Origin of the sequence: Demequina aestuarii (genome assembly GCF_000975095.1) — a bacterium.
GTDB lineage: Bacteria > Actinomycetota > Actinomycetes > Actinomycetales > Demequinaceae > Demequina > Demequina aestuarii.
Genome location: NZ_BBRD01000001.1, coordinates 978,988 through 1,207,738, shown reverse-complemented (window position 1 = coordinate 1,207,738; position 228,751 = coordinate 978,988). Strand labels below are relative to the sequence as shown.

Here is a 228,751-nt window from a genome sequence, read left to right as displayed (position 1 = left end):
CGTGTCGAGGTCGTCGCCCTCGATCTCGACCGGTCCCATCGCGAGCTTCGCGAGGCCGAACTCGGCGCACGCCGCGTAGCCGACGTCGGGGTCGCCCATCGACCGGCCGCCGAGGTTCTCGGGGTCGAGGCAGTTGAGCGACTCGAACTCCTCGAGCAGCGTCTCGTCGAGCCATGCGAACGAAGACGGGTCCTCGGGCTCGACGGTCTCGTCGCCGGGGGCCGCCGTCGGTGCGGCTGTCGGCTCCGCTGTCGCCTCAGGGGCGGGAGTGGCCGATGCGCCGGTCTCGGTCACCGTCTCGGTGCCCGTCACGAGGTTGGCGACCTCGGACGCGGAGGGCGACGGCTCGGGGGTAGCCCCGGCCGATGCGCCAGGCGTGGGCTCGTCGCTGGGACTTGCGCTCGGGTCGGGGATCGGGGTCGACACGCCCGGGTCGCCCACGACCAGCACGGGGCGGAACTGCAGCTGCGCGGCCTGCGACACGAGATCGATGGTCGACTGCGGCGGATTGCCGGGAAGCGCGACCACGATGTTGCTTCCCTGAGTGGTGATCTCCGCCTCGGCGACGCCGGAGGCATCCACGCGGTTGCGGATCACCTCGACGGCCTGCTCGAGGTCGGTCTGCTCGATCTGCTGATCCGAGCCCTCCGTGAGGACGGGAGTCAGGATGATCTGGCGACCGCCGGCGAGGTCGAGCGCGAGGCCCGGGGTCCACGACGCGTTGCCTGACAGGACGCCGGCAGAGAGCAGCCCGAAGATCGCGACAACGATCGCTCCGAGCCAGATCAGCGACTTGCGCGCGCTCTTGGTGACTTTCGACACAGAATTCCTCACGATGTAGAAGTGCTCATGAGAGCCCTGGCGATTCTAGGGGTGAAACGGGGGCGCGTCGAACCGCGTTCAGTCGAAGAGTCGCCCACCAGGGGTGCCGGGAAGCGCGCCTGCAGGAGGCTCGAGTCCCAGGTGCGCCCACGCATCGGCCGTCGCGATACGTCCGCGTGGGGACCTGCTCATGAGCCCCTCGCGCACCAGGAACGGCTCGGCGACCGTCTCGACCGTCTCCGACTCCTCGCCCACGGATACGGCGAGCGTCGACAGCCCCACCGGTCCGCCGCCGAACCGCGTGCACAGCGCGCGCAGCACGGCGCGGTCGAGGCGGTCGAGGCCGCGCTCGTCGACCTCGTACACGATGAGCGCCTGCTGAGCGGCCGCGAGGTCCCCCGTGCCGCTGCCGTGCACTTGTGCCCAGTCACGCACGCGGCGCAGCAGACGGTTCGCGATGCGCGGCGTGCCGCGCGAGCGCGACGCGATCTCGGCCGCTGCGTCGCTGGCGATCTCGAAGCCGAGCTTGCCCGCCGAGCGTCCCACGATGCTGTGCAGTTCGTCGTCGGAGTAGAAGTCCAGGTGAGCGGTGAATCCGAACCGGTCGCGCAGCGGCGCCGGCAGCAGCCCGGCTCGCGTGGTGGCACCGACGATCGTGAAGGGCGGCAGGCTCAGCGGGATCGAGGTCGCGCCCGCTCCCTTGCCCACGACGACGTCCACGCGAAAGTCCTCCATCGCGAGATACAGCATCTCCTCGGCAGGACGCGCCAGGCGGTGGATCTCGTCGAGGAACAGCACGTCACCCTCATCGAGCGAACTGAGGATCGCGGCAAGGTCGCCCGCGTGCTGAATCGCAGGGCCGGAGCTCACACGCAGGGTCGCGCCCATCTCCCCTGCCACGATCATCGCGAGCGTCGTCTTGCCCAGCCCGGGCGGACCGGACAGCAGCACGTGGTCGGCGGTCGCGCCGCGGCTCACGGCCGCACGCAGCACCAGAGACAGCTGATCGCGCACGGTGCGCTGACCGACGAACTCATCGAGGCTGGTGGGCCGGAGCGCTGCCTCGTTCGACCGCTCGATCGCGTCGGCATCGGCGTCGACCACGCTCGCCTCGAACGGCGCCATCTCGTCGTGCTCGCGGTCGTCAGGCACGCGCCCCGCCCATCGCCTTGAGCGCCGCCTTCAGCGTGGTCGGCACGTCCGCGTCCGCGATCGGCGTCGGGGCCACGTTCTCGACGGCCTTGGCGGCCGCCTTCTGGTTCCACCCGAGGGCAACGAGCGCCTCCTCGACCTGGTCCCGCGCATCGGGCGTCGTCGGAGTCGCCGAGGGCTCCGGAAGCGACAGCTTGCCGCCCAGCTCGAGCAGCAGCCGCGCGGCGACCTTCGCACCGATGCCGGGCACCTGCTCGAGAGCCTGACGATCGCCGTTCGCCACGGCTTGCGAGAGCGACTCCGGAGAGTGGACCGCCAGCATCGCGAGGGCGAGCCGCGGCCCGACGCCCTGCACCGACTGCAGCGCCTCGAACGTGTCGCGCTCGGACTCCGCCGTGAAGCCGAACAAGGTGAGCGACTCTTCGCGCACCACGAGCTGCGTGAAGAACCGCGCCTCCTGGTGAGCACGGAGCTCAGCCAGAGTGGCTGGAGTGGAGTGCACGAGGAGACCGACGCCCCCGACCTCGACCACTGCGGTCGAGGCGCGCACCGACAGCACCGTGCCTGCCAGCTGTGAGATCACAGCGCATCACCTCTCACGCGGGACTCCTATCGAACATGTGTACGAACACGCTACGGGACGCGGCACCGCCACCGAACACGACTCGCCGCACCTCACCCACGACGTCGCGACGCGCGCTCGGCGTCAGCCCAGCGTCGCTGTGCGGCCGTGGTCGCGGCGGATCCCACCGGCGCGGCCCCACCCTTCCACGCATGCGTGATGGCGATCGCCAGCGCATCGGCGGCATCCGCCGGTCGGGGTGGCTCGGCGAGGCCGAGCACTCGGGCGACCATGTAGCCCACCTGGGGCTTCGCCGCGCGGCCGTCTCCGGTCACGGCCGCCTTCACTTCCGACGGCGTGTAGAGAGCCACCGGCAGTCCCCTGCGCTGGGCCGCGAGCATGACCACTCCGGAGACCTGGGCGGTGCCCATCACGGTGCGCACGTTGGCCTGAGCGAAGACCCGCTCGAGCGCGATCGCATCCGGCCGGTGCTGGTCCAGGACGGCCTCGAGGGCGTCGGCCAGGCGCGCGAGCCGCGCGGGGACGTGATCCCCTGCGGGAGAGGTGGCGGCCTCCACGTGCACCAGGCTCACCTGCCGCGCGCCAGCGGCGTCGATCACGCCCAGCCCGCAACGGGTGAGGCCGGGGTCGACGCCGAGGATCCTCACGAGAACGGAGGGCGGGCTGCCGCTACTCGGCGGCCGCCGCCTCCAGCACCTCATCGGAGGCGTCCATGTTGGCGAACACGTTCTGGACGTCATCGCAGTCCTCGAGAGCGTCGATCAGGCGCAGCATCTTCTTGGCGCCGTCCACGTCGAGCTCGATCTTGACCGACGGGACCCACGTGGCCTCGGCGGAGTCGTAGTCGATGTCCGCCTCTTGCAGCGCGGTGCGCACGGCCACCACGTCCGTGGCCTCCGACGTGATCTCGAAGACCTCGCCGTGGTCCTCGATCTCCTCGGCACCGGCGTCGAGCGCGGCGACCATGAGGTCATCCTCCGTGACGCCCGAGTCCTTCGAGACGATGATCTGTCCCTTGCGCGTGAACAGGTACGCCACGGAGTTGGGGTCCGCGAGGGTGCCGTTGTTGCGGGTCAGCGCGGTGCGCACCTCCATCGCGGCGCGGTTGCGGTTGTCCGTGAGGCACTCGATCAGCATCGCGACGCCGTTGGGGCCGTATCCCTCGTACATGATGGTCTCGTACTCGCTGCCGCCGGCCTCGAGGCCCGCTCCACGCTTGAGCGCACGATCGATGTTGTCGTTCGGCACCGAGGACTTCTTGGCCTTCTGGACCGCGTCGAAGAGCGTGGGGTTGCCGGCCATGTCCGCGCCACCCGAGCGGGCCGCGACCTCAATGTTCTTGATGAGCTTGGCGAACAGCTTGCCGCGCTTGGCGTCGACAACCGCCTTCTTGTGCTTGGTGGTTGCCCATTTGGAGTGGCCGGACACGTGATGCTCCTCAACGGATTCAGGTAGTGGACTGCCCGCCAGTCTAGAGCGTCACTCCCCCGCGCTCACGCAGACACCAGGAGTCGAGCACGTACGGTGCTCCGCCAGCAGCGCGCGTCACCCGAGCGCGGCGACCGCGGCCGCCCCGGCGGCCCCGCACGCCGCCGCCCACACGAAGCTCGAGAGCGTGCCGATGATGAATCGTTCCGCGGTCTCGCCGCGCAGCCCCGCCTGCGCGTCGCGCAGTTCCGGGTAGCGCCCGAGGCCCTTGACAGCGATCACGACCGCGACCGCCTCGGGGTGCCCCGCCATCACCGCCCCTGCGATGGCGAGCCGTTCGAGCACGCCGATCCACATGCCGCCACGCAAGAGGCCCGGGGTCTCGGTCTCGGGTTCGACGCGCCGCAGCAGCCATGCGACCAGCGGCGAGCCGAGCGCCGCTGCCGCCACCAGCGCGGCCACCACCACACTCACCTCGGCAAGGACCGACATGTGGAGGCTCCTCTCGCTTCTGCGCGCACCAGCAGGTCCGCGGCGACGGGTCGCGCGCGGCGTTCCTCGTCGAGCATGGCAGATGTCACGCGCTGACTCACCGCCTGCTCGGAGATGCCGAGCCGTGTCGCGACCTCGCGCTGAGTGGAGTCGGGGCCCAGCAGGTCCGCGACCTCCCAGCCCGCCTGTGAGCGGCGGCGCACCACCGCGGCCAGCAGTTGCAGCACCGCCGTGGCGCTCTCGGCAGCGTCGGCATCCTCGCCCGCGGCCACCACCGGCATGGGCTCCGACCGTCCGCGGGCGCGCTCCACCGCCTGCCGGGCGTGCACGAAGGCCGCGCCGGAACTGGCGCGGGCGCTCTCCCCCCACGGCTCATTGACGGGGCCCGCGCCCACCCCGACGGACCAGTCGCCCACGCGCATCAGGTGCAGCGCGAGGTCCACGGCGGCTACCGGGCCGGTCAGCACGATCTGCACCTCGTCACCGACCGTGCGCTCCAGCGGCAGCGCCACGTCCGCGCTCCAGCGCTCTATCCACGGGCGCAGCTCGCTCAGGAGCGACTCGACGCGGTCGCCCTTGCGAGTGCTGCCGCGCTGGTCGGCGGTGACGACGAACATGGCTCAAGGATAGAGCCTTGATATGCGAACATCAAGTCCTCAGGCTGGAACTACGTGCCCATCGCGTGCGCTGCCCTCACGCCTGCGCTCACACCTGAGACAGCAGCAGTGCGTGCACGCGCGCATCTGCGGAGATCTCCGGGTGGAAGGACGTCGCAATTGCAGCGCCGTGCCTCACCGCGACCGGGTGGCGCTCGCCGTCCGGCCCCGTGGCCGTGGCGAGCACCTCGACGCCGTCGTCGTACGACTCCACCCAGGGCGCGCGGATGAAGGTGGCGTGCATAGGGCTGCCGTCCGGCTCCCACACCAGGTCCACCTCGGCGGAGTCGACCTGGCGCCCGAAAGCGTTGCGTCGCACCGTCATGGGAATCGCCCCCAGGGTCTGCTGGCCCTCGATGCCGTCACGCAGGTCCCGCGCGAGCAGGACCATTCCGGCGCACGAGCCGAGCACCGGCAGTCCGGCGGCGATGCGCGCCACGAGGGCATCTCGCAAGTCGAAGGCTCGTAGCAACTTGTCCATGGTGGTCGACTCTCCCCCAGGGATCACCAGTCCATCGACGGCGTTCAGCTCTGCGAGCCGACGCACGCGGACCACGTCGACGCCGAGGCCCTCGAGCATCGCCTGATGCTCTCGAACGTCGCCCTGCAGCGCGAGCACTCCCACGGTGGTCATTCGGCAACCTCTCCCAAGTCGATGGTGTCGCCCTCCCAGGCGAGGAAGGCGTCCCAGCCGCCTCTCAGCTCCGCCGGGAACACCTCGATGGGGGTGTTCCGCAGGTCGGCGGCCGTCATCCACTGGACCGCGTCGATGGTCTCCCGCTCCACCTCGGTCCACTCCTCTGCGGTGCGCTGCCGCTGTTCCGCATCTGCCAGCCGTCCCACGAAGATCTCCTCGTACTGCACGTAGGGTCGCGAGGCGAAGTCGAATATGGCCGTGCGCCGCCAGACGGGCCCGGCGAGCTCGTGCTCCTCCAGCACCCAGCCGGTCTCCTCAGCGAGCTCGCGCACCGCCGCCGCACGCATCGTCTCGTGAGCCTCGAGTCCGCCCCCGGGCGTGAACCAGAACGACCGGCCCTCCTCGTGAGGGTCGTGCCCCCGGACCATGAGCACAAGCGGCGCATCGGGGCTCGAGTCGTCCACGAGCAGCACCCGCGCGCCGCGGCGCGCGATCCGGTCCCCGGCCGATGCGCCCGCAGCCGGACTCTCCAGCACGGGGCTGCGATCGTCGGGCGGCTGCGGGGCGTCGGTCACGGAGGGTCCGGGCGCGGGACTACCAGCCGCGCTCGGCGAGCCGGTGCGGCTCGGGCTCGTCCTCGACGTTGATGCCCACCATCGCGTCGCCCAGCCCGCGCGAGACATCCGCGATCACGGCAGGGTCGTCGAAGAAGGTGGTCGCCTTCACGATCGCCTTCGCGCGCTCCGAGGGGTTGCCGGACTTGAAGATTCCGGAACCGACGAACACACCTTCGGCACCCAGCTGCATCATCATCGCGGCGTCCGCGGGCGTCGCGATGCCGCCAGCGGTGAAGAGCACCACGGGCAGCTTGCCGGTGGCCGCGATCTCCTGGACCAGCGGCAGCGGGGCCTGCAGTTCCTTGGCGGCCACGTAGAGCTCGTCCTTCGGCAGGGACGCGAGGGCCTTGATCTCGGCGCGGATCTGACGCATGTGGGTCGTGGCGTTGGACACGTCTCCTGTGCCCGCCTCGCCCTTCGAGCGAATCATGGCCGCGCCCTCAGAGATGCGACGCAGCGCCTCGCCCAGGTTGGTGGCGCCGCAGACGAACGGCACGGTGAAGTTCCACTTGTCGATGTGGTGGGTGTAGTCGGCGGGCGTCAGCACCTCGGACTCGTCGACGTAGTCGACGCCAAGGGACTGCAGCACCTGCGCCTCGACGAAGTGGCCGATGCGCGCCTTCGCCATCACGGGGATCGAGACCGCGTCGATGATGCCCTGGACGAGGTCGGGGTCGCTCATGCGTGCCACGCCGCCCTGCGCCCGAATGTCCGCCGGCACGCGCTCGAGTGCCATGACGGCCACCGCTCCGGCATCCTCGGCGATCTTCGCCTGCTCGGGTGTGACGACGTCCATGATCACGCCGCCCTTGAGCATCTCGGCCATGCCCCTCTTGACCAGGTCGGTGCCTACCTGGGGGGTGGTGACGTCGGCGGTATCGCTCATGCGGTGCTGTCCTTCGCTGGCTGGGGATGGAATTCCGCGTCCATTCTAATCGCGTCGCGGTAGGTCTCTTCGATGCGGGGGGCGACCTGGCGCCAGTCAAAGGTGCCAGCGCGGGCTCTGCCCCTGCTCGCGAGCTCCTTGCGCGCCTCTGGATCGCCCAGCAGCGCGTTCACGCGCGCCGCCAGTTCGACGGAGTCGCCCACGGTGTGCATGGCCACGCAGACCTCGCCCTCGGAGTCCGTCGCGACGTCGCGGAAGGCTACCAGGTCGCTCGCGACCACCGCCGCGCCGGCCGCCATCGCCTCCACGAGCACGATCCCGAAGCTCTCGCCCCCGAGGTTCGGCGCGCAGTACACGTCCACGGAGGACATGAAGCGCGCCTTCATCCCTTCGTCGAGTTCTCCCACCACCTCGGCACCGCCGCGCGCGGCACGCGCGGCGATCCGGTCCGAGAACCGACCCGCGACGAGGAACCGGGCGCGCGGGTACCGGCGGCGCACGTGCGGGATCGCAGCCAGGAACTCGTCGAGGCCCTTGCGGGACTCGTCCATGCGGCCCAGGATCCCGATGGTGGGCGCGTTCTTGGTGCCCCGCCACTCCTTGACCTGGGGCGCATCCGTGTAGGCGGCCGTGTCCACCCCATTGGGGATGATGTGCGTGGCCGCTACCCCCAGGTGTTCCTTCACCGTGCGGTCAGCGGACGGCGACACGGCGATGCGGGCGTCGAGCTCCTCGTAGCCGGGCTTGATGAACGGCTTCGCGATGCGCATGATGCGCGAGTGGTCGTTCGACGTGTGGAACGTGGCGACAGTGGGGCCGAGCCGCGCCCACATCGCGATCACGGAGAGCGACATGGTGCCCGGCTCGTGCAGGTGCACCACGTCGAACTGCCCCTCACGCAGCCATTTGCGCACCCGCATCGCGGCGGCCATGCCGAAAGTGATGCGCGCGGTCGAGCCGTTGTAGCGCACCGGCAGCGACCGTCCGGCGGTCGTCACGTACCCCGGCACCGTCGTGCCCGGGGCGGCGGGGGCCAAGACCGAGACCTGGTGCCCGCGCGCGAACAGCGCCTCGGCGAGGTCCATCACATGCAACTGGACGCCGCCGGGGCGATCGAACGAGTACGGGCACACGATGCCGATTCTCATGACTGCCACCCGAACCTCTGGAGCATGTGCCAGTCCTCGGGGTGCTCGGCGATGCTCTCCGCCATCCAGCTCGCCCACGCCTGGCTCACGTCCCCGACGCGCGTCTCCTTGGGGAACTGGGCAGGGTCGATGACCGGTCCGAACGTCATCACGACTCCCCACCGCGAATGCGCGGCACGACGACGGGCGCCCGTGAGGCGCTCGTAGTGCAGCATCACTGGCAAGACCCGGATGCGGGCCGCCGCCGCGACGGCTGCGGGGCCCGGCGCGACCTTGACCGGGCGACCCCACATCTCCACCTCGACCCCACGGCCCGAGATGTCACGGTCAGAGAGCAGGCAGATCAGCCCCCGGTCCCCGCGCCCCAGCTCGATCAGGCGACGGAACGTCGACCCTCCCTCGTGGCCGAGCACACGGATGCCCACCCGCTCGCGCATGGCGACGAACTCGTCGAAGACCTCGCGCGGCTTCAGCACCTCCGCGACCGCCGTGATCGGAGTGAGATTGCGCGAGGCCCAGGCCCCCACCATGTCCCAGTTGCCGCAGTGCGACAGCACGGCCACGACGGGCTCATCGCCCTCCAGCAGCTCGCGCACGTCCTCGAAGTTCTCAGTGCGAGCGCGGGCGTCGATCTGGCTCTCGGTCATGCGACCCAGCTCGAGCACCTCCGAGTAGTACCGCGCGGCGGACGCCATGCCCCGCCGCGACAGGCGGCGCAGCTCGCGTCCCTGGAGCCCTGTGACGCGGTGCAGGTTGTCTTCGAGCCGCACGGTGGGCTTGGCATGGGTCGCCCATGCCCACCACGACACGGCCGATGCGGCGGCCCGGCTCGCGCCCACGGGCAGCCTTCCTGACACATGCCAGGCGGTGAGGAACGCGTTCATCGATCGGCGTCGCGGTCCGCGCCGTCCGTCGCCGGCTCGCCGGGGTGGTGCTCGGGGTGATCACCGTAGTCGAGCGAATCGCGGTGATGGTCCTGGTGGTCACGCAAGTCCTCGCGGTTCGCGCGCACCACCGCCATGGTGCGTTGTCCGACGGTGAATGCGGCGGCGGCCGCCAGCAGGAACAGGGTCCAGGTGAGCACGGCGACGGGCACCCCCAGGCCCACGAGGGCCGTGGCGGTCAGCGTGATGACCAGTCGGTCCGAGCGTTCTGCGATCCCTCCCGACGCCTCGACGCCGAGCGACTCCGCCTTGGCCCGCGCGTACGGCACGAAGGATCCCATGGTCAGGCACAGCAGCGCGGCCAGCGCCGTGGGGGCCGAGTCCTCCCGGAAGCCCCACACGAGCGCGCCGAAGATCGCCGCATCGGCCACGCGGTCGAGCGTCGAATCCAGGTACGCGCCGAGCCGCGACGTCTTGCCGGACAGACGCGCCATGGTGCCGTCGAGCATGTCGGTCACGACGAAGAACGTGATGACGAGGACTCCCCAGAACATCGCCATGCCGCCGCGAGGCAGCAGCACGATCGCTCCCATGACCACACCGATCGTGCCCACGATCGTCACCGCGTTGGGGTGAATCCCCATTCGCAGCAGCGCCTTCGCGGGCGCCTGCCAGATTGCGGCCATCAGCGGCCGCAGTTTGCCGAACATGTGTAACCTCCCGGTCGTCAGACCTCGCCCCAGGCGCTGGTCAGGCGCTCCCAGGTGTCGTCGAGCAGTTCCGGGACCGCTTTGGTGCGGCCGATGATGGGCAGGAAGTTCGAGTCGCCGGTCCACCGTGGCACCACGTGCTGGTGCAGGTGCTCCGAGATCCCGGCGCCGCCCACCTGGCCCTGATTCATGCCGATGTTGAAGCCCTTGGTGCCGCTCACGTGGGTCAGCACCCGCATCGCGGCCTGCGTCAGCGCTCCCATCTCGTCGCGTTCCGCATCGGTCGCCTCGGTGTACCAGCCGACGTGACGATACGGGCACACCATGAGGTGGCCGGGGTTGTACGGGTACAGGTTGAGAACCACATAGCAGTGCTCGCCCCGGTGGACCACGAGGCCTTCCCGATCATCGCCCGTGACCTTGGTGCACAGCGGGCACTCGTGAGCGCCGGTGTACTCGGGCCGGTCGGACGAATGACGGACGTAGGCCATGCGATGCGGGGTCCACAGGCGCTCGAAGCCGTCGGCCTCGCCGCCCATCATCTCGCCGTCGACGATCTCTGCCACTGGAACTACACCTGCGCCTTGGTCGTCACGGCCTCGACGATGCGTGCCACCGCATCGGCCACGGGCACGCCGTTGTCCTGGCTGCCGTCGCGCAGTCGGAACGACACCGCGCCCGCCTCGGCGTCCTCGCCGCCGGCGATGAGCACGAACGGAATCTTCTCCTTGGACGCCGAGCGGATCTTCTTGGGGAACCGCTCGTCCGAGGCGTCGAGCTCGGCCCGGATGCCGTGCGCGCGCAACTGGGCGACCACGTCGCCGAGGTACTCGTCGAACGCATCGGCCACCGGGATCGCGCGCACCTGCACCGGTGCGAGCCAGACGGGGAAGGCGCCCGCGTAGTGCTCCGTGAGGATCGCGAAGAAGCGCTCGATCGACCCGAACAGCGCGCGGTGGATCATGACCGGCCGCTGACGGCTGTTATCCGAGGCGGTGTACTCGAGTTCGAAGCGCTCCGGCAGGTTGAAGTCGAGCTGAATGGTCGACATCTGCCACGAACGCCCGATAGCGTCACGCGTCTGCACCGAGATCTTGGGCCCGTAGAACGCCGCGCCGCCAGGGTCCGGCACCAGTTCCAGGCCCGAACCCTCCGCGACCTCACGCAGGGTCTCGGTCGCCTCTTCCCAGATCTCCTCAGAGCCGACCGACTTCTCGGGGTTGCGGGTCGACAGCTCCAGGTAGAAGTCGTCGAGCCCGTAGTCCTTGAGCAGGTCGAGCACGAAGGTGAGCAGGCTGTTCAGCTCGTCCTTCATCTGCTCGCGCGTGCAGTAGATGTGAGCGTCGTCCTGCGTGAAGCCGCGCGCGCGGGTGAGCCCGTGCACCACTCCCGACTTCTCGTAGCGATACACGGTGCCGAACTCGAACAGGCGCATCGGCAGCTCGCGATACGAACGCCCGCGCGCATCGAAGATCAGGTTGTGCATGGGGCAGTTCATGGGCTTCAGGTAGTAGTCCTGGCCCTGCTTGGTGACGTTGCCCTTGTCGTCACGCTCCTCGTCCATCTGCATCGGCGGGTACATGCCGTCCGCGTACCAGTCGAGGTGACCGGAGGTCTCGAAGAGCTGCGCCTTGGTGGCGTGCGGGGTGTAGACGAACTCGTAGCCGGATTCGATGTGGCGCTGGCGCGAGTACTCCTCCATCTCGTGGCGGATGATTCCGCCCTTGGGATGGAAGACAGCGAGGCCGGAGCCGATCTGGTCGGGGAACGAGAACAGGTCGAGCTCGGCCCCCAAGCGGCGGTGGTCGCGGCGCTCCGCCTCGGCGAGCCGCTCCTTGTAGGCGGTGAGCTCCTCCTTGGTGGGCCACGCCGTGCCGTACACGCGCTGCAGCTGGGGGTTCTTCTCGGAACCCTTCCAGTAGGCAGCGGCCGAGCGCATCAGCGACCAGCCGTTGGCGAGCAGCTTGGTGCTCGGCACGTGGGGGCCGCGACACAGGTCCTTCCAGGCCACCTCTCCGCCACGTCGCACGTTGTCGTAGATGGTGATGTCGCCGTCGCCGATCTCGACCGAGGCGCCCTCGGCACCGTCCGCCTCGTGGCTCAGCAGTTCGCACTTGTAGGGCTCCTGAGACAGCTCGGCGAGCGCCTCCTCGCGCGTCACATCGCGACGCACGAACGCCTGGCCCTCCTTGACGATGCGCTGCATCGCCTTCTCGAGCTTCTTGAGGTCCTCGGGGGTGAACGGCTCCTCGACGTCGAAGTCGTAGTAGAAGCCGTTCTCGATGGGCGGGCCGACGCCCAGCTTCGCGTCGGGGTGCGCCTGCTGGACCGCCTGCGCGAGCACGTGCGCGGTCGAGTGACGCAGCACCATCAGGCCGTCGGGCTCGTCGATCGTGACGGCCTCGACGCTCGCGCCGTCGGGGAGCTCGCGAGCCAAGTCCCACAGCTCGCCGTTGACGCGCATCACGAGCACCTCGCGGCGCTCGGCGAACAGGTCAGTGCCCGTCGTCGTCGCGTCGGCCTGTCGCTGGTCGCCGTCGACGGTCAGGTTGATGGTGGGCACCAGTGATCTCCTCGGGTTCGTGCGATTGTCTGCGTCGCGCGCTCACGCGCACGGACGTCACCCGACGATGCTACCGACATGCAGGCACTCACCCTCGCTCGCGCGCCGCGCTCACACGGACGCGGGCGTCAGCGCGAGGCGGCCGACGCGCCCCTCATCACCGATTCGGCGGTGTCAAGCCACGCCGTGGCGATGGACTCATCCTCCGCCCCGGCCACGAGCGACAGCACGTTGGCGGCGACTCGCGCCCGCAACTCGTCCATCCCGAAGCATGCGCCGAAGGCCTCCATCACCTGCGTGGCGACCGCGGGTACGCCTCGGTAGCCCTCCGGGTCGAGCTGCGGGAGCACCATCATGTGCGCGACCATGCACGCGCAGTCGTCGATGCGCCGGCCCGGCCCGAGCGTGTCGAGGTCGATCACTGACTCGACGCGGGTGGGCGCCGCAGCATCGTCGAGGTAGATGTTCGCGGCGTGCAGGTCGCCGTGGGTGGCGACCGTCGGGTGCTCGGGCGCGGCGGCCAGCACCGCCGTGATGCGCCGCTCGAGCGCCTCCACCCGATCGTGAGGCAGTCCTTCGTCGATCGCCATCCGCGCGTACTGAGAGATGCGGTCGGGCACCGGGGGGCGGTGATCCAGGGCGGTGGCATCCGCAGGCAGCCGATCCATCGCCGCGAGCAGCATCGCGGGGTCGATGGGTGCCGGGTCGGAACCGTCGGGCCGGTGCAGGGCACGGGTCATGGGGGTGCCGTGAGCCTCCTGCACCACCACGATGCCGTCGCCCGCGTCGAGAGCGATCGGGGCGAGGTCGCACATCCGGTGACGAGCAAGCATCGCTTCGGCGCGGTCGGGCCGCACCACCTTCACGTACCAGGTGCGCCGCCCGTCCTCAGCGACGGTGCGGACCCTCAGGACCGCCCTGCGCATGGGCCGCATCACGATCATGTCGAGCGACTCGATGGTGATCGTCCGCCCGGTCGCGGTGCTGAGCCGGGGAGCGAGAGTCTCGGGGACGCACGCATCGGCGAGGCCGGGAAGGTACGGATCCGCCGGGTGGCGCCACACATGCACCTCGCCGTCGTCCGACGACAGGCGGACGGCCTTGGCGGCCGCCCGCTGCTCGTCCGTGAGAGACACCGTCGACGCGACAAGGTAGAGGCGCTCTCCCCCGGCGAGGACGTCGTACCCCACCGAGGTCTCGGCTGCCGGCCGGGCGTTGACCGAATCGACGGTCCAGGACTCGAGCGGGATCTCCATGGTGGCGAGCGCGGTCGACAGGATGTCGCCGGCCTGGGGCCCGGTCAGCAGCGGCGCTGCCGCATGATCGCTCGCCATGTCTCATCACACCACGGCGAGGCGCGGATCGTCACTCCTGGGACACGCCGGTGCGACAGCGTGTCGCGCTGTCAGCCGCCCGACACCGCGCCGGACTTGACCAGCGACACATTTCCGCGTCGATGCCTCACGGCGAACTCAGGGTGCGCGGCGAGGAACTCATCCGTGGCCGCCCGGCACCCGTCGTAATCCAGGTAGTCGTCGAGCACGATGATGCCGCGGGGCGAGACCAGCGGCGCGATCGCATCGAGGCAGTAACGAACCGGGTCGTACCAGTCGCAGTCCACGTGGGCGAGCGCGATGGCCTGCACGGACGGCGCCGCGAGCGGCCAGCCCTCGTCGAAGAGGCCCGGATGCAGGGCGATGCGGCCGCCGTCGACGGGAAGTCCGTGGCGGGCGAAACTCGCCTTGACGGTGCCCAGCAGATCGGGCAGGTAGCCGTAGTACTCGTCTCCGCGGATTCCCGTCGACAACCCGGAGGCGATGACCTCGTAGCGCTGCTGGGCACGATCACCGTCCTTGTCGCTCGACGGAGGCGGGATCAGCCCGAACAGGTCGAACCCGTGGAAGGCGCGGGTGTCGGCCGTGTGCGACAGCGCGATCGCCGAGCCGCCGAGCGCGATGCCGAACTCGACGACGTCTCCCGGCACGGTGGCCGCGTCCACGTCGCGCACCGCGCGCTGGAGCTCGAGCATCTTGATGGGCGACAGGTACGTGAGCCTCTCCCGAATGACGGTGCGGGCGATGGGCGGCAGCTGGGCGAAGGCCCACGCCTCGCCGGGAGCCCGGCCGATGCGTCGAGCGCGTGCGAGCATGCCGGCTGCGTTGATTGCCACGCCTCACACGTTAGGCGACTTCTGGCGCATCGGCCGGATGTCGCGCGAGGGGTGAGGTGAGCATCGGCCCTGCTCAGTCCTGCGCCGGACGGAGACCGAGGGGCGGACGCACTCTCGACCCCGCGTTCTGCCTTGCCGAGGGCGGGCCTTCTGCGGGTGGGCGGCCCAGGTCTCGAAGCACCGAACCATGAGGTGCGAACGCCTGGGTGCCTCAGCGACCACCCTGGAACCAGCCTTCGACGCTCGGCCACAGCGACGCGCCTATGTCGCCGGACCGCGGCGTGCCAACGCGGCTGCCAAGTACGGCGCGGTGCGGCTCTCTGACGACGTCGCCACCGCTTCGGGCGTTCCCTGCGCCACCACCGAGCCACCCGCGTCGCCCGCACCTGGCCCGAGATCCATCACCCAGTCCGCCTGAGCCACGATGCGCATGTCGTGTTCGACCATGATGACGGTGTTGCCCGCGTCGACAAGATGCTGAAGATGCCGCAGCAGTCGGTCGGCGTCGGCCGGGTGAAGTCCCGACGTCGGCTCGTCGAGCAGATAGAGAGTGTCACCGGTCGACGCCCGCCGCAGCTCCGACGCGAGCTTGACGCGCTGCGCCTCACCGCCCGACAGCTCTGTGGCCGGCTGGCCGAGCGACACGTACCCAAGCCCCACGTCGATGAGCGCGTCGAGGTGACGGACCAGGTCGGGGTCATCGAAGGCAGCGCGTGCCGCAGTGACGCTCATGGCGAGAACGTCGGCGACCGTGCGACCGTCGAGTTCGATCTCCAGAGTCTCGGCGTTGAATCGCGTGCCGCCGCACGTCGCGCACGGCGCCTGAACGGTCGGCAGGAACAGCAGCTCGATCTCCATCGTGCCTTCGCCCTTGCAGGTGGGGCAGCGACCGCTCGGTCGGTTGAACGAGAACCGGCCGGCGCCGTAGCGCCGGCGACGAGCCTCCGGCGTCGCGGCGAAGAGGGTCCGCACCCGGTCGAAGAGCCCGGTGTATGTCGCGACGTTCGAACGAGGAGTGCGGCCGATGGGGCGCTGACTGACCTGGACGACCCGACTCACCCTGTCGTCCGCAACGATGGCACGCCCCGTCGTGCGCTCGGGGGACGGCGAGAGCAGCAGGTCGCTGGTGCCCTCGGCCCGGGCATCGGCTTCGCCTCGGCCGCTGTCGGCCGAGTCGGCATGTGCCTCGACCTCTGCCTCGGAACCCAAGAGGTCGGGAACCGCCCGCGTGACGAGCGTTGACTTGCCGGAGCCGGAGACGCCGGTGACCGCAGTGAGCACGCCGAGGGGAAAGCTCACCGACAGTCCCCTCACGTTGTTGCGGGTGACGTCGACGAGCTCGAGTGACGCGTGGGAGGTGCGCCGGACCAGCCGGGCATCGGCCGAAGGATCACCGTCGTCGAACAGGTACCGGCGCGTCGCCGATTCCTCGGCCCCGTGCAGCCCTTCTGGCTCCCCTGAATACACGACGGTGCCGCCGGAGGCCCCAGCGCCCGGCCCGATGTCGACGATCCAGTCCGCTGCTCGGATGACATCGAGCGAGTGCTCGACGAGAAAGACCGTGTTGCCCGCGGTCTTGAGCGACGCGAGGACACCCACGAGCGCCTCGGTGTCGGCAGGGTGAAGACCGGCCGAGGGCTCGTCGAGCACGAACACCACCCCGAACAGCTGCGACAGCACCTGGGTGGCGAGGCGCATGCGCTGGAGCTCCCCCGACGAGAGCGTTGGCGTGCTCCGATCGAGCGAGAGGTATCCGAGCCCCAGGTCGGCAAGCGGCGCGATGCGCGCCAGTGCCTCCTTGGCGAGCCGCTGCGCGGCGAGTCTGCGCTCCGGCGCCACGGGCGCGTTCTCGTTGAGCGGCTTCCAGCGGGGATCGAGCGCGCGCTCGATCAGCGCAGCGATGTCGTCGAGCGGGAGCGCCGACAGTTCGGTGACGTCGTACCCCTCGAAGGTGACGTCGAGGGCTTCGTGCTTCAAGCGCTTTCCATGGCACTGGGGGCATGCGACGCTCACCATGAACGACGCCGCACGCTCCCGCATCCGTGCGCTCTTGGAGTTCGCGAACGTGTCGAGCACGTAGCGCTGCACGCCCACGAACGACGACATGTACGACGGCTCATCCTCGCGTTCCACGGCTGCCCACACCTGCTGCGGGGTGAGTTCCCGATAGACGGGAACCTGCGGGGTCTCGCGCGTGTACAGGGCCCAGTCCCGCCGCGATGGGGAGATCTCGCGCCACGGAACGTCAACGTCGTAGCCGAGCGACACCAGGCTGTCGCGCAACTGCTGACCGTGCCACGCGCTCGGCCATGCGGCGAGCGCGCCGTCTCGGATCGAAAGCGAGTCGTCCGGCACCATGCGTGACTCTGGGACGTCATACACCTGTCCGAGCCCATGGCACTCCGGGCATGCGCCCTGCACCGTGTTCGTCGAGAAGTCTTCCGCGAGCAGCATCGGCGCGCCATCGGGGTAGGTCCCCACCCGCGACATCACCATCCGGACGACGTTGGCGATGGTCGTCGCGCTGCCGACCGTGGAGCGCGCGTTGCCGCCAGAGCGCTGTTGTTGCAGCGCGACGGCGGGAGGCAGCCCGTCGATCGCGTCGACATCGGGAGTGCTGACCTGGCTCATCAGCCGCCGCGCGTAGGGCGCGACCGACTCGAAGTAGCGACGCTGAGACTCGGCGTAGATGGTGGCGAAAGCCAGAGAGCTCTTGCCGGAGCCGGACACGCCGGTGAACGCGACAATCGCGTCGCGGGGGATGTCGACGTCGACGTTGTCGAGATTGTGAGTTCTCGCGCCGCGGATCCGGACCCCGTCCGTACCTGGTGCTGGGCGTGCGGGATCTGCCTGTGGCACGGATGTCCTCCTCGCGTCGTGTGTCGTCACCCGGCATCGAGCAGCCCGGGCATGTCTCCCACCCCCAACGCAGAGACCACTCCCGTCAGTCCCGCTTGGCGGAATCCCCGGAGATTCGGGCCGACGGAGGGGGCGACCCTGCCGTCCGGTGGCCCTGCTTCTCCACAGAGGAAGAACACGGCACACGCCACCGTGAGACGAGCACGGAAGCCAGTGTTCAGTCCACATTCACTGCACACGACCTGTGCACCGAGCGCGGGCGGCACGTGCCGCGCGGGTGCCTCGCGTCCGACTCCCACGCCTCGTCGAGCGCGAGGTCCATGCGCACGAGGAGCTCGTCACCCGCCTCGCACTTCATGTCGTTACGCGGATCCTCGTGAGCGATATCCGTGCCAGCCGTCGTCGCGTCTCTGCAGCGTCGAACGTCTTTGGGCGGAGGTGCTGCGCGTCGCGGAGCCACTGGATCTTCGGAAGGATGCCATCCTTGGTGCACTCAAGATGCTGAGCGACGCCCTTGATCGCTGAGCGTGCGAGCATGCCGGCTGCGTTGGCTGCCACGCCTCACACGTGGGGCGACTTCCGGCGCATCGGCCGGATGCGGTCTTCGGCGAGTTGCTGTGCCTCGATGGAGCGCCCCCTCGTCATCGCACCGGGCATCGGTAGGCAGCAGCATCCTGCTGCTGCCTACCGATGCAGGGTCATTCGGTCGGCGAGTCGCGACGGGTGCGACGTCCTGCGATCACCAGGCCGAGGCCCAGCGCCAGAAGAGCGACGGCCGTGGCCGCTGCACCGAGCGAGACGTCGGCGGCTCCGGACTCGGCGAGCTCATCTCCGTCGCCGCTGCCTTGCGCCTCCGCGTCGACCGGCGCGGTGGGCTCGGGAGTGGTCGACGGCTCGGGAGTCACGGTGGGTTCCGGCTCGGGCGCGGCATTCACGATGACGTTCCCCGACGCCGCGTTCTCGCCAAGGTTGTCCTCGTCGGACACCAAGGCGGGCTCGGTGGTCGCGAGCGACTGCACAGCGAACCCAGAGGACATCGTGCCGAAGGTGTTCCCCGTCGAGGTGATCGACCCCTCCTCCGCCAGCAGCACGCCGTCGCCGACCGCGATACCGATGTTTGCCGACGTGATCGAGTTGCCGGAGATCACGATCTCGGTGAGATCGGGTCCGGAGGGCGCGATCCACGCACTCTCGTTGCCGGTGTAGCCCGCCGTGAACTGCACAGCGTGGCGGCCGATCGTGCCGAAGGAGTTGCCGTCGATCGTGAGACCTGTGACGTTGTTGCCTCCCACATAAACGGCACTGGAACTGCTGGAGGTCACGGTGTTGTCGGAGAAGGTCACGTTGGACGAGGGGCCGTCGGTGAGCGCCTGTCCGATCGCGATGAGCACCAGCGCGTTCTGCACCGAGTTGAACGTGTTGCCGGTGATCGAGACGTCGTCGCTGCCCTCGCCCACGTTGACACCACCTCCGGTGCCATTGGAGGTGATCGTGTTGCCCGTCACCTCGATCGCCGCAGACTTGTACACCCACACGGCGGAGAATCCGTCCACGTCGAAGCCGTCGAACACGTTGTTCGACACCACTGTGGCGTCACCCCCGACGACGCTGTCGATGAAGACTCCCTGACCGGACGTTCCACCGCCGTCGAACGAGTTCTCCGTGATCTGCGAACCCTCAGCGCCTGCGCCTGCCTGGATGACACGGTCACCGCCGCTGAGTGCGAAACCGGAGATCGACGTGGGGGCACTGAGCAGCCAATCACCGACCACCGACGTCGTCCCCGCGCCGTCGCCGACGATGGAGAGCTGCTTGTCCACTGTCACGTCTTCTGTGTACGAGCCCGCTGCGACCGTGACGACGTCGCCCGGAGTGGCGGCTGCGACCGCGGCGGAGATGCTGGCGAAGTCAGCGGGTCCGTCATCGTCCACCGTCAGCGTCGCGGCGCTGGCCGTCGTCGCGCTGACGAGCGTGAGTCCCGCGGCGGCGACAGCGATGAGCGCTGCCACGGAAAAGGGCCGGGTGGCCATGGAGTCGTGTGAGAGTACGGCTGTATGCATCGAATTCTTGTCCCTCGATCGGCGAAGAAGCCCACTGGTCACTGTCGGCTCCACGCCAACAATAGGGCAACTAGCAGGTATTTCGCTACGTTCTCGAGATGAATAATGTCGTTCGGGGACGAGAGCCGCACGTGGACGGGAAATTCGTGCGCACCGCCGCCACAGCAGGAGGGCCGTCAGGTCAGGATGACGCGTCCCGCGGCTCCTCGGGTGCCACATGCAGAAAGCCCTGGCACCCATCGGCGAGAAGGGATACCAGGGCTTTCTACGAGTGGGCGATACTGGGTTCGAACCAGTGACCTCTTCCGTGTGAAGGAAGCGCGCTACCACTGCGCCAATCGCCCCGAGCGAGAACAATAGTAGCGCGTCCCCGCGGCCACCAGCGCACACCCCCGGAGCGTTGCCCCCACGAGCGTGCGAGAGCTCTCACGCGTATGCCCTGATGAACGCCCGTCCGAGCGCGAGACCCATCGCTTGACGGACTGACGGCGGGACCAGCCGAGCGGGGCCGCGCTGCGCCGCCGGAGGCGCGAGGAACAGCGTGCCCGCGGACCGTTCACCGCGACGCGGGGGTCCAGGCGAGAGTGGTCTGGTCAGGCGGTCAGGTGGTCACGAGGAGCGACGCGGCGCCGGATCGGAGTCGCGCTCGGCGTTGAGCTCGAACAGCGCGCCCAGCCGGCGCAGCAGTCGACCTGCGGCGAGGTCGTGGCCATCCAGGCTCGCCACGTGCTGAACGCCGCGCGTCGAGGACGTCACCGCGAGGTGGGCGCGGCCCTCGATCGCGGCGTCCAGCACTCCCATGGTGAGCTCTCCGGGCGCCGCAACGCGGATCGGCATCCCCGCCTGCGCGGCCCACTCGAGGGCGAGCCCACGCGTGATACCCGGAAGACAGCCAGACGCAAGCGGCGGCGTGACGATCTCCTCATCGACCTCGACGAAGACATTGGTCGCCGTGCCTTCACACAGGTTGCCGTGGGTGTTCGCGACGATGGCCTCGTCCGCACCCTTGTCACGCGCGTAGGCCGCCATCACGGCATTCTCGCCGTACGACGTGGACTTCACCCCTGCGAGCGGCGAGCGCTCGTTGCGGTGCCAGGGTGCGCGTACGGCGTGACACACATGGGGGCGAGGCGCTTGCCCCCCGGTCACCACCACGGTCTGCGGCCCGTCGCCGCGTACCGAGCTCATCGGGCCCTGACCCGAGGTGACCGTCACGCGCAGGCGGGTCAGTGCTCCCGCGCCAGCCTCCATCACCGCAGCGATGCCCGCGCGGACCGCGTCCGCATCGGGCTGCGCCAGGCCGATGCGCTCGGACGAGTACCGCAGACGCGCGAGGTGCCGGGTGACGGCGAAGGGCCGGCCGTCGCGGACGGCCAGAGTCTCGAAGATGCCGTCCCCCACGGTGAGTCCATGATCCGTCGCGGTCACGATCGGCTCTCCCGGCGCGCGCAGGGAGCCGCCGGCCCACACGATCACGCTCATGAGTGGAGTATCCCGGCTGATGCCAGGCCGATCAACCTGCTGGCCTTCAACTCCGTCTCTTCCCACTCGCCTGCGGGGTCGGAGCCCCACGTGATGCCGGCGCCGGTCCCGAACCGCAGCCGACCGTCGCGCCACCAGAAGGTGCGGATGCCGACCGCGAGTTCGGCGCGCCGCGCGTCCGCGTCGATCCAGCCGATGGCCCCACAGTAGGGGCCTCGTGGCGCCCTCTCCTCGCGCGCGATGATGCGCAGGGCCGACGATTTGGGCGCGCCCGAGACCGACCCTGGCGGGAACGTGCCGTCGAGCAGCGCGGGCCACATGGGCGCAGTCCACGAGTAGCGGGGCGCGAGCGATGCCTCGACCGTCGACTCGAGATGCGTCAGGCCAGGGTGCTGATGCTCCGCGAGCAGCTCAGGGACGGTCACGGACCCGGGCTGAGCGACGTGGGAGAGATCGTTGCGCACCAGGTCGGTGATCATCACGTTCTCGGCGGTGTCCTTGTCGAGCATCGCGACTCCGGGCGCCGCCGTGCCCTTGATCGGCGACGAGCGCAGCCTGTCGCCCTCGACGCCCAGATACAGCTCCGGCGACGCGGACACGATCCAGGCCCCGGGGTGCGCGTCGCCTGCGGGAATCACGATGCGACTGGCGTAGCGCGCGGGATTGCCGATCGCGAGCCGTTCGCTGAGCGCCACCGCATCCGGCCCTTCCGGCCCCGCAGAGAGCGGCGCGCTCAGGACGCGACAGAGATTCACCTGGTAGACAGTGCCGTTGCGAATGTCCTCACGAATGCGCGAGACGCCCCCCATGTACGCGTCGCGGGACAGGGAGGTCGTCCACGCATCGGCCGCAGGGCCCTGCCACTCACGGCCCGACGGTGGTGCGGGGCTCGCCTCGACGCCGCCGGCATCGACACGGTCGACCTCGCCCATGCGCCACGCATCGATGCGCCCGTCGAAGTCGCCCACCACGACCCAGAATCCGCCGGCGGAGAGCCGATGCCCGTCAACGCGGGCATCGATGTGCTCGACCACCTCTCGTGCACGGACGCCACGGAACTCGGCGCTGCCCAGTGCTCGTTCGTCGTGTGCCCGTGTCACGAGCACCACGCTATCGGCAGCCGCCTGGAGTCTCGTCTCGCCCGCCACGCCGTGAGTCCCGGCGTTTTGTGTTGGGCCGAGAAGTCGGCTAGAGTTCCAATCTCGTCAGGGCAATAGCCCGGACGAAATGCGGACGTGGCTCAGTGGTAGAGCATCACCTTGCCAAGGTGAGGGTCGCGGGTTCGAATCCCGTCGTCCGCTCGGAGCGCCGGAGCCTGTGATGGCTGCGGCACTACGGTGGAGTGGCCGAGAGGCGAGGCAGCGGCCTGCAAAGCCGTATACGTGGGTTCGAATCCCATCTCCACCTCGGGCGATTGGCGCAGCGGTAGCGCGCTTCCCTGACACGGAAGAGGTCACTGGTTCGATCCCAGTATCGCCCACCATGCACACGACAGGCCGACCTTCGGGTCGGCCTTTGTCGTCTCCTCCCCCGTTCCCGTGGACACGTCACGGAGGCGGGGCCAAGATATTTCCATGGAGTGGTGGCGTTCGCGCGCGGACCTGATGCTCTTCGTCGTCTCGACGGGGCTGCTCCTCGTGGGTGCGTACTTCTGGGTGAGCGGGCCCCGACCATGGGGCGAGACCATCCTGGTAGCGGTCGCCGCGCTCGGGCTCGTGGTCTCGGCGTGGTGGATCGCCCGCGCGATTCGCAATCGTGAGTTCACCGTGGACGTGATCGCCTTCCTCGCTCTCGCGGGTGCGCTGTGGGTGGGCGAACCGCTCGCCGGCGCGGTCATCACGGTGATGCTCGCCACCGGTCAGCTGCTGGAGGACCGGGCGGCGGCGCGCGCACGTCGCGAGCTCAGTCTCCTCGTCGAGAGGGCGCCCCGCACCGCACGGCGGCTCACCGCCGACGGGCTCGACGACGTTCCTGTCGATGACGTCCGCGTCGGCGACCGGATCCTGGTGCGTACGGGCGAGGTGGTGCCCGTCGACGGGCGGCTGTCCGCCGCCGGGGTCCTCGACGAGTCGGCACTCACCGGAGAACCCATGCCAGTGGAGAGGCCCGCTGGGGACCAGGTGCGCAGCGGCGTGGTGAATGCCGGCCCGCCCGTGGAGCTCAGGGCGACGGCTACTGCGACCGAGTCCACGTACGCCGGAGTGGTGCGACTCGTCCAGCAGGCGCAGGCCTCGTCGGCCCCATTCGTGCGCGCCGCCGACAGGGTCGCCATCATCTTCGTCCCGCTCACACTCGTGCTCGCCGTGGGGGCGTGGGCGCTGTCAGGAGATTCGGTGCGGGCCGTCGCCGTGCTCGTGGTCGCCACGCCGTGCCCCCTCCTGCTCGCCGCCCCCATCGCCATCATGTCGGGGCTGTCGCGCGCTGCTCGGATCGGCGTCGTCATCAAAGGCGGCGGTGCGCTCGAGCGACTGGCCGCCGGTCGCATCATGCTCTTCGACAAGACCGGAACCCTCACCCAGGGACAGCCTGCGCTGTCCGATGTAGTCATGGCGAGCACCGATGTGGACGCGACCGAGGTCCTTCGCCTCGCCGCGTCGCTCGACCAGGTCTCCACGCATGTGCTGGCGAGCGCAATCGTCACTGCGGCGGTGCAGCGTGACCTGGAGCTGGAGCTCCCCACGGAGGTGCGAGAGGAGCACGGCTACGGACTGAGCGGCCGCGTGGGATCCCACGATGTCCGTCTCGGCAAGGCCGCCTGGATCATGGGCGACACCCCGCCAGCATGGGCGCGTCAGGTGCGCCGCAGGGTGGACCTCGATGGGTCGCTGTCCGTGTTCGTCGCCGTGGACGGCGTGCCTGCGGGTGCGTTTCTTCTCGAGGACCCGATACGTCCCGACGCCCCCCGCATGGTGAGGGCCCTGCGCGAGGCGGGAATCACACGCGTCGTCCTGGTGACCGGGGACAGGGCGGACGCCGCAGGAGCGGTGGGACGGATCGTGGGGGTCGACACCGTGCTCGCCGACAGGGACCCCGCCGACAAGCTCGCCGCCATCACCCTCGAGTCGGACGGAGCCGCCACCATCATGGTCGGCGACGGCGTCAACGACGCCCCGGCGCTCGCAGCGGCCGGAGTCGGGGTCGCGCTGGCATCGCACGGGGCCACCGCATCCTCCGAGGCGGCCGACGTCGTGCTGACCGTGGACAGGATCGACGCCCTCGCCGACGCGATCCTCATCGCCCAGCGCTCGAGGCGCGTGGCGTTCCAGGCTGTGACCGTGGGCATGGGGCTCTCGTTGGTAGCGATGGTGGTCGCCGCCCTGGGATACCTGCCCCCCACCGCCGGCGCGCTCCTTCAGGAAGTGATCGACGTTCTCGCGATCGCGATCGCACTGCGCGCTGTGCTGCCAGGACGGACGCACACGGTCACGATGCCTGCCCTCGACATCGAGACTGCGCGCCAGCTCAGGGCCGAGCACGACGCCACGCTCGCCGTCGTCGAGCAGATACGCGCGGTGGCCGATGCGCTCACCTCGGAACGCAGCAGCCTTGCGCCGGTCAGCGCCCTTCACCAACGTCTCGAGACCGACCTGCTCCCCCACGAACGCGCTGATCAGGCGCTTCTCCTGCCACTGATGAGCAGAGCGTTGGGGGGTGCGGACGCCACCGCGACCCTGAGTCGCACTCACGCCGAGATCGAACACCAGGTCGGTCGTCTGGGGCGGCTGCTCGCCGGGCTCGAGCGGGACGCTCGCGAGGGACAGACGGGCGAGACCGGCGCGGCAGCGCCGGAGGACGTCGTGGAGCTGCGCCGCCTCCTCTACGGCCTCTACGGAATCCTGCGCCTGCACAACGCGCAGGAAGAGGAGGGTGCGTTCAGCCTCGTCCCCACGGCACACTCCCCGAGGTCTTGACCGGTACCGCTCTCCCGGGATCGGTTAGCGCACCAGCTCCCCCACGTCGACGCGCGCCTCGAGCCGGTTCCCCGGGCCTGGCAGGGGGCACACCCAGTCACTCGAGTACGCGCACGAGGGCTGGAACGCGAAGTTGAGGTCCACCACGAGCGCGTCCGAGTCGCCGCCCAGGTCCGCACCCTTGACCGTGTCGAGGACGTAGCGCCCTCCCCCATAGGTGGTGTCCCCCGCTCCTCCGTCGCGCAACGGCAGGAAGACTCCCCCGCCGTAAGAGTCGAGCCACCACACGTCGAGGTCCCCCAGCCCGGGAAGCGACACGCGGCCGATGCGCTCGAACGGCACCAGACCGTCGCTGGGTGTCGGCACCTCGCGGCGTTCGCGCTCCGCCTCGTCGACCGGCACCACGAACCGGTAGTCCGGGTCATAGGCGCCGATGCGGGCGCGAAAGCCCTCGCGGTCGCCCTCCGGCACGGGGGTGGCGGGGTGCGTCGCCAGGAGTCGATCGCGGCCATCGATCCAGAGCCGATGCGCGGCCGCGGGGTCCTCGTGCGTCCGTACCGCGGCATAGAGATCAAAGACTTGTCGGCGCCAGTCGCGCACGTGCCAGGAGTAGTTCATCCCTCGACGCTACCCGCGAGTGCTACGCGGCGGCGACGAGGGCGTCGACTCCCGCTGACAGCTCGGCGGCGACCCTGTCCGGGTCGCCTGACACGTAGCCCTCCACCAGCGCTCCGTCGCGAAGCATCATGACTTGGCGGGCGACCCGCTCCGGCTCCGCGACGCCCCGTGACACGAGTGCCGCCGTGATGGCCCCGATCATCCACGCGCGGAAGCGCGCCACGACCTCGCGCACGGCGTGATCGGGATCCGCGTACTCCGCTGCGGCATTGATGAAGGGGCAGCCCCTGAAGCCTGGTCGGCAGATCTCCTCGGCAAGCGCAGCGGACCACTGCCCGGGCGTGGCTCCCTCGCCAGCGTCGGCCACCGCTCGCTGCACCCGGTCGAGCTCGGCCTCGAGATACGCGACCACGAGATCGTCCTTGGTGGGAAAGTGACGGTAGAACGTCACCTTGGACACTCCGGCGTCGGCCATGACGCGGTCCGCGCTGACGGCCCGGATGCCGTGCGACGTGAACTCGGACACCGCTGCACGGAGAATCGCCGCGCGCGCCTGCCCGCGCATCGTGCCTGTGGCCATGACCGCCTCCATCCGATGTGACAAGCCGGGAATGCCCTCCAGGCTACTCGCGTTCCTATGTAGACTGACTAGTACCCCAACAAGCGCAGCATCCAAGAAACAGAGTCGTGATCGCCATGACCACCAAGCCGAAGGTCTTCTACACCGCCACTGCCACCGCCACGGGGGACGGCCGCAACGGCCACGTCGCCACGGACGATCAGCTCCTGGACCTCGACCTCGCGACGCCCAAGCCCTTCACCAAGGCAGAGCGCACCAATCCCGAGCAGCTGTTCGCCGCCGGGTACGCCGCGTGCTTCAACTCCGCGATCGGCCAGGCGGCGAAGCAGCTCAAGGTCACGGTCGACGACTCGACGGTGACCGGCAAGGTGGGCATCGGCGCGCTGGGGCTCACCGGAGGGTTCGGACTCGCCGTCACGCTCGAGGTTCACCTGGTGGGCGTCGACGACGAGACCGCTCGCCGGGTCGCCGACAGGGCCCACGAGGTGTGCCCGTACTCGAACGCCACCCGGGGAAATATCCCCGTCGACGTCACGGTTACCACCAGCTGAAAGCAACGCGCGTCCCTGCGGATCTGGGATGATGGCCATGACCGCAACGAACAGGGACGCGACTTGATGACTGACGTCACTCACGAACGCACGCGACGGGCCGGGCACCGCCTCGATGCGCCGGTGCCGAACTCGACCTACCGACTCCAGCTCAGCGCGGACTTCACCTTCGCCGATGCGGCGGAGCACTTGGAGTACTTCGTCTCGCTCGGAGTGAGCCACCTCTATCTGTCGCCCGTGCTCGAGGCGGCCCCCGGCTCGACGCACTTCTACGACGTGGTGGACCACTCCCGGATCGCTGAGTCGCTGGGCGGCATCGACGCGCTCCGCGAGCTCTCGTGGAAGGCGGGCGAGCACGGCCTCGGCCTCATCGCCGACGTGGTTCCCAACCACATGGCGGTCCCCACGCCCGCCTTCCACAACAAGGCGCTGTGGTCGGTGCTCGCGCACGGCGAGGAGTCCGATCACGCGCATTGGTTCGACGTGGACTGGTCGAGCGGCGACCCCGTGCTCATGCCCGTGCTCGGCCAGCGCATCGGCACGGTGCTCGCGGCGGACGAGCTGCACCTCGACACCATGGTCGTGCCGGGCTTCGAGGATGCGGGCGAGGTCCACGTGCTGCGGTACTTCGAGCACGTGTTCCCCGTGCGCGAGGGCACCGAGAACCTGCCGATGGCGGATCTGGTCGACCAGCAGCACTACCGACTCGCCTACTGGCGGGTGGCCAACGAGGAACTGAACTATCGGCGCTTCTTCGACGTCGGGTCCCTCGTGGCCGTACGCGTCGAGGACGAGGACGTGTTCGAGGCCACCCACCGCGTGATCGTCGATCTCGTCAAGGACGGCACGCTGCAAGGCCTGCGCATCGACCACCCCGACGGTCTCGCTGACCCCGCGGGCTACCTCGCACGTCTTCACGATGCGACCGATGGCGCGTGGGTGGTCGTCGAGAAGATCCTTGAGGGCGACGAGCAGCTCCCGCGGTCGTGGCGCACCGCGGGCACCACGGGTTACGACGCCGCATGGCGCGTGGGCGCGCTGCTGCGGGACCCAGCCGGCTCGTCTCCGCTCGCCGGGACCCTTCACCGCCTCACGGGCGACGCGATGGGCACCCTGCCGGACATGATCTCCGAGGCCAAGCTCGAGATCGTCAAGGAGTCCCTGTCGAGCGAGGTGCACCGCCTCGCGACCATCGCCCACACCGTGTGCCACACCGACGTGCGGCTGCGCGACCACACGTGGCGGTCCCTGTACGACTGCCTGCGCACTCTGCTCGTCGAGTTCGACCGTTACCGTGCCTACGTCGTGGCCGGCGTCCCGCCCAAGCCGCCGTCGCTCGAGGCCATCGACCACGCCGCCGAGCGTGCACAGGCGCACCTTGACCCCGAGCGTCACGAGACCCTCGATGTGGTGGTCGACCTCCTCAAGGGCGCCGAGGTCGGCTCTGCCGGCCGCACGGACGACAAGAACCGGCGCGAGCTCATCACGCGTTTCCAGCAGGCCTGCGGTGCCGTGATGGCCAAGGGCGTCGAGGACACCGCGTACTACCGCTGGACCCACCTGCTTCCGCTGTGCGAGGTCGGCTCCCCCGCCGGCCGATTCGCGCTGCCCCCCTCGGGCTTCCACGCCTGGGCCGACGAGCAGCAGATCGCCTATCCCCACGCGATGACATGCCTCACCACGCATGACACGAAGCGGTCCGAGGACGTTCGCGCCCGTCTGGGAGTGCTGTCAGAGGCCGCCGACGAGTGGGACGTCACCGTCACGCACCTCCAAGAGGCCGCATCTCGAATCCGTCCCTCCCTGATGGATGGCCGCATGGAGAACCTGTGGTGGCAGACGCTGGTGGGCACGTCCGACGAACACGGATTCATGGACTGGGACCGGCTCGAGGGATACCTCGTCAAGGCCATGCGCGAGTCGAAGACTCACACCACGTGGACCGCCGTCGACGCCGACTACGAATCGGCAGTGCTGTGGTTCGCGCAGTCCACTCACACGGACCCGGCCATCCGCGACATCGTCCTCGCGTGGCACAGGTCGGTGGCGATCGGCACCCGCGCCGCGATCCTGTCGATGAAGCTGATCCAACTCACGATGCCCGGGGTTCCGGACGTCTACCAGGGCACTGAGATGGTCGCTCCGTCACTGGTGGACCCCGACAACCGGCGCCCGGTGGACTTCGCGGCCCGCGCATCAGCGCTCCGCAAGGTGACCGGCCGCGCAAAGCCGAAGACCCTCGACGAGGAGAAGCTGCTGGTCACCGCGCGCGCCGTGCAGGCACGCCGAGACCATCCCGAGGCGTTCATCGGCGACCACGCGGGGTACCACCCGCTCGCCGCATCGTCCGGCCATGCAGTCGTGTACGCACGCACGGTCGGGGACGAGCCGCAGGTCATCACGGTGGCGACCCGCTTGGGTCTCGACCTCGAGAGGCTGGGCGGCTGGCGCGAGCACACAGTGACCCTGCCCGATGGCCGCTGGCGTGACGTGCTGTCCGGCCGCGAGTTCGAGGGCGGCAACGTCGACCTGCACGACCTGCTGCCCGCCATGCCGGTGGCGCTGCTGGTGGCCGCCTGATGCGCGCACGCGTGTGGGCGCCCACGGCCGATGCGGTCGTGGCGGTGATCGGGGCACCCGACTCCGAGCGCGTCCGCGAGCCGATGACCCGCGGCGAGGACGGCTGGTGGAACGGACCCGAGCTGGCGCACGGCACCGACTATGCGTACGAGGTCGACGGCGAAGGACCGTGGCCGGACCCGCGCTCGGCGCAGCAGCCGTATGGCGTCCACGGACCGTCACGCGTGTTCGAGACCGGCCTGCACCGCTGGCAGGACGACGGCTGGCAGGGTGTCGACGCTCTGGGAGCGGTCTTCTACGAGATGCACGTCGGCACATTCACCCCCACGGGAACCCTTGACGCCGCGATCGTGCAGCTGCCAGATCTGAAGGCCACCGGCGTGGACATCGTGGAACTCATGCCCGTCGCAGGCTTTCCTGGCCGGCATGGCTGGGGATACGACGGCGTGGCGCTCTACGCGGTCCACGAGGCGTACGGCGGTCCGGCGGCGCTGCAGCGGTTCGTCGACGCCGCTCACCGCGCCGGCCTGGGAGTCTGCCTCGACGTGGTCTACAACCACCTGGGCCCCGACGGGAACTACCTGAGCAAGTTCGGCCCCTACTTCACGGATGCGCATCACACGCCGTGGGGATGGGCCGTCAACCTCGACCAGCCCCACGCTCGCGGCATGCGGGACTTCATCCGCGACAACGTGTCGCGATGGCTGACGGACTTCCGCATCGACTGCCTGCGGCTGGACGCCGTGCACGAGCTGCAGGACGACTCCGAGGTGCACATTCTGGCGCAGCTCTCCGACGACACGTCCGCGCTCTCCGACCGGCTGGGGCGGCCGCTGTCCCTGGTCGCCGAGTCCGACCTCAACGACGTCCGCATGGTGGTCCCCACGGCCGAGGGCGGCTACGGCATGACCGCCCAGTGGGCCGACGACGTCCACCACGCGATTCACGCCTACCTCACCGGCGAGCGCCACGGCTACTACGTCGACTTCGGCAGCATCGAGGCACTCGACAAGGTGTACCGCGACGCGTTCTGGCACGACGGCACCTACTCGCCGTTCCGCGGCATGGAGTGGGGAGCACCCGTGCCTGCGGAGATGGACCGCCGGCGGTTCGTCGTGTGCGCCTCGAACCACGATCAGGTGGGCAACCGCGCGATCGGCGACCGGCCGGCATCGACGCTCTCCCCCGGCGCCCAGGCGACATCGCTCGCCCTGGTGCTGCTCGGCCCCTTCACGCCGATGCTGTTCATGGGCGAGGAGTACGGAGAGACGCGCCCGTTCATGTTCTTCACGGACCACGACGAGCCGCTGGGCAGCGCCGTGTCGGAAGGGCGCATGAGCGAGTTCGCCGGCCACGGCTGGGAAGATCTCTATGGCGGCGAGGTGCACGTTCCCGACCCCCAGGACCGCACGACCTTCTTGCGCTCCAAGCTCGGCTCCGGCATCGGATCGTCGAGCGCGGGAAACGACGCGATCAGGGACTGGGTCGCCGAGTTGATGGCGCTGCGTTCACGTGTCGACGCGCGCGAGGCATGGGCCACCCACCCTGCGGGCGCGAGCGAGTCGGCGCCGCGCGTGCTGACCATGCACGGCCCGCTCACGGTTCATGCGAACCTCACCGACGGCCCGGTGGCCGTACCCGGCGTCGCGCCCGTCGCCACCTTCGGCGAGGTGACGGAAGCCGGCGACGGTCAGCTGCTCCTCGCGGCCGACGCCGTCGTCGTGGTTCCCGCGAGCTGAGTCATGGCGACCAGCAAGCATTGGGATGAGCACCCCACCTCGGCACTCCGTGTCAGTGAGGGCTTTCGTCTCGAGGACTTCGACCCCACCGGCAAGCCCGGGTTCTCCGGAGGGAAGAAGCAGGGCAGACGCCTGCGGAAGGAGCGGGGCACGCTGCTCGCCGAACTCCAGGAACGCCTGTTCGCCCAGGGGCGCGTGGGCGACGACCGGTCGCTGCTGCTCGTGCTCCAGGGCATGGACACCGCCGGCAAGGGCGGCATCGTCCGGCACGTGCTGGGCATGGTGGACCCGCAAGGAGTCCAGGCGCGCGGCTTCGGAGCTCCCACCGAGGAGGAACTCGAACACCATTTCCTCTGGCGCATCGAGAAGGCGCTCCCCAAGGCAGGGCACATCGGGGTCTTCGACCGTTCGCACTACGAGGACGTTCTCATCGCACGTGTCCACGAACTCGTGCCGCAGGACACCTGGGAGCGTCGGTACGACGAGATCAACGAGTGGGAGCAGCGCCTGACGGACAACGGCATCACCATCGTGAAGTGCGCTCTCATGGTCTCGCAGGACGAGCAGCTCGACCGGCTGGCCAAACGCCTCACCCGCCCGGACAAGCACTGGAAGTACAGCACGTCAGACCTGGACGAGCGCGCCTACTGGCCTGCCTACATGGAGGCGTTCCAGGCCGTGTTCGACCGCACCTCCACGGATGCCGCGCCCTGGCACGTGATCCCTTCCACACGCAAGTGGTATGCCCGGCTCGCGGTCACCGAACTGCTCACCTCTGCGCTCGAGAGCATGGACCTCACGTGGCCCACTCCTGACTACGACCTCGACGCGGAACGGGCGCGCATTGCGGATCTGCGACGGCAGGGCGAGTAGCGACGCACCGTCGAGCGTCCGTCATCCTCCCAGTGCACGGAACCCCTCGTAGACCATGAACGCGGGCCAGAAGATGCCCTGGAAGATCGCCCCCACGTGCTCCCAGAATCCCTCCGCGACCTGCCAGTAGTAGACGATCCCACCGAAGATCCCGAGGCCGTAGATGGCCCCGCCCCCGGCCGCTGCTGAGCCGTTGCTGCTCATGCCGGCTCCTTCCCTGAGTGCCCCTGTGGCATCTCCTGTCTACCAGGCACGGGCCTGGTGCGCGCGGCGTCACGCAGCCTCATGGTGGTGCTTCGCTCGTCAGTGCTAGCGTCGGGGACGTGGACCGGCGTCCGCGGGACGATCGGCCCCGTCAGCGGCGTCTCATCGACAGGGGGATCACCGTGAGCCTGAGGCGACGGCCAGCGCGACTGCGCGGCTCCGGCGGTCGATCATGGCGGTGATGTTCCGCCCCGTCGCCGCCGACACGAAGAGCCCCGGTGCTCTCCTGCTCGCCTGGGCCGGCGTCGCCGCCTGGGGGCTGGCCGCCGTCTACTTCATCAACGGTCTCACCCGGCCAAGCGGCACCGCCCGCGTTGCGTGGAGCGGGCAGGAACCAGCGCTGCCTGCGGGCACGGGTTGGGTCGACGGTGCGGCCAGTGAAGGCGTCTTCCACTTCTGGTTGATCGAGTCCACCACGGACCGGATGATGACTCGGCTCACGCTCGTCGCGTCCCTGGTGACCCTGGGGATGGTGCTCATGGGCGCGGCGCGCATGCTTCAGGCTCTCCGCTCCACAACCCCCGCGCCCGCTCGCGCCCGGGGAGCCCGGCGCGCCTGGCTGACATGGAGTGCGGCCGCAGCCTCTGCAGGCGCCCTCGTGCCGCTGGCCACGTGGCTGCAGTCACAGACCGTGCTCGCCGCAGCAGGCGGCCCACCAGGACTCGAGCCGAGTGCGGGCCCGGGGTGGGGATGGCTCGCGGCGGCGGTCGCATGCCTCGTGGCATCCCGGCTGGGCCCGCCGGACGCTAGTGCCGGCCCTCGCCCGCAACCATCGCCAGCAGCCGGCTGAGCGCCCGCAGATACTTCTTGCGGTACCCGCCGCGCAGCATGTCCTGCGAGAAGATCTCCGCGAGCGAGTGTCCCGAGGCGACGATCCGCACGTCGCGGTCGTACAACCGATCCACGAGCGCGACCACGCGCAGCGCCTGCGCCTGGTCAGGGAGCGGCCGCACCCCGCGCAGGCCCAGGACCGAGATGCCGTCCACGTACGCGCCGAACCGGCTCGGGTGCACGTGCCGGAGGTCCTCCATCAGCGCCGACCACTCCTCGCATGCGCCACCGTCCCCCGCGCAGGCACCGAGCACCTGATCCACCGTCGCCGGGCGCGGGAACACCAGTTCGCCACGGCCGCGATAGTCGGGGCCGTCGATGGTCGCGACCTCGAACACCGTCGAGACGGCCTGGATCTCGCGCCGAAAGTCGTCCGCAGCGAAGCGGCCCTTGCCGAGCGATCCCGGAGCAGTGTTGGACGTGGCCGCCAGCGCGACCCCGGCATCGGCCAACTCGCGCATCAGTCGCGCCATCAGCACGGTGTCGCCCGGATCGTCGAGCTCGAACTCGTCGATGCACACGAGAGCGAACTGCTGCAGCGCCTGCCGAGTCGCTTGGAAGCCCATCGCACCGACGAGGCTCGTGTACTCGACGAAAGTGCCGAACGCGGCCCGATCCCCCACGTCGCGCGCCATCGACACCAGCAGGTGGGTCTTGCCGACTCCGAACCCACCGTCCAGGTACAGACCCGTGCCGCCGCTCGAACGGCGCAGCGGCCCGAGGCGCCGGCGTCCCACGCCGCGTGCGAACGCGCGAGCCTCCCGCAGCGCGGCTTCCTGGCTCGGGAAGTCAGAATCGGGGACGTACGATGAGAAGGAAGCGTCCGCGAAATGCGGCGGGGGGACGAGGGCCGCGATCAGAGCCTCGGGCTCGACGTGGGGCCGCCGTCCGACGAGGCGAGCGGTCATGAGACCACACACTACTGACGCGACGGGTGACCATAGGACAACAGCGCCGGTGGCTCCTCACGAACCATCAGCGGAGCCGGTCGCTAGTGGCCAGTAGGCGTGGGCTGGGGATAGTGCTTGCGGTACTTGCGCCGGTAGTTCAACGTCAGCGCCGCGATCACTGCGCGCCTGCGCAGGGATCCGTCGGCCGGGTTGTGCAAGGGGCGAGCGACGCCTCGCTTGGCAGCCCGCACTACACGTGCACGCAGGTCGACGTCGAGCAGATATCGCGTGAGCAGACGCAACGGCACCACCGAGTACAGCACCTCGTGAGTCGCCCGCAGCTGCTCTCGGGGTTCGCCATCGACATCCGCCATGAGGTGCCCCGCAGGGTCGGCGCCCGCCGCAGTCGCGTACCAGTTGTTGCGGCCGATGCGCGGGTTGACCTCGAAGAACACGTGCTCGCCCGTGCGCGGATCGCGCTTGTAGTCGGCATTGGCGAAGCCCCGGTAGTCCACCCGCTCCAGGTAGCGCTCCATGGCATCCATCGCGTCCGTGTACGGCTCGGTGAGAATCGCCGCAGGAATGCCCAGGGTTCCCGGGGTGTGCTCCTCGAGGAGCACCCGGCCCGTGCACAGCATGGTCACGACGCCCTGTGCGTCGCGATACGCGGTCAGCGAGCGCATCTGCGTCTCGTCGCCCGGAATGAACTCCTGCAAGAGATACGTGCCGGCGAAGCCGGAGCCCGCGATGCGCGAGAGCAGGTCGTCGACCTCTCCGCGCGTCTCGAGGTGCTGGACCTTCTTCTTGCCCGCGTACTCGGCGTAGTGGTGTTCGGCCGAGGAGCTGGCCTTGCCGATCACCGGGTAGGTCAACGCGTCCAGCTCGCCGTCGGGCACCGGAGCGCCGTCGACGAACCGCACGGGAACCGTCTGCGGCACCGGGATGCCGAGCGCGTCGCAGTCCGCCTGGAACGCCTCCTTGGAGGACACCCTCTCGAAGGCCTCGAGAGAGCACATGGGGATCTCATAGTGCGGTGACAACCGGTCGCGCGCGCGGATGATGGTCTCCACATACCAGTCGGCGTTCGACAGCAGTACGAGCCGCTCCCCCGCCCGCTCCTGGGCGAGCGAGACGAGCGACTCGACGAGCGCATCGGCATCCTCGACGTCCGCGATGCGCACATCCGCGATGCGGGTATGCGCGAAGGGTCGGGTCTGGATCCGCGAGACGACGACGCCGCGGGTGGCGAACTGGTCGTGGAACGCCCTCAGCAGCGCGTACGCCCCGATGTCACCGCCGACGACGACGGGGACGACCGGGCGCTGCGGCACAGTGCTCAGGCCTCGACCTCGGAGCGATCCCCCGACCACAGCGTGTGGAAGGAGCCCTCGCCGTCGACGCGCTTGTAGGTGTGAGCGCCAAAGAAGTCGCGCTGTCCCTGAATCAGCGCGGCCGGCAGGCGCTCGGCACGCAGCGAGTCGTAGTAGGACAGAGACGACGCGAACGCCGGAGCCGGCACGCCCGTGAGAGCGGACTGGGCCACGACGCGACGCCACGAGGCAACGCCGCCAGCGACTGCGTCGACGAAGTACGGGTCCACCAACAGGCTGGGCAGCCCGGCGTCACGCTCGAACGCCTCGGTGATGCGGTCGAGGAACCGCGCACGGATGATGCATCCTTCGCGCCAGATCTTCGCCATGTCGCCCAACGTGATGTCCCAGCCGAACTCGTCGGAGGCGGCTCGGATCTGGTCGAAGCCCTGCGCGTACGCGACCACCTTGGACGCGTACAGCGCGAGGCGCACGTCCTCGATGAACGCCGCACGGTCCTCGAACGTGAACGGCTGGGTGTTCGCCGCGAGCACGCCACGCGCGGCCTGGCGCTGCGCGACCTGCGACGAGATGGCGCGGGCGAAGGTGGCCTCCGCGATGCCGGTCACGGGAACGCCGAGGTCGAGCGCGGACTTGACGGTCCAGCGGCCGGTGCCCTTCTGCCCGGCCTCGTCCTTGATGACGTCGACGAGAGCCTTGCCGGTGCGCGCATCGGTCTGGCGCAGCACCTCGGCGGTGATCTCGATGAGGAAGGACTCCAGGTCGCCCTGGTTCCACTCGGCGAAGATGTCGGCGATCTCTGCGGGCTCGAGCTCGAGGCCCGTGCGCAGCAGGTCGTACGCCTCGCCGATCAGCTGCATGTCCGCATACTCGATGCCGTTGTGGACCATCTTCACGAAGTGACCGGCGCCGTCGGGACCGATGTGCACGCAGCAGGGCGTGCCGTCCTCGGCCTTCGCGGCGATCTTCTCGAGGATCGGGCCGAGCGTGACGTACGACTCTGCGGGACCGCCGGGCATGATGGACGGGCCGAGCAGCGCACCCTCTTCGCCGCCCGAGACGCCGGAGCCCACGAAGTGGAGACCCTTGGAGGCGAGGTCCTTCTCGCGGCGCATGGTGTCGGTGTACAGAGCGTTGCCCGCGTCCACGATGATGTCGCCCTGATCCATGAGGGGCACCAGCGCGTCGATCACCGCGTCAGTGGGGCCACCGGCCTGCACCATCACGACCACCTTGCGCGGCTTCTCCAGCGACGCGACGAAGTCCTCGAGCGACTCCGACCCGATGAACGTGCCCTCGTCACCGTGGTCCTCGATCAGCGAGTGCATCTTCTGCGCCGAGCGGTTGTGCACCGCCACTGTGAAGCCATTGCGGGCGAAGTTGCGGGCCAGGTTGCGGCCCATCACCGCAAGTCCAGTCACACCGATCTGAGCAAGTGCCATGGGAGGGTCCTTCTGGTGGGTGTCGGGTTACGGATGCCAGCCTAGTAGAGGGTCGCCGCGTGGCGAACCTGGGGCGTTGCGCTCGCGCACCTAGGCTCGTGGGCATGGCCCGCGATCTCGCATCGGCGCCGCCGGCATTCCAAGAGGCCCTGCGGTCGCTCGCGCACGCGCGCACGCGCCGCGACGTCGTCCTCACCGAGACGCCTGCGCCGTCGCGCATCGCGCCTTTCGCGGCCGCGATCGATGGCAGTCTCAGGGCGCCGAACGCGGAGGCGAGCGGGCGTTTCGTCGTGCTGCACGATCCTGAGGGGCAGGATGCGTGGGAAGGGGTGTTCCGAGTGGTGGCGCTGGTGAAGGCCCAGGTCGACGCCGAGGTGGGCACCGACGATCTGTGGGCCCAGGCCGCGTGGTCCTGGCTCGACGACGCGTTGCAGGCCGTGCCCCACCGCGCGAGCGGCGGCACCGTGACGAAGACCGTCAACGAGTCCTTCGGAGAGCTCTCCACCCGCCCATCCGAGGTCCAGGTCGAGTTGCGCGTGTCCTGGACCCCTACCGACACTGACCTCGGCCCCCACATCGCCGCGTGGACTGAACTGATGGCTTCATGCGCGGGCGTGCCCCCCGTACCGGAGGGCGTGACCGCGCTGCCAGGAGGAGATCGATGACTGACGACGAGAACGACGACGCCACCGACGAGACCGCTGACGAGGAGTGGGCGCCGACGCCGCTGCGCACCCCCGCGGGTGGGGTCCCGGATGTGATCGAGACGCCGGCTGCACTGGCGGACATGGCCGAACGCTTCGCGGCAGGCACGGGACCTATCGCTGCCGACGCCGAGCGCGCGTCAGGCTTCCGCTATGGCCAGGCGACGTACCTCGCGCAGTTCAAGCGCGAGGGAGCGGGAATCGCGCTGATCGACACGGACGCGGTGTCGGACCTGTCGATCCTGAACGACGCCTTCGGCGACGCGGAGTGGGTGTTCCACGCGGCGAGCCAGGACCTTCCCGGCATGCGCGACCTGGGGCTCACCCCGGCATCGGTCTTCGACACCGAACTCGCGGCACGGCTGCTCGGGTGGCCCAAGGTGGGTCTCGCCGCAGTGGTCGAGCGCGAACTCGGCTTCTCGCTTGCGAAGGAGCACTCCGCACAGGACTGGTCCACCCGCCCCCTTCCGCCTGCGTGGCTCACCTACGCAGCGCTCGACGTCGAGGTGCTGCTCGAGCTGCGCGACGGCCTGTACGCGCACCTCGAGGCCGCGGGCAAGCTGGCGTGGGCACGCGAGGAGTTCGAGGCCGTCCGCAACGCTCCCCCGGCCGAGCCCCGTGTCGACCCGTGGCGTCGCACCTCTGGCTCCGCGCAGGTGCGCGACCAGCGGGGCCTCGCGATCGTCAAGTCGTTGTGGGAGGCCCGCGAGCAGGATGCCCAGCACCGGGACATCTCGCCGGGGCGTGTGCTCAGGGATGTCGCGATCGTCGCGGCCGCACAGGCGAAGCCTCGGAGCCTCGACGAGCTCGTGAAGATCCGCGAGTGGCAGTCCAAGGGCACCAAGCGGCGCGCTGCGCACTGGTACACCGCAATCGAGGCGGCGATGGCGCTCCCCGAGGCCCAACTGCCCGCCAAGCGCGGACCGCGCGGCGACGGCCCACCTCAGCCGCGCATGTGGAAGGACAAGCGGCCCGATGCTGCGGCGCGACTCACGTTCGCACGCGACGTGGTCGCCGCGGACTCCGAGAGACTGCAGATCCCCGCGGAGAACCTGCTGCAGCCCGACGCGTTGCGGCGTTGCTGCTGGGAGTACCGCTCCGGCGGCGAGGAGTGGATTCGCGATTTCCTGCGCGGACGCGGTGCTCGCGCGTGGCAGATCGAACTCATGGCACCGCTGCTCGCCGAGGCGTTCGAGGACGCGGAGGACCACCTGGCCGCAGAGAGCGCAGCCGACGCATCGGCCCCGTCGACCGGCCCCTCCGCGTAGCCTCTGCCGCCGTCAGCTGCGCACCACTTCTACGGGCGACACGCCGCGCTCCCGAAGGCAGAAGAGCCGGTCGACGGCGTGCCTCAGGAGAAATGGTTCGCAGTCAACGGGCGAGAGGGCCGATGCGGGGGCCTGGCAGTCCGCGCAGTGCGCTGTCCGGCCTGGCTCGGAAGGCAGGCCAGCCGTCAGTCGAGCGCGGCCACCACATCGTCGGCGATCGCTGACGCGTCCAGGCCCACCTGCTCGACGATCTGGTCGCGCGCGGCATGCTGCAGGAACTCGCGCGGAACTCCGCGGTGCATCCAACGGGCCTCGTGTCCGGCATGCCGGGCGGCAGCGGCCCACTCCTCGCCGATGCCTGCATCGGCCAATCCGTCCTCGATAGTGACGATGAGTTCGGCATCGCCGAGGGCCTCGACGAGTCCCGCAGGGACGGGGTGGACCCACGTCGCCGTCATCGCCGTGACACGGACTCCGCCCGCCGCGACCTTCTCAGCCGCGTCGATCGCAGTGGTCGCCATCGACCCGAGCCCCAGCACGATGACGCGGGGATCGGCCCCGTGCTCCGCCAGCACATCCATGTCCTCCACAGAACGGACGGCAGGCAGGTCGTCGCCCACGGGCCCCTTGGGATAGCGCACCACAGTGGGGGCATCGTCGACGTCGAGTGACTCGCGGAACGCCCGACGCATGGTCGGAGCATCGCGTGGAGCCGCCAGTCGCAGGCCCGGAACGTGACGCAGCAGGGCCATGTCCCACATGCCGTTGTGGCTGGGGCCGTCGTCGCCGGTGATGCCGGCACGGTCAAGCATGAACGTGACGCCGGCGCCGTGGAGCGCGACGTCCATCAGCACCTGGTCGAACGCGCGGTTGAGGAACGTCGCGTAGACCGCGACGACGGGGTGGCGCCCGGCGAAGGCGAGACCTGCGGCGCTGGTCACGGCATGCTGCTCCGCGATGCCGACGTCGATCACGCGCTCCGGGAACTCGTCCGCGAACGGCTGCAGACCCACGGGCGCGAGCATGGCGGCCGTCAGGGCCACCACATCGTCACGTTCGCGTCCGACAGCGACGATCTCCTCGGCGAAGACCTTGGTCCAGCCGAACCGACTGGGCTTGACGGGCAGGCCGGTCTCGGGGTGGATGCGGCCCACGGCGTGGAATCGATCCGCGACGTCCTCTTCCGCGGGCGTGTAGCCACGGCCCTTCTCGGTGAGCACGTGCACGATCACCGGTGCACCGAAGTCACGGGCCGCCGTGAGGGCGGCCTCGACCTGGCGCAGGTCGTGTCCGTCGACCGGACCCACGTACTTGAGCCCCAGGTCGTCGAACATCCCGGGCTCCGTGATCAGCCCCTTGACGGCGCGCTTGCCGTGCATCACGGTCCGGTAGGCGAAGTTGCGCCACGGGCCGCGGTTCTCGAACGTGCGCTTGCCCCAGCCGAGGAACTGCTCGTAACGGGGGTTGATGCGGATGCCGTCGAGCTTGCGAGCGAGACCACCGATGGTCGGTGCGTAGGAACGACCGTTGTCGTTCACGACGATCACCACGCGATCATGCGCGTCGGCCAGGGAGTTCAGTGCCTCCCATGCCATGCCGCCCGTGAGCGCACCGTCGCCGATGACGCCGACGGTCGTGCGGTCGTGCTCACCCGCGAGCGTGCGGCCGCGCGCGATTCCCGCAGCCCACGAGAGCGCGGTCGACGCGTGCGAGTTCTCCACGACGTCATGCTCCGACTCGGCGCGCGAAGGGTACCCGGCCAGTCCCCCACGCTTGCGCAGGTCAGAGAAGTCTCGCCTGCCGGTCAGCAGCTTGTGGACGTACGACTGATGACCGGTGTCGAACACCAGGGTGTCGTGCGGCGACTGGAACACCCGGTGCAGTCCGAGCGTGAGCTCGACGACTCCGAGGTTCGGACCGAGGTGCCCCCCGGTCAACGACACGGACGACACCAAGTAATCGCGGATCTCTTGCGCGAGCGCGCCGAGCTCACCATAGGTGAGCCCGCGCAGGTCCGCCGGCGACGCGATGCGCTCCAGCACAGGCCCTCCTTCGGGTACTTTCGTCACATCACTCTACGTGCCGTCACGGCGCCTTGCGGCGCCCTCCCGGTCACGCGACGAGCGACCTCAGCACGTACTGGAGGATTCCGCCGTTGCGGAAGTAGTCGGCCTCACCAGGAGTGTCGATGCGGACCAGCGCGTCGAACTCGACGACGGAGCCGTCCGCCTTGGTGGCCTTGACGGGGAGGGTCTGCGGGTGCTCGCCGGCGCTGAATGCCGAGACGCCCACGATGTCGAAGGTCTCGGTGCCATCGAGGCCCAGCGATTCGGCGGAGTGACCCTCGGGGAACTGCAGCGGCAGCACGCCCATGCCGATCAGGTTCGAACGGTGGATCCGCTCGAAGCTCTCCGTGATCACGGCGCGCACGCCGAGCAGGCTGGTGCCCTTGGCCGCCCAGTCGCGCGACGAGCCGGAGCCATACTCCTTGCCCGCCAGCACCACGAGCGGAATGCCCTCCGCGGCGTACGCCTGCGCGGCGTCATAGATCGAGTCCTGCTCGCCCGTGAGGAGGTTGCGCGTGAAGCCACCCTCGACGCCCGCGCCGCCGTTCTCGTCGGCCAGCAGCAGGTTCCTGAGGCGGATGTTCGCGAACGTGCCGCGGATCATCACCTCGTGGTTGCCGCGCCGCGAGCCGTAGGAGTTGAAGTCGCGACGTTCCACGCCGTTGTCCGCGAGGTAGCGGCCGGCGGGGCTGTCGGGCTTGATCGCTCCCGCAGGCGAGATGTGGTCGGTGGTGACCGAGTCGCCCAGCAGCGCCAGTACGCGCGCACCCGCGATGTCGGCGACGGGCTCGGGATCCTTGTTCATGCCCTCGAAGTACGGGGGCTTGCGCACATAGGTCGAGTCCTCGGCCCAGTCGAAGGTCTTGCCGTCCGGGGTGGGCAGGCCGGTCCAGCGCTCGTCGCCCGCGAACACGTCTTCATAGCCCGTCGTGAACATGCCCTGGTTGATCGAGGACTGCACGATGCTCTCGACCTCGGCCGCCTCGGGCCAGATGTCCTTCAGGAAGACGTCGTTGCCCTCGGAGTCGGTGCCCAGGGGCTCGGCGTCGAAGTCGTGGTCCATGGTGCCGGCGAGCGCGTACGCGATGACCAGCGGCGGCGACGCCAGGTAGTTCATCTTGACGTCGGGGTTGATGCGGCCCTCGAAGTTGCGGTTGCCGGAGAGCACGGAGACCACAGAGAGGTCGTGGTCGTTGACCGCCTGCGAGACCTCATCGGGAAGCGGGCCGGAATTGCCGATGCACGTGGTGCATCCGTAGCCCACCAGGTGGAAGCCGAGCGCCTCGAGGTCGGGCCACAGCCCGGCCTTCTCGTAATAGTCCGTGACGACCTTGGAGCCCGGCGCCATCGACGTCTTGACCCACGGCTTGACCGTGAGCCCGCGGGCGTTCGCGTTGCGTGCCAGCAGCGCGGCCGCGAGCATCACCGACGGGTTCGACGTGTTGGTGCACGACGTGATCGAGGCGATCACGACGGCCCCGTGATCGAGCTCGGTGTCGGTGCCATCCGCCATCGTGACGGGCACGCGCTTGTGCGGGCGCGCACGGTGATCCACGGACGTCCCCTCGCGCGGCTCGGGAGCATCGCCTGCATGAGCCTCGGCGGCAATCGGGTCCGATGCCGGGAAGGTCTCCTCCACAGACTCGTCGAGACCGTGCGTCTCCTGCTCGTCGTGGTTCACGTAGTCGAGGATCGAACGACCGAACGACGTCTTGGCGTCGGTCAGTGCGATGCGGTCCTGAGGGCGCTTGGGCCCGGCGATCGACGGCACGACGGAGGACAGGTCGAGCTCGAGGTACTCGGAGAACACCGGTTCGACGTACCCCTCGGCCGAGGGGTCGTGCCACATGCCCTGCTCCTTGCAGTAGGCCTCGACCAGCGCGACCTGCTCATCGGAGCGGCCCGTGAGCCGCAGGTAGTCGATCGTCACATCGTCGATGGGGAAGATCGCTGCCGTCGAGCCGAACTCGGGCGACATGTTGCCGATGGTGGCGCGATTCGCCAGCGGCACCGCACCCACACCGTCGCCGTAGAACTCCACGAACTTGCCGACCACGCCGTGCTTGCGGAGCATCTCGGTGATAGTGAGCACCACATCGGTCGCGGTCGCGCCGGCGGGGATCTCACCAGTGAGCTTGAAGCCCACGACCTTGGGGATCAGCATCGACACGGGCTGGCCCAGCATCGCGGCCTCTGCCTCGATGCCTCCCACGCCCCAGCCAAGCACGCCCAGGCCGTTGATCATGGTGGTGTGCGAATCGGTGCCCACGCACGAGTCGGGGTACGCCTGAGTCGCTCCGTCGGTCTCTCGGGTCATCACGCCGCGCGCGAGGTACTCGAGGTTGACCTGGTGGACGATGCCGGTGCCGGGCGGCACCACCTTGAAGTTGTCGAACGCGGTCTGGCCCCAGCGGAGGAACTGGTAGCGCTCGCGGTTGCGCTCGTACTCGAGGTCGGTGTTGCGCTGCAGCGCGTCGTGGCTGCCGAACACGTCGATCACGACGGAGTGGTCGATGACCATCTCAGCGGGCGCGAGCGGGTTGATGACGGACGGATCGCCGCCGAGCTCCACCACTGCTTCACGCATCGTCGCGAGGTCGACCACGCAGGGAACGCCGGTGAAGTCCTGCATGACCACGCGGGCGGGCGTGAACTGGATCTCCGTGCTGGGAGACGCCTTGGAGTCCCACTGGGCGAGGGCACGCACGTGGTCCGCAGTGATGTTCTTGCCATCCTCGGTGCGCAGGAGCGCTTCGGCGAGCACCTTGAGCGAGTAGGGCAGCTTCTCCAGTCCGGGCACCGCGTCGAGGCGGTAGATCTCGTAGCCCGTGCCGTCCACGTCCAGCGTGGCCTTCGCTCCCAGGGTGTTCTCGCTCATGCATTCTCCTCCGTAGCAGTCCGACGTCCAGTCTATCGGCCCTCACGGAGGGCCGATGCGGTGGTCAGCGACGCTCGAAGGTCGCCATCGTCTCGACGTGGTGAGTCATGGGGAACAGGTCCACCGCTGAGGCGTCGACGAGGTCGTAGCCGTGGCCGTTCAACAACGCGACGTCGCGCGCGAGCGCCACCGGATCGCACGCGACATAGACCACACGAGGAGCTCCCGTGGTGGCCAGAGCGGCGATCGTTGCGGCACCGGCGCCGCTGCGCGGCGGGTCGAGCACCACGGCGTCCAGTGCACCAAGCCCGTCCGCCAGCGCACGCCGCACGTCACCGTGCACCACACGCAGCGACGGCGCCGCGTGGGCGTTGCGTCGCGCCGCGCGTGCGCCGTCGTCGTCGGACTCGACGGCAACCACCTCGCGCCCGCCCTCCGCAAGCGGCACGGACAGCAGCCCGGCACCCGAGTACAGGTCGGCGACACGCTCGGCGTCTCCCACACGATGCAGCACCTCGGCCACGAGCACCGCGGGCGCCTCGCGGTGCACCTGCCAGAAGCCGGAAGCATCGACCCGGAAGTCCCACGAGCGCTCCCCCACGGTCACGCGCTCGTGCACCGCCCGCGGCGCGTTCGGCCGCTTGTCGAGCTTGCCCGCGCGCCACGGCACTCCGTCGGCCAGCACCCGGAGCTCGCCTGTCGACGATTCGGCCATCGCGATCCGCGCGCGGGCCGGAAAGCGTCCTTCGATGAGCGTCGCCTCGAGTGCGGCCGATGCGAGGGGCATCGAGGCCAGCGCGCGCACCTCACGCGATCGGTGCACATGCATCGACGCCTGGCCCTCCGCGTTCGCCACAGCGCTGAGGCGCGTGCGGTATCCCACTCCCGTGTAAGGGTCGCCCTCAGTGCCCTGAGCGGACGGCACGGACCTCACGTCGCCGGGGTACTCGAGGCCGGCGAAGCGCTCGAAGGCCTCGCGCAGCACCGCGAGCTTCCAGGCGCGCTGTCCGGTCAGGGAGACGTGGGCGAGCTCTCCCCCGCCGACCCCGCCGGGACCCGCCTCTGGCCAGACCGAGTCGACGCGGTCATCAGAGGCATCGACGACCTCGACCGCGTCCGCACGCCAGAAGCGGGCATCGGCGCCGGAATCGTTGAGCCGTGCACGCACCGTCTCTCCAGGCAGGGCGTGACGCACGAACACCACACGACCCTCGTAGCGGGCCACGCAGTGACCGCCGTGGGCGGGAGCGCCCACCTCGAGGTCGATGAGATCGGTCACGGCAGCTCCTCGTGGGGGGTGGGTGGCGCCTCCTCCTCGGCACGGCGGTCCCGCGCAGACTCGAGGTGCCACGGCACCGCGGAGACGACCACGCCCTCGAGCTCGAGCAGCTGGGCGCGCAGTCGACGAGTGGCGCGGTTGTGCAGGAAGGTCTCCCACCAGCGTCCCACGATGTACTCAGGTACGTAGACCACGACCACGTCGCGCGGGCTGCGCCGGTGGATGGAACGCACGTGCGCCATCACCGGCCCCACGAGGTCCCGATACGGAGAGTCGAGGATCACCAACGGGATGCCGGCATCGATCTCGCCCCAGCGGGCCTGCAGTTCCTTGGCCGCGGCCGGTTCGATCTGCACGCCCACGGCCTCCAGCGTCGAATGCCGCGCGGCCTTCGCGTATGCGAGGGCACGCACGGCGGGCCGGTGGAGCTGTGCCACGAGCACCACCCCGTGGGTCGCACTCGGGAGCGCGACCGCCTTGTCCTTCGCGGTGAGACGCACGTCCTGGCGCACGGCGGCGTAGTGGCGGTTGACCTTGTGCATGAGCACCACGAGGCCGATGATCAGGACGATGGCGAACCACGCGCCGTTGAAGAAGTTGAAGACCGCGACGACGATCCACACCAGTGCGGCGACCACCGCGGCGGTCGCGTGCAGCGCGCGAGAGGCCGAGTGGCGCATGCGCGAGCGCGCGTCGGTCGCAAGCGCCAGCCGGTTCGTGAAGTGACGCACCATGGCGACCTGGCTCAGCACGATCGACGCGAACACCCCTACCACGTACATGTGGATGAGCGTCTCGACGTTCGCCCCCGACAGCACCAGGACCAGCGCCGATGCACTGGCCACGATGAAGATGCCGCCACGCAGCACGAGCCTGTCGTTCTTCATCGACAGTTGGCGCGGCAGGTAGGCATCCTTCGCAAGGCTCTCCGCGAGGCTCGAGAAGCGCCGGAAGACGGCCGATGCTGCGGCGTACAGCAGCGCGGCTGCGGAGAGGGCCACCGCCCAGATCACCCATGGCTGCCGGAAGACCTGGTCGACGGTCTGCAGCAGGATGGGGCCGTCCGCCCAGCCCGTGATGCGGTACATCCACGACAGCAGGGCGACGGCGAAGAACGCGGCGGCGGAGGCAGCGACCGCGATCACCAGGGTGCGGCCGGCGCGGCGGCCACGCGGCTCGGCGTGATTGGGGCCCGCCGAGGCGAGGTGCTCGATACCCGTCACCATGACCGCGCCGGACGAGATCGCACCCGCGTAGGCGACGAGGATGGCCCAGGTGGTGGGCGGATTCGCGGGGATGGGCGATGCGGTGTCCGCGCCCAGGCGCGCCACGCCGAAGATCAGCATGAGCGCGACGACGATGAGGAAGCCGAACCACACCGCGAGCAGCACCCGGACACGGTCGCGGATGACCCGCAGCGCGACGAGCGTCATGACGGCGAGCAGGGCGAGGCCGATGAGCGACACCCATTCCCGCGCTGATGGGATCAGGTATGCGATCAGCTGCGTGACGGCGGCGACGGAGACGCCGACAGTGAACAGGTAGTCGACCAGGAGGGCGGCTCCCGTGACCACGCCTGCCCGGCGTCCCAGCAGGTCGCGCACCGTGCCGTAGTCGCCGAGCGCATCGGGCCTCGTGCGCACGTTCGACCAGTACGCAAGGCCCAGGAGCAGCATGATGAGGACCACGCCGCCCGCCATGAAGGGAATCGCGCCTTGCTGACTCCCCTGGCGCAGAGCGTCGACCACTGCATCGGGCGCATAGGCGACCGCTGAAAGGATGCCCGCACCGAACACCGGCAGCGCGAGCCTGGTCCGCAGCTGCATGGGTGCCAGAGCGTCGGTGGCGATCGGCTGGCCAAAGGCCAGCCGGCGCAGTCCTTCGAGAATACGTCGCACGTCGCACCATCCTAGGCCGGACGGGTATAGCGTGGGGTCTCGTGCATATCGTGATCATGGGCTGCGGCCGCACTGGTGCCGCGCTCGCATCCGAGTTCGAGTCGCGTGGCCACTCCGTCGCGGTGATCGACCGACTCGGCGACTCGTTCCGCCGCCTGCCTGCGGATTTCCAGGGGCAGAAGATCACCGGGATCGGTTTCGACCGGGAGACTCTCGTCTCTGCCGGCGTCGAGGATGCCTACGCATTCGCCGCCGTGTCCTCGGGCGACAACTCCAACATCCTCGCCGCGCGCGTGGTGCGCGAGACCTACGGCGTCGCGAACGTGGTGGCGCGGATCTCGGACTCCGGCCGCGCCGAGGTCTACCGCAGGCTCGGCATCCCCACCGTCGCGCCCGTCCCGTGGACCAGTGCCCAGATCGTGTCGCGGCTGCTGCCAGGGGGGTCGGACGACGTCTACGTGGACTCCTCCGCCGCCGTCGCAGTGCGCCGCCTGGCGTATCACGGCGGCTGGGTCGGCCAGCCGGTCAAGGAGCTCGAGGCCGCCACCGGCACTCGTGTCGCCTATCTCGTGCGCTTCTCCGAAGGGGTGCTGCCGACTCCCTCGTCACCGGTGCAGTCCGGTGACGAGATCTACTTCGTCGTGCCCGATGCGGTCAGCGCCCGTGCGCAGCGCGTCCTGTCACGCGCCCCTGGAGGAGAATCGTGAAGGTCCTGATCGCCGGAGCCGGCTCCGTGGGGCGCTCCATCGCGCGTGACCTCCTGGACCACGGCCACGAGGTGCTGCTCATGGATCACAACCCGTCGGCCATGCGCGTCGCGCAGGTGGCGGAGGCGGAGTGGATGCTCGCGGACGCGTGCGAGATGGCCGCGTTGCGCGAGGCCGCGACCGAGGGCATGGACGTGGTCGTCGCCGCCACGGGCGACGACAAGGCCAACCTCGTCGTGTCCTTCCTGTCGAAGACCGAGTTCGGGGTGCCGCGCACGGTCGCGCGCGTCAACAACCCGCGCAACGAGTGGATGTACGACGCTCAGTGGGGCGTCGACGTCGCCGTGTCCACGCCGCGCATCATGACAGCGATGGTCGAAGAGGCCGTGGCGATCGGCGACCTGGTCAAGGTCTTCACGTTCCATCAGTCCGGCGCGTCGATCATCGAGGTGACGCTGCCCACGGACGCGCCCGTCGTCGGGTCGACCGTCAGGGAGATCGACTGGCCCAGCGAGACCGTGCTGTCCTGCATCGTGCGGGGCGATCGCACCATCGCACCGTCGCCCGCCGACACCCTTGAGGCGCGCGACGAGCTGCTGTTCATCGTGTCGGCGGAGGCGGATCCTGAGTCGCTGGATCGGGTGCTGCGGACCGCACCAGGAGCCACACAGCCCACAGACTGAGCGCGAACAGCGGCACTCCCATGGCGAGCTTGGCGGTGCCGAGCGCGGCAATCGCGTCCGCGAAGTACAGCGGCACCTGCACCGCGAGGCGCAGGAGGAACACCGCCGCGATGATCGCCGTCGCCCACTGCATCGCGCGCATCGACCGCGGATCGCGCCGCCACGACGTCCCCCATCCCTTGAGCAGGCCCATCACGATGCCGACGAGGGGCCACCGCACCGCCATCGAGATCAGTGTGCCGGCGGCATAGGCGACGTTGATCCAGAGGCCCGGGACGAAGTAGCCTCCCGCGTCACCGGAGCGCCAGGCCCAGATCGCGCCCAGTGCCACGCCGAACACTCCCGACAGCGCCTGCTGGATGCTCGAACGCTGCACCAGCCGCACCACCACCATCGCCAGCACCGTGGCCACGGAGGCGATCACGGGGATGCGGAAGCCTCCCCAGCCGAGGTAGGCGACGACGAACACCATGCCGGGCGCCGCCGACTCGACGAAGCCGCGCCAACCGCCCATGGCCTCGGAGAGCGAGAAATCCTCGCCCCCGATCAGCTGCCCCACTCTCGAGGCCTGAGCCACACCGGGCGTTTCGGCGCTCTCACGCACTGATGAGTCATCAGCCGCACCATCGAGCTGGTGGAGGCGCACGTCTTCGTCGCTCGGCTCAGACATCAGCCCAGCTCGAACCGCGGGTTGTACAGGCGGGGAAGGGCGTCGGACGCGCAGATGCGGCCTTCGAGGCGAATCCTGGCACCGGGCTCGACCCCCGCGATCGCTCGCCTGCCCATGAAGACGGCCTCGACACGGCCGGTGCCGTCGTCGACGCGCGCCGTGAGCTTGGGAGCAGCGTCGCGCGGTTCCACTTGGATGGACACGATTCGCCCGGAGATCGCCGCCATCGCGCGCGGCTGCAGGTCAGAGATCGGGGTGGCATGGTCGATCACGTCGACGCGGCTCCCGTCCCGGTCGAACCGAAGCCACCCTCGCCCCGATGGGAACCGGGAAGGGCGTCGACGGCGACGAAGGAGGCGTGCTCCACCCGCTGAATGACGAGTTGGGCGATGCGGTCTCCGCGGCGCAGCGAGACAGACTCGTGCGGATCTGTGTTGAGGAGAGTCACCGCGATCTCACCCCGGTAGCCGGCATCCACGGTGCCCGGCGCGTTCACGATCGTCACACCGTGACGAGACGCGAGGCCGGAGCGTGGGTGCACGAAGGCAGCGAAGCCCGCCGGCAGGGCCAGGCGAAGACCGGTCGGTACGGTCGCGCGCTCGCCTGGCGCGAGGTCGATGTCGACTCGCGTGGTGATGTCCGCGCCGGCGTCTCCCGGATGGGAGTACACCGGCAGCGGAACATCGGGGTCCGTCGTGCTGACAAGCACGTCGAGAGGTGTCATCGTGAGCCGACCGTCAGGCCGCGCACTCCGAGCAGATCGGCTGGTCGTTCTTGAACGTCGCGAGCTGGCTGCGGTGGTGGACGAGGAAGCACGACATGCACGTGAACTCGTCCTGCTGAGCAGGCAGTACGCGAACGGAGAGCTCTTCGCCGGACAGATCCGCGCCAGGCAGCTCGAATCCCTCGGCCGCTTCAGCCTCGTCCTCGTCGACGACCCCCGACGTCTTGTCATTGCGGCGGGCCTTCAGCTCCTCGATGGAGTCTGCCGAGACCTCGTCGTCGGTCTTGCGGGGTGCGTCGTAATCGGTTGCCATCAGGCAGTAGTCCCTTCACCGGTGGTGTGTGAGTACTCAATGCACATGCCGGTGGTTTTGTTCCCTCCGAGCGCAGGCATTGTGCATCAAAAACTCGCCGAAAGCGACTCCTGGCTCACGGCGCGGCCCACGTCCGGTCCGCGCCGGCCTCGATCAGCGCCTCAGCGAGCTCATTCCAGACGTCCGGCATCGCGGCGATCGTGAGCCTGCCGTCGGGTGGTCCGCCGTCGATTCCGGCCACGCGCACCCCCGCCTCCTGAGCGATCAGGGCCGCCGCCGCGAAGTCCCACGGGTGCAGCCCGTGCTCGTAATAGGCGTCGAGCTGACCGGCGGCGACGAGGCACAGGTCCACGGCCGCGGCGCCCAGCCTGCGGATGTCCCGCACCCGGCCCAGCATGCCCGTGACGATCTCGCCCTGACGCACCCGCCGTTCGGCGACGTACTGGAAGCCGGTCCCGAGCAGGGTGCTGTCGAGAGTCGGCGCCGAGGTGCGGCGAAGCGACTGCGAGTCGCGCCACGCTCCCCCGCCACGACTGGCGGACCACACGACGCCGCTGCCATCGCACACCGCTCCCGCCAACGGCGTCCACGTCTGGGGCGTGGGCTCACCGCTCACTGCCGCGACGGACACTGCGAAGTGCGGGAGTCCGTACAGGTAGTTCACCGTGCCATCGATCGGGTCGAGCACCCAGGTGATTCCGGAGGCGCCCTGGACGTCATCGCCCTCCTCTCCCAGGATCGCGTCGTCCGGCCGCAGCTCGGAGAGCCGCTGGCGCAGCAGCCGCTCGGCGTTGAGGTCCATTTGGGTCACGATGTCGATGGGGCTCGACTTGGTGGCCGCTACTGCGGCGTCGGCGCGGCCCGCGATGACGAGGGTCGCTGCCTCCTGAGCGAGGGCACGCGCCACGGACATCAGGGTCTCGGGAGTGGTCATGGCCCCCATGGTGCCGCACACCCACGCTCCGGAGGCTCGCCGGGCGCGGCGTCCTGCGAAGCGTCCACGTGCGTGGCAGGCTGAGGCCATGATTCGACTGTCCCTGGTGCGCGCTGGCGAAGACGGCGGCCACCTCGTCGTCGCGACGGAGACCGGCGACGAGTTCGAGCTTCCGCTGACCGACGATCTGCGACGCACTGTGGCGCTCACGCGGCCACGTGCACGCGTCGAACCGTCCACCGCCAAGACCGGCGATCACGAGCGTGCCACCAGCACGCTGAGCCCCAAGGAGATCCAACAGCGCATCCGCAGCGGGCTCGACGCCCACGAGCTGGCAGAGCTGACCGGCGAGCCGTACGAGGCGCTCGAACGCTACGAGCCGCCCGTGCTCGCGGAGCGCGCGTACATCGCGGAGCTCGCCCGGGGCACGCGCATCGGCCGCGACAGCGGCGCGCCTGTGCTCGCAGACCTGGTCACCGACAGGCTTGCCAGCCGCGGCGTCGACCCCGAGGCCGTGGTGTGGGACGCCTGGCGCGAGATCGACGAGCCGTGGCTCGTCGCCGTCGACTTCACCGTCGATGGGCGAAAGGTGCGCGCGCTGTGGGAGTTCGACCACACGGCACGGGCCGTCACCGCTCAGGACGACGAGTCGCGGTGGCTGACGGAGACGGAGCTGCTTGACGTGCCGATCCCCCGGCGCCATCTGAGCGCAGTTCGGGCAGAAGAGGATGACGCACCGCTGGATCGGTCGCGCCCGCTCATGCCCGTCGCCGCCGAGCACGATGACGGTGCCGACCACACCGCATCGTCGTCCACGGAACTGCTGCTCGCGGATCTCGAGGAACGCCGTGGCACCCGCGACTCGGTCGAGACGGACGAGGACGCGGACTTCGACGACGACGGCGGCTTCGAGGGGTTCGGTCCGGCGCAACGCAAGCGCGAGGCCGAGGTCGGCTTCACGCAGCCGCCCAAGTCCGGACGCACGATGCCGCACCCGGCGGGCTCGGCTCGCCGGGACCAGTCGTCCGCGGACGATGGTGGCGAGTCGCCCACGGACGGTGCGACTTCCGGTTCTGCACCGTCCGCACCGTCGGCTCCGGCGGGCGAGCCGAAGCCGTCGCGCAAGGGCCGTTCCTCCGTCCCCAGTTGGGACGAGATCGTGTTCGGCGCGAAGAACGACTGACGCCCACGTCGGGCGGCACAGCAGCGACGGACCCTGCCGCATGAGCGACGACGCATCGATCCACCACCGTGGCCTCTCGGACACGCTGCTGGCCGTCAGGGACGCGACATTCGTGCGCGGCGACACCGTCATCCTGGATCACGTGAGCCTTGCCGTACGACGTGCCGAACGCTGGGCGCTGATCGGCCCGAACGGCGCAGGCAAGTCCACATTGATCTCGCTCCTGGCCGCCACCGAGCATCCCACCCGCGGCACGGTCGAGGTGCTCGGCTACCGCCTGGGCCGCGTGGACATGCGGGAGCTGCGGGCCCACGTGGGACTGGTGACGTCGCGCTATCCCCTGACGAGCGCGCTGGACGCGATGTCGGTCGTGCTGACGGGGGCGACGGGCACACTGGAGTGGGTGCCGCGCTGGACTCCCACGTCCGAGCAGGTGCGCCGCGCGCGCACACTGCTCACCCAGTTCGGGCTCGATCCCGACCGCGGCCTGCGGTGGCCCACGATGTCTCAAGGGGAACGGGGGCGGACTCTCATCGCGCGCGCACTGATGCCGGACCCCGCCATCCTGCTCCTCGACGAGGCAACAACGGGACTGGACGTCGCGGCACGAGAGCAACTGCTCACCACGATGGATGGATTGTCGCGTTCACATCCGGACCTCGGCACCGTCACCGTGACCCACCACTTCGAAGAGCTGCCGGCCTCCACCACGCACGCGATGCTGCTGCGCGAGGGCCGCGTGGTCGCGGCGGGCGACGCAGATGCGGTGCTCACCTCCGCCGCGGTGAGCGACGCCTTCGCCCATCCCATCGAGATCGCCCGCACGGGTGGCCGCTGGACCGCGCGCGCCACATCCGCCGGCTAGGGAGTCGTCTGCTCGGGAGGCCGGTGCGGCGGGAGCACAAGGCCCTCGCCGCGCCCGGCGAGACGCAGAAGCGAGCGCTCAGACCCGTCGCTTGCGCACGACGGTGAAGAGCGTCTGCGCTGCGAACCTGATGAGCCACCCGACCGTCGCTCCCACCGCCGTGTTCACCGCCCCCAGAGCGAAGGCCGCGGGCACCAGCTGCCACCACGAGAGCGTCCCGGTGTCGGCAAGATCGGGGAAGAAGAACGTGGCGAGCCACACGACTCCGCCAGCGAGCGTGACAGAGACGAACCAGCGCCAGCGGGGCGGCACGAGGAGCATCGCCACGAAGCCGATGAGGATCAGGCCTGGCACCATCTCTGCGTCCGTTCCGGAGTAGTCAGCGGGGGCTGGGTGTGCGCTCTCCGACCATATCGCGCGGACATTCGTGTCCGCCCTGGGCCGCGTGCGTCACGTGCCGTCGACGACCAGCCACGGCACCTGGAGCTCCTCCGGCGTCAGCGAGCCGTGCATGCCCACCAATGCCATCGACTTGGCGGACTGGGTGCGCGAGTCGACCACCGTGGCCCTGCCTGCCATCGCGACCACCACGTCGCCGACCCTCTCTGCCACGTCATCGAGGAGCTCGCCGAACAGCGCGTCCTCGCGTGCCTCGGCGCGCGTCCACACCATCGCGTGGCCGGCGAGCGTCTCACGCCACCGTGCCGCGACATCCTCCGGGTCGATACCGGGCGCAGTGTGGACGTGCAGGGCGCGGGGCTCACCCGCGATGAGCTCGACGCCGGCACTCAGCGCGGGCTCGTCGGCGACGTCCCACCGGGCCGCACCTGGCACATCGACCATGCCGTGGTCCGCCGTGACGACCATGGTCGCATCGGCCGGCAGTCCGTCCGCCAGCCGCCGCAGCTCGCGGTCGGCGTCCTCGAGCGCCGCCACCCACTCTCCGGATCCCCACCCGTGCTGATGGCCGGCGGCGTCGATCTCACCCCAGTAGCAGTAGGACACGCCGGGAGCGCGGGCGGCCTCCAGCGCCACATCGATGCGCTCGGAGAGCCGCTCGGCGCCGACGAACCGGCCGCCGCGCAGCACGGCCTGCGTGAGTCCGGAGCCGGCGAATCGGCGCCGACCCAGGGTGGTCACCGAGAACCCGTCCCCTGCCGCGCTCTCGAGGAGCGAGGGCTGCCGCTGCCACTCGACGGCGTCGTAGGCGCCTTCCCACGACACCAGGTTCGCGAGACCGCCCGTGCGCGGGTTGCGGGCGGTGTAGCCCGTGAGTCCCGTACGACCGGACGGCTGCCCGGTGCCGAACAGCGCGAGCGAGGCCGCAGTGGTGGTCGGATAGCCCGCCGTGATCACACCTTGCTCAGCCGATCGCAGGAACGGGGCGTGCCCCCGCCGAGCCTCGAGGCCCAGGTGTCCGAGCCCGTCGAGCAGCACCACCACGACGTGCCGGGCCGGCGCTAGCCCCAGGCGCGTGCGATCCGCATCAGCGTCGCGGTGAGTCACCACGTGGCCCGCGCCGATCGCCGACAGGGCGGCCGGCAGCACGGCTCCCAACTCGCGCCCGCCATAGTCGGGAAGGCTCAGACCGAGCGCGGCGAGCTCGGCCGCGCGGCTCACCCGCGGGGCCCGATGGCCCGCTGCAACGTCGCAGCGAAGTCCTCGAGCGCGCGGACCGTCTCCACGCCGTCGGCGATCGCGCTCACCCTCACGAGGGTGTCGTCGCCGGTGATGCCACCCGTGTACCCGTGGTCAGCATCGCAGTTCTCGTCGCCACACGTCGCCGGTTCGAGCTCGACGCGGGAATGCACTCCCCAGCCGACGGCGAGCACGAGCTCGCTCGGCGAATCGCCATCCCGGAAGTTCTCGGGGTGGTGCACCACGTGCGTCATCGCCATGTTCGAGATTCCGGTCAGCAGCGCGGTCTCGACCGTGGCAGAGGCTTCGTGAGCGCCCTCGGCGCTGTGTCCGGAGCCGTCATCCATGTGGACGCGGATGAGCCGAGTCTCCGTCACCACCAGGACCGTCATGTGCCGGCGCACCTCGCGGTCGTCGAAGGTGGTCTCCGCATGCACGAAGTGCGCGGTGACCGACTCGTCCCGGATCGCGGTGCGGAGCACGGAGCTGGCGAGGGCCGGGTAGTACCCGGCGACGGCGACCGCTTGGTCGAGCGTATGAGACATGGCGGCTATTCTTCCACTTCACCGGCAGGGTCACCACTCGCGCCGCGTGGCACCGCCGTGGGGAGCGGGACCGGCGCGACAATGCCTGCAGCCCCCGACCGCATTTCGTAAGGAGAGCCATGGCCGCCGCGCCCGATGCGCACATCACGGATATCGACGTCAGCGCCGAGATGGAGACGTCTTTCCTGGAGTACGCGTACTCGGTCATCTATTCGCGGGCGCTGCCCGATGCGCGGGACGGGCTCAAGCCCGTGCAGCGTCGCATCATCTACTCGATGGGCGAGATGGGCATTCGTCCTGACCGCGCGCATGTGAAGTCCTCGCGGGTGGTGGGCGAGGTCATGGGAAAGCTCCACCCGCACGGAGACGGCGCGATCTACGACGCCTTGGTGCGGATGGCGCAGCCCTTCTCGCTGCGGTTGCCGCTCGTCGACGGTCACGGCAACTTCGGATCGCTCGACGACGGGCCCGCAGCGTCGCGATACACCGAAGCCCGCATGGGACCGGCCGCGCGCGCGATGCTCGCGGACCTGGATGAGGACGTCGTCGACCTCGTTCCCAACTACGACAACAAGCTCACCCAGCCCTCGGTGCTGCCGGCGGCGATTCCGAACCTGCTGGTCAACGGGGCCTCGGGCATCGCGGTGGGCATGGCGACCAACATGGCGCCGCACAACCTGGTCGAGGTCGTGTCCGCCGCCCGTCACCTGCTCGCCAATCCCAAGGCGGACCTCGACGAGCTGATGCGTTTCGTCCCCGGGCCCGACCTGCCCGGTGGCGGCAAGATCGTGGGCCTGGATGGCGTGCGCCAGGCCTACGAGACCGGCAAGGGCGCGTTCAAGACGCGCGCGACGAGCCGCATCGAGAAGGTGACACCTCGGCGACAGGGAATCGTCGTCACGGAGCTGCCCTATCTGGTGGGCCCCGAGAAGGTGATCGAGAAGATCAAGGACGCGGTGTCCGCGAAGAAGCTCGAGGGCGTCACCGCGGTCACGGATCTCACCGACCGCAAGCACGGGCTGCGTCTCGTGATCGAGATCAAGAACGGCTTCAATCCCGAGGCCGTGCTGGAGCGGCTCTACAAGGTCACGCCCCTCGAAGAGTCGTTCTCCATGAACAACGTCGCCCTCGTGGCAGGCGAACCCCGCACGCTCGGCCTCAAGGAGATGCTGCAGGTCTGGGTCGACCACCGCATCACCGTCGTCAAGCGCCGCTCCCAGCACCGTCTCCAGGCCCGCAAGGACCGCCTGCACCTGGTCGACGGACTCCTGGTCGCCATCCTCGACATCGATGACGTCATCCAGATCATCCGGTCCTCGGAGGACGCGGGCGAGGCGCGCGAACGCCTCCGGACCGCGTTCGACCTCTCCGAGATCCAGGCCGACTACATTCTCGAGCTCCGCCTGCGCCGGCTCACCAAGTTCTCGCGCCTCGAACTCGAGAACGAGAAGGCCCAGCTGCTCGCCGAGATCGCCGAACTGGAGGAGATCCTCGAGTCCCCCACCCGCCTGCGCGAGGTCGTGGGGCTCGAGATGGACGCCGTCGCCGCCGAGTACGGCACCCCGCGCCGCACCATCCTGCTCGCCGAAGCGGGAGTCGTCTCGTCTGCCGCCTCCGCACCGGGCGCATCGGCCGCCGCGCCGCTCGAGGTCGAGGACACGCCCTGCTACGCGCTGCTGTCTGCGACCGGACTGGTCGCGCGCACCGCGGACGACACGCTGCCCGCGCGCGACGGACGGCGCAGTTCCCACGACGTGCTGCGCGCGGCGATTCCCGCATCGGCCCGTGCCGACGTGGGCGTGGTGACCACGCAGGGGCGCGTCCTGCGCCTCTCCCTCCTCGAGGTGCCTGCGCTCGCACCGACCAGCGAGCCGCCGTCGCTTGGAGGCGGCAGCCCCATCGCGGAGCTGGTGTCTCTGGACAAGGGCGAGGAGGCGGTGACTCTGGTCCCGCTGAGCGCCGAGACTCCCCTGGCGCTCGGCACTGCCGCGGGCATCGTCAAGCGGGTGAAGCCTGAACCTGCTCCCAACAAGGACGCGTGGGAGGCGATCGCACTTCAGGACGGTGACGTGGTGGTCGGCGCTGCGCTCGCCCCCGACGACGCGACGCTCGTGTTCGTCGCCGACGACGGTCCGCTGCTGCACTTCTCCGCAGAGAAGGTGCGCGCCCAGGGACGTGCTGGGGGCGGCATCAGCGGGATCAAGCTGACCCCTGGCCGGCGCGCCGCCTACTTTGGCGTCGTGGACAGCCCGGCCGATGCAGTGGTCGTCACCATTGCAGGGTCGTCGACGGCGCTGCCTGGCACCACGCCCGGGTCGGCCAAGGTCACCCCCTTCAGTGAGTACCCGGGCAAGGGCCGGGCGACTGGCGGGGTGCGGGCGCATCGGTTCCTGAAGGGAGAGGACGCGCTGATGCTGGCGTGGGTGGGCACGGCTCCCCCACGCGCGACGTCGGGTGCGGGCCAGCCGGTGGAGCTGCCGGCAGAGCCGGGACGACGCGACGGCTCTGGAGTGCCGCTGAAGGCCCCCGTCCACGGCATCGGTTGACGACGCGCGGGCGAGGTGCTCGCTAGTGGTCGAAGGCCCACTCGCGGTCGGTGACGAGCTTGGCGCTCACCAGGCCCACCATGATGGACAGCACCACCAGGATGACCTGCAGGATGCCTGCGGTCGCCGCGGCGAAGTCACCGCCGTTGAGGGCGACGAGTGCCTGGTGAGCGGAGACGCCGGGAATCATCACCAGGACGGCGGGCACCGACAGCGTGATCACCGGGAACCGGCCTCGCCACGATGCCGCGGCGGCGAGCACGCCGACCACGAGGCAGGCGACGGCGGTGGCCGCCTGGACGGGAACGTCGGCGTCGATGGCCGCCATGCGCATGGTGTTCGCCACCATGCCGATGGCCGCGGCGGTGACTCCGATGCGCCACGGACTGTTGAACATGAAAGCGAAGCCGGCCACCCCCACTGCGGACGCCACCGCCCAGATCACCAGCTGCCACGCCAGTGAGATCTCGGCGTCCACGCGCGGGCCCGTCGACAGGCTAGACAGCAGCGACACCGCCCAGACGCTGACGCCCGCGGCCATGGTGATCATGGTGCCGAAGGCGATGCGTTGGATCCCGGACTGGAGGTCCATCTTCGCCATGTCGAGCGCGCCAGTGATGAGTGCGAACCCTGGCAGCAGGAACAGCACAGAGGAGATGTAGCCCGCGGCGTGGGTGTCGAGCGCGGCCCCCGTCGAGTTCAGGATCGCGATACCCGACACGTAGACGAGGGCGGCGATCGCCGCGCCGGCCAAGGTCGTCCCGAAGGGGTTGAACCCCCGGTGGTGGAGGATGCGCCGGGTGAACTGGCCGAGCGCGGCAGCGATGAAGACCGCCGCGACCTCCCAGGGCATGGCGTGGTTCAGGACGGCGAAGGCGGCGCAGGCGACACCGGCGAAGGACGCGTTCGCGAAGTCCGGGTACAGGCTTCCCCGCTCCTCGATCTCATCGAGCGCCCGGTGAATCTCGGTCGCGGTGGTCCGCTCCGGGAGGGTGCGTCGGAGCCTGTCGAGGTGGGCGAGCCGATCGCTGTTGACGGAGAACGAACGGTTCTCCGCCACCTCGGTACGGAAGATGCGGCCCCGGTGCGACGTCGCTGCGATGTCGGTCAGCGCGACTTGATTGACATGCGTGTCGACGCCGAGCGATGCCGCCACCGCGCGCATCGCCTGCTTGACACGGTAGCTGGCAGTCCCTGCAGCAAGCATCAACCGGCCGGTGCGGATGATCGCGCCCGACTGCTCGATCAGCGAGACCGGCTCGAGGGACTCTTCAGGGTCGACGACCGCCCGCACCTGGGTCTCGTCGATCTCGTGCTCGGGAGTGTCCGCGGAGTCTGTCACGACGTCATTGTGTCGCACGTGCTCGGTGAAGGGCCAGGACCAAGAGTCCGTGTCCGGACACCACCGGCGTCAGTGGCGCACAGGTCCTGCGGTCAACCGCGCATCGGCGATGGCCTCCCACTGCCGCGCACGCCTGCGCGCCTCGAGCACGACGCCGCCGCTCGTGATCGCTGCGGTCGCCGCCACAGCGGTCGCGCCACGCTTGCCCGAGAGGCCAAGGGCGAGGGTCGCGACCGAACTGACGAGCGCCATTCCGGCGACTCCGACGTAGGAGCGCGCGTACGCCTTCATCTCTGCGACTGCGGCTGCATCATCACACGCCAGGATCGCGTCGGTGTCTCGTGACGTCATTGGCACGGGTCCCAGAGGCGACCGGCCCATGTCCGGAAGACCTGCGTCGCGTTCGAGGTACAGGGGCACGCCCCACGTGGCGGCCGCGTCGAGGGTTCCCATGTGTCGTCTCCTTGGATGGTGGCGAGAGTCGCTGGCGTCGCACCGGTGCGCGCTTCTGGGCCAACGCACGCGAGCAGGGGGTTCTTCCCTCGCGCACGGTCCCAGGTCGCTGGTCAGCCCTCGACGAGCTCCGCGAACACCACCACGTTGTCGTCGAAGTGGCCGGTGCTGGAGTCGAACTCGCCGCCGCACGTGATGAGGCGGAGCTCGGGAGCGTCGGTGTTCGCATACACCGCCACCGTAGGGAACTCGTCCTTGGGGTGCTGCTCGAGCCTGGTGACCTCGAAGTCGAGCTCGTTCCCGTCCGCCTGGCGCACGCTGAACACATCGCCGGTCTCGAGCTCAGTGAGCCGGAAGAACACCGACGGATCGCCGTTCCAGCTCACGTGTCCCGCGATCACGGCTGGGCCCACGCCACCGGGTCGCGGCCCGCCCGCGAACCACCCCGCGAGGTCGGTGTCGACGGGCGTCGCGAGGCTGCCGTCATCGAGCGTCCCCAGCTGCTCAAGATCGGTCTCGACCTCGATCTGCGGGATCGTCAAGGCGACGGGCAGCGCCTGCGCCGGTCGTTGCTCGACCTCCACCTCCGGTGCGGCCGATGCGGGCGCGGGCACAGCAGGCGCCGTCACCGCCGCCGGGTCTGGCGAGGGAGCGGCAGCGCTCGGCGCGGTGGGCGACGCGGCGAGCGGCGGGGGTGCGTCGACCTGCAGCGCCTCCACGGCGACGGCGGTGGCTCCCATGGTCAGCAGCCCACACGCCACCGCAAGGCTGAGCGCAGTGCGTGGTGTCATCGTCCGTTTCCTCCTGAGTCCCCGATGGCCGGCCCGAACCCGCCATACGGCGAGCCCGGGCCAGCGGTCTGTGGGTAGCGGGCGGCTACTGCTGCACGCGGCGGCGGCTGTACGCGGCGAAACCGAGACCAGCCACGGCGGTGGCGGCGGCGGCAGAGCCGAACACCACGGCCGTCGAGGTGTCCGCGGCCGCGTCGCCGGTGTCGACCCCACCGATCGGGGCCGCCGACTGCGCGTCGCCGAACTCACCGCAGGCGGCAGGGATGGTGGCCTCGAGCGGGAGCGAGTCGTCGAGCGAGGAGCGTGCCTCGCCGTCGTACTCGCCCGAGCCATCGATGTCGAAGCCGTGCTGAACGAGGTGCATGTTCGTCAGCGAGCCGGCGATGTCCTCTGACACCTCGAAGGTCCGGCTGTAGTCGAGGTTGCCGTCGGCGTCCGCGACCGGGAAGCGGTCCACTGCGAGTGCGGAGTCGCCGGAGGTATCGCCCTCGGTCGTGAGCGAGACCATGACGCCGCCGTAGAGGGAGGCGGCTTCGACAGTGCTGAGGAGGCCATCGCCGTCCTCGTCAAGCTCATCGACATCCCCCGGGGTGGGGCACATGAACTCGGTGCCGTCCGTCGCACCGTGCAGATGCTGGGCGTGAGGAGCGTCGGGCGTGAAGCCTGTGCCCTCGATCTCGACGCGGACCGTGGTGCCGTCGACGGTGACCATCGCGGTCGACTCGGCGCCGGAGCCGTTGAGTTCGTCGAGCGTCGCGTTGTATCCCTCGGCAGCCACGGCGCCCGAGGCACCCGCCGCAATGATCGCGGCAGTTCCCGCCGCTACGAGAGTGGATCGCAGAATCCTCATGTTGCTTCCTTCCGTCGAGGACCGGCAATCTGCCGGACCTTCCCGGAAAGCCCGCCGCCGCGCCCCATTGACGCCGCTGCAAGGACTCTCCACCCAGGGTTCGCCCGGGCCGGAGAGGTGGATTGGTCGGACTGCTACATGTCGATGCGCGCGGCGTCGAGCGAGTCGGCGCCCGCGACGATGAAGTCGCGCCGGGGCGCCACCTCGTTGCCCATGAGGAGCTCGAAGACGCGTTCGGCGCCCTCCGCGTGTTCCGCAGTGATGCGACGCAGCATCCGGTGCGCGGGGTCCATGGTGGTCTCCGCGAGCTGGTCCGCGTCCATCTCACCCAGACCCTTGTAGCGCTGGATATCGTCCTTGTAGCGGCGCCCAGAACGCTTGAGGTCGCGCAGGGTCTCGTTGAGCTCCTTCTCGGAGTACGTGTAGATGTACTCCTTCTCCCGCCTGGGCGACCCCATCACTTCGACACGATGCAGAGGCGGCACGGCCGCGTAGACGCGGCCGGCGTCGACGAGGGGACGCATGTAGCGGAAGAACAGCGTGAGCAGCAGGGTGCGGATGTGCGCGCCATCGACGTCCGCGTCCGTCATCAGGATGATCTTTCCGTACCGCGCCTGCTCGAGGTCGAAGCTGCGCCCCGAGCCCGCACCGAGCACCTGGATGATGGACGCGCACTCGGCGTTGTGCAGCATGTCCGTCACGGACGCCTTCTGCACGTTGAGGATCTTTCCTCTGATCGGCAGCAGCGCTTGGAAGTCCGACTGACGCGCGAGCTTCGCGGTGCCAAGTGCCGAGTCTCCCTCGACGATGAACAGCTCCGAGTGCTCGATGTCGTTGGACCGGCAGTCCGCGAGCTTGGCCGGCAGTGAGGAGGTCTCGAGCGCATTCTTGCGTCGCGAGATCTCCTTCTGCTTGCGCGCCGCGATCCGCGCGCGCATCTCGGCCACGATCTTCTCGAGGACGGTGTTCGCCTGCGCCTTGGTGTCGCGCTTGGACGAGGAGAGGATGGCCATCAGCTCCTGCTCCACCACCTTGGAGACGATGCCGCGCACCGGCCCCGTGCCGAGCACCTCTTTGGTCTGCCCCTCGAACTGGGGCTCGGGGATACGCACGGTCACGATGGCGGTCAGACCCGCCATGATGTCGTCCTTCTCCACTCGCTCGGCGCCATCCTTGCCCGTGAGCTTGAGGCGCCGAGCGTTGGTCTCGATCACCTTGCGCATCACCTTGGTCAGGCCCGCCTCGAAGCCCGCGTGGTGCGTGCCGCCCTTCGGTGTGGCGATGATGTTGACGAAGGACCGCACCTCGGTGTCATAGCCGTTGCCCCAGCGCAGGGCGACGTCGACGAGGCAGTCGCGTTCGATGTCCTCCGACACCAGCGTGCCGTCGTTCTTGAGCACAGGCACGGTCTCACGGAACGTCCCGGAGCCCTTGAGCTCCCACGTGTCGGTGACCGCGACGTCGTGCCCGATGAAGTCCACGAAGTCCTTGGGCCCGCCGTCGAACTTGAAGCTCTCCTCAGTGGGCTCGAGCGGGTTGCGCTCGTCGCGCACCTTGAGCGTGAGCCCGGGCACGAGGAAGGCGGTCTGACGCGCGCGGGCGATGAGGTCCTCGAACGTGAACTGCGCGCTCTTGTTGAAGATCTGGCGATCCGCCCAGTAGCGGATGCGTGTTCCAGTGCGTCCCTTGGGGACCTTGCCGATGGTGTCGAGCTTCGATCCGGTGACGAACGGCGCGAAATCGGAGTCCGGGCCGGGACCAGCGGCCGGATCACTCCACTGCCCAGGCTCCCCGCGCCTGAAGGCCATGTGGTGCGTGGCACCGCCGCGGTCGACCCACACGTCGAGACGCTCGCTGAGCGCGTTCACCACGGAGGCGCCGACGCCGTGGAGGCCGCCGGAGGCGGCGTACGAGCCGCCGCCGAACTTGCCGCCCGCGTGCAGCTTGGTCATGACGACCTCGACGCCCGTCAGACCGGTCTTCGGCTCGATGTCGATGGGGATGCCGCGCCCGAAGTCGCGGACCTCGACCGAGTTGTCGGGGTGGAGGATGATCTCGATCGAGTCACCGTGCCCTCCAAGGGCCTCGTCGACAGAGTTGTCGATCACCTCCCACAGGCAGTGCATGAGCCCCCGGGAATCGGTCGTGCCGATGTACATTCCCGGTCGCTTGCGCACCGCCTCAAGGCCCTCGAGGACGGACAGGTGTCGTGCGGAATAGTCGGATGCAGCCACGGACTCAAGGATAGGTGGAGCCGGTGACGTCGCCGTCGCGGGCGCGCCGCACGGTCAGGGTGGCGGGCTGCCGCGCACGGTCCGGAGCAGGCTCTGGCGGAATCCCTCGCCCCTGCGCCCGGTTGTCCTCGGTGAAGGAGGCCTCCATGACACCTGAGCATCACGTCCAGGCCACACGGTCCGACCGTCTTCGCCAGGTCACCGTCGCGATCGGCGCCGCGCTCGCGATCGTGGGCGCCGCCTGGGGGGCAGGCGCGTTCGGCGGGACGCCCATCGCCGAGGCATCGGGAGGCGCTCTCGCAGCAGACGCCACCCTCCTCGCGCCCGCGCAGCCCGCCTTCGGCATCTGGAGCGTGATCTATGCCGGACTCGCCGTCTTCGCCGTCTATCAGGCGCTGCCTGGCCGCGCCACGGACCCGCGCCTCCGCGCCGTCACGTGGCCCGTGCTCGCCTCCATGGTGCTCAACGCCGCCTGGATTGGCACCGTCCAGGCGGGCTGGCTGTGGGTCTCTGTGATCGTCATCATCGTGCTGGTGGCGGTGCTGGCGAGCATCGCCGTCACCCTACTGCGCATCCCACCGTCGTCGTGGAAGGACCGCCTCACCACGGACGTGACGGTGGGGCTCTACCTGGGTTGGGTCTCGGTGGCGACGGCCGCGAACATCGCCGCCACCGGCCGCAACTCGCTCGGCGCCGCGCCGGACGACGGAACCGCGCTCGCCATCCTGGTGTTGGTCGCGGTCGCCGCTGTTGCAGTGGCCTTCGCCGTGCTCATGCGCGGCAGGCCCGCGCTCGTCGTCGCCACCGGCATCGCAATGGCCTGGGGACTCGCCTGGATCGCCGCCGCCCGCGGCGAGGGCGACCCGCAGAGTCTGACGGTCATGTGGGCTGCGGGGCTTGCCGCCGTTGCGGCCTTCTGCGCACCCTTCGCGGTGTTCGACTTTGCCCGGGACCGGGCGCCCCGGCCACCCGCTCCCGGGCGCCCAGTGCGCTAGTCCGTGGGCCGATTACGGACCGTGGTCATCGCCACGTTGTCGTCCTTGACGAAGAAGCCCAGGTCATCGTAGATCCCGCGGCCCATCGGGCTGGCATGAAGCTCCACCACCTCGATGCCCCGCTTGTCCGTCTCGTGCAGGAGCGCCTCCATCACCAGCCGTGCATAGCCCTTGCGCTGGTGCTGAGGCGCGGTCGAGACCCACTGGACATAGCCCATGTGATGCGCGAGCGCCCCCGGCCGCGGCAGGCGCGGTGCGATGTTGACAAGTCCGCAGCAGGCGAGGCCGCCTTCCGGCGCATCGATCACCATGCCGATGAGGTCGCGACCCAATCGGTCGCGGACCACGCGCGTGGCATCGACGGCCCACATGGGCGTCGGCTTGGCGCCCACGGCCTTATACATGAGCGCGCCGAGATGCACGATCTCGGCCGCGTCAGCCGATGTCGCGAGCCGGACTGCGGACATATCAGCGCCAGATCACGGCGATGGCGATGTTCACCACCGTGAGCACACCGATCAGCATCCAGAAGCGCTCCACCCCCCGGTCGCGCTTCGCGCCCACTTCCGCGAGTCCGGCGATCGCGAGTGCCACGAGCAGCTTCACCGCGATCTTGACGTGGTCAGGCTCGTTGTCGCCAGCGAACGCTACGCCGGTGAGCGCGAGCCCGGTGACGATCTGTGCCCGCGCGCCCCACACCATGACGGCCGTCACGCGCTTGGCCTGCGCGCGGAGCTGGTCGAGCACCGGCCCGAGGATCGCCGCCAATCCAATGAAGTGCAGGATGAGCAGGATGTAGCGCAGGGCGTTCATGGTCTCCGACCTCTCGTGATGACGCCCCCGATGCTATCGCGCCGAGTGAGCAGGTCGGCGAGAAACGCCCGCGTAGCATGAGCCCCGTGACTCCGCCTCCTGCGCATCGTCGCTCCCCCGCGATCGGCGCCGGTGCCGTCCTCATGGGAGCCTTCCTGTTCGGCTTCAACGGGTCGATGGCGAAGGTCGTCATGCAGGCGGGCATCACTCCCGAGCAGCTCACCTTCTTCCGTGTGCTCGGGACCGCTGTGATCGCGGGTGGCGTGCTCCTGGCCACCGACCGATCACAGTTCCGCCTCCCACGTCGCGAGCTCGCGTGGTTCGCGGCGCTCGGCATCGGCGGCCTCGCGATCGTGCAATGGCTGTACTCGGTCGCGATCTCGCTGCTCCCGGTCGGCGTCGCGCTGCTGTTCGAGTACACGGCAGTCGTGCTGATAGCCCTGTTCGCGTGGGCAGTCTTCAAGGAGCGCGTGCATCCACGCTTGTGGGGCGCCATCGTCGCTGTGCTCGTCGGCCTCGCGATCGTGGCGCAGGTCTGGAACTCTCCGCTGTCTGGCCTGGGTGTGGCGGCCGCGCTCGGCGCAGCCGTCGCGTATGCCTTCTACTTCCTTGGCGGAGAACGCTCCGTGGCTGGCAGGCCAGCGATGGCGGTGGCGTTCTGGACGGGCGCGTTCGCCACGGCGTTCTGGATCCTGCTGTCGCGCTGGTGGGCCATCCCGGCCGGATCGCTCGGTGATCCGGTGTCTTTCGGCGGCAGCCTCGACCACATCGTGGCGCCGATGTGGCTGCCATTGGTGCTCATTGTCGTCCTCGGCGGCTTCGCGCCCTTCACGCTCATCTTCATCTCGCTGCGACACATCAGCGCCACCGCGTCAGGCATTCTCGCCTCGTCGGAAGTGCTGTTCGCCTTCGCCGTGGCGTGGCTGTGGCTGGGCGAGACCCTCAGCGTGGGCCAACTGGTCGGCGCAGCGGTGGTGCTGGCGGGAATCGTCGTGGCCCAGACTGCGCGCGATCGCTCGGAGGAGGCGCCGGCTCCCGAGGGCTTCGGGGCCGGCGTCCCACCGGAGGCGCCGTAGACGCGCCGCCAATCAATCCAGGTAGTCGCGGAGAACCTGCGAGCGTGACGGGTGACGCAGCTTCGACATCGTCTTGGACTCGATCTGACGGATGCGCTCGCGCGTGACGCCGAACACACGCCCGATCTCGTCGAGGGTCTTGGGCTGGCCGTCTGTGAGACCGAACCGCATGCCCACCACACCGGCCTCACGCTCGCTGAGCGTGTCCATGACCTTGGTGAGCTCCTCCTGGAGCAGGGTGAAGCCCACCGCATCGGCGGGCACCACGGCCTCAGAGTCTTCGATCAGGTCGCCGAACTCGCTGTCGCCGTCCTCACCGAGGGGGGTGTGCAGCGAGATCGGCTCACGCCCGTACTTCTGCACCTCGACGACCTTCTCGGGCGTCATATCGAGTTCGCGGGCGAGCTCCTCAGGGGTGGGCTCGCGTCCCAGGTCCTGGAGCATCTGACGCTGCACGCGCGCGAGTTTGTTGATGACCTCGACCATGTGCACCGGAATGCGGATGGTGCGCGCTTGGTCGGCCATGGCGCGGGTGATCGCCTGGCGAATCCACCACGTCGCGTACGTCGAGAACTTGTAGCCCTTGGTGTAGTCGAACTTCTCGACCGCACGGATGAGGCCCAGGTTGCCCTCCTGGATGAGATCGAGGAACAGCATGCCGCGGCCGGTATAGCGCTTGGCGAGCGACACGACCAGCCGCAGGTTCGCCTCGAGGAGGTGGTTCTTGGCGTGGCGACCGTCGTTGGAGATCCACTGCAGCTCGCGGCGCATGGCGGCGGGGATCTTCTCCCCCGTGGCGAGCTTCTCCTCGGCGAACAGGCCGGCCTCGATCCGCTTGGCGAGGTCCACCTCCTGCTCGGCGTTCAGCAGCGCGACCTTGCCGATCTGCTTCAGGTAGTCCTTGACCGGGTCCGCCGTCGCTCCGGCCGTCATGACCTGCTGGACCGGCGCGTCGTCCTCGGCGTGGCCGAGCACGAAGCCAGCCTTCTCGTCGTCCTCCTCAGCGTCCTCGGCGTCCGCGCCCTTGGCGTCCTTGTCAGTAGCCTCGTCTGGGTCCGCGTCCTTGGCCGCCTCGTCCTTGGCTGCGGCCGGTGCGCGACGGCTCTTCGCGGGTGCAGCGGCCTTGGTCGCACGCGGCTTCGTCGTGGCGGCCTTTGCGGGTGCCTTCTTCGCTGCGGGGGTGCCCGCGCTCTCAGTGGTCTCGTCCGCCTCGGTGGCGGACTCGGCTGCCGTCGGGGACGACGCCTTCTTCGCTGCGGGGGTCTTGCGGGCGCTGGAAGCGGCTGCGGTAGTCGTGGCCTTCTCCTTCATGTCGGCCGCCGTGAGGCGGACGCGGGCGAGGTGGTGATGCCCTGTCGGGTGCGGACGCGCGATGCGCCAGCCGTACGTTGTGGGTTCTGCGCGGACTTCCCCGAGCCGCCGAAGCGTTCGGGTGAGGTGGTGGGCACTGCAAACCTCTCGCTTGAGAATCGGGAGCTAGGAGGCTCCTTCCGCCTCGCGCAAATCCATTAAATTATAACGTCGATGTCAAGGCATCCGTTCCCACCGTTCGCCTTCACGTGAGTGAACCGGTACCCGGACGGCGCGTCCACGCGGGGGCGATTCCTGCCTCTGCCACCTCATGCACGAGGCGCGAGAGAGAGTAGCGAGGGTCGCGCCGCAGGGCCGCCTCGGCCGACTGGCGGGCGCCCGGAATGTCCCCCGACCACCACAGCACCACCGCCGCGAGCGCGAGCACGGGAGCCTGCTCGCGACGACGGCCGTGCGCCACCAGCCGTCGGCACCACCGGAGCGACGCCGCCACGGCAGCCTCGCCGGGCGGCTCTCGCCCCGGGTCGCGCATCGCGCCATCCAGTACGTCCGCGACCGCCGGCGATTGGCGGCCGAACAAGGTGTCCGCAACAGCGTCATCCGAGCCGCCGAGCCATTCCACGATGAGTGCGTCGCGCACCCGGACGTCCTGCAGGCCGGCGATGGCGCGGCCGATCTCGGGCGCCCCTGCGTCGAGCGGAAACGACTCGGCACACCTCTGCCAGGCATCGCAGCGCCATGCGTCGAGCCCGCCCGCCCTCTTGCTCCACCAACGGTCGGCCGCTCGCGCGGCACTGCGTCGCCGCGATGGGGCTGCGGGCCCATCTCCGTCATCCGTCAAGGCGTGGGCGAGCGCGCTCGCCGACATCGGGCCGTCCGTCCGGAGCGATCGCCACGGCACCGCGCGACCGCCCACCGGGCAGCACACCGGATCCGCGCACCCGGGGCTGAGGTAGCGGTCACCGTCGCACGCCCACACGTCGAGCCGCTCGACTGAGGCTTCGACCTCGGGGCGAAGTGCCTCGACGGCGGGACACGCGAGCGACACATCGTCGACCGTGAAGGTCACCAGGAAGGCTCGCCTCGCCGATGCGGCCCGCAGACGAGCGGCCATCGTTCGCCCGAGCGAGGCCGCTACCTCGGCGACACCAGCATCGCTGCGGTCGACCCGCAGCGCGGCGACCACCTCGCCAGCGCCGTCCAATCCCACGGCGACCACCGACTCGCGCGGCGTGAAGCCTAGGAGCGCGGGAATGGCCGCGATGAGTTCGCCCGGACCGGTCAGGTGTCGTGTCTGCATGCGTGCATGGTGGACGCGGTAGGCGCCGCCGCGCGCCGCCGTCGGCGGCGAACTGTGGAGTCACGCCGTACGCGCCGGGATGGGGACGCGAGCGCCTAGGCTGATCGCGTGAATGACGAGATCGCACGCTGGAAGTCGGAGACCGACCGCGCCATCGCCGCCGCTCTCGACGAGCAGACGCGCGCAGGTGCCGTGCTCGGTCCGCTCGCGGAGGAGCTGCTCACGCCCCTGCGCGACGTGTCGACGGGGGGCAAGCGCGTGCGCGCGCTGCTGCTGCTGGCGGCCCACGAGTCGTGCGGTGGAACGCAGTCGCACGCGGCCACGGGCGTGGCTGCCGCTCTGGAGCTGTTCCAGACCGCCGCGCTCGTGCACGACGACGTGCTGGACGGCTCCGATACGAGGCGAGGCAGGCCCGCGACGCACCGGCGGGTGGAGGCGCTCCACGACGAACGTGGCTGGCACGGCGACGCGGCCGCGTTCGGCGAGGCGGGTGCGGTGCTTGCGGGGGATCTCGCGCTCATGTGCTGCCAACGGGCGCTGCGAGACGCCCTGACCACGCTCTCTGCTGCGGTCGCACGCTCGGTGTCGGCGCTCTTCTCCGACATGGCGGACATCGTCACCCTGGGCCAGTACGCCGACATGCGTGCGGCCGCGGCCCCACTCACGGCGCTTGGGGACCAGGAGCAGGAGATACGAGACGTGATGAGAGCGAAGACAGCCTCCTACACCGCGGAGTTCCCCCTCGCGCTCGGCGCCGCCATCGCGGGCGCCGATGCGGCGGCGATCGCTGCCATGCGCGAAGCCGGGCTGTCACTCGGCCACGCCTTCCAGCTCCGGGACGACCTGCTCGGCCTCACTGGCTCTCCCGCGCAGACGGGCAAGCCCGCTGGGGACGATGTCAGGGAAGGCAAGCGGACCTTGGTGATGTGGCGAGCGTGGCGTGGCACTGACGACGAGGGACGGGCGGTGATCGCCTCGACCCTGGGAGACCGCACGGCCGCGGATCATGACGTCGAGCGCGTGCTCGACGTCGTCCGTCGCACCGATGCGGTGGCGTGGTCAGAGGCGGAGATCGCCGCCTCAGCGGCCAGCGCACGCGCCACTCTCGTCGCTCAGCGTCCGACGCCCCAGGGCGGCGCCGCGTTGGAGGCGCTGATCACGATGGCGGTCGACCGCACGGCCTGACGTCTACAACTGTGCCTGCGCCGCCCTGCGGACGGGAGCACGACGTCCCTCGCGCATCGCCGCGAGGGGGGTGGTCCCCAACTCCTCCGAAGGCTCGAGCAGCCACCTGAGGATCTCCTCGTCGGAGAAGCCTCCATCGGCGAGCACCGTGATCGTGCCGCGGAGCGTGGGCAGGATTCGCGGGCCCTCGTCGGCCGCTTCGTCGATGAAGCCTTCCGGCAAGTGCCACGCCTGCGAATCGCCGCGCCGCTCGGCCACGAGAGCACGCTCCCGCAGCAGTTCACGCACGCGCGCCGCAGTGATGTCGAGCCGGTCGGCGAAGTCGGGGATAGGAAGCCAGCGATCAGAGTCAGTCACGCACCAAGGCTACAAAGGTTCCGCACCCTTGCGTATCCCCAGGGCCGGAGTTACAGTCACATGAGTCACATATGTCACATCAGCCTCATGCGCCTCAGCTAGGAGAACACCGTGGCCCCGACGTCCCCCTCCGTCCGCACTGCGCGGACCGCAGCCTTCGCCACCGCGGCCGCAATCGCCGCCACGACGTTCGCGGCGATGCCCGCAGCCGCCGACGAACGCCACCGCGTCTCCGACGGTGACACGGTGGGCGCGCTCGCCGTTCGCTACGACTCCACGGTGCGCTCGATCATCGACGCGAACGGCCTGAACTCTCGCGCTGTCATCATCGTGGGCCAGACGCTCACGATCCCCACCGACTCGGACGCCGCCGCAATCACGGCGTCCGGCTCCCACACGGTGGCGCCCGGCGACACCGTGTGGGACCTCGCACGGCGCTACGGCACCACCGTCTCCGCGATCATCACTGCCAACGGCCTTGATTCGCGCGCGATCATCCGCGACGGCCAGAAGCTCGCCATTCCCGGTGGCGGAACCGCGACCCCCGTCTCCTCGACCGTGACGATCGCATCGTCGACGACCGACGCGCTGCGCCACACCGTCGCGGGAGGAGACACCGTCTGGGACCTCGCACGGCGCTACGGCACGTCGGTCTCGTCGATCGTGCGCGCCAATGGCCTCGACTCGCGGGCGATCATCCGCGAAGGCCAGTCGCTGACGATCCCCGGCGCGACCGCCGTAGGAGACGCCCCCGCATCGGCCCCTGCCTCGAGCGTGGCGACCGACAAGAACCTTGCCGAATTCGGAGGCACGACTCAGCAGTACACGGTCGCGTCCGGTGACACCCTCGCGCGTATCGCGACTCGGTTCGGCGTCTCGGTGAGTTCGCTCGTGTCGGCCAACGCCATCAAGAACCCCTCGGTCATCCGCGTCGGGCAGAGCCTCACCATCCCCGGCGGCGTCCCGACGGGACTCGTCGGCGACACCTTCCTGGGCCGCACATACTCCGCGGGAGTCGTCGGCGCCGCCAACCAGAACAAGGCGACTCTCAACGCCATGGACGTCCCGTCGCGAGCCCAGATGCAGCAGATGATCATCACGACCGCGCAGCAGATGGGCGTGGACCCCGCGCTCGCGCAGGCCGTGGCCTACCAGGAGTCCGGCTTCAACATGCGGGCCGTGTCCCCCGCGAACGCCGTGGGCGCCATGCAGGTCATCCCCACGACGGGCGAATGGGCGTCAGACCTCGTGGGCCGTGACCTCAACCTGCTCGACCCCCAGGACAACGTCACCGCAGGTGTCGCCGTGCTTCGCCACCTGCAGCGCGACGGTCGTGCACTCGAGACCGCCATCGCCGGCTACTACCAGGGCGAGTCCGGTGTGCGGAAGTACGGGATGTACGCCGACACCAAGCGCTACGTCGCGAGCGTGCTCGCGCTGAGGGGCCGCTTCTCCTGACCCGCGGCGCACCGTCGACAGACCACCGTCAGCGCCGTTCGACCCGCATACAATGAACCCGTGTCCGAGACCTTGACCGACCCCCTGCTCGGCCGTCTGATCGACGGCCGCTACGAGGTGCGCGAAAGGGTCGCGGCGGGCGGCATGGCCACCGTCTATGTCGCCTTCGACAAGCGGCTCGAGCGCGACGTCGCTCTCAAGATCATGCACCAGCACCTCGCCGCCGACGCGAGCGAGGCGGACTTCGTGTCGCGGTTCCGACGCGAGGCCAAGTCCGCGGCTCGGCTCACCCACCCGGGCATGGTGCGGGTGTACGACCAGGGCGTCGACGGCGATCTCTCCTACCTCACGATGGAGTACGTGGACGGCGAGAACCTGCGTGAGCGCGTCACGCAGGAGGGCACGCTGGCGGTCGGAGAGGCCCTCGCCATCACCGATGCCGTCCTCGACGCTCTCTCAGCCGCGCATCGGCAAGGACTCGTGCACAGAGACGTCAAGCCTGAGAACGTGCTGCTCGATGAGTCCGGAAGACCCAAGCTCGCCGACTTCGGCCTCGCGCGAGCCGTCACCGAGGTCACGAGCACGTCCACCGGCATGCTGCTCGGCACGGTCGCCTACCTGGCGCCCGAGCTCGTCGCCGACGGCGATGCCGACGCCCGCGCGGACGTGTACTCGTGCGGCATCCTCCTCTACGAGATGGTGACGGGGCGTCAGCCCTTCACTGCCGAGACCGCGCTTGGCGTCGCGTCGCGCCACGTCCACGAGGACATGCCTGCGCCATCGGCCACCGTGCCGTGGCTTCCCGTGGAGTTCGATGAGCTCGTCGCCGTCATGACCGCGCGCGACCCTCAGGGCCGCCCGGCCGATGCCGCCGCCGCTCTCGTGCTCGTGCGTCACGCTCGCTCGCTCATCGATGACCCCACTCTCGATCGCCGGGCGGACCCGCCGTCGGGTGCCGTCCCCCTTGCGCACGATGACGGCGCGACGACGGTGCTGTCCGACGCTCCCTCTGGATCGACCATCGCCCTCCCCATCGGATTGGGCGGCGCCGCGGCGCTGGTCGCGGGCGGAGATGCCGAGATCCTGGACGACGACCCGGATGCGATCGAGCCAGAGCGGCCCAACCGCCGCACGGGTTGGTGGATCGGAGCCGTCCTCGCGACTCTCGTCGTGCTCGGCGGCCTGGGCCTCTGGTGGTACACCTCGATCGGCCCCGGTGCCTACACCACGGTTCCCTCGGTGCAGAGCCAGACAGAGGCGGACGCCACCGCGTCGCTCGAAGCCCTCGGGTTCGTGGTGACCACGCAGGAGGAGTTCGACGACGTCATCGCCGAAGGCATCGCGATCGGCACTGATCCCAAGGAGCAGGCACGGCTGCTCAACGGCTCCGACATCACGCTGATCGTGTCCCAGGGCGCTCGCCAGGAGACCATTCCCGAAGTCGTGGGCCTGCAGGAGAGCGAAGCCATCGCAGTGCTGGGCGACGCGGGCTTCCCTGTGGGCGACCCTACGTTCACGCACTCGGACACGGTTCCCGAGGGTGAAGTGACGGCGTCCACCCCCGCGCAGGGCAAGACGGTGCGGCACGACACGAAGGTGTCGCTCCAGCTCTCCGACGGTCCCGCACCGATCACGGTCCCCGACGTCGTCGGGTCGACCGAGGCCGCGGCCATCGACGTCCTGGAGGAGGACGCGCTGGTGGTGACCGTGGAGCGCGGTCGCACCCTCGATGCGCCTCAGGGTGAGGTCTTCCGCCAGAGCCCAGAGGCAGGTGTAGACGGTGTCCGCACCCAGGAGATCACCATCTGGGTCTCGGACGGTCCCCCGCTGGTCGAGCTGGCCGACTACACGTTCAACACCGTCGAGCGTGCTCGTGACGAGCTGGAGGGGCTTGGCTTGACCGTCAACCTCGAGGCTGACAACCCCTGGCCGTGGACCACCCCGGAGTTCGTGGTGGGCCAGCGACCGGCGCCCGGCACGCAGCTCGAGGTGGGCTCCACGGTCACGCTGGTCTACGACAGCTGAGACACGACACCTGACGGGGCGACACTCCCCCGCCGCGCTCCCCACATTCAGCCACGCGGACGGCGGGACCCGAGGCCTCGGGTCCCGCCGTCCGGCTACCGCGCGCTGAGAAGTTCGGACACCTGGAACGCGAGTTCGAGCGACTGCTGGTGGTTGAGGCGCGGATCGACCTTGGTCTCGTAGCGCCGCGCCAGACCCTCATCGTCGATGTCCTCGGTACCGCCCATCACCTCGGTGACGTCGTCTCCCGTGAGTTCGACGTGCATGCCACCGGGGATGGTCCCCGCAGCGCGATGCACCTCGAAGAAGCCGGTGACCTCGTCCAGGATCGTGTCGAAGCGGCGGGTCTTGTACCCCGACTCCGAGGTGAAGGTGTTCCCATGCATCGGATCCGTGAGCCACGTGACAGCGAGGCCAGCGTCACGCACCGCCTCCACGAGTGGGGGAAGCGAGTCGCGCATCTTGTCCGCGCCCATCCGCGCCACGAACGTGAGCCTTCCGGGGACGTTGTCCGGGTTCAGTCGCTCGGCGAGCGCCACGGCATCGGCGCCGGTGGCCGTGGGGCCCAGCTTCACACCGATGGGGTTCGCGATCTTGGACATGAACTCGACGTGCGCGCCGTCCAGTTCACGGGTTCGCTCGCCGATCCACAGAAAGTGGCCCGAGCAATCGTAGGGAAGCCCGGTCCGCGAATCGATGCGCGTGAGCGCGCGCTCGTAGTCCAGCAGCAGCGCCTCGTGGCTCGAGAATAGATCGACGGTCTTCAGCGCATCGAAGTCGCCGCCGGCGGCACCCATGAAGCGCACCGCGCGATCGATCTGCGCCGCCACCTTCTCGTACCTCGCGTATGCGGGATTGGCAGCGAAGCCTTTGTTCCACGCATGCACACGACGCAGGTCGGCAAAGCCGCCGTGCGTGAAGGCCCTGATCAGATTCAAGGTCGAGGCGGACACGTGGTAGGCGTCCATGAGACGCTCGGGGTTGGGGATCCGGGCCTCCTCGGTGAACGCCGACGAGTTGACGATGTCTCCGCGGTACGTCGGCAGCGTCACGCCGTCACGGGTCTCCGTGTCGGCCGAACGCGGCTTGGCGTACTGGCCGGCCATGCGCCCAATCTTGATGACGGGCGTCGAGGCGCCGTACGTCAGGATCACCGCCATCTGGAGGATGGTCTTGATCTTGTTCCGGATGCGGTCCGCAGTCGCCTCAGCGAAGATCTCTGCGCAGTCGCCGCCCTGGAGCACGAACGCGTCCCCGCGGCCTGCGGCCGCAAGGTGGTCGCGAAGCACGTCGGCCTCGCCTGCGAACACCAGCGGGGGAACCTGCCGCAGTCGCTCCGTGGTGCGCGCGAGCGCTTCTTGGTCAGGCCATGCCGGTTGCTGCTTCGCCTCGAACTGCAGGTACGAATCAGCGCCGGCGGCCGCGAGGGCTGCCTCAGTCATCGTCTCAGGCCTGGCCGATCTCGCTCAGGGTGCGCGTGTACCACGGGGTGGTCACATCGAAGGCCTTGTGCCCCGCGATGCGGGGGAACGCGATCGCCTTGAGACGGTCGCCGTCCTCCTCATCGTGGCCGATCACGCCGGACTCGCCGCGCAGCGCGCACTCGACCCCGTAGTCGGTCATGGACTTGATCAGGCGAAGGTCCTGAGTGTTCGCCTTCGCGGACCGCGAGAAGTACCCGGACTTCTGAACCATCACCTTCTCGGCGCCGATGCGCTCGGCGAACTGCTTCGCGAACCACTGGCCCGGGTTGATCTCGTCGAGGCGCACGTGTCCGAACGGGTCACGGGCGACCTCGCCGCCCTCCGCCTCGATCTGCTTGATGATCTCGGGCACGCCAGCGCCCTCCGACAGGAAGATGTTGACGTTGCCGACCTCATCCATGACCGCCTTGAGACGCTCGGCTTCAGCGTCGAGGTCGATCGACTGCTCGGGGAGGTAGAGCCCGTGAATCTCCCAGCGCTCACGCGACAGGCCGATCTCGGGTACGAACTCGAGTCCATCGAGCCACTGGCGGTACTTCAGAGCCGATGCGGCGGTGAGCCATCCGCAGGCGCGCCCCATGACCTCGTGGACGATGAGCATGCGAGGTCCGGAGCGGTGCTCGCCGATGACGTTCTGCGCGAAGACGCTGGCCTGCTCCGCGGCGCTCCACGCTCCGAGCGACTGGCGGATCGGCACCACGTCGTTGTCGATGGTCTTGGGAAGCCCCACGACGGTGAGCTCGTACCCGTTGTCGTGGAGGTACGCGGCGAGGTCCGCGGCGGTGGTGTTGGTGTCGTCCCCGCCGATGGTGTGGAGCACGTCGACGCCATCGGTCTTGAGCTGCTCCGCGGCGACTTCGAGCGGGTTCTGGCCCTCCTGCACGAGTCCGCGCTTGACGCAGTCCTCAGCGTTGGTGAGCTTGACGCGCGAGTTGCCGATCGGCGAACCGCCGAACTCGTGGAGGATCCCGGCCTTCTCCCGCACCGTGTCCGTGACCGTCGTGTACTTGCCCTGCAGCAGTCCCCAGTAGCCGTGCTCGTAGGCGATGATCTCGACCTCGGGAGCGATCTCGGTGTAGCGGCCGATGAGGCCGCCCACTGCGGAGGACAGGCACGGGGCGAAGCCGCCTGCGGTGAGCAGGGCGACACGACGGACCGACATGGTGAACCTTTCGTGGTGGGTTGGCGTCCCGCTCATTCTAGGGGGACTCGTTCGGGTCGACGGGCGGGGTCTTGCCGCGTTCGAGCTCGAGCTTGTAGCGTGCCGCATCGCGGTCCACGTACTCCTGGCCGGACAGCTCCTGGATCGCCTTCATCACGCCGTCGGTCACTTCTCGCAGCGCGTCGCGGTCCTCTTGACGACCGGCGTAGGCGTCGAGCCGCAACGGCGGCCCGAACCGCACGCCGATGTCGGTGCGGCTGGGAACCTTCTGGCCGATGGGCTGTGCGACGTCGGTGCCGATCATCGCGAGCGGAACGATCGGCACGCCCGCCTCGATCGCCATCCGGGCGAGGCCGGTCTTGCCGCGGTAGAGGCGGCCGTCAGGGCTGCGCGTGCCTTCGGGATAGATGCCCAGCAACTGGCCCGACTGCAGCACTTGCAGTCCGGTGCGAAGCGCGGCCTCGGAGGCCCGGCCACCGCCGCGATGCACAGGGATCGTCCCCACGCCCTCCATGAAGGCACGGGTGGCGTAGCCCTTGAGGCCCTTGCCGGAGAAGTACTCCTGCTTGCCCAGGAACACGACCTTCCGTGTGATCACCAGCGGAAGGAAGAACGAGTCCGAGACCGCGAGGTGGTTCGACGCGAGGATCGCGCCGCCGGTCTCGGGGACGTGCTCGACGCCTTCGACCCACGGGCGGTAGTAGCCCTTCAGGGGTGGGCCGATCAGCACATGCTTGAAAAGCGTGTAGTAGGCGCTCATCGGGGGGCGGTCTCGACTTCCTGTTCCTGGGCGGTCGTGAATGGTCCTTACGTCAATTCTGCGTGTGCGGCACCTCGCGCGCGAGCGCGGCGGCGCCCACGATACCGGCGTCGTTGCCCATCGCGGCCGCGACGATCGGAGCGACAGGACGATGTCCGAGCGCGGGAAGGTTCTCCTCGTACGCAGTCCGCGCGGGCGCGAGCATGAGGTCGCCTGCCGCGATCACGCCGCCACCGACGACGAATGACTCGGGGTCGAGCACCGCTGCGAGCGATGCGCAGCCCGCGCCGATCCAGTCCCCCAGTTCTGCGAGGAGTTCGATGCCCAGTTCGTCGCCGTCGGCGGCTGCACGCGTGACATCGGGTCCTGCGATGGACGCAGGATCGCCACCGGCGAGAGCCAGCAGTCCCGCGGCACGCACGGGCCGCTCGCGCGCCGCTCGGCGCGCTTCGCGCACCAGTGCCGATCCGGACGCGTACTGCTCCCAGCAGCCCCGGTGACCGCAGCCACACGGGTGCCCGCCCGGCTGCACCCGCAGGTGCCCGAGCTCCGCGGCGAAGCCATACGCGCCGCGCACGAGCTGTCCTTCGGAGATGATCGCCGCACCGAGACCCGTGCCGATGGTCAGCATGACCATGTCACGCACGTCACGCCCGGCGCCGTAGCGGTACTCCCCCCAGCCCGCGGCGTTCGCATCGTTCTCCACGACGACATCAAGGTCCTCGCGGCCGATGAGCGCTTCCACGCGTTCGGCCAACGGGTACTCGCGCCACGCGATGTTGGGGGCGAACAGCACCCGGCGGCGGTCGGAGGAGACGAACCCCGCCGCGGCCAGCCCCACGTGATGGAACTCGTGGCGCTCTGCCAATTCTGCGACCGCATCGGCGATCGCTGCATCAATGCTGGCAGCGTCCTCCGGCTGTGTCGCGCGGCGGGTCTTCTCAACGATTCGACCTTCGTCGTCGACCACGCCGACGGCGATCTTCGTGCCGCCGATGTCTACGCCGATCGCGTGCATGAACGGTGCTCCCTGGATGCTCGGTTGACTCTGGGAAGAGGGTATCGTGAGCGCCACCACCCCGAATGCCAATGGAGACACCATGGGAAGCCCGGCAGTCGACTACCCGACCAGCATCATCGCGCTCGTGAGCGACGCCTGGAGCACCCACGCTGACAAGGTCGTGCTGCGCTACCCCGATGCCGACGACGCATGGATCGACGTCACCGGCGCCCAGGCGCAGGCCCACGTCAATGCCGTCGCGAAGGGACTCATCGCGACCGGGGTGGCGGCCGGAGATCGGGTGGCGATCTACTCTCGCACCCGGTACGAGTGGACGGTCCTCGACTTCGCCATCATGTCCGCGGGCGCGATCCCCGTGCCCATCTACGACACGTCGTCCACGCCCCAGGTCGACTGGATCACTTCGGACGCGGAGGTCAGCGTCGTGATCGCCGAGACGCGGGAGCATGCAGATCGCGCGAACTCCGTCGCGACCGACGACGAGAGCCCCATCACGCGCGTGCTCGTCATCGACGACGGCGCCCTCGACGACCTTGCGCTCGCGGGCGCCTCCGTCACCGACGAGCAGCTGGCGGCCCGCATCGCGACACTGGGCCACGACTCGCTCGCCACCATCATGTACACCTCGGGCACCACTGGCCGGCCCAAGGGCGTGCGCCTCACCCACTTCTCCTATGTGCGTCACATCGCGGGGATTCACGACGAGATGCGCCCGGTGCTGTTCGGCGAGGGCGCCTCGACCGTGCTGTTCCTGACGCTGGCGCACTCGTTGGCCCGCCTGGTCCAGATTGCGCTGGTCGCATCGGGAATGTGCATCGGCTACTGCTCGGACCCGTCCAAGCTCGTGCCGGCGATGCAGAGCTTCCACCCCTCGCTGGTGCTGGCCGTGCCGCGGGTCTTCGAGAAGGTCTACAACTCAGCAGAGCAGAAGGCCGCCGCGGGCGGCAAGGTGCGTATCTTCCGCTGGGCCGCGAAGCAGGCCATCGACTACTCCAAGGCTCTCGACACCGATGCGGGACCCGGGTTGGGGTTGCGCATACGCCACAAGGCGGCCGATGCGCTCGTGTTGAGCAAGATCCGCGACGTCCTGGGAGGGCGTGCGCAGTGGGCGATCTCCGGATCGGCGCCACTCGGCGACCGGCTGGGGCACTTCTACCGTGGGCTCGGCCTGACCGTGCTCGAGGGGTACGGCCTCACCGAGACCAATGCCGCCTCTCATGTCAACCGGCCCACGCTGGCGAAGATCGGCACCGTCGGGCCGCCGCTGCCGGGGATCGAGGTGCGCATCGCGGACGACGGCGAGATCCTGCTGCGCGGCGAGCAGCTGTTCGAGGGTTATCACCACAACGCCGATGCGACCGCCGACGTCGTCGTCGACGGGTGGTTCCACACCGGGGACATCGGCGCCCAGGACCACGACGGGTACCTCACCATCACGGGTCGCAAGAAGGAGCTGATCGTCACCGCGGGCGGCAAGAATGTCGCCCCCGCCGAGCTCGAGGATCGGATCCGGGCCTACGCACTCGTGAGTCAGTGCGTGGTCGTGGGCGACGCGCGTCCCTTCATCGCGGCGCTCATCACCATTGATGCGGACGCGCTCCCAGGGTGGCTCCAGAGCAAGGGCATCGACCCCATGGCGCTGGCAGAGGCGGCGAAGGATGACCGGGTGCTCGCGCGGATCCAGAAGGCCGTCGATCGTGCGAACAGTGCTGTCTCCCGAGCCGAGTCGATCCGCGCCTTCCGGGTGCTGGACGGCGACCTCACCATCGACAACGGCATGCTGACGCCGTCTCTCAAGGTCAAGCGGGCTCGGGTGCTGGACACCTACGCCGACGTCATCGAAGACCTCTACGCCGCCAAGCGCGCCGACTGACAGCGCACATCGACCAGACGACGCCGATCGCAGACGGGGTCGACCAGATGCGAGCGGGACGGTGGTCAGCTGGCGACGCTGGACCTCACCAGCCGCAAGGGCGGCACGAGACCGCCTTCGACGAGCGCGTCCACCGCTGCCGCCTGGTCGTCGTCCATCTCGACCGGCCGCGGCTGTCGCACCGGGATCGTGAGGAACGACACCACGCAGTCGCCGCAGGCCTTGCCCCGGACTTCGCATGTATCGCAATCGATGATCATGACTCCGACGCTAGGCGCGACCTCTGACATCGACGCGTGAGAGCGCATCACCGTGCGGTGTCACAGGCACCACGTAGCGTCATCACCATGACAGTGGTCGTGCAGGGCAGCCTCGAAGAGATCGGCGAGCCGTTGTCGGCGACCACCTTCGTCGTGGTCGACCTCGAGACCACCGGAGGATCGCCGCGTGAGTGCGAGATCACGGAGATCGGCGCCGTCAAGACTCGCGGAGGCGAAGTCGTCGGCGAGTTCCAGACCCTCGTCGACCCTGGGGGTCCCATCCCGCCGTACATCGTCGCGCTCACGGGCATCACAGACGCGATGGTCGTGTCCGCCCCGCCCATCGCCCAGGTGCTGCCGAGCTTTCTCGAGTTCCTGGGCGACGCCGTGCTGGTCGCCCACAACGCCCGCTTCGACGTGGGCTTCCTCAAGGAGGCGTGCCGTCGCCACGGGTACGCCTGGCCCACCCCCGAGATCGTCGACACCGTGCTGCTCGCACGCCGCGCCACCACCAAGGAGGAGGCACCCAACAAGAAGCTCGGGACCCTCGCGCGCGTGTTCGGCACTCGGGTCACGCCCAATCACCGTGCTCTCGAGGACGCGCGCGCCACCTCCGAAGTCCTGCACGGAATGCTCGAGCGCCTCGCAGCCTTCGGCATCACCCATCGCGAGGACCTCGACTCGCTGCGCAACCCCATGCCCAGCGCTCTGCGCCGCAAGGCCACGATGGCGGACCGCGTCCCCGCGAAGCCGGGCGTGTACACGTTCCGCGGGCCGCTCGGCGAACGCCTCTACGTGGGGACGTCTCGCAACCTGCGCGCGCGCGTCAAGTCGTACTTCACGAGCGGCGAGAGCCGTCGGGGCATCCGCGACATGCTCGCCTTGGCTGTCGACGTCGACACCGTGGTGTGTCCCACCCAACTCGAGGCCAACATCCTTGAGGTGCGCATGATCGACCAGTGGCGGCCTCGGTACAACCGTCGGTCCGCTCGTCCGGAGCGGACCGCGTGGCTGCGACTCACCGACGAGCGCTACCCGCGGCTGGCCGCGGTGAAGTCTGCCTACGGCCAACCTTCGTGGTTGGGGCCGATGCGCTCGATGGCGGACGCGCGCCTCGCCGCATCGGCGCTGGAGCAGGTGATCGGTGTGCGCACGTGCACCACGCGGCTCACGATCGTGCCGCGCAGCGACGCGCGTGCGTGCATCCTGAAGGACCTGGGTGCGTGCGCCGCCCCGTGCGTGACAGGGGAAGAGTCCGGATACGACGCCACCGTGGCTGCGGCCCGCGACGCTCTCGACCGCGACGTCTCACCCGTGGTGGAGGCGATGCGCCGGGAGGTCGCTTCCCGAGCCGAGCGGCTCGAGTACGAGCGCGCAGGCGAACTGAGGGACGCGCTCAGTGCCCTCGTCGACGGCGCGATGCGTCGCGACCGGCTCGCCGCACTGCGCGCGTGTCGACTGGTCGCGGTGCGGCGCGTGGACGAGGCCTGGGAGCTGGCGTCGTTCTCCCACGGCGCGCTCGCGGGCTCCGCCCGAGTTGACAGCGGCGTCTGGGACGCGGCAGATGAGCTGCGCGCTCGGTGGGACGCGCTCGAGATCGACGCCGCCCTCGTCGAGGAGCAGGAACTGGCGCTGCGGTGGCTCGAACGACCGGGAATCCGGCTGCTGTACGTCGACGGACAGTGGGCCTCCCCCGTCACCGGAGCCGGGCGGCACCGGCAATGGGTGGACGCTCGCCGCTCCGACCACGACTCGAGACTCGGCTCGGAGCGGCGCTGACGCCAGGCACCGCGTCGCAGCATCGACCACGACGCGCCGATGCGCGAGCACCACCGAGAGCACCGCCATCCCCGCACCCATCTCCGAGGAGGCGACGTCAGAGGTGACGGGGATCGTCGCCACGACGGTGACTGCTGCTGATGGCGCCGCCCAGGGTGGAACGAGAAGAGGCGAACGGTAGGGCGCTGGGCGGGCTCGCTCAGGCGCGGGTTGCGGCAACCCAGCGGTCGAGGACGTCTGCGCTGGCGCCCGAGTCGACGGACCGTTCGGCGAGCACGATGGCAGAGGCGAAGCGCTCCGCGATGGTGCCCGATGCGGTCCCCGGCAGCGTCGCGTCCGCCACGAGGCCCGCCGCGGCGTTCAGGATCACCGTGTCCCGGACCGCTCCCCGCTCCCCCTCGAGAACGCGACGCGCCACCCCAGCGTTGTGCTCGGCGTCACCGCCTCGCAGCTCGTCAATCGTGATGGGGGCGACTCCGAGGTCTCCCACCGGGTCGAGCCGCAGCTCGGTGATTCCGCCGCCGCGCACCTCCCACACCGTGGCGGCCCCCGTGGGCGCGAGCTCGTCGAGACCATCGTCGCCGTGGAAGACCAATGCTTCGCGGCCCTGTTGGGCGATCACGCCTGCGAGCACCGGCGACACCCTGAGACTCGATGAGCCGATCGCGGTGGCGGCCGGCTGAGCGGGATTGGTGAGGGGGCCCAGGATGTTGAAGGTCGTCGGCACCCCGAGTTCCTTGCGAATGGGCATCGCGAACTTCATCGAGGGGTGGAAGACCTGCGCAAAGCAGAAGGTGATGCCCACCTCCGTCGCGAGCTCTGCCACGCGTGCCGGGGGGAGGTCGAGCCGCACTCCGAGCGCGCCGAGGACGTCCGCGCTGCCCGACTTCGACGTGGCGGCGCGATTGCCGTGCTTCACCACCGTGAGCCCTGCGCCGGCGATCACGATCGACGCCATCGTCGAGATGTTCACGGTATGCGCGCCATCTCCGCCCGTTCCCACGATGTCCACCGAACGCCCCGGCACCTCGAAGCGGATGGCGTGGTCGAGCATCGCCTTCGCGAGACCCGCGACCTCGGTCGGCGTCTCGCGCTTGACACGCAGCGCCGCCAGGAACGCGCCCATCGCCACGGGCGACGCCGTGTCGGTCAACACCGAGTTCATCACGTCCGCGGTCTCCTCGGCGGTGAGGTCCTCGTGCTCGACGAGGCGGGACAGCAGATCCTGCAGGGTGGCCACGAGGCCTCCTCGTGTTCGGGCTGGCGTTAGGAGGTCTGTTCGACGGGAGCGAAGAACGCGTCGACGGTGTCACGCACCGCGAAGGGATCGAGAGGGTGAGCGACGGCGGCATCGGCCTCCGACCACGTCGCGAGCCAGGCGTCTCCCGCACGGCCCACGAGGATCATGATGGGCGGGCAGTCGTAGATCTCGTGCTTGATCTGCCTGCACAGCCCCATGCCACCGGACTTCGCCGCCTCACCATCGAGGATCAGCAGGTCGAAGCTCGCCGAGTCCACCTGGGCGATGACCGCATCATGCGTGGCGGTCTCCGTCCATTCGATCGTGCGTCCGTGCGTCGTGGAGCCGCACGCGAAGCGCACCTTCTCCCGCACGTTGCGATCGTCGCTGTAGAGCAGGATGCGGGCCTTGGCAGACCCCACCGCGTCGTCATTGCGCTTGGCCACGTCACTCATGCAGACCATTCTGGCATGAAGCGCGACGCGCATCGGCTGACTCCAGTGCAGCAATTCGGGAGTCTCGCGCGTTCTGGCATCTAGGACCTACGTCATAGGCAATAATGGTGCGCATGTCCCACGCGACGACGAGTGTGCCGTCACCTATTCATGCGACGCGCCCCAACCAGGTAGCTGTAGGAACCATCGTCTGGCTCAGTTCAGAGCTGATGTTCTTCGCGGGTCTGTTCGCGATGTACTTCACTCTGCGCGCCCAGGTGCCCGAGATCTGGGCGGAGCAGGCGCCGTTGCTCAGCGTGCCCTTCGCCCTGGGGAACACCACGATCCTGGTGCTGTCCTCGTTCACCGCGCAGGCGGGCGTGTTCGCGGCCGAGCGCTATCAGCGTCGCCGCACCGGCCCCTTGTGGAACGTCAAGAGCTGGGGCATGCACGAGTGGTTCGTGCTCACGTTCATCATGGGATCGGTGTTCATCGCCGGCCAGGTCTACGAGTACGCGGTGCTGGTCTCCGAGGGCGTCACGATCTCCTCGAGCCCCTACGGCTCCGTGTTCTACCTGACGACCGGGTTCCACGGCCTCCACGTCCTCGGCGGACTGATCGCCATGCTGTTCGTGCTCGGGCGCTCATTCGCTGCCAAGAAGTTCGGCACGCACGAAGCCACCACCACCATCGTCGTGTCGTACTACTGGCACTTCGTCGACGTCGTCTGGATCGCCCTGTTCGCCGTGATCTACCTGGTCCAGTAGGGGGAGACCCATGCACATTCTTGCCCGTCGGCGCCACCACCGGTCAGCCCCGTTGCTGCTCGTCCTGGCGCTGCTCGCTCTCATCTCCGGCATCGCTGCCCTCTCCACCTCCGGCCCTGCCACTGCCTCGACGGAAATGACGCAGGCGGACGCGGACGAGGGCGAGCAACTGTTCGCCGCCAACTGCGCGTCCTGCCACGGCCTCGATGCCCAGGGGCAGGACGGCGTCGCTCCGTCGCTGGTCGGCGTGGGCGCGGCAGCAGTCGACTTCCAGGTCGGCACCGGACGCATGCCCATGCAGGCGTCGGGCCCCCAGGCCCCCGCCAAGGCGCCGCAGTTCACGCAGGACGAGATCAACCAGCTCGCGGCCTGGGTCGCCTCCCTCGGAGCCGGTCCCGCCATCCCCACCGCTGAGCAGGTGGACCCGGCCCTCGGAGATGCTGCGGACGGCATGCTCGCCTTCCGCACCAACTGCGCCATGTGCCACGGCTCGATCGGCGGCGGCGGCGCGCTGACGCAGGGCAAGTTCGCGCCGTCGCTGCTCAACACGACTCCCACTCACCTGTATGAGGCCATGCTGACCGGCCCTCAATCGATGCCAGTCTTCAACGACGCCAACATCACCCCTGAGACCAAGCGGAACATCATCGCCTACCTCGACTTCCAGAGCAACGGCTCGCCCGGCGGTCTGACACTCGGCTCCATCGGCCCCGTGTCCGAGGGAATGTGGGCGTGGCTCGTCCTGCTCGGTCTGATCATCGCCAGCACCATCTGGGTAGGAGCCCGTTCCTCATGAGCGCCGCCGACAAGAACTCATCGCCGTACTCCGACCTCACGTCGGCGAACGGGCACGACAACCCCGGACTGCCGCATCACCGTCCCCGGCGCGCAGACGTGGACAAGAAGGCCGGCAAGCGCGCGGAGCGACAGACCGCACTGCTGTTCGCCATCTCGATCATCGGCACGGTCATTGCCATCTGGGCGTACTTCGGTCTCGACATCGGCGACGGCGGCGACGTCGCGGCGATCCAGCAGATCAACATGTGGATCGGCATCGGCGTCTTCCTCGCGATGATCGGCATCGGCCTGGGAGCGATCCACTGGGCCAAGACCCTGATGCGCGACCACGAGATGGTCGAGGAGCGCCACGAGCTGCGCAGCTCCGACGAGGCACGCGCTGGCGCCATCCAGAACCTGAAGGACGGCGCGGAGGACTCGGGCCTCGCTGGAGTCGAGCGCCGGGGCCTGCTCAAGGGCACGCTCATCACGGCGCTCGCCATCGCTCCCCTGTCCGTGCTCGTTCCGCAGATCGGCAACATGGGCGGCGACTGGAACGTCTCGAAGTTCCGCCACACCATCTGGGGCCCGGGAGTGCGTCTGGCGCGCGACCCCGACGGCGCCCTGATCAAGGCCTCCGACGTCACCATCGGCTCGGTCTTCCACGTGATCCCCGACGGCCTCCACGAGCTTGACCACGCAGCGATGATGAACGAGAAGGCGAAGTCCGTCGTGCTGCTGGTGCGCCTCGACCCCAAGGACCTCACCATCCAGCAGGGGCGTGAGGACTGGTCGTTCGACGGCATCGTGGCCTACTCCAAGATCTGCACGCACGTCGGCTGCCCCGTGGCACTGTACGAACAGCAGACCCACCACCTGCTGTGCCCGTGTCACCAGTCCACGTTCGACGTCGCGAACGGCGCCAAGGTGGTCTTCGGCCCCGCCAAGCGACCGCTCCCCCAGTTGCCGATCGCAGTGGACGACGATGGCTACATCGTCGCGCAGGCGGACTTCGACGAACCCATCGGTCCGTCGTACTGGGACCGGCTCAAGGGCGGGGATGACACCGCAGTCGAGGAGGAGACCCGCTGATGGGTGCCACGTTGAATTCCGCCGCCTCCGGCACCGCGAACTACGTCGACGAGCGCACGTCCATCGGCGGATTCGTCAAGTTCTTCGCACGCAAGCTGTTCCCGGACCACTGGTCCTTCATGCTCGGTGAGATCGCGCTGTACTCGTTCATCGTGCTGCTGATCTCCGGGGTGTTCCTGACCGCCTTCTTCGTGCCGTCGATGGAGACCGTGCACTACGAGGGTCCCTTCGCCACCATGCACGACGTCGAGATGACCAAGGCATTCGAGTCGACGCTCGTCACCTCGTTCGAGGTGCCGGGCGGGCTGCTCATGCGCCAGACCCACCACTGGTCCGCCCTGCTGTTCCTCGCCTCGATCATGGTCCACATGTGCCGGGTGTTCTTCACCGGTGCGTTCCGCAAGCCCCGTGAGCTGAACTGGCTCGTGGGCTTCACGCTCATGATCCTCGGACTCGCGGCCGGGTTCACCGGATACTCGCTTCCCGACGACGTGCTCTCCGGCAACGGACTGCGCATCATCGACGGCGTCATCAAGGGCGTTCCGCTCCTGGGCAGTCACATCTCGTTCTGGCTGTTCGGCGGCGAGTTCCCCGGCACGGCGCTCATCCCCCGGATCTTCACCGCGCACATCCTGCTGGTGCCCGGCCTGATCCTCGCGCTGATCGCGCTCCACCTGTTCCTCGTCTTCCTGCACAAGCACACCCAGTACCCGGGTGGTGGCCGCACGCACCGCAACGTCGTGGGCCTGCCCCTCTTTCCCGTGTACACGGCGAAGGCCGGCGGCTTCTTCTTCGTCGTCTTCGGCATCATCGCCCTGGTCGCCTCGGTGTTCACCATCAACCCGGTGTGGAACTACGGACCCTACGACCCCTCCCCCGTCTCCGCGGGAACGCAGCCCGACTGGTACATCCTGTTCATCGATGGGCTGCTCCGCATGTGGCCGGGGTGGCTCTTCGGTCTCCCCACGGAATGGGAGCTCTGGGGCTACACGCTGTCGCTGAACATCCTGATCCCCTCAGTGATCGTCCCCGCACTGTTCTTCGGCTTCATCGCGCTGTACCCGTGGATCGAGTCATGGGCCACCGGCGACAAGGGCGAGAAGCACGTGCTCGACCGGCCCCGCAACGTGCCTGTCCGCACGGGCATCGGCGTAGGGATGATCGTGTTCTACGTGATCCTGGTCCTCGAGGGCTCGAACGATATTGTGGCGAGCCTCTTCCACCTGTCGCTGAACGACCTCACCATCTTCTTCCAATGGGGCATCTTCATCCTCCCCGTCCTTGCCTTCTGGATCACGAAGCGGCTCTGCCTGGGTCTTCAGCGCAAGGACCGCGAGCTGGTGCTGCACGGCCACGAGACGGGCACCATCGTCCGCCACGAGCACGGCGAGTACGTCGAGGTCCACAGCCCTCTGGATGACGAGGAGCGGTGGGTGCGGGTGTCCTTCGACAACCACAAGCCCCTGGAGATCGCCCCCGAGCGCAACGACCGTGGCGTCGCGCGCAAGGGATACCGATGGGACCGCTTCAAGCAGCGACTGTCCCGCTTCTACTACGAGGAGCGCATCGAGCCCGTCACCCCCGAGGAGCTCGAGGCCGCCCACCACGCGCACTCCGACGCACCTTCGGCGCACGGTCTGGCGGACGCCGCTGACGCGAAGGGCGCCAACGAGCGCCTCGATGACGAGTGGGAAGAGCTCGACGAGGGTGCGACCAAGAAGTAGCAGTCCGAGCAGCGTTCGAAGGCCGGTCCCCACGTCGGGACCGGCCTTCGTGCGTCTGTCCCGCACCACGCCCCCACAGGGAATCCCCAGGCACTTCCTGGTGTTGACACGCACACAGCTCGTCGCTGCGGGAACAGCCCACGGCGATAGGCTGAAGGGGACACCCCGGAAAACCGCGCGGCGCACGACGCCGCGCCCAACGCAGGAGGAAGTATGGCTGACTACACGCTGCCGGACCTCTCATACGACTATGGCGCTCTCGACCCGCACATCGCTGGCGAGATCATGGAATTGCACCACTCGAAGCACCACGCCACGTACGTGGCCGGTGCCAATACGGCGCTCGAGAAGATGGCCGCCGCGCGCGACAGCGACGACTTCGGTGCGATCGCCGGTCTCGAGAAGGCATTGGCCTTCAACCTTGGCGGGCACACCAACCACTCGGTGTTCTGGACCAACATGTCCCCGGACGGCGGCGACAAGCCCACCGGCGAGCTCGCTGCGGCGATCGACGAGAACTTCGGATCGTTCGACAAGTTCCGCGCGCACTTCACGCACAACGCGCTCACCGTCATGGGCTCCGGCTGGTCGATCCTCGCGTGGGACACCATCGGCAAGAAGCTCGTCATCGTCCAGCTCTACGACCAGCAGGGCAATGTGCCCGTGGGCCTCGTCCCCCTGCTGATGCTCGACATGTGGGAGCACGCCTTCTACCTGCAGTACCGCAACGTCAAGGCGGACTACGTCAAGGCGTGGTGGAACGTGGTGGACTGGGCGAACGTCCAGCAGCGCTTCGCCACCGCGTCGGCGACGCAGGGCCTGATCGTCGCGTAACGCACTGACACGGGTCTACGAAGGGCGGGCATCCTCCGGGGTGCCCGCCCTTCGTGCGTCTCGATGGGTGCGCGGCTCGCGGCCAGCGTGGTGTTCCCAAGGACCGGGACGGCGATCTGAGGCCGTCAGCGGCGGTTCAGAGGCCGATCAGAGCCCAGCAGCGCCCAGAGCCACCCGCCGCTCCGAGCGCCGTTCCGCAGAACAGGCTCCTGGTCGCGGTGCTGGTCGACGCGCTCATCGAGGGAGCGTCCCCTGGGTCCTTCGCCGACCCCACGGTGACCATGGTTCCTCTGCCATGGCACAGTCCTCTGTGCGGGAGCATCGTCACCCTGACGGCGCTGGGATGCGGCAACGTCCCGCAGGTGTCGCCGTGGCCGTCTCGCGCCTCGTGTCGGCTGCCGGCAGGGCAACTCGACTCGGAGGAGCGAGGGGGGCGTCCGTCAGTGCGCGTGACGTCCCGTCGAGAACTCGAGCACCCAGCCCACCAGGCCCACGGAGCCGATGATCACGGCCGGAACCATGATCCACCAGCCCACGGCCATGGCGACGAACGCCAACGCCGCGCCGAGCGCGATCACCAGGGGCCACCAGCTCCACGGCGCGTACACGCCCTGAGAACCCGCGAGCTCGGAGATGTGGGCGTCCTCATCGTCCTCGGGACGGCGCCCGTGGCGCTTCTCGAGCATCTTGAAATAGATGCCGATCATGATGAACATGCCGCCCGTGAGCAGGATCGCCACGATCCCGACCCACTCTGCCCAGCCAGTGAAGATGCCGTAGAGAGTTCCGGCAAGGAAGAAGAAGATCGACGGGATCCAGAAGACGTTGGATTCGAGTCGCATCGGTCAGCTCTCCTTGTCGGACGCGGTGTGAGCGTGGCTGTCGCCGGCCGCCACGGGGGCATGGTCACTCCCTGAGCCATACGCGGCGTGGTGATCGCGAGCCGCGGCCTCGGGGTGGTGCAGGTCGAAGGCCGGGCGCTCCGAGCGGATGCGCGGTATCGACGTGAAGTTGTGGCGCGGGGGCGGGCAGCTGGTCGCCCACTCGAGAGAGTTGCCGTAGCCCCACGGGTCGTCGACGGACACCTTGGGTGCACGCTTGGTGGTGATGTAGACGTTCCAGAAGAACGGCAGAGTCGAGAGCGCCAAGATGACCGCACCCACCGTGGATACCTGGTTCATCCACGTGAAGTTGTCCTCCGGCAGGTAGTCGACATACCGGCGAGGCATGCCGCTCGCGCCAAGCCAGTGCTGGATGAGGAACGTCGTGTGGAAGCCGATGAACAGCAGCCAGAAGTGAACCTTGCCCCAGCGCTCGTTCAGCATCTTGCCGGTGAATTTGGGCCACCAGAAGTAGAAGCCGGCGAACATCGCGAACACCACGGTGCCGAACACGACGTAGTGGAAGTGTGCGACCACGAAGTAGGAGTCGGACACCGGGAAGTCGAGCGGCGGAGAGGACAGAATCACGCCGGTGAGTCCGCCGAACAGGAAGGTGATGATGAACCCGATCGACCACAGCATCGGCGTCTCGAAGGTGAGTTTGCCGCGCCACATCGTGCCGATCCAGTTGAAGAACTTCACTCCGGTCGGCACCGCGATCAGCATCGTCATGAACGCGAAGAACGGCAACAGCACCGCGCCAGTGACGTACATGTGGTGCGCCCACACCGTCACTGACAGGGCTGCGATGGCGATGGTCGCGTAGACCAGCCCGTGGTAGCCGAACAGCGGCTTGCGCGAGAAGACGGGCAGGATCTCGGACACGATGCCGAAGAACGGCAGCGCGATGATGTACACCTCGGGATGCCCGAAGAACCAGAACAGGTGCTGCCACAGGATCGCTCCCCCGTTCTCGGGGTTGAACACCTGGGAATCGAGCACGCGGTCGGAGCCCAGCGCGAACAGCGCGGAGGCCAGCGGCGGGAACGCGAGCAGCACGAGCATCGAGGTCACGAGGATGTTCCACGTGAAGATGGGCATGCGGAACATCGTCATTCCGGGTGCGCGCATCGTGACGATGGTGGTGATGAAGTTCACGGCGCCGAGGATGGTGCCGAAGCCGCCGAGCGCCAGGCCGAAGACCCACAGGTTGCCACCCACGCCAGGCGAGTACACGGCGTTCGACAGCGGCGCGTACGCGAACCATCCGAACGACGCCGCACCCTGCGGAGTGAAGAAGCCGGCGGAGGCGATGAGCCCACCGAACAGGTACAGCCAGTACGCGAACATGTTGAGTCGCGGGAACGCGACGTCAGGCGAACCGATCTGGAGCGGGACGATCACGTTCGCGAACCCCGCGAACAGCGGCGTCGCGAACAGCAGCAGCATGATCGTGCCATGCATCGTGAACAACTGGTTGTACTGCTCCGCGGACTGCACGATCTGCATTCCGGGCTCGAACAGCTCGGCGCGGATCACCAGCGCCATCACGCCGCCGATGATGAAGAACATGAACGACGTGATCAGGTACATGTACCCGATGGTCTTGTGGTCAGTGGAGGTGATCCACTTCACCGCGATGGAGCCGGAGCGCGACGGCGCGGCGGGAATCGCGGCACCGGCGGGCTCGTGGCGGTCGTCGGCGTAGTCGGCGGTTGCCATTACTCGGTCTCCCCGTGGTCCGTCGTCATCTCCACGACCTGGTCGCGGCTGTACTCGAGGCCGAGCTCGCCCTCGTATCCCCTCGCGCGCAGGTCCTCCATGTGTGCGTCGTACTCCGCGCGCTCCACGACCTCGACGTTGAAGAGCATGGAAGCGTGGTACTCGCCGCACAGCTCCGCGCACTTGCCCTGGTACGTGCCGACCTCGGTCGGCGTGACCTGCCACTCGTTCGTGCGGCCCGGGACCGTGTCCTCCTTGTAGAGGAACGCCGGGATCCAGAACGAGTGGATCACGTCGCGAGAGTCGAGGTAGAAGTGCACCGTCTCGTCGACGGGCAGGTACAGGGTCGGAAGCGTCTCCTCGACGCCCTCCTCTCCTGTCAGGGTCGCCTGGACGCCCGGGTCGTAGACGTCATCGCTGAGGTAGTTGAAGTCCCAGCTCCACTGCTTGCCGACCACCTGGATCTCGAGATCCGGCTCAGCATCCAGGCTGGTCAGCTCGCCGATGTCCTCTGCGGTGTACTTGAACAGCACGGCGATGGCCATCAACGGGAGCGCGGTGTACATCAGTTCAAGCGGCAGGTGTACGCGGTTCTGCACCGGGAGCTTGTGGTCGTCCTTGCGCTTGCGGTAGACGGCGACACACCAAAGGATGAGACCCCAGGTCAGTACTCCCACCGTGAGTGCCGCGATCCACGAACCGTTCCACAGTGTGATGACTGTTTCGGTCTGGTTCGTGATGTCGGGGGTCGACGGGAGGGCACCGTTCTCGATGCCCTGCGAGCAGCCTGCGAGCAGGGTCACGACGCCCGCGATCGCAGCGCCAGTCAGGGCCTTCCGGGGCATGGCAGAGAGTGGCTTCTTGGACACGCGGTCAGTCTAGCGCGCGATACCGTGGGCGTATGCCAGCAACTCGGGTGTTCCTCGACGCCGGCGGGCGCGCTCCAGTCTCGCGGAGAGCGGCCGATGCGCTCCTCGCCGGGGTCGCAGATGGCTGGGCCGATCCCACTCGCCTCACCAACGAGTCCCGTCGCGCCCGGGCTCTGCTCGACGGCGCCAGGGAGGCGATCGCCGACGCCATCGGGGCCGAGGCGGCACACCTCCACTTCCTGCCGTCGGCGCACGTCGCGGCCGAGCGCGTCACCTCCGGCGTGTTCCGGGCACGGCGGGGTCGGGAGCGCATCGTCGTCTCCGCGATCGAACGACAGGCCATTCTCGATGCCGCCGACTCCACGGCGCCAGACGCTGTCGACCGGATTCCCGTGGACGACGCGGGCCACGTGAGTCTCCACGAGCTTGCGGCTCGCGTCAGCCACCCCGCGACCGCACTGGCACTGATCCAGCACGCCAATCAAGAGATCGGGACGATCCAGCGCCTCGACGAGGTGGCGGAGCTCACCCGGCGCGCCGAGGTGCCGCTGATCGTGGATGCGAGCGCCAGCATCGGACACGTGGACCCGCCGACCGAGTGGGACGCGCTGCTCGCAGACCCCGCCGACTGGGGCGCACCCTCGGGGCTGGGAGTCCTCGCGACCCGCCCACGCACGCGCTGGCTTGCCGCCTGGCCCGGGGAGGGATGGGCTCCGGGAGGAGTGTCGATCCCGCTCGCCCTCGCCGCCGCCGTCGCCCTGCAGGAGCGACGCGAGTCCGAAGAGAAGGATCGAGCCCGTCTCACCGCGCTGTCCGCACGGATCCGCGAGGGCCTGGCCGGGCTCGAGGGCGTCACCGTGGTCGGCGACGCGGAGTCGCGCGTGCCCCACCTGCTCACGGCGGCGTTCATGTACCTCGACGGCGAGCCGGTGGTGACCAGACTGGACCGCGAGGGCTTCGCGGTGGGCTCCGGTTCCGCATGCGGAACTGCGGCGTTCGAGCCCAGCCATGTGCTCGCGGCCATGGGCGCTCTCACCCACGGCAACCTCCGCATCGGCCTCCACCCCGGCGTGTCGGACGAGGATGTGTCGCGGTTCATCGCGACGCTGCCGCGAGTGCTCGAGGACGTGCGCCGCACGATGACCGCCGACTGACCCGAGCAGTCTGCCGGTGGAGACGCGAACGGGCGGCGCGGCCGTGAGGCCAGCGCCGCCCGTCGGCGAGAAGCGTCAGTTCAGCTGAAGGAGTCTCCACATGCGCAGGAACTTGCAGCGTTCGGGTTGTCGATCGTGAAACCCTGCTTTTCGATCGTGTCGGCAAAGTCGATGGTCGCACCGTCGAGGTACGGCACCGACATCTTGTCGACAACGACCTGCACGCCGTCGAAGTCCCGTGCCACGTCACCGTCGAGCATGCGCTCGTCGAAGTACAGCTGGTAGATGAGTCCGGAGCATCCTCCGGGCTGCACTGCCAGTCGCAGGCGAAGGTCATCTCGACCCTCCTGCTCCAGCAGACTCTTCACCTTTCCAGCCGCCGCATCGGTGATGACGACTCCGTGAGTGACAGCCTCGGTCGCAGTATCAGTCATATGCGGCCTCCTTTCGTAGATTCTGACTACCAGGGTACGCCTGTCCGTACCCATAGCACGACCCCACGCCGGCTCCGGCCGGTGCCGCCGCGCTCAGCGGCGCGGCGTCCACGTCTGCGCGACGCGCCGCACCGCAGCAGCGAGGCCATCTGCTCCGCTCCCACCCTCGTGCGCGGCGGCCAGCCCGGCGTTCATGAGGTCTCTCCGGCCGATGCGCGACTCGGGGGCGAGGACGATCGCTGGCAGGCCTCGGCGGCCGGCGAGCGACGCGGCCGCCGGGACGGCGCCGTCGTCCAGCGAGCGCGGCTCGAGCCCTGGCACCACAGCCACGACGAGGTCGGCTGTGGCCGCCGCTTCATCTGCTCCCGTCAGCGTGGCCATCAACGGAGCGCTCGGCACGATCCGCGCCCCGATCGCTCCGAGCGCATAGGCGAGTCCGCCGGCGGCGCCGGTGCCTGGGAGGTCCGAGAGGCGCGACGAGCCCAGCAGCGACGGGACGCTCGCGACGTCGTCAGCGTCGCGTGCGATCGCGGCCCAACGATCCTCCTGTGCCTGTGCAGCGAGGCCGATCGCCTCATCCACCTCGCGGCCGTCGCGCAGCGCCGCGCTCATGCCGTGGAAGCCGAGCAGCGGGCGCTGCGACGACACCGCCGCGACCACGTCGAGCGCCGCGACGCCGGCGCGCATCTGGGCGATGCCGCCGAGCCACAGATCGGTCGCGTCGCCCGCCGGGGGCGCGTCACCGACAGGCACGATCACCGTCCGCGCCGGCCGAGAGCCGGCATGCTCGGCCGCGAGGCCCAGCAGCGCGGTGGCGAGCGCGTGGGGCTCCCACCGCTTCTCACCCCCCGCGGGCGCGAGCACGAGGGAACGGCCTGCCTCGATCGCCTCCGCACCTCCCACCGGGACGCGGCGGCCCGTCAGGTACTCTCCGCTCCGCGCTCCCCCGTCGCCGATCGCGAAGCACTGCACCGAGGCGTCGGCGGCGGCGGCAATCCAGGTCGCCGCAACCGCATCGGCCGTCTGAAGCGCCGTCATCGCGCCGGCGCCGTCGTTCGGCCAGGACTCGGTGAGGACCACGATCTGCATGGCTCCAGTCTGCCGTGGCAAGCGTGAGAGAATGACCGAATGAGCACGACGTTCACTGAACCGTCCGAGTCGCCTGCGCTGCTCCTGCTCGGAGGCCGGCGCGACCCGCTGTCCGAGCGCGGCGTCGACTGTCCCGGTGACCTTCCTGCGGCATCCGACCCTGACCTCGTGGACCGCGCACGGCGCGCCAAGGAGGCGCTGGGCGACCGAGTATTCATCCTCGGCCACCACTACCAGCGCGACGAGGTCATCCAGTTCGCTGATGTGACAGGAGACTCGTTCAAGCTCGCGCGCGACGCGGCGGCGCGTCCCGAGGCCGAATTCATCGTCTTCTGCGGCGTGCACTTCATGGCCGAGAGCGCCGACATCCTCACGGGCGACGAGCAGACCGTGGTGCTGCCCGACATGGCGGCCGGATGCTCCATGGCCGACATGGCCAACATCAACCAGGTCGAGGACGCCTGGGATCAGCTGGCAGAGGCCGGCCTCGCCGACCGCACGATTCCCGTGACCTACATGAACTCCACCGCCGCCATCAAGGCGTTCTGCGGCCGCACCAACGGCGTGGTCTGCACATCCTCCAACGCTGAGGTCGCGATGCGATGGGCGTTCGACCAGGTGGGCGGCGTCGACGGCGACGGCAAGGTCATGTTCCTCCCCGATCAGCACCTGGGGCGCAACACCGCCGTCCTGCAGCTCGGTCTCGAACTCGAGGACTGCGTGGTGTACGACCCGCGCAAGCCCCTGGGCGGGAACACGGCCGAGGAGCTCGAGCGTGCGCGAGTGATCCTGTGGAAGGGGCACTGCTCGGTCCATGGCCGGTTCCGCAAGGAGAACGTCGAGGCCGCACGCGAGCGGGTGCCAGGCATCAACGTGCTGGTGCACCCAGAATGCACGCACGATGTCGTGACGCGCGCGGACTACGTCGGCTCCACCGAGTTCATCATCAAGACGCTCGACGCGGCCGAGCCAGGCTCGTCCTGGGTGATCGGCACCGAGCTGAACCTGGTGCGCCGGCTCGCAGACGCGCACCCGGACAAGGACATCCACTTCCTCGAAGACACGGTGTGCTTCTGCTCGACGATGAACCGCATCGACCTGCCCCACCTGGTGTGGGCGCTCGAGTCTCTCGCTGCCGGCGATGTGGTGAACCGCATCGACGTCGACGCTCAGACGCAGGCAGAGGCGAAGGTGGCCCTGGACCGCATGCTCGCCCTGCCCGCCAAAGACTCCGCCAAGGACTGACGCCGGCTCGTTGTCGGCGCCTCGCAACGCAAGGACATGATGAAGAAGAACAGTTCCGACCACCACGACGCGCCAGAGTCGACCGTCGACCTGCCTGCCGAGCCCACCATCGTGGGCAAGGGGCGGCCCACGCCCAAGCGCAAGGAGCGCGAGGCCGCCAACCAGCGCGGCGTGCTCGCGGACTCCAAGCAGGACGCGAAGGACCGCCGCGCCAAGGCCCGCGAGCTGCGCGAGCGCGAGTACCAGGCGATGAAGGACGGCGACGAGCGCAACATGCCCGCGGAGCACCGCGGACCCGAGCGTCGGTTCCTGCGCGACTTCGTGGACGCCCGCACGAGCATCGGCGAATTCCTGCTGCCCATGGCCATCGTGTTCGTCGTGCTGTCGCTGTTCCTGCCGCAGTTCGGCATCGCCGGGTTCCTGCTGATCGTCGTGTTCTACCTCATCGTGCTGGCCGCAGCCGTCGAGACCTTCATCACGATCAAGCGGATCAAGAAGCACTTCGGCGCCAAGTTCGGTGAGGGCAAGCTGCCGCGGGGCTGGACGTTCTACGTCATCTCGCGCGCGCTCAACCTGCGCCGGTTCCGGGTGCCGCGCCCCAAGGTCGCGCGCGGAGAGTTCCCCGTCTGACCGCCTGGTAAGCAGATCCCCTCCGGCCGTTCTAGGCTGGAGGCATGATCAATTATCGATACCTCGGCAATTCCGGCCTCAAGATCACGGAGCTCACCTTCGGCAACTGGCTCACCCACGCGTCGCAGGTGGAGAACGAGCAGGCCGCCGCCTGCGTCAAGGCCGCCCTCGATGTCGGCATCACCTCCTTCGACACAGCGGATGTCTACGCGAACACCGCCGCGGAGACCGTGCTGGGCGACATCCTGAAGGGCGAGCGCCGCGAGAGCCTCGAGATCTTCACCAAGGTGTATTGGCCGACGGGCCCCGGTGGTGCGAATGACACCGGCCTGTCGCGCAAGCACATCATGGAGTCAATCAACGGCTCGCTGACGCGCCTGCAGACCGACTATGTCGACGTGTACCAGGCACACCGCTACGACCACGAGACGCCGCTCGAAGAGACGATGATCGCGTTCGCGGACGTTGTCCGACAGGGCAAGGCCCACTACATCGGCGTGTCCGAGTGGACCGCGGATCAGATCCGTGAGGGCGTTCGCCTCGCCAAGGAGCTGAACATCCACCTCATCTCGAGCCAGCCGCAGTACTCGATGCTGTGGCGCGTGATCGAGGACGAGGTCGTGCCTGCATCCCAGGAGTCGGGCGTGTCGCAGATCGTGTGGTCGCCCGTCGCTCAGGGAGTGCTCACCGGCAAGTACAAGCCGGGTCAGGCACCTCCCGCAGGCTCGCGCGCCACTGACGAGAAGGGCGGCGCGAACATGATCAAGCGATTCATGAACGATGACGTCCTGGGCCGCGTCCAGCAGCTGCAGCCTGTGGCCGACGAGCTGGGCCTCACCATGGCGCAGCTCGCGATCGCGTGGGTGCTGCAGAACACGAACGTCGCCGCCGCCATCATCGGCGCCTCGCGCCCCGAGCAGGTGACCGAGAACGCGAAGGCCTCGGGCGTCGAGATCCCCGCCGAGCTGATGACCCGCATCGACGAGGCGCTCGGCGACGTCGTCGAGCGCGACGCGCGCAAGACCGTCGAGACCAACCCCCAGGGGCGCGTCGTCTGACCCTCTCCCCCGTGCTCCACGACGGCCCCGGAACCCCTCGCGGTTCCGGGGCCGTCGTGCGTCGGCGTCCTCGCCCGTATCCCGCGCGAAACATCTGCGTGGCACACTTCCGCCATGTTGCTCACGGACGCCCTCTGCATCGTCGTCGATCCACACGACGCGGCCAGTGATCGCACGGGCGATCTCGCCTTCGTGGACGGTCGGGTGGCGCCTGACACCTCCGCGTGGCACGGCCACGAGACGCTGGACGTCTCAGGCTGCGTCGTCACCCCGGGCCTCGTCAACGCCCATCACCATCTGCTGCAGAGCGCGTTCCGCACCCTGCCCGGCACACGTGGGGTGCCGATGCGAGAGTGGCTGCCGACCATGGCATCCTCCTACGACCGCGCACGCGTGGACGCATCGCTGGCCTCCGCATCGGCCTCCGTCGGGATCGCGGAGGGGCTGCTGAACGGCGTCACCACCGTCGCGGACCACCACCTGACGTGGCCCTCGGAGGGGTCGATCGACACCCATGTCGAGATCGTGAGGGCAACGGCCGATGCGGCCCTCGCCCTGGGTGGCCGGCTCGCCTTCGTCCGCGGCGCGGCTCGCGACGACCCGGAGCGGGCCGCGTCGAGCGCAGAGGCGATCGTCACCGCCATCCTGCCCTCCCACACACGCGGGGTGCGTGCCGACGGCATGCTGCAGCTGGCCGTCGGGCCCGCGGGCGTGCACTCGGACGCTGAGGCGACCTTCCGCCTGTTGGGAGAGGTGGCGTCCACGCATGGGCTGCGCCGCCGCACGCAGGCCAACGAGCAGGTCGACACGGAGATCGCCCTCTCGACGTACGGTCGGCGTCCTCTCGACCTGCTCGAGGAATGGGGCTGGCTCTCCCCCGACGTCACGATCGCCCACCTGTGTGACGTGACGGAGCCTGAGATCGCGCGGCTCGCAGCGGCCGGCGTGAGCGCGACCCACGCCCCGGGGTGCGATGTGCCGATGGGTTGGGGGATCGCCCCCGTGAGGGCCCTGCGACAAGCCGGGGTGACAGTCGGCCTCGGCACGTCCGGCGGCGGCTCCAACGACGCCGGGCATCTGCTCGCCGACGCTCGGCTCGCGCTGCAGGTCTCGGCTCTCGTCGGGCCGCAGCTGAGGGCGCGCGACGTCCTGGCCATGGCGACCGCCGGCTCCGCCGACGGCCTCGGCCGCAGCGAACTGGGCCGACTCACGTCAGGATCCGCGGCCGATGCGTGCGTGTGGGACGTCTCGGGGGTCGCCGATGCCGGCGTCGCCGACCCCGTCGCGGGCCTGCTGTGGGCCTCTCCTGGCAGGCGACCGCGGCACGTCATCGTCGACGGGCAGGTCGTGGTCCGCGACTACGCGCTCGTGCGCGCCGCCGAGCCCGACCTGGTGGCCACGATGACGGCTCGCATCACAGGTCGAGGGTGAGTCGCGGGCACGCCGCACGCGACACACAGACGTACATCACGTCGTTGCGCTCACGCTCGGCGGGCGTGAGGATCGAGTCGCGGTGGTCGACCTCTCCCGCGAGCACGGGTGTCTCACACGTCCCGCACGTGCCCTCGGTGCAGCTCGACAGCACGAGGACGCCGTGCTCCTCGACCGCTGCGAGGATGGACTGATCGGGCGGCACCTCCACGGTGATCCCCGTCATCGCGAGCTCGACCTCGAATGTGTCGTGGAGCACCGGCTCGTCGACTTCCACCGGCGTGAAGTGCTCGACACGCAGCGGCACGTCATGAGCCCCCGCTGCGGCCTCTACGGCCTCCAGGTACCGGCGAGGTCCGCACGCGTAGGCGACGGTGCCCGTGGTCGCCTCCGCGAACGCGGCGTCCAGGTCCAGTCGGGTCCCCTCGTCCGAGACATGCAGGGAGCAGCGATCACCGTGCGCCGCCGTCAACTCGCGGACCAGCGCCATGGAGGCGCGGCTGGATCCGGAGTAGCGGAGCCGATAGTCGATGCCGTCGCGGGCCGCCTCGGCCGCCATCGACCACAGCGGCGTCACTCCGATTCCCGCCGCCAGCAGCAGCACCGGGCCCCCGTCCGTCTCGAACGCGAAGTGGTTGCGTGGCCCCACCACCTGCAGGGCGGTGCCGACGAGTGCGTGGTCCGCGAGCCATCGCGACCCGCCGCGGCCGTCAGCCTCACGCAGCACGGCGATGCGCCACCTGTCGTCGTCCGGGTCGCCGCACAGCGAGTACTGGCGGACCACGCCTTCGGGCATGAGCACGTCGATGTGGGAACCGGCCGTCCACGTGGGCAACGGGGCCCCGTCGGCGCCGGCGAGGTCGAGCACGACCACGTCTCCCGTCACCGCGCGGGAGGCGACGGTGACGTCGATGGCTGAGGTGGGCGGGGTCACGGGGCCTCCTGAGCGGACGGTGCGGTGCGGGACGCAGCGGGCTGCTCCTTGACCACGATGGCGTGGAATCCTTGATCATCGGCGGCCCGCCAGCGGTGCGGCACGTCGGAGCCGTAGTAGACCGAGTCGCCCTCGTCGAGGACGCTGACCTCACCGTCGATCTCGACCTCGACTCGTCCCGAGATCACGTGCAGAAACTCGTGCTCCGCGTGAGAGTACGGCTCTCCAAACTCTTGGCTGAATCCCGTGAGCGACAGTGGGCGGAACCGAGCCCCGGCGTGGGTCACCAGCAGACGAGCCGCCTCGTCGCCATAGGTGCCACGCGGCGCGGCAGCGGTGGGCACCACGTTCGAGCGAGTGGGGGCGCTCGGCGGCGTGAGCAACTCGATCTGAGAGGTCCCGACTGCGTGCGCGATGCGTCCCAGTGAACCGATGCTGGGCATCGCCCGACCGCGCTCGATCTGCGACAGGAACGAGTGGGACAGCTCCGCCTTCTCGGCGAGCTGGACGAGGGTCATGCCCCGCATTCGCCGCAGCGCGCGCAAGCGCTGACCGAGCTCCCGCGCCTGCTCTCGCTGCTCGGGCGTGCCTTCGGGTGATGCCACCGCGTCCTCCTTGCCCGGGTCGCCGCCTGCGCCGCACCCCACTCGTGACCACGAATTAACGCAGGGAAACCACCGCGTCACGCGACCGAAACGAACGATCCCTACTCTCAACATTGTTGATGTGATCAACATTATGCCCATTCTCAAGGAGTGCTCGATGCCACCATCCGGGGAGCGTCCCACGCTGATCCGCGGCGCTCGACTGGCCGACGGCAGCGCCGTGGACGTGTCGATCGCCGACGGCCTGGTGGTGGATGTCGCGACGGCCGGGACCGCCCCGGTGCCGACCGACTCCAGCAGCGTGCTCGACCTCGACGGTCACCTTCTGCTGGCGGCTACAGCCGACCCGCATGCTCACCTGGACAAGGCCCGGTCCTGGGACGCGATCACCCCGCCGATGGGCGATCTGCGCGCGGCCATCGCCAGCTGGCGGGCGTACGCGGACCACATGAGCACTGACGACATCGTCGCCCGCGCGCACGACCAGGCGCTCCGCAACCTCCGCCACGGCACCACCGCTATCCGCACCCACGTGGACGTGCTGCGGGGACCGCAGCCGTTGCGAGGCATCCATGCCCTGGTGGAGGTCCGCGACATGCTCCGCGACGTCATGGACATTGAAATCATCGCCCTGGCCTCCGACGACGTCCCGACGGCCGTCATCGAGACAGCGCTCGACGCGGGCGCCGACGGCGTCGGCGGCGCCGCTCACCTCGCCCCGGAGCCGCTCACCGAGCTCGACCGGTTCGTGGAGATCGCGGCCAGGCGCGACTGCGTGCTGGACATGCACACCGACGAGTCGCTCGATGAGGCCGTCACCTTGGGAGCCCTCGCGGAGCGCACGCACGGCTGGACGCGCAACGTCTCGGCCGGCCACTGCGTCCGACTCGGCACCCTCGAGCCGGCTCACCGCGACGAACTCATCGCCGCGGTGGTGCGCTCCCGCATCGGCATCATCGCCAACCCGATCACCAATCTCTACCTGCAGGGCTGGAACCACGAGGTCGCCACGCCTCGGGGACTGACGGCCGCCCGCCAGCTCCTCGATGCGGGCGCGCGCTTCGCGGCCGGCGCTGACAACGTGCGCGACCCGTTCAACCCGCTGGGCCGCTCCGATGCCCTCGAGACGGCAATGCTGCTGGTCGTCGCCGCGCATCTGGACGTCGAGGAGGCGTTCACCGCCGTCTCTCACGGTGCGCGCGAGGTGATGGCCCTGCCGCCCGCCGGGCCGACCCCCGGGGCCGCGGCGGACCTGCTCGCGGTCAAGGCGCACAGCTTGATCGAGGCCGTCGCCGAGGCCCCGGCCGACCGGGTCGTGATCCATCACGGCTCAGTGGTCTCACGCTCGACCACCAGTGTCACCTACCCATCGCTCACCCCTTCCCCGGAGACTGCCCGATGAGCACTGCCCCCACGACGGAGCGCGCGTCGCTCCTGTCCTTCCGTGACGTCGCAATGGCGTTCCCGGACGGCACCGTCGCCCTTCACTCCGTCGATCTGACCGTACGGCGCGGAGAGTTCGTCTCGGTCGTGGGCCCCTCCGGCTGCGGCAAGTCGACGTTGCTGCGCATCGCCTCGGGGCTCGAGAACGCCACCGAGGGCGACGTCGGGCTCGCGACGGACCGGATCGGCTACGTGTTCCAGGACCCGACCCTGCTGCCCTGGCGTACGACGCGTCGCAACGTGGAACTCCTTGCTGAGCTGCACGGCGAGGGTCGCACGCGGCGCACCGCATCGGCTCAGGAGGCGATCGACCTGGTGGGGCTGAAGGGCTTCGAGGAGCACCTCCCGCGGCAGCTCTCGGGCGGCATGCGCATGCGCGCGTCGCTGGCACGCTCTCTCACCCTCAACCCCGAGGTGTTCCTCTTCGACGAACCGTTCGGCGCCCTCGACGAGATCACGCGCCAACGGCTCAACGACGAGCTGATCCGGCTGTTCCACGAGAAGCAGTTCGCGGGGCTGTTCATCACCCACTCCGTCGCTGAAGCCGTCTACCTCTCGACTCGCGTGGTGGTGATGTCCGGCCGCCCCGGCACCCTCGTCGCCGAATACGACGTGCCCTTCGACGTGCCGCGAGACCCGGAGGTCAGGTTCAGCGCTGAGTTCGCGGAGCTCGTCGGCACCATCTCTCACGCACTCAGGGAGGCCCACTGATGACCACGGCAGATACCGTTCCCGCACCGGCCCAGCGCCGGCGCGACGCGTCGGGGGTGGGACAGTGGGGGCCGCCACTCGCTCTCGCCGCGCTGCTCGTCACCGCCGCCTACCTGGGCAACGCGGCCCTCGGGCAGCGCAGCTTCCTGCTGCCACAGCCGCACCAGGTGCTGGAGAAGCTGTGGGATCCCACGTCGGCCCCTGAGATCTGGACGGCGCTGTGGCGCACCACGGTGGTGTCGCTCACGGGGCTCGCGATCGCCATCGTGATCGGTGTGACGTGGGCGATCATCATGAACCAGGCCAGGTGGGCCGAGCGCGCACTGTTCCCTTACGCAGTGATGCTGCAGGCGATCCCCATCCTCGCGATCACTCCGCTGATCGGGTTCTGGTTCGGGTACGACTTCACGGCCCGCGTCGTCGTCTGCGTGATCATCGCGCTGTTTCCGATGGTGTCCAACACCCTGTTCGGGCTGCAGTCGGTCGACAAGTCGATGCGCGAGCTCTTCATGCTGCAAGGGCCCTCCCGGTCGACCGTCCTCGCCAAGCTGTCGATGCCGGCGGCCATGCCCGCCATCTTCGCTGGGATGCGCATCTCGGCGGGACTGGCTGTCGTCGGTGCCATCGTCGGGGAGTTCTTCTTCCAGCGCGGCACTCCTGGCCTCGGCTCGCTCATCAACAAGTACAGCGCACGCCTGTTGTCGGAGGAACTCTTCGCCTCCGTTCTGGTCGCCTCTCTCCTGGGCGTGGCGATCTTCCTCATCTTCGGCTGGCTCGGCAAGAGAGCCGTCGGAAAGTGGTACGACTTCGGCTGACCCGCCGCCGTCGCTACCACCTGTCCCCACCCCACCCAGAAGGAGCTCAGCATGCGAGTCCACCCTAGAAGCGGCATCGTCCTCGCAGGCGTCGCCGTGACCGCCCTCACCCTCGCCGCGTGCAGCCCGGGCGCCGAGGAAGAGCCGGACGACACTACCGGCTCCCCCGCCCCCTCCGGCACCTCGTCAGCGAGCGCGGACGGCTCAGTCGACCTGGCGGCGATCTGCCCCGCCGACATCAGGATCCAGACCGACTGGAACCCCGAGATGGAGCACGGCCACCTGTACGCGCTGTTGGGCGACGAGTACGAGGTCGACTCCAACAACAAGTCCGTGACCGGCCCCCTGATGGCCTCGGGCCAGGACACCGGCGTCGACGTCACCGTGCTCTCCGGCGGCCCGGCGGTCGGCTTCGCGCAGCCGAACGCCCAGCTGTACTCCGACGAGTCCATCTTCATGGCGTACGTGGGCACCGACGAGGCGATCGCGCACTCGGTGGACCTGCCCACCGTGTCGGTCTTCCAGCCGCTCGAGAAGGACCCGCAGATGATCATGTGGGATCCCGAGACCTATCCCGACGTCGACGGCATCGCCGACCTGGGGGATGAGGGCACCACCGTCCGCGTGTTCCCCGGCGGCGTGTACATCGACTACTTCGTGGGCACGGGCGTGCTCGACGAGGCACAGATCGACACCACCTACGACGGCACTCCGGCGGTCTTCGTCTCGGAGAACGGTGCGATCGCTCAGCAGGGCTTCGCGTCCGCAGAGCCCTTCATCTACGAGAACGAGGTCGCGGACTGGGGCAAGCCGATCGGCTACCAGCTGATCAACGACGCGGGCTATCCCAAGTACGCAGCGTCCATGTCCGTGCGTCCCGATGACGTCACCGAGTATGCCGACTGCCTCGAGCAGCTCGTGCCGATCATGCAGCAGGCCGAGGTCGACTACTACGACGGCACCCTCAAGGAGTCCGTGAAGTCGCTCGTGCTCGAACTGGTCGAGGCGTTCGACACCGGCTGGGTCTACTCCGCTGACGTCGCTGACTACTCGTTCGACACCATGCTCGCCGACGGCATCGCCTCCGACGGGCCGGACGGTGTGCTCGGCACGTTCGACGCTGAGCGAGTGGCGGAACTCTTCGACATCGTCGAGCCCATCTACGCGGAGCAGGGCATCGAGGTCGCCGAGGGTCTGACTCCCGAGGACCTGTACACGAACGAGTTCATCGACGAGTCCATCTCGCTCGGTTCCTGATCCCCTTCCCTTCCACCCCTACGGAGCAACCATGACCGCCCCTCCGGTGCCGACCTCGAACCGCCACACGGCGCGTCGTGCCATCGTCACCGGAGGGGCGCGTGGGATCGGCGCCGCCATCGCCACTCACCTCGCGCGCGAAGGCGCTCACGTCGCAATCATGGACCGGCTCCCGGCCGATCAGACGGCCCTCGCCTGCGGGGGAATCGCCGTCGCAGTGGACCTGACCGATCCGGCAGACACGTCGCGGGCGATGGCAGAGGCGATCGATGGTCTGGGCGGGCTCGACGTGCTGGTGAACTCCGCCGGCATCTTCGCGCTCTCGCCGCTGCTGGACATCGACGTCGCGGCCTGGGATGCGATGGTGGACATCAACGCCAGGGCCACGCTCCTCACCATGCAGAGCGCGGCGCGCCAGATGATCGCCGGCGATGGCGGCGTGATCATCAACCTCGCATCCATGGCCGCGAAGTCGGGCGGCGCCATGGAGGCCCACTATGCCGCCTCCAAGGCCGCCGTCGTGGCGCTGACCCGCGCCGCCGCTCTCGAATGGGGTCCGCACGGCATCCGCGTCAACGCCATCTGTCCCGGCTACGTGCTGACCGAGATGGGCGCAGCCACGCGCACCGCCGACCAGGTCGCCGAATGGTCGTCCCGCTCACCGCTGGGTCGCCTCGGTGCTCCCGCGGATGTCGCAGAGCTCGCCGCGTACCTGGCCAGCGATGCCGCGAGCTACATCACCGGCCAGGCGCTCAATCTCACCGGCGGCATGGTCATGCACTGACGCCCCACCGTTCACCGTCCCCGCGCTACAAGGAGCATCTTCCCCATGACCGACCTCGCCTCAGTCGACGCCGACCGTATCGACGCTCTCGTCGCCGACCTCGTTGCAGCACTCGGCGCGGATGTCGTGACGACCGACGCCGCCGCCCTCGCACGAGCCTCCATCGACGGCTCTCATCTGTCCCCCGTCATCACCGAGCTCCTTCCGCTCGGCCAGGCGCAGATCGTCGTCACTCCCACGTCCGCCGCGGATATCGCGGTGGCCGTCGGTGCGGCCGTGAGACACGAGGTCCCCATCACCCCCCGCGGCAAAGGCACGGGCAACTACGGCCAAGGCATTCCGATGGCCGGCGGCCTGGTGCTCGACACCAGCCGAGCGCGCCGTGTCCTCGAGGTCGGCGACGACTACATCGAGGCCGAGTCAGGCGCAGTGATGTGGATGCTGGAACAGACGGCGAACCGCGCCGGCCGCCAGCTGTGGATGTACCCGTCGACCGCGCAGACGACCGTGGGCGGTTTCGTCTCGGGCGGCTCGGGCGGCACCGGGTCGATCGCCAACGGGCTGCTCCACCAGGGCTTCGTCACCGCCGTCGAGGTCATCCGCGCCGTGCCCGACTCCGAGCCCGAATGGATGGAAGGCGAGGACGCCATCCCCTACCTGCATGCGTACGGCACCACTGGCATCCTCACGAAGGTCCGCGTCGCCACGGAACCCCTGCAGCCGTGGCGGGCGTTCCTCGCCAGCTTCGACACCTTCGAGCAGGTGGTGTCGCTCATGCGCCCATTCGCCGCGCTTGACCCCACCCCGCGCCTGGTGTCCGGCGACCGGGCACGCATTGCCGGCACCCTCCCGAGCGATCTCGGCATCCCGGCAGGACGCGCGTCGCTGAGAGCCATCCTGGATGAGGCGACGATCGACGAGGCGACTCGCCTGGTCAACGAGGCGGGCGGACGGGTGGACGACGTGCGCGAAGGCGCCCAGCACACCGTCAAGCTGTCCATGAACTCGTACAACCATCCGATCGAGTGGCTGCAGAAGTCCGCGCCGGGCGAGTACTTCCACCTCGAGGTGCTCGGCGACGCGCTCGTGGACGACCTCGCGGGGGTCGAGTCCGTGTACCCCGACGCGATGCTCCACATCGAGGCGCAGCGGGGCCGCCCCATCGGCATGCTGGCCGCGCGGTACACCTCAGCTGCGGACGTCCTCGCCGGCTTCGATCGCCTGGCCGCGCTCGGCGTCCAGACCCACAATCCGCACCAGTGGGCCGTCGACTTCGAGCCAGAACGCGCTGCTGCGCTCGCGGCCGTCACGGACCCGCAGGGGCTGCTCAACCCCGGCAAATTGGGCGCGAGGGCGTCGGAGTACACCGGGACGCAGATGTGAGCGCCTCCTCCCGTGAGCTCGCAGAGCTGAGCGGACCGGCCCTGAACGCCACCCTCACTGCCACGTCGATCGTGGTGCTGCCGGTGGGCTCGATCGAGCACCACGGCTCGCACCTGCCGGTGGCCACCGACCTGATCATGGCCGATGAGATGTCCGCTCGAGCCGTCGACGAGGCCGCCCAGGCTGGGCTCGACGTGTGGCGCCTGCCCCCGCTCGCCTACACCAAGTCGGACGAGCACGACTGGGCGCCTGGCACGTTCTGGATCGGCGCGGACGAGCTTCTCGCCACCCTGCGCGGCATCGGACGGTCGCTGGCGCGCACGCCAGCCAGGACGCTCGTGCTCATCAACGGTCACGGCGGCAACGTCGCCCCTCTCGGAGTCGCACTGCGAGAGCTGCGTCGGCTCTACGACCTGCGCACCTTCTCGCTGTCGGTGGCGGTGCCGAGCGCCCCCGAGGAGTCGGGCCTGGGCATCCACGGCGGCTGGGGCGAGACCTCGCTCATGATGCACCTGCGGCCGGACCTGGTCGCGCACGGCAGCGCCACCCGTGCCATCCCCGAGGGGTTGGCCGACTATCGGCACATCGGCTTCGCGGGGGCTCCGGTGCAGTTCGGGTGGCTGAGCGACGACTTCGGTTTCGACGGGGTTCTCGGTGACCCCACCCGCGCCGATGCCAGCGCGGGCGCGAGCGTCGCCGAAGACTTCGTCCGAATCGCCGTCGAGTCGCTGGAGGAGATCTCGCGCTTCGACCCCGCGGGCGGTGGCGCGTGACGGCGGGCGACGACCCGATCGCGCGGGGCTTTCCGAGCGACCCGATGGATCTGGCGCTCGACTGGCTGCCGGGCGGCGCGAATCAGTGCCTCATGACACTCTCGACGCTCGACGAGGGCGCCCCTGACTCGCGCACCATGCTGCTGTCGGAGGTCACCCGTGACGGCTTCCACTTCCACACGGATGCCCTGTCACGCAAGTGCGCGCAGATTGCGGCCGATGCGCGAGTCTCCCTGACGATCCTGCTCGCCGAGCAGAGCCGGCAGCTGGTGGTTCAGGGCACGGCCGACGCCGCACCGGCGGCGGAGATCGCCCAGGCCTACCGCGATCGTGGCCCGTACCTGCAGCAGCTCGCGTGGATGAACACCCCCGAGTTCGCCGCCGCCGACGACGCGTCGCGCACCAGGCAGTGGGCGCGGTTCTCGACCGAGCACACCGGCGGCTTCTCTCCACCGGGGTCGTGGACTGGCTACGTGGTGCGCCCACGCCTGCTGCGCTTCTGGATCGGCGCTGCCGACACCGCCTCGCGCAGAGTCGAGTACGTCGCGACGGACGGCGGTTGGGAGGCGACCTTCCGTGCCGGGTAGCCCGAGCTCATCGCCGGCCCCCTCGCCCGCCACCGGTGCGGCAGGCTGTCCCAAGCACATGGAGTACGGGCCCTGCGGCGGGGTGGAGTTCTCCGGCAGGTGCGAGGTCGCCGACCACGCGTGCTCCTTCCTATCGCTGGCCCCCGTGCGCTGGCGCGGCGCGCTGCCCGCCGACCCGGCCGGACACGTGGCGCCTCCCCCGGCCGCCTCGCTCATGCGCGAGCGGCTGGCCACCGGCGGCGTCGTGATCGCCGACTTCCCCGCCCGCGCCCTGGACGCCGAGTCGCTGTCGGCGTGCGCTCGGGCCCTGTCGGGTTCGGTCGATGCGGTGCTCGCGGGCGACTCCGGCACCGCACGGGTGCAGTTCCCTCCCGCATACCGTGCCCGGCTGCTGAGCGACGCGGGCGTCGACGCGTGGATGGGAGTGAACGCCAGGGATCGCAACCGGGTGGCGCTCGAGGGCGAGGCCGCCGCTCTCGCTCACGCAGGGGCCGCGGGCGTGCACTGCGTGACAGGTGACCACACCGGGATCGGCTCTCGCCCGGATGCCGCGCCCGTGTTCGACCTCGACTCGACGCGGCTTGCGGCGATGATGGCGTCTCGAGGGCACCTCGTGTCGGTGGCGGAGGCCCCACTGTCGCCGCCTGTCGAGTCGCGCCCCGCGCGCCTCCTCGAGAAGCAGCGTGCCGGCGCCGAGGTCTGCTTCGTCAACCACGCTGGCGGCCCCGAGCCGGTGCGCGCATTCATCGAGCGCGCTCAGAACCTGGGGGTGACGATGGGCTTCATCCCCTGCGTGCCGGTGATCGTGGATCGCGGGAGTGCGGAGCTGATTCGGGGATTCACGTCCCTGGCGCTCCCCGACGGATACCTGTACGGCATCCTCGAGGCTCGGAACGTTCGCGCTCAGGGCGTCGCGGCGGCGTCGCGACTCGCGCTGGAGTTCCTCACGATCCCTGGCGTGGTCGGCGTGGACCTGTCCGGCGGGCCCGGCGCGGGGAAGGAGCTCGAGTTCGCGGAGGCGGAGGCGGAGATCGGCGCCGCAGTGACGGCGGCGCTGCGCTCATGACCGTCGCGCCCTGGTGCCCACCCGAGCGAGCACCGTAGCGTAGTGCCATGGGCCTGACATGGAGAGACGTCATCGATGCGGTGCGGTCCTTGGACGTTCCACATCAGGACATCGTCCTCACTGGCAGCGGCCCGCTGCTCGCCCACGGCGTGATCGCCGAGATCGGGGACGTCGACATCGTGGCCCGCGGCGACGCCTGGGAGCGCCTCGCGGCTCGGGGGAAGGTGCACGCCGGAGAGCTCGGTGATCACTACGTCGACCTCCCGGGAGGCATCCAGGTCTTCTCGGGGTGGCGGGGGGAACCAGCCGATGCCGTCATCGCTCGCAGCGCGAACGTCGACGGGGTGCGCGTCGCTTCTCTCGCGGACGTGGTGGCCTACAAGCGCCGCCTCGGTCGCCCCAAGGATCGGGAGCACCTCGCCTCGGTGGAGCGTTGGGCAGACGTGATGACCGACCCCGTCGCGACTGCCCGCCGCGCCCCCGAGGTGCTGGCGGATCGCGTCGAAGCAGGAGAACGACTCGCTCCGGTGCTCGCGGCGCTCGCCCCGGCGAGGCCCACCGTGCTCGCCCTGCCCCGGGGAGGGGTGCCGGTGGCCGCGCCGATCGCCCGTGCGCTGTCCTGCTCACTCGACGTGCTCGTGGTGCGCAAGCTCGGGCTGCCGTCGAATCCCGAATACGCGTTCGGTGCGATCGGAGAGGGCGGCGAGCCTCTGATCGACGAGCGCATCGTGGCGGCCGCGGACCTGGTCGAGTCGGAGGTGGCGGCGGTCGTGGCCGCGGAGCGCCGGGAGCTGGCCCGTCGCGTCGCCGTCTACCGTGCCGGTCGGCCCGCACTCACGCTCACGGGACGCACGGCGATCATCGTGGACGACGGCTCCGCCACCGGAGCGACCGCACAGGCGGCGATCGCGGTCGCACGGACCATGGGAGCCGCGCGTGTGCTGGTCGCGGTGGGCACCGCGCCCCCCGATGTCCTCGCGATGCTCGGGCGCCACGCGGACCGCGCGATCGCTGCCATGACTCCCGAGCCGTTCACGTCCGTCGGCCAGTGGTACCGGGACTTCTCCCCCACCTCTGACGACGAGGTGCTCGCGGTCCTTCGCACCTCCGACTGAATGCAGGAGGGTGAGACGTCCCCCTCAGCGCGACAACGCGGCGTTGAGCCGCGCCACCCAGCCCGGACCTTGGTAGACGAAGCCGGTGTACGTCTGAAGGAGCGTCGCGCCCGCGTCGAGCAGAGCACGAGCATCGTCCTCGGACTCGATCCCACCGACGCCCACGATGGTCAGCCGGTCCCCGGCGCGTTCCTTGAGGCGCGCCACGACCTCGACCGCTCGCGCCCTCACCGGAGGGCCGGAGAGCCCCCCGGGGCCGCGATCGTGCGCGATCGTCGTGTTGGTCGCGATGACACCGTCCAGGCCCGCTTCAATGGCGAGGTCAGCGACGGCATCGACGTCGTCATTCGCCAGGTCGGGGGCGATCTTGACGAGCAGGGGCACGTGATGCCCCGCGGCCTCGTCGGCGGCCGCACGCACCTGCGCAAGGATCGGCCGCAGCGACTCGGTGCTCTGCAGGTCACGCAGCCCCGGGGTGTTGGGGGAGCTGACGTTGACGACCAGGTAGTCCGCGTACGGAGACAGCACGTGCGCCGAGTATGCGTAGTCCGCCGGCGCGTCCTCTGGTGCGGTGAGCTTGGTCTTCCCGATGTTGACGCCGAGCACGACGGCGCGCCCGGGCCGTGTGGACCGCAGGCGCGCGAGCCTGCGCGCCACGGCATCGGCCCCCTCGTTGTTGAAGCCCATGCGGTTGCGCAGGCCCCGCACGTCCCGCTCGCGCCAGGATCGGGGCCGCTCGTTGCCCGGCTGCCCCCACGCGGTCACGGTGCCGATCTCGACGAACGCGAACCCGGCGGCAGCCAGCCCCGTCACCGCCTCGGCATTCTTGTCCATGCCTGCGGCGAGCCCGACAGTCCCCGGGAACTCGATGCCCATGGCGCTCACCGGAGCAGACGGCCGGGCAGTGAGGTGCAGCGCACGCGCCGCTCGGAAGGCCCATCCCCCGTAGCGGAAGGCGGCGATGCCTAGGCGGTGGGCGTTCTCCGCGTCGACGCGCGCGAGGACGTGGTCGTAGAACAGGCGGTACACGGCACCAACGTAGCGCGGATAGGGTCGAGTCATGACTTCTCTCAACGCCACGAGCGACTCTGTCAGCACCATCGACGCCGACGCCCTGATCCTGGGCTACGACGGCGATGTGACCACACACCCTCAGCTCCCGGAGGACGTGCGCGCCACCATCGCGACGGCCGCGGGGATGCTCGAGCCCTCCGCGAAGGTCGGCTCCACCGTCGTCCTGCCCGGCATCGACGTGAGCGCCACGCGCGTCGTCATCGTCGGCATCGGTGACGGCTCCGAGGGCGACCTGCGCATCGCCGCAGGCGCCGCCTCCCGCGCTTGCGGCAAGCGCCCGTCGTCAGTCGTCGTCGCGCTTCCCGCCTCCGACGACGTCGCTGCCTCCGCGGTCGCCGAGGGCGCACTCATGGGTGCGTACACGTTCCACGACTACAAGTCGGACGATGCTCTGGCGAGCTACGAGGGCGCCGACTGGCACATCGCTGGTGCGTCCGACGCGGCGCTCAAGCGCGCGTCGATCCTCGCTGCGGCCGTCACCGGCACGCGGGATCTCGTCAACACTCCGCCGCTCGACATGTTCCCGGCCTCCGTCGCCGAGGCCGCTCAGGGCTACGCGCAGCAGTTCCCCGTCGACGTCGAGGTGTGGGACGTGGAGCGTCTCGCGCAAGAGGGCTTCGGCGGCATCCTGGGCGTGGGCATGGGCTCGTCCCGACTGCCGCGCCTGGTGCGCATCGAGTGGAACCCCGCGGACGCGAAGAGCTCGGTCGCGCTGGTGGGCAAGGGCATCACCTTCGACACCGGCGGCATCTCCCTCAAGCCGCCGAAGGGCATGGAGACGATGAAGTCGGACATGTCCGGAGCGGCCGCCGTGCTGCACATCGTCCTGGCGGCCGCCCGCGCCGAACTGCCGGTCAAGGTCACCGGGTGGCTGTGCCTCGCAGAGAACATGCCGTCGGCCACCGCCCAGCGGCCGTCGGACGTCATCCGCATCTACGGCGGCAAGACGGTCGAGGTGATGAACACTGACGCCGAGGGTCGGCTGGTGATGGCCGACGGTCTCGCACGCGCCATCGAGGAGGACCCGGACGTGGTCCTCGACATCGCCACTCTCACCGGCGCCCAGGGCGTCGCGCTCGGCTCGCGGACGTCTGGCGTCATGGGCGACGACGAGGTGCGCGCAGCCGTCGTGGCCGCGGCCGACTCGGTGGATGAGGCGTTCTGGCCGATGCCGCTTCCCGAGTACCTGCGCGAGTCCCTCGACTCGAAGGTCGCGGACCTCAGGAACATCGGAGACCCGATGGGTGGCATGCTGTCGGCCGGCGTGTTCCTCAAGGAGTTCGTGGGTGACACCCCGTGGGCGCACCTCGACATCGCGCGCCCCGCGTTCAACGAGAGCTCCCCGTGGGGCTTCACGCCTTCCGGCGCGACCGGCGCCTCGGTGCGGACCATGTTCCGTTTCCTGGAGACGCGCGCGGGCCTCTAGTCAGGCACGTGCGTCACGCGCGAGAACGGCGGTCGGGCTCTGCTCGGCCGCCGTTCTCCGTGGTGCGGGTCAGCCGTGACTCTTGCGCTGCCGTTCGTTCCACTCGCGCATGCGCGACGGGTAGCCGGAGAGGTTCACGTCGAACGCGGGGACGCCGAGCTGCTTCGCGACCTTGCGCGCCGTCTCGATGTCGGGCACGCGCCGCCGGGTCCACTGGCCAGTGTCGGCGACCACCACCATCGTGGTCTGCGTGACCCGAGTGGGAGGCTCGATGAACGCCTCGCAGCCCTCATGTTCGGCCACGAAGGCCTGGAGGTGCGCGACCGTCTCCGCTCGCGCGTCCTTCGATGCCGCGCTCCCGGCGGCGCCGTCTGCTCGCTTTGACCCGAACATGTGTGACAAGAAGCTCATGAGCCCAGGGTAGTCATGGGTTGCGGTTCGCGCCGACGCCGACTGGTGGCAAGATGGGTGTGACCGACTTTCCCACAAGGAGAACTCATCGTGCCCGAGTCCACCCCACGCTCGTTCGACCTGCTCATCCTTGGCGGAGGCTCCGGCGGCTATGCCGCCGCGTTCCGCGCCTCCCAGCTCGGCCTCACGGTCGGGCTGGTCGAGGAATCGAAGGTCGGGGGCACGTGCCTCCACAACGGCTGTGTCCCCACCAAGGCGCTGCTGCACGCGGCCGAGGTCGCTGACAACGCGCGCGACGGCGCGAAGTACGGCGTGAACGCCACCCTCGACTCCATCGACATGGCCGTCGTCAACGAGTACAAGCAGGGCGTCGTCGACAGGCTCTACAAGGGACTCCAGGGCCTGGTGAAAGCCCGCAAGGTCGAGCTCATCGAGGGCCACGGCACGCTCGTGGGCCCCGACGCCATCGAGGTGCGTGGCGAGCGCTACACCGCCAAGAACATCGTGCTCGCGACCGGATCGTATGCCCGCTCACTGCCCGGTCTCGAGATCACGGGTCGCGTCATGACCTCGGATCAGGCGCTCCAGATGGACACCGTTCCAAGCTCCGCCATCGTGCTCGGCGGCGGCGTCATCGGTGTGGAGTTCGCCTCCGTGTGGAAGTCGTTCGGGGCGGACGTCACCATCGTCGAGGCGCTCCCCCACCTCGTGCCCAACGAGGACGAGGTGCTCTCGAAGGGACTCGAGCGCGCCTTCCGGCGCCGCAAGATCGACTACAAGCTGGGCGTCAAGTTCCAGGGCGTCGAGCAGACTGACTCGGGTGTGAAGGTCTCCCTCGAGGATGGCACCGTTCTCGAGGCGGACGTGCTCCTCGTGTCCGTGGGCCGTGGACCGCGCACCTCCGGCCTGGGCTACGAGGAGCAGGGAGTGCGCATGGACCGCGGGTTCGTGCTCACCGACGAGAGGCTGCACACCGGCGTGGCGAACATCTACGCCGTCGGCGACATCGTTCCCGGGCTGCAGCTCGCGCACCGCGGCTTCCAGCAGGGCATCTTCGTCGCAGAGACGATCGCGGGGCTCAGCCCCCAGCCGATCGTCGAGGCCAACATCCCGCGCGTGACGTACTGCGAGCCCGAAGTCGCGTCCGTAGGGCTGACCGAATCCAAGGCGCGCGAGATCCACGGCGACGATGCGGTCGAGGCTCTCGAGTACAACCTGGGTGGCAACGGCAAGAGCCAGATCCTCGGCACCCAGGGCTTCATCAAGCTGGTCCGGGTCAAGAACGGCCCGGTCGTCGGAGTCCACATGCTGGGCTCACGCGTGGGCGAGCAGATCGGCGAGGCTCAGCTCATCGTGAGCTGGGAGGCACACCCCGAAGACGTGGCACCTCTCATCCACGCGCACCCGACGCAGAATGAGGCGATGGGCGAAGCGCACTTGGCCCTGGCCGGCAAGCCCCTCCACGCCCACGACTGATTACGGAGACAATCTTCATCATGAGCAACGACGTCACTCTTCCGGCCCTGGGCGAATCCGTCACTGAGGGCACCGTCACACGCTGGCTCAAGTCCGTCGGCGACTCCGTCGAGGTCGACGAGCCCCTGCTGGAGGTCTCCACCGACAAGGTCGACACCGAGATCCCCTCGCCCTTTGCCGGCACCCTGAACGAGATCCTCGTCGAGGAGGACGACACCGTGGAGGTGGGCGCCGTCCTGGCCCGCATCGGCGACGCCGACGCCGCGCCCGCAGCACCGTCCGCACCCGCAGAGCAGTCGGCACCCGCAGCGGCCTCCGCGGCTGCCGAGCCGTCCGCCCCGGCAGCCGCGTCGGCACCGGCAGAGCAGTCCGCACCGGCGCAGGAGTCCGCTCCCGCACCGGAGACGACCGCTTCCGCCGCCGAGCCCGCTCAGGCGGAGCCGGCGTCGAGCCCTGCCGCCGAGGCTGCCGCCACCGCGGATCAGGAGAAGGCCCCCGCCACGACGGCCGCCCCGGCGGCCGCATCGGCGCCTGGCGATTCGTCGGGCTCTGGCTACGTCACGCCCATCGTCCGCAAGCTCGCCAAGGAGCGCGGGGTCGACCTGTCCCAGGTCTCCGGCACTGGTGTGGGCGGTCGCATCCGCAAGGAAGACATCATCAGCGCCGCGGAGTCCGCGAAGGCAGCGACTCCCGCCCAGTCGGCGACCCCCGCCGCCGCTTCTGCCCCGGCACAGGCGGCGGCTCCCGTCGAGTCCGAGCTCCGTGGACAGACCATCAAGATGTCCCGCATCCGCAAGGTCACCGCCGACAAGATGATGGAGTCGCTGCACGGCATGGCGCAGCTGACCTCCGTCATCGAGGTCGACTGCTCCAAGATCTGGGCACTTCGCGCGTCCTCGAAGGACGCCTTCTACGAGAAGCACGGCGTCAAGCTGTCGTTCCTGCCCTTCTTCACCAAGGCAGTGTCCGAGGCACTCGCGGAGTACGCGAACATCAATGCCTCGGTCAGCGAGGACGGCAAGTCGATCGTGTATCACCCGGCCGTCAACCTGTCGATCGCGGTGGACACCGAGAAGGGCCTGATGCTGCCGACGATGCGGGAGGCGGACGCCAAGTCGCTTCCCGAGCAGGCCCAGGCCATCGCGGACCTGGCGGAGCGTGCGCGCTCCGGCGGGCTCAAGGCCGACGAGATCTCGGGCGGAACCTTCTCGGTGACCAACACTGGCTCCGTGGGCACCCTGTTCGACACGCCCGTGGTGCCCGCGCCTCAGGCCGGCATTCTGGCGACGTGCGCGATCGTCAAGCGCGCCGCGGTCGTCAAGGGTCCGGACGGCGAAGACGTCATCTCGATCCGCCCCATGTGCTACCTGCCCCTCAGCTACGACCACCGACTGGTCGACGGCGCGGATGCGGCTCGGTTCCTGCAGAGCGTGAAGAAGCGTATCGAGGCCGGCGCGTTCGAGGCTGACCTCGGGCTCTAGGGCACCTCATGAGGGTCGTCATTGCGGGGTCATCGGGCCTGATCGGGACGGCGCTCAAGGATTCTCTGCGTCGTGACGACCACGATGTGGTCTCGCTGGTGCGCCGTGAGGCGCGCGATCCGGACGAGTCGTCGTGGGAGCCCGCTTCCGGCGACGTCGATCGTGAGGTGCTCGCGTCTGCGGACGTGGTCGTGAACCTCGCGGGGGCGTCGATCGGCGCGAAGCGCCTCACCGACTCCCACGCCAATCTCGTCCTGCAGTCTCGGCTCGACTCCACCGGAACGATCGTGCGTGCGCTCGTCGACTCCGGGTTCACCGGGTTGCTGCTGCAAGGCTCTGCAATGGGGTACTACGGGGATCGTGGAGAGGACCACCTCACGGAGCGTTCCGGACCGGGAGACACACTGCTGGCGTCCATCGTGCGCCAGTGGGAGGCCGCCGCACAGCCGGCGGTGGACGCCGGGATCCGCACCGTGTTCGCGCGCACCGGACTCGTGCTCGCTCCGCACGGAGGGTTCGCGGAACGGTTGATGCCGCTCGTCACCCGCGGATTGCTGCGCTCGCTCGGCAAGGGCACCGCGTGGCACTCGTGGATCTCCCTCGATGACCACATCAGAGCCCTGCGGTTCCTCATCGATTCCGATCACCATGGCCCCGCCAACGTGATCGCACCGATCGCGGTGCGCGACCGTGAACTCATCCGCGCGATGTCGGAGGCGGCGGGGCGTACTCCTGGGCTGCCCGTCCCGGGCTGGGCGCTGAAGATTGCCATCGGCCGTGCGATCGAGGACCTGCTGTCGAGCCAGCTCGCCTCCCCCGGGGTGCTCAAGAGACTCGACTTCTCGTGGCGTCACCCGGAGATCACGGGCGCGGCGCAGTGGGTCATGGCTGAGGCCGGGCACGCACCACCGACCAGCGCCCGTCCCACCTGAGTTCCAATTCCACGCTCTGCACGTACGCCGCCGCCTCGGCAGCGCCATCCGGCGTCACGATCCGGTGTGCAGCGACCTCATAACTGACCGTGACCGTCGCGCCGTCTCCCGACTGCGACGCGACCTCCACCTCGCCGAGGTCGTATTCCAGCCCGTCGTAGCGAGTGTCTCCAGAGTCGAGCGCACGCGCCAACGCCCGCGTCTGCGCAGTCAGCGGCCCGTCGGCGATGGTGGCGAGCAGCGCCGCCCCGTCACCCGCCGCCAGGGCGTCCATGCGCTGGGCGGTCAGGGCGAGTGCGGCCTCACCAGGAGAATCGCGCGGCACGCGACCGGCGGAGCTTGAGGGCGCTGTCGCAGGCGCCGCCGAGTCTCCGGCGTCGGGTGTGTGCGAGTGGGCCAACTGCGGCGTCCCGGTGCGCTCGACTCCGGGCGGCTTGGGGATCGACGGCATCGCGGCGTCCACCACGCGGGGCACGGCGACGACCCCGGCCACGGCTGCTGCTGAGACCGCCATCCCCACAGCGATCCGGCTGGCCACGCGGCGCATGCGCCACGCGCGTCCCGCGGCGATCCGCTCGGTGCTCGCGCTCGCCCTCGCCCGGACCGCGCCCACCACCTCCGTCCGGGACGGCACGGCCACTGGCCGCTGCGGGGCGCACGAGGCAAGGGCCTGTGCCGCCACCGCCACCGGAGGTCGAGAGTCGGGGTCGTGCGCGAGGAGGGGTGCCGTCCAGGCCTCCACTGCCACACTGTCGTGCGCTGCCACGCACCACCGCAGGAGAGCCCCAAGCGAGTACGCATCGGCCGTGAGCGACGGTCCCGAGCGGCGCTCCGGCGCGCGGAACCCCACGGTGCCCCGCTCATCGTCGAGACACCCGCCGACGGTGTCGACGATGATGACCTCGCCGTCGGCGATCACGATGTTGGCGGGTGCGACGTCACCGTGGGCGATCCCGCGCGCGTGGAGCGCGTCGAGCGCCGCCGCGACCCGGACTCCCAGCCACACGCACTCCCCCGCGGCCAGGGGGCCGCGCCTGGTCTCGAGCTCGGCGAGGTCGACGCCGTCGATCCACGGCAGCGTCACGACCACCTGGTCGCCTTCCGCAACGCCCACCCCGAGCGGGACCAGCACCCCGGGATGCTCCACCTCTCTGAGCGCTCGGACGCGCTCGGAGACACTCGCCAGCACCTCTGGCCCCATGCCGACGGAACGCGTCAGTACTCGTGCATCGGCTCCTCGATCACTGGACATGCCTCCACTGTGACGTCCCGGCCACGGGCACGGGGGTTATCCACAGCGTCGGTGCGGGACTCGCCGTGAGCCCGGCGACCGCCATCAGCTCAGGGAGTCGTCACTCGGAATGCGACGCGCCCACGGCCACCACACCGGCCGCCCGATGTCGGAGACCAGACCAGGGACCAGCAGGGAGCGCACGACGAACGTGTCGATCAGCACGCCGAGGCCGACGATCACGGCGATCTGCGCGAGGAAGATCAGCGGGATCACGCCGAGCGCAGCGAACGTCGCCGCCAGCACGATGCCTGCAGACGTGATGACGCCGCCCGTCACCGCGAGGGCTCTCCTGACTCCGTCGCGGGTGCCGTGCGCCAGCGACTCCTCGCGCGCTCTCGACATCAGGAAGATCGAGTAGTCGACGCCGAGCGCCACGAGGAACACGAACCCCAGGAGCGGGACGGCGGGGTCCGAGCCGGCAAAGCCGAACACGTGGTTGAACAGGATCGCCGAGAGCCCGAGCGTCGCGCCGTAGGACAGGACGTTGGCGAGCACGATGAGCAGCGGCGCCAGCACGGAGCGGAGCAGCATCACCAGCACGACGAAGATGACCGCAAGGATGGTGGGGATGATGATCAGCGTGTCGCGCTGCGTGGTCACGCGCGTGTCGAGCTGCTCAGCCGCCTGACCGCCCACGAGGACATCGTCGGCCAAGGGATGAACGGCGTCGCGCACGCCCTCAACGATGTCGGCCGCCTCTGAAGAACTCGACGACACCTGCGTGATCGCGACCACCGAGACGCGACCGTCGATCTCGATCGGAGCCTCGCCGGGCACGGCACCGGGAGGCGCTCCCTCTGCGACGGAGGGGGTGAGCACGTATGCGCTCTCCACGCCCTCGACGTCAGTGGCGGCCTCAACCGCGTCATCGGCCTGATCCACGGGCACGAAGATACGGATGGGCGATGACGCACCGGCGTCGAAGTGATCCTCGAGCACTTCGGTTCCCTGAACCGAGTCGGTGCGGGTGGTGAACACATCCTGCGCGCCGAGTCCCTGCGCCTTGAAGGTGGGCAAGAAGGCGGCGAAGATCAGCAGCCCGCCCGCGGCAAGAATCCACGTGCGGCGTGGGCGCGAGTCGACGGCACGCGCCACCCGCGGCCAGAAGCCGGAGCCCATCGACGGGTCGGAGCCGTGCCCTTGTTCGCTCGCCTGATAGCGCGGCAGAGCCGGCCAGAACACGCCGCGTGCGCGACGGCCGCCGATGAGCAGGAGCGCGGGAAGCAGCGTCAGGGCCGCGAGCAGCGCCGCGGCGATGCCGATGGCGCCTGCCGGACCGAGCGCGGCGTTGGACTTGAGGTCACTCAGCAGCAGCACCAGCAGTCCGAGGATGACGGTGCCGGCGGACGCGGCGATGGGCTCGAGAGACCGTCGCCACGCCTTCCACAGCGCCGTGTAGGTGGACTCGTTGCGGACCAGCTCCTCGCGGTAGCGGGCAACCAGCAACAGCGCGTAGTCGGTGGTCGCGCCGACGACGAGGATGAACATGATTCCTTGCGCCTGACCGTTGAGGGTGATGACCCCCGAGTCCGCCAGCGCGTAGACGCCCAGGATCGCGCCGGTGAGCGCGATCATGGCCGTCGACAGCACCAGCAGGGGCAGCACGGGGCTGCGGTAGACGACCAGCAAGATGACGAGCACCACGACGAGCGCGACCACGAGCAAGATCCCGTCGATGCCCGCAAAGGCCTCGAGCAGGTCCGCGAGGATCCCGAGCCCGCCGGTCAAGTGACCGTTCAGGTCGCTTCCACTCTCGCTCCCCTCCCACGTCATCCGAATGGTCTCGGCGACAAGCTCGCCGACCGTTCCTTCGCCTGCGCTCTCCTCTGCGACGTCGCCCGAGACTGAGAACGACACGAGCACCGCTTCACCGTCCTCTGACGGCACCACCTGCGGCATCTGTTCGCTTGCCGGTGGCGAAAGCACCTCGCCGACGGTGCGGCCCGCCTCGCCTCCCTCGATGGGGTTGTCGACGACGGTGGCGACGAACTGCTCGACGAAAGCGATGTCCTCCGGGCCCGTGATCCCGTCGACGACGAAGATCCCGGGAACCGCATCGGCCGGTGAGAATTCTGCCTGCAGCTCTGCGGCTCGCGTCGACTCGGCCGACGAAGGCAGGAATGCCGCTGAGTCGTTCTCCTGTACCTCCGACAGCTTGCCGAAGGTCTGGCCCCCGACGCCGCCGACGGCGAGCCACCCTGCAATGACGAGGACGATGACGAGGGGCCGAATCCAGGCGCGTGAAGACATGTTCATATCGTGCCTCAACGCTGCGGCGATCACTGCATTCCCGGGGGTTTAGCCTGGACTCTATGGAGACGCTCACCCTCGATGTCGGCGCGCGGCTCGTGCCGTACCAGGAGGCATGGGACCTGCAGCGCCGCCTCCACGCGGAGCGGGTCGCCGGCGACCGTGAGGACACGGTCGTCCTGGTCGAGCACGAGAGCGTGTACACCGCGGGAAAGCGCACCGCCCGGTGGGACCGGCCCGTCGATGGCACCCCCGTCGTGGACGTCGACCGTGGTGGCAGGATCACGTGGCACGGTCCCGGCCAGCTGGTCGGCTACCCGATCATCCGTCTGCGCGAGCCCGTCGATGTCGTGAAGTACGTCCGGGCGCTCGAACAGGCCTTCATCGACCTCAGCGCGTCGTATGGCCTCGACGCCACACGGGTGGACGACCGTTCCGGAGTGTGGCTGCCGGCGACGGACACCCGGCGCGAGCGGAAGATCTGTGCGATCGGCGTGCGCGTCGCCAAGGGAGTCACCATGCACGGCTTCGCATTCAACTGCGACCCGGCGCTCGGCGAGTTCGACCGCATCGTCCCGTGCGGCATCGATGACGCCGACGTCACCTCGCTGTCCCAGGAACTCGGGCGCGACGTGGGCATCGGCGACGTCCTGCCCGCCGCGCTTGGATTCCTAGAAACCGCACTGACAGACGTACGCTGGGAGACGGCGACGCCTACAGGCGCCGCCGCTGCCGTCGCCGAGCACCCCAAGGAGACCGTGTGACCATCGCACCAGAGGGCCGCCGCATGCTGCGCGTCGAGGCCCGCAACGCCGAGACCCCGATCGAGCGCAAGCCTGAGTGGATCCGCACCAAGGCCACGATGGGCCCCGAGTATTCGGAGCTCAAGACCCTGGTCCGATCGGGTGGGCTGCACACGGTGTGCGAGGAGGCCGGCTGCCCCAACATCTTCGAATGCTGGGAGGACCGCGAGGCGACGTTCCTCATCGGCGGCGCTCAGTGCACGCGGCGATGCGACTTCTGCCAGATCGACACCGGCAAGCCCTCTCCCCTGGACCGTATGGAGCCCACCAAGGTTGCGAACTCCGTGAAGGAGATGGGGCTCAAGTACTCGACCATCACCGGTGTCGCCCGCGATGACCTCGCCGACGGCGGCGCATGGCTCTACGCGGAGACGGTCCGCAAGATCCACGAGCTGGGGCTCGGCACCGGCGTGGAGCTGCTGATTCCCGACTTCAACGCGGTGCCCGACCAGTTGGCCGAGGTGTTCTCCTCACGCCCAGAGGTGCTCGCGCACAACGTCGAGACCGTCCCGCGCATCTTCAAGCGGATCCGGCCCGCGTTCACGTACGAGCGTTCGCTGCACGTGATCTCGGAGGCCCAGCGCGATGGGCTCGTGACCAAGTCCAACATCATCCTCGGCATGGGAGAGACGTTCGACGAGGCGGTGCAGGCCCTCCAGGACCTGCACGACGCGGGCTGCGACCTCATCACGATCACCCAGTACCTGCGCCCGAGCCCGCGCCACCACCCGGTGGAGCGGTGGGTCAAGCCCGAGGAGTTCGTCGAGCTCTCTGATGCTGCGGAGGAGATGGGATTCCTCGGTGTCATGTCAGGGCCGCTCGTGCGTTCCTCCTACCGTGCCGGACGCCTGTGGGGCCAGGCCATGAAGAGCAAGGGCCGTCCGATTCCGGAGGAGCTGGCGCACCTCGGTGAGCCCATGGAGGCCCGCCAGGAGGCATCGTTCCTCCTGAACCGCTCCGCCGCACCAGCCTGCTGACCCGCCATCCCGTGAGCGCATCGGCCGCACGCCGCTGAGCGACTAGACTGTGCCGCATCATGGCTAAGGAACCGCAGAAGAAGCCCCGCTGGTACAAGCTCGTCGCGCAGGCGTATAAGGCGACAGCGCCCGACGACAAGTGGCTGCTGCCGCTGATGATCCTCATCCCGGTGGCGGTGATCGGCCTGTCGGTGCTCGTGGCGCTGCTCGTCTCCGACTCGACCATCGTGCTGGTGTACTCGGTCCTCTTCGGCGTCCTCGCGGCCGCGCTCGCCGCCATGTACACGCTGACCCGCCGTTTCGAGAAGAATGCCTTCCAGCGCATGGAGGGCCAGATGGGCGCGTCGATCTCGATCGCGCAGTCCATTCGCCGGGGGTGGAAGTTCGAAGACGACCCGGTGTCGATCGACCCGCGCGGCAAGTCCCTCGTGTTCCAGGGCATCGGCAAGGGCGGCGTGGTGCTGCTCGCCGAGGGAGGCAATGCCGCCAACAAGCAGGTGACAGCAGTCAAGCGGCGCATCAACAAGCTGGTGCCCGGCGTGCCTGTCCATGTGATCTCCATCGGCGCTGGCGAGGGCCAGGTCTCGCTCAAGAACCTCACCAAGGCGATCCGCAAGCACAAGAAGGCGCTCACCAAGGACCAGCGCGAGCAGGTCAGTGCGCGACTGCGCGCCATCGGTGGTCAGAAGCTGCCCGTGCCGAAGGGCGTCGACCCCATGCGTGCCCGCCCCGACCGCAAGGCGATGCGCGGGCGCTGAGCCACACGAGCATCGGCCGGGCGCAGATCAGTCAGGCTCGGGCAGCGTCAGGACGATGCGGTCGCCGTCGATTCGCACACCCACCTGGGTCATGTCGTCGGCCCGCAGCAGGCCCTCGGTGACGGAGGAGCGGTTGTCCCCCACCACGACGACCGCGCATCCGGCCGCCTGGCCCGCCCGAATCCCCGCATCGGTGTCCTCGAACACCACGCACTCGCCCGGCTCCACGCCGAGCAGGTCTGCGGCTCGCGCGAATCCCTCGGGGTCCGGCTTGCCGTGCTCGACGTCATCAGCACCGATGAGAATCTCCGGCAGATCGATGCCGACGGCCGAGAGTCTGCCCCTGGCGGGCCCGGCGAGCGCAGAGGTCACGAGCGCCCAGCGTCCGTCAGGGAGCGCCTCGACGAACGCCGCTGCGCCGGGAATCTCCACCACCCCGTCGAACCTGCTCGTCTCCATCGTGTGGATGCGATCCAGCCACTCGCGGATCTCCGCGTCGTCGGTGAGATAGCGCGCCACGGTCGCGCGGCTCGGGCGTCCGTGGGCGAAGGCCCGCACCTCGACGCCGTCCAAGCCGTGGGCGCCGGCGAACTCGTTCCACATCACGTCGACCAGCGCGTTGGAGTCGACGAGGGTGCCATCCATGTCGCACAGCACGGCGGACACGGTCAGCTCAGGCATTGACGGCTCCTCTGGTGCGCACGATCAGGGTGCCTGCGGCGCGGTCGTGCAGTCCGCGGCCGTCCGGACCCCACACCACGGCGGGGATCACCAGGGCCAGCAGCACCGTCCTGGCCAACGCGCGGAGGACGCCGACGAACGGCGCGCCGTCCTCCCTCGTCACCCGCAGCCCCACGAGGCGGTGCCCCACGGTGGTGCCAAGCGTGGCGACGAGCACGAGGTGCTGCACCATCCAGATCACCAGCGTCGCCATGGGATCGCCCGCCAGCAGGACGCGTTCGACGGCGGTCAGGGCCGACGTGTCTCCGGCCGGAAAGAAGGCGGAGGAGATCAGCAGGCACAGCACCCAGTCGACGGCGACTCCCACGAGCCGCAGGCCCGGGTACGCGCGTGAAGTCTCGGGCATCGGGTGGGTCACCGTTCCATCGTATCGGCGCGTGGACTAGGGTCGATGACGTCGCCGTCCCAGCGCTGCCGCTGAGACGCGCTCTCCCAGAGATCGCGTAACACTCTCGTAACATCACACGAATCTGGGGGAAACGGCCTGCCCCTAGGGTGGGCTTGCTAGCCCGAGCACACCTGACATTGCAAGGAGCAAACGGATGTTCAAGACTGCCGAAGAGGCGATCGCGTATGTGAAGGATGAGGCCGTCGAGTACATCGACATTCGCTTCTGCGACCTTCCTGGCGCGATGCAGCACGTCAATGTTCCCGCGTCCCAGTTCGAGACGGTGCTGGAGGACGGTGCCGCCTTCGATGGCTCGTCGATCCGCGGTTTCCAGGCCATCAACGAGTCCGACATGAAGCTGATCGCTGACCTCCAGACCGCCTATGTGGATCCCTTCCGCAAGGCCAAGACCCTGGTCATCAACTTCTCGGTCGTCGACCCGTTCACGGACGAGCCCTACTCCCGCGACCCGCGCAACGTCGCGATGAAGGCGCAGGAGTACCTGAAGTCCACCGGCATCGGCGACACGGCGTTCTTCGCCCCCGAGGCCGAGTTCTTCATCTTCGACTCCGTGCGCTTCGACACCAACCAGCACGAGGGTTACTACCACATCGAGTCCTCCGAGGGCTGGTGGAACACCGGCAAGGAGACCGAGCTCGACGGCTCGCCCAACCTCGGCTACAAGACGCGCTTCAAGGGCGGCTACTTCCCCGTGTCGCCCGGCGACCAGATGGGCGACCTTCGCGACGAGATGTGCACCGTGCTCGGCGAAGTGGGCCTCGAGCTCGAGCGCGCGCACCACGAGGTGGGCACCGCCGGTCAGCAGGAGGTCAACTACCGCTTCAACACGCTGCTGCACGCCGCCGACGACCTGATGAAGTTCAAGTACGTCGTCAAGAACGTCGCATGGCGCAACGGCAAGACCGCCACGTTCATGCCGAAGCCCCTGTTCGGCGACAACGGCTCCGGCATGCACGTGCACCAGTCCGTGTGGAAGGACGGCGAGCCGCTGTTCTACGACGAGGCAGGCTACGGCGGTCTCTCGGACATCGCGCGCTGGTACATCGGCGGCATCCTGAAGCACGCGCCGTCGCTGCTGGCGTTCACCAACCCCACGGTGAACTCCTACCACCGCCTGGTGCCGGGCTACGAGGCGCCGGTCAACCTGGTGTACTCGGCCCGCAACCGCTCGGCCGCAGTGCGCATCCCGATCACCGGAACGAACCCCAAGGCCAAGCGCATCGAGTTCCGCGCCCCTGACTCGTCCGGAAACCCGTACCTCGCCTTCTCCGCGCTGCTCATGGCCGGCCTCGACGGCATCAAGAACAAGATCGAGCCGCCGGCGCCCATCGACAAGGACCTCTACGAGCTCCCGCCCGAGGAGCACGCGCAGATCGCCCAGGTTCCCGACTCGCTTCCCGCGGTGCTCGACACCCTCGAGGCCGACCACGACTACCTGCTCGAGGGCGGCGTGTTCACCGAGGACCTCATCGAGGAGTGGATCGACTTCAAGCGCACCAACGAGATCGACCCGCTGCGCTTCCGTCCCCACCCGCACGAGTTCGAGCTGTACTACGACTGCTAAGCAGTAGTCGCGTCACGCGACGAGCGGGGTCGGCCTTCACGGGCCGGCCCCGCTTTCGCTTTCCCGGGACCTGACTAGGGCCGATGCGGGCTCGGCGGAGCGGGCGCGTCAGCCGCTCCTTCCAGCTCCACCATGCACGCGCCTCCCTCGCGCCCAGTGGCACGGCGGACGGTCACGAGGACGTCCTCCTGCCCCGGCCGGTTCGCGATGCGCTCGATCGCCGCCGCGTGGATCCCGCACACCACATCGGGACGCACCGCCGCCAGGTCCCGGAAGGGACACCGGGCGACATGGACGCAGCCCACGCCTCCCGGGGCACCTGCACTGGCGGACGGCGCAGCGCTGATGGAGAGTTCCGCCCCCACCGCCCCGAGCGCCGTCACGAGCCGGTCGATCGGAGCATCGACGCCTGCCAACGACGCAGCGAGCTCCTCTCCCCACCGGGCACCGGCCGCGAAGGCCGTGGCGCGTGCCTTCGACTCGTCCTGGCCAAACGCCTCGAGAATGATGCCTGCGAGACGCAGCGCGTCGACCCCGGGGTCGTGCGCAAGCAGCCCTGCGGGCGTGACGCGATACAGCGCGCGCGGACGCCCGCGCGCCCCCGTGTGCTCGTGCCACGTGGTCACGCGGCCGTCCTCCACGAGCGCCTCGAGGTGTTCGCGGACGGTGTTGGCGTGCAGTCCGACGGCGGCCGCCACGTCCGCGAGCGGAACCGGTGCGGCCACGCGGCACAGCGCGCGCAGCACTCGCTGGCGCGAGTCCGCGTGCGTCTCTCGATCCGCGGGAGACATCAGCAGCAGGTGAGCCGTGAGATCGACACGCGCCACACCTCGGGGCCGCGCTGGAGGTACTCGAAGGAGAAGTCTCCGGGGACCTCTGCATCGATCTCCGCCAGCAGCCGCTCGGGAGCGTGGGGCGCCGCGATCACCATGGCCTCGCCCGGCACGAGCGACGTCACCTGGCCGATGACTCGCGCGTGACGGTGCTCGCGAGGGATGGCTCGCACATCGATGTCCCCCGGCTCGGCGGCCGATGCGCGGACCGGGCTTGCGGCGGCTGTCGACAGCTCGGTGCGTTCGCCGCGGTCGACGGCGGGTGCCGCCTGCGCGGCACCGCAGCCGCCGCCTCCGCACGCGCAGCGGTCAGCGGGCTCAGTGGACTCCGTGGTCGGGGCCGTGTCCTGGTTCATGTGGTGTCTCCTGTTCATGGGTGGTCGTCGTGGACGTCGAACACACCGGCCGCGCCGCGTTCGGCGTCGACCATGATGTGAGAGACGAACGGGTAGTGGCCGGGCTCCGGGAACGTCAGCTCGACGAACCCGCCCTGCCCTGGCTGCAGCGCGAGCGACTGAGCGCCGCCGACCCCGTCGGAATCGCCAGGTCCGCCCAAGGCGTAGGCGCCCTCGCTGAAGACGGTGTCGAACTGCGTGCCCACCACGTGGAAGGAGCTTGCGCGCGAGGGGCCCGCGTCGACCACCCACACGCGCACGCGTTCGCCGGGGGCGGCGGTCAGCGGCTGATCGCGATACTGCGTAGCGTGGCCGTTGAACACCACCAGGTCCGGGTCTTCGTCCGCGATCTTCGCCGCATCGGCGATGCCACCCTGCTCCCCGAGGTAGAGCTCGGACTGCACCACCACGTACTCACGATCCACGGGCGCCAGCCCGGGCGGATCGATGATGACGGCCCCTGCCATGCCATTGGCGATGTGCAGCGACATCGGGGCGGTCGAGCAGTGATACATCCATGCCCCGGCGCGCTCCGCCACGAACGTGTAGGTGAGAGATTCACCCGGCTCGATGGTTCGCATCACCGCGTCGGGGGCGATCGCGCTCGCGTGGAAGTCGATCGAGTGGCCCATGTCTCCGTTGTTCACGAGCGTGATCTCGAAGGTGTCGCCCACGCTTCCTCGGAGCGTCGGCGCCGGCGCGGACCCTCCGAAGGTCCACAGCCGCTGCGTGACCCCGGGTGCGACCTCGGTCACCGCGTCCTCGACCTCCAGGGTGACGCGGTGGACGGTGCCCTCCGGAGCGGGTTCGAGCGTGGCCGGGTGCGGCGCGACCGTCGACGTCGCCTGCAAGTCGATCCGCGCCGCTGCGCCTGCCGCGTCGTCGGCGGCACGGTCCTCAGCGGCGGCGGACTCGTGTGCTGGTGGTGCACCCTCGACGTCGATCTCCAGCACCATCCCCATCTGCCGGTGGCCCGCGAGAGAGCACCATCCGGAGATGTCGCGGCCCACGATCCCTACGTCCAGGAGCGCGCGCTCCCCCGGTGGAATCGTCTCCGTGCGGTCACCGCTGTCGAGCACCAGATCGTGCGCGGTCTCATCCGTGTTGGTGACGTGGATCACCAGCCGGTCCCCGGCATCGACCACGACGTCGCCGGGCGTGAACCGCATCTGGGACGCTTCCACCTCGACCTCGACGGTGCGCCCGGTCGGATCGACGTCCGCGCTCGCGGCCGCACCGATGCCCGCTGCGCCGGGGTCGGCAGCGACTCCGGCTGCCGTCGTCAGGACCAGGGCGACCGCGGCCGCCACGGCCGATGACTTGCCAGGCAGGCGGGGGCGTTCGGACAGCGCTGAGGCGGAGACCACCACCGCGTGCTGGGCCTCAGGCTCATGCCGCGCAACATAGGACGTCCTGACCGCGGCGATGATCGCCGCCAGCGTCCACACCGCCGACGCCAGGGCCAGCACGGAGCCGCCGACGCGCACGAGGCTGGGAGTGGGCAGCACCCACAGGGCGACGCCTCCGTTGATGAGGACCAGGCGCGCGACAGCGTGCCGCTCCACTGCGGCCCGCGACCGACGCACGGCATGCGGCCCTCCCCCGATCACCATCGGGATGAGGTGCGAGAGCGCGCCGAGCAGCACCTGCGCCGCGCCACCGACCACGAATGCCGCCAGCACCCCGCCCAGGCGTGCGCGCGCATCGTCCCAGCTGGAGGCGAGCGCGATCGCTGCGGCCCAGGTCACGGTCGCGCCGACCATCCAGAGCACCGCACATGCCAGGTGCCATGCCGCCACGGTGACGGGGACTCGCGCACGTCCTGCGGCGACCATCGCACGCGCCGCGATGAGCATGCCGACGGCGACGACCGCCACGGCCATGGAGGTGGCCGCCCGCGACCCCACGGCCACCATGGCGACGGTCGTCGCCAGACCCGCGCTCATCACGCTCAAGCCGACTCGGCCGTCGCGCACCCCGGTCTCCGGCATGCGCACCGCGAGGACCGTCGGCCACAGCGTGATGAGCGTGGCCACGACCGTGAGCGCGACCCACCCGAGGATCATGAGCGACACATGAGACACGTACAAGCGCGCGGCCCCGTCGATCGACGCGCCGCCGCGGGACAGCAGCACGCCGTAGACGACGCCGATGGCGAGGGCGGCGGCGGCTCCGACGTAGGCCCAGGTGCTCCATCCCAAGCGGTTGGACAGCGCACCACGGGCGGTCATCGCGATCTCGACGCCGTGCCACACCACGACGGCACCGAGCACGGCGGCGCCGGCGATCACCAGCGACGGCACGGGCCGCGCGATGCCCACGATCACCGCCACCGCCGCACCCGTGTGCGCGGCAAGCCGGGCGGCTTCACCCCGGCGTCCTGTCGGCAACGGCCTGCGGCGCAGTGCCTGCGTGAAGTGCGCGCTCCAGATCAGCATCGCCGCCGTGACGCCGCCCAGCATGAGCAGGTGCACCATGAGCCACTCGCTCGCTGGCGTGACCCGGTGAGCGCCGGCAGCGATCGCTGCGGCGACGAGCCAGGCAAGCACCAACACGTGGACGCGCAGGTGCCAGCGGGCCCTCATGACGACGCTCGTGCCGGAGTCTTTTCCACGAAACCAGCGTAGAAATTCAGAGTCGTGCTGGACCAGGACGTACGTCCTCAGGAGCGCGCGGACCGGAAACGCTTGCAGTCGCCGTATCGTGGGAGCAAGCACCCGTACGCGCCTCGAGGAGAGCCCCATGAGCAACGTTGCCAGCGCCCATCAGCAGACCGCCGCCGAGTGGTGGCGCACGGCTGTGATCTACCAGATCTACCCGCGATCCTTCGCCGACGCATCCGGCGACGGCATCGGCGATCTGGCCGGCATCACGTCACGGCTCGACTCGCTGGCGGCGCTCGGTGTGGACGCGATCTGGCTCTCGCCGTTCTATGTCTCCCCGCAGCACGACGCTGGCTATGACGTCGCAGACTTCACCGACGTGGACCCCGTCTTCGGCACCCTCGAGGACTTCGACACGATGCGCGAGCGGGCCCACGACCTCGGACTGCGGGTGATCGTCGACATCGTTCCCAACCACACGTCGAGCGAGCACGTATGGTTCCAGCACGCGGTCGCATCAGCCCCGGGGAGCCCGGAGCGCGCGCGCTACATCTTCCGCGACGGCTCCGGAGAGGGCGGGGAGCAGCCGCCGAACAACTGGGAGTCGATGTTCGGCGGGCCCGCGTGGACTCGGGTGCACCGTGAGGACGGCGAGCCCGACCAGTGGTATCTCCACCTGTTCGACTCGTCCCAGCCCGACCTCGACTGGACGAACGAGGAGGTGCGCGTCGAGTTCGATCGCATCCTGAGGTTCTGGCTCGACCGCGGCGCGGATGGATTCCGCGTGGACGTCGCACACGGGCTGGCGAAGGTCCCCGGTCTCCCCGACTACCTTCCGGAGGGGGAGGTCGACGCGTCCATGGGTGGAGCCGCGATGGACCACCCCGCCTGGGCGCAGACCGGCGTCCATGAGATCTGGCGGCGCTGGCGCGCAGTCGTCGACGAGTACCCGGGCGATCGCATCCTCACGGCCGAGGCGTGGGTCAAGCCTCTGACCAGGATGGCGGACTGGGTGCGCCCCGACGAGATGCATCAGGCATTCAACTTCCCGTACCTCATCACAGGATGGGACGCCGCAGCGCTGCGCGATGTCATCGACGAGTCGCTGACGGCGTTCCATGGCGTCGAGGCCCCCGCGACCTGGGTGCTGTCGAACCACGATGTGATTCGCCACAGCTCGAGGCTGTCTCTCACGGTGCCGCATCCGCAGGGCCAGGGAATCGGCCCCGACTCCCCCGGCCTCCCCGACGCGGACACCGCCGTGAGGAGAGGACGAGCGGCCACCCAGCTGATGCTGGCGCTCCCGGGCTCTGCCTATCTCTACCAAGGCGAGGAGCTGGGGCTGCCGGAGGTCACCGACATTCCGGGGGAGGCCAGGCAGGACCCCACATGGCACCGCACGGAGGGCGAACGCTACGGACGCGACGGGTGCCGCGTGCCCATTCCGTGGACGGCTGATGCGCCGGCCTACGGGTTCTCGCCGTCCGGCCAGTCGTGGCTCCCGCAGCCGGCCGAGTGGGCGCACCTGGCCCGTGACGTCCAGGAGGGCGTCCCCGAATCGACGCTCACGTTCTATCAAGACGCCCTGCGCCTGCGCCGCGAGCACCGCCTCGCCGAGGGCGACCTGGTCTGGATCGAGGAACTCCCTGACGGCGTGCTGGGCTTCAGGGTGGGTGGCGTCACGGTGTACGCGAACATCGCGGGCGAGCCTTTCGACCTGCCGGACGGCGAGCAGATTCTTGCCTCGAGCCCGACGACCGGTACCCTTCCAGCGGACACCACGGTGTGGATGCTGCGCTGAGGCGGCATCGCAGGGCCAAGGAGGGCCAGTGACGAAGATCCAGAAGGTCGCGGACCTCGCGGGCGTGTCGACCGCGACCGTGTCGCGTGCGCTCGCCGGGAAGTCGTCGGTCTCGCCTGCCACCCGTTCGCGGGTGGAGGACGCCGCCCGCGAACTCGGGTACGTCGTGTCGGCCAACGCCTCGAGCCTCGCATCGGGCAGGACCCGCAACGTCGGCGTGGTCGTGCCGTTCATCGACAGCTGGTTCTTCATCGCGGTGCTCAAGGGCATTCAGCGGTCGCTCGCGGACGCCGGTTACGACCTCACGCTGTACCACCTCGATCCGAACGTGGGACAGGATCGTCCCGTCGAGGAGAACCCACGGCGCCGCCGGCTCTTCGACGAGTTCCTGCGCCGCGGCCGGGTGGACGCGCTGATCGCGGTGAGTCTCGAGCTCACCCGGGCCGAGCTGGACAGCCTGACCGCCATCAAGAAGCCCGTGGTGGGAATCGGTGGCCCGCTGCCAGGCATCCAGACGCTCAGCCTCGACGACCACGAGGTCGCCCGGCTCGCGGTCGACCACCTCCTCGCGCTCGGACACCGCGAGATCGCCCACCTCGCGGGCGATCAGGACTTCGAGATCGACTTCCACCTGCCCGCGCATCGGCGCGCGGGGTGGGAGGAGGCGCTTGCCCACTCAGGCATCACCTCGGATCCGCTGATGCTGCGCACGGCGGACTTCACGATCGCCGGAGGCTACGACGCGACTCTCCAGCTGCTCGGTGACCCACGAGTCCACCCCACCGCGATCTTCGCGGCCTCCGATGAGATGGCGATCGGCGCGATGCTCGCGGCCAGGGACCTGGGGCGCTCGGTGCCGGAGGACCTGTCGATCATCGGCATCGACGGCCACGACCTCTCAGAGTTCTTCGGCCTCACGACCGTGGATCAGTTCCCGGAGGTGCAGGGACGGCACGCGGTCGAGATCCTGCTTCACCAGCTCGACGGCGACAGACCGGAGCCAGGCAACGAGGCGCTCCCCTATGAACTCGTGGTGCGCAAGTCGACGGGACCGGCGCCGGGTTCGTCCCGAGGCTGACCCGCCGACGGCGAGCCATCGCCGCCGCCGTCGTCTCGTCCCACCCGGAAACCTCGCACCGCGCCCCACCAGATCACGGCGCCCGCGGCGGCGATTATCCCCAGCACCATCAGCGTGTGCGTGAGGGGGCCCAGAGCCACGCCGGCGAGAAGGTCCTCGACGAGCACTCCAGCTCCCCCGTCACGACCACCGGGCATCAGTCCTGCGAGGGCACTCGGTCCCATGGCCCCCAGCAGCAGCGACAGTGCGATGGCGAAGGCCCCGACGCTCGCCAGCGCCCTCGCTCCGAAGACGAGCCATCGACGGGAGACGGCGATCCCTGCGGCCAGGCTCACGACAGCGCACCACAGCCCCCACGTCGAGAGCGCCTTCATGACCGCGAACAGGCCCCGCAGGTCCTCGAAGGCCTCGGCGGAGATCACCTCGACGGAGAGAGCCGGAAGCTGAATCTCCGGCAGGAGCGCACCGATCACGGGGACCTCTGCGAGCATGGCGTTGATGCGCTCGGAGAGATTGACGCGGAGCACGAACGCCCCCGGCTCCCGGTCGGGGTCGGTCAGGTCACGGAGCAGTCGGTCTTTGGCTCTCGATCCACGCTCACGGATGATCTCCGACACCGCATCGGACGCCACCACGGTCGTCACGGCGTCCCTCACCTGCTGCTCGCCCCACGCGAGTGCGGTGCGGCCCACAGGAGTGTCGAGGGCGTCTTCGAGGGCGTCGATGACCTGGTCCGCGACCACGTCTGCGGACTGCGGCGAGTCGAGCACGCTCGCGACGAGGGCATCCCCCGCTGTCCCGTCCTCGATGCTGCGCACTGCGGTCGCGCTGATGGCCCACACGGCACTGAGCAGCGCGCCGACCACCACCAGGAGCACCGCGACGATCGACCTTCCGTATGACATCGCCCCTCCCGTGCGGCCCATGGTCGGGGCTAGCGCCGGCGCCCGCCGAGCGCGGCGCCCAGGAGCGTCGCGACGAGCGCGGCCACCAGGGCGATTCCGCCGATCCACAGTGACCGCTCGACCACGATCGGCGTCGCCTCGTCAGTGAGGACCTCTCGCCACATCGTCGACAGTGAGCCGTCCACGCCTCCGGGCATGAATGTCGTGATGGTGTCGGGACCCAGCAGTGCGACCACGCCGCCGAAGGCCACGCACAGCAGGCCCAGCACCGTCAGCACCTTGGCGAGGAACCACTGGCGACGGTGCGACATCAGCAGCCCGAACACCAGCAGCGCAAGCCCCGACCACAACCCCCACTGCTGCGCCCAGGAGGTCCGCTCGTAGGCGGTGCGCGCCTGCTCGAACTGCGCCGTGTCGAGCGCCTCGATCGTGACGGGCGGCACGGTCACGTCTGCCACGCCGGCCGCCGCTCCTCCGAGTTCGTCGACTCTGGCGTTCACCGCGTCGGAGAGGTCTACCGAGACGGTCAGCGGGGCGGGCGTCCGCAGCGAGTCCGTGAGCTGATCGGTGACCTGGCCGTGCGCCTCCTCGACCTGATCCAGCACCGTGGCGCGGAATGCCTCGGTGCCGACGGCCCTGGCGATCGCCGCATCGAGCTCGTGATCGAGACCGATCCCACCGACGTCGACCCCCTGCGCCGCCAGCGCCTCCTGAGTACGCGCGGACAGCTCCGCCGACAGGGCCGCCGTCACGGCGGGCGACTCGAGCGCCCGCTCGGTGATGCCGCGCACCGCCTCGCCGTCCTCGATCTGGTCGATGATCACGGAGGCGATGGCCCACCACGCGATCAGGAGTGCACCGGCGACGATGCAGATCGCGGAGATCAGCGTGCGGAGAGCGCTCATGCCCCACTGTCCCATCCGAAGAACACTCGTTCGGTGACGGCGCGCGCGTGCCGAGTCGCGCGCCCGTACCGATCCTGAAGCTCCGCCCCGGTGTCGTCCACGTTCATGATCTCCGCGAGAACCTTGAGGTCACGCGCGTCGCCAGGCAGCACATCGGCGCTGCGGTCCCGTCCGCGCAGCGCAAGGGCTCCCCGCAGCGATGTCGCAAGCACCCAGGCCTCCTCGAGAGTGGCGGCATCGTCGATCGCGATCAGGCCGGCCTCCGAGGCGGCGTGCAGCGCATCGATCGTCATCGTGGTGCGCAGCTCGGGATGCGCGTGTGCGTGCTGAAGCTGGAGCAGCTGCACGGTCCATTCGACATCCGCGAGGCCACCGGGCCCAAGCTTGAGATGGCGCCTCGGGTCCACGCCCCGCGGGAGCCGCTCCGCCTCCATACGCGCCTTGAGCGTGCGCATCTGCTTGAGCGCCGATGCGGGGAGCTCGGTGGGATAGCGCACCTTGTCGATCACTGCCGTGAACGCGTCGATCAGCTCGATGTCGCCAGCGCAGGGTCGCGCGCGCAGCAGCGCCTGCGCTTCCCACGGGTCGGACCAGCGGCCGTAGTACTCGGCGGTCGAGGTCAGCGACCGTGCGAGCGGTCCGTTGCGCCCTTCCGGGCGCAACGCGGCATCGATCTCCAGCGGCGGCTGCGACCCCACCTGCGTCAGGATCCGCTGGATCGTACGTGCGATCTTCACCGCGAGCTCCTGCGCACCCGGCTCAGTTGAATCGAACACGAACTGCACATCCGCGTCCGACTTGTACCCCATCTCGTTGCCGCCGTAGCGTCCCATCGCCACGACCATCATGGGCAGGCGGAGCGCCCCGTCGCCCTCCTCCTTGGCCACCACACTGCGTGCGATCCGCAGCGCGCCGCTGATCAGCACGTCGGCGGCAGCGGTGACGGAGCGTGCCGCCTCGACGGAGTCGACGAGGCCGAGCACGTCGGCTGCAGCCGTGCGCGCCAGCTCCCGGCGTCGCAGACCCCGCATCGCCGTCACCGATTGTTCGGGGTCGTCGGAGCGCTTCAGGATCGCGTCGGCCTCGCGCCACATCCGGTCGCGGTCGCGCGGCTTCAGTTCGGCATCGTCACCCAACCAGGTGACGGACTCCGCGGACAGCAGCAGCGCGGCCGTCACGTAGCGTGATGTCGACAGGAGCCGTGCCAGTCGCTCTGCAGCGGTGCCGGAGTCTCGCAACAGCTTCAGGTACCACTGCGCGTCCGTCAGTTGTTCGGACAGCTTGCGGAAGGCCAGCAGTCCGGCGTCGGGATCCGCGCCTTGAGCGAACCAACCGATCATCGCGGGCATGAGCTGACGCTGGATCGCGGCGCGGCGTGACACGCCGTCGGTGAGCGCGGTGATGTGACGGAGCGCCGCCTGAGGATCGTCGAACCCGACCGCAGCAAGGCGGTCGCGCGCGGCACCTTCGTCGAGCCGCGCCTCGTCGGCGGACATGCTGGCGACCAGCGGCAGAATGGGGCGGTAGAACATCTCGAGGTGCATCGCTCGCACGTCACGCCGGATGTCGTGCCACACCTCCTCCATGTACTCGACCGTGGCGTAGCCGGACGCCCGCGCAAGGATGCGCAGAGAGTCCTCGTCGGCTGGCATGAGGTGCGTACGCTGCATGCGTCTCAGCTGAATGCGGTGCTCCCACACGCGCAACTGCCGGTAGGAGCGCTCCATCTTGGCCGCATCGGGTCTGCCGACGTAGCCGCCCTTGCGCAGCGCCTCCAGCGCTGTGAGCGTGGTGCGGGACCGCAGGGTCGTGTCATGGCGGCCGTGCACCAACTGCAGCAGTTGAATCGTGAACTCGACGTCGCGCAGCCCGCCGGGGCCGAGCTTGAGCTGACGGTCGGCCTCCTGGGCCGGCACGTGGTCCTCGACCCGACGGCGCATCGCCTGGGCGCTCTGGACGAATCCCTCACGCTCGACGGCCTTCCACACCATGGGAGTCACCGCGTCCAGGTACAACTGGCCCACCTCGGCGTCGCCGGCGATGGGCCGCGCCTTCAGCAGCGCCTGGAACTCCCACGTGCTCGCCCAGCGCTCGTAGTAGGCCCGGTGCCCGGCCACCCCCCGCACCAGCGCACCGTCCTTGCCCTCGGGCCGCAGGTTCGCGTCGACCTCCCACAGCGCTGGCTCGGCGCCAGCCCTGTCGCAGGCTCGGGATGCCACCGTCGCCAGCTTGGTGGCGACCTTCAACGATCGCTGCTCGTCGATGCCCTCGGCCGGCTCCGCCACGTAGATGACGTCGACGTCCGAGATGTAGTTGAGTTCGCGGCCGCCGCACTTGCCCATGCCGATGATCGTCAGTCGCGTGGCTGCATGATCGGGCTCGCCTGCGCGAGCGATCGCCAGTCCGGCCTCCAGAGCGGCGCCCGCGAGGTCCGCGAGAGCCGCGCCCACCTCGGGGAAGAGGGACGGCGGGGACTTGGCGTACAGGTCCTCGGCCGCGATGCGCAGCAGCAGCCGGCGATACGCGACTCGCATCGCCGCCACGCCATCGCCACCCCCGATGGTCGCGACGGGAACGGCCTCATCAGGGTCGGCGCCGACGGACTCGAGCATCACTCGTCGTGCGTCCACCTCAGCGAACGACTGGTCCTGCGGCCACTGCGAGAAGTCGCGGATGAACTCCGGGTGGCGCACCAGGAAGTCACCCAGGGCGACCGAACCGCCAAGGAGAACCGCGAGGTATCCCCCGGCGCGGCTCTCGGCCAGCGACGCGAGCTCGTCGACGAGGCCCGCGTCCCTGGCCGACTCCGCGAGCCGAAGCAGCTGGAGCAGTCCGGTGTCGGGATCGGCGAGGTACGAGACCGCCAACGCCGGGTCGTCGATGTCGACGCCGGCGATCTCGCGGATCTGGTCGATCATCCGCTCGGCGCGCGTCGCATCGGCGACGCCCGCGCGACGCAGACGCGTGGCGAACGAGATCTCGCGGGTGCTCACGAGAGCGTCGCTAGAGGACGGGCAGGTACTGCTCGAGCTCGTACGGCGTGACCTGGGCGCGGTACGCCTCCCACTCCGCACGCTTGTTGCGCAGCACGAAGTCGAACACGCGCTCGCCGAGCGCCTCTGCCACCAGTTCCGACCCTTCCATCAGGTCGATCGCCTGGGACAGCGACGCCGGCAGCGCCTGGTAGCCCATGGCCTTGCGCTCAGCGGGAGACAGCTCCCACACGTCGTCCTCGGCACCTTCAGGGAGTTCGAGCTCCTCTTCGATGCCCTTGAGGCCCGCCGAGAGCAGCACGGAGAACGCCAGGTACGGGTTCGCCGCGGAATCGAGCGCGCGGTACTCGATGCGAGTGGACTGGCCCTTGCCCGGCTTGTGGACCGGCACCCGCACGAGTGCGGAGCGATTGTTCGATCCCCACGCCACGTACGACGGCGCTTCCGCGCCGCCCCAGAGCCGCTTGTACGAGTTCACGTACTGGTTGGTGATGGCGCTGATCTCAGGTGCGTACTTGAGCAGTCCCGCGATGAACTGACGAGCGACGGGTGACAGCTGGTGATCCGCCCCGGCCTCGTAGAACGCGTTGCGGTCACCCTCGAACAGGCTCATGTGCGTGTGCATGCCGGAGCCGGGCCCGTTGACGAGCGGCTTGGGCATGAACGACGCGAAGACGCCCTGCTCGAGCGCGACCTCCTTGATGACCGCGCGGAAGGTCATGATGTTGTCGGCCATCGTCAGCGCATCGGCATAGCGCAGGTCGATCTCGTTCTGGCCAGGTCCGGCCTCGTGGTGAGAGAACTCGACGGAGATGCCCATCGACTCGAGCATGGTGATCGCCTCGCGGCGGAAGTTGTGCGCGGTGCCGCGCGGCACGTTGTCGAAGTATCCGGCCTGGTCCACCGGCTTGGGCAGCATGCCCGGCTCCGGCTTCTCGAACAGGTAGAACTCGATCTCGGGGTGCGTGTAGAAGGTGAATCCCAGTTCGGACGCACGGTCGAGGTTGCGCTTGAGAACCTGGCGCGGGTCGGACAGGGCGGGCTCGTCATCGGGCGTCGCGATGTCGCAGAACATGCGCGCCACGCCGTGGCTCGAGCCTCGCCACGGCAGGATCTGGAAGCTCGACGGGTCGGGCTTGGCGAGCATGTCCGATTCGGAGACACGGGTCAGCCCCTCGATGGCGGAGCCGTCGAAGCCGATGCCCTCGCTGAACGCGTTCTCCAGCTCGGCCGGGGCGATCGCCACCGACTTGAGGATCCCGAGCACGTCGGTGAACCACAGGCGGATGAACCGGATGTCTCGCTCCTCCACACTGCGGAGCACGTATTCCTGCTGCTTGTCCATGTGCCCATCCTGCCTCAACTATGTGTCCTTCGTGTCACGTGACCCGCTGACACCGCGCCGACTACGCTGACCGCATGCCGGACCTTCGCATCGCGCTCGCCCAGATCAACACCTGCGTGGGGGATATCGCTGGTAACACCGCACTTATCCTCGACGCCTGCCGGGCCGCCCACGACCGCGGCGCGCACCTCGTGGTCCTCCCCGAGATGACGGTCACGGGGTACCCCATCGAGGACCTCGCCCTGCGGGAGAGCTTCCAGCGTGCTGCCGAGCGCGCGGTGCAGCGGATCGCGTCACAGCTCGCCTCCGAAGGATGCGGGGGTCTCACCGTGGTGCTGGGCACCCTGGGGGTGGCCACATCCGGCCGACCCTTCAACCAGGCTGTGGTGATGACCGGCGGCGAGGTCACCGCGCGCTACAACAAGCACCACCTCCCCAACTACGGCGTATTCGACGAGCGGCGCATCTTCGCCGCCGGCGAGGACCGATGCGTGGTCGAGGTCGGCGGGCGGCGCATCGGCGTCGTGATCTGCGAGGACATCTGGGCCGACGGCGGTCCGGTGGAGCAGATGGACGCCGCGGGGATCGACCTGCTCGCCGTCCTCAACGGGTCTCCGTTCGAGGAGGGCAAGGGACACGTGCGCACCGAGCTCGCCCAGCGACGTGCACGGGAACTCGGCGCCCCGGTGGCATATGTGAACCTGTGGGGCGGGCAGGACGATCTGGTCTTCGACGGACACAGCTTCGTGGTGGGCGCGGACGGCACGATGCTCGCCTCAGCGCCGGGCTTCGCTGACGCCCTGCTGACGTGGGACCTGGGCGATCGCGCCGAGCCCGCCCGCGCATCGGCGCTCTCCCCTGCGACGAGCGACGACGAGCAGGTGTACCGCGCCTGCGTGGCGGGGTTGCGCGACTACGTGACCAAGAACGGCTTCTCGTCCGTCGTTCTCGGAATCTCGGGCGGCATCGACTCCGCCCTGACCGCCGCGATCGCCGCGGACGCGATCGGCGGCGGGAATGTGGTGGGAGTCTCCATGCCGTCCACGTTCTCCTCGGAGCACTCCAAGGACGACGCTGCGGACCTCGCCAAGAGGCTCGGCGCGGACTACCGCGTCCAGCCCATCGCGACCATGGTCGACGCCTTCCAGGACCAGCTCGCGCTGGAGGGAGTGGCCGAGGAGAACCTCCAGGCCCGCGTGCGCGGCGTCATCCTCATGGCGATCTCGAACCGAGAAGGTCACCTCGTCATCGCGCCCGGCAACAAGTCGGAGCTCGCCACCGGCTACGCGACGATCTACGACGCGGGCAGCATCGGCGGATTCGCACCGCTCAAGGACGTGGACAAGTCTCGGGTGTGGGACCTGGCCCGATGGCGCAATGCGCGAGCCGAGGCAGAGGGCGAGACTCCCCCCATCCCGGTCAACTCGATCGAGAAGGCGCCCAGCGCCGAGCTGCGCCCCGGCCAGACGGACCAGGACTCGCTCCCCCCCTACGACGTGCTCGACGAGGTGCTCGACGCATACGTCGAGCATGCCGAGGGCCGCGCCGAGCTCCTGGCGCGAGGATTCGACGAGGAGGTGGTGGACACGGTGCTGTCGCTCGTGGACCGTGCCGAGTGGAAGCGGCGTCAGTATCCCCCCGGTCCCAAGGTCACCGCGCTGGCCTTCGGCCGAGACCGACGCCTGCCCATCACCAGCCGCTGGCGCGAGCGCGCCGAGTAGCGCGGGCCCACCGAGCCGGGGGCTCGTCCTAGAGTGGAGCCATGAAGCGCATCCACCATTTCAAGGAGATGAAGTCACGCGGCGAGAAGATCACCATGCTCACCGCGTACGACTACCCCACCGCGCGGGCCTTCGATGATGCAGGCGTGGACATGCTGCTCGTCGGCGACTCGCTGGGCGACAACATCCTGGGCTACGACTCGACTGTGCCCCTGACGCTGGACGAGATGATCCCGTTCGCGCGGGCTGTGGCGAAGGGGGCCGCGAACGCGTTCGTCGTCGCCGACCTCCCCTTCGGCACCTACGAGGTCTCCCCGGAGCAGGCAGTCGAGTCCTCGATCCGGATGATGAAGCTCTCAGGCGCGCAGGCGATCAAGTTCGAGGGCGGCCGTCGGATCGCGCGCCAGGTCAGGGCGGTGACCGATGCGGGCATCCCCTTCTGCGGCCACCTGGGCTTCACGCCCCAGTCGGAGAACGCACTGGGCGGTCGACGCATCCAGGGCAGGGGCGACGGCGGGTACGACGCACTGCTGGCCGACGCGCTCGCCTTGCAGGAGGCCGGAGCGTTCGCCATCGTGCTGGAGATGGTGATCGCCCCCGTCGCGGAGAAGGTCACGGCGGCGTTGGACATCCCCACGATCGGCATCGGTGCGGGCTCGGCGACCGACGGTCAGGTGCTCGTGTGGCTCGACGCGCTTGGAGTGGGCGACTGGCACCCGTCCTTCTCGAAGCAGTTCGCCGCCGTGGGCGCCGTCATGAGGGAAGGCGCCGCCGGCTACATTCGCGAGGTCAAGGCCGGCTCGTTCCCGTCAGCCGACCACACCTTCGACGAGTAGAGCGGCCGTCGCTAGTCCTTCCCCTGCCACTCGTCGTCGGCCTCGTCCCACGCCTCCGCGCGCGCCTGGGCCTTCGCGAGGGCCCGCTCGGCCTCATCCCGGGTCGCGTACGGGCCCATCAGGTGCTCCCACGAGCTGACCCTGCCCTTCTCGACCATCCGCGTACGGGTGTTGAAGAAGTACTCCACCTCGTCAGGCTTGTCCGGTGACATGCGCATCGCCTCCGTGAATAGACTGCCAGGTATGAGCCCCGTCCGCGAGAGCATCACGAAGGGTGTCGTGTCCCCGTGGCGCCACGTCCCCGCGTCCATCTCCCGCCCTGAGTATGTGGGCCGCACGCGCGCCGCACGATGGCAGGGCGGCGACATCCACGACGCGGAGACGATCGAGCGCATCCGCGTCTCCGCACGGATCGCGGCTCAGGCCCTGGCGGAGGTGGGGCGCCACATCGTGCCCGGGGTGACCACCGACGAGCTCGACCGCATCGGCCATGAGTTCGTGCTCGACCACGGCGCGTATCCCTCGACGCTCGGCTACCCGGGCTCTGCCGCCCGGCCGCCGTTCCCCAAGGCGCTGTGCACCTCCGTCAACGAGGTCATCTGCCACGGCATCCCCGACTCGACTGTGGTGCACGAGGGCGACATCGTGAAGATCGACATCACCGCGTATCTGGACGGCGTCCACGGCGACAACTGCGGCTCGTTCATCGCGGGCGAGGGCTCCGACGCCGCACGTCAGCTCGTCGAGGTCACGCACGAGGCGATGATGCGAGGCATCAAGGCCGCACAGCCGGGCCGAGAGGTCAACGTGATCGGGCGCGTGATCGAGAAGTATGCGACGCGGCACGGCTTCGAGTCCGTCCGCAACTACACCGGTCACGGGGTCGGGCCCGCCTTTCACACGGGCCTGGTGATCCCGCACTATGACGCCGCGCCCCTGCACGCGGATGTGATCGCGCCAGGCATGGTCTTCACGGTGGAGCCCATGCTGTGCCTGGGCTCGGAAGAGAGCCACGAGTGGGACGACGGCTGGACCGTCGTGACCGACGACGGCTCGTGGGTGGCCCAGTTCGAACACACGATCGTCATCACCGAGGATGGCCCGGAGGTCCTGACACTGCCATGAGCAAACACATCGCGCTGGGCGTCGACATCGGCGGCACCGGCATCAAGGCCGCCCCCGTCGACCTGCGAACTGGGGAGTTCACCGAAGAGCGCTACCGGATACCCACCCCGGATCCCTCCACACCCGATGCCGTCGCACGGACCGTCGCGAAGTGCATCTCCAAGTTCTCGCCGTCCAAGAAGACCCCCATCGGCGTCGCCTTCCCTGGCGTGATCCAGGACGGCGTCGTCAAGACCGCCGCCAACGTCGACGACGCGTGGATCGGCACCAACATGCGCGACATCATCCGCGACTACGCGGGGCACGACGTCTACGTGCTGAACGACGCGGACGCGGCCGGGTACGGGGAGTACCGCCACGGCGCCGCCCACGGCCGCGACGGCGTGATCCTGATGACGACCCTGGGAACCGGCATCGGCACCGCGCTGATCGTCGACGGCCAGCTGGTGCCCAACACCGAGTTCGGCCACGTCGAGATCGGCGGGCAGGAGGCCGAGGACTTCGCCGCGGACTCGGCCCGAGACCGCCTGGGTCTCGAGTGGGAGGACTGGACCAAGAACCTGCAGCGGTTCTACTCCGAGATGGAGAAGCTGCTCTGGCCCGACCTCATCATCGTCGGCGGCGGGGTCTCGAAGTCCCACCACATGTACCTCCCCCACCTCCGCCTGCGGGCGCCGATCATCCCCGCCGAGCTGCGCAATGGCGCCGGCATCGTGGGTGCCGCAGCCTGGGCCGCGAACCTGCACCACCGCGACGACAAACGCCGCAAGGACGAAGAGAAGAAGGCGAAGAAGGCCGCTTCCAAGAAGAAGTGAGCGAACCCCGCAGGCGGCCATAGCCATCGAATCTGACGCCGGTCAGAGAGCAGGCACGCCCGCATCGGCTATTCGCAGACCTGGCCGTCGCCGTCCGCGTCACGGTAGTACGCGTACTCAGGATCCTCGCCTTGACGGTACGGGCCGTACCCCGCGGCGACTGCGGCCTTGCAGGTGCCCATGTCGGGATCGGCAGCGTCGCCACCCGCCATCTCCGGTTCCGCCTCGGGCGTCGTCGCCGCGTCGGGGGCCCGGCCGATGTTGTCGGCGATCACCGGCTGGCCCCCGGGGCGCGGAAGACCCTGCCCGGGGCAGCCGTCGAGCACACGCAGGAGCGCATCCAGCTCCGCCTCCGTGACCCACACGCCGTACTTCGCCTTCACCGCGATCTGACGTGCCGCGTACTCGCAGCGATAGTCCTTCTGCGGCGGCAGCCAGGTGGCTGCGTCGCCATCGCCCTTGGCACGATTGGCGCCCGCGTCCACGGGCTCGAGGTTCAGCGGATCGTTGGCGAACGCCACACGCTTGGCGAACTCCCACGTGGCGGCCCCCTTCTGCCACGCGTCGGACAGCGCCACCAGGTGGTCGACGTCGACCTCGCTCTCGCCGCCCCGGACGAACCGCAGCGTACGGCCGGTGAACGGGTCCGCCAGCGAGCCTTCGAGCACCACGCACTCGCCCGACATGACACGATCGGTCAGCCGCAAGCGCAGCATGTCGTTCCTGGTATCACAGCCGTTTCGGTCGACGTCGACCCAGCCGTCACCGAACTGGCCGCGGTCGTAGCCGGTCGCGGGTGCGCGGCCCTTGACGGTGAGGTCGAGGGCGGCGGCGCTCGCCGTTCCGGCGGTGTCGGCGGCGTCGGCGCTCGCCGTGGGTGCAGCACTCTCACCGGCCGGTCCGGCAGGGCTGACGACGGTGGGCGTCGGCGAGGACCCGTCACCGTGCGTGCGAACCTCGGGGGCGGAGGCAGGTGCGCACGCCACCAGAGCCACCGCTGCGATCAGGGACAGGACGCCCCACTGCGCACGGCTCCGCGCGCGATTCACGTGCTCGTCACTCACCACCCGGCGACCCTACCGACGCCGCGACACGTCGCGCCGACGCCACTCCGGGCGGGCGGCGGCGCCGTCAGTCCCGCGCGGTGCGGCCGTGGCGTTCCTCGGCGGCGTCGATGCGCCGCGCCACACGAGCCTCGTCGGCCTTCCGCATGCGAGTCCCGTAGTGCACCAGTTCGGGGTCCACGATGGTCAGCGTGAAGACGGGGGGCCCGATGCAGTACAGCGCAACGAGCAGGAACCAGCCCCCTTCGACCAGCAGGCGCGACTCCGTGAGCGCCTGCATCACGAGCGCCACCGTCAGCAGCGCCCATCCCAGCGGCAGATGCGTGTCGCCCCGGTCGGCACGCTCGACCAGGCGCCAGGCGCTCCCGAACAGCAGCACGACGATGCCCACCAGCAGCACCACACCGATCAGCCCGAGCTGCAGCCAAGCGTCAAGGAACGCATTGTGGGCGTGCGTGGGCCTGACCCATTCAAGGCCGGTGCCGATCTCCGAGTAGGGGTACTGCCAGATGGGCCAGTAGCCCACGTAGCCCCACCCGTCTGGTCGCTGCATGGCGAAGTTGATGACTTCGTACCAGATCTCGGTGCGGTGCGTGAAGTCGGAACCACGCTCCAACAACTCGAAGATGGCCTCGCGATACTTCAACGTCATGACCGCGCCGATCGCGCTGCACGCGATGATCGTGAACGACAGCACTCGCTTGGCTCGCGGTCGCAGTCGGCGAAGCACGTATGCGCCAACGGTGAGAGCGCCGAGGACGGCCACCGAGGCCGTCACCGTCGCCGACATCGTCACGGCGTGGACCGCCGCCGCGGCCCCCAGCGTCACCCAGCCGTCGAGCCGGCTGATGCCGCGATCGAGAAGCAGCACGCACGCGACCACCGCGACGAGAAGCGCGATCCCCCCAAACGGGTTCCGGTTGCCCACGAACCCCTGCACGGGCCCACCCTCGAGCAGCAGGTTCTCCGACCAGTTCGACTGGCGTGGGTCACCGCCACGCGTCTCGGCAAGCGACTCGAGATCGCTCACGAGGGGCGGCACCGCCGAGCGGATGATGAAGGCCACCACGAGCTCGAACAGAATGCCCAGGAAGAGGCTCACCTGCAGGCCGCGATACAGGCGCAGCATGAAGTCAATGTTGCTCGCACCGCGAGCAGTGATCATCGCGATGGCAGTGGTGGCGACGAGCGCGATCACGGCGACCACAGTGATGGCCCGCGTCGCCGACCACACGATGCTGAGAGCCGCGAGGCCCACGAAGGCGCCGATCAGCGCGGGCGGCCGCAGAGTGCGAAGCGTGGGCCTGAAGACCAGGAAGACTGCGGCGACGGTGGCGACGCAGAGCGCCCCGTAGATCGGCAGGCCGAGCAGGTAGCGAAAGCCCTGACCGGAGATCAGCAGCACGACGGTCCAGATGGTGACCGCAGAGCGCGCGCCCTCGGTGGCGAGAGCGCGGGACACCGCGGAACGGGTCGTCATGAGTGTGCTCGTGACCATCGAACCGCAGGCTCCCCTCGTCGTGGCACTTCCGCTCGGGCGGATGCGCCGAGCCGCGGGCACCGCAAGGAGGCGGTGGTTCTCGTGCCATCGGGCCAGGCAGCGCGTGCATCGTGTGGGCTCCGATTCTAGCGGCCTGCAGTACGTCCACAGCGCGCGCTCACGGACGAGGAGGCGGAGCGGACACAAGGGAGGGCGGCGACGCCTGCGACGCGCCACAGCTCGGGATGACGTCCCCGGTAACGCTCGGCCCCGTGCGAGCGTTGTGGCTGACATGACCTCCTCAGGACCTCTCGCCAGCGCCCAGGCCCGCATGGGCCACGCGCTCTTCACGCGGATCGCAGGCCCCCACGGCTACGAGGCTCGCGCGCGCATCCACGAGACGCCGGGACCACGCTGGTTCCCCGCCGGGGCACCCATCCGGCGGGTGCACGGCGACGCGTCCACCTTCGTGGGCGGGCTGCGGGCACTCCTGCTGCAGTCGCTCCACCCGCTCGCGATGGCCGGCGTGGCGGGACACTCCGGCTACCGCGGAGATCCGTGGGGCCGACTCGCGCGCACCTCGACGTTCCTTGCGTTCACCACGTTCGGCACGGCTGACGACGCGCAAGATATGGTGGACCGCATCCGCGCCGTGCATGAGCGGGTGCGCGGCAAGACCGAGGATGGCCGTGCGTATCGCGCGAGCGACCCTCGTCTGCTGACGTGGGTGCACATCGCCGAGGCCGATTCGTTCCTCGCGGCCTACGAGCGCTACGGGGAGCGTCCGCTCGGCCCGGGCGAGGCAGACGAATACCTTCAGCAGTCCGGCCGTGTCGCCACCGCACTCGGCGCCGAGCACGTCCCGCAGACGAGGTCCGAACTGGCCGACGCCTTTGCGGACTACCGCCCCGAGCTCGCAGCCTCGCGCGAGGCGCTCGACACCGCTCAGTTCCTCTTGCGCGAGCCGCCGTTGCCCCGAGCGCTGCGGCTCGGCTACGCGCCGCTCGCGGCTGGCGCGGTCGCGCTGCTGCCCGGGTGGGCGCGCAGCGAACTCGGCATCGATCGCTGGACGTCGCGAATCCTGGGTCCCGTCGGCGGCGCGGTCGCCACCCGGGCCGTGCGCTGGGGTCTGGGCTCAGCGGAGTCGCGCGCTCACCTGCGGGACAGCTCCGCCGCCTGAACCGCGCATCGGCCGGACCTACTCGACCCCGCCCACCTCGTTGCCAGGTTCGTAGGCGCCGTCGGCGATGTCGATCCAGAACTGGTCGATGCGATCCGGGTCGAGCAGCACGGTGGAACCCACGCCGTCGACGCTGTGCCCCATGCTCGCGATGGGCGGCGTGCCGGTGACGGCCTGTCCCCCGCGCCCGGAGTTGAATGCGAGCGCGAAGCCCGCGAGGTCGAACGGGCCCGTCTCCTCCGACACGCGGAACGCATCAAGACCCGCGCTCGCCACGGGGATGGCGGTGAAGGGGTTGAGCACGGTCGCGGGGCTGAGCACGTTGTCCGCGACAGCGCTCACCACCTGCTGTTGACGCTGGGCTCGGCCGATGTCCCCGAGCGGGTCGCTGTAGCGCATGCGGGCGAACGCGAGGGCGGTGCTGCCGTCTGCGATGTGGCAGCCCGCCTTCCACTCGAGCTTGCTGTTCTTGTCGGACACGTCCTCGTCGTAGCAGAGCTCCACGCCGCCGATGGCGTTGACGAGCCCCTCGACGCCGGTGAAGCCGACCTCGAGGTAGTGGTCGACGGTCAAGCCCGTCAGGTCCTCGACCGTGTCCACGAGCAGCGGCGGTCCGCCGAAGGCGAAGGCCGCGTTGATCTTGTTGCTGCCGTTGCCGGGGATCTCGACGTAGGAGTCCCGCGGAATGCTGATGAGCGCCGTCGGCCCGCTCTCGGGACGGTGAAGCACCATGATCGTGTCGGTGCGCTGGCCCGGCGTCGTGTCGGAGGCCCGCCATCCTTCGCGAGAGTCGGAACCCACGATCAGATACGTGCTGCCCGGGGTGTCCGCCGCCCCGCTGAGCGCATCGACCGTCTGGATGCGCGAGTCCACCCACGCATACAGGATGACCGCCGCGACCAACAGCAGCACGAGCAACACGATCAGAGTGTTGCGCACGCGGTGACGCCTGCGGCGCACGCTCGGGCGGCGCGGCGGGTCCACCGCAGCCGATGCGGGCGTGCGGGTCTGGACAGGACTGCCACCGGTTCGCGGTGGGACGGGTCGCCCCGCCTGCCCCGGCTGGCTGGACGAGGATCGAGGCTGGCGCGCCGGCTGCGGAACGGGCGGGTTCGTGGGGCGAGTGCTGCGGCGCTGGGGCGCGCCGCCCGTGGCCGGGCGAGGCTGCCCCGACGGTGGGCGGGCACCCCCGGGCTGGATGGAAGGTGGCATCGGACGCCGGCGGTCTCGCGGGCCGGACGCTCCGTCGCGCCTGCCGGCGTCGTCTTCGGGTCTCACTCGGAGAGGGTAACCCCTCGGCGCGTGCGACGCGGTGAGGCCGCGCTCGAACGTTGCGGTGCGGATGAGTTGGCCGATACGCCGGGTTCTGTCCTGTGCGCCGCGTCACCGCTGCGCACCGGGCGGCCATCCATCTAGGCCCTGGATTGCTCCAGGGCTCCAGCAGCCTACCCAGATGCTCGGGCGGGCAGCCCTCAGACGCATCCTGTTCGGCCTTGCTCCGGGTGGGGTTTACCGTGCCGCTCCTGTCACCAGTCGCGCGGTGAGCTCTTACCTCACCCTTTCACCCTTACCGCCCAGCGCCTTGCGACGCTGGGAGGCGGTCTTCTCTCTGTGGCACTGTCCCGCGGGTCACCCCGGGTGGCCGTTAGCCACCACCCTGCCCTGTGGAGCCCGGACGTTCCTCGGCGCCCCGAAGGGCGACGCGGCCGCCTGGCCAACTCATCCGCGACTCCACACTACCGGTGAGCCCGCGCCGCAGCGGCCGGTGCCTGGGGTCAACTCTCGTCGAGCCCGTCACCGGCCGCTGTGCTCGACCCCACTGGGGTCGAGGGGTCAGGCCTGCTCGGTCAGCAGACGGTAGACGTCTCGCCTGGCCTCGGCCAGGATCGCCGTGACCTTGGCCGGAGCGCCCTCGGTGCCCGAACGGCGCGCCACGTGGACGGCGGCCTCCGTCAGCGCGGCGATCTCTTCGCGCAGCTGGTGCCCGTCGTCTCCGCCACGGGCGCGCTCGAACACGTGCTCCTCGGGGGTGCCCTGCTGAGCAATCCAGTCCCGACCGGCGTCGGTCAGCGACGCCGTGCGACGTCCCTCGACCTCCTCGATCGTGACCATCCCCTCGTCCTGCAGCGCCTGCAGCGTGGGGTAGATCGATCCCGGGCTCGGGGCCCACGCCCCGTCCGTGCGCTCCTCGATCGCGCGGATCAGGTCGTAGCCGTGCCGCGGCTGCTCAGCGAGCAGTACGAGGATGGCCATGCGGACGTCGCCGCGAGGCCGTCCTCCCCTGCCGCGACCGCGGCCTCCTGGCCCGAAGCCACCAGGGCCCACGCCTCCAGGTCCGGGGTTCCCCGGACCGAAGCCACCGCGGCCTCCGCCCGGACCCGGACGCCCGTGGCGTCCGCCGCGCCCTCGTCCTGCACGCGGCCCGCCGCGCCTGTCGTCGTGACCCTCGCTGCCGAGGAACCACGTCTGCGTGTCGTCGTTCATGTGCTTCATGTCGAACTCCCTTCGATATGTTCCGACCTACTCACGATATATCGCGATAGTCACGACGTCAAGAGGGGAATGCGCGGACGCCCCGCTCAGCGCCCGTACCCTGGTGCCCGTGCTGATCCTGCTGCCCCCGTCCGAAGGCAAGACTGCGCCCACTGCCGGAGCATCCGTCGACCTGGCCGGCTTGTCCCATCCGGCCCTGTCCTCGGCCCGTCAGCGCGTGGGCGACACCCTGGCCACGGTCAGCGGCCAACGCAATGCCCTCGATGCACTGGGCGTCGGGCCGTCCCTCGCGGATGACGTAGCGCGCAACGTCACGCTGTGGGACAACCCCTCGGGCGCTGCGGCCACGGTCTACACGGGAGTCCTCTACGACGCGGCGGGCATGGGCACGTGGTCGGGCGAGCTGCTGAACCGCGCCGCCGAGCGCATCCGCATCGTCTCCGCCCTGTGGGGCGCCGTCTCCCCCGCCGACGCCATCCCCGCCTATCGCCTGTCAATGTCCACCAGCCTCGGCCGCCTCGGCCCGCTGGCGTCCTTCTGGCGACAGCACCTGGCCGAGGAGTTGTCGCACCTGGCCGACGGCCGCCTGGTGGTCGACTGTCGCAGCTCGTCGTACGTCGCGGCATGGCGGCCCACCGGCGCGGAGCACGTGTCCGTACGGGTCGAGCGCGAGCGCCACGGCCGCCGCACCGTCGTCAGCCACATGGCCAAGCACGCGCGCGGCCTGCTCACCGGAGCGCTCGCGACGGCCGATGCGGTGCCCGAGTCCGCGGACGACCTCGCCGATGCGGCGCGCGCCCTCGACGGCGTCGTCGACGTGGCGCTCGGCGCCCACGAGATCACCCTCGTCGTCGCCGGCTGATCCCGCCGCATGCCACTCTTGACCCTATGACTGACCAGGACGAACTGTTCCCCGGCAAGCACTTCATCTCGACCACGCTCCATGCACTGGAGACCAAGACCGCGATGAGCGGCGGCCTCGCACGCGTCTATGTGATGCGGGCTGCGATGGCTGGCGGACTCATCGGCGTCATGTACCTCACGTACTACGCGGTGATCTCGGCCTTCGAGGGGATCGGCGACGGCGACCTCGTACCCCTGGGCCGCCTGGTGGGCGCGCTGGTGTTCGGATTCGCGCTGGTCTTCATCTACTACAGCAAGTCCGAGCTGCTGACCTCGAACATGATGGTCGTATCGATCGGCCTGTACTACCGGCGCACCACGGTGCTCAAATCTCTGAGGATCCTGACGCTGTGCTACGCGGGAAATCTCGTCGGCGGACTCGTCATCGCGCTCATGGTGGCGGGATCGAGCATCGCCGACGGCGCCGTCGGCGCGCAGATGGCGGACTCCGTCGACCACAAGCTCGACTTCGTCGCAAGCGGCATCGCCGGATGGGGAGATCTGTTCTTCCGCGCGGTGCTCTGCAACTTCATGATCAACCTGGCGATGCTGATGGTCTACAACGGCCGCATCAAGGACGACCTCACCCAGTCGCTCGCCATGATCATGAGCGTATTCGTGTTCGCCTTCGTGGGGTTCGAGCACTCGGTCGCGAACACGGTGCTGTTCTCGATCGTCGCGCTCCAAGGGGGCGTCGACGTCGGGCTCGCGCTCGGGAACATCGGGATCGTCCTGGCGGGCAACTTCGTGGGCGGCGGCGTGCTGATCGGGTGGTACTACGCCTACGCGAACGACGACCGCAAGTTCCTCAGCAGGCGCGGCCAGGGCGGCACCGCCTGACCATCGTCAGTCGGTGCGCGCTCCCACGCACAGCACGTGCCGCTCGGCGATGGTGCCGTCCGCGTGGACGTGCAGCCGCAGCATCGTGAGCGACGCGGGCGACGGCCAGATCTGACCCCAGTGCGTCGTCGGCATCGCGAGCGAGACGCCGACGGCGGACTTGATGGCCACCGCGTGCGATGCCACCGCCCAGGCGCGCGCCTGATCGTCTCCGTCCACGCATCGGCGCGCGTGGTCCGTCGCCGCCTCGACCAGGAACTCGTCGAACCGCTCACCCACCTGCGGGATCGACTCCCCGGCCGGCGCCGGAATCTCGCCAAAGCGCCAGCGGTGGATCGCATCACCGAACTGCGCGGCGATCTCATCGCCGGTGAAGCCTTCCCACTCGCCAAAGTGGATCTCGCGCACGCGCGGCTCCGTCTCGACATGAGCGCCGATGCGGCGACCGATGGCGCCACCGGTCTCCTGCGTGCGCGTCATGGGCGACGCGAAGACGCGAGACACGTGCGGCACCTGCTCCCAGGTCTTGCGGCCGATGCGGTAGACGGCATCGGCCGCCTTCGCGGCCTGGATGCGGCCTGTCGCGTTCAGCGCAGGACCGACCTCCCCGGAGCCGGACAGCGCGTGAGTCTCGGTCATGTCCGTCACGCCATGCCGCACCAGGACCATGGTCAGCGGGCTGACCAGGTCACCCTGGTCAACGGCGAACGGCGAGCGGCTCTGCGACTGACCCGCCCTCACTGAGACGCCTTGCGCACCAAGATGGTTCCGCACTCCTCGCAGCGCACCACCTGCTCCGGCTCGGCACGCTCAATCGCCTCGCGGTCGCTCGGGTTCAAGGTCATGTGGCAGCCGCCGCACGTCGAACCGCGCAGCAGCGCGGCACCCACGCCGCCGTTCTGGCCGCGCACCCGCTCGTAGACCGCCATCAGTGCGGCGTCCAGTCCCGAGGCTGCGGCGGCGCGTTCTGCCTGAGTCTGCTCGATCTCGGCATCGAGAGAGCGCACCGCCACGGTACGTTCGTGCTCGAGTTCGCGCACCCGCTTGGTGAGATCCTCGCGCTGGGCCTTGACCCGCGCATGCTCGGTCTCGGCCGCCTCGAGCCGCTCCATCGCCTCGAGCTCCACGTCCTCGAGGTTCGACTGCCGGCGCTCGAGCAGCTCGAGCTCACCCTGGAGTGCCTGCAGGTCCTTGGCGCTCGAGCTGCCCGACTCGAGACGGGCGCGGTCACGCTCGGCGCGGGCCCTCACAGTCTGCACGTCATCCTCGGCCTTGGCGACCTCGCGCCGCAGGTCCGTGACCTCGGCGCCGCGAGCGATGGCTTCATCATCGAGCAGCGTGTCCTGCGCGGACAGCTCGGCGAGCTGCGCATGGACGGGAAGATGGTTGCGCTTGTGGCGCGCCTGCTGAATGCGCAGGTCAGCGTCCTGCACGTCGAGCAGCCGCAGCTGATCGGCGACGGGGGCGGTGGGCACGGGGTCCTCCGGTGAGTTCAGGCGCCGTAGCGCGCGGTCCAAGGGTCGGTATTGAGGGTGCTGACCACGGCATCCACCCCGGCCGCGTCGGCCACGTGCTCCGCAGCGGCCGTGAGCCACGCCCATTCCGAGGCATAGTGCGACACATCGATCAGGAACGGCCGGCCGTCCCCGAGCGCCGCAAGCTCACGCGCATCGGATGCGGGATGGTGGCGAAGGTCCGCCGTCACGTAGGCATCGGCACCGGAGCGGCGCACGGCCTCGAGGAACGCATCACCCGAGCCGCCCACCACCGCGACGGTGGTGACGAGGCCGTCGGGGTCTCCCGCGACCCGGACGCCGTGGTGGGTCGCCGGGAGCACCTCGGCCACATGCTGAGCGAACTCGGCGAGAGTGGTGGGCCCGGGAAGCATGCCGATGCGACCCGTGCCCTGGGCGGCGTCGTCCGCCGCCGGCAGCAGCGGCATGGGCGCGCTGATGCCGAGCGCCTCGGCGAGAGCATCGCAGACGCCTCCGGCAGCCGCATCGGCATTCGTGTGGGCGTTGTAGAGCGCGATGCCGTGGCTGATGAGGCGGTGCACCGCTGCACCCTTCGTGCTCGTGGTGGCGACGCCCGTGACGCCGCGCAGCATCAGCGGGTGGTGCGTGACGAGAAGCTGCGCGCCCACCTCGATCGCCTCGTCGACCACCGCGAGCGTGGGGTCCACGGCGAAGAGCACCCGGGACACCTCGGCGTCCGGATCGCCCACCGACAGCCCGTTGACGTCCCAGTCCTCGGCGAGGGCCGGCGGAAAACGGGACTCCATGATCTCGGCGATCTCGGCCACAGTGGTCATGAGGACACGCTACCGGCCCGCCCGCACCGTGCACGACTGGCTGCTCTGAGTCCGCGCCCCCGTGCGCACCACGTGCATGTCTGGCGGTGCCAGCGACGTGCCTCCCGGCCGCGACTAGGTGCCGCGAGCGCCGGTGCCGTCGTCCTCCCGTGTGGACTGGGGTTCAGATCCAGCGAGTGCATCGATCTTGGCCTCGAGACGTGCGATCCGCTCGGTCAGCTCGTCGTGCCGGCCCTCGTCCTGCAACTCCTGCTGACGCTCGTCCTCGCCGGTGGTCCGAGAGACGAACCACGCGGCCACCGAGGCCGTCACGACACCGATGAGCGCGATGCCCACCAGCATCATCACCACCGCGATCACGCGGCCGGTGACGCTCACTGGGGCGAGATCCCCGTAGCCGACCGTGGTGACAGTGACGATCGCCCACCACAGGGCATCGCCAAAGGTGTTGATCGCGGAGTCCGTGTCCTCGCGCTCGGCCGCCAGCACGGCGACTGATCCGATCCACAGCAGCAGCACGACGGAGATGATCACCGCCTGCATGGTCTTCATCCGTCCGCGAGCGCTCGAGAACGCGGCCCCCTGCGTGAAGGCCGTCAGCAGCTTGAGCGGGCGTGCGGCCGGGATCGCGACGGCGATGACATCGAGGGGGTGCGTCCACAGGTATCGCCACGAACGACTCGAGATCACGGTCCGGATGACGATGTCGGCCAGGAACACCAGCCAGATCCACCACTGCACCACGAGCATGGTCGCGCCCAGCCCTGAAGGCAACGAGTGGAAGAAGATGATCCGCGCCGACCACACGACGAGGAAGACGAGTGCCAGCACCGCCATCCAGGGGTCGATGCGCGCCGCGTAGGCGTCGTACCTCCTGCCCATCGACTCCGCCACCGGTCCGCTCCCTCCGTCACGACGTCAGTGGGCCCTGCCGGACTCGAACCGGCGACTCCTGCGGTGTAAACGCAGTGCTCTAACCAACTGAGCTAAGGGCCCGGTAGTCATTGTCTAAGGTCCGGTCGCCAGAGGGAAATCGGCGGCAGGCGACGACACTGGAACACAGGGGTAGGAAGTCCCGTGGGTCGCCGCCCGTAGGTCCCATAATCTGCTCATGACTGCACCCGAGATCGTGGTCGAGGACCACCACGGCATTCCGCTGCTGTGGGCCGACATTCGCGCCACGTACGCAGGCTCGTTGACTTTTGGCGTGGGAGTGATCGACGAGACTGCCCGCACCGCAGGGCTGTCCCATCTCGTCGAACATCTGGTGATGAGCAGAGTCGGTCAGGTGTCGATCTCCCATCACGCGCTGACCACCGAGGACAGAACCTCGTTCTACGCGCAAGGACCCAGCGCCCTGATGAAGGACTTCCTCCACCGCGCGAGCGCAGCAGTCTCGTCGTTGACGGAGCTGTCGGACGCGGAGGTGACCGCGCAACACGACATCATCGCGGCCGAGCTCGGCGAGGGCTTTCAGCGCACGGGCCACGGCCCGCTGCTCGAGCGGTATGGGGCCGCATCCCTAGGGCTCCTCGACCTGGGAAGCCCCGCACTCACCACGCTCACCAAAGACCAGGTCATGGCGTGGGCGACAGCATGGTTCCAGCGGGACAACGCCGTACTCACCTTCACCGGGCCTCCACCAGGGGGCCTGAACGTGACGCTGCCCGGCGGCGATGCTCGTCCCGCTCGGGAGCAGATCATCCCCCTTGAGCATCGAGTCCACGGCTGGATCGCGGGAGGGAAGGAGCCTCTCGCGATCACGCTCGACTTCACGTCCCCTTGCCGCCTCGCACGGTTCGCCGCTCGCTGGATCATCAGCGAACGGTTGCGGCGAGTGCTGCGAACTGAGCGTCACCTGATCTACTCCGTGGACGGCCTCGTCGCTCGTGTGTCGCACGACACCACCACCACCGTGATGGTGCTGGACCCGCCGAAGCATCACATCATGGCCGCGGCGCAGGATGCGCTCACCGAGCTGCGGGCTCTCGCGGACGAGGGGCCGACCTCAGACGAGTGGCAATCACTGATCGACGAGTCACGGAACATCGAGGAGGACTCCGAGGTGCTGAGCGCTGCGCTGGTCGACGCCGGCGTTGACCTCATTCGCGACGGGGAGCCGGCCACGTCCATCGATCACCGCGAGTTTGAGAGCATCGCTCGGGACGACGTGCGCGCCATCATCGCCGCAAGCATCACGACCATGGTGCTGTCCGTGGGCGATGTCGACCCTGACCTGAGCCCGGAGCAGATCACGGACCACTTCGCACTGCCGTGGGCGCGAGGGCCACTCGGTCACTACGAGGCGATGTCGGCGAAGGCACTGTTCACGGCCTTCGTCACACCCGCCGTCAGTGTGTACAGCCCCAAGCCATTCACCGGGCGTCGAGGCCAGCAGCTCATCCTCGACTCGGAACGAATCGCCTGGGCTGTGCCCCAGGTGGGCATCATGGAGGCGAGATGGAGTGACATCGTCCTCGCCGGGACATGCGCTCAGTGCGGGATGTGGGACCTCACCACCCATACCGGCGACGGCATGCTCGTCCAACCCGCAGACTGGCGTGGGCGCGCGAAGATCAAGGAGATGGTCGCCTCGCGTGTCCCCGAAGATCTCCAGTACGCGGTGAGGCACGCCGACTGGCACTGACCTCGATACCCGGGGTCACCCGAGCAGCGCCGGCGTAGCGACGCCCGGGCGCGGGCCCGCAAACGCGACCGTCGGCAGGACCGCGGTGATGACGGGGAGGTGCTAGAGCGCTGCGATGGCGGCGCGATAGTCGTCGACGTCGCGCGCCTCACCCGTGGGATTCACCACGGACCACGCAACCGTGCCCGCCGCATCGATGAGGAACGTCCCGCGTGTCGCCAGGCCCTTCGCGTCGTTGAACACGCCGTACGCCGTCGACGCCTCCCCGTGCGGCCAGAAGTCACTCAGGAGCTCCGCCGTGTACGCGTGCGCATCGGCCCACGCCTTGAGCGTGTAGATCGAGTCGCACGAGACCACGATGACTTCGAGAGGCTTGCCCTCGCTCAGGTCGGGGGCGTCTCGCAAGTCCACGAGTTCGTTGGTGCAGACGTCGGAGAAGGCGAATGGCACGAACACGACCAGCACGGGAGTGCCTCGGAAGTCGCTCAGTGTGACGCGGCGTCCGTGCTGGTCGGTGAGAGTGAAGTCAGGTGCCTCGGTGCCGGTGAGGGGACCCGTCACTTGGAGCGGCCCTTCTCCCCCAGCTGCGTGCAGGACCACCCTTCGCCCGCCATGAAGGTCGAGGTCGCGTGGAGCCCCGCCAAAGACGAGGATTCCTGGATGTCGCCGGGCAGCACATGGCCCGTCGTTCCCGCCTTGGGTGTCAGCAGCCACACCGTGCCGCCGTCGTCGAGGAGAGCTTGGACGTCCATGAGGAGGTCGGCAAGGTCGTCGTCGCCGTCACGGAACCACAGCAGGACGCCGTCTGTGACGTCACCGAAGTCCTCGTCGACGAGTTCTTCGCCTGTCGCGTCCACGATGGCCGCGCGCAGGGCGTCGTCAGCATCGTCGTCGTAGCCGAACTCCTGCAGGATCGTGCCGCGCTCAAGTCCGAATCGGTCAATGATCCCAGTGTCCACGGTGCGTGCACCGTCTTCTGTCGCCACGGTGGCGCTGCTCCCTTCGTCGTCGCTGCGCGCAACCGCACGCTCACGGCTCACAGTACGGCCCGGTGATCGGTGGTGGCAACGCCTGGCAACCGTGGCACCGTGATCGGGCGCAGGGCGCTGGCGTGACATTCGGTCAAGAAATGGCAAGAATGGCAGGAGCGGCGGCACACCCGTCCCCCACCCACGCAGCATCGGCGCACTACCCCGCGCCCGACAGGAAGGTCACCGGTGGCATCACACGGCGAGCTTGACAAGGACCCCAGCGAGACCGGCGAATGGATCGAGTCTCTTGACGGACTCATCGAGGCCGGTGGTGAGTCGAGAGCCGAGTACATCCTCGACCGCATGGTCGAGCACGCTGCGGCCAAGCAGCTGTCGGTGCCGCTGAGCCTCAACACGCCGTACGTGAACACCATCCACGTCGCGAACGAGCCCGAGTTCCCCGGAGACGAGGAGACCGAGCGCCGCTACCGCGGATGGATCCGCTGGAACGCCGCCGTCATGGTGACGCGCGCCCAGGCCGGCGACAAGGGCGTGGGCGGCCACATCTCCTCCTACGCGTCCGTCGCGACGCTGTACGAAGTGGGGCTCAACCACTTCTTCCGCGGCAAGGACCACCCCGGCGGCGGAGACCAGGTGTACTTCCAGGGTCACGCGGCTCCCGGTGTGTACGCCCGCGGCTACATGGAGGGGCGCCTGTCTGAGGAGGACCTCGACTCGTTCCGGCAGGAGAAGTCCGCGGCCGGTCGCGGCCTCCCGTCGTACCCCCACCCCCGGCTGATGCCCGAGCTGTGGGAGTTCCCCACCGTGTCGATGGGCCTCGGCCCCGCATCGGCCATCTACCAGGCGTGGACCAACCGCTACCTGCACCTGCGCGGCATCAAGGACACGTCGCAGCAGCACGTGTGGGCGTTCCTGGGCGACGGCGAGATGGATGAGCCCGAGTCGCGCGGCATGCTGCAGCTCGCGGCCAACCAGGGGCTCGACAACCTCACGTTCGTGGTGAACTGCAACCTGCAGCGACTCGACGGCCCCGTGCGCGGCAACGGCAAGATCATCCAGGAGCTCGAGGCCTACTTCCGCGGCGCCGGCTGGAACGTCCTCAAGGTGGTGTGGGGCCGCAACTGGGACCCGCTGCTGGTCCGCGACGACGACGGCGCGCTCGTCAATCTGATGAACACCGTCCCCGACGGCGACTTCCAGACCTTCCGCGCCGAGTCCGGCGCGTTCATCCGCGACCAGTTCTTTGGTGGCGACCCGCGCGCCAAGGAACTCGTCAAGGACATGACCGACGATGAGATCTGGGCCCTCAAGCGCGGCGGTCACGACTACCGCAAGCTGTATGCCGCCTACCTCAAGGCCACGGCCAGCCAGAACGGCAAGCCCACCGTCATCCTCGCGAAGACCATCAAGGGCTACGGGCTCGGCGCGAACTTCGCGTCGCGCAACTCGACTCACCAGATGAAGAAGATGGCCACCGCCGACCTCAAGGTGCTGCGCGACACATTCGACATCCCGTTCACCGACGAGCAGCTCGAGGAAGACCCGTACAACCCGCCGTACTACCACCCGGGCATGGACGACCCGGCGGTGAAGTACATGCTGGGACGGCGCAAGGAGTTGGGCGGATTCGTGCCGGAGCGGCGCGACCCCAAGAAGCAGATCGACATGCCGGACGACAAGGCATACGAACTGCTCGCCAAGGGATCAGGCAAGCAGCAGATCGCCACCACCATGGCGTTCGTGCGACTGTTCAAGGACCTCGTCAAGGACAAGAGCTTCGGCCACCGCCTGGTGCCGATCATCCCCGACGAGGCTCGCACGTTCGGCCTGGACTCGATCTTCCCGTCCGCGAAGATCTTCAACACCCGCGGCCAGAACTACCTGCCGGTGGACCGTGAGCTCATGCTGAGCTACAAGGAGTCGGAGTCCGGGCAGATCATGCACACGGGCATCAACGAGGCGGGTTCGGCAGCGGCGTTCCAGGCGGTCGGCACCTCCTACGCGACCCATGGCGAGCCGCTGATCCCGTTCTACGTCTTCTACTCGATGTTCGGCTTCCAGCGCACAGGCGACCAGTTCTGGGCGGCGGGCGACCAGATGACCCGCGGGTTCATCATCGGCGCCACCGCGGGCCGGACCACGCTCGCGGGCGAGGGCCTTCAGCACGGCGACGGGCACTCCCCGATCCTCGCGGCGACCAACACCGCCGTGGTGCAGTACGACCCGGCGTTCGGCTACGAGATCCGCCACATCGTGAAGGACGGCATCGAGCGGATGTACGGTCCCGACACCAGCCGCGACCCGAACGTCATGTACTACCTCACCGTGTACAACGAGCCCATCCAGCACCCCGCGGAGCCCGAGGACCTCGACGTCGAGGGCGTCCTCAAGGGCATCTACAAGTTCGCGGAGGCCCCTGAGGGCGACGGTCCTGAGGCGCAGATCCTGGCGTCCGGCGTCGCCGTGCCGTGGGCCCTCGAGGCACAGGAGCTGCTCGCCGCCCACTACGGCGTCCGTGCCACGGTGTGGTCGGTGACCTCCTGGAACGAGCTGCGCCGCGACGCGCTGGACGCCGACCAGCACGAGTTCCTGCACCCCGAGGAGGAGCCGCGCATGCCGTACATCACGCAGAAGCTCCAGGGAGCACAGGGCCCGTTCGTCGCCACCACGGACTACGACCACCTGATCCCTGACCAGATCCGCGCCTGGGTCCCCGGCGACTACGCGACGCTCGGCGCCGACGGCTTCGGCTTCTCAGACACGCGTGCCGCCGCCCGGCGGTACTTCAAGATCGACGGCCCCTCCACTGCGGTCCGCGTGCTCCAGCAGCTCGCCAAGCGTGGAGAGATCGATCGTGGACTGGTCAAGGACGCGATCGACCGATACGAGCTCCACGACGTGACCAAGGGCACCTCGGGCAACGCGGGCGGCGACGCGTAGCCGACGGCACTTCCAGGTCCGGACGGCCGATGCGAGGGTGACCCTCGCATCGGCCGTCGTGCTTGGCGGCGGGTTGCCTGGGCTTCCCGCTCGCTCTCGCAGGCCGCGCGAACGGGCGCCCGTGACACACACCCTGCCGGGCGACACCTCGGCGATTCGCACCCGCAGCCACGACCCGCTCTCGACCCGGAAGTCGTGAGGCTCGGCGAGCGACCGGAGTCCGAGCTCGTCCAGGGTCTCCTCCGCGACGAGCCAGTCGATCACGCGCGTGACAGGCCGTCCCCAGAGGTCGATCGCGACGACGCCGTGGTCCGCGGCGTGGCGGCCGCTAGGTCGAGCGCGGTCCCCGACGCTCGTCGGTCCCGTCGGGGTCGACAGGCTGATCCGGTGCGGCCGGCTCATCAGAGACGGGGGCCTCGCCGGGAGACGCCGGTGGGTCGGACTTGTCGACGCCCTCCCGCTCCTCGACCGGCGCTGGGTCTTGAGCAGTCTCGCGCTCCACCGGTGCAGGCTCCTCGGGCGCCGTGTCGGCTGGGACTGCGGTGTCGTCCGTTGCCGGAGTGTCGAGCCCTGCGGCCTCGGCATACGGCGACCGCGCGAGCCCGTCCTCGTGCCTCGTCTCGTCGGCTGCCTCCAGTCGCCCCGGCGACTGCGGAGCCGAGCGATCGCTGCCGCTCGGGCGGTCTGCGGCGGTCTTCTCGCCACGACCATCGGCCCCCGACGACGGTCGACGTTCCCGGCCGGATGCGCTCGAAGGGGCATCGGCCGCCCTGGACCCCTCCCGAGCCTCGGGCGATGGGGCCCGACGTGGGCTCGCCGGAGGCGTGGTCGATGTTCCGCCGGGGATGGCAGAGGTGCCGACCATCGCCAGCGTCGCGTCCGAGTCATTGATCGAGCGGCGCACGATGATCGCGAGCACCACGATCGTCACGACCACCACGGCGAGCAGGCTCCACAGGAGCGCGAGCAGCACGCCACTGAACGTTCCAACGGGCTCGACGCGGAGGTACGCGTCTCCCGCGCACTCCCCCGCATCCGTGTCGACGGTCGCGGCCAGGTGATAGGTGCCCGTGAGGAGCATGCCCGAGGCGTCCTGAATCTCATCCAACTGGCTCTCGACAGACGTCTCGCCGCTCCACTCGGTGAGGTCGGGCGCCTCGGCGAACGTGGCGTTGCGCAGCGGAATGGCGAACCCCCCGACCAGAACGGACAGACGGGCACGCGCTTCGGTGACGGCGCCGTCCGTCGTGGTGGTCCAGGCGATGGTGTCGGTGGTCGTGACGCGGAAGGGGTCGATCGCGGTGGTGCTGGGAGGCGAGACGGGCTCGGCCTCGAGCGACGATGTCGCGGTCGCCATGCACCCTGAGGACATCGAGCCACCGCGCATGATCTCGGGGATCCCCGTGAGAGCGACGCCTCCCAGCAGAGCCCCGATGACGATGACAGTGATCATCCGCCCCTTCGCGAGCGCCAGACGCTGAGTGAGCAGGGCAGACGACGCGATGATCGTCAATCCGACGATGCCGAACAACGGCAGGCGGTCAGGCGGCAGCACCCCGAGCACGGTCAGCAGCGCCATCACCAGCAGGCCGAGGACGAGCCCCAGCAGAGCACCCGCCAGGGGCTTCGGTCGTGATTCAGTCATCGCCACGCTCCTTTACGGTCCTGGTCTCACGCTAGCCTCAACACTGGACCGCGGCCACCATTCCCGCCTCGCCACGCCCGGTCGGCGGCGCCACGCTTGGTACGGATTCACAACGAACGGCGGCGGAATGGCGGGCGGCGACGCTCCAATGTTCGCGCGAGTGCGCGCCCCACTTGTCACGACCCCACAACACGGCCCTATGCTGGCGCCATGTCCACACCACAGGCGCGCACCGAGACGCTGCGGCGCCTGAGGGCGGCGACGGGCCGGCTCGCGACCGCCGCGCTCACCACCTTGGACTCCGACTACGCGTGGTTTCGGGCCCTGCCGGCCCAGGAGCGCTCCTGGGTCGGCACCGTGGCACAGGCGGGCATCGACTCGTTCGTCTCCTGGTACGCCGACCCCCAGCACAGTCAGCGCAGCGCCACCGAGGTGTTCGCCGCCGCTCCCACGGAGCTCACCCGGTCCGTCTCCCTGCAGCACACCCTCAGCGTGATCCGCACGGTGGTGCGCGTCGTGGAGAGCCACTCTGACGAGTTCGCGTCCCCCGGAGCAGAGCGCGATGTCCGAGAGGCCATCCTCATCTACTCCCGTGAGATCGCCTTCAGCGCAGCGGAGGTGTATGCGCGTGCTGCGGAGACGCGTGGAGCGTGGGATGCCCGACTCGAGGCACTGGTGGTCGATGCGCTCGTGCGCGGCGAGGTCGACGAGGGGCTCCCCTCCCGCGCGGCGGCGCTCGGATGGAAGCCCGGGCCGACGCTGGTCATGGTGGGCCTGACAGATGGCACTCTGGGCGAGGTGCAGTCGGCAGAGCTGCGGCGCACGATCCGGCGCGCCGCCCCCGGCGCACTCGTGGGCATCCACGGCGACGACCTCGTGGTGATCGCGCGCGCCGACGACGACCACAGCGCCCTCACCACCCACCTGCTCAGCAGCTTCGGGCCGGGTCCCGTCGTGATAGGGCCGGCTGCCGTCACCCTGGTGGAGGTCGCCCGGGCGACGCGTGCGGCTCTTGCCGGCGTCGTGGCCGCGCCGGCGTGGTCGATCGCGCCCCGTCCCGTCAGTGCCGACGACCTCTTGCCAGAAAGGGTCCTCGTGGGTGACACGATGGCGCGCGAGCGGCTCATCGCCATCGCTTACGACCCGATCGTCCGTGCCGGAGGCGCCCTCGCGGATACGATCGCGACCTACCTGGACTGCGGGCGCTCACTGGAGATGGCCGCGCGCACCATGTTCGTCCACCCCAACACTGTCCGATACCGTCTCAAGAAGGTCGCCCAGTTGACCGGGTGGGACGTGCTCTCCACCCGGGACGCGCACGTGCTCGAGACGGCGTTCGCGCTGGGCCGTCTGCGAGACTCCACCCACACGCCTTTGTAGCGATCCTACAAATCGGGCATGCCGAAACGGTGGCCCAAGCGCCCACCGTCACCTGCCGAATAGGAGATGCTTGACACATGATCGCCGTTCTCTTCCCCGGACAGGGCGCCCAGACTCCCGGAATGCTCGCCCCGTGGCTCGACATCCCGGAGGTCGCCGCCCAGTTGCGCGCATTGTCAGAAGCGACAGATGTCGACCTTCTCGCACACGGCACGACCTCTGACGCCGACACGATCCGCGACACCGCGGTGGCGCAGCCTCTGCTGGTGGCAGCGGGGCTCGCGACTGCTCGCGCGCTCCTGGGCTCGACTACGCCCGGGCTGGTCGCGGGCCACAGCGTCGGCGAGTTGGGCGCGGCAGCGCTCGCAGGCGTGATCGATGACGCCGAGGCGATGCGGCTGGTGTCGGTGCGCGCGCAGGCGATGGCCGCGGCTGCGGCCGGTTCCGACCCCACGTCGATGGCGGCTGTGCTCGGCGGCGTCGAGGAGGACGTGCTCGAGCGGCTGGAGCAGCTCGGCCTCACCCCCGCGAACATGAACGGCGGAGGCCAGATCGTCGCCGCAGGCGCCACCGCCGCGATCGAGGCCCTTGCCGCCGACCCGCCCGCCCGAGCGCGTGTGATCCCTCTGCAGGTGGCCGGAGCCTTCCACACCTCGTATATGCAGCCGGCCGTCTCCGCGCTGTCAGAGGCGACCGCATCGGCCGCACCGCGAGACCCCGAGACGACACTCCTGACGAACGCGGACGGCAGCGCCGTGACGTCGGGCGCCGACGCTCTCGCGCGGATCGTCGCGCAGGTCGCCAACCCGGTCCGGTGGGACCTCTGCCAGGCGCGTATGCTCGATCTCGGCGTGACCGCGATCATCGAGGTCGCGCCCGGGGGCGTCCTCACCGGCCTCGCCAAGCGTTCCCTCAAGGGAGTGCCGGCGGTCGCGCTCAAGACGCCCGACGACCTCCCCGCCGCCCGAGATCTCCTGGAGCAGCACGCGTGACAACTCTGAACATCCGCCGTGGACCCGAATTCACGCGCATCATGGGCCTGGGCGTCGCTCGCGGCGAGAACGCGGTCCCCAACGACGACATCATCGAGCCGATCAACTCGTCAGACGAGTGGATTCGCAAGATGACCGGAATCGTCACGCGTGTGCGCGCCAACGCTGGCACCTCGGTCATCGACCTATCCGAGCGCGCGGCGCGCGACGCGATCGCCCAGGCGGGCATCGAGCCAGCCGACATCGACACCGTCATCCTGTCGACCATCACCCACCCGTACATGACTCCCGGCGGAGCCCCCGTGCTCGCCGACCGGCTTGGGTCGACCGGCGCAGCCTTCGACATCTCCGCGGCGTGCGCGGGCTACTGCTATGGCATCGGCCAGGCCGATGCGCTCGTCCGGGCGGGCAACGCGCGGCACGTGCTCGTCGTCGGTGCCGAGAAGATGAGCGACTACGTCGACCCCGCGGATCGTTCCATCTCCTACCTGCTGGGAGACGCGGCGGGTGCGGTCGTCATCGGCCCCTCCGACACCCCCGGCATCGGTCCCACGGTATGGGGGTCGGATGGCTCCGGAGCCCCGCTCATCGGCCAGACCGCTTCCTGGCTCGAGGTGCGCGACGACGCCGACACCGCGTTCCCCACCCTGTACCAGGAGGGCCCGAGCGTGTTCAAGTGGGCGTCCTTCAAGATGGCTCCCGTCGCGCTCGAGGCAATCGCCGCCGCCGGGGTGACGCCGGACGACATCAAGGCCTTCATCCCCCACCAGGCCAACGTGCGGATCATCGACCAGCTGGTCAAGCAGATCGGCCTGCCGGCCCACGTGGCGGTGGGCAAGGACATCGTCGACAGCGGCAACACCTCGGCCGCGTCCATTCCCCTCGCCACCGAGCGGTTGCTGCGCGACGGCGACGCTCACTCGGGCGACCTCGCGCTCCAGATCGGCTTCGGCGCCGGCCTGGTCTACGCCGCGCAGGTGGTGATCCTGCCCTAGAGGCGGGGTCCGAACTAGGCTTCTCACCGTTCCATACGAACCCGATGCGACTGCATCACCATCACAAGGAGAAACACCATGGCAGACAAGAACGAGATCCTCGCAGGCCTTGCTGAGATCGTCGCCGAGGAGACCGGCCTCGACACCGCCGAGGTCGAGCTCGAGAAGTCCTTCACGGATGACCTGGACATCGACTCGCTGTCGATGATGACCATCGTCACGCTCGCGGAGGAGAAGTTCGAAGTCCGCATCCCCGACGAGAAGGTCAAGGACCTGACGACCGTCGGCGACGCCGTCGACTTCATCGCCGCCGCACAGGGCTGACACCCACCCACATCCCCGATCCCCACTGGAGCAACACCATGACTGTCGTCGTCACTGGACTCGGCGCGACCTCGCCTCTCGGCGGGGACGTGTCCTCGACCTGGGAGGGCGCTCTCGCCGGCAGGTCCGGCGTGCGCACTCTGGACAACGACTGGGCGGAGACATACGGCATGGCCGTCAACTTCGCCGGTCAGCTGGCGGTGTCGCCCCTCGAGGTGCTGTCGCGTCCTGAGGCCAAGCGCATGGACCCGAGCGCCCAGATGGCGATTGTGGCCACGCGCGAGGCGTGGGCTCACGCCGGATCGCCCGAGGTGGACCCCGAGCGCCTGGGCGCCGTGGTCTCCTCGGGCATCGGCGGCGTGTGGACGTTGCTGAGCGCCTGGGACACCATGAAGGAGAAGGGCGCAGCGCGCGTGCTCCCCCTCACGGTGCCCATGCTCATGCCGAACTCCCCCACTGCCTACGTGTCGCTCGAGCTCAAGGCACGGGCCGGCTCGCACTCGCCCGTCTCGGCGTGCGCCTCGGGCGCCGAGGCGATCGGCATGGGCTTCGAGATGATCGAGTCCGGGCGCGCCGACATCGTGGTCGCGGGCGGCACCGAGGCCGCGATCCACCCGCTGCCCATCAGCGCCTTCGCCGCCATGGCAGCGCTGTCCAAGCGCAACGACGACCCGGCAGGCGCGTCGCGCCCCTACGACACCTCTCGCGACGGGTTCGTGCTCGGCGAGGGATCTGGCGTGGTGGTGCTCGAGTCGGAGGAGCACGCCAAGGCCCGTGGCGCGCACATCTACGCGCGGCTGCTGGGCGTCGGCATGACGTCCGACGGCCACCACATCGCCGCCCCGGAGCCCAACGGCACGGGCCAGACGCGCGCCATGGAGCTCAGCCTCCAGCGCGCAGGCCTCACTGCCGTCGACGTCGCTCACGTGAACGCGCACGCCACGTCCACCCCCGTCGGGGACATGATCGAGGCCCGCGGAATCCGGGCACTGCTGGGCTCTCACGCAGACCAGGTGGCGCTGAGCGCGACCAAGTCGATGACGGGTCATCTGCTCGGCGGCGCCGGCGCGCTCGAGTCAGTGTTCACCATCAAGGCACTCGAGACCCGCACCGCTCCGCCCACCATCAACGTCACATCCCCCGACCCCGAGCTCGAGCTCGACCTGGTCCGGGACACGCCGCGCGAGCTGCCCGAGGGCCAGCTGGCTGCCATCAACAACTCGTTCGGATTCGGCGGCCACAACGTGGCGCTGGTGTTCGGCACCGCCTAGACCCCTCGCGAGCTTTCACTGCGAACCAATTTCTGTCCGACACGCCGCGCAATCGCGCCCAGGAGTGCCGAGCGCACGGCGTGTCGCGCGGGAAGGGGTTCGTACTGTCGGCGGTGAGGCGGTGGGGCGACAGGCAGCGCGATCCGTCAGATGTCGGTGGACGTGGCCTGGTGGAACCGCAGCCGCCACCGGCCATCGTTCACCCACACGGAGGTGCGATGAGCCTCGCCACGGGACGCCTTGGTCGGCACGGACGTGTAGCGGACGAGAGCGACATCCTCGCAGATCGCCACGGCGGTGAAACCGGTCAGAGGGAGGTCGACGTCGATCTCGGTCGACTGCAGCGCCAAGATCTCGTCACGGGTGTACGTCCGGCCCGAGCGGCCGACCTCGATGAACTCCGCGGCGAGCACGGCATCCATGAACCGCATGTCGAACCGCGTGTCGGCGCGCCACATGGCCTCCTCCAAGGCCTGAAGAGTGAGGACTTCTTCACGAGTAAGCTCCTGCATCGCGTGTTCAGCCAACGCGATGCAGCCACCGGACGGGTGCACCAGAGCCTGCGTACCGGAAGGGCTCGAGTTCCTCGTCCCATGCGGCGCCGAGCGCCAGGTCCATCGCCCGCTTGAACTCGGCGACGGACGCGCCCGCCTCCACCACCGCGCGAATGCGGTCCTCGGGCACCACGATATTGCCGTGCACATCGGTGACGGCGTGGAAGATTCCCAGTGACGGGGTGTGGGACCAGCGGCCACCGTCCGAGCCGAAGGACGGGTCCTCGGTCACCTCGTAACGCACGTGCTCCCAACCGCGCAGCGCCGATGCGAGGCGCGCGCCAGTGCCAGGAGTGCCCTGCCAGGCGACCTCAGCGCGGTACAGCGAGGAACCAGCGGGTTGATCCGTCCACTCGAATGAGCCTCGCGCGCCCAGCACAGACTGGGCGGCCCACTCGATGTGCGGGCACATCGCGCGCGTCGCAGAATGCACGAATAGAACACCTCGGGTGATCGCAGCCATGACCCATCCTTCCTAGTGAGGTACGTCTTCCCCTACGACCTCGAAGGACAACCTGGCTGCACCAGGTGTGCTCCTATGGTGCCTCATGTGCGCCGATAACTCCAGCGCCCGCGCGCGGGGTGTGGAACGCTGGGCGCATGGCAGGCCCGATGACCCTCTCCGCGACCGCCCCGACCATGACCGCTCAGCAGGTGCGCGACGCCGAGAGGGAGGCGATGCGGACGGTCGCGGAGCCCGTGCTCATGGCGCGGGCGGCCGATGCGATCGCCGCCGAGTGCGAGGCCCTGCTGCTCGAGCGCCATGGGCGCACCGGCGGCTGCCGCGTGGTGGTGCTCGCGGGCAGCGGCAACAACGGCGGTGATGCGCTGCTCGCCGGTGCACGCCTGCACTACCGGGGCACGAAGACGACGGCGGTGCTCGTGGCACCCGTGGCTCACACGATGGGACGAGGAGAGTGCGAAGCAGCCGGCGCGCAGGTCATCGACGGCGCGAGCGACCTCTCCGGAGCCCTGCACGCGGTGGAGACGGCGGACCTGGTGATCGACGGCATCGTCGGCGTGGGTGCGAAGCCGGGCCTGCGCGCTCCAGCCGATGCGCTGGTGGCGGCCATCCCCGAAGGAACCATCGTGGTCGCCGTGGATCTCCCCAGCGGGCTCGACGTCGACTCGGGATCGGTCGCGGCGCCGCACGTGCGCGCCGATGTGACCGTGACCTTCACCGCACCGAAGCCGTGCCTGGTGGAGCAGCCGGCGGCCGCATCGGCCGGGAGGGTGATTGTGGCGCAGGTCGGCGTGCTCCGGCGGTGACGCCGTCTACGCCTCGAGCGACTCCCGCAGTTCGCGCATCGCGCGCTTGCGCACATCCTTCGCGAGGCGATCGAGGTACAGCTTGCCATCGAGGTGGTCGACCTCGTGGTTGATGAGCCGCGCCCAGATCTCCTCGCCCTCGATCACGACCTCGTTGCCGTCCAGGTCGGTGCCCAAGGCCTTGGTGTAGGAGGGGCGCTCGCACGGGTACCACAGCCCCGGGACAGACAGGCATCCCTCGTCTCCCAACTCCTGCAGATCGGCGCTGCGCTCCACGATCTCGGGGTTCAGGATGTACCCGACCTCGCCGTCGATATTCCACGAGAACGCTCGCAGACTGACGCCGATCTGGTTCGCCGCCAGGCCCGCCCTGCCCTCGTGATCGACGGTCTCCACCAAGTCCTCGACGAGCGTGCGGACACGGTCGTCGATGTCGGTGATCGGTTCGCACACAGTGCGCAGGACGGGGTCGCCGGTCACCCGGATGTCACGCATGGCCATGCCCAGTATTCTCGCACGTGCCGCGCACCCGCCGGGAGCCGGGCAGGTCGATCCCGCGCCCACGGGTGGCGATGTGCCAGTCTGGATGCGTGAGCACACCACGAGACTGGGGCGCGGAGCAGGTCCGGGAACGCTGGCCCGTGCCCCACGCCGACGCTGACAAGTACTCGCGCGGCGTCGTAGGGGTGGTGGCGGGCTCGGACGCGTACCCTGGCGCTGCGGCTCTGGTCGTGTCAGGGGCGGTGCGCGCCGGGGCCGGGATGGTGCGCTACGTCGGACCGGCCCGAGCGCAGGACCTGGTGCTCTCCCATCGCCCCGAGTGCGTGGTGCACGACCCAGGCGACGCGGCAGAGTCCCTTCCGCGAGCCCAGGCCTGGGTGGTGGGCCCCGGGGTCGCGGACCACCCGATTCAAGATGCCGCCATCGGAGCGGTCATGGCCTCCGGACTGCCGATGGTGGTGGACGCGGGCGCCCTCGAAGAGGTCGCGCGCTCACGGGCCTCCGGCTCGCGCGATACGCCGTCCGATCGAGTGCTGCTCACCCCGCACGCGGAGGAGCTCATGCGCACCCTCGGTGCACTGCGCCACGACGCCACCATCCTGGACATCGCCGCAGACCGTGCCGGTCACGCACGACTCCTCGCCGAGACCGCCCGGGCGACAGTGCTCCTCAAGGGAGCCCGCACCATCATTGCGTCGCCGGGCGGAGTGGTGGTGGAGCTGCCGAGCGCTCCCCCGTGGCTCGCCACCGCGGGAAGCGGAGACGTCCTCGCGGGCATCGCCGGCGCTCTTCTCGCGGCTGGTCTCACTGCGGCCGATGCCGGGGCGTGCGCGGCCTGGGTGCACGCCCGCGCGGCAGATGACGCCAACTCCGGAGGCCCCGTCGCCGCGCTCGACGTCGCCGAGGCGCTCCCGCGACTCGTGGCCTCGCTCCTTCGCGGTCGGCCCCGCCCTTCGTCGGAATAGTCCGCACCCCTGTGTCGGTTGTTCCAGGTACACAGGCGGTGCGCACCAGCGATCGCCACGCAGACCAAGGGAGACACGCCATGAGTGGATCAGACCGACTGAGCAACGCCGCCGAGGACGCCAAGGGCAAGGTCAAGGAAGGCTTCGGCAAGGCGACCGACAACGAGCAGCTCGAGGCCGAGGGAAAGCTCGACCAGGGCAAGGCCTCCGCCAAGGACAAGGTCGAGGACGGCAAGGACGCGGTTGCGGAGAAGTACAACGAAGCGACCGACCGTCACCAGGACGACGACAAGTCCTGACACCAGTCATGACAGCGGCGGGGGCCATCTGGTCCCCGCCGCTGTCATGTCTCCGCGCGGATCGTCGCGTCCGACCTCACCGGATCGAAATGGCGGTGGCGCCGTCGGTCAGGGACGAACCCGCGTGGTCGTCAGCCCATAGCGGCGCAACAGGTCCCACATGAGAGGCGAGGGGTCGCCGTGGACACTCACGTGTTCAGAGCCGAAGCGATCCGCATCAGCATCGGGCGTCACCCACACGGACCAGCCGGGCGCGTGAGGCGAGACTGAACCGATGTGGATATCAGTGCGGGCCACGCCACCCCGCTGCCAGAAGACGATCATGCGATCGACGGCCACCATCGACTGGTCGCCGCTCACCTGCCAACTGGTGCACTCGACGCCATTGCTCGCGCCGCTGGGAATATCGGAGTCCTCGAGGTAGCTCGTCTGCCAGTCCTCCTCGACCTCGACGTCGTCACTGCCGATCTCGATCGCGAAGTCAGGAAGAGCGCGACGAAGGACGCGCTCCCACTCGTGGACACCGATCGTCGTCGCAAGTTGACCACGGACCTCGACGCCCGCATCGGCCTCTCCCAGCAGGGCGAGTCCACGAGCGATGTCGAGCCGACTCGCCAGCAGAACACCGCACTCGAGGTGGCGGCCGCACAGCCACGCGGCGTCGGGCGGCTCGCCCCGCGTCATGCCGTCTCCTGCTGACGAGAGCCCGCCACACCACGCGAGGTGCCACTCGAGATCGGCCTCGCGCGGGAGGAACTCGACGAGCGCGCCAGCGTCCTTGACGTCGGCGCCGCAGACGGCGCATCGAGGCGTGCTCATGCCACCACGCTAGATCCACGCGCTGACACTCGCCGGGTGACGTCCGACCGCGAGGGTGCCACCTCGTCTGTGCGAGTCCTCACGGCGGCACGCCTCCGACGCGCGTCGACGCACCGGCCGCACGGCGCGGACCGGTGCGTCGACGCTTCCTGACCCGCCGAGGATCAGGTGACGTCGTCGTCCACCCAGTCCATGGTCTTGGTGACCGCCTTCTTCCAATTGCGCATCAGCCGCTCGCGTTCGTCACCATCGAGGTCCGGGACCCACCGCTTGTCCTCCGCCCAGTTGTCGATGACGTCCTGCTCGCCTTCCCAGTATCCGACAGCGATTCCCGCCGCATAGGCCGCGCCGAGCGCCGTGGTCTCCGCCACCTTCGGCCGCACCACCTCGACGTCGAGGATGTCTGCCTGGAACTGCATGAGGACCTCGTTGACCACCATGCCGCCGTCGACCTTGAGCTCCGTGAGCTCCACTCCGGAGTCGGCCCGCATCGCGTCGAGCACCTCCGCAGTCTGGTACGCGGTCGCCTCAAGCGCGGCACGAGCGATGTGTCCGGCGGTGACGTAGCGAGTGAGACCGACCAGCGCTCCCCTGGCGTCTGACCGCCAGTACGGGGCGAACAGGCCCGAGAACGCTGGGACGAAGTATGCGCCGCCGTTGTCGTCGACCTTGCTCGCCAACGTCTCGATCTCTTCCGCGCTCTTGATGAGTCCCACGTTGTCGCGCAGCCACTGCACCAAGGACCCCGTCACGGCGATTGACCCTTCGAGCGCGTATACGGCCGGCTTGTCGCCGATCTTGTAGCAGACCGTGGTGAGAAGTCCGTTCTTTGACGGGACGAGCTCGGTGCCGGTGTTCATCAGCATGAAGTTGCCCGTGCCGTAGGTGTTCTTCGCCATGCCGACCTCGAAGCATGCTTGGCCGAACGTCGCAGCCTGCTGGTCGCCGAGGATGCCGGCGATCGGCACCCCGGGCAGCATTCCGCCGCGACGGCCCTCACCGTAGACCTCTGCGGAGGAGCGGATCTCGGGAAGCATCGACATCGGGATCTTCATGTCGGCGGCGATGGACTCGTCCCATGACAGAGTCTTGAGGTCCATCAGCATGGTGCGGGACGCGTTGGTGACGTCCGTCACGTGGACTCCACCCTTCTTGCCTCCGGTCATGTTCCACAGCACCCACGAGTCGATGGTGCCCATGAGCAGGTCGCCCGCCTCGGCCTTCTCTCGCGCACCCTCGACGTTCTCGAGGATCCACATCACCTTGGGCCCCGCGAAGTACGTCGCGAGGGGCAGGCCCACGCGTTCCTTGTACTTGTCTGGGCCATCATCGCCGCCCAGCCTGTCGATGATCTTCTGCGTGCGGGTGTCCTGCCAGACGATCGCGTTGTACACGGCCTTGCCTGTGGTCTTGTCCCACACCACCGCGGTCTCGCGCTGATTGGTGATGCCGACCGCCTTGATGTCCTCTCCGGTGAGGTCCGCCTTGGTCAGGGCGATGCCCACGACCTCGCGGACGTTGGTCCAGATCTCGTGGGGGTCGTGCTCCACCCAGCCCGCCTGCGGGAAGATCTGCTCGTGCTCCTTCTGGCCCGTGGAGACGATCGCGCCTTCATGGTCGAAGACGATGGCCCGCGAGCTCGTGGTGCCCTGGTCGATGGCGAGGATGTAGTCGTTCATAGTGGTGTCCTTGTCTCTAGAGTGGGGATGCGCCGTGGCGGCGCGAGTCGTGCTCGCTAGTAGATGACGCCGGCCAGCAGTCCACCGGCGACGCCGCCGATGAGCGGTCCGACGACAGGAACCCAGGCATAGCTCCAGTCCGAGCTGCCCTTGCCCTTGATCGGCAGCAGCGCGTGAGCGATACGGGGTCCCAGGTCACGCGCCGGGTTGATGGCGTAGCCGGTCGGACCGCCCAGGCTCGCGCCGATGCCGGTCACCAGCAGAGCGGCAGCCAGCGGCCCGATATCGCCGGGCCAGTTGCCGAAGCTCAGCACCACGAACACGAGCACGAAGGTCCCGATCACCTCCGTCACGACGTTCCAGCCGGAGGAGCGAATCGCCGGACCGGTGGAGAAGACCGCCAGCTTGGCCCCCGCATCGGGTGTCTCGTCGAAGTGCTTCTTGTACGCGAGGTAGACCAGCACGGCACCGATGAACGCACCGACGAGCTGTGCGGCGACATAGGTGACGAAGTTGCCGGCATCGGCCGCGATGCCGTCGGCGAACTCTTCTGAGCCAGAGGCCCAGATTCCGGCCGTCACTGCCGGGTTGATGTGACCACCGGTCGCGAAGGCCACGTATACACCTGAGAAGACCGCGAGGCCCCACCCGAAGTTGATGAGCAGCCAGCCGCCGTCAAGGCCTTTGGACTTGGCGAGGAGCACATTTGCCACCACGCCGCCTCCAAGGAGGATGAGCATGCCTGTTCCAAGCATCTCGGAGAGGAAGATGTCAGTCACGGGGATTTCCTTTCGTTCACGTCATTGTGAGAAGGGTGGCGACAGGCGTCGCCGGGCGATGCCTGTCACCGGCATCACGTCGAGGGATCGAGGTCAGTGGTCGTTCGCCTCCGATCCTCCGAGCGCCGCCATCGGTGAGATGTCCGGTGCGCTTGCCCGTGCGGCGATCGCTTCTTGATCGCTTGGCTCGCGGGCAGCGGCGGCGTCGGCCTCGACTCGCGATCGGTAGGAGGCGATCTCCCGCTCCACACGGTCGTCGTCCCACCCTTGAACAGCGGCCACGATCGCGGCGATCTCCGGCGCGGCCGCGAGGCCTCCATTCGGAACCTCGTAGACCAATCGCGTCCGGTGCATCATCACGTCCTCGAGGTGCATCACCTGCTCGTGAGTGGCGGCGAAGTGGATCTCGGCGCGCAGGTAGGCGGGCGCGTGCTCGAGGGGCCGGGCAAGGTCCTCCTGGGCGCTCACCGCATCGAGGAGTTGGGACAGGCCCGAGCCATACCGGTGCGTGAGGTGATCGAACGTCGCGCGGGTCCATCCGTATCGCGCACTGAGCGCGGGTCCCTGGCGCTTCACGGCCTTGAGCCCCTCGGCGCCCCACAGCGGGATGCGGTCGGTGATCGAGGGGAGCGCTGAGGCGCGCGCGCCAAGGGCGAAGTCCACCGCGTCCTTGGCCATCACGCGATAGGTCGTGAGCTTGCCCCCGGCGACGACTGTCATCCCCGGCGCCGGCGATGCGACAGTATGTTCGCGGGACACCTTCGCCGACGACGTGCCGTCCTTGGTCCCCGGCTGCAGCAGTGGTCGCAGACCCGCCCAGGTTCCCACCACGTCGTCACGGGTCAGCGGCTTCGCGAGCACGGAGTTGGCGTGGTCGAGGAGGTAGTCGATGTCGGCTCGCGTCGCCACCGGGTGCGTCGGGTCGAAGTCGTATGGCGTGTCGGTCGTGCCGATGATCCAGTAGCGAGACCACGGGATGACGAACAGCACGGACTTCTCTGTCTGCAGGATCAGCCCCACATCGCCCCGGATCGCCTCGCGAGGCACCACCACATGGATGCCCTTCGAGGCCAAGACCTGAAGCCCGCCGTCCGACTGCGCCAGGGACTCGGTCTCCTCCGTCCATACGCCCGTCGCGTTGATGACGTGCCGGGCCTTGATCGTGTACCGAGTGCCTGTCTCGAGGTCTTGGACCACCGCGCCGGTCACCGCGCCTACCGAGGAGTGAGTGAGGGAGACGACCTGGGTGCGGTTCGCGGTCAGTGCGCCGTACGACGCCGCAGTCCGGACGAGGGTCAGCACCAGGCGAGCGTCGTCGACCGACGCATCCCAATAGCGAATCGCGCCGATTGCGGCATCGTGCCGCAGGTCGGGGAAGTGCTTGGACATCGCGGTGCGGCTGAGGTGCCGGTGGATCGGGAGCGCGCGGCGCCGGCGGCCATTGACCGAGGCGAGCGTGTCGTACAGGGCGACGCCCGCGCCCACATACGCGCGCTCCCACACTCGGTTCTCGAGCGGGTAGAGGAACGACACCGGCTCGACGAGGTGCGGGGCGAGCTCGGTGATGAGCAGGTCCCTCTCCGTCAACGCCTCATGCACCAGGTGGAAGTCGAGCATCTGCAGGTAGCGCAGCCCACCGTGGACCAACTTCGAGGAGCGAGACGAGGTGCCTGAGGCCCAGTCCTGCGCCTCGACGATGCCCGTGCGCAGTCCCCTGGTCACGGCATCGAGTGCGACGCCGGCGCCGGTGACGCCCCCGCCGATCACGAGGACGTCCAGCCCATGCTCGTTGCTCATCGACTCCAGGTCGGCGAGCCTGCTTTCCGGGGTAAGCGTGCTTCTCATACGCGATTCGTCTCCATTCGTCCCTTTCATGAGACCCTGGTATGAACGGATGCGCAACTCGAGCGCACATATGTGCAGGCCGAGGAGAGACGATGGGAACACGTGACGGTCACCGAGGGGCAGCACCACGGAGCCACGACGACCTCATGCGGGAGGCGGCGCACCTGTACTACCTCGAGGACGAGACGATGGAGGCCGTCGGTAGGCGCATCGGCCAATCGCGCTCGACCGTGTCGCGGATGCTGAAGGCGGCCCGCGCGGCCGGGATCGTGCGGATCCACGTCAGGGATGTGGAGACGACCAGTGGACTCTCGCGGGACCTCGCGGACCGCTTCGGGATCCGCGCCCGCGTGGTGCGCGTCCAGGAGCCGCTGAGCGAGGCCGAGCGGCTTGATCGGGTCGCACGCTTCGCTGCGGAGGCACTGCCTGAGTGGTTCGGCGACGGGATGACGCTCGGCGTGGCCTGGGGCACGACCGTCTCGAGGATCATCGCCCACCTCGCCAACCACCCTCGGGAGGGAGCGACGGTGGTGCAGCTCAACGGCTCCGTCTCGCCCCGCACCACCGGCCTCGCGTTCGGCGCCGAGCAGGTGAGCGCGATTGCGCGCGCCTTCACCGCTGAGATGATGCCCTTCCCGGTGCCGGCGTTCTTCGACTTCCCTCGCACGCGCGAGATGATGTGGCAGGAGCGGTCAGTGCAACAGGTGCTCGAATGCCAGACCAGGACCGACGTCGCGCTGTTCGGCGTGGGCGCGATTCACTCGCCGATGCCGTCTCACGTCTACGCCTCCGGCTATCTCGACGAGGCCGACCGCCGCTCCCTCGCGACCCACGGCGTCGTCGGAGATGTGTGCACCGTCTTCATGCGAGCCGACGGCTCGTGGCGAGACATCTCCATCAACATGCGTGCCAGCGGACCCACGCCGCTCACTCTGAAGCGCATCCCCCGTCGCGTCGCTGTGGTCGCCGCGCCCGCCAAGGCCGTCGCGCTGCTTGCCGCCCTCCACGCCAAGACGATCACCGATCTCATCCTTGACTCAGGCACCGCTCAGTCACTGCTGCGGCAGGCGGATCGAGCCCGCACCTCGCCGACGCGAGCCGGGTAGCGGTCGAACCTGCGCTGGCCGACGTCAGCCCTGCGGTCGACCCGGATCCTCCGTCACAGGAAGCTCGATCTCGCGTGGCTCTTCAGCGACCCGCTGCGACTGCGCAGAGCGCTCGTCCTGAGCCTCGCGGGCCTCCTGCGCGAGCCGAGGCTCCTGGGCTTCCCTCGCCTCCTGCGCCTGGCGGGCGGTGTCGACCTCGTCCACCGCCACGTGAGGCGCGCGGAGGAGCGGGTTGTCCTCGTTGCGACCGTCGATCTCACTGCTGCGCTGGCGCTTGTGCTCCCGCACGAAGGTGTCCCAGCGGCGAAGATTGCTCCGCACCACCGACGTGGTGTGCTCGAACTCGTAGCGCTTGTCCTGGTTGCGGTAGCGCCGGTACATGGCTCGGTACAGCAGGAACCCCACCACGAACGGGAGCACCAGCAGCGCCACCCCGATGAGACCGCCACCGTCGCTGCTGCTGGAAGACGCGACCGTGACCGTGACCGTCGAGAACGTCGTGAACAGGTCCATGGTCACGCCCCCGACGCCATCGCGATGATCCCCAGCGGCCAAGCGATCGCGGCGGTCGCGGCAGACACGCCAAGCGTCACTGCCCAGAGCCGGCCCTTGTTCACGGGCACGCTCCCCATGCACGCGCCGCTGCGGCCGTTGACGGCGATGTAGTGGATCATGACCTGTCCGTCACCCATCTTCTCCGCGTAGCTGTACAGCCACACGGGCAGGAACACCGAGGCCCAGCGGCTCCCGTGGACAGTGAGCTGCTCGTGGGTCCACCGCACGCCGCGGTCATATCCCGCGATGTCGTCGCGAATGGACTCGCGTGCCATCGTGAGGAACTGGACGTGGGCGCGAGACGAGACGTCGTCGATGTTCAGATCGCGCTTCTCGGCCGAGAACTCGCCCAGGTAGTTGCTGTCGAACGCCACCATCTCCTTGACGTCGAACGGAAGCAGCGAGTTGATGATGTTGTTCGTGTTCGAGCGGTTGTCGATGTGCGAGCGCGAGGCCGACGACTCGACGATGAGATCGTCGATGTGGAGGTCGAAGTCGCGCACGACGTCGAACACGTTCGCGTCGTAGTACGTAGTCGAGGTGTTCTTGCCCGTCTGGACGGTGTAGCGCCGCGTGAGCACCTCACCCTGGCCGTGGAGTCTCGCGCCCACATTGCCGTCGACGGTCATATACGGCATGTAGACGCCCATCACGTTGTCGGGCTTGAACTCGTCCTTGAACTTCTTGAGCGCGAAGAACTGGCGCTTCTCCACGAATTGCGCGATGCGCGCGACCGCATCGTCCTTCGTGATAGTGAAGGGCAGCACACCGTCCGGAACGGCGCCATTGGGAATCTTGTCGTTGATCGACAGGATCGAGCGGCACCAGTGGCACCGCGCCTCCAGGGAGTGCGCGGTGTCGACCACGACCTCGGAGCCGCACCCGGTGCACTTCAGCGTGACGAGCGTGTCGTCACTGGTGATGTCGGCGGCGCCAGAGGTGTAGACGCGGCCCTCCAACTCGCCGATGCCTTCGCCGAGCCCGTGCGTGTCCTCGAGCCTGCTGCCCACCCACTCGTACCGGCAGAACTGGCAGATGAGGCTGAGGGTCACACCCTTGCGAGTGATCTCGGTGGACCCGCACTGCGGGCACGAGTCGTGGCCGTGCGCCTGTCCCGTCGTGGTGTCGATGATGGTGGGCTCAGACGCCTGGCCCGATGGCACGCCGTTGGAGTCGTGAGGCTGTGTCACTGCTCGCTCCCCTGCCGGCCGCTAGAGGCCCAGCGCCTTGCGCTTGAGAGCGTCAAAGTCCTCCTGGTTGATGAGTCCCTCGTCGAGCATCGCCTTCGCTTCGCGGATCTTGTCCGCAGGCGTGGGCTCGGCCGCCTGGGCCGCCTGCGGCTGCCGGCCGACGCCCTGCTGCGGCACGGGCTGCTGGCCGGGCTGATTCTGCATGAGGCCACTGACCGCACCCCCGGCAGCGTTCATGCCCATCCCCATGAAGGCGAGGCCATCGCCGCCGCCGGTCTCGCCGGCGGACTGGATCCCTCGCGCAGCGGACTGACGTAGGAACGAATCCCCACGACCACCCGAGAGCGCATCGGCCTTCTGGACGTCTTCGAGGAGCTTCGCGGTGGGAGCGTCGTACTCGATCGCGAGCAGGTTCGCGGCGTGGATGGTGATGCCGCGCTCGTCTGTCCAGTGATAGTGCTCCTCGACCACGCTGGACAGCGTCGTGGCGAATCCGAGCGCGTCGCCCTGGATCGACGAGATCCGGTTGCCGCGCTCGACATCGTTCGTGTAGCGCGAGAACGCCGCCGACAGCGATCCGACCACCTCGTTGAACAGCTGCTCCGAGACCGGGTTGTTCACCTCGGTGAGGTCGAAGATGCCCGCGTTCGCCGTGATGTAGGAGGCGGGCAGGAGGCTCTTCACGAACAGGATCGGGTCGACGACCTTGAGCGTGTACGAGCCGCGCGTCACCGCTCCGGCCTGCGTGCCGAGGTAGTGGTCGTCCCAGTAGATGGGCCCCTGAGTGCCGAACCGGTTGTTCGGGATCTCCTTCAGGTTGACGTAGAACGCCAGGTGCTGGACGCCCGGCTGGCCCCCGTACTTGAATCGCTCCCACGAGCTCTCCACGGTCGACGACAGGAACCCGCCGCCGGTGAACACCGACTTCGCCTGCTGGTCGTCATCCGAGAAGATGTACGCGCCGGCCTCGGCGACGAACGTGGTGATGCGGCCATCCTGGAAGGTGAGGAGACCGTAGCCTTCCGGCACCACCACCTTCGAGCCGTTGGTGATGATGTTCTCGGAGGCGCGGACGTTCGACCCGCGGCCCGCGTTCTGCCCCTTGGGCACCGCGGGGAACACCACCGCGGTCTGCGGCAGGTTGTCCGGCGGCAGAAGAAAGTCGATCCACTGGTCTGCAAGCGTTCCTGAGATCGCTCCTGCGGCGGCCTTGATGAAGCCCATGGGTGCCCCTCCTCGCTGTGTGGCGGGACCAGGCTATCGCACCGGTGCGATGGCCGCCCTGGTCATCGAGCGGAGAGCATCGCAGGCGTCATCTCCCCTGCTATTGTCCTGCGCCGGCGTAGGCGTAGAACGTGAAGACCACCACCGCGATGATCGCGATGACCAGCAGCACCATCACGGTGCCCCGCAGCGCCGCATAGCGGTCGACGGCGGGCAGCAGTGCACGCGTAGCCCCCGCAGAGACGACGCACGGCACGAGGACGATCACGATCGCCGCGGCCACCGCGGGTCCCGTGTCTTCCTGACCCACCGCAATGAAGACGACGGGCACCACCGCCAGGATCGCAGCCATCGCCGCGAACGCGACGGCCGCCTGACCGAGGGCCATGCTCGACGTCCGTGCGAAAAGCACCCTGCCCACGGTGTGGGCCACGACGGCCAGCCCCACCAGCACGATGAGGATGTTGACCGCAGCGATAGCGGCGAGCGTGGAGTTCTCCACCGTGGGCCGCGGCTCGATGTCGGCGAGAGAGCCGAACAGTTGCACGCCGGGGCCCCAGACGATCGCCCACATCAGCACGTAGAGGGGGATGCCGGTAGCGGTGGCAAGCCACGCGGCACGGGTGTTGCCGCCGTAGGGCCTGGTGTCGGTCGCGTCGTCGCTCATCTGTCCACCCTAAGTCGGTTCACGCCGGGTCACCACAAACCGGCCGCGACCCGCCGGAGATGCCGCTCACGCCGCGATGAGCGTGATGCGCACCCGTACGGGGGTTCCGACCTCGATGTGCGCCGCGGCGCGCGCGGCCGCCTTGAGCGGGAGGATGTACGCGCGGTGCTCCTTCGAGGGGAACATCGACGTATCCCAGGTCGTGGTGCCGACGGCCACGCGAACCTTGACCGCGCCGAAGCCGCGTCCTGCTCCGGTCTGGAGCGACTCGACATGGTCCGCGACGTCATCGGGCGTCGTGACGAACACCCATTGAGCGCCGTTGCCGGCCCAGCGCCAGGGCTCGGCGTCGAACTCGTACGTGGTCATGGCGACACGGTAGCGCCAGCGACGGACGTGGGCCAGGCTCAGAATCGGCTGACCATGGGGTTTGCCAGTGCGAGGACCGCCCCGAAGAGCAAGCCAGATCAGACGTCAGCTATTGCTGCGGCAGACCCCTGGTCGCACTCCCCCGGACCGCAACAGCATCAAAGCGCGAGCGCCACAGAGGTCCCCAGCGCCAGTGCGACGAGGACGTACTGGCCCGTCTCCAGCCGACGCATGCGGGTCACGATGGCCTCGCGTTCGGTGCTCGCCGGCCGCTCCCGCAACGAACGGGAGCCCGCCATTGCCCTTCTCGTACTCCACATCCTCGACGCGGGACCATGGCATCCACACCTCGGTGTAGATGCCGAGAGCCCGGACACCGTCCTTGTGCACAAGGAATCCTCCTCGCGACGTCGCCAGCACGGCCCACATGATGAACGGCGGCGTCCAGACCATGATCCACACCATCCCAGAAACGGTTGAGCTCGCCTCAATCATGAAAAGGGACATGGCGACAACGACCGATCCTTGCACCTGCCACATCGCCCGAAACTGCGTCGGTGCGCGCAACTCCATCTCAACGTCACTCATGGTGTCGTCCAGCCCTTCCTGCCGCTCGCTCAGGATCGATCCGCCTGCCGTTCCCGATTCCCGGGGCCACCGCTGTCGCCGGAAGCGTATTGCTACCAGCGGCCACACGCTCCGCAAGCCCGAGCCCTCCCCTTGAATGCGGCAAGACCACGGCGAGCCAGAACAGCTACATCTCTCTCCTGAGCTGCTCTTCGGTCATGTCCAGGAGTTCCCGGATGCTGATCCAGGGAACCGCGGGTCGCGAGCCCGGTCCCGTGGCGTAGAGGAAGCCGACCAAGAGAACCACGAACGACGATGCCATCGGCAGGAGAACCAGGAGCGGGTGGATCGCGCCGAATGCGTGCCACGGCAGCAAAGCGAGCACAAGCGATAACGGGATCATTCCGAGATACAACGCCTTCACGGCGCGCACAAAGAACACCCGGCTCTTGCCGAACCGAGAGAGCCAGTAGCGGTACATCCCGCGTACAAAGCGCGGGAATCGGCGTGGCCGGTTGAGCGCAGCCAGGGCCGCAAGGGACGTGGCCAGCACGAACAGACCAGTGACAGTCGTGACGAGGTTCTCTGCGACAGTCATCGCACCACCAGGTTCCTCCACGGTCGGCACCGCTGCACCACACGTGGGCAAGACTCGGAGTTGATTGATCAGGGGGTATGCGAGGCTGCGGAATCGCCCAGTCCATGGCACTTCTTCGTACAGTCGATCCCCTAGGGACCGTCTTGGTGCAATGCGCATCTACCAGCAACGATACGGTCGAGCGGCGTATCGCGTGTGGCTCCTGTCGCATATCGTAAGCCCGGACCGCGGCAAGTCCGGCGACCCCGAGCCCATCATGGCGACCGACATGACCCTCGCGCCGCACCACTGTGCCGTCGCGCTGGTCACGATGGAAACGAGGCTGGCGCTCGCTCATCGGGAGGTAGGACCGCGAGCGCGTGTGTCGCCGCGCCTGCGATGTCAGGCGCGGGTGAGACCATGTCGGAAAGAGCGTGTGGCGGCAGGAGGTGGCGGGTGCGCGGCGAAGCGACAGTGCTCCACGCCGATCTCGACGCGTTCTACGCATCGGTGGAGCAGCGGGACGAGCCTGCACTGCGGGGCCGGCCCGTCATCGTGGGCGGCGGTGTCGTGGTCGCCGCGAGCTACGAAGCGAAGGCCCGGGGGGTTCGCACTGCGATGGGTGTGCAGCGGGCGCGCGCGCTGTGCCCCGACGCGGTCATCGTCCCGCCCCGGATGGAGGCCTACTCCGCAGCCAGCCGAGCGGTCTTCGAGGTCTTCCATGACACCACGCCCTATGTGGAGGGGATCTCGATCGACGAGGCGTTCCTCGAGGTGGGGGGACTGCGCCGCTTGGCAGGAGCCCCCGATCAGATCGCCGCACGGCTGCGGGAACGCGTGCGTGGCGAAGTGGGCCTTCCGATCTCCGTCGGCGTCGCGAGAACCAGGTTCCTGGCGAAGGTCGCGAGCGCGGCAAGTAAACCTGACGGGCTCCTCGTGGTGGAGCCGGAACGCGAGGAGGCGTTCCTTCATCCGCTCCCGGTCGAACGGCTCTGGGGCGTCGGCGCGGTGACCGCGGAGAAGCTGCACGCGCGAGGCATCTACACCGTCGGACAGCTGGCAGAGATCGAAGCGGCGACCGCCGAGCAGTGGCTCGGCAGGGCAGCCGGTGCCCAGTTGCATGCGCTGGCCCGGCTCCGGGATCCGCGGCCAGTCGAGACGACCAGGCGCCACGGATCCATCGGCTCGCAACGCGCGCTCGGCAACCGGTCCCATTCGGGCGGTGAGCTCGAGCTGATCCTCACTCAGATCGTCGACGGGCTCGCGAAGCGCCTCCGCGATCGGGGCTCCTCGTGCGCCACGGTCGTCCTGCGACTCCGCTACGGCGACTTCACGAAGGCGACTCGATCGCGCACCCTCGCCGCTCCCACCGATCACACCGAGGTGCTGCTCACCGTGGCCCAGAGTTTGCTCGCCGCGGCGGGTCGCGACATCGCCGAGCACGGCATCACCCTGATCGGCGTCTCGCTTTCACAATTGACTCACGCTGGCACCGTCCAGGGGGAGCTCCTCCTCGACTGGAACGATGGGGCACGCACCGACGCCAAACTGGACGTCGCGCTCGACGCGGTACGCGATCGGTTCGGCTCCTCGGCCGTCACCCGCGCGGCGCTCATCGGTCGCGACCCCGGGTTGTCCGCGCCGCGACTGCCCGAACACGAATAGGACTGTGCGAAGCGCTCGTGATGGGGTGCAGTCGGGAGTCTGTCAGGTCATTCGTGAACGTGGATGGGCGTGATGCCGCGGACGGGGTCCGTGGTGGAAGCTGTGCGTGCCCGGGATGTCACGGACACCTCGTCAACTCGGTTGCAGTAAGAGCGAACCATGCCCGGTACCTACGCAGATAGCCAAGCAATCCACGCATCGGCCACACGCCGCCCGTGCGCACCCCCCAAGGGGCCTATAAACCTCTCGAGCACCCCAAAGGCGAGCGCACGCCTCGCGTGGGCCAGGCGGGGCTCGAACCCGCGACCGACGGATTATGAGTCCGCTGCTCTAACCGGCTGAGCTACTGGCCCGATGCCGCCCCCGAGGGCGGCCGCGCGCCAGTCTATCCGTGGCCCGAGCATCGGCCATCCGGGTGGCGTGACCGGGCGACTGGATCATGTAAACTCGCTGACTGCGATCCTCCATAGCTCAATTGGCAGAGCAGCCGACTGTTAATCGGCAGGTTGTTGGTTCGAGTCCAACTGGAGGAGCTCGTAGAAGGCCGGTCCGCTCACACGGGCCGGCCTTTCGCGTTCTTGGCCCTGCACCGCGCCCTACGCCGCGGGCGGTGCCTCCGGCACCGTCACCGAACCATCGTCCTCCAGATCCCAGAACGGGTTCACCGCGAGTTCCCAGACGTGACCGTCGGGATCCGCCACGTAGCCGCTGTACCCGCCCCACGGCGCCTTCTGCGGGCGCCGGAGCATGGTCGCACCCGCGGTGAGCGCAGTGTGGAACCGGTCCTCGACCTCGGCCTCGGTGTGGAAGTTCTGAGCGAGCGCCATGGCACCCGTGCCGAGCTCGGCCACCGGACGCCCTTGCTCCTCGGCGAGTGCGGTGGCAGAGAACAGCGCGAGCACCAGCCCATTGAGCTGGAAGAACACCACCTCGTCCGCGCTCTCGCGCTCGATCCAGCCCCACGCGCCGTAGAACGACCGCGCGCGCTCAAGGTCGCCGACGCCAAGCGTTATCACCGACACCCGCTGCCCCGCCATCGTCGCCTCTCCCCCGTTCTGAGGGGCAGGCTACACCGTCGTCCCTAAACCGTGGCCTCGGCCTTCTCCTCGGTTGACACGGAGCGCCCGGAGCCCGCGATGATCCGGTGGCGGATGGCTCCCGAGATCGCGTCGACCCCGATCGTGACGATGATCACTACCGCAAGAGTGATGCCGATCTGCTCCCATTCGCGCTGGCCGAACAGCTGGCTCAGCAGCGAGCCGATGCCACCAGCCCCGATCACGCCGAGCACGGCCGAGGCGCGGATGTTGATCTCGAACCGGTACAGCCAGAACGCGAGCACCTCGGGCAGCACCTGAGTCCAGTACGCCCAGCGGAGGATCGACCACCGCGACGCACCCGAGGCCTGCCCCGCCTCGACGGGCCCGGCGTCGATCCCCTCGAGCGCCTCCGCCGTGAGCTTGCCCAGCGTGCCGACCGCGCCCACACCGAGTGCGAGGGCGCCCGCGAGCGGGCCGAATCCGAAGATCGGCAGCATGATCACGATCGCGAACACCAGCTCCGGCACCGCACGGATGAGGTTCAGGAACGCGCGCGTGACCTGAACTGTGACGGGGCCAGAGACGTTGCGCGCGGCGAGGAAGCCGAACGGCACCGAGATGAGCGCGCCGAGCAGGGTGCCGACCCACGCCATGTAGACGGACTCCATCATGCGCTCGAACGCCAGCGTCCACTGTTCGCTCTGCGGCTCCTGGAGCGGATTCTGGAACAGCCCTTCGGCCATGAGCACGAGGTACTTGCCGCCGTCGGTGAAGATGCCGATGATCTGGCTCCACCGCGCATCGGACAGGAACGCCGCGCCCGCGAAGACGAGCAGCAGAGCGATCCACACCAGTGTCGAGCGCGCCTTCGACGGCTCCTGCGGGCGCACGGCCGATGCGCGGCCAGCCGATGCGGTCGCGTTCGCCGGGGTCTCGTCGCGGGCGTTCATACGAACCTCCTGCGCAGGTACTGCGACAGTTGGTCGATAACGAGCACGATCACGAAGATCGCGACCGTGATGGCGGCAACGTTCTCGTACGCGAAGCGCGAGAACTGGACGTCGATCACCTGACCGATGCCGCCGCCGCCCGCGATGCCGATGATCACCGATGCGCGGATGTTGAGCTCGAAGATGTAGAGGCAGTAGGACAAATAGTTGGGCATGATCTGCGGCAGCACCGCCCACCGGCCTCGCGAAAAGGTGCCCGATCCGGCGGCGTCGGCGGCCTCGAGTGGGCCCTGGTCGACGGCGTCGATGGTCTCGGCCGTGAGCTTCGCCGCGATGCCGATGTTGAACATGATCAGAGCGAGGATGCCGGCGAGGGAGCCGATCCCCACGAGCGCCACGAAGATCAGCACGTACGCGATGTCCGGGAGCGAACGTATCACCGACAGCACCAGCTTCATCACCCGGTATCCAGGGCCAGAGCGGTTCGTGACCCGCGACGCCATGAACGCGAAGACCAGCCCCACGATCACGCCCACACATGTCGAGATGACCGCGATAGCGATGGTCTCGACCCATGCGTCCCACACGCGGAAGATGAAGGACCAATTCGGGCTCAGGAACTGCTGGATGACCACCCAGCCATTCGCAAAGTTCTCGGCGAGGTCACGCAGCGTGAAGCCGATCTCTCTGCCCGCCCAGACAGTGAAGGCTGCCGCGACCACGAGCGCCGCGATGACGCCCTTCGATGGTGGCGGACGTCGTGGCCGACGATCGGCGTCCGCGCGGGAGCCTGCGAGCGTCGAGGTGCTCATGCGCGCCCGGGCAGCGTATCTTCCGCCGTGAGGGAGCGCCCGTAGATGCTCTCGAACGCGGCGTCGTCGGCCTCGGAGCCTGGCCCGTCGAACACGACTGTGCCGTCACGCATGCCGATCACGCGATCGCCGAACTGGCGCGCGAGGTCGAGGAAGTGCAGGTTCACGATGGTGGTGATGCCCAGGTCTCGATTGATGCGCTGAAGGTCCTTCATGACCATCTGAGCCGTGGGCGGGTCGAGGGAGGCGACCGGCTCGTCGGCAAGCATGACCGAGGGATCCTGCGCGAGCGCCCGCGCGATCGCGACGCGCTGCTGCTGGCCCCCGGAGAGCTGCGACGCGCGGGTCCAGGTCTTCTCGACGATCCCGACGCGCTCGAGGGCGAGGTAGGCCCGCTCCTTCTCCTCCTTGGTCCAGGCGCCCACCATCGACCGGTAGCCCGGGATCGCATGCAGCTGGCCCATCATCACGTTGTTCATCACCGAGGTGCGCTTGACGAGGTTGAAGGACTGGAAGATCATCCCCACCCGGGAGCGGATCGCCCGCATCTCGCGCTTGGACGCGCCCGACACCTCGGCTCCATCGACCGTGAGCGAGCCCGCGGTGATGGGCACGAGTCCATTGATGGTGCGGATGAGAGTGGACTTGCCCGCGCCGGACAGTCCGACCACCACGACGAACTGGCCGTCGGGGATCTCGAGATCGACATTGTCGAGGCCCACCACGCCGTTCGGGTAGCGGACCGTCACGCCTTCGAGTCTGATCATGTTTTCACTGTGCCATGGAACGCGACCGCGGTGGCCGACCCTCGGTGCCGAGGGCCGACCACCGCGTGAGCGTGCGTGTGGCTACTCCTCGCCGAAGTTCGCCGCGACCTGACGCGCCTCGTCGAGTGCCTCGACGTCGGCGGGCTCCAAGCCTTCGATGTTGTAGACCGCGTCGAGGGCGGCAAGGCCCTCATCGGTGCCGGCGATGGCCATCAGAGCATCTGTGATCTGCTGCTGCGCCTCGGCCGACAGGTCGCCGTTCAGCACCGCGCCATCGTTCGGGATGTTCGTCGAGTACGCGAACACGACGACCTTCTCGCCGACGTCCGGGAACTCTTCGGAGAGTTCGGAGCGGGCGTCGTTGAAGGACGTGCCGACCACGGCGTCGCCGTCATAGACCGCCTGCACCGACTGCGGGTGACCGCCGGCGAAGAACGCTCCAGTGAGATCCGTGAGCGGGTCGATGCCGAGGATGGTCTCGAGCTGCGTCGAGGGGTAGTAGTACCCGGACGCCGAGCTGGGGTCGACGAAGGAGATCTGCGACGACGGGTCGATGAGCTCGAGAGCGTCCTCGCCCTGCGGGCCGTCGTAGCCGGTCGCGCCGTTGCAGTAGGAGTAGTTCACGCCGTCGTCGTCCGCCTCGGTGGTGACCTCGTCCAGGCAGAAGGTGTCCGGGTCGTTGGTCATCCACTGCGTCACGTAGCTCGACGAGCCGTAGCGCACCGACTGCAGCACGGGCACCGCGCTCGCCTCGTCGACGGCCTGGACCATGGCGATGGGGCCGAGGAAGCCGATGTCCGCCTGCTGCGTCTGCATCGCCACCACCACTGCCGAGTAGCTCTCTGGGATGAACGTGGTGACCTCGACGCCCAGCTCCTCGCTGAGGAGCTCCGCGAGAGCCTTGCCGTCGGTCACGAGCTGGTCGACCTCGTCGGAGGGCACCAGGCCGAGGATGAGCTCCTCGGGGAGGCCCTCGCCGCCCTCTCCCGCGTCCGAGGTCGACGTCATCTCGTCGCTGGGTTCGGGGGTCGCGTCGTCGTCGCCGTCGCCGCTCGCGCAGCCAGCCAGCGTCAGCGCTGCCGCGCCGATGATCGCCGTCGCGGCGAGGGGGTTGAACCTGATTCTCACAGTCGCACCTTTCACTTCTTCGAGGCGCCGGCGCCGGGTGACGTCGCGGCCTTCCTCGGAACCTACCTCGCAAGAAGTGGCGATGCTCCCGGGAATCGTAGATTTTTCACACTCGTCACATCGCGTTCACACACTCTTTGCCGTACCGCGACGCTACCGAGACATTGGCGTCTCAGGGGTCGCGGAGCGACCGTCGACGCTTCTCGAGAGCGATGAGCTCGGCGAAGCCGGCCTGGTGCCCTTCAGTGCCCTCGCCGGCCCGCTGCATGCGGCCGCGGACGTCGGCGATCTGGCGCGTGAGGCTCAGGTCCATCAACCGGGCCAGCACAGTCCCGCCCCAGTGCCCGAGCGCATCGGGCCGGTCGTGGGGCAGGGGGGTGACGGCGAGTTCGGACACGATGCCGGCGAGGGTCTCCCCCGCCTGCTCCGCGACGGCGTTGGCCCAGTCCCCACCGGCGCTGCCGGGGCCGCCCGCCGCGGTGATCGCGTCGAACACGGCACGGTACTGCGGCACCGTGAACGCCGACGAGTCGAGGTCGCGCAGCACCAGCGCACCGACGGGGTCGGACGCAGCCTCGCGGGGCGCCTGCAGCAGCACGCCCAACGACATCGCCTCGGCCCGTACCACCGGATCGCGGGGGTTCGGACGCGACGGGCCCTCGTCCTGGTACGCGGGGATCGCTCCCGTGGACGGCGGCGGCTCTCCGGGTGCCGCCCTTCGGGCGCGGGCAGCATCCGTGACCGCACGCGAGATCGCCTCGACATCCATCCCCAGCCATCCGGCGAGTCGGCGGCTGTACTCGGGCTGGAGCGCGCGGTCCTTGATCCCGGCGACGACGGGGGCGGCGGCGCGCAGTGCGGCCACCCGGCCCTCTGCCGTGTCCAGATCATGCGACCTCAGCGCGGTGCGGATCACGAACTCGAACAGCGGCACCCGGTGCGCAAGCAGCTCCGTGACCGCGCGATCGCCCCGCTGCTGGCGCAGGTCGCACGGGTCGAGCCCGTCGGGATCCACGGCCACGAACGTCTGGGCGAGGAACTGGTGGTCCAGTTGAAAGGACTTGAGCGCCGCGTTCTGTCCGGCCTCATCGCCATCGAAGGTGAACACGACCCTCGCGCCCGACTCCCCCACCTTGGTCTGCGGCCCGCCAGTGTCCCCCATGAGCCGACGCACCACCTTGACGTGCTCGGAGCCGAAGGCGGTTCCGCACGTCGCGACCGCGTTGGTGACGCCGGCGAGGTGGCAGGCCATCACGTCGGTGTATCCCTCGACGACGACGGTGGTCCGCTCGGAGCGCACCGTGGACTTCGCCAGGTCGAGTCCGTAGAGGACCTGGGCCTTCTTGTACAGCGCGGTCTCTGGGGTGTTGAGGTACTTGGGGCCCTGGTCGTCCTCGTGCAGTCGGCGCGCGCCAAAGCCGATGACCTCGCCCGTGACGTCCCGAATCGGCCACACCAAGCGGCCCCGGAACCGGTCGTACAGTCCTCGAGAGCCCTCGGACATCAGGCCGGTGGCGCGCAGCTCCTCCTCGGTGAATCCCTTGCCGCGCAGGTGCTCGCCGAGGTGCGACCAGCCCTGGGGGGCGTATCCGACGCCGAACATCTCCGCGGCATCGCGGTCGAAGCCTCGCTCCCGCAGGAAGTCACGGCCGATGCGCGCCTCGGGCGAGCCCAGCTGCTCGGCGAAGTAGGCGGCGGCGATCCGGTGCGCCTCGAGCAGACGCTTGCGAAGTCCGGTGGTGCCCTCGCGCCGCGACGCCCCGCCCGCCTCGTAGCGCAGTTGGACGCCGGCGCGGTCGGCAAGATACTCCACTGCCTCGGCGAACGGGAGGCCGTCCATGCGCATGACGAACTCGATGACGTCGCCGCCCTCGCCGCAGCCGAAGCAGTGCCACCGGCCCACGCCTGGGCGCACATGGAACGACGGCGACCGTTCGTCATGGAAGGGACACAGGCCCTTCAGCGAGCCCACCCCTGCGGTCTTGAGCGCCACGTGCTGGCCCACGATGTCTTCGATCGGAGCACGCTCGCGAACGGCCGCGATGTCGTCCCGATTGATGGTGCCTGCCACGGCATCACCATACTCGCGCGCGTGCCGGGCCCAGGCCGCACCCCCGACCCCGTCTCCCACCCGAACCGCAAGCTGGCGCCGTGTCGGTAGGCTTGGCCTCAGACCATCCACGAAAGGAATTCCTGTGAGAGTCGACGCCTTCCTTGCTGACTCGGCCGAGGTCGTCCAGGGCAAGATCTACGCCCTCGGCGCCGGATGGAACACCATCTACGTCCGACAGTTCCCGGCCGCGCACCGCCGCCTCGCCGTCGCCGCCACGGTGCACGTGCCGTTCACCGCGACCAACGTGGCCCACAAGTTCGAGCTCAAGCTCGTCACCGAGGACGGCAAGGAGTACCCGATCGGCCTGCGCGCCGACGCGGACGGCAAGGCTCAGCCCGTGCGCGCCATGGGCGGCGACTTCACGCTCGGGCGCCCGCCGCACCTGGTCGACGGAGATGAGCAGGTCGCCTGCTTCGCCTTCACGATCGACGGACTGCGGTTCGCCGAGGCCGGCATGTTCGGCTGGGCCATCTCGATCGACGGCGAAGAGGTGTCCCGACTGCCGATGCGCGTGCAGCAGGCGCAGCAGCAGTAGATGGAGCTCTACGGCGGGGTGATCTACCCCGCAGTGTTGGTGGCGTGCGCGATCCTGGCGCTCGCCGGCGTCGGAACCATGGTGCAGGTACGGGCCCACAGAGTCCTCGAGAAGGCCGTGACTGGCTTCTGGATCGTCACGGCGATCCAGGTGCTCTCGGTGCTCATCGTGCTCATCCGCGGCAACGACGCGGGTCTCGTCCTCACGCTCGGCTACCTGTTGGCAGCCGTCCTGCTGCTCCCGCTCCTCGGCATCGGCCGCCTGGGCGAACCCGATGCCGCGGCCCTCGACCCTGACCCGAACCGTCCGGTCCTCCAACCCGACCAGATCGCCCGAGTCGACGGCGGCGCCGCGGTCATCGTCGCCATCGCGGCGGCCGTGCTCGCATGGCGCGTGTTCGTCATCCTGGGGTCCTGATGCCACCGATCGGTCGCCTGCTGCTCATCGTCGCCTATGGCGTGCTGGGTCTCGCCGCCGCCGGACGTTCGGTGGTGCAGATCTCGACGCGACTGTCCGAGGCCCCAGTCCCCTACCTGGTCTCGGGCGCATCGGCCGCACTGTATGTCCTGATCGCCGTCGCGCTCTGGCGCGGCTGGCGCTCGGTGGCGCTGTGGGGTACCGGGGTCGAGCTCGTGGGGGTTCTCACCGTCGGGACCCTGGGCTACGTACGACCCTCGTGGTGGCCGGACGAGACCGTCTGGACCGGGTACGGCTCCGCGTACGGCTGGGTGCCGCTCGCGCTGCCGATCGTGGCTCTCGTGGTGCTGCTGCGCGCCACGCGTCCCGACGCCGTCGCTGACTGACCGGACGCGGCCGCCGGTCGGCTACTGACCCCCGCAGTACTTGTGGTGCCAGTTGTACGCCGACGTGTCGGTGAGCGACGCTACCTGGTCGACCGCGACGCGCAGGCGGTCGCCGTCCCCTGACGCCTCACGGTAATCCGCCGCGAACTGCGGCTCCATCGCCTCGTCGCCGCGCTCAGCGATCGCCGCCACCAGCTCCTTCAGGACTCGGCGCTGCTTGGCGTACATGGGGCTCATCTCGCGCGGCGCCATCAGAAAATGCACGGCGATGCCCTTGAGGATGAGGATCTCGTCGAGCGTCTCCTGCGGCACCACCAGCGACGCGCGGTGGCGGGTCAGCGCGCCCGGTCCGTGCTCCTCACGCGTCGCCTGGATGATGGCCTGCGCGAAGCGACCGATCATCTGGCTCGTCATGTCCTTGAGCGCGGCCAGAGAGCGCCGAGATCCGTCGTAGTCCTCGGCCCACCATCGGAAGGTCTGCAGCCGGCCGAGCGCCGCGAGGAGCGGCTCGTCCTCACCGGATCCATACCACTCGCGCACGTGCGCGACGACGGCCCGGGCCTGGCCAGGGTCTCGTAGCGTCGAGAGCTTGAGGGCCCGGTAGACGATCGCGTCCTCGACGTCATGCACGGAGTACGAGATGTCGTCCGCCAGGTCCATGACCTGCGCCTCGAAGCTCTGCTGATCGCCCACGGCGCCGTCGCGGAGCCAGTCGAACACGGGCAGATCCTGGTCGTAGACTCCGAACTTGCGGCTCGGCGTGCCGTCGGGGCGCATGGGCGCTGACGGCTCGCGCCACGGGTACTTGACGACAGCGTCGAGGCCGGCGCGGGTCAGATTCAGACCCACGCAACGACCCGTCGCGGGGTCGATGGACTTGGGCTCCAGGCGAGTGAGGAGCCGCAGCGTCTGGGCGTTTCCCTCGAAGCCCCCAATGTCACGGCTGACGTCATCCAGGGCGCGCTCGCCGTTGTGGCCGAACGGCGGGTGCCCCAGGTCGTGGGCGAGGCAGGCCGCATCCACGATGTCCGGCGAGCATCCCAGCGCTTTGCCCAGCTCACGTCCGACCTGCGCCACCTCGAGCGAGTGCGTGAGACGGGTGCGCACGAAGTCTCCCGACCCCAGCCCCAGCAGCTGGGTCTTGGCGCCCAGTCGCCGCAGCGCGCTCGAGTGGACGATGCGCGCGCGGTCGCGCTCGAACGGCGTGCGCTGGGCGGCCTTGGGGGGCTCGGTGATCCAGCGCTCGGCATCGGCGGGCTCGTAGCCATCGGGAAGGGCGCTCACCGTTCGATGCTATCGGGCGAGCGTTGCGGCGCATCACCCCCGCATCGGGGGCCACCCGGTGTTCACCTTGGCGCGCCCCGCACTGCGCGCCGATGCGTCCGGCCGTAGCGTGGAGCCATGGGACGAGTGCGCGCATACATCGCCAGTTCGATCGACGGATTCATCGCCGGTCCGCATGACGAGCTCGACTGGCTCGAGGCCCCGCGCCCCACCTGGGCGCCCATGGCGAGCGGGACGTGGGCGAACCACCCGGCCGATGCGCTCGGCTACGAGGCCTTCTTTGCGGACGTGGGCGCCATGCTGATGGGACGGCGCACCTACGACGTGGTCGCAAGCCTCGACATCGACTGGCAATACGGAGACGTGCCCATCCTGGTGGCAACCGAACGCCCCCTTGACGGCGCTCCTCCATCCGTGCGGGCCGCGTCCGGGCCCATCGCGAATCTGGTGGCCGAGGCCCTCGAGGCAGCGAACGGAGACGACGTCTACATCGATGGCGGGAGCATGATCCGGCAGGCTCTCGACGAGGGTCTCATCGACGAGCTCACCGTCACCGTGCACCCCACGGTGCTCGGTTCGGGACGGCCGCTGTTCGCGGGGGCCGAGCACCGCCACCACATCACGGTGGCGGATGTGCGCCGCTACGGCGACGGCATGGTGCAGCTCACGCTGGTGCCAGCTCGCGAACCGCGCGACGAGTCCCCGGTGCCGGAAGGCGGAGGTCCGGCGGCCGATGCGGGTGGAGAGCCACCGCTCGGTCTCGCCTGAGGGTTCCCACCATCGGCGACCCCCGCGCTGGGGACTAGCCGCCTGAGACGCTGAGCTCGGCCTCCCGCAGGCGGGATTCGAGGTCGGGCGTGATCTCTTGGGTGTCGAGCCATCCCTCGGGGCAGGCCGGGCGCTTGGGCGTTCCCTGCCTCCCGCGCGCACCCTCTGCGGCCTCGCCCGGGTACGGGGTGTCCAGCGGCAGCGAGTCGAGCAGCGCGCGCAGGCCCTCGAGGCTCTCCACGAGGCCCAGCGACCGGCGCGTGTCGCCGCCCACCGGGTAGCCCTTGAGATACCAGGCCATGTGCTTGCGGATCTCACGCATCGCCTTCGTCTCATCGTCTCCATAGAACGACACCATGAGCTCGCCGTGACGGTAGATGGTGTCCGCCACCTCGCGCAGACCCGGCCTGGCGCGATCGTCGCGGCCCTCGAAGGCAGCCTGGAGGTCCCCGAACAACCATGGCCTGCCCTGGCACCCGCGGCCCACGACCACGCCGTCGCAGCCCGTCTGCTCGACCATCCGGAGAGCATCCTCGGCCGACCAGATATCGCCGTTTCCCAGCACCGGAATGGACGTGATCGCCTCCTTGAGGCGCGCGATCGCCGACCAGTCTGCCGTGCCGGAGTAGAAGTCGGCAGCCGTGCGCGCGTGCAGCGCCACGGCCGCCGCGCCCTCGCTCTCGGCCATGCGGCCCGCATCCAGGTACGTGAGGTGGTCGTCGTCGATCCCCTTGCGCATCTTCACGGTCACGGGCACGTCGAACGGGGCCGCCTCCCGGACCGCAGCCCGCACGATGTCCCGGAACAGGTCCCGCTTCCAGGGGAGCACCGCTCCCCCGCCCTTGCGTGTCACCTTGGGGACAGGGCAGCCGAAGTTCATGTCGATGTGGTCCGCGCGATCCTCCTCGACCAGCATCCGTACGGCGGCACCGATGGTGGCGGGATCGACTCCGTACACCTGCACCGAGCGGGGCTTCTCGTCAGGGTCGTGATGGATGATGCGCATGCTCTCGCGGGTGCGCTCGACCAGCGCCCTCGACGTCACCATCTCGGCGACGTAGAGCCCGCCCCCGTGCTCGCGGCACAGGCGGCGGAACGCCGCATTGGTGATGCCCGCCATGGGAGCGAGCACCACTGGCGTCTCGACCTCGAGGGGGCCGATGCGCAGCGGTGGCAGCACGCGCGCCGCAGTGCTCGGGGTGGTCGTCATCTGTCCATTGTCGCTGATGGTCCGCCCTCGCCCGGCGCCGCACCCGCCGCGGACTCCGCGGGGGCACCCGGCGCATCCGCCAGCGCCGACGGTCCTGCCGTGGGAGCCGCCGCGCGACCGACGTCGCCGCCGGGCATCGACCCGACGGCTTCGTCGTTCCGCACGATTGCGTCGGTGCCGACCACGAGCGCCGCGATCCCCGTCGTGAGCGGCACGGCCAGCACCAGGCCGATGGAGCTGACGAGCGTGCGGACGGCCTCCTCGGCGATCTCGGCCGTGGTCAGCGTGGACCCGAGCGAGGTGTCGTACAGGCTGATCAGCATGATGGCCGGCAGGGCGGCGCCGACGTATGCGAACGCGATCGTGTACACCGTGGACGCGATGTGGTCCCGGCCAATCCTCATGCCGCGCCGGAACAGATTCCAGCGCGAGATGTCGGGACGGGCGGCCCGCAGCTCCCACACGGCCGACGCCTGGGTCACCGTCACGTCGTTCAGCACGCCGAGGCCGGCGATCACGATGCCGCACAGCACGAGCCCCTGCAGGTCGACTGACCTCCCCGACAGTTCGAGATGCGCGCCCTCCTCCGACCAGATCCCGGTCAGGCGCGACGCGTCCACCGCCCACCAGGCGAGAACGGCTGTGACGGTGAGCCCTGCAAGGGTCCCCAAGTAGGCGGTGGTCGTGCGGGAGTTGAGCCCGTGCGCGAGGTAGAGCAGCACGGCGAGGGCGCCCGAACCCGTGACCAGCCCGGTGATCAACGGGTCGCCGCCGTTGAAGAGGGCGGGCACCGTGAAGAAGATGACGATGCCGAACGCCGCCCCGAGGCCGAGGAGCGCTCCGATCCCCCGCCACCAGGCGATGCCGACCACCAACAGGACGTACGCGACGAGCAGGACGAGCATCGGGTTGGCGCGCTCGAAGTCACCGAAGACGAGCTCTCCGGTCTCGAGCTCGAGTGCGCGCACGCGGTCACCCGGCTCGTACTCGAACGTCCCCAGGTCCGCGGGCGGAAGCTCGCGCAGGCCCACGTCCTCGTTCCCGGAGGTCGAGACCTGGGCCACGCCCGTGTCGCGATCCACGGTGTCGACGGTCACCGACACCCACTCGGCGCCTTCGTAGGTGGTGGGGACCGAGCGCAGCATCGACCAGTCGGAGGGCCACACGGCCATGGCGCCGAGGGTCGTGAGGAACAGCACCACCGCCACGATGACCGCAAGGATCAGCGTGGTGCGCTCGGACGCGCGCGGCGGCCGCTCGAGCCCGTGGGAGTGGCCCGCGCCCATCGTGGCCCTACGCGCCGACGAGGCGCGTGGCGAGGTACGACTGCACCTGGCCGAGCGCGACCCGCTCCTGCACCATGGTGTCGCGGTCGCGGATGGTCACCGCCTGGTCGTCCTTCGTCTCGAAGTCGACCGTGATGCAGTACGGCGTGCCGATCTCGTCCTGACGGCGGTAGCGCTTGCCGATCGCCTGGGTCACGTCGAGGTCGACGTTCCAGATGCCGCGCAGCTCCTGAGCGAGCGCCGATGCGGTGGGCATGAGCTCCTCGGACTTCGAGAGCGGCAGGACGGCGGCCTTGACCGGTGCGAGTCGCGGGTCCAGGTGCAGCACCGTGCGCTTGTCGACGCCGCCCTTGGTGTTGGGCGCCTCGTCCTCGTCGTACGCCTCGACCAGGAAGGCCATCAGCGAACGCGTGAGGCCGGCGGCGGGCTCGATGACGTACGGCGTGTAGCGCTCGTTCGTGGCCGGGTCGAGGTAGCTGAGGTCCTTGCCCGAGTGCTGCGAGTGCGTCGACAGGTCGAAGTCGGTGCGGTTCGCGACGCCCTCGAGCTCGCCCCACTCCGAGCCCGTGAAGCCGAACCGGTACTCGATGTCCACGGTGCGCTTCGAGTAGTGCGAGAGCTTCTCCGCCGGGTGCTCGTAGTGGCGCAGGTTGTCGCGGTCGATGCCCAGTCCCGTGTACCAGTCGGTGCGGGCGTCGATCCAATACTGGTGCCACTCCTCGTCCGAGCCGGGCTTGACGAAGAACTCCATCTCCATCTGCTCGAACTCCCGGGTGCGGAAGATGAAGTTTCCCGGCGTGATCTCGTTGCGGAAGGACTTGCCGATCTGGCCGATGCCGAAGGGCACCTTCATGCGCGACGTGCGCTGCACATTCTCGAAGTTCACGAAGATGCCCTGGGCGGTCTCGGGGCGCAGATAATGCAGCCCCGACTCGTCCTCGGTGACACCCAGGTGGGTCTTCAGGAGGCCGTTGAACATCTTGGGCTCGGTCCACTGGCCGCGGTTGCCGCAGTTGGCGCACGCCACCTCGGCGAGGCCGCCCTCGGGCGCGCGGCCCTTCTTCTCCTCGAACTCCTCGAGCAGGTGATCCTCGCGGTAGCGCTTGTGGCAGCTCAGGCACTCGACCAGGGGGTCGACGAACGCGCCGATGTGGCCCGAGGCCTCCCACACCTTAGGAGGCAGGATGACCGAGGAGTCGAGGCCCACGATGTCGTCGCGGCTCGCGACGACGTTGCGCCACCACTGACGCTTGATGTTCTCCTTGAGCTCCACGCCGAGCGGTCCGTAGTCCCACGCGGACCGTGTGCCTCCGTAGATCTCGCCGCACGGGAACACGAAGCCGCGGCGCTTCGCGAGTGAGATCACGTTGTCGAGGCGGGACGGCTGTGCCACTGAGTGCTCCTTGAGGGGTCGACGGGAATGCGTCGACAGTCTATCGGCGCGCGACGGGCCCCGGACCCGGCAGCGCAGCGCCAGCAGAGATCCGGACGATGCGCCCGGCGGGTTTCTCGAGCGGCGCGCATCATGGGGACCGAGCATGGCTGCGACGCGGCGCTGGGCCGCATCGACCCGCTCCGTATGAACCGTCACGTCGAGCCCGAATGCGCCGGCGTGTGGTCGATCGACCTCCGGAGCGACCGCCCCTTCCACCCCGGCAGGCTGCGGGCGCGCCTGACCGAGCTCGGCGGGCACGAGGCCCGCACTCGCGGCCACTTCTGGGTCCCCACGCGTCCGGCCGATGCGTGTGCGTGGGACGGCGCCGGCCGCCAGGTGAGCGTCGGCCCACTGGGGCCCTGGGGCCGTCACGACTGCGGAACGCGCCTCGTCGCCACGGGTCGTGGCCCCGAGCACGACACCATCGCCGCAGCCTTCCACGACTGCCTGGTGCGCGACGACGAGCGCGGGACAGATTGGCACGCGCACGGCGACGCTCTGGAGGACTGGCTCGGCGCCCCCGAGGCATTTTGACTTCGATTCTCATTAGCAATAGGATGCCTCTCATGAAGATTCGCGCCTCCGTCCTCGCTGCCACCGCCGCGACCGCCTCGCTTGTGCTCGCCGGCTGCTCGACTGCCGAGACGACCACCGACTCATCGGCGGGGGCCCCCGCAGCCGCCGCGGAGGGCGCGGTCCCCATCGCCGCCGCGTTCTACCCCCTTCAGTTCGTCGCCGAGCGCGTGGGGGGTGACCAGGTCTCGGTCCTGCCGCTGACTGCGCCAGGAGTCGAGCCGCACGACCTCGAGCTGTCCCCCGCTGTCGTGCGCGAGATGCAGAACGTCGACCTCGTGCTGTTCCTCAGCGAGTTCCAGCCCGCTGTGGATGACGCCGTGGGCACGACCGGCGTGCGTGCGCTTGACGCGCACCCCATCGTCCAGGAGCACGAGTCGGCCCACGCGGACGAGGACGAGGACCACGCGGACGAGGACGAGGCTCACGCCGACGAGGAGGACTCGCACGAGGGCCACGACCACTCGGCCGGCGACCCCCACTTCTGGCTCGACCCAGCGCTGCTCGCGGAGTACGCGCACGAGGTCTCCGTCGAGCTCTCCGACGTCGACCCCGACAACGCTCAGGAGTACGCGGCGAACGCCGAGGCGCTCGAGACCGAGCTCCTCGCCCTCGACCAGTCGTTCACGGATGGCCTGTCGCAGTGCGAGCGCAGCGACATCTTTGTGAGCCACGAGGCCTTCGGGTACCTCACCGAGCGGCTCGGTCTCGAGCAGCACGGACTGTCCGGCCTGGACCCTGACGCCGAGCCGTCCCCCGCCCGCGTGCGCGAGGTGCGCGACGAGGTGCAGGCCACCGGCGCCACCACTGTCTACTCGGAATCGCTGGTCGACGCCGCCGCCATCGAGGCGCTCGCCGCGGATGCCGGGGTCCAGACCGCGGTGCTCGACCCCGTCGAGGGGGTCACGGGCGACGACGACTACATTGATGTCATGACCCGCAACCTCGACGCCTTGCGAGCCGGGCTTGCCTGCAACTGACCCCGCAGCACCCGCCACGTCCCTCGTGCTGAGCGCGAGGGACGTGCGCGTGTCCTTGGGCGGCACGCGCATCCTCCACGGCGTCTCTCTCGACGCTCACCGGGGTGAGGTCGTCGCGCTCATGGGCGGCAACGGATCGGGCAAGTCGACCTTCGTCCGAGCGCTCGTCGGCGCCGTCACCCCCACCCATGGCGACATCCGACTCTCGGGCCGCCCCCTCACTCCCAGCGGCCGCGCGGGGCTCGGCTATGTGCCGCAGCGCCTCACGGCAGCGGGCGGCGTCTCCGCCACCGTCGCCGAGGTCGTCGCCTCGGGGTTGCTCGGCAACCGACGGCTCCGGGCTCCCCGGCACTCTCGCGCCCGGGTGGCCGAGGCCTTGGACACTCTCGGCATCGGCGATCTCGCCCACCGTGACGTGACGCGGCTGTCGGGCGGTCAGCAGCAGCGTGCGCTGATCGCGCGCGCCCTGGTACGCCGCCCAGACGTCCTCGTGCTCGACGAGCCGATGGCGGGAGTCGACCTGGAGTCCCAGGTGGCATTCGCCCACGCGCTCGGGCACCTCAAGGACGACGGCGCTGCCATCGTCATCGTGCTCCACGAGCTCGGGGCAGTCGCGCGACACATCGACCAAGCGGTGGTCCTCGAGCATGGATGCGTGACGTACGCCGGCGCTCCCCCGGCGGACATGGGCGTCCACGCCCTCCCCGGGCACGATCACGAACACCCGCACGCGGACCTGCCCACCGCCGACCGCACCGGACTCGGATGGGACGGGCCATGATCGCCATGCTTCAGGAGCCGCTCGTGCAGCGCATGCTCATCGTCGCCGTGCTGGTCGGGGCGAGCGCGCCTGTGGTGGGCACCTACCTGGTCCAACGCCGCATGGCGCTCCTCGGCGACGGCATCGGCCACGTCGCCCTGGCGGGAGTCGCCGCTGGGTGGCTCGCGGGATCCGCCGCTGGGCTCGCCCAGCAGGACGCTCTCGCCGTGCCAGGCGCGATCGTCTTCGCCATCGTGGGAGCGGTCGTGATCGAGAGGATGCGAGAGAGCGGCACCGCCGCAGCGGACGTCGTCATGGCGATCCTGTTCTACGGCGGCATCGCACTGGGCGTCCTGCTCATCGGAATCGCAGGCGGCTCGAACGCGAACCTGTTGGGCTACCTGTTCGGATCGATCTCCACCGTGACATGGACGGACGTGGCGGTCACGCTCGCGATGGCGGCCGTCATCCTCGTGCTCGGCATCGGACTGCGCAGCGCACTGTTCGCGGTCACACACGACCAGGAGTTCGCCTACTCCACTGGCCTGCCCGTGAAGGTGCTCAACATGGTCGTGGCCGTGCTGGCGGCCGTCACGATCACGGTGTCCATGCGGGTCGTCGGCGTCCTGCTGGTGTCGGCGCTGATGATCGTCCCCGTGGCGATCGCGCAACTGCTGACGGGGTCCTTCGCTCGCACCATGACGGCGGCGATGGGACTGGGCATGGTGCTGTGCGTCACCGGCGTGAGCATCACTCTCGAGCACGACCTCCAGCCGGGCGCCCTCATTGTCGTGCTGGGCGTCGCGACCTATATCGTGGTGGCAGTCGGCGCCGCACTCGTGCGCCGCCATCGACGCCGAAGCCCCCTTGCGGAGACCAGTTCATGACAGCACAACGCATGACCCGGCAGCGTGCCGCCGTACTCGAGCTGCTCGACACCCACACGGAGTTCCGCTCCGCGCAGGCATGGCACGACACGCTTCGACACGACGGCTCCAGCGTGGGCCTCGCGACGGTCTACCGCACGCTGCAGTCGCTCGCCGAGGCCGGCGACCTGGACACTGTGGTCACCGACTCTGGCGAGACGCTCTACCGCCGCTGCGAGGCAGGCGAGCAGCACCATCACCACCTGCGCTGCCGCGTCTGCGGACGTGCCGAGGACATCGACGTGCCCGAGTTCGAATCGTGGGCCGACCGCATCGCTCGCTCGCATGGCTACTCCCTGATCGACCACACGGTCGAACTCACGGGCGTCTGCACGGAGTGTCACGCTAGCGGCGCGGACGCGCACTGATGCCCGGAGTTCCCGCCTTCATCCTGGCCGGGCCGTGGTGGGGCCTGTTCCTCTTCCTCACGGCAGTCGTGTTCGTCCGCACCCAGGCGACCTACTGGGTCGCGCGATGGGCACGATCAGGCGCCGACGCGGTCGCCGAGCGTGCCGAGTCGCAGGAGAGTCGGCGTGCTCGCCTCGCACAGCGACTCGCGGGCCCCGGCACCGACCGTGCCCGCGCGTTCCTGGAGCGCTGGGGCTTTCTCGGGATCCCGGTATCCTTCCTCACCGTCGGGTTCCAGACGCTCGTCAACGCGTCCGCCGGCTTCGCGCGCATGCGCTTCGACCTCTACACGCTCGCGATGATCCCCGGCTGCGTCGCGTGGGCGACCGTCTACACCGCGATCGGGCTGTCGCTGTGGGAGGCGTGGCTGAGATCGCCCGCCCTGCTGATCGGGGCGCTCGCCGCCGTGGTCGTGGTGGCGTTCGCTCTGAGCCGCTGGCGACGCCGCTCGACCACCCACGACACGCAGGCGACCACGCCCGCTTCCGAGCGCATCGGCCGTTAGGCCGCGCCGAACCGCCTGTTGCGGTGCGCGTAGCTCTCGATCGCCGCCCATAGGTGGGTACGGTCCACGTCAGGCCACAGCACGTCGGAGAACACGTACTCCGCATACGCCGCCTGCCACGGCAGGAAGTTGCTGGATCGCTGTTCCCCGCTCGAGCGCCAGAACAGGTCCACGTCGGGCATGTCGGGCTCGTCGAGGTGCGCCGCGAGCGTCTTCTCCGAGACTCTGGACGGGTCGATCTCCCCCGCCGCGACCTTCATCGCGATCGCCCGCGCCGCATCGGCGATCTCCGCCCTGCCGCCGTAGTTGACGCACATGGTCAACGTGAGCACGTCGTTGCCTGCCGTCATCTCCTCGGCGCGCTCGAGTTCGTCGATCACGGACTTCCACAGGCGCGGCCGCCGCCCGGCCCATCGCACCCGCACCCCCCACTCGGCCATCTGGTCCCGCCTGCGACGGATCACGTCGCGGTTGAAGCCCATCAGGAACTTCACCTCGTCGGGGCTGCGCTTCCAGTTCTCGGTGCTGAACGCATACGCGCTGAGGTGCGTCACGCCGATCTCGACTGCGCCGGCGACCACGTCGAGCAGGGCCGCCTCTCCGCGGGTGTGGCCCTCGGTGCGCGGCAAGCCGCGCTGCTTGGCCCAGCGCCCGTTGCCGTCCATCACGACGGCCACGTGGGCGGGCACGGCCGATGCGGGCAGGTCGGGAGGCGTCGCGCCTCCTGCGTGCGGATACGGCCGGGAGTACGTCACGGTGGCAAGCCTAGCCGGGCCCGTCACCCCCTCTCCCCTCCGGCGCTGGGCGACACCACCGCCCGCGACCATCACACGGCGCGCGCGCGGTCAGGCCCGTCGACCATCCGTCCTGTCGACGTGACTCAGCGAGCGCACCTTCCGCTCCAGGTGGAACTGCGTGTAGGCGGCGATGAGACCGGCAGCGTCGCGTCGCGGCCGGTCGTCCGAGGCATCAGCGGAGAGCCAGTCGCCGCTCAGCAACGCCTCGAGCAGAGAGAACGTCGCGGGCGCGGGGGCGGCAGCCCCCGGCGGCCGACACGCCTCGCACACGGCGCCGCCCCCTGCCACCACAAAGGCGCGGTGCGGTCCCTCGCGGCCGCAGCTCGCGCAGAGGTCGAAGCTCGGCTCGTAGCCGGCAAGCGAGAGAGAGCGCAGCAGGAAGCTGTCGAGCACCATTCCCGGGTCATGCTCGCGTCGACTCAGCGCACCCAGCGCACCGTGGAGCAGGCGGTATTGGTCCCACGCGGGTTCCTTCTCGTGGTCGACCAGCTTGTCCGCAGTCTCCACCATCGCCGTCGCGGCGGTATAGAGCGCGTAGTCCTCCGCGATGCGGCGGGCGTACGGCTCCTTGGTCTCCACCTGGCTCACGATGTCGAGGTTCCGGCCCTCGTAGAGCTGCACGTCCACGAGCATGAAGGGCTCGACGCGCGAGCCGAGCCTGCTCGACGTGCGGCGCACGCCCTTCGCCACCGCTCGCACCTTGCCGTGGCGCTTGGTCAGCAGCGTGATGATGCGGTCGGCCTCGCCCAGCTTGTGGGTGCGGAGCACGATGGCGTCGTCACGGTAGAGGGGCACTCCCCCATTGTCTCTCGCTCGTGCTCTCACCGGCGCGAGCGCGCCTCAGGGCGAGTCGCCGATCACGCGCCCCAGAGACGCCGAGTGGTCCTCAGTCCACCCGAGCGACTCGTAGAAGGCCCGCACCTCCCGGTTGGTCTCTCGGACCTGGAGGTTGACCTTGTGGCACCCGAGCTCTCGGAGCTCGTCAACCGCCCGCGCGACGAGGGCCGTCGCCGCTCCCTCGCGCCGATGCACGGGCGTCACCGCGAGGTGGTAGAGCCAGCCCCGCACGCCGTCGTAGCCGGCCACCAGCGCCCCGATCACCACACTGCCGGCCTCCGCTCCCGCCGCAGCCTCCGAGCAGGACCCGGCCCGCGCATCGGCCGGTGGCTCGCACGCGACCCAGAACAGTTCCGGGTCGCGTGCGAGCTTGCGCGCGATCATGCCGAGTGGCTCGTTGCGCGCGGGATCGTCCGGGAACGACTGGCGCCACAGGGCCGCCACCGCGCCAGCATCGGCCGGGACGAACCGCCTGACGAGGCATGACACGGGGGCGCTACCGCTGTGCGCGGTTGACCGCCGAGATGATGGCCTTGAGCGTCGCGGTGGTGATCGACGGGTCGACTCCCACACCCCACAGGATGTCGTCGCCGATCTGGCATTCCACGTACGCTGCCGCACGGGCGTCGCCACCCCCGGTCATCGCGTGCTCGTGGTAGTCGAGAACCTCGACCTTGATGCCACGGGTGCCGAGGGCCGCGACGAACGCGTCGACCGGGCCGTTGCCTGACCCCTCGATCGTGAGAGTGCGGTCGCCGTCGCGGATATCCGCGGCGAGCGTGTCCGCGCCCTCGTCCGACGAGGTGGTGCGCGTGCCGTGCAGAGCGAGCCGGCCCCACTGGCGCCCCTCGTCTGGCGCGGGCAGGTACTCGTCCTGGAAGATCTGCCAGATGTCCTCGGCGGTCTGCTCGGAACCCGTCGAGTCCGCCGCTACCTGGACCACGCGTGAGAAGTCGATCTGCAACCGGCGGGGCAGGTCGAGATTGCGCTCCGTCTTGAGCAGGTACGCGACGCCGCCCTTGCCGGACTGCGAGTTGACGCGGATCACGGCCTCGTAGGACCGGCCCACGTCGCGCGGGTCGATGGGCAGGTACGGCACGGCCCACGCGAGGTCGTCCACGCCGACGCCTTGGGCATCGGCCTTCGCCTGCATCGACTCGAGGCCCTTCTTGATCGCGTCCTGATGCGAACCCGAGAAGGCCGTGAACACCAGGTCGCCGCCCCACGGGTGGCGCGGGTGGACATCGATCTGGTTGCAGTACTCGACGGTGCGACGGATCTCGTCGATGTCGGAGAAGTCGATCTGCGGGTCGATGCCCTGACTGAACAGGTTCATGCCCAGGGTGACCAGGTCGACGTTGCCGGTGCGCTCACCGTTGCCGAACAGGCAGCCCTCGATGCGGTCGGCGCCGGCCATGTACCCCAGCTCGGCGGCCGCAATGGCCGTGCCGCGGTCGTTGTGCGGGTGCAGGCTCAGCACCACGGCCTCGCGGTAGTCGAGGTGGCGGTTCATCCACTCGATCGAGTCCGCGTAGACGTTAGGCGTCGCCATCTCCACCGTCGCGGGCAGGTTGATGATGACCTTGCGCTCCGGGGTGGGCTTCCACACGTCGAGCACGGCGTTGCAGACCTTCACCGCGTACTCCAGCTCCGTGCCGGTGTACGACTCCGGGCTGTACTCGTAGAAGACCTGGGTGTCGGGAATGGTCTCCTCGAACTTCTGACACAGCATCGCTCCGTGGGTCGCGATGTCGAGGATCTGATCCTCATCCGCGCGGAAGACGACCTCGCGCTGCACGATGGACGTCGAGTTGTACAAGTGCACGATCGCGTTCTTCGCTCCCTCGAGCGACTGGTACGTGCGTTCGATGAGGTGCTCGCGGGCCTGCGTCAGCACCTGGATGGTGACGTCGTCGGGAATGCGCTCGCCCTCGATCAGCGCACGCACGAAGTCGAAATCGGTCTGGCTCGCCGAGGGGAAGCCCACCTCGATCTCCTTGTACCCCATGCGCACCAAGAGGTCGAACATGCGCATCTTGCGCTCGATGTTCATGGGCTCGATGAGCGCCTGGTTGCCATCGCGCAGGTCCACGGCGCACCAGCGCGGGGCCTTCTCGATGCGCTTGTCGGGCCACGTGCGGTCCGGCAGGTCCACCGTGATCTGCTCGTGGAACGGGCGGTACTTCTGGATGGGCATCGCTGAGGGCGTCTGATCGCCCGAGGTGTAGTGATCGCTCATGTGTGGAGTCCTTCGTCGGGGTCTGGGCTGAAGAGTCAGCCGGCGCGACAACCTCCGCGACGAGGAGCCGGCCTGGTGCTAGGCCTCGTCGCGGCGACGAAGAAGAAGCGAGCGTGCGCGCATGCGTTCACCATAGCGGACGGTCGATGCGCGGGTCACGTCGCCCTCAGAAGCCCATGCGGCCCAGCTGCTTGGGGTCGCGCTGCCACTCCTTGGCGACCTTGACGTGCAGGTCCAGGTAGACGCGCCGGCCGAGCAGTCGCTCGATGCCCGCGCGGGCGGTCGCGCCCACGTCCCGCAGCCGTTCGCCCTTGTGGCCGATGATGATGCCCTTCTGCGAGTCGCGCTCGACGAACAGCTGGGCGCGAATCTCGAGAACGTCCTTCGAGGCCTCCGGGGAGTCGGGCTCGACCATCTCCTCGATCATGACCGCGATCGAGTGCGGCAGCTCGTCGTGCACGCCCTCGAGCGCGGCCTCGCGGATGAGCTCGGCGACGCGCACGTCCTCGGGCTCGTCCGTGATCTCGCCGTCGATGTACAGCGGCGGTCCCTTCGGCAGGTACTTGATGAGCAGGTCCGCGAGCACGTCCACCTGGATGTCCTCGACCGAGCTCACCGGAATCACCTCGGCCCAGTCCGCGAGCTCGGAGACGGCCATGAGGTGCTCGGCCACGCGCGGCTTGGGCACCGCGTCGATCTTGGTGACGATCGCGACGACAGGAGCGCGCGCCTCGCTCAGCTCGCGCGCGATCCACTTGTCGCCAGGTCCGATCTTCTCGTCTGCCGGCAGACAGAAGCCGATGACGTCGACCTCGTTGAACGTCTCGCGCACCACGTCGTTGAGCCGCTCTCCCAGCAGGGTGCGCGGGCGGTGCAGCCCGGGCGTGTCCACGAGAATCAGCTGCGCGTCCTCGCGAGTGAGAACACCGCGGATCGCACGCCTCGTGGTCTGCGGTCGCGAGGACATGATCGCGACCTTCTCCCCCACCAGCGCGTTGGTGAGCGTCGACTTGCCGACGTTGGGGCGGCCGACGAAGCACGCGAAGCCGCTGCGGTGCTCGGATGCGGTGGTGGCGTCGTCTCCCATCTCAGGCACGTCCCGCCAGGAAGGTGAGCAGCAGGCGTCGCTGGAGCGCGAACATCTCCTTCTCCTCGTCCGGCTCGGCGTGGTCGTAGCCCAGCAGGTGCAGGATTCCGTGCGTGGTGAGCAGGAGCATCTCCTCTTCGGGGGTGTGGCCCGCGGTCGCCGCCTGGCGGGTGGCGACCGTGGGACACACGACGATGTCGCCCAGCAGCCCTGGCGGGGTGGGCGCATCAGCCGTGCCTGGACGCAGCTCGTCCATGGGGAAGCTGAGCACATCGGTGGGGCCGGGCTCGTCCATCCACTGCAGGTGGAGCTGCTCCATCGCGGCCTCGTCGACGAAGAGGATCGCGAGCTCTGCGCCGTCGGCGACGTGCATCTCCTGCAGGACGTAGGTGGCGAGCTCTGCGAACTCCACCTCGTCGACGGAGACATCCGTCTCGTTGTTGACATCGATCATGAAGAACTCCCTTGGTGACCCAGACGCCGACGCTGACCGCCGCCGCGGGGGACGGTGCGCTCGTCCAGCTTCGCGTACGCAGTGATGATGTCGCTGACCAGGCGATGGCGCACCACGTCGTCGGCATTGAGCTCGCAGAACGCGATGTCGTCGATGCCCTCGAGGATCTCCCGCGAGGCGCGCAGCCCCGACTGGGTGCCGCCCGGCAAGTCGACCTGCGTCACGTCGCCGGTCACCACCATCGTCGAGCCGAACCCCAGGCGGGTGAGGAACATCTTCATCTGCTCGCGCGTGGTGTTCTGGGCCTCGTCCAGGATCACGAAGGCGTCGTTCAACGTTCGGCCGCGCATGTACGCCAGCGGCGCCACCTCGATGGTGCCAGCCTCCATGAGCCGCGGGATCGAGTCGGGATCCACCATGTCGTGCAGCGCGTCGTACAGGGGACGCAGGTACGGGTCGATCTTCTCGTTGAGGCCACCGGGCAGGAACCCAAGCCGCTCCCCCGCCTCGACGGCCGGCCGCGTGAGGACGATGCGGTTGACCTTCTTGGCCTGGAGAGCGGCGACGGCCTGAGCCATCGCGAGGTACGTCTTTCCCGTGCCCGCGGGGCCGATGCCGAACGTCACCGTGTGGTTCTCGATGGCCTGGACGTACTCGGCCTGGCCATGGGTCTTGGGTCGAATGGTGCGCCCACGGGTCGACAGCACCGAGCGCGCGAGCACCTCGACTGGCCGTGACGCCGGAGGGGCGGCGGCATCGCCCGCGTGTGCCGCCGCGGCGGCGACGCCTCGGGTGGCGCTGAGAATGCGCATGGACTCGCGCGCGACGTCCGCCGTCAGGGGCACCCCCGCGGCGAGCACCGATCGCAGTTCTTCGATGGCCGTCGCCGCGGCGGCGACGTCCGCGTCCGGTCCCGTCAGGGTGATCTCGTTGCCGCGCACATGGACGTCGACCGTGCCGAACCCACGCTCGATCTCCTTCATCACGCCGTCGCCGCTGCCCATCAGCGCGGTCATCTCGGCGGAGTCGTCGATCACGATCACGCGAGCGCCGCTCACGCGGGGTTCCATCCGAGCTCGCCGCCGCCGATCACGTGGCCGTGCACGTGGAACACGCTCTGGCCCGCGCGCGCGCCAGTGTTGAAGATCCACCGGAACTGGCCGCCGCACTCGGCGTCGGCGACCCGCTGGGCGACCTCCGCCATCTCGGCGAGCACCTCAGGAATCTCGCGAGCCGCGGCAGCCACGTTCGCCACATGGGTGCGAGGCACCACCAGCACGTGCACCGGCGCCTTGGGCGCGATGTCGCGGAAGGCCACCACGCGCTCGGTCTCGAGCACCATGTCGCCGGGAATGTCACCGGCGATGATGGTGCAGAACAGGCAGTCGTCACTCATACGGCTAGCGTAGGCCCCCGCCGGTGGCGGCGTCAGCCGCGCCGGGCGCGGTCCAGTGCCCTCGTGCCACCGCGAGTGCTGCCATCGCGGCCGGGCCGGCGGTCGAGGCGCGCAGCACATGGGGCCCGAGCACCACTGCCTCGGCTCCCGCGTCGGTGAGAGCGGCACGCTCGTCGTCGGAGATGCCGCCCTCTGGCCCCACGACCACCCACACCGGAGTGGTCGAACCGACCCACGCGAGGGTCGCGAGGCCGGTGGTCGCCGATTCGTGAAGCACGAGCACCCGCTCCCCCCGGGCGACGGCCTCGCGCACGAGCCGGGCGAGCTCAGCGGACGAGACCTGCGGGTCCACCGGGGCGACGAGGGCACGCCGCGACTGCTTGGTGGCGGTGACCACGAGCGACTGCCACTTCGCCCGTGCCTTCTGCGCCTTGTCGCCCCGCCACTGGACGATGCTTCTGGACGCGGCCCACGGGACGATGCGGGTGGCACCCAGCTCGATCGCGGCCTCGACCGCCTGTTCGTCGCGGCCTCCCTTGGCGAGCGCCTGGACCAGCACCACGGCAGGGTCGTCATCGCGGGAGACCGACTCCACGCGGACACTCATGCGGTCTGGGCTCGCCTCCGCGATCACGCCGCGGGCGCGCCATCCTGCACCGTCGACCACGTCGACGGCCTCGCCCGGGCCTCGACGCTGGACCGTCACCGCGTGCCGCGCCTCGTCACCGGTGACCGCGATCACGTCGCCGGGGCGCGCATCGGCCGCAGCGTCGCTGAGGAAGACCGGTGCGCTCATGGCGGCGTCAGCGAGGCTTGAACGCGTCGCGCAGCCGTGAGAACACGCCGCCGCCGATCGGGGCGAGCGTGGCCTCCGGCATCTCCTCGCCGCGCAGTTCGGCGAGGCGACGCATCAGCTCGCGCTGCTCGTCGTCCAGGTCCTCTGGCGTCTGGATGTCGAGGTGCACGAACAGGTCTCCCCGGCTGCCGCGCTGAAGGCGGCCGACGCCGAGGCCACGCAGCCGCACGGTCGAGCCTGCATGCGTGCCCGGCCTGACGTCGATCTGCTGCTCGCCATCGAAGGTGTCGACGCCCATGGTGGCGCCGAGCGCCGCAGCGGTCATCGGCACCTCGACGGTGCAGTGAAGGTCGTCGCCGCGCCGCTCGAAGGTGGGGTGCTGCTTCTCGCGGATCTCGATGTACAGGTCGCCCTTGGAGCCGCCACCCGTGCCCGCGTCGCCGCGGTTCGGAAGGCGGATCCGGGTGCCGGTCTCGACGCCCGCCGGGATGTCGACGGAGATGGTGTGACGAGAGTGCGTGCGCCCTTGGCCGGAGCAGTCCGCGCAGGGCTGACGAATGATCGTGCCGTAGCCGCCGCAGCCGGGGCACGGCGACGTCGTCATGACGGGTCCGAGCAGCGACCGCGCGGTGCGCTGGATCATGCCCGCGCCGTTGCACTGCCGGCAGGTCTCGGGCGAGGTTCCCGGTGCGCAGCACGTACCCTGGCACGTCTCGCACTTGTCGGCGAGGTCGACCTGCACCTCGCGCGTGACACCGAACACGGCCTCCTCGAGGGTGACGGTGGTCTGCACCAAGGTGTCCCCGCCGCGCTGCGTGCGTGACGCCGGGCCACGCTGCTGCGCTCCCCCGAACGGTCCGCCGGAGCCGCCGAAGAACTGCTCGAAGATGTCCTCGAACCCGTAGCCCTGCGGGCCGCCCTGGCTGCCCGAGGCGGAGCGAGGGTCGACGCCGCGGTCGTACTGCGCGCGCTTGTCCGCATTGCCGAGGACCTCGTACGCGGCCGCCACGTTCTTGAAGTGGTCGCCCGCATCGGGGCCCGCCACATCGGGGTGGTGCTCGCGCGCGAGTTTGCGGTAGGCCTTCTTGATGTCTGCCTCGGAGGCGTCTCGCGAGACGCCCAGGGTGGCGTAGTAGTCCTTCACTCGTTCTCCACGACTCTTGAGAGGTAACGGGCGACGGCTCGCACGGCGGCCATCGTCCCTGGGTAGTCCATTCGGGTGGGGCCAAGCGCACCGAGCAGAGACGTTGCGTCCCCGCCCGGTCCGTAGCCCGCGGCGACGATCGACGTGCGTGCCAACGCCTCGTTCTTGGTCTCGGCGCCGATGCGCACGGCGATGTCTTGGCCGTCAGCGGCCATCTCGTGCAACAGCCGGAGCAGCACTACTTGTTCCTCGAGCGCGTCGAGCACCGAGCCGATCGCGTCCGACTCGAAGCCTGCGCCCGCACGTGCCAGGTTAGCCGCGCCCGCGAAGACCACGCGCTCCACGGTGCCGCCGCGCGCCGCGGTGACCACCGCGTCGGCGACCGCGCGCGCCCATGCGACCTGCGACGGGCGGGCGACCCAGCCGTCGAGCGACCGCTGGAGCGCCGCCGGGGTATGCCCCACGGAGCCCTCGTTGATCTCGCGAGCCACGCGCTCGAACTCCTCGTCAGGAGTCTCGCCGCCAAGCGAGATGGTGGACTGCTCGACCCTGGCGTCGGCCGAGACCACGACCACCAGTGCGCGATCCGTGCCCATTCTCACCAACTCGACCCTGCGAACCGCGGATTCGCGCAGACTGGGGTACTGCACCACGGCCACCTGACGCGTGAGCTGGCTCAGCAGGCGGACCGACCGCTCCACGACGTCGTTGAGGTCGACGGCGTCGGACAGGAACGTCTGGATGGCCCGCTTGTGCGGGTCCTGCAGCGCCGATGCGGCGAGGTGGTCGACGAACGAGCGGTAGCCGGCGTCGGTGGGGATGCGTCCTGCGCTCGTGTGAGGCTGGGCGATGAGCCCGTCCTCCTCGAGCGCGGCCATGTCGTTGCGGATCGTCGCCGAGGACACACCGAGCACGGACGACGCCGCCAGCGCCCTCGAGCCCACGGGCTCGGAGGTGGACACATAGCCCTCGACGATGGCGTGCAGCACGGCGCGCCTGCGTTCCTCGCTCACTGACGACACCTCCCCTGGGGACCCGTTCGTGTTGGCACTCGAATGGTTCGAGTGCTAATTCTAACGCGGACCGCGGGGCGGTAGCGTGGGCCCATGAGGGAGCCCGCAGACGACGACGTGACAGCCGGCCGCGACATCACCCTCGCGAGCGTCGCACACCTCGGGGCGATGGCGGGGCCGCTCGTGCCGTGGATGGTCTACCTCTCGAAGCGCAAGAGCGACCCGTGGGCCGCGCGTGAAGCCGCCACTGCGACAGATTTCGGCTTCCTGGTACTTGCAGGGTTCGTGGTCGCCACGCTCGTCAGGGAACTCGTGCCTTTGGTGGGGTTTCTCGGTACATTGGCCCAGTTGGTGATCCTCATCGTCGCGGTCGCGCTGTGCCTCCAGGCATTCCGCTCCGTGCGTCGAGGGCATCCAGCGACGTACCCCTACGAGATCAAAGTGGTGAGACACGCATGACTGACAGCACGACTCCCCCGCCCCCCGAGCAGCCCGCCACCGGCGGACAGCCGCAGGGCCAGAACCCGTACACGATGGCCACGCTCGCTCACGCGACGGTCTTCACCGGCTTCCTCGGTCCGCTGATCTTCTGGCTCATCGGCAAGGACCAGAGCCCGTTCGCCGACGAGGAGGGCAAGAAGGCGCTGAACTTCGGCATCCTCATCTCGATCGCGTACATCATCTCGGTCATCCCGTTCATCGGATGGCTCATCTGGATCGCCGCGATCATCGCCGCGCTGGTGTTCGGCATCCAGGGCGCCATGGCCGCGAACAGCGGGAAGCCGTACAAGTACCCGTTCACGCTCCCGATCGTGAAGTAGTCCTCAGGGGTCTACCCCGACGGAATTCAGGGCCCGTCATCGGTCGCCAGACCGATGACGGGCCCTCGTCGTCTCTGCCACGCTGGTCACATGAGCGAGAACACACCCCCCAGCACCCCCACACCGCCCAGCGCGCCCGACCCCTACGGGCAGCCTCCCGCCGGCTACTCTCCGCAGCCCTTCGCACCCACCGTCGTCCCGATGCTCGAGTCAGAGGCTCGCACCTGGGCGATGCTGGTCCACATCATCGCCGCCGCCGCGATCGTCCTCAGCGCTGGCACCCTCGCGTTCGTCGCGCCCCTCGTGGTGTGGCTGCTGTATCGCGAGCGCAGCGCGCTCGTGGATTACCACGGCAAGCAGAACCTGAACCTGCAGCTCACGCTGCTCGTGGTCGGCGTCTCGGCCATCGTGATCGGGCTGGTGACGTTCGGAGTCGCATTCCTCATCACGCTGCCCGCACTCTTCGCCTACGGGGTCTACGCGCTGGTCATCTCGATCATCGCGGGCGTCAAGGCGAATGCCGGCGAGTACTACCCGATCGGCTTCACCATCCGCTTCATCCGCTGACCCTGATCTGCAGTGCGTGCGCTCAGGTGAGCGCGCGCACCGCGGCATCGGCAAGCAGCCGGCCCCGCAGGGTCAGCAGCAGAGTGCCGGCGATGGCGGCCCTGCCGTCGAGCAGCCCATCAGCGACGAGAGCGGCGACGGCCTGAGCGCGCGGCTCGGGGAGATCCCCGATGGGCATTCCCTGCGCGAGTCTCACCCTGAGCATCACCGACTCGAGAGCGAGATCCGCGGGGCTGAGCGGCTCGCGCTCGGCCTCGGGGCTTTGTCCTGCGTGCAGACGCTGGGCGTACACGCGCGGGAGCTTGACGTTCCACCAGCGCTCGGCGGGCGCCTCGGCGCCCGCCGGGCCGATGCGGGGGCCAAGGTAGCTGTGGGCCCCCGGCCCGATCCCCCACCAGTCCTGACTGGTCCAGTACGCAATGTTGTGGCGGCACGCATCGGCCGGCGTCCGTGACCAGTTGGAGACCTCGTACCAGCCGTATCCGGCCTGGGCCAGGCGCGCATCGGCCGCCTCGTACATGTCCGCCTGGGTATCGAGGTCCACCGCGTGGATCTCACCCCGGCGCAGCTGCGTGCCCATCCGGGTGCCGGGTTCGATCACGAGCGCATAGGCGCTGACGTGGTCGGGCTCGAGCGCGATCGCGGCGTCGAGGCTCGCGTGCCAGTCCGCGATCGACTCGCCAGGGGTGCCGTAGATGAGGTCGAGGCTCGTCGCGAGACCGGCCTCCTTGGCCCACGTCACGGCACGCTCGACGTTCTCCGGCCGGTGGGTACGGTCCAGCGTCGCCAGGACGTGCGGCACCGCTGACTGCATCCCGAACGACACCCGCGTGAAGCCGGCCGATGCGAGTGCCGCCAATGACTCGCGCGTCACCGAGTCCGGGTTGGCTTCTGTCGTGACCTCCGCGTCCGCGGACAGCCCCCACGTCTGTCGCACTCCGTCGAGCAGCGCGGCCAGCGCCTGCGCGTCGAGCATGGTCGGGGTGCCGCCGCCCACGAAGACGGTGCGTGCGGGGCGCTCATCGCCCGCCATCGCGTGGCGTGCGTGGGCCATCTCGGCGAGCGCCGCACCCACGTAATCGTCCCGTGAGGAGAACTCGCTCTCCCCTGGCGCGTACGTGTTGAAGTCGCAATAGCCGCACCGCACCGCGCAGAACGGCACGTGAATATACACGCCGAAGTCGCGCCCGACGCCCTCGCGCGGCGGCGTGAACGGGGCGGACGGGGCGTCGCCCACGACTACTTCTTCTTGCCCTTGGCGGCGCTGTCGTCAGAGGTGGACAGCGCGGCGATGAACGCCTCGGGCGGGACCTCGACCGACCCGATGTTCTTCATGCGCTTCTTTCCGGCCTTCTGCTTCTCGAGCAGCTTGCGCTTGCGGGAGATGTCGCCGCCGTAGCACTTGGCGAGCACGTCCTTGCGGATGGCGCGGATGGTCTCCCGTGCGATGATCCGCGCGCCGATGGCCGCCTGGATGGGCACCTCGTACTGCTGGCGATCGATGAGATCCTTGAGCTTGCCCACCATCGACACGCCGTACGCGTAGGCCGCGTCCTTGTGCACGATCGCACTGAACGCATCGACCTGCTCGCCCTGCAGCAGGATGTCGACCTTGACGAGGTCGGAGGCCGCCTCGCCGTCGGGCTCATAGTCGAGGCTCGCGTAGCCCTTGGTGCGAGACTTGAGCTGGTCGAAGAAGTCGAACACGATCTCCGCGAGCGGCAGCGTGTAGTGCATCTCCACGCGGGTCTCGCTGATGTAGTTCATGGTGCCCATCTGGCCGCGGCGCTCCTGGCACAGCTCCATAACGGACCCGATGAACTCGCTCGGCACCAGGATCGTGGCCTTCACCACAGGCTCTCTCACCTCGGCGATCTTGCCGCCGGGGAACTCGGACGGGTTGGTGACCGTGATCTCCTTGCCGTCCTCCATCCTGACCGTGTAGACCACGTTGGGGGCGGTCGAGATCAGGTCGAGGTTGAATTCGCGCTCGAGGCGGTCCCGCACGATCTCGAGGTGGAGAAGCCCGAGGTAGCCGCAGCGGAAGCCGAATCCCAGCGCGACAGAGCTCTCGGGCTCGTACACCAGCGCCGCGTCGTTGAGCTGCAGTTTGTCGAGCGCGTCGCGCAGCACCGGGAAGTCCGAGCCGTCGAGAGGGAACAGGCCCGAGTAGACCATCGGCTTGGGATCCCGGTAGCCGCCCAGGGACGTCTCGGCGCGGCCCTTGGCACGCGTCACTGTGTCGCCCACCTTGGACAGGCGGACGTCCTTCACGCCGGTGATCAGATAGCCGACCTCGCCGACGCCGAGCCCCTTCGTCGGGGTGGGCTCGGGGGAGATCACGCCGATCTCGAGCAGGTCGTGAGTGGCGAGAGTCGACATCATCGCGATCTTCTCGCGTGGCTTGAGGTCGCCGTCGACCACCCGCACATACGTGACGACGCCGCGGTAGGAGTCGTAGACAGAGTCGAAGATCATGGCCCGGGTGGGCGCGTTCGCGTCGCCGACGGGGTGCGGAATGTCGCGCACCACGCGGTCGAGCAGCTCGGGCACTCCTTCGCCGGTCTTGCCGCTCACGCGCAGGACGTCGTCGACGTCGCAGCCGATCAACTGGGCGAGCTCGGCCGCGTAGCGATCGGGTTCAGCCGAGGGCAGGTCGATCTTGTTCAGCACCGGGATGATGGTGAGATCGTTCTCCATCGCCAGGTACAGGTTGGCGAGGGTCTGCGCCTCGATTCCCTGCGCCGCGTCGACCAGCAGCACTGCACCCTCGCACGCCGCGAGCGAGCGAGACACCTCGTACGTGAAGTCGACGTGCCCGGGGGTGTCGATCATGTTGAGCGCGAAAGGGCTGCCCTCCACATGCCACGGCATGCGCACCGCCTGCGACTTGATGGTGATGCCGCGCTCGCGCTCGATGTCCATGCGGTCGAGGTACTGCGCCTTCTGCAGACGCTCCTCGAGCACGCCCGTGATGCCGAGCATGCGGTCGGCAAGCGTCGACTTGCCGTGGTCGATGTGCGCGATGATGCAGAAGTTCCGAAGGAGCTCCGGCGCGGTCGCGGCAGGCACGATGCGGGGATCGGTGGTCACAGTCGTGGCGTTTCCTCGGGTCGAGTGATGCGGAACACCTATCCTCCCACGACTGTGCCCACGCTCATGCGACGGGCATTCATGCCGATAAAGCCTGGTGACGGTGGGATTTGTCCCCCGTCACGACCGTGACACAAGGGGGCACGGGATGGCGCACCACGATGTTCTGTTTCACCAGACCTTCCACGACTCGCCCATCGGCATGCTCATCGCCGACGCCGAGGGGAAGGTCGTCTCCGTCAACCGTGCGTTCACGCACATGTTCGGTCATGACGGCGACGGGCTGCAGGGACGGCAGGCCGAATCTCTCACGCACCCGGACGACGTGGGCCGTGAGCGCGAGCTCGTGCACAAGCTCGTCGCGGGCGAACAGCGTTCGTACCAGGTGCAGAAGCGGCTGCTGCACCATTCCGGCGACGTGGTGTGGACTCGCTCGACGGTGTCGAAGGTCGTGGACCACGCCGGCGACGCGCAGTACGTGGCCCAGATCGAGGACGTCACCGAGGTGCGCAAGGCCAAGGATCTGCTGTCGCGCAGAACCCTCCACGATCCCCTCACCGGACTCGCGAACCGCGCTCTCGTCCTGGACCGTCTCTCCGTGTCGATCGACGCCCACCGCAATCGCGAGACGACCGTCGCATGCTTGTTCCTGGACATCGATCACTTCAAGCTCATCAACGACTCACTCGGCCACGAGGCCGGCGATGCCCTTCTCGTCGAGCTCGCCCGCCGCATTCAGCACGCGGTCCGGGCAGGCGACACCGTGGCACGGCTCGGCGGCGACGAGTTCGTCGTCGTGCTCGATGACATCGCGCACCAGGACGTCGCGGAGGACCTGCTCGCCACGGTCTGCACTGCGGTCCAGTCGCCGTTCGTCGTCGAGGGCCACGAGGTGGTGCCGACCGTGAGCGCCGGCCTCGCGCTCGCCCAGCCGGGAGTATCGGCCGAATCGCTGATGCGCAATGCCGACACCGCGATGTCCCACGCCAAGGCGAGGGGCCGCAACCGCAGAGAGGTGTTCACCGAGCGCCTGCGCGAGAGCGCCCTGGTCAGGCTGTCGATCGAGGCCGAGCTGCGCTCCGCGATCCGTGAGGGTGAGCTGGTGGTGCACTATCAGCCCATCGTGGACCTGGCATCCCGAACGACCGTCGCGCTCGAGGCGCTGGTGCGCTGGAACCACCCCACTCGCGGGCTCCTCCTGCCCCAGCACTTCATCGACGTCTGCGAGGACGCGGACCTGGTCGTGCCGCTGGGTGCCTTCGTGCTGCACGAGGCCTGCCGGTTCATCGCCGAGCGGCCCGAGTACACGGGCCGCGTGCTCGTGAACGTGTCGACCCGCCAGATCGGTGCGGCAGACCTCACCCGGGTGGTGCGCGCCGCGCTCCAGTCGACCGGCGTCGACCCGTCGCGGATCGGGCTCGAGATCACCGAGTCGGGAATGCTGCTCGCCACCCAGGCCGCGCACGCGGACCTGGTGGCGTTGAGCGACATGGGGATCGACCTCATCATCGACGACTTCGGCACCGGGTACTCGGCCTTGTCCTCGGTGCTGCAGAACCCGGTCGCGGGCCTCAAGCTGGCACGCGAGTTCACGCTTCGACTGGGCGACGGATCCACCGGGGACCGCATCTCGACCGCCGTCGCCACCTTGGTCAACAGCCTGGACATGTACGGAGTGATCGAAGGAATCGAGACGGAGGCCCAGTACCGACAGGCGCTGCGTCATGGGTGGCGACTCGGCCAGGGCTTCCTGTTCAATCACCCCGTTCCTGCCGACCAGATCGACACCAGCCTGGCCGCGCCCTCGCGGGAGCAGACCGCTGCTGGCTAGAGTGCGTCCGTGGAGCCACTCATCATCGTGGGAGCCGTGGCCGTCATCGCCGCACTGTCCGCAGTGCAGCGACACCAGCGCTCCGCCCGACGCGGCCAACCGCCACATTCTCGACCTCGCGACACCCGCACGTCCCGCGGCGCCTACCCCGGCGACTACACGGGACGAGTCGAGGTGCGCTACGCAGCCCGTCGCGACGGTGAGCCCGACCCCGGTGAGATCGTGTGGACGTGGGTGCCCTTCCAGGAGGACCACTCCCGCGGGAAGGATCGCCCCGTGCTGCTCATCGGAAGGGACGGTCCATGGCTCTTAGGGCTCCAGCTCTCGAGCAAGGACCACGACCGTTACGCGGCGCAGGAGGCGCAGCGGGGGCGGCACTGGCTCGGCATCGGCGCCGGGCCGTGGGACGCCCAGCGGCGACCGTCGGCCGTGCGACTCGATAGGATCGTTCGCGTGGACCCCCTCGCTGTACGGCGCGAGGGTGCGATGTTGAGTCGCCGGATGTTCGACGAGGTCGCTCGTTCGCTTTCGGCGCTGCATCACTGGTAGCATAGGAAGCCGTGTGTGAGCGCGCTCGCGCTCCATTCCAGAATTTTCCCATCATCGCAGAAGGACTGTCGTGGCAAATATCAAGTCGAAGATCAAGCGCATCGGCACGAACGAGAAGTCGCGCCAGCGCAACGTGGCCGTGCGTTCGGAGCTCAAGACCCACGTGCGTCGTGTCCGCGAGGCCGTCGCCGCTGGCGACAAGGCCGCAGCCGAGACGGCTCTCAAGACCGCTCTCACCAAGTTGGACAAGGCCGCCTCGAAGGGCGTCATCCACCAGAACCAGGCAGCGAACCGCAAGTCCTCGCTCGCCAAGAACGTCGCCGCCCTCTAACGACTTCTGCGCCAAGAGCCCCGACTCGCCGTACCGGCGTGCGGGGCTCTTGCCATGCCTGCCGATATCGTCTCGACCGTGACCCGCGCCCCGGCCGCTCCTCGAACCTGGCATCTGCCCGCATCGGGACGCCACGCGGGTACGTCGCGACGAGTGCTCCTGGGCCGCCAGGGAATCTTCACGGCCGATCGCGACCTCTTCGCGTACGAGCTTCTGTTCCGCGCCCCCGGTCGCGTGGGATTGCGCGTCGACCTGTGGAACTCGCGCCAGCAGGATCGTGCCACCGAGCACGTGGTCGCGGCGGCCTTCCATCTCGACGAACGCCCACCGATCGACCACCAGGCATTCGTGAACTTCACGCGCAGCTACCTCATCGAGCGCGACTGGATCGGCTTCACTCCCGATCAGGCCGTGATCGAGGTCGTCGAATCAGCCTTCGCGGATGATGCGCTCCGTGACCGCGTGCGCACGCTGCGGGCCGAGGGCTACCGGGTCGCGATCGACGACTTCGTGGGAACCACGTCTCAGCGGGCGCTGCTCGAGCACGCCGACTACGTGAAGATCGATGTGCGAGACCTTGCCGCACGGGGGCCCGAGCTGGCAGCCGCGGGGCGCGGCTACGGCTGCACCATGATCGCGGAGCGCGTCGAGGACCTCGACACCCTCGACTGGTGCCGCGCGCTGGGGTTCGACCTGTACCAGGGCCACCTCTTCGAGCCGGCCATCATCATGGACCGGGGCCGCGAGCCCCTGGCCGAGGATCAGTCCGCCGCCAGCTGAGCGACGCGCCTCACCACGCGCTCCATCGCGAAGTGCGGGGCGCGCCCGCCGCCCTTGATGTCCGAGTCGGCCTGTGCGACCAGTTCGATGGCCTCTCCGAGCGTCTCGGCCGTCCATCGCCGCAGATCGCGTCGCGCCCGGTCCACCTGCCACGGAGCGATGTTGAGGTCCTTGGTGGGGTCAAGCCCGCGACCTCGCGATGCTCCGACCTTCGCGAGCGTGCGCAGCTTGGCCGCGAGCGCCGCGGTCAGCGGCACGGGGTCCACACCAGACGACAGCGCGTGACGGGTCAGCGCGATCGCTTGTCGGACGTCACCGGCGATGGCGGCGTCGGCCACGGCGAACGCGGTCGCGTTCACGCGTGAGCCGTAGTACCGCGCCACCGCATCCTCGTCGACGGTGCCGTCGACATCGTTCATCAACTGCTGGCACGCAGCTGCGAGCTCCGCGACGTCGCCGCCCACGGCGTCGAGGAGCCGGCGCGCCACTGCGGCCTGCACGGGGCGCCGCTCGCGCTCGAACTCTGAGCGCACGAAGTCGACGAGTTCGGCGTCCTTCTTGACCGCCGGACACAGGTACTCGGGCACGCCCGCCTTGCGCAGCGTGTCGAGCAGGCGCTTGCCGCGCACGCCACCGCCGTGCAGGATCACCACGACCACCTCTGGGTCCGGCGCCTGGGCGTACGCGAGGGCATCGGCCAGGAATTCGTCGTTCATCGCCTCGGCCCCGCGCACCACCACCAGGCCGGTTTCGTCGAACAACGAGGGGCTCGCGGCCGCGATCAGCGCGCCGCGCGAGTAGGCGCCGGCGTCGAGGGCCGTGACTGCGACCCCAGCGCCCATCGCGCGATGGATGCGCTCGACGGCACGGTCAGCGAGCAGGGACTCCGGACCACTCACCAGCACCAGCGGCGCGGGCTGCGCACGGTGCCACGTCGGCTCGGCGGCGCGGGTACGGGGCGGCATGGCACTAGCGTGCCACGTCCGTCGGACACTGGGACCACGCCAGGTCGCCGTCGACGGCGCCGATGTGCACATCGCCGCATCGATCGGTCCTCAGCAGCGCCTCTGTGCCCGTTCCGTAGAGCGCGAGTGCCTCGTCAGTGGGATGACCGTGACGGTTGCCGAGCCCGACAGTCACGACCGCGACACGGGCATCGATGCGCGCGGCGAGCGCCGGCAGCTGATCCGCCGATCCGTGATGGGCGACCTTCACGACGTCGACCACCACCTCACCCCTCATCACCGTCACGAGGTCCTGCTGACCCTGGCGCTCCAGGTCGCCCAGCGCCAGCAGAGTGGTCTCCCCCACCGCCGCGTGGATGACCACGCTGGCATCGTTGCCCTCCTCGTTGGGGTCCGCATGCGCCTCGGACAGCACGCTCACGGCCACCCGACCCGTCTGCTCCTGGCGTCCGGGGCGCGGCACCTCGACGGTGACTCCCGCACCCGCGAGCGCCTGCGCGGCCGGTCCGTGGGCGCCCGCAGCCGCGACCCACGCTGACTCCACCGTCGCCGCCCCGAGCACGGAGACCACCGCGCCGTCGTGGTCCTGGTGGGGATGCGTGAGCACCAGCACGGGGATGCGCTCCACGCCGTGGCGCTCGAGACAGTCCGATGCTCCGCCGCCAGGAGGTCCGGTATCGATCACGACCGCCGCCGCCGGCCCCGCCCGCAACAGAAGCATGTCGCCTTGTCCGACGTCGCACGCGGCAATGTCCCAGTGCTGCATGACGGGGCGCTCCACGTGCGCCGCGACGGACAGCCCCGCCCCCGTCAGCGCGCACACGAGCACGAGCGCGGTGACACGCCTGCTCGGGTGATGAAGCACGGTCGCGGCGATGAGCCCCACGGTGACGAGCGTCGCCACGACCACGCCCCACGCTCCCGTCAGCCACGCCAGCGATGCGCCGGGCGCCCCCGCGCAGGCGCGGGCGATGAGTGCAATCGTCGATGCGCCCATGCCCGCGAGCTCCGCCACGGCCGCTGCCGCCGCAGGAATGGGTGCCGCGAGCATGAGCGACACCGCACCCGCCAGCATGGTCGGCAGCACGGCGAGGCCGGCCGCAAGGTTCGCGATCACGGCGTAGGGCCCGAGGCGCGGCTCCATGAGCACGAGCACGGGCGTCACGGCCGCCTGAGCGACGATCGGGATCGCGGCCACCCGCGCCAGCCCAGGAGTCACCACGCGACCGAGCGTCACCGCGACCCGTGGCGACCACAGCACGATCGCGGCGACGGCGAGCACCGACATCGCGAACCCGAGCGAGCGCGAGAGCACCGGCTCCACCATCAGCAGCACCGTGACGGTGGCCGCGAGGGCGGCGAGTCCGCGCGCCGGCCGACCCCAAATGGTGGCGAGAGCGACCGCCACCGCCATCCCGAGAGCTCGCAGCACGGACGACTCCGCCCCCACGAGAGCGGCGAACGTGCAGGCCACCGCCAGGATCACCGCCGCGCGCAACGCACGCGGCATCCGCATCGCCGCCATGGCCCCACCGCTCGCCATGATGAGGATCGCGAAGTGGGCTCCCGACACCGCCGTGAGGTGCGCAAGCCCCGAGACCCGCATGTCCCGCACCTGGGAGGGCGGCATGCTCGACGTGTCGCCCACCACCATGCCGCGCACGAGTCCGCGCGCCTCAGGCTCGAGCCCCGCCGTCGCACGCTCGAAGTGCGCGCGCCACTCCACGAGCAGCGATGGCGGGCCGACCTCTACCACGCGGGCATCCCACGCGACCGCCGTCGCCGGGCCACGGTCGGACGCAACCCAGCGTGCCTCGAGACGCAGCGTCTCTCCGCGCCGTGGCGGTGCGTCCAGCGAGACCATCACCGGGGCATCGAACGCCGTCCATGGTGCGCATGAGGGCGGCTCTCGGCACTGCGGTCGCCACGCGGTCACGGTGGCGGCGACCCGGTGCCGCTCACCACCATCCCACCCGGCGAGGGGCGTGGCCTGGCCGCTGACCCTGATCCATGCCTCCGTGTCACCAGCCGATACGAGAGCGTCGCCGGACGTGGCGTCCTGGTCGGCCTGAGTGGTCGCCACCCACGCCACTGCGCCGGCGACCACACAGACGAGGGCGCACGCGGCCATCGCCCGCGACCCCCGAAGCATCGCGACCGCACCGCCGCCGCCACTCAGGCATAGGAGGAGCACCACGACCCAAACCGGCACACGGCCCGCAGCGGTGGCGATCAGCGCCGATGCCCACGCCGCGCCTGCGGCTGGCACCAACCGGGCGTCGTGAACCGTGCTCACGCGACCGCGGAGTCGACCAGACCTGCGACGAGAGCATCGCCGACGCCGCTCACCCGCGTCAGGTCCTCGAGGGAGTCGAACGGACCATTCGCCTCCCGGTCCGCCACGATGCGTGCAGCGATCACCGGCCCGATGCCTGGAAGCTCCTCGAGCTGCTGGGCCGACGCCGAATTGAGGTCGACCGGTCCCGCCTGACCGGACTGGCCGTCCAGCGCGGCGGACTCTCCGACCTCCGGCACGTGGATGTGCTCGCCGTCGTGGGGACGGCGCGCGAGGTTCACTGCTCCGAGGTCCGCGCTGGGCGACGCACCCCCGGCGAGGTCGATGGCGTCCGCCACCCGCGCATCGGCGCTGAGCGTGACGAGGCCCGGGTCGCCGACGGCGCCGCTGACGTGCACCACGGCTGCCGTCGTCATCGGGTCGGGCGAGACACGGGGAGCATGGCCGGGCACGGCCGAGGCGGTGGCCGAGGCGGCCGCCGAGGACTGCACGTGTGCCGGGAGCGCGGGCTCCGCGCGCGCGACCCACCACGAGCCCAGCGCCAGGAGCAGGAGAGCGACGGCGGCGGTCACCGCGACCCGTGGTTCGAGGCGCCACCGCGCGCGGGTCGCATCGTCGACGATCTCGCGCCCGTACGCGGCGGCGTACGCCCGGGACGCGGCCCGCGATGCGCTGTCGGCCCAGCGAGCCGGCACGTCGGACCCTGGCGGACGAGACAGAGCGTCGCGGTCGTCCATGGGGCCGGTGGAACGGGGAGGCGTGGGCACGCGAGCACCGTACGCCGGGGGTGTCGGCGCCCGCTCCGCGCGACTGAACCCGCGGTGGGCACGGTCGGTCAGGCAACGCCTGTGGACGGGGCGAGGGGCGGGCCGGACTCTTCCCGCGTCAGCGCACGCGGGCCGGGAGGTCCGCCGCGACCACTGCGAAGGTGCCGGGTCCCGTGTGAACGGCGAGCACCGCGCTCACCGGGGTGCGCACCAACAGCCGCAGGTCCGGGTGCCGCTCCTCCAGGTCGCGAGCGGCCTCGTCTCCGTACGATGCGTCACCCAGCATCATGACGGCCGATGCGGGCCTCGCCATCTCCGCCATCGCGGCCTCCGCGCGTTCGAGGACCGCGGCGCGCGCTCGGTGCGTACTGCGGACGCGCTCGACCACCGCCACCTCGCCATCGACCAGTTCGAGAACGGGCCTCACGCTGAGGACGCGCCCGACGGCGGCGACCGCCGGCGAGACCCGTCCGCCGCGCCGGAGGAAGTCGAGCGTGTCGACGGTGAAGACGCACCGCGACGAGCGAGCGACGCGTTCGGCCTCCGACACCACCTCACCGGGGCTCGCACCTTCGCGAGCAAGCGCGGCGGCGGCAACGGCGGCGAATCCGGTCGCCATCGCCAACGTTCCCGAGTCGACCACCGTGACCGGCACATCAGCCGCCGCGGCGGCGGCCCGCGCCCCGTTGACCGTGCCCGACATCTTCGCGGAGATGAGCACCGCCACGATGTGAGTGGCGCCCTCCTCGGCGGCGCGGGCGAAGGCCCTCTCGAAGGCCGCGATGGACGGCTGCGACGTGCTCGCCTCACGCCCGGCGATCAGCGCCTCGATGACGTGGTCGGCGCCCATCTTCTCGCCCTCGTCGTGCGCCTCACCATCGATCGTCACCTGGAGCGGCACGACGCCGATGCCCCACGTGCGCGCCAAGGCCGACGGGAGCGACGCGGCCGAGTCGGTGATGACGGCGACGGCTCCTGACATGAGGGTCAGCGTAGCGACCGCGACGCCAGCATGCTTGAGACGATCCGCTAGACGGGGACGATGTTGACGAGCTTGGGCGCGCGCACGATCACGGTGCGGATCGCGGCACCATCGAGCGCGCGCTGGATCGCGGGCGACGCCATGGCCGCAGCCTCCAGGTCGCCGTCGCTGATGTCCGGCGCGACCTCGAGTCGGTCCCGCACCTTGCCCTTGACCTGCACCACGCACGTCACGGTGTCCTCCACCAGCAGCGACTCGTCGACCGCGGGCCATCCGGCGCGGGCCACGTTGTCGCGGCCCAGCATCGCCCACATGTCCTCCGAGCAGTACGGCGCGAACAGGCTGAGCAGGATCGCCACGGCCTCCGCAGCCTCGCGCACCGCGGGATCGGCGGCGCCGGGCCCCGAGTCGATCGCCTTGCGCGTGGCGTTCACCAGCTCCATGATGCGTGCGACGACCACGTTGAAGCGGAAGCCCTCGACCAGCGAGGCGCAGTCGTGAAGCGTGCGGTGAGTCACGGCGCGCAGCGCGACGTCGCCAGTGGACGCATCCGCATCCGGGGTGGACTCGACGTCCCGCGCCAGGCGCCACGCTCGCGCAAGGAACTTCGCGCTGCCGGCGGGCGAGACATCCGCCCAGTCGATGTCGTCCTCCGGAGGACCGGCGAACGCCATGGTCAGGCGGATCGCGTCGACGCCGAACTCGTCGAGCTGATCGCTCAGGCGCACCAGGTTGCCACGGCTCTTGGACATCGCCGAGCCGTCCATCTGCACCATGCCCTGATTGAGCAGTGCGCTGAAGGGCTCCTCGAAGTCGACCATCCCCATGTCGTGAAGGGCCTTGGTGAAGAAGCGCGCGTACAGGAGGTGAAGGATCGCGTGGGTGACGCCGCCCACGTACTGGTCCACGGGTGCCCACCGGGCGGCCTCGGAGGAATCGAACGGACCGTCGGTCTTGCCGGGCGACAGGAAGCGCAGGAAGTACCAGGACGAGTCCACGAAGGTGTCCATGGTGTCGGTGTCGCGCGTGGCCGGGCCGTCGCACCGGGGGCACGTGGTGGTGACCCAGTCAGTGGCGGCGCCCAGCGGCGACGTGCCCTTGGGCGTGAGGTCCAGGCCCTCGGTCGGCGGGAGCTCGACCGGCAGCTGGTCATCCGGCACCGCGACTTCGCCACAGGCCTCGCAGTGCACGATCGGGATGGGTGTGCCCCAATAGCGCTGGCGCGAGATCAGCCAGTCGCGGAGCCGATAGTTGGTCGACGCACGGCCCCGGCCGTCGGCATCCAGCCGCGCCGTGATGGCGGCGATCGCCTGCACCTTGTCCATGCCGTCCAGGTCACCCGAGTTGATGAGAGTGCCGTCGCCTGTCGTGGCGACGCCAGATTCGGCCGGGTCCGGCAGCGCCTCTCCGTCCTCGTCCCGGCAGTCCAGCACCGCACGCACGGGCAGGTCCATGGCGCGCGCGAAGTCGAGGTCGCGCTGATCGTGCGCGGGCACCGCCATGATCGCGCCGTGACCGTAGTCGGCGAGCACGTAGTCGGAAGCCCAGATCGGAAGCCGCTCGCCGTTGACCGGGTTGATGGCGTACGCGTCGAGGAAGACGCCAGACTTGGGCCGCTCGGTGCTCAGCCGGTCGATCTCGCTCGACCCGCGCACCTGCTCGAGGTACGCGTCGAACTGCTGCTGGACGCCGGCATCGGCCCGCTGCGCGATCTCGGCCCCGAGGTCGGAGTCCACGGCCACCACCATGAAGGTCGCGCCAAAGAGAGTGTCCGGGCGCGTGGTGTAGATGTCGATCGGCTCGTCGCGGCCCTCGATGCGGAACGCGACGTCGGCACCCGTCGAGCGCCCGATCCAGTTGCGCTGCATGGCGATGACCTTGGACGGCCACGTGTCCTGCAGGGTGTCGAGGTCGTCGAGCAGGCGGTCAGCGTAGTCCGTGACCTTGAAGTACCACTGGTTGAGCTTCTTCTTGGTGACGGGGGTGTCGCACCGCTCGCACAGGCCGCCCACGACCTGCTCGTTCGCGAGCACTGTCTGGTCCTTGGGGCACCAGTTGACGTTGCTGTGCTTGCGATAGGCCAGGCCGCGCTCGTGCAGGCGGGTGAAGAGCCACTGGTTCCACCGGTAGTAGTCGGGCCGGTGCGTCGCGAGCACCCGGTCCCAGTCGAACGAGCACGCGTACCGCTCCATCGACGTGCGCTGCTGCGCGATGTTGTCCTCGGTCCAGCCGCGGGGGTCCAGTCCGCGGGTGATCGCGGCGTTCTCGGCCGGCAGGCCGAACGAGTCCCAACCGATGGGGTGGAGCACGTTGAAGCCGCGCTGAGTCCAGTAGCGCGCGATCACATCGCCCAGCGCGTACGCCTCGGCGTGACCCATGTGCAGGTCGCCCGAGGGGTACGGGAACATGTCCAGCACGTACTTGGTGGGGCGCTCGTCGTCCGGCCCTGCCGCACGGAACGGCTGAGTGCGGCGCCACTCGGGCAGCCAGCGCTCTTCGATCGCGCGGAAGTCGTAACGGTTCTCGTCGGTCTCAGGGCTCGCAGCAGTCACCCGGCGATTCTATCGGCGACTACGGAGGCTCCTTCCCGGCGGTCGCCGGCCCGTCAGGACACCTGGGTCACGGAGACCGTCACATCCAGGTGCTCGGTGCTGCCCGCCACCACGCCGGTGAGCGGCGGGATGTCCGAGTACTCGCGCGCCCGGCCCACGATCACGTGATGGTCGCCCACCTCGCGGTCGTTCGTGGGGTCGAAGCCCGTCCACTCCCCCGTCCACCACTCGATCCACGCGTGGGACTCGCCGTTGACCGTCTCGCCGATCTCCGCGTCCCTCTTCGGGTGCAGGTACCCGGAGACGTAGCGCGCAGGGATCCCCACGCTGCGGAGCGCCCCAGCGGCGAGCTGGGCCAGGTCTTGGCAGACGCCGGAGCGCGCGTTCCATGCGTCCGATGCGGCCGTGTGGACATTCGTCGCGCCCGGGACGTACTGGATCTCGTCGTAGAGGAACTGGCAGATCGCGCGCGCCGTGTCGTCGGGCGTCATCGTGCCCGCGGCCTCGCTCGCGAAGTCGGCGAGCTCTCGTGGCGGCTCCGTCATCGCCGAGTGGTCGAGGTACTCGCACAACAGGTCCTGGAACCTCGGCCCGTGCAGCGTGTCCCAGTCCGCGCGCTCCGCGCGGACCGGCTGCGGCACGATCTCGACCAGCGAGGACCCGAGCACGGTGAGCGTCCGATGCGGCTGCAGGACCTCGAAGGCAGTGACGTCGCACTCCCAGTAATCCCGATACGTCGTCCTCCACGACACCGGAGAGATCTCGACCTTGGACTCCAGCACGCGCTGACGCGGCAGCCAGGCGGGGGTGAGACGCGCCTCGTTGTACGAGGACGGCACGTCCTTGCCGTATCGGAAGTGAGTGCGGTGCTCGATCTTCAGCTGGGTCACAGCGCCTCCTGGTTCCAGGCGACCGTCGCGGCCGGCAGGAAGTAGCGATCCCGAATCAGGTCCGAGGCCGTCGAGCATGCCCGCTGGACCTCATGCATCTGAGGCACGAGGTCGTCGAGGATGTCGCGGACGGGGCTGTACTCGAGGTTGGTGCGTGCACGGCCGAGCGCGAGGCGTGCCCGGCCCGCGAGCACACGGTT

The 228,751-nt window shown here is 69.2% G+C and carries 219 protein-coding genes, 7 tRNA genes and 1 other RNA gene (2 of these 227 running past the window's edge); 90 read left to right on the top strand and 137 right to left on the bottom strand.

Annotation, left to right across the window (positions count from 1 at the left end; translation table 11 throughout):
• From secD to AOP72_RS05615, 22 genes are all read right to left on the bottom strand, one after another.
• Positions 1-822, bottom strand: partial view of a protein translocase subunit SecD gene (secD, locus tag AOP72_RS05725; RefSeq protein ID WP_238581617.1) — the start only. 1,068 nt of this gene lie to the left of the window's left edge; the window shows 822 of its 1,890 coding nt (coding positions 1-822); the start codon lies at positions 820-822; its stop codon lies off the left edge, out of view.
• A 78-nt stretch (positions 823-900) separates the two neighbouring features.
• Positions 901-1,947, bottom strand: a complete 1,047-nt coding sequence (gene ruvB, locus AOP72_RS05720; protein ID WP_062136915.1) for a Holliday junction branch migration DNA helicase RuvB — start codon at positions 1,945-1,947, stop codon at positions 901-903.
• Between the two features lie 19 nt (positions 1,948-1,966).
• Positions 1,967-2,557 (bottom strand): Holliday junction branch migration protein RuvA, encoded by a 591-nt coding sequence (gene ruvA / locus AOP72_RS05715; RefSeq protein WP_062133578.1) that lies wholly within the window; start codon positions 2,555-2,557, stop codon positions 1,967-1,969.
• Between the two features lie 92 nt (positions 2,558-2,649).
• Positions 2,650-3,204, bottom strand: coding sequence for a crossover junction endodeoxyribonuclease RuvC (gene ruvC / locus AOP72_RS05710; protein ID WP_238581616.1), 555 nt, complete (start codon positions 3,202-3,204; stop codon positions 2,650-2,652).
• A 22-nt stretch (positions 3,205-3,226) separates the two neighbouring features.
• Positions 3,227-3,985, bottom strand: coding sequence for a YebC/PmpR family DNA-binding transcriptional regulator (locus AOP72_RS05705; RefSeq protein WP_062133572.1), 759 nt, complete (start codon positions 3,983-3,985; stop codon positions 3,227-3,229).
• 117 nt (positions 3,986-4,102) lie between these two features.
• Positions 4,103-4,477 carry a hypothetical protein gene (locus tag AOP72_RS05700; protein WP_062133569.1) on the bottom strand — a complete coding sequence of 125 codons (375 nt, stop codon included), beginning with the start codon at positions 4,475-4,477 and terminating at the stop codon, positions 4,103-4,105.
• A complete protein-coding gene (locus AOP72_RS05695; protein ID WP_062133566.1) occupies positions 4,456-5,094 on the bottom strand; it encodes a hypothetical protein in 639 nt (212 codons plus the stop codon). Before AOP72_RS05695 ends, AOP72_RS05700 begins: the two co-directional genes overlap by 22 nt.
• Before the next feature lie 88 nt (positions 5,095-5,182).
• Entirely contained in the window at positions 5,183-5,767 is a 585-nt protein-coding gene (gene pdxT, locus AOP72_RS05690) for a pyridoxal 5'-phosphate synthase glutaminase subunit PdxT (protein ID WP_062133563.1), read from the bottom strand.
• Positions 5,764-6,345: an NUDIX hydrolase gene (locus tag AOP72_RS05685; RefSeq protein ID WP_062133560.1), complete on the bottom strand. Its 582-nt coding sequence runs from the start codon at positions 6,343-6,345 to the stop codon at positions 5,764-5,766. The genes pdxT and AOP72_RS05685 overlap by 4 nt, the downstream gene beginning before the upstream one ends.
• A gap of 19 nt (positions 6,346-6,364) precedes the next feature.
• Positions 6,365-7,273, bottom strand: a complete 909-nt coding sequence (gene pdxS, locus AOP72_RS05680) for a pyridoxal 5'-phosphate synthase lyase subunit PdxS (protein WP_062133557.1) — start codon at positions 7,271-7,273, stop codon at positions 6,365-6,367.
• Positions 7,270-8,421 carry a glycosyltransferase family 4 protein gene (locus AOP72_RS05675; RefSeq protein ID WP_062133553.1) on the bottom strand — a complete coding sequence of 384 codons (1,152 nt, stop codon included), beginning with the start codon at positions 8,419-8,421 and terminating at the stop codon, positions 7,270-7,272. The genes pdxS and AOP72_RS05675 overlap by 4 nt, the downstream gene beginning before the upstream one ends.
• On the bottom strand, positions 8,418-9,305 hold the full coding sequence (locus AOP72_RS05670) for a phosphatidylinositol mannoside acyltransferase (protein ID WP_062133550.1): 888 nt from the start codon (positions 9,303-9,305) through the stop codon (positions 8,418-8,420). The genes AOP72_RS05675 and AOP72_RS05670 overlap by 4 nt, the downstream gene beginning before the upstream one ends.
• The gene (gene pgsA / locus AOP72_RS05665; RefSeq protein WP_084631344.1) at positions 9,302-10,015 is read right to left on the bottom strand and encodes a phosphatidylinositol phosphate synthase; all 714 of its coding nucleotides are present in this window, start codon (positions 10,013-10,015) and stop codon (positions 9,302-9,304) included. Before pgsA ends, AOP72_RS05670 begins: the two co-directional genes overlap by 4 nt.
• Positions 10,016-10,032: 17 nt before the next feature.
• A complete protein-coding gene (locus AOP72_RS05660) occupies positions 10,033-10,557 on the bottom strand; it encodes an HIT family protein (protein WP_062136912.1) in 525 nt (174 codons plus the stop codon).
• A 29-nt stretch (positions 10,558-10,586) separates the two neighbouring features.
• A complete protein-coding gene (gene thrS / locus AOP72_RS05655) occupies positions 10,587-12,578 on the bottom strand; it encodes a threonine--tRNA ligase (RefSeq protein ID WP_062133544.1) in 1,992 nt (663 codons plus the stop codon).
• A gap of 128 nt (positions 12,579-12,706) precedes the next feature.
• Positions 12,707-13,912, bottom strand: a complete 1,206-nt coding sequence (locus AOP72_RS05650; protein WP_062133541.1) for an aminoglycoside phosphotransferase family protein — start codon at positions 13,910-13,912, stop codon at positions 12,707-12,709.
• A gap of 71 nt (positions 13,913-13,983) precedes the next feature.
• Positions 13,984-14,748 (bottom strand): TylF/MycF/NovP-related O-methyltransferase, encoded by a 765-nt coding sequence (locus AOP72_RS05645; protein WP_062133539.1) that lies wholly within the window; start codon positions 14,746-14,748, stop codon positions 13,984-13,986.
• A gap of 261 nt (positions 14,749-15,009) precedes the next feature.
• Positions 15,010-17,607, bottom strand: a complete 2,598-nt coding sequence (locus AOP72_RS05640; RefSeq protein ID WP_062133538.1) for an excinuclease ABC subunit UvrA — start codon at positions 17,605-17,607, stop codon at positions 15,010-15,012.
• 698 nt (positions 17,608-18,305) lie between these two features.
• Positions 18,306-19,637, bottom strand: a complete 1,332-nt coding sequence (locus AOP72_RS05630; RefSeq protein ID WP_193746363.1) for a right-handed parallel beta-helix repeat-containing protein — start codon at positions 19,635-19,637, stop codon at positions 18,306-18,308.
• A gap of 302 nt (positions 19,638-19,939) precedes the next feature.
• Positions 19,940-20,011, bottom strand: a tRNA-Val gene (locus AOP72_RS05625).
• A gap of 265 nt (positions 20,012-20,276) precedes the next feature.
• Entirely contained in the window at positions 20,277-21,149 is an 873-nt protein-coding gene (locus tag AOP72_RS05620) for an aminotransferase class IV (protein ID WP_062133535.1), read from the bottom strand.
• The gene (locus tag AOP72_RS05615) at positions 21,146-22,249 is read right to left on the bottom strand and encodes a chorismate-binding protein (protein ID WP_062136909.1); all 1,104 of its coding nucleotides are present in this window, start codon (positions 22,247-22,249) and stop codon (positions 21,146-21,148) included. Before AOP72_RS05615 ends, AOP72_RS05620 begins: the two co-directional genes overlap by 4 nt.
• A 129-nt stretch (positions 22,250-22,378) precedes the next feature.
• Between AOP72_RS05615 and AOP72_RS05610 the strand changes: the two genes are divergently transcribed.
• The 4 genes from AOP72_RS05610 (at position 22,379) to AOP72_RS05595 (ending at position 25,060) form a co-directional block, all read left to right on the top strand.
• Positions 22,379-22,450 (top strand) — tRNA-Gly (locus AOP72_RS05610).
• A 35-nt stretch (positions 22,451-22,485) separates the two neighbouring features.
• Positions 22,486-22,556: transfer RNA gene (locus tag AOP72_RS05605), tRNA-Cys, on the top strand.
• A 1-nt stretch (position 22,557) separates the two neighbouring features.
• Positions 22,558-22,632, top strand: a tRNA-Val gene (locus tag AOP72_RS05600).
• Between the two features lie 91 nt (positions 22,633-22,723).
• Positions 22,724-25,060, top strand: coding sequence for a heavy metal translocating P-type ATPase (locus AOP72_RS05595; protein WP_062133534.1), 2,337 nt, complete (start codon positions 22,724-22,726; stop codon positions 25,058-25,060).
• 24 nt (positions 25,061-25,084) lie between these two features.
• Here the strand turns inward: AOP72_RS05595 and AOP72_RS05590 are convergent, their stop codons facing one another.
• Both AOP72_RS05590 and AOP72_RS05585 read right to left on the bottom strand, forming a co-directional pair.
• Complete coding sequence (locus AOP72_RS05590; RefSeq protein ID WP_062133532.1) at positions 25,085-25,678, bottom strand: DUF1684 domain-containing protein; 594 nt, start codon at positions 25,676-25,678, stop codon at positions 25,085-25,087.
• A 22-nt stretch (positions 25,679-25,700) separates the two neighbouring features.
• Positions 25,701-26,258 (bottom strand): TetR/AcrR family transcriptional regulator, encoded by a 558-nt coding sequence (locus tag AOP72_RS05585; protein ID WP_238581615.1) that lies wholly within the window; start codon positions 26,256-26,258, stop codon positions 25,701-25,703.
• A 116-nt stretch (positions 26,259-26,374) separates the two neighbouring features.
• Here AOP72_RS05585 and AOP72_RS05580 point away from each other — a divergent pair, with 116 nt between their 5' ends.
• The 4 genes from AOP72_RS05580 (at position 26,375) to AOP72_RS05565 (ending at position 32,001) form a co-directional block, all read left to right on the top strand.
• Complete coding sequence (locus tag AOP72_RS05580; RefSeq protein WP_062136905.1) at positions 26,375-26,809, top strand: organic hydroperoxide resistance protein; 435 nt, start codon at positions 26,375-26,377, stop codon at positions 26,807-26,809.
• A 66-nt stretch (positions 26,810-26,875) separates the two neighbouring features.
• On the top strand, positions 26,876-29,389 hold the full coding sequence (treY, locus tag AOP72_RS05575) for a malto-oligosyltrehalose synthase (protein ID WP_062133526.1): 2,514 nt from the start codon (positions 26,876-26,878) through the stop codon (positions 29,387-29,389).
• On the top strand, positions 29,389-31,128 hold the full coding sequence (gene treZ, locus AOP72_RS05570; protein ID WP_062133522.1) for a malto-oligosyltrehalose trehalohydrolase: 1,740 nt from the start codon (positions 29,389-29,391) through the stop codon (positions 31,126-31,128). The genes treY and treZ overlap by 1 nt, the downstream gene beginning before the upstream one ends.
• A 3-nt stretch (positions 31,129-31,131) precedes the next feature.
• A complete protein-coding gene (locus AOP72_RS05565; protein ID WP_062133519.1) occupies positions 31,132-32,001 on the top strand; it encodes a polyphosphate kinase 2 family protein in 870 nt (289 codons plus the stop codon).
• 21 nt (positions 32,002-32,022) lie between these two features.
• Here AOP72_RS05565 and AOP72_RS05560 read toward each other — a convergent pair whose 3' ends face one another.
• Positions 32,023-32,205 carry a hypothetical protein gene (locus tag AOP72_RS05560; RefSeq protein ID WP_062133516.1) on the bottom strand — a complete coding sequence of 61 codons (183 nt, stop codon included), beginning with the start codon at positions 32,203-32,205 and terminating at the stop codon, positions 32,023-32,025.
• A gap of 241 nt (positions 32,206-32,446) precedes the next feature.
• On the opposite strand from AOP72_RS05560, the gene AOP72_RS05555 reads away from it, so the two are divergent.
• Entirely contained in the window at positions 32,447-33,055 is a 609-nt protein-coding gene (locus AOP72_RS05555) for a hypothetical protein (RefSeq protein WP_152650259.1), read from the top strand.
• On the opposite strand, the gene zapE is transcribed toward AOP72_RS05555, so the two are convergent.
• The 3 genes from zapE to gnd form a co-directional block, all read right to left on the bottom strand.
• Complete coding sequence (gene zapE, locus AOP72_RS05550; RefSeq protein ID WP_062133510.1) at positions 33,012-34,004, bottom strand: cell division protein ZapE; 993 nt, start codon at positions 34,002-34,004, stop codon at positions 33,012-33,014. The genes AOP72_RS05555 and zapE overlap by 44 nt on opposite strands.
• An 83-nt stretch (positions 34,005-34,087) precedes the next feature.
• Positions 34,088-35,317, bottom strand: a complete 1,230-nt coding sequence (locus AOP72_RS05545) for a carboxylate--amine ligase (RefSeq protein ID WP_062133508.1) — start codon at positions 35,315-35,317, stop codon at positions 34,088-34,090.
• A 5-nt stretch (positions 35,318-35,322) separates the two neighbouring features.
• The gene (gene gnd / locus AOP72_RS05540; RefSeq protein WP_062133505.1) at positions 35,323-36,759 is read right to left on the bottom strand and encodes an NADP-dependent phosphogluconate dehydrogenase; all 1,437 of its coding nucleotides are present in this window, start codon (positions 36,757-36,759) and stop codon (positions 35,323-35,325) included.
• 104 nt (positions 36,760-36,863) lie between these two features.
• On the opposite strand from gnd, the gene AOP72_RS05535 reads away from it, so the two are divergent.
• The gene (locus tag AOP72_RS05535; RefSeq protein WP_062133503.1) at positions 36,864-37,424 is read left to right on the top strand and encodes a DUF3000 domain-containing protein; all 561 of its coding nucleotides are present in this window, start codon (positions 36,864-36,866) and stop codon (positions 37,422-37,424) included.
• Entirely contained in the window at positions 37,421-38,731 is a 1,311-nt protein-coding gene (locus AOP72_RS05530) for an HRDC domain-containing protein (protein ID WP_084631336.1), read from the top strand. The genes AOP72_RS05535 and AOP72_RS05530 overlap by 4 nt, the downstream gene beginning before the upstream one ends.
• Positions 38,732-38,916: 185 nt before the next feature.
• On the opposite strand, the gene dxs is transcribed toward AOP72_RS05530, so the two are convergent.
• The 4 genes from dxs to AOP72_RS05510 form a co-directional block, all read right to left on the bottom strand.
• Complete coding sequence (gene dxs / locus AOP72_RS05525; protein WP_062133500.1) at positions 38,917-40,773, bottom strand: 1-deoxy-D-xylulose-5-phosphate synthase; 1,857 nt, start codon at positions 40,771-40,773, stop codon at positions 38,917-38,919.
• Positions 40,774-40,843: 70 nt separating this feature from the next.
• Positions 40,844-43,675, bottom strand: a complete 2,832-nt coding sequence (locus tag AOP72_RS05520) for an aconitate hydratase (RefSeq protein ID WP_062133497.1) — start codon at positions 43,673-43,675, stop codon at positions 40,844-40,846.
• Positions 43,676-43,739: 64 nt separating this feature from the next.
• Positions 43,740-44,954: a class I SAM-dependent RNA methyltransferase gene (locus AOP72_RS05515; protein ID WP_062133494.1), complete on the bottom strand. Its 1,215-nt coding sequence runs from the start codon at positions 44,952-44,954 to the stop codon at positions 43,740-43,742.
• Entirely contained in the window at positions 44,951-46,852 is a 1,902-nt protein-coding gene (locus AOP72_RS05510; protein ID WP_062133492.1) for an APC family permease, read from the bottom strand. Before AOP72_RS05510 ends, AOP72_RS05515 begins: the two co-directional genes overlap by 4 nt.
• A gap of 41 nt (positions 46,853-46,893) precedes the next feature.
• Here AOP72_RS05510 and AOP72_RS05505 point away from each other — a divergent pair, with 41 nt between their 5' ends.
• Positions 46,894-47,559, top strand: a complete 666-nt coding sequence (locus AOP72_RS05505; protein WP_238581614.1) for a potassium channel family protein — start codon at positions 46,894-46,896, stop codon at positions 47,557-47,559.
• A complete protein-coding gene (locus tag AOP72_RS05500; protein WP_062133490.1) occupies positions 47,556-48,242 on the top strand; it encodes a potassium channel family protein in 687 nt (228 codons plus the stop codon). The genes AOP72_RS05505 and AOP72_RS05500 overlap by 4 nt, the downstream gene beginning before the upstream one ends.
• Here AOP72_RS05500 and AOP72_RS05495 read toward each other — a convergent pair.
• The 5 genes from AOP72_RS05495 to AOP72_RS05475 form a co-directional block, all read right to left on the bottom strand.
• Positions 48,160-48,912 (bottom strand): DUF3159 domain-containing protein, encoded by a 753-nt coding sequence (locus AOP72_RS05495; RefSeq protein ID WP_062133488.1) that lies wholly within the window; start codon positions 48,910-48,912, stop codon positions 48,160-48,162. The genes AOP72_RS05500 and AOP72_RS05495 overlap by 83 nt on opposite strands.
• Positions 48,912-49,184: an OB-fold nucleic acid binding domain-containing protein gene (locus tag AOP72_RS05490; protein ID WP_062133485.1), complete on the bottom strand. Its 273-nt coding sequence runs from the start codon at positions 49,182-49,184 to the stop codon at positions 48,912-48,914. Before AOP72_RS05490 ends, AOP72_RS05495 begins: the two co-directional genes overlap by 1 nt.
• Complete coding sequence (gene dut / locus AOP72_RS05485; RefSeq protein ID WP_062133481.1) at positions 49,181-49,636, bottom strand: dUTP diphosphatase; 456 nt, start codon at positions 49,634-49,636, stop codon at positions 49,181-49,183. The genes AOP72_RS05490 and dut overlap by 4 nt, the downstream gene beginning before the upstream one ends.
• Before the next feature lie 13 nt (positions 49,637-49,649).
• Entirely contained in the window at positions 49,650-49,949 is a 300-nt protein-coding gene (locus tag AOP72_RS05480; protein WP_062133478.1) for a DUF4193 domain-containing protein, read from the bottom strand.
• Positions 49,950-50,064: 115 nt separating this feature from the next.
• Positions 50,065-50,883, bottom strand: coding sequence for an inositol monophosphatase family protein (locus AOP72_RS05475; RefSeq protein WP_062133475.1), 819 nt, complete (start codon positions 50,881-50,883; stop codon positions 50,065-50,067).
• An 88-nt stretch (positions 50,884-50,971) separates the two neighbouring features.
• Between AOP72_RS05475 and sepH the strand changes: the two genes are divergently transcribed.
• Positions 50,972-52,066: a septation protein SepH gene (gene sepH / locus AOP72_RS05470; protein ID WP_193746362.1), complete on the top strand. Its 1,095-nt coding sequence runs from the start codon at positions 50,972-50,974 to the stop codon at positions 52,064-52,066.
• Between the two features lie 40 nt (positions 52,067-52,106).
• Complete coding sequence (locus AOP72_RS05465) at positions 52,107-52,931, top strand: ABC transporter ATP-binding protein (protein ID WP_062133469.1); 825 nt, start codon at positions 52,107-52,109, stop codon at positions 52,929-52,931.
• Between the two features lie 78 nt (positions 52,932-53,009).
• On the opposite strand, the gene AOP72_RS05460 is transcribed toward AOP72_RS05465, so the two are convergent.
• From AOP72_RS05460 to AOP72_RS05450, 3 genes are all read right to left on the bottom strand, one after another.
• The gene (locus tag AOP72_RS05460) at positions 53,010-53,288 is read right to left on the bottom strand and encodes a hypothetical protein (protein ID WP_062133466.1); all 279 of its coding nucleotides are present in this window, start codon (positions 53,286-53,288) and stop codon (positions 53,010-53,012) included.
• 93 nt (positions 53,289-53,381) lie between these two features.
• A complete protein-coding gene (locus AOP72_RS05455) occupies positions 53,382-54,551 on the bottom strand; it encodes an alkaline phosphatase family protein (protein WP_062133465.1) in 1,170 nt (389 codons plus the stop codon).
• Positions 54,548-55,114, bottom strand: a complete 567-nt coding sequence (locus tag AOP72_RS05450; protein WP_062133462.1) for a DUF5998 family protein — start codon at positions 55,112-55,114, stop codon at positions 54,548-54,550. The genes AOP72_RS05455 and AOP72_RS05450 overlap by 4 nt, the downstream gene beginning before the upstream one ends.
• Positions 55,115-55,233: 119 nt before the next feature.
• Here AOP72_RS05450 and AOP72_RS05445 point away from each other — a divergent pair, with 119 nt between their 5' ends.
• Positions 55,234-57,660 (top strand): DNA gyrase/topoisomerase IV subunit A, encoded by a 2,427-nt coding sequence (locus AOP72_RS05445; RefSeq protein ID WP_062133459.1) that lies wholly within the window; start codon positions 55,234-55,236, stop codon positions 57,658-57,660.
• Positions 57,661-57,682: 22 nt separating this feature from the next.
• Here the strand turns inward: AOP72_RS05445 and AOP72_RS05440 are convergent, their stop codons facing one another.
• The 6 genes from AOP72_RS05440 to AOP72_RS13535 form a co-directional block, all read right to left on the bottom strand.
• The gene (locus AOP72_RS05440; RefSeq protein WP_084631328.1) at positions 57,683-59,002 is read right to left on the bottom strand and encodes a threonine/serine exporter family protein; all 1,320 of its coding nucleotides are present in this window, start codon (positions 59,000-59,002) and stop codon (positions 57,683-57,685) included.
• A gap of 69 nt (positions 59,003-59,071) precedes the next feature.
• Positions 59,072-59,455, bottom strand: a complete 384-nt coding sequence (locus AOP72_RS05435; RefSeq protein ID WP_062133455.1) for a hypothetical protein — start codon at positions 59,453-59,455, stop codon at positions 59,072-59,074.
• Between the two features lie 113 nt (positions 59,456-59,568).
• Positions 59,569-60,246 (bottom strand): class F sortase, encoded by a 678-nt coding sequence (locus tag AOP72_RS05430; RefSeq protein WP_062133453.1) that lies wholly within the window; start codon positions 60,244-60,246, stop codon positions 59,569-59,571.
• Positions 60,247-60,331: 85 nt separating this feature from the next.
• Positions 60,332-61,096, bottom strand: a complete 765-nt coding sequence (locus AOP72_RS05425) for a hypothetical protein (protein WP_062133451.1) — start codon at positions 61,094-61,096, stop codon at positions 60,332-60,334.
• 134 nt (positions 61,097-61,230) lie between these two features.
• Complete coding sequence (locus AOP72_RS05420) at positions 61,231-63,330, bottom strand: DNA gyrase/topoisomerase IV subunit B (protein WP_084631326.1); 2,100 nt, start codon at positions 63,328-63,330, stop codon at positions 61,231-61,233.
• A gap of 4 nt (positions 63,331-63,334) precedes the next feature.
• A complete protein-coding gene (locus AOP72_RS13535) occupies positions 63,335-63,478 on the bottom strand; it encodes a hypothetical protein (protein WP_193746361.1) in 144 nt (47 codons plus the stop codon).
• Here AOP72_RS13535 and AOP72_RS05415 point away from each other — a divergent pair.
• Entirely contained in the window at positions 63,477-64,325 is an 849-nt protein-coding gene (locus AOP72_RS05415; RefSeq protein WP_152650258.1) for a TspO-related membrane protein, read from the top strand. The genes AOP72_RS13535 and AOP72_RS05415 overlap by 2 nt on opposite strands.
• Here the strand turns inward: AOP72_RS05415 and AOP72_RS05410 are convergent.
• Positions 64,322-64,792: a GNAT family N-acetyltransferase gene (locus AOP72_RS05410; protein ID WP_062133445.1), complete on the bottom strand. Its 471-nt coding sequence runs from the start codon at positions 64,790-64,792 to the stop codon at positions 64,322-64,324. The genes AOP72_RS05415 and AOP72_RS05410 overlap by 4 nt on opposite strands.
• Before the next feature lies 1 nt (position 64,793).
• The gene (locus tag AOP72_RS05405; protein WP_062133442.1) at positions 64,794-65,138 is read right to left on the bottom strand and encodes a hypothetical protein; all 345 of its coding nucleotides are present in this window, start codon (positions 65,136-65,138) and stop codon (positions 64,794-64,796) included.
• Between the two features lie 86 nt (positions 65,139-65,224).
• Here AOP72_RS05405 and AOP72_RS05400 point away from each other — a divergent pair, with 86 nt between their 5' ends.
• Entirely contained in the window at positions 65,225-66,214 is a 990-nt protein-coding gene (locus AOP72_RS05400; RefSeq protein ID WP_062133439.1) for a DMT family transporter, read from the top strand.
• 12 nt (positions 66,215-66,226) lie between these two features.
• Here the strand turns inward: AOP72_RS05400 and AOP72_RS05395 are convergent, their stop codons facing one another.
• Together AOP72_RS05395 and AOP72_RS05390 are read right to left on the bottom strand one after the other, a co-directional pair.
• A complete protein-coding gene (locus AOP72_RS05395) occupies positions 66,227-67,588 on the bottom strand; it encodes an RNA polymerase sigma factor (protein ID WP_062133436.1) in 1,362 nt (453 codons plus the stop codon).
• 181 nt (positions 67,589-67,769) lie between these two features.
• A complete protein-coding gene (locus AOP72_RS05390; protein WP_062133433.1) occupies positions 67,770-68,825 on the bottom strand; it encodes a DUF4192 domain-containing protein in 1,056 nt (351 codons plus the stop codon).
• Between the two features lie 108 nt (positions 68,826-68,933).
• On the opposite strand from AOP72_RS05390, the gene AOP72_RS05385 reads away from it, so the two are divergent.
• Positions 68,934-70,010: a polyprenyl synthetase family protein gene (locus tag AOP72_RS05385; RefSeq protein WP_062133430.1), complete on the top strand. Its 1,077-nt coding sequence runs from the start codon at positions 68,934-68,936 to the stop codon at positions 70,008-70,010.
• 3 nt (positions 70,011-70,013) lie between these two features.
• Here AOP72_RS05385 and AOP72_RS05380 read toward each other — a convergent pair whose 3' ends face one another.
• Positions 70,014-70,367, bottom strand: coding sequence for an Rv2175c family DNA-binding protein (locus tag AOP72_RS05380; RefSeq protein WP_062133427.1), 354 nt, complete (start codon positions 70,365-70,367; stop codon positions 70,014-70,016).
• Positions 70,368-70,478: 111 nt separating this feature from the next.
• Here AOP72_RS05380 and AOP72_RS05375 point away from each other — a divergent pair, with 111 nt between their 5' ends.
• Positions 70,479-71,825 carry a lytic transglycosylase domain-containing protein gene (locus tag AOP72_RS05375; RefSeq protein WP_062133425.1) on the top strand — a complete coding sequence of 449 codons (1,347 nt, stop codon included), beginning with the start codon at positions 70,479-70,481 and terminating at the stop codon, positions 71,823-71,825.
• Between the two features lie 60 nt (positions 71,826-71,885).
• Positions 71,886-73,850 (top strand): Stk1 family PASTA domain-containing Ser/Thr kinase, encoded by a 1,965-nt coding sequence (gene pknB / locus AOP72_RS05370; RefSeq protein ID WP_062133422.1) that lies wholly within the window; start codon positions 71,886-71,888, stop codon positions 73,848-73,850.
• Between the two features lie 95 nt (positions 73,851-73,945).
• Here the strand turns inward: pknB and AOP72_RS05365 are convergent, their stop codons facing one another.
• From AOP72_RS05365 to AOP72_RS05350, 4 genes are read right to left on the bottom strand one after another with little or no spacing between them, the layout of a single operon-like run.
• Positions 73,946-75,292 carry a class II 3-deoxy-7-phosphoheptulonate synthase gene (locus AOP72_RS05365; protein ID WP_062133419.1) on the bottom strand — a complete coding sequence of 449 codons (1,347 nt, stop codon included), beginning with the start codon at positions 75,290-75,292 and terminating at the stop codon, positions 73,946-73,948.
• A 4-nt stretch (positions 75,293-75,296) separates the two neighbouring features.
• Entirely contained in the window at positions 75,297-76,496 is a 1,200-nt protein-coding gene (locus tag AOP72_RS05360) for a pyrophosphate--fructose-6-phosphate 1-phosphotransferase (RefSeq protein WP_062133415.1), read from the bottom strand.
• Positions 76,497-76,533: 37 nt separating this feature from the next.
• Positions 76,534-77,256 carry a lysophospholipid acyltransferase family protein gene (locus AOP72_RS05355; protein WP_062133412.1) on the bottom strand — a complete coding sequence of 241 codons (723 nt, stop codon included), beginning with the start codon at positions 77,254-77,256 and terminating at the stop codon, positions 76,534-76,536.
• Positions 77,257-77,308: 52 nt separating this feature from the next.
• Entirely contained in the window at positions 77,309-78,274 is a 966-nt protein-coding gene (locus AOP72_RS05350; RefSeq protein ID WP_062133409.1) for an ROK family glucokinase, read from the bottom strand.
• A 46-nt stretch (positions 78,275-78,320) separates the two neighbouring features.
• Between AOP72_RS05350 and AOP72_RS05345 the strand changes: the two genes are divergently transcribed.
• A complete protein-coding gene (locus AOP72_RS05345) occupies positions 78,321-80,150 on the top strand; it encodes an AMP-dependent synthetase/ligase (RefSeq protein ID WP_238581613.1) in 1,830 nt (609 codons plus the stop codon).
• Positions 80,151-80,215: 65 nt separating this feature from the next.
• Here the strand turns inward: AOP72_RS05345 and AOP72_RS05340 are convergent, their stop codons facing one another.
• Positions 80,216-80,410: a hypothetical protein gene (locus AOP72_RS05340; RefSeq protein ID WP_062136898.1), complete on the bottom strand. Its 195-nt coding sequence runs from the start codon at positions 80,408-80,410 to the stop codon at positions 80,216-80,218.
• Between the two features lie 87 nt (positions 80,411-80,497).
• On the opposite strand from AOP72_RS05340, the gene AOP72_RS05335 reads away from it, so the two are divergent.
• On the top strand, positions 80,498-82,189 hold the full coding sequence (locus tag AOP72_RS05335) for a DEDD exonuclease domain-containing protein (protein ID WP_084631320.1): 1,692 nt from the start codon (positions 80,498-80,500) through the stop codon (positions 82,187-82,189).
• A 199-nt stretch (positions 82,190-82,388) separates the two neighbouring features.
• On the opposite strand, the gene trpD is transcribed toward AOP72_RS05335, so the two are convergent.
• Positions 82,389-83,429, bottom strand: coding sequence for an anthranilate phosphoribosyltransferase (trpD, locus tag AOP72_RS05330; protein ID WP_062133403.1), 1,041 nt, complete (start codon positions 83,427-83,429; stop codon positions 82,389-82,391).
• Between the two features lie 26 nt (positions 83,430-83,455).
• Complete coding sequence (locus AOP72_RS05325) at positions 83,456-83,884, bottom strand: response regulator (protein ID WP_062136894.1); 429 nt, start codon at positions 83,882-83,884, stop codon at positions 83,456-83,458.
• A gap of 113 nt (positions 83,885-83,997) precedes the next feature.
• Between AOP72_RS05325 and ctaE the strand changes: the two genes are divergently transcribed.
• The 5 genes from ctaE to AOP72_RS05300 all read left to right on the top strand — a co-directional run bounded on the left by ctaE (position 83,998) and on the right by AOP72_RS05300 (position 89,057).
• The gene (gene ctaE / locus AOP72_RS05320; RefSeq protein WP_062136891.1) at positions 83,998-84,630 is read left to right on the top strand and encodes an aa3-type cytochrome oxidase subunit III; all 633 of its coding nucleotides are present in this window, start codon (positions 83,998-84,000) and stop codon (positions 84,628-84,630) included.
• Between the two features lie 10 nt (positions 84,631-84,640).
• On the top strand, positions 84,641-85,426 hold the full coding sequence (gene qcrC, locus AOP72_RS05315; RefSeq protein ID WP_062133400.1) for a cytochrome bc1 complex diheme cytochrome c subunit: 786 nt from the start codon (positions 84,641-84,643) through the stop codon (positions 85,424-85,426).
• On the top strand, positions 85,423-86,499 hold the full coding sequence (gene qcrA / locus AOP72_RS05310; RefSeq protein ID WP_062133397.1) for a cytochrome bc1 complex Rieske iron-sulfur subunit: 1,077 nt from the start codon (positions 85,423-85,425) through the stop codon (positions 86,497-86,499). The genes qcrC and qcrA overlap by 4 nt, the downstream gene beginning before the upstream one ends.
• On the top strand, positions 86,499-88,223 hold the full coding sequence (qcrB, locus tag AOP72_RS05305; protein WP_084631317.1) for a cytochrome bc1 complex cytochrome b subunit: 1,725 nt from the start codon (positions 86,499-86,501) through the stop codon (positions 88,221-88,223). Before qcrA ends, qcrB begins: the two co-directional genes overlap by 1 nt.
• A 213-nt stretch (positions 88,224-88,436) precedes the next feature.
• A complete protein-coding gene (locus tag AOP72_RS05300) occupies positions 88,437-89,057 on the top strand; it encodes a superoxide dismutase (RefSeq protein WP_062133395.1) in 621 nt (206 codons plus the stop codon).
• A gap of 440 nt (positions 89,058-89,497) precedes the next feature.
• Here AOP72_RS05300 and AOP72_RS05295 read toward each other — a convergent pair whose 3' ends face one another.
• Genes AOP72_RS05295 through ctaC form a run of 3 tightly spaced genes read right to left on the bottom strand, consistent with a single transcriptional unit; the run spans position 89,498 to position 92,529 of the window.
• Complete coding sequence (locus AOP72_RS05295; protein ID WP_062133392.1) at positions 89,498-89,899, bottom strand: cytochrome c oxidase subunit 4; 402 nt, start codon at positions 89,897-89,899, stop codon at positions 89,498-89,500.
• A gap of 3 nt (positions 89,900-89,902) precedes the next feature.
• The gene (ctaD, locus tag AOP72_RS05290) at positions 89,903-91,660 is read right to left on the bottom strand and encodes an aa3-type cytochrome oxidase subunit I (RefSeq protein ID WP_084631315.1); all 1,758 of its coding nucleotides are present in this window, start codon (positions 91,658-91,660) and stop codon (positions 89,903-89,905) included.
• A complete protein-coding gene (gene ctaC, locus AOP72_RS05285) occupies positions 91,660-92,529 on the bottom strand; it encodes an aa3-type cytochrome oxidase subunit II (RefSeq protein ID WP_369345470.1) in 870 nt (289 codons plus the stop codon). Before ctaC ends, ctaD begins: the two co-directional genes overlap by 1 nt.
• Positions 92,530-92,561: 32 nt before the next feature.
• Here ctaC and AOP72_RS05280 point away from each other — a divergent pair, with 32 nt between their 5' ends.
• Positions 92,562-93,683: a cysteine desulfurase family protein gene (locus AOP72_RS05280; RefSeq protein WP_062133390.1), complete on the top strand. Its 1,122-nt coding sequence runs from the start codon at positions 92,562-92,564 to the stop codon at positions 93,681-93,683.
• An 80-nt stretch (positions 93,684-93,763) separates the two neighbouring features.
• Here AOP72_RS05280 and erpA read toward each other — a convergent pair whose 3' ends face one another.
• Positions 93,764-94,117, bottom strand: a complete 354-nt coding sequence (erpA, locus tag AOP72_RS05275; protein WP_062133387.1) for an iron-sulfur cluster insertion protein ErpA — start codon at positions 94,115-94,117, stop codon at positions 93,764-93,766.
• 93 nt (positions 94,118-94,210) lie between these two features.
• Entirely contained in the window at positions 94,211-95,206 is a 996-nt protein-coding gene (locus tag AOP72_RS05270; protein ID WP_062133384.1) for a glycerate kinase, read from the bottom strand.
• A 39-nt stretch (positions 95,207-95,245) separates the two neighbouring features.
• Between AOP72_RS05270 and nadA the strand changes: the two genes are divergently transcribed.
• The 4 genes from nadA (at position 95,246) to AOP72_RS05250 (ending at position 99,570) form a co-directional block, all read left to right on the top strand.
• Positions 95,246-96,451, top strand: a complete 1,206-nt coding sequence (gene nadA / locus AOP72_RS05265) for a quinolinate synthase NadA (protein WP_062133382.1) — start codon at positions 95,246-95,248, stop codon at positions 96,449-96,451.
• 36 nt (positions 96,452-96,487) lie between these two features.
• Positions 96,488-97,081 (top strand): DUF3043 domain-containing protein, encoded by a 594-nt coding sequence (locus AOP72_RS05260; protein ID WP_084631313.1) that lies wholly within the window; start codon positions 96,488-96,490, stop codon positions 97,079-97,081.
• A 44-nt stretch (positions 97,082-97,125) separates the two neighbouring features.
• Complete coding sequence (locus AOP72_RS05255; protein ID WP_062133376.1) at positions 97,126-98,139, top strand: aldo/keto reductase family protein; 1,014 nt, start codon at positions 97,126-97,128, stop codon at positions 98,137-98,139.
• A gap of 114 nt (positions 98,140-98,253) precedes the next feature.
• Positions 98,254-99,570, top strand: a complete 1,317-nt coding sequence (locus tag AOP72_RS05250; protein ID WP_062133373.1) for an amidohydrolase family protein — start codon at positions 98,254-98,256, stop codon at positions 99,568-99,570.
• On the opposite strand, the gene AOP72_RS05245 is transcribed toward AOP72_RS05250, so the two are convergent.
• Together AOP72_RS05245 and AOP72_RS05240 are read right to left on the bottom strand one after the other, a co-directional pair.
• Entirely contained in the window at positions 99,554-100,504 is a 951-nt protein-coding gene (locus AOP72_RS05245) for a PDR/VanB family oxidoreductase (RefSeq protein WP_062133370.1), read from the bottom strand. The genes AOP72_RS05250 and AOP72_RS05245 overlap by 17 nt on opposite strands.
• A complete protein-coding gene (locus AOP72_RS05240) occupies positions 100,501-101,109 on the bottom strand; it encodes a helix-turn-helix domain-containing protein (RefSeq protein ID WP_062133366.1) in 609 nt (202 codons plus the stop codon). The genes AOP72_RS05245 and AOP72_RS05240 overlap by 4 nt, the downstream gene beginning before the upstream one ends.
• A 157-nt stretch (positions 101,110-101,266) precedes the next feature.
• Here AOP72_RS05240 and AOP72_RS05235 point away from each other — a divergent pair, with 157 nt between their 5' ends.
• Genes AOP72_RS05235 through AOP72_RS13770 form a run of 10 tightly spaced genes read left to right on the top strand, consistent with a single transcriptional unit; the run spans position 101,267 to position 111,043 of the window.
• Positions 101,267-102,511 carry an amidohydrolase family protein gene (locus AOP72_RS05235; RefSeq protein ID WP_062133363.1) on the top strand — a complete coding sequence of 415 codons (1,245 nt, stop codon included), beginning with the start codon at positions 101,267-101,269 and terminating at the stop codon, positions 102,509-102,511.
• Positions 102,508-103,263 (top strand): ABC transporter ATP-binding protein, encoded by a 756-nt coding sequence (locus AOP72_RS05230; protein WP_062133360.1) that lies wholly within the window; start codon positions 102,508-102,510, stop codon positions 103,261-103,263. Before AOP72_RS05235 ends, AOP72_RS05230 begins: the two co-directional genes overlap by 4 nt.
• Entirely contained in the window at positions 103,263-104,078 is an 816-nt protein-coding gene (locus tag AOP72_RS05225; RefSeq protein WP_084631309.1) for an ABC transporter permease, read from the top strand. Before AOP72_RS05230 ends, AOP72_RS05225 begins: the two co-directional genes overlap by 1 nt.
• 51 nt (positions 104,079-104,129) lie before the next feature.
• Complete coding sequence (locus tag AOP72_RS05220; protein ID WP_062133357.1) at positions 104,130-105,335, top strand: hypothetical protein; 1,206 nt, start codon at positions 104,130-104,132, stop codon at positions 105,333-105,335.
• Positions 105,336-105,366: 31 nt separating this feature from the next.
• On the top strand, positions 105,367-106,119 hold the full coding sequence (locus AOP72_RS05215; RefSeq protein ID WP_062133354.1) for an SDR family NAD(P)-dependent oxidoreductase: 753 nt from the start codon (positions 105,367-105,369) through the stop codon (positions 106,117-106,119).
• Positions 106,120-106,164: 45 nt separating this feature from the next.
• Positions 106,165-107,502, top strand: a complete 1,338-nt coding sequence (locus AOP72_RS05210) for an FAD-binding oxidoreductase (protein ID WP_062133352.1) — start codon at positions 106,165-106,167, stop codon at positions 107,500-107,502.
• Complete coding sequence (locus tag AOP72_RS05205; protein WP_062133350.1) at positions 107,499-108,275, top strand: creatininase family protein; 777 nt, start codon at positions 107,499-107,501, stop codon at positions 108,273-108,275. The genes AOP72_RS05210 and AOP72_RS05205 overlap by 4 nt, the downstream gene beginning before the upstream one ends.
• Positions 108,272-108,862 carry a pyridoxamine 5'-phosphate oxidase family protein gene (locus tag AOP72_RS05200; RefSeq protein ID WP_062133347.1) on the top strand — a complete coding sequence of 197 codons (591 nt, stop codon included), beginning with the start codon at positions 108,272-108,274 and terminating at the stop codon, positions 108,860-108,862. The genes AOP72_RS05205 and AOP72_RS05200 overlap by 4 nt, the downstream gene beginning before the upstream one ends.
• Positions 108,852-109,928 carry a methylenetetrahydrofolate reductase C-terminal domain-containing protein gene (locus tag AOP72_RS05195; protein WP_274519726.1) on the top strand — a complete coding sequence of 359 codons (1,077 nt, stop codon included), beginning with the start codon at positions 108,852-108,854 and terminating at the stop codon, positions 109,926-109,928. The genes AOP72_RS05200 and AOP72_RS05195 overlap by 11 nt, the downstream gene beginning before the upstream one ends.
• Positions 109,929-109,975: 47 nt before the next feature.
• Positions 109,976-111,043 (top strand): phosphoribosyltransferase, encoded by a 1,068-nt coding sequence (locus AOP72_RS13770; protein WP_193746360.1) that lies wholly within the window; start codon positions 109,976-109,978, stop codon positions 111,041-111,043.
• Positions 111,044-111,067: 24 nt separating this feature from the next.
• Here AOP72_RS13770 and AOP72_RS05185 read toward each other — a convergent pair whose 3' ends face one another.
• Positions 111,068-112,105 carry a quinone-dependent dihydroorotate dehydrogenase gene (locus AOP72_RS05185; protein ID WP_062133341.1) on the bottom strand — a complete coding sequence of 346 codons (1,038 nt, stop codon included), beginning with the start codon at positions 112,103-112,105 and terminating at the stop codon, positions 111,068-111,070.
• On the opposite strand from AOP72_RS05185, the gene AOP72_RS05180 reads away from it, so the two are divergent.
• A complete protein-coding gene (locus tag AOP72_RS05180) occupies positions 112,104-113,543 on the top strand; it encodes a leucyl aminopeptidase (protein WP_062133338.1) in 1,440 nt (479 codons plus the stop codon). The two genes, AOP72_RS05185 and AOP72_RS05180, sit on opposite strands and share 2 nt — an antisense overlap.
• Positions 113,544-113,612: 69 nt before the next feature.
• On the opposite strand, the gene AOP72_RS05175 is transcribed toward AOP72_RS05180, so the two are convergent.
• Positions 113,613-113,954, bottom strand: coding sequence for an oxidoreductase (locus AOP72_RS05175; RefSeq protein ID WP_238581612.1), 342 nt, complete (start codon positions 113,952-113,954; stop codon positions 113,613-113,615).
• Between the two features lie 90 nt (positions 113,955-114,044).
• On the opposite strand from AOP72_RS05175, the gene lpdA reads away from it, so the two are divergent.
• Genes lpdA through AOP72_RS05160 form a run of 3 tightly spaced genes read left to right on the top strand, consistent with a single transcriptional unit; the run spans position 114,045 to position 117,843 of the window.
• Positions 114,045-115,430, top strand: a complete 1,386-nt coding sequence (lpdA, locus tag AOP72_RS05170; protein WP_062133331.1) for a dihydrolipoyl dehydrogenase — start codon at positions 114,045-114,047, stop codon at positions 115,428-115,430.
• Positions 115,431-115,450: 20 nt separating this feature from the next.
• The gene (gene sucB, locus AOP72_RS05165) at positions 115,451-116,911 is read left to right on the top strand and encodes a 2-oxoglutarate dehydrogenase, E2 component, dihydrolipoamide succinyltransferase (protein ID WP_062133328.1); all 1,461 of its coding nucleotides are present in this window, start codon (positions 115,451-115,453) and stop codon (positions 116,909-116,911) included.
• A gap of 8 nt (positions 116,912-116,919) precedes the next feature.
• The gene (locus AOP72_RS05160; RefSeq protein WP_062133325.1) at positions 116,920-117,843 is read left to right on the top strand and encodes a TIGR01777 family oxidoreductase; all 924 of its coding nucleotides are present in this window, start codon (positions 116,920-116,922) and stop codon (positions 117,841-117,843) included.
• On the opposite strand, the gene AOP72_RS05155 is transcribed toward AOP72_RS05160, so the two are convergent.
• Entirely contained in the window at positions 117,794-119,095 is a 1,302-nt protein-coding gene (locus AOP72_RS05155; RefSeq protein ID WP_084631305.1) for a protein kinase domain-containing protein, read from the bottom strand. The genes AOP72_RS05160 and AOP72_RS05155 overlap by 50 nt on opposite strands.
• A gap of 84 nt (positions 119,096-119,179) precedes the next feature.
• Positions 119,180-121,387 carry an MMPL family transporter gene (locus AOP72_RS05150; protein ID WP_062136880.1) on the bottom strand — a complete coding sequence of 736 codons (2,208 nt, stop codon included), beginning with the start codon at positions 121,385-121,387 and terminating at the stop codon, positions 119,180-119,182.
• Between the two features lie 62 nt (positions 121,388-121,449).
• Here AOP72_RS05150 and lipB point away from each other — a divergent pair, with 62 nt between their 5' ends.
• From lipB to AOP72_RS05135, 3 genes are read left to right on the top strand one after another with little or no spacing between them, the layout of a single operon-like run.
• Complete coding sequence (gene lipB, locus AOP72_RS05145; protein ID WP_062133318.1) at positions 121,450-122,151, top strand: lipoyl(octanoyl) transferase LipB; 702 nt, start codon at positions 121,450-121,452, stop codon at positions 122,149-122,151.
• The gene (gene lipA, locus AOP72_RS05140; protein ID WP_062133316.1) at positions 122,148-123,167 is read left to right on the top strand and encodes a lipoyl synthase; all 1,020 of its coding nucleotides are present in this window, start codon (positions 122,148-122,150) and stop codon (positions 123,165-123,167) included. Before lipB ends, lipA begins: the two co-directional genes overlap by 4 nt.
• Before the next feature lie 59 nt (positions 123,168-123,226).
• Positions 123,227-123,925 (top strand): DUF4191 domain-containing protein, encoded by a 699-nt coding sequence (locus AOP72_RS05135; protein WP_062133313.1) that lies wholly within the window; start codon positions 123,227-123,229, stop codon positions 123,923-123,925.
• A gap of 27 nt (positions 123,926-123,952) precedes the next feature.
• On the opposite strand, the gene AOP72_RS05130 is transcribed toward AOP72_RS05135, so the two are convergent.
• Complete coding sequence (locus AOP72_RS05130; protein WP_084631304.1) at positions 123,953-124,606, bottom strand: HAD-IA family hydrolase; 654 nt, start codon at positions 124,604-124,606, stop codon at positions 123,953-123,955.
• The gene (locus AOP72_RS05125; protein WP_238581611.1) at positions 124,599-125,024 is read right to left on the bottom strand and encodes an RDD family protein; all 426 of its coding nucleotides are present in this window, start codon (positions 125,022-125,024) and stop codon (positions 124,599-124,601) included. Before AOP72_RS05125 ends, AOP72_RS05130 begins: the two co-directional genes overlap by 8 nt.
• A 184-nt stretch (positions 125,025-125,208) precedes the next feature.
• Here AOP72_RS05125 and glnA point away from each other — a divergent pair, with 184 nt between their 5' ends.
• Positions 125,209-126,639 carry a type I glutamate--ammonia ligase gene (gene glnA / locus AOP72_RS05120; RefSeq protein WP_062133308.1) on the top strand — a complete coding sequence of 477 codons (1,431 nt, stop codon included), beginning with the start codon at positions 125,209-125,211 and terminating at the stop codon, positions 126,637-126,639.
• 74 nt (positions 126,640-126,713) lie between these two features.
• On the opposite strand, the gene AOP72_RS05115 is transcribed toward glnA, so the two are convergent.
• From AOP72_RS05115 to AOP72_RS05105, 3 genes are read right to left on the bottom strand one after another with little or no spacing between them, the layout of a single operon-like run.
• Entirely contained in the window at positions 126,714-127,466 is a 753-nt protein-coding gene (locus AOP72_RS05115) for a helix-turn-helix transcriptional regulator (RefSeq protein ID WP_062133306.1), read from the bottom strand.
• The gene (locus tag AOP72_RS05110) at positions 127,430-127,828 is read right to left on the bottom strand and encodes a DUF2249 domain-containing protein (protein ID WP_062133303.1); all 399 of its coding nucleotides are present in this window, start codon (positions 127,826-127,828) and stop codon (positions 127,430-127,432) included. Before AOP72_RS05110 ends, AOP72_RS05115 begins: the two co-directional genes overlap by 37 nt.
• Before the next feature lie 14 nt (positions 127,829-127,842).
• On the bottom strand, positions 127,843-130,452 hold the full coding sequence (locus tag AOP72_RS05105; RefSeq protein WP_062133301.1) for a multicopper oxidase domain-containing protein: 2,610 nt from the start codon (positions 130,450-130,452) through the stop codon (positions 127,843-127,845).
• A gap of 157 nt (positions 130,453-130,609) precedes the next feature.
• Between AOP72_RS05105 and AOP72_RS05100 the strand changes: the two genes are divergently transcribed.
• Both AOP72_RS05100 and AOP72_RS05095 read left to right on the top strand, forming a co-directional pair.
• Positions 130,610-132,271 (top strand): glycoside hydrolase family 13 protein, encoded by a 1,662-nt coding sequence (locus AOP72_RS05100; RefSeq protein WP_062133298.1) that lies wholly within the window; start codon positions 130,610-130,612, stop codon positions 132,269-132,271.
• A 28-nt stretch (positions 132,272-132,299) separates the two neighbouring features.
• Positions 132,300-133,349, top strand: a complete 1,050-nt coding sequence (locus AOP72_RS05095; protein ID WP_062133294.1) for a LacI family DNA-binding transcriptional regulator — start codon at positions 132,300-132,302, stop codon at positions 133,347-133,349.
• Here the strand turns inward: AOP72_RS05095 and AOP72_RS05090 are convergent.
• From AOP72_RS05090 to AOP72_RS05075, 4 genes are read right to left on the bottom strand one after another with little or no spacing between them, the layout of a single operon-like run.
• Complete coding sequence (locus AOP72_RS05090; RefSeq protein ID WP_062133291.1) at positions 133,292-134,254, bottom strand: hypothetical protein; 963 nt, start codon at positions 134,252-134,254, stop codon at positions 133,292-133,294. The genes AOP72_RS05095 and AOP72_RS05090 overlap by 58 nt on opposite strands.
• A 29-nt stretch (positions 134,255-134,283) precedes the next feature.
• Positions 134,284-135,159 carry a hypothetical protein gene (locus AOP72_RS05085; protein ID WP_152650254.1) on the bottom strand — a complete coding sequence of 292 codons (876 nt, stop codon included), beginning with the start codon at positions 135,157-135,159 and terminating at the stop codon, positions 134,284-134,286.
• Positions 135,156-138,152, bottom strand: coding sequence for a bifunctional [glutamine synthetase] adenylyltransferase/[glutamine synthetase]-adenylyl-L-tyrosine phosphorylase (locus tag AOP72_RS05080; RefSeq protein WP_062133286.1), 2,997 nt, complete (start codon positions 138,150-138,152; stop codon positions 135,156-135,158). Before AOP72_RS05080 ends, AOP72_RS05085 begins: the two co-directional genes overlap by 4 nt.
• A gap of 10 nt (positions 138,153-138,162) precedes the next feature.
• On the bottom strand, positions 138,163-139,497 hold the full coding sequence (locus AOP72_RS05075) for a glutamine synthetase family protein (protein WP_062133284.1): 1,335 nt from the start codon (positions 139,495-139,497) through the stop codon (positions 138,163-138,165).
• Between the two features lie 74 nt (positions 139,498-139,571).
• On the opposite strand from AOP72_RS05075, the gene AOP72_RS05070 reads away from it, so the two are divergent.
• A complete protein-coding gene (locus AOP72_RS05070) occupies positions 139,572-141,218 on the top strand; it encodes an NAD+ synthase (RefSeq protein WP_062133281.1) in 1,647 nt (548 codons plus the stop codon).
• A gap of 41 nt (positions 141,219-141,259) precedes the next feature.
• The gene (panB, locus tag AOP72_RS05065; protein ID WP_062133279.1) at positions 141,260-142,054 is read left to right on the top strand and encodes a 3-methyl-2-oxobutanoate hydroxymethyltransferase; all 795 of its coding nucleotides are present in this window, start codon (positions 141,260-141,262) and stop codon (positions 142,052-142,054) included.
• Positions 142,055-142,065: 11 nt separating this feature from the next.
• Here the strand turns inward: panB and AOP72_RS05060 are convergent, their stop codons facing one another.
• Positions 142,066-142,266, bottom strand: a complete 201-nt coding sequence (locus tag AOP72_RS05060; protein ID WP_062136877.1) for a hypothetical protein — start codon at positions 142,264-142,266, stop codon at positions 142,066-142,068.
• A gap of 31 nt (positions 142,267-142,297) precedes the next feature.
• Here AOP72_RS05060 and map point away from each other — a divergent pair, with 31 nt between their 5' ends.
• Positions 142,298-143,179: a type I methionyl aminopeptidase gene (map, locus tag AOP72_RS05055; RefSeq protein ID WP_084631300.1), complete on the top strand. Its 882-nt coding sequence runs from the start codon at positions 142,298-142,300 to the stop codon at positions 143,177-143,179.
• On the top strand, positions 143,176-143,994 hold the full coding sequence (gene ppgK / locus AOP72_RS05050; RefSeq protein ID WP_062133274.1) for a polyphosphate--glucose phosphotransferase: 819 nt from the start codon (positions 143,176-143,178) through the stop codon (positions 143,992-143,994). Before map ends, ppgK begins: the two co-directional genes overlap by 4 nt.
• Positions 143,995-144,062: 68 nt before the next feature.
• Here ppgK and AOP72_RS05045 read toward each other — a convergent pair whose 3' ends face one another.
• Together AOP72_RS05045 and AOP72_RS05040 are read right to left on the bottom strand one after the other, a co-directional pair.
• Positions 144,063-145,061 (bottom strand): GmrSD restriction endonuclease domain-containing protein, encoded by a 999-nt coding sequence (locus AOP72_RS05045; RefSeq protein ID WP_193746359.1) that lies wholly within the window; start codon positions 145,059-145,061, stop codon positions 144,063-144,065.
• 64 nt (positions 145,062-145,125) lie between these two features.
• Entirely contained in the window at positions 145,126-146,538 is a 1,413-nt protein-coding gene (locus AOP72_RS05040) for an O-antigen ligase family protein (RefSeq protein ID WP_193746358.1), read from the bottom strand.
• 292 nt (positions 146,539-146,830) lie between these two features.
• Here AOP72_RS05040 and AOP72_RS05035 point away from each other — a divergent pair, with 292 nt between their 5' ends.
• Positions 146,831-147,718: an oxygenase MpaB family protein gene (locus AOP72_RS05035; protein WP_062133268.1), complete on the top strand. Its 888-nt coding sequence runs from the start codon at positions 146,831-146,833 to the stop codon at positions 147,716-147,718.
• 18 nt (positions 147,719-147,736) lie between these two features.
• Here the strand turns inward: AOP72_RS05035 and AOP72_RS05030 are convergent, their stop codons facing one another.
• The 3 genes from AOP72_RS05030 to AOP72_RS13695 all read right to left on the bottom strand — a co-directional run bounded on the left by AOP72_RS05030 (position 147,737) and on the right by AOP72_RS13695 (position 149,971).
• Positions 147,737-148,657 carry an LCP family protein gene (locus AOP72_RS05030; protein WP_238581610.1) on the bottom strand — a complete coding sequence of 307 codons (921 nt, stop codon included), beginning with the start codon at positions 148,655-148,657 and terminating at the stop codon, positions 147,737-147,739.
• A gap of 400 nt (positions 148,658-149,057) precedes the next feature.
• Positions 149,058-149,440, bottom strand: an RNA gene (rnpB, locus tag AOP72_RS05025) — RNase P RNA component class A.
• Positions 149,441-149,551: 111 nt separating this feature from the next.
• Positions 149,552-149,971 (bottom strand): PadR family transcriptional regulator, encoded by a 420-nt coding sequence (locus AOP72_RS13695; RefSeq protein WP_202965640.1) that lies wholly within the window; start codon positions 149,969-149,971, stop codon positions 149,552-149,554.
• A 349-nt stretch (positions 149,972-150,320) separates the two neighbouring features.
• Between AOP72_RS13695 and AOP72_RS05015 the strand changes: the two genes are divergently transcribed.
• Entirely contained in the window at positions 150,321-151,073 is a 753-nt protein-coding gene (locus tag AOP72_RS05015) for a YaaA family protein (protein WP_062136867.1), read from the top strand.
• A 26-nt stretch (positions 151,074-151,099) separates the two neighbouring features.
• Positions 151,100-151,954, top strand: a complete 855-nt coding sequence (locus AOP72_RS05010; protein ID WP_062133266.1) for a formate/nitrite transporter family protein — start codon at positions 151,100-151,102, stop codon at positions 151,952-151,954.
• Positions 151,955-151,960: 6 nt separating this feature from the next.
• Here AOP72_RS05010 and AOP72_RS05005 read toward each other — a convergent pair whose 3' ends face one another.
• From AOP72_RS05005 to AOP72_RS04985, 5 genes are all read right to left on the bottom strand, one after another.
• The gene (locus AOP72_RS05005) at positions 151,961-152,695 is read right to left on the bottom strand and encodes a histidine phosphatase family protein (protein ID WP_062133263.1); all 735 of its coding nucleotides are present in this window, start codon (positions 152,693-152,695) and stop codon (positions 151,961-151,963) included.
• On the bottom strand, positions 152,692-153,429 hold the full coding sequence (locus AOP72_RS05000) for a zinc ribbon domain-containing protein (RefSeq protein ID WP_062133260.1): 738 nt from the start codon (positions 153,427-153,429) through the stop codon (positions 152,692-152,694). Before AOP72_RS05000 ends, AOP72_RS05005 begins: the two co-directional genes overlap by 4 nt.
• 17 nt (positions 153,430-153,446) lie before the next feature.
• Entirely contained in the window at positions 153,447-154,265 is an 819-nt protein-coding gene (locus AOP72_RS04995; protein ID WP_062133257.1) for a Nif3-like dinuclear metal center hexameric protein, read from the bottom strand.
• A gap of 114 nt (positions 154,266-154,379) precedes the next feature.
• The gene (locus AOP72_RS04990; RefSeq protein WP_152650253.1) at positions 154,380-155,147 is read right to left on the bottom strand and encodes a potassium channel family protein; all 768 of its coding nucleotides are present in this window, start codon (positions 155,145-155,147) and stop codon (positions 154,380-154,382) included.
• Positions 155,148-155,187: 40 nt separating this feature from the next.
• Positions 155,188-155,261: transfer RNA gene (locus AOP72_RS04985), tRNA-Val, on the bottom strand.
• 115 nt (positions 155,262-155,376) lie between these two features.
• Between AOP72_RS04985 and AOP72_RS04980 the strand changes: the two genes are divergently transcribed.
• Positions 155,377-156,912, top strand: coding sequence for a peptidase M16 family protein (locus tag AOP72_RS04980; protein WP_062133250.1), 1,536 nt, complete (start codon positions 155,377-155,379; stop codon positions 156,910-156,912).
• 102 nt (positions 156,913-157,014) lie between these two features.
• On the opposite strand, the gene AOP72_RS04975 is transcribed toward AOP72_RS04980, so the two are convergent.
• Entirely contained in the window at positions 157,015-157,473 is a 459-nt protein-coding gene (locus AOP72_RS04975) for a peroxiredoxin (protein WP_062133247.1), read from the bottom strand.
• Entirely contained in the window at positions 157,470-157,898 is a 429-nt protein-coding gene (locus AOP72_RS04970; protein ID WP_062133245.1) for a DUF3052 family protein, read from the bottom strand. Before AOP72_RS04970 ends, AOP72_RS04975 begins: the two co-directional genes overlap by 4 nt.
• 231 nt (positions 157,899-158,129) lie before the next feature.
• Between AOP72_RS04970 and aceE the strand changes: the two genes are divergently transcribed.
• Positions 158,130-160,844 (top strand): pyruvate dehydrogenase (acetyl-transferring), homodimeric type, encoded by a 2,715-nt coding sequence (gene aceE / locus AOP72_RS04965; protein ID WP_062133241.1) that lies wholly within the window; start codon positions 158,130-158,132, stop codon positions 160,842-160,844.
• 328 nt (positions 160,845-161,172) lie between these two features.
• On the opposite strand, the gene AOP72_RS04960 is transcribed toward aceE, so the two are convergent.
• On the bottom strand, positions 161,173-162,489 hold the full coding sequence (locus AOP72_RS04960) for a hypothetical protein (protein WP_062133238.1): 1,317 nt from the start codon (positions 162,487-162,489) through the stop codon (positions 161,173-161,175).
• 210 nt (positions 162,490-162,699) lie between these two features.
• On the opposite strand from AOP72_RS04960, the gene AOP72_RS04955 reads away from it, so the two are divergent.
• The 5 genes from AOP72_RS04955 to AOP72_RS04935 all read left to right on the top strand — a co-directional run bounded on the left by AOP72_RS04955 (position 162,700) and on the right by AOP72_RS04935 (position 167,451).
• Complete coding sequence (locus AOP72_RS04955) at positions 162,700-163,869, top strand: PucR family transcriptional regulator (protein ID WP_062133233.1); 1,170 nt, start codon at positions 162,700-162,702, stop codon at positions 163,867-163,869.
• Between the two features lie 77 nt (positions 163,870-163,946).
• Positions 163,947-164,861, top strand: coding sequence for an ACP S-malonyltransferase (locus AOP72_RS04950; RefSeq protein WP_062133231.1), 915 nt, complete (start codon positions 163,947-163,949; stop codon positions 164,859-164,861).
• Positions 164,862-164,902: 41 nt separating this feature from the next.
• Positions 164,903-165,856: a beta-ketoacyl-ACP synthase III gene (locus AOP72_RS04945; protein WP_062136864.1), complete on the top strand. Its 954-nt coding sequence runs from the start codon at positions 164,903-164,905 to the stop codon at positions 165,854-165,856.
• Between the two features lie 78 nt (positions 165,857-165,934).
• Entirely contained in the window at positions 165,935-166,180 is a 246-nt protein-coding gene (locus AOP72_RS04940; RefSeq protein ID WP_062133227.1) for an acyl carrier protein, read from the top strand.
• Positions 166,181-166,218: 38 nt separating this feature from the next.
• On the top strand, positions 166,219-167,451 hold the full coding sequence (locus AOP72_RS04935) for a beta-ketoacyl-[acyl-carrier-protein] synthase family protein (RefSeq protein WP_062133223.1): 1,233 nt from the start codon (positions 166,219-166,221) through the stop codon (positions 167,449-167,451).
• 146 nt (positions 167,452-167,597) lie between these two features.
• On the opposite strand, the gene AOP72_RS04930 is transcribed toward AOP72_RS04935, so the two are convergent.
• Both AOP72_RS04930 and AOP72_RS04925 read right to left on the bottom strand, forming a co-directional pair.
• On the bottom strand, positions 167,598-167,963 hold the full coding sequence (locus AOP72_RS04930) for a nuclear transport factor 2 family protein (protein ID WP_084631290.1): 366 nt from the start codon (positions 167,961-167,963) through the stop codon (positions 167,598-167,600).
• A 7-nt stretch (positions 167,964-167,970) separates the two neighbouring features.
• A complete protein-coding gene (locus AOP72_RS04925; protein ID WP_062133217.1) occupies positions 167,971-168,468 on the bottom strand; it encodes a DUF3145 domain-containing protein in 498 nt (165 codons plus the stop codon).
• A 137-nt stretch (positions 168,469-168,605) separates the two neighbouring features.
• Between AOP72_RS04925 and AOP72_RS04920 the strand changes: the two genes are divergently transcribed.
• Positions 168,606-169,274, top strand: coding sequence for an NAD(P)H-hydrate epimerase (locus AOP72_RS04920; RefSeq protein WP_062133214.1), 669 nt, complete (start codon positions 168,606-168,608; stop codon positions 169,272-169,274).
• Positions 169,275-169,280: 6 nt separating this feature from the next.
• Here AOP72_RS04920 and def read toward each other — a convergent pair whose 3' ends face one another.
• Complete coding sequence (gene def / locus AOP72_RS04915; RefSeq protein ID WP_062133211.1) at positions 169,281-169,775, bottom strand: peptide deformylase; 495 nt, start codon at positions 169,773-169,775, stop codon at positions 169,281-169,283.
• 89 nt (positions 169,776-169,864) lie between these two features.
• Between def and AOP72_RS04910 the strand changes: the two genes are divergently transcribed.
• On the top strand, positions 169,865-170,740 hold the full coding sequence (locus AOP72_RS04910) for an NAD(P)H-hydrate dehydratase (RefSeq protein ID WP_193746357.1): 876 nt from the start codon (positions 169,865-169,867) through the stop codon (positions 170,738-170,740).
• An 80-nt stretch (positions 170,741-170,820) separates the two neighbouring features.
• Positions 170,821-171,039, top strand: a complete 219-nt coding sequence (locus AOP72_RS04905; protein WP_062133202.1) for a CsbD family protein — start codon at positions 170,821-170,823, stop codon at positions 171,037-171,039.
• A gap of 108 nt (positions 171,040-171,147) precedes the next feature.
• Here the strand turns inward: AOP72_RS04905 and AOP72_RS04900 are convergent, their stop codons facing one another.
• From AOP72_RS04900 to AOP72_RS04885, 4 genes are all read right to left on the bottom strand, one after another.
• Positions 171,148-171,858 carry a hypothetical protein gene (locus tag AOP72_RS04900; protein ID WP_062133199.1) on the bottom strand — a complete coding sequence of 237 codons (711 nt, stop codon included), beginning with the start codon at positions 171,856-171,858 and terminating at the stop codon, positions 171,148-171,150.
• A gap of 164 nt (positions 171,859-172,022) precedes the next feature.
• The gene (gene glpK, locus AOP72_RS04895; RefSeq protein ID WP_062133197.1) at positions 172,023-173,537 is read right to left on the bottom strand and encodes a glycerol kinase GlpK; all 1,515 of its coding nucleotides are present in this window, start codon (positions 173,535-173,537) and stop codon (positions 172,023-172,025) included.
• Between the two features lie 56 nt (positions 173,538-173,593).
• Positions 173,594-174,322, bottom strand: coding sequence for an MIP/aquaporin family protein (locus AOP72_RS04890; protein ID WP_439645549.1), 729 nt, complete (start codon positions 174,320-174,322; stop codon positions 173,594-173,596).
• 87 nt (positions 174,323-174,409) lie between these two features.
• Positions 174,410-176,161, bottom strand: a complete 1,752-nt coding sequence (locus AOP72_RS04885; RefSeq protein ID WP_062133194.1) for a glycerol-3-phosphate dehydrogenase/oxidase — start codon at positions 176,159-176,161, stop codon at positions 174,410-174,412.
• A 92-nt stretch (positions 176,162-176,253) separates the two neighbouring features.
• On the opposite strand from AOP72_RS04885, the gene AOP72_RS04880 reads away from it, so the two are divergent.
• The gene (locus tag AOP72_RS04880; protein ID WP_062133191.1) at positions 176,254-177,267 is read left to right on the top strand and encodes a sugar-binding transcriptional regulator; all 1,014 of its coding nucleotides are present in this window, start codon (positions 176,254-176,256) and stop codon (positions 177,265-177,267) included.
• Positions 177,268-177,291: 24 nt separating this feature from the next.
• On the opposite strand, the gene AOP72_RS04875 is transcribed toward AOP72_RS04880, so the two are convergent.
• The 7 genes from AOP72_RS04875 to AOP72_RS04850 form a co-directional block, all read right to left on the bottom strand.
• Entirely contained in the window at positions 177,292-177,786 is a 495-nt protein-coding gene (locus AOP72_RS04875) for a hypothetical protein (protein WP_152650250.1), read from the bottom strand.
• Positions 177,783-179,012 carry a hypothetical protein gene (locus tag AOP72_RS04870; protein WP_062133186.1) on the bottom strand — a complete coding sequence of 410 codons (1,230 nt, stop codon included), beginning with the start codon at positions 179,010-179,012 and terminating at the stop codon, positions 177,783-177,785. Before AOP72_RS04870 ends, AOP72_RS04875 begins: the two co-directional genes overlap by 4 nt.
• 21 nt (positions 179,013-179,033) lie before the next feature.
• On the bottom strand, positions 179,034-180,236 hold the full coding sequence (locus AOP72_RS04865; protein WP_062133184.1) for an SPFH domain-containing protein: 1,203 nt from the start codon (positions 180,234-180,236) through the stop codon (positions 179,034-179,036).
• 100 nt (positions 180,237-180,336) lie between these two features.
• Positions 180,337-180,903, bottom strand: a complete 567-nt coding sequence (locus tag AOP72_RS04860; protein ID WP_062133181.1) for a hypothetical protein — start codon at positions 180,901-180,903, stop codon at positions 180,337-180,339.
• Positions 180,904-180,969: 66 nt separating this feature from the next.
• The gene (locus AOP72_RS04855; protein ID WP_062133179.1) at positions 180,970-181,272 is read right to left on the bottom strand and encodes a DUF1905 domain-containing protein; all 303 of its coding nucleotides are present in this window, start codon (positions 181,270-181,272) and stop codon (positions 180,970-180,972) included.
• A 158-nt stretch (positions 181,273-181,430) separates the two neighbouring features.
• Positions 181,431-181,571 carry a hypothetical protein gene (locus AOP72_RS13525; protein ID WP_193746356.1) on the bottom strand — a complete coding sequence of 47 codons (141 nt, stop codon included), beginning with the start codon at positions 181,569-181,571 and terminating at the stop codon, positions 181,431-181,433.
• A gap of 455 nt (positions 181,572-182,026) precedes the next feature.
• Positions 182,027-182,437: a hypothetical protein gene (locus AOP72_RS04850; RefSeq protein WP_062133176.1), complete on the bottom strand. Its 411-nt coding sequence runs from the start codon at positions 182,435-182,437 to the stop codon at positions 182,027-182,029.
• Between the two features lie 435 nt (positions 182,438-182,872).
• On the opposite strand from AOP72_RS04850, the gene dinB reads away from it, so the two are divergent.
• Positions 182,873-184,081 carry a DNA polymerase IV gene (gene dinB / locus AOP72_RS04845; RefSeq protein ID WP_062133173.1) on the top strand — a complete coding sequence of 403 codons (1,209 nt, stop codon included), beginning with the start codon at positions 182,873-182,875 and terminating at the stop codon, positions 184,079-184,081.
• Between the two features lie 279 nt (positions 184,082-184,360).
• Here the strand turns inward: dinB and AOP72_RS04840 are convergent.
• Positions 184,361-184,434, bottom strand: a tRNA-Ile gene (locus tag AOP72_RS04840).
• Positions 184,435-184,541: 107 nt separating this feature from the next.
• Between AOP72_RS04840 and AOP72_RS04835 the strand changes: the two genes are divergently transcribed.
• Positions 184,542-184,614: transfer RNA gene (locus AOP72_RS04835), tRNA-Asn, on the top strand.
• 63 nt (positions 184,615-184,677) lie between these two features.
• Here the strand turns inward: AOP72_RS04835 and AOP72_RS04830 are convergent.
• From AOP72_RS04830 to dnaG, 6 genes are all read right to left on the bottom strand, one after another.
• Positions 184,678-185,118, bottom strand: coding sequence for a VOC family protein (locus AOP72_RS04830; RefSeq protein ID WP_062133170.1), 441 nt, complete (start codon positions 185,116-185,118; stop codon positions 184,678-184,680).
• A gap of 44 nt (positions 185,119-185,162) precedes the next feature.
• Positions 185,163-186,071 carry a phosphonate ABC transporter, permease protein PhnE gene (gene phnE / locus AOP72_RS04825; RefSeq protein ID WP_062133167.1) on the bottom strand — a complete coding sequence of 303 codons (909 nt, stop codon included), beginning with the start codon at positions 186,069-186,071 and terminating at the stop codon, positions 185,163-185,165.
• Positions 186,068-186,883, bottom strand: coding sequence for a phosphonate ABC transporter, permease protein PhnE (phnE, locus tag AOP72_RS04820; protein WP_062133164.1), 816 nt, complete (start codon positions 186,881-186,883; stop codon positions 186,068-186,070). Before phnE (AOP72_RS04820) ends, phnE (AOP72_RS04825) begins: the two co-directional genes overlap by 4 nt.
• A complete protein-coding gene (gene phnC / locus AOP72_RS04815; protein WP_062133162.1) occupies positions 186,880-187,650 on the bottom strand; it encodes a phosphonate ABC transporter ATP-binding protein in 771 nt (256 codons plus the stop codon). The genes phnE (AOP72_RS04820) and phnC overlap by 4 nt, the downstream gene beginning before the upstream one ends.
• A gap of 81 nt (positions 187,651-187,731) precedes the next feature.
• Entirely contained in the window at positions 187,732-188,778 is a 1,047-nt protein-coding gene (locus tag AOP72_RS04810; protein ID WP_238581609.1) for a phosphate/phosphite/phosphonate ABC transporter substrate-binding protein, read from the bottom strand.
• Positions 188,779-188,950: 172 nt separating this feature from the next.
• The gene (gene dnaG / locus AOP72_RS04805; RefSeq protein WP_062133160.1) at positions 188,951-190,849 is read right to left on the bottom strand and encodes a DNA primase; all 1,899 of its coding nucleotides are present in this window, start codon (positions 190,847-190,849) and stop codon (positions 188,951-188,953) included.
• Between the two features lie 124 nt (positions 190,850-190,973).
• On the opposite strand from dnaG, the gene AOP72_RS04800 reads away from it, so the two are divergent.
• Genes AOP72_RS04800 through AOP72_RS04790 form a run of 3 tightly spaced genes read left to right on the top strand, consistent with a single transcriptional unit; the run spans position 190,974 to position 192,229 of the window.
• Complete coding sequence (locus AOP72_RS04800) at positions 190,974-191,426, top strand: DUF6941 family protein (RefSeq protein WP_062133158.1); 453 nt, start codon at positions 190,974-190,976, stop codon at positions 191,424-191,426.
• Positions 191,427-191,843 (top strand): hypothetical protein, encoded by a 417-nt coding sequence (locus AOP72_RS04795; RefSeq protein WP_062133156.1) that lies wholly within the window; start codon positions 191,427-191,429, stop codon positions 191,841-191,843. It abuts the gene before it with no gap.
• The gene (locus tag AOP72_RS04790; RefSeq protein WP_062133153.1) at positions 191,843-192,229 is read left to right on the top strand and encodes a hypothetical protein; all 387 of its coding nucleotides are present in this window, start codon (positions 191,843-191,845) and stop codon (positions 192,227-192,229) included. The genes AOP72_RS04795 and AOP72_RS04790 overlap by 1 nt, the downstream gene beginning before the upstream one ends.
• Before the next feature lie 21 nt (positions 192,230-192,250).
• Here AOP72_RS04790 and AOP72_RS04785 read toward each other — a convergent pair whose 3' ends face one another.
• Positions 192,251-193,513 carry a deoxyguanosinetriphosphate triphosphohydrolase gene (locus tag AOP72_RS04785; protein WP_062133151.1) on the bottom strand — a complete coding sequence of 421 codons (1,263 nt, stop codon included), beginning with the start codon at positions 193,511-193,513 and terminating at the stop codon, positions 192,251-192,253.
• Positions 193,514-193,630: 117 nt separating this feature from the next.
• On the opposite strand from AOP72_RS04785, the gene AOP72_RS04780 reads away from it, so the two are divergent.
• Positions 193,631-194,281: a dihydrofolate reductase family protein gene (locus tag AOP72_RS04780; protein WP_062133147.1), complete on the top strand. Its 651-nt coding sequence runs from the start codon at positions 193,631-193,633 to the stop codon at positions 194,279-194,281.
• 34 nt (positions 194,282-194,315) lie between these two features.
• Here AOP72_RS04780 and dusB read toward each other — a convergent pair whose 3' ends face one another.
• The 3 genes from dusB to AOP72_RS04765 are packed head-to-tail and all read right to left on the bottom strand — an operon-like array spanning position 194,316 to position 198,170.
• On the bottom strand, positions 194,316-195,491 hold the full coding sequence (dusB, locus tag AOP72_RS04775) for a tRNA dihydrouridine synthase DusB (RefSeq protein ID WP_062133144.1): 1,176 nt from the start codon (positions 195,489-195,491) through the stop codon (positions 194,316-194,318).
• Positions 195,488-196,777, bottom strand: a complete 1,290-nt coding sequence (locus AOP72_RS04770) for a YibE/F family protein (protein ID WP_062133141.1) — start codon at positions 196,775-196,777, stop codon at positions 195,488-195,490. The genes dusB and AOP72_RS04770 overlap by 4 nt, the downstream gene beginning before the upstream one ends.
• 7 nt (positions 196,778-196,784) lie before the next feature.
• Positions 196,785-198,170, bottom strand: coding sequence for a glycine--tRNA ligase (locus AOP72_RS04765; protein ID WP_062133138.1), 1,386 nt, complete (start codon positions 198,168-198,170; stop codon positions 196,785-196,787).
• Between the two features lie 132 nt (positions 198,171-198,302).
• Here AOP72_RS04765 and AOP72_RS04760 point away from each other — a divergent pair, with 132 nt between their 5' ends.
• The 6 genes from AOP72_RS04760 to AOP72_RS04735 are packed head-to-tail and all read left to right on the top strand — an operon-like array spanning position 198,303 to position 202,364.
• Positions 198,303-198,746, top strand: a complete 444-nt coding sequence (locus tag AOP72_RS04760; RefSeq protein WP_062133135.1) for a GTP-binding protein — start codon at positions 198,303-198,305, stop codon at positions 198,744-198,746.
• A gap of 32 nt (positions 198,747-198,778) precedes the next feature.
• Positions 198,779-199,765, top strand: a complete 987-nt coding sequence (locus AOP72_RS04755) for a metal ABC transporter substrate-binding protein (protein ID WP_238581608.1) — start codon at positions 198,779-198,781, stop codon at positions 199,763-199,765.
• A complete protein-coding gene (locus AOP72_RS04750; protein ID WP_062133129.1) occupies positions 199,752-200,546 on the top strand; it encodes a metal ABC transporter ATP-binding protein in 795 nt (264 codons plus the stop codon). Before AOP72_RS04755 ends, AOP72_RS04750 begins: the two co-directional genes overlap by 14 nt.
• Positions 200,543-201,412 (top strand): metal ABC transporter permease, encoded by an 870-nt coding sequence (locus AOP72_RS04745; RefSeq protein WP_084631865.1) that lies wholly within the window; start codon positions 200,543-200,545, stop codon positions 201,410-201,412. Before AOP72_RS04750 ends, AOP72_RS04745 begins: the two co-directional genes overlap by 4 nt.
• Positions 201,409-201,819: a Fur family transcriptional regulator gene (locus tag AOP72_RS04740; protein ID WP_062133122.1), complete on the top strand. Its 411-nt coding sequence runs from the start codon at positions 201,409-201,411 to the stop codon at positions 201,817-201,819. The genes AOP72_RS04745 and AOP72_RS04740 overlap by 4 nt, the downstream gene beginning before the upstream one ends.
• A complete protein-coding gene (locus AOP72_RS04735) occupies positions 201,819-202,364 on the top strand; it encodes a DedA family protein (RefSeq protein WP_062133119.1) in 546 nt (181 codons plus the stop codon). Before AOP72_RS04740 ends, AOP72_RS04735 begins: the two co-directional genes overlap by 1 nt.
• On the opposite strand, the gene AOP72_RS04730 is transcribed toward AOP72_RS04735, so the two are convergent.
• The 11 genes from AOP72_RS04730 to hrcA form a co-directional block, all read right to left on the bottom strand.
• Entirely contained in the window at positions 202,361-203,119 is a 759-nt protein-coding gene (locus AOP72_RS04730; protein ID WP_062133115.1) for an isoprenyl transferase, read from the bottom strand. The genes AOP72_RS04735 and AOP72_RS04730 overlap by 4 nt on opposite strands.
• A 90-nt stretch (positions 203,120-203,209) precedes the next feature.
• A complete protein-coding gene (gene recO, locus AOP72_RS04725) occupies positions 203,210-203,956 on the bottom strand; it encodes a DNA repair protein RecO (protein WP_062133113.1) in 747 nt (248 codons plus the stop codon).
• Positions 203,957-204,001: 45 nt separating this feature from the next.
• A complete protein-coding gene (locus AOP72_RS04720) occupies positions 204,002-204,442 on the bottom strand; it encodes a GNAT family N-acetyltransferase (RefSeq protein WP_062133110.1) in 441 nt (146 codons plus the stop codon).
• Between the two features lie 52 nt (positions 204,443-204,494).
• Entirely contained in the window at positions 204,495-206,237 is a 1,743-nt protein-coding gene (leuA, locus tag AOP72_RS04715) for a 2-isopropylmalate synthase (protein ID WP_062133106.1), read from the bottom strand.
• Between the two features lie 166 nt (positions 206,238-206,403).
• Positions 206,404-207,324, bottom strand: a complete 921-nt coding sequence (gene era / locus AOP72_RS04710; RefSeq protein WP_062133104.1) for a GTPase Era — start codon at positions 207,322-207,324, stop codon at positions 206,404-206,406.
• A 1-nt stretch (position 207,325) separates the two neighbouring features.
• A complete protein-coding gene (ybeY, locus tag AOP72_RS04705; protein WP_062133101.1) occupies positions 207,326-207,778 on the bottom strand; it encodes an rRNA maturation RNase YbeY in 453 nt (150 codons plus the stop codon).
• Positions 207,775-208,848, bottom strand: a complete 1,074-nt coding sequence (locus tag AOP72_RS04700) for a PhoH family protein (protein ID WP_084631282.1) — start codon at positions 208,846-208,848, stop codon at positions 207,775-207,777. The genes ybeY and AOP72_RS04700 overlap by 4 nt, the downstream gene beginning before the upstream one ends.
• Positions 208,833-209,174, bottom strand: a complete 342-nt coding sequence (locus AOP72_RS04695) for a histidine triad nucleotide-binding protein (RefSeq protein ID WP_062136854.1) — start codon at positions 209,172-209,174, stop codon at positions 208,833-208,835. The genes AOP72_RS04700 and AOP72_RS04695 overlap by 16 nt, the downstream gene beginning before the upstream one ends.
• Positions 209,175-209,178: 4 nt before the next feature.
• Positions 209,179-209,970 carry a 16S rRNA (uracil(1498)-N(3))-methyltransferase gene (locus AOP72_RS04690; protein ID WP_062133098.1) on the bottom strand — a complete coding sequence of 264 codons (792 nt, stop codon included), beginning with the start codon at positions 209,968-209,970 and terminating at the stop codon, positions 209,179-209,181.
• 7 nt (positions 209,971-209,977) lie between these two features.
• Positions 209,978-211,114, bottom strand: a complete 1,137-nt coding sequence (gene dnaJ / locus AOP72_RS04685; RefSeq protein WP_062133095.1) for a molecular chaperone DnaJ — start codon at positions 211,112-211,114, stop codon at positions 209,978-209,980.
• On the bottom strand, positions 211,111-212,127 hold the full coding sequence (hrcA, locus tag AOP72_RS04680) for a heat-inducible transcriptional repressor HrcA (protein WP_062136851.1): 1,017 nt from the start codon (positions 212,125-212,127) through the stop codon (positions 211,111-211,113). The genes dnaJ and hrcA overlap by 4 nt, the downstream gene beginning before the upstream one ends.
• Before the next feature lie 93 nt (positions 212,128-212,220).
• On the opposite strand from hrcA, the gene AOP72_RS04675 reads away from it, so the two are divergent.
• The 3 genes from AOP72_RS04675 to AOP72_RS04665 all read left to right on the top strand — a co-directional run bounded on the left by AOP72_RS04675 (position 212,221) and on the right by AOP72_RS04665 (position 213,515).
• Positions 212,221-212,586 carry a magnetosome magnetite crystal formation protein family gene (locus tag AOP72_RS04675; protein ID WP_062133092.1) on the top strand — a complete coding sequence of 122 codons (366 nt, stop codon included), beginning with the start codon at positions 212,221-212,223 and terminating at the stop codon, positions 212,584-212,586.
• Complete coding sequence (locus AOP72_RS04670; RefSeq protein ID WP_062133089.1) at positions 212,583-212,948, top strand: DUF4870 domain-containing protein; 366 nt, start codon at positions 212,583-212,585, stop codon at positions 212,946-212,948. Before AOP72_RS04675 ends, AOP72_RS04670 begins: the two co-directional genes overlap by 4 nt.
• Before the next feature lie 90 nt (positions 212,949-213,038).
• Positions 213,039-213,515 carry a DUF4870 domain-containing protein gene (locus tag AOP72_RS04665; RefSeq protein WP_062133086.1) on the top strand — a complete coding sequence of 159 codons (477 nt, stop codon included), beginning with the start codon at positions 213,039-213,041 and terminating at the stop codon, positions 213,513-213,515.
• Positions 213,516-213,537: 22 nt separating this feature from the next.
• On the opposite strand, the gene hemW is transcribed toward AOP72_RS04665, so the two are convergent.
• Positions 213,538-214,752, bottom strand: a complete 1,215-nt coding sequence (gene hemW / locus AOP72_RS04660) for a radical SAM family heme chaperone HemW (protein WP_062133072.1) — start codon at positions 214,750-214,752, stop codon at positions 213,538-213,540.
• Between the two features lie 2 nt (positions 214,753-214,754).
• Entirely contained in the window at positions 214,755-216,608 is a 1,854-nt protein-coding gene (gene lepA / locus AOP72_RS04655) for a translation elongation factor 4 (protein WP_062133070.1), read from the bottom strand.
• A 148-nt stretch (positions 216,609-216,756) separates the two neighbouring features.
• Here lepA and AOP72_RS04650 point away from each other — a divergent pair, with 148 nt between their 5' ends.
• The 4 genes from AOP72_RS04650 to AOP72_RS04635 all read left to right on the top strand — a co-directional run bounded on the left by AOP72_RS04650 (position 216,757) and on the right by AOP72_RS04635 (position 220,099).
• On the top strand, positions 216,757-218,439 hold the full coding sequence (locus tag AOP72_RS04650) for a sensor domain-containing protein (protein ID WP_062133067.1): 1,683 nt from the start codon (positions 216,757-216,759) through the stop codon (positions 218,437-218,439).
• 9 nt (positions 218,440-218,448) lie between these two features.
• A complete protein-coding gene (locus AOP72_RS04645; RefSeq protein WP_062133064.1) occupies positions 218,449-218,988 on the top strand; it encodes a type II toxin-antitoxin system PemK/MazF family toxin in 540 nt (179 codons plus the stop codon).
• 70 nt (positions 218,989-219,058) lie between these two features.
• Positions 219,059-219,319, top strand: coding sequence for a 30S ribosomal protein S20 (gene rpsT / locus AOP72_RS04640; RefSeq protein ID WP_062133055.1), 261 nt, complete (start codon positions 219,059-219,061; stop codon positions 219,317-219,319).
• Between the two features lie 78 nt (positions 219,320-219,397).
• Positions 219,398-220,099: an EAL domain-containing protein gene (locus tag AOP72_RS04635; RefSeq protein WP_193746354.1), complete on the top strand. Its 702-nt coding sequence runs from the start codon at positions 219,398-219,400 to the stop codon at positions 220,097-220,099.
• Here the strand turns inward: AOP72_RS04635 and holA are convergent.
• From holA to AOP72_RS04600, 7 genes are all read right to left on the bottom strand, one after another.
• A complete protein-coding gene (gene holA / locus AOP72_RS04630) occupies positions 220,081-221,064 on the bottom strand; it encodes a DNA polymerase III subunit delta (RefSeq protein WP_062133049.1) in 984 nt (327 codons plus the stop codon). The genes AOP72_RS04635 and holA overlap by 19 nt on opposite strands.
• A 4-nt stretch (positions 221,065-221,068) precedes the next feature.
• The gene (locus AOP72_RS04625) at positions 221,069-223,360 is read right to left on the bottom strand and encodes a ComEC/Rec2 family competence protein (RefSeq protein ID WP_062133046.1); all 2,292 of its coding nucleotides are present in this window, start codon (positions 223,358-223,360) and stop codon (positions 221,069-221,071) included.
• Positions 223,357-224,127: a ComEA family DNA-binding protein gene (locus tag AOP72_RS04620; protein ID WP_238581607.1), complete on the bottom strand. Its 771-nt coding sequence runs from the start codon at positions 224,125-224,127 to the stop codon at positions 223,357-223,359. The genes AOP72_RS04625 and AOP72_RS04620 overlap by 4 nt, the downstream gene beginning before the upstream one ends.
• A gap of 118 nt (positions 224,128-224,245) precedes the next feature.
• Entirely contained in the window at positions 224,246-225,109 is an 864-nt protein-coding gene (locus AOP72_RS04615) for a DegV family protein (protein WP_062133041.1), read from the bottom strand.
• 47 nt (positions 225,110-225,156) lie between these two features.
• Entirely contained in the window at positions 225,157-227,661 is a 2,505-nt protein-coding gene (gene leuS / locus AOP72_RS04610; protein ID WP_062133038.1) for a leucine--tRNA ligase, read from the bottom strand.
• Positions 227,662-227,714: 53 nt separating this feature from the next.
• Positions 227,715-228,551 (bottom strand): transglutaminase family protein, encoded by an 837-nt coding sequence (locus tag AOP72_RS04605; protein ID WP_062133033.1) that lies wholly within the window; start codon positions 228,549-228,551, stop codon positions 227,715-227,717.
• Positions 228,548-228,751, bottom strand: the 3' end of a protein-coding gene (locus tag AOP72_RS04600) for an alpha-E domain-containing protein (RefSeq protein ID WP_062133031.1). The gene runs 720 nt beyond the window's last position; 204 of the gene's 924 nt are visible here — the last part of the coding sequence; its start codon lies off the right edge, out of view; its stop codon occupies positions 228,548-228,550. Before AOP72_RS04600 ends, AOP72_RS04605 begins: the two co-directional genes overlap by 4 nt.

Coding starts and splice junctions, on each gene's coding strand:
- ruvB (WP_062136915.1), bottom strand. CDS start 1,947: ATGGCGCCGTTCGAGGCGAGCGTGGTCGACGCCGATGCCGACGCGATC.
- AOP72_RS05700 (WP_062133569.1), bottom strand. CDS start 4,477: ATGTCGGTCCTTGCCGAGGTGAGTGTGGTGGTGGCCGCGCTGGTGGCG.
- AOP72_RS05695 (WP_062133566.1), bottom strand. CDS start 5,094: ATGTTCGTCGTCACCGCCGACCAGCGCGGCAGCACTCGCAAGGGCGAC.
- pdxT (WP_062133563.1), bottom strand. CDS start 5,767: ATGACCACCGTGGGAGTGCTCGCGCTGCAGGGCGACGTTCGAGAGCAT.
- pdxS (WP_062133557.1), bottom strand. CDS start 7,273: ATGAGCGATACCGCCGACGTCACCACCCCCCAGGTAGGCACCGACCTG.
- AOP72_RS05675 (WP_062133553.1), bottom strand. CDS start 8,421: ATGAGAATCGGCATCGTGTGCCCGTACTCGTTCGATCGCCCCGGCGGC.
- AOP72_RS05670 (WP_062133550.1), bottom strand. CDS start 9,305: ATGAACGCGTTCCTCACCGCCTGGCATGTGTCAGGAAGGCTGCCCGTG.
- pgsA (WP_084631344.1), bottom strand. CDS start 10,015: ATGTTCGGCAAACTGCGGCCGCTGATGGCCGCAATCTGGCAGGCGCCC.
- AOP72_RS05660 (WP_062136912.1), bottom strand. CDS start 10,557: ATGATGGGCGGCGAGGCCGACGGCTTCGAGCGCCTGTGGACCCCGCAT.
- AOP72_RS05650 (WP_062133541.1), bottom strand. CDS start 13,912: ATGGCGAGCGATCATGCGGCAGCGCCGCTGCTGACCGGGCCCCAGGCC.
- AOP72_RS05630 (WP_193746363.1), bottom strand. CDS start 19,637: ATGGCCACCCGGCCCTTTTCCGTGGCAGCGCTCATCGCTGTCGCCGCC.
- AOP72_RS05620 (WP_062133535.1), bottom strand. CDS start 21,149: ATGAGCGTGATCGTGTGGGCCGGCGGCTCCCTGCGCGCGCCGGGAGAG.
- AOP72_RS05595 (WP_062133534.1), top strand. CDS start 22,724: ATGGAGTGGTGGCGTTCGCGCGCGGACCTGATGCTCTTCGTCGTCTCG.
- AOP72_RS05590 (WP_062133532.1), bottom strand. CDS start 25,678: ATGAACTACTCCTGGCACGTGCGCGACTGGCGCCGACAAGTCTTTGAT.
- AOP72_RS05585 (WP_238581615.1), bottom strand. CDS start 26,258: ATGGCCACAGGCACGATGCGCGGGCAGGCGCGCGCGGCGATTCTCCGT.
- AOP72_RS05580 (WP_062136905.1), top strand. CDS start 26,375: ATGACCACCAAGCCGAAGGTCTTCTACACCGCCACTGCCACCGCCACG.
- treY (WP_062133526.1), top strand. CDS start 26,876: ATGACTGACGTCACTCACGAACGCACGCGACGGGCCGGGCACCGCCTC.
- treZ (WP_062133522.1), top strand. CDS start 29,389: ATGCGCGCACGCGTGTGGGCGCCCACGGCCGATGCGGTCGTGGCGGTG.
- AOP72_RS05565 (WP_062133519.1), top strand. CDS start 31,132: ATGGCGACCAGCAAGCATTGGGATGAGCACCCCACCTCGGCACTCCGT.
- AOP72_RS05560 (WP_062133516.1), bottom strand. CDS start 32,205: ATGAGCAGCAACGGCTCAGCAGCGGCCGGGGGCGGGGCCATCTACGGC.
- AOP72_RS05555 (WP_152650259.1), top strand. CDS start 32,447: ATGTTCCGCCCCGTCGCCGCCGACACGAAGAGCCCCGGTGCTCTCCTG.
- zapE (WP_062133510.1), bottom strand. CDS start 34,004: ATGACCGCTCGCCTCGTCGGACGGCGGCCCCACGTCGAGCCCGAGGCT.
- gnd (WP_062133505.1), bottom strand. CDS start 36,759: ATGGCACTTGCTCAGATCGGTGTGACTGGACTTGCGGTGATGGGCCGC.
- AOP72_RS05535 (WP_062133503.1), top strand. CDS start 36,864: ATGGCCCGCGATCTCGCATCGGCGCCGCCGGCATTCCAAGAGGCCCTG.
- AOP72_RS05530 (WP_084631336.1), top strand. CDS start 37,421: ATGACTGACGACGAGAACGACGACGCCACCGACGAGACCGCTGACGAG.
- AOP72_RS05520 (WP_062133497.1), bottom strand. CDS start 43,675: ATGAGCGAGAACACCCTGGGAGCGAAGGCCACGCTGGACGTGGACGGC.
- AOP72_RS05495 (WP_062133488.1), bottom strand. CDS start 48,912: ATGTCTGAGCCGAGCGACGAAGACGTGCGCCTCCACCAGCTCGATGGT.
- dut (WP_062133481.1), bottom strand. CDS start 49,636: ATGACACCTCTCGACGTGCTTGTCAGCACGACGGACCCCGATGTTCCG.
- AOP72_RS05480 (WP_062133478.1), bottom strand. CDS start 49,949: ATGGCAACCGATTACGACGCACCCCGCAAGACCGACGACGAGGTCTCG.
- AOP72_RS05475 (WP_062133475.1), bottom strand. CDS start 50,883: ATGACCACTCCCGAGACCCTGATGTCCGTGGCGCGTGCCCTCGCTCAG.
- sepH (WP_193746362.1), top strand. CDS start 50,972: ATGATTCGACTGTCCCTGGTGCGCGCTGGCGAAGACGGCGGCCACCTC.
- AOP72_RS05465 (WP_062133469.1), top strand. CDS start 52,107: ATGAGCGACGACGCATCGATCCACCACCGTGGCCTCTCGGACACGCTG.
- AOP72_RS05460 (WP_062133466.1), bottom strand. CDS start 53,288: ATGGTGCCAGGCCTGATCCTCATCGGCTTCGTGGCGATGCTCCTCGTG.
- AOP72_RS05450 (WP_062133462.1), bottom strand. CDS start 55,114: ATGTCTCATACGCTCGACCAAGCGGTCGCCGTCGCCGGGTACTACCCG.
- AOP72_RS05445 (WP_062133459.1), top strand. CDS start 55,234: ATGGCCGCCGCGCCCGATGCGCACATCACGGATATCGACGTCAGCGCC.
- AOP72_RS05435 (WP_062133455.1), bottom strand. CDS start 59,455: ATGGGAACCCTCGACGCGGCCGCCACGTGGGGCGTGCCCCTGTACCTC.
- AOP72_RS05430 (WP_062133453.1), bottom strand. CDS start 60,246: ATGACACCACGCACTGCGCTCAGCCTTGCGGTGGCGTGTGGGCTGCTG.
- AOP72_RS05425 (WP_062133451.1), bottom strand. CDS start 61,096: ATGAGGATTCTGCGATCCACTCTCGTAGCGGCGGGAACTGCCGCGATC.
- AOP72_RS05415 (WP_152650258.1), top strand. CDS start 63,477: ATGACACCTGAGCATCACGTCCAGGCCACACGGTCCGACCGTCTTCGC.
- AOP72_RS13535 (WP_193746361.1), bottom strand. CDS start 63,478: ATGGAGGCCTCCTTCACCGAGGACAACCGGGCGCAGGGGCGAGGGATT.
- AOP72_RS05410 (WP_062133445.1), bottom strand. CDS start 64,792: ATGTCCGCAGTCCGGCTCGCGACATCGGCTGACGCGGCCGAGATCGTG.
- AOP72_RS05405 (WP_062133442.1), bottom strand. CDS start 65,138: ATGAACGCCCTGCGCTACATCCTGCTCATCCTGCACTTCATTGGATTG.
- AOP72_RS05390 (WP_062133433.1), bottom strand. CDS start 68,825: ATGCAGACACGACACCTGACCGGTCCGGGCGAACTCATCGCGGCCATT.
- AOP72_RS05365 (WP_062133419.1), bottom strand. CDS start 75,292: ATGACTGAGGCAGCCCTCGCGGCCGCCGGCGCTGATTCGTACCTGCAG.
- AOP72_RS05360 (WP_062133415.1), bottom strand. CDS start 76,496: ATGTCGGTCCGTCGTGTCGCCCTGCTCACCGCAGGCGGCTTCGCCCCG.
- AOP72_RS05355 (WP_062133412.1), bottom strand. CDS start 77,256: ATGAGCGCCTACTACACGCTTTTCAAGCATGTGCTGATCGGCCCACCC.
- AOP72_RS05350 (WP_062133409.1), bottom strand. CDS start 78,274: ATGCACGCGATCGGCGTAGACATCGGCGGCACGAAGATCGCCGTCGGC.
- AOP72_RS05340 (WP_062136898.1), bottom strand. CDS start 80,410: ATGATCATCGATTGCGATACATGCGAAGTCCGGGGCAAGGCCTGCGGC.
- AOP72_RS05335 (WP_084631320.1), top strand. CDS start 80,498: ATGACAGTGGTCGTGCAGGGCAGCCTCGAAGAGATCGGCGAGCCGTTG.
- AOP72_RS05325 (WP_062136894.1), bottom strand. CDS start 83,884: ATGAGTGACGTGGCCAAGCGCAATGACGACGCGGTGGGGTCTGCCAAG.
- ctaE (WP_062136891.1), top strand. CDS start 83,998: ATGTCCCACGCGACGACGAGTGTGCCGTCACCTATTCATGCGACGCGC.
- qcrC (WP_062133400.1), top strand. CDS start 84,641: ATGCACATTCTTGCCCGTCGGCGCCACCACCGGTCAGCCCCGTTGCTG.
- qcrA (WP_062133397.1), top strand. CDS start 85,423: ATGAGCGCCGCCGACAAGAACTCATCGCCGTACTCCGACCTCACGTCG.
- qcrB (WP_084631317.1), top strand. CDS start 86,499: ATGGGTGCCACGTTGAATTCCGCCGCCTCCGGCACCGCGAACTACGTC.
- AOP72_RS05300 (WP_062133395.1), top strand. CDS start 88,437: ATGGCTGACTACACGCTGCCGGACCTCTCATACGACTATGGCGCTCTC.
- AOP72_RS05295 (WP_062133392.1), bottom strand. CDS start 89,899: ATGCGACTCGAATCCAACGTCTTCTGGATCCCGTCGATCTTCTTCTTC.
- ctaD (WP_084631315.1), bottom strand. CDS start 91,660: ATGGCAACCGCCGACTACGCCGACGACCGCCACGAGCCCGCCGGTGCC.
- AOP72_RS05280 (WP_062133390.1), top strand. CDS start 92,562: ATGCCAGCAACTCGGGTGTTCCTCGACGCCGGCGGGCGCGCTCCAGTC.
- erpA (WP_062133387.1), bottom strand. CDS start 94,117: ATGACTGATACTGCGACCGAGGCTGTCACTCACGGAGTCGTCATCACC.
- AOP72_RS05270 (WP_062133384.1), bottom strand. CDS start 95,206: ATGCAGATCGTGGTCCTCACCGAGTCCTGGCCGAACGACGGCGCCGGC.
- nadA (WP_062133382.1), top strand. CDS start 95,246: ATGAGCACGACGTTCACTGAACCGTCCGAGTCGCCTGCGCTGCTCCTG.
- AOP72_RS05260 (WP_084631313.1), top strand. CDS start 96,488: ATGATGAAGAAGAACAGTTCCGACCACCACGACGCGCCAGAGTCGACC.
- AOP72_RS05255 (WP_062133376.1), top strand. CDS start 97,126: ATGATCAATTATCGATACCTCGGCAATTCCGGCCTCAAGATCACGGAG.
- AOP72_RS05250 (WP_062133373.1), top strand. CDS start 98,254: ATGTTGCTCACGGACGCCCTCTGCATCGTCGTCGATCCACACGACGCG.
- AOP72_RS05235 (WP_062133363.1), top strand. CDS start 101,267: ATGCCACCATCCGGGGAGCGTCCCACGCTGATCCGCGGCGCTCGACTG.
- AOP72_RS05230 (WP_062133360.1), top strand. CDS start 102,508: ATGAGCACTGCCCCCACGACGGAGCGCGCGTCGCTCCTGTCCTTCCGT.
- AOP72_RS05225 (WP_084631309.1), top strand. CDS start 103,263: ATGACCACGGCAGATACCGTTCCCGCACCGGCCCAGCGCCGGCGCGAC.
- AOP72_RS05220 (WP_062133357.1), top strand. CDS start 104,130: ATGCGAGTCCACCCTAGAAGCGGCATCGTCCTCGCAGGCGTCGCCGTG.
- AOP72_RS05215 (WP_062133354.1), top strand. CDS start 105,367: ATGACCGCCCCTCCGGTGCCGACCTCGAACCGCCACACGGCGCGTCGT.
- AOP72_RS05210 (WP_062133352.1), top strand. CDS start 106,165: ATGACCGACCTCGCCTCAGTCGACGCCGACCGTATCGACGCTCTCGTC.
- AOP72_RS13770 (WP_193746360.1), top strand. CDS start 109,976: ATGGGCCTGACATGGAGAGACGTCATCGATGCGGTGCGGTCCTTGGAC.
- AOP72_RS05180 (WP_062133338.1), top strand. CDS start 112,104: ATGACTTCTCTCAACGCCACGAGCGACTCTGTCAGCACCATCGACGCC.
- AOP72_RS05185 (WP_062133341.1), bottom strand. CDS start 112,105: ATGACTCGACCCTATCCGCGCTACGTTGGTGCCGTGTACCGCCTGTTC.
- AOP72_RS05175 (WP_238581612.1), bottom strand. CDS start 113,954: ATGAGCTTCTTGTCACACATGTTCGGGTCAAAGCGAGCAGACGGCGCC.
- sucB (WP_062133328.1), top strand. CDS start 115,451: ATGAGCAACGACGTCACTCTTCCGGCCCTGGGCGAATCCGTCACTGAG.
- AOP72_RS05160 (WP_062133325.1), top strand. CDS start 116,920: ATGAGGGTCGTCATTGCGGGGTCATCGGGCCTGATCGGGACGGCGCTC.
- AOP72_RS05155 (WP_084631305.1), bottom strand. CDS start 119,095: ATGTCCAGTGATCGAGGAGCCGATGCACGAGTACTGACGCGTTCCGTC.
- AOP72_RS05150 (WP_062136880.1), bottom strand. CDS start 121,387: ATGTCTTCACGCGCCTGGATTCGGCCCCTCGTCATCGTCCTCGTCATT.
- lipB (WP_062133318.1), top strand. CDS start 121,450: ATGGAGACGCTCACCCTCGATGTCGGCGCGCGGCTCGTGCCGTACCAG.
- AOP72_RS05135 (WP_062133313.1), top strand. CDS start 123,227: ATGGCTAAGGAACCGCAGAAGAAGCCCCGCTGGTACAAGCTCGTCGCG.
- AOP72_RS05130 (WP_084631304.1), bottom strand. CDS start 124,606: ATGCCTGAGCTGACCGTGTCCGCCGTGCTGTGCGACATGGATGGCACC.
- glnA (WP_062133308.1), top strand. CDS start 125,209: ATGTTCAAGACTGCCGAAGAGGCGATCGCGTATGTGAAGGATGAGGCC.
- AOP72_RS05110 (WP_062133303.1), bottom strand. CDS start 127,828: ATGAACCAGGACACGGCCCCGACCACGGAGTCCACTGAGCCCGCTGAC.
- AOP72_RS05105 (WP_062133301.1), bottom strand. CDS start 130,452: ATGAGGGCCCGCTGGCACCTGCGCGTCCACGTGTTGGTGCTTGCCTGG.
- AOP72_RS05100 (WP_062133298.1), top strand. CDS start 130,610: ATGAGCAACGTTGCCAGCGCCCATCAGCAGACCGCCGCCGAGTGGTGG.
- AOP72_RS05090 (WP_062133291.1), bottom strand. CDS start 134,254: ATGTCATACGGAAGGTCGATCGTCGCGGTGCTCCTGGTGGTGGTCGGC.
- AOP72_RS05085 (WP_152650254.1), bottom strand. CDS start 135,159: ATGAGCGCTCTCCGCACGCTGATCTCCGCGATCTGCATCGTCGCCGGT.
- AOP72_RS05075 (WP_062133284.1), bottom strand. CDS start 139,497: ATGGACAAGCAGCAGGAATACGTGCTCCGCAGTGTGGAGGAGCGAGAC.
- AOP72_RS05070 (WP_062133281.1), top strand. CDS start 139,572: ATGCCGGACCTTCGCATCGCGCTCGCCCAGATCAACACCTGCGTGGGG.
- panB (WP_062133279.1), top strand. CDS start 141,260: ATGAAGCGCATCCACCATTTCAAGGAGATGAAGTCACGCGGCGAGAAG.
- AOP72_RS05060 (WP_062136877.1), bottom strand. CDS start 142,266: ATGTCACCGGACAAGCCTGACGAGGTGGAGTACTTCTTCAACACCCGT.
- map (WP_084631300.1), top strand. CDS start 142,298: ATGAGCCCCGTCCGCGAGAGCATCACGAAGGGTGTCGTGTCCCCGTGG.
- ppgK (WP_062133274.1), top strand. CDS start 143,176: ATGAGCAAACACATCGCGCTGGGCGTCGACATCGGCGGCACCGGCATC.
- AOP72_RS05040 (WP_193746358.1), bottom strand. CDS start 146,538: ATGACGACCCGTTCCGCGGTGTCCCGCGCTCTCGCCACCGAGGGCGCG.
- AOP72_RS05035 (WP_062133268.1), top strand. CDS start 146,831: ATGACCTCCTCAGGACCTCTCGCCAGCGCCCAGGCCCGCATGGGCCAC.
- AOP72_RS13695 (WP_202965640.1), bottom strand. CDS start 149,971: ATGGCCATCCTCGTACTGCTCGCTGAGCAGCCGCGGCACGGCTACGAC.
- AOP72_RS05010 (WP_062133266.1), top strand. CDS start 151,100: ATGACTGACCAGGACGAACTGTTCCCCGGCAAGCACTTCATCTCGACC.
- AOP72_RS04995 (WP_062133257.1), bottom strand. CDS start 154,265: ATGACCACTGTGGCCGAGATCGCCGAGATCATGGAGTCCCGTTTTCCG.
- AOP72_RS04990 (WP_152650253.1), bottom strand. CDS start 155,147: ATGGGCAGGAGGTACGACGCCTACGCGGCGCGCATCGACCCCTGGATG.
- AOP72_RS04980 (WP_062133250.1), top strand. CDS start 155,377: ATGACTGCACCCGAGATCGTGGTCGAGGACCACCACGGCATTCCGCTG.
- AOP72_RS04960 (WP_062133238.1), bottom strand. CDS start 162,489: ATGACTGAATCACGACCGAAGCCCCTGGCGGGTGCTCTGCTGGGGCTC.
- AOP72_RS04955 (WP_062133233.1), top strand. CDS start 162,700: ATGTCCACACCACAGGCGCGCACCGAGACGCTGCGGCGCCTGAGGGCG.
- AOP72_RS04950 (WP_062133231.1), top strand. CDS start 163,947: ATGATCGCCGTTCTCTTCCCCGGACAGGGCGCCCAGACTCCCGGAATG.
- AOP72_RS04945 (WP_062136864.1), top strand. CDS start 164,903: ATGGGCCTGGGCGTCGCTCGCGGCGAGAACGCGGTCCCCAACGACGAC.
- AOP72_RS04940 (WP_062133227.1), top strand. CDS start 165,935: ATGGCAGACAAGAACGAGATCCTCGCAGGCCTTGCTGAGATCGTCGCC.
- AOP72_RS04935 (WP_062133223.1), top strand. CDS start 166,219: ATGACTGTCGTCGTCACTGGACTCGGCGCGACCTCGCCTCTCGGCGGG.
- AOP72_RS04930 (WP_084631290.1), bottom strand. CDS start 167,963: ATGCAGGAGCTTACTCGTGAAGAAGTCCTCACTCTTCAGGCCTTGGAG.
- AOP72_RS04925 (WP_062133217.1), bottom strand. CDS start 168,468: ATGGCTGCGATCACCCGAGGTGTTCTATTCGTGCATTCTGCGACGCGC.
- AOP72_RS04920 (WP_062133214.1), top strand. CDS start 168,606: ATGGCAGGCCCGATGACCCTCTCCGCGACCGCCCCGACCATGACCGCT.
- def (WP_062133211.1), bottom strand. CDS start 169,775: ATGGCCATGCGTGACATCCGGGTGACCGGCGACCCCGTCCTGCGCACT.
- AOP72_RS04905 (WP_062133202.1), top strand. CDS start 170,821: ATGAGTGGATCAGACCGACTGAGCAACGCCGCCGAGGACGCCAAGGGC.
- AOP72_RS04900 (WP_062133199.1), bottom strand. CDS start 171,858: ATGAGCACGCCTCGATGCGCCGTCTGCGGCGCCGACGTCAAGGACGCT.
- glpK (WP_062133197.1), bottom strand. CDS start 173,537: ATGAACGACTACATCCTCGCCATCGACCAGGGCACCACGAGCTCGCGG.
- AOP72_RS04885 (WP_062133194.1), bottom strand. CDS start 176,161: ATGAGAAGCACGCTTACCCCGGAAAGCAGGCTCGCCGACCTGGAGTCG.
- AOP72_RS04880 (WP_062133191.1), top strand. CDS start 176,254: ATGGGAACACGTGACGGTCACCGAGGGGCAGCACCACGGAGCCACGAC.
- AOP72_RS04865 (WP_062133184.1), bottom strand. CDS start 180,236: ATGGGCTTCATCAAGGCCGCCGCAGGAGCGATCTCAGGAACGCTTGCA.
- AOP72_RS04860 (WP_062133181.1), bottom strand. CDS start 180,903: ATGAGCGACGACGCGACCGACACCAGGCCCTACGGCGGCAACACCCGT.
- AOP72_RS04855 (WP_062133179.1), bottom strand. CDS start 181,272: ATGACCACGTACGAGTTCGACGCCGAGCCCTGGCGCTGGGCCGGCAAC.
- AOP72_RS13525 (WP_193746356.1), bottom strand. CDS start 181,571: ATGGCGGGCTCCCGTTCGTTGCGGGAGCGGCCGGCGAGCACCGAACGC.
- AOP72_RS04850 (WP_062133176.1), bottom strand. CDS start 182,437: ATGACTGTCGCAGAGAACCTCGTCACGACTGTCACTGGTCTGTTCGTG.
- AOP72_RS04830 (WP_062133170.1), bottom strand. CDS start 185,118: ATGGCGGGGCAGCGGGTGTCGGTGATAACGCTTGGCGTCGGCGACCTT.
- phnE (WP_062133167.1), bottom strand. CDS start 186,071: ATGAACGCCCGCGACGAGACCCCGGCGAACGCGACCGCATCGGCTGGC.
- phnE (WP_062133164.1), bottom strand. CDS start 186,883: ATGAGCACCTCGACGCTCGCAGGCTCCCGCGCGGACGCCGATCGTCGG.
- phnC (WP_062133162.1), bottom strand. CDS start 187,650: ATGATCAGACTCGAAGGCGTGACGGTCCGCTACCCGAACGGCGTGGTG.
- AOP72_RS04795 (WP_062133156.1), top strand. CDS start 191,427: ATGGAGCTCTACGGCGGGGTGATCTACCCCGCAGTGTTGGTGGCGTGC.
- AOP72_RS04790 (WP_062133153.1), top strand. CDS start 191,843: ATGCCACCGATCGGTCGCCTGCTGCTCATCGTCGCCTATGGCGTGCTG.
- AOP72_RS04780 (WP_062133147.1), top strand. CDS start 193,631: ATGGGACGAGTGCGCGCATACATCGCCAGTTCGATCGACGGATTCATC.
- dusB (WP_062133144.1), bottom strand. CDS start 195,491: ATGACGACCACCCCGAGCACTGCGGCGCGCGTGCTGCCACCGCTGCGC.
- AOP72_RS04770 (WP_062133141.1), bottom strand. CDS start 196,777: ATGGGCGCGGGCCACTCCCACGGGCTCGAGCGGCCGCCGCGCGCGTCC.
- AOP72_RS04760 (WP_062133135.1), top strand. CDS start 198,303: ATGGGGACCGAGCATGGCTGCGACGCGGCGCTGGGCCGCATCGACCCG.
- AOP72_RS04755 (WP_238581608.1), top strand. CDS start 198,779: ATGAAGATTCGCGCCTCCGTCCTCGCTGCCACCGCCGCGACCGCCTCG.
- AOP72_RS04745 (WP_084631865.1), top strand. CDS start 200,543: ATGATCGCCATGCTTCAGGAGCCGCTCGTGCAGCGCATGCTCATCGTC.
- AOP72_RS04740 (WP_062133122.1), top strand. CDS start 201,409: ATGACAGCACAACGCATGACCCGGCAGCGTGCCGCCGTACTCGAGCTG.
- AOP72_RS04735 (WP_062133119.1), top strand. CDS start 201,819: ATGCCCGGAGTTCCCGCCTTCATCCTGGCCGGGCCGTGGTGGGGCCTG.
- leuA (WP_062133106.1), bottom strand. CDS start 206,237: ATGAGCGATCACTACACCTCGGGCGATCAGACGCCCTCAGCGATGCCC.
- era (WP_062133104.1), bottom strand. CDS start 207,324: ATGGGAGACGACGCCACCACCGCATCCGAGCACCGCAGCGGCTTCGCG.
- ybeY (WP_062133101.1), bottom strand. CDS start 207,778: ATGATCGATGTCAACAACGAGACGGATGTCTCCGTCGACGAGGTGGAG.
- AOP72_RS04700 (WP_084631282.1), bottom strand. CDS start 208,848: ATGGAACCCCGCGTGAGCGGCGCTCGCGTGATCGTGATCGACGACTCC.
- AOP72_RS04695 (WP_062136854.1), bottom strand. CDS start 209,174: ATGAGTGACGACTGCCTGTTCTGCACCATCATCGCCGGTGACATTCCC.
- AOP72_RS04690 (WP_062133098.1), bottom strand. CDS start 209,970: ATGAGCGCACCGGTCTTCCTCAGCGACGCTGCGGCCGATGCGCGCCCC.
- AOP72_RS04675 (WP_062133092.1), top strand. CDS start 212,221: ATGAGGGAGCCCGCAGACGACGACGTGACAGCCGGCCGCGACATCACC.
- AOP72_RS04670 (WP_062133089.1), top strand. CDS start 212,583: ATGACTGACAGCACGACTCCCCCGCCCCCCGAGCAGCCCGCCACCGGC.
- AOP72_RS04665 (WP_062133086.1), top strand. CDS start 213,039: ATGAGCGAGAACACACCCCCCAGCACCCCCACACCGCCCAGCGCGCCC.
- AOP72_RS04650 (WP_062133067.1), top strand. CDS start 216,757: ATGGCGCACCACGATGTTCTGTTTCACCAGACCTTCCACGACTCGCCC.
- holA (WP_062133049.1), bottom strand. CDS start 221,064: ATGCCGCCCCGTACCCGCGCCGCCGAGCCGACGTGGCACCGTGCGCAG.
- AOP72_RS04615 (WP_062133041.1), bottom strand. CDS start 225,109: ATGTCAGGAGCCGTCGCCGTCATCACCGACTCGGCCGCGTCGCTCCCG.